At 51.8% G+C, this 230,686-nt stretch carries 197 protein-coding genes, 2 tRNA genes, 1 pseudogene and 2 riboswitches (1 of these 202 cut by a window edge); of the genes and pseudogenes, 144 read left to right on the top strand and 56 right to left on the bottom strand.

Annotation, left to right across the window (positions count from 1 at the left end):
* From VMF88_06410 to VMF88_06350, 13 genes are all read left to right on the top strand, one after another.
* On the top strand, positions 1-17 hold the 3' end of the coding sequence (locus tag VMF88_06410) for a Trm112 family protein (GenBank protein ID HTY10687.1). Its footprint begins 145 nt before the window's first position; only the last 17 of its 162 coding nucleotides appear in the window; the start codon falls outside the window, past its left edge; its stop codon occupies positions 15-17.
* Positions 7-867, top strand: a complete 861-nt coding sequence (nadC, locus tag VMF88_06405; GenBank protein ID HTY10686.1) for a carboxylating nicotinate-nucleotide diphosphorylase — start codon at positions 7-9, stop codon at positions 865-867. Before VMF88_06410 ends, nadC begins: the two co-directional genes overlap by 11 nt.
* Before the next feature lie 3 nt (positions 868-870).
* Positions 871-2,328, top strand: a complete 1,458-nt coding sequence (locus VMF88_06400) for an oligosaccharide flippase family protein (protein HTY10685.1) — start codon at positions 871-873, stop codon at positions 2,326-2,328.
* 24 nt (positions 2,329-2,352) lie between these two features.
* Positions 2,353-4,494, top strand: coding sequence for an alpha-glucuronidase family glycosyl hydrolase (locus VMF88_06395; GenBank protein HTY10684.1), 2,142 nt, complete (start codon positions 2,353-2,355; stop codon positions 4,492-4,494).
* A gap of 267 nt (positions 4,495-4,761) precedes the next feature.
* Positions 4,762-4,976: riboswitch (cobalamin riboswitch) on the top strand.
* Positions 4,977-5,118: 142 nt separating this feature from the next.
* Positions 5,119-5,658: a DUF6580 family putative transport protein gene (locus VMF88_06390; GenBank protein HTY10683.1), complete on the top strand. Its 540-nt coding sequence runs from the start codon at positions 5,119-5,121 to the stop codon at positions 5,656-5,658.
* Positions 5,659-5,676: 18 nt separating this feature from the next.
* A riboswitch (cobalamin riboswitch) is annotated at positions 5,677-5,896 on the top strand.
* Between the two features lie 103 nt (positions 5,897-5,999).
* Entirely contained in the window at positions 6,000-7,949 is a 1,950-nt protein-coding gene (locus VMF88_06385) for a TonB-dependent receptor (protein ID HTY10682.1), read from the top strand.
* A 21-nt stretch (positions 7,950-7,970) separates the two neighbouring features.
* Positions 7,971-9,029, top strand: coding sequence for a YncE family protein (locus VMF88_06380; GenBank protein HTY10681.1), 1,059 nt, complete (start codon positions 7,971-7,973; stop codon positions 9,027-9,029).
* Positions 9,030-9,199: 170 nt separating this feature from the next.
* Positions 9,200-10,429, top strand: coding sequence for an FAD-dependent oxidoreductase (locus tag VMF88_06375; GenBank protein ID HTY10680.1), 1,230 nt, complete (start codon positions 9,200-9,202; stop codon positions 10,427-10,429).
* A 6-nt stretch (positions 10,430-10,435) separates the two neighbouring features.
* Complete coding sequence (locus VMF88_06370) at positions 10,436-11,143, top strand: N-acetylmannosamine-6-phosphate 2-epimerase (protein HTY10679.1); 708 nt, start codon at positions 10,436-10,438, stop codon at positions 11,141-11,143.
* A 27-nt stretch (positions 11,144-11,170) separates the two neighbouring features.
* The gene (locus tag VMF88_06365; protein HTY10678.1) at positions 11,171-11,752 is read left to right on the top strand and encodes a zinc ribbon domain-containing protein; all 582 of its coding nucleotides are present in this window, start codon (positions 11,171-11,173) and stop codon (positions 11,750-11,752) included.
* The gene (locus tag VMF88_06360) at positions 11,749-12,891 is read left to right on the top strand and encodes a hypothetical protein (protein HTY10677.1); all 1,143 of its coding nucleotides are present in this window, start codon (positions 11,749-11,751) and stop codon (positions 12,889-12,891) included. Before VMF88_06365 ends, VMF88_06360 begins: the two co-directional genes overlap by 4 nt.
* A 314-nt stretch (positions 12,892-13,205) precedes the next feature.
* Positions 13,206-13,928 carry a transglycosylase SLT domain-containing protein gene (locus VMF88_06355; GenBank protein ID HTY10676.1) on the top strand — a complete coding sequence of 241 codons (723 nt, stop codon included), beginning with the start codon at positions 13,206-13,208 and terminating at the stop codon, positions 13,926-13,928.
* A gap of 91 nt (positions 13,929-14,019) precedes the next feature.
* Complete coding sequence (locus VMF88_06350) at positions 14,020-14,673, top strand: phosphatase PAP2 family protein (GenBank protein HTY10675.1); 654 nt, start codon at positions 14,020-14,022, stop codon at positions 14,671-14,673.
* A gap of 46 nt (positions 14,674-14,719) precedes the next feature.
* Here the strand turns inward: VMF88_06350 and VMF88_06345 are convergent, their stop codons facing one another.
* The 3 genes from VMF88_06345 to smpB form a co-directional block, all read right to left on the bottom strand.
* Positions 14,720-15,268, bottom strand: coding sequence for an arginine decarboxylase, pyruvoyl-dependent (locus tag VMF88_06345; protein ID HTY10674.1), 549 nt, complete (start codon positions 15,266-15,268; stop codon positions 14,720-14,722).
* Between the two features lie 43 nt (positions 15,269-15,311).
* Positions 15,312-16,517, bottom strand: a complete 1,206-nt coding sequence (tyrS, locus tag VMF88_06340) for a tyrosine--tRNA ligase (GenBank protein HTY10673.1) — start codon at positions 16,515-16,517, stop codon at positions 15,312-15,314.
* A 65-nt stretch (positions 16,518-16,582) separates the two neighbouring features.
* Positions 16,583-17,059: an SsrA-binding protein SmpB gene (smpB, locus tag VMF88_06335; GenBank protein HTY10672.1), complete on the bottom strand. Its 477-nt coding sequence runs from the start codon at positions 17,057-17,059 to the stop codon at positions 16,583-16,585.
* Between the two features lie 309 nt (positions 17,060-17,368).
* Between smpB and guaA the strand changes: the two genes are divergently transcribed.
* The 8 genes from guaA (at position 17,369) to VMF88_06295 (ending at position 26,590) form a co-directional block, all read left to right on the top strand.
* Positions 17,369-18,910, top strand: a complete 1,542-nt coding sequence (gene guaA / locus VMF88_06330) for a glutamine-hydrolyzing GMP synthase (protein HTY10671.1) — start codon at positions 17,369-17,371, stop codon at positions 18,908-18,910.
* 71 nt (positions 18,911-18,981) lie between these two features.
* Positions 18,982-19,701, top strand: a complete 720-nt coding sequence (locus VMF88_06325; protein HTY10670.1) for an ABC transporter ATP-binding protein — start codon at positions 18,982-18,984, stop codon at positions 19,699-19,701.
* The gene (locus VMF88_06320) at positions 19,698-21,386 is read left to right on the top strand and encodes a hypothetical protein (GenBank protein ID HTY10669.1); all 1,689 of its coding nucleotides are present in this window, start codon (positions 19,698-19,700) and stop codon (positions 21,384-21,386) included. The genes VMF88_06325 and VMF88_06320 overlap by 4 nt, the downstream gene beginning before the upstream one ends.
* Positions 21,387-21,428: 42 nt before the next feature.
* Positions 21,429-23,435 carry an ABC transporter substrate-binding protein gene (locus VMF88_06315; GenBank protein HTY10668.1) on the top strand — a complete coding sequence of 669 codons (2,007 nt, stop codon included), beginning with the start codon at positions 21,429-21,431 and terminating at the stop codon, positions 23,433-23,435.
* A gap of 22 nt (positions 23,436-23,457) precedes the next feature.
* Positions 23,458-24,180, top strand: coding sequence for a DNA repair protein RadC (radC, locus tag VMF88_06310; protein ID HTY10667.1), 723 nt, complete (start codon positions 23,458-23,460; stop codon positions 24,178-24,180).
* Between the two features lie 259 nt (positions 24,181-24,439).
* The gene (locus VMF88_06305) at positions 24,440-24,706 is read left to right on the top strand and encodes a hypothetical protein (GenBank protein HTY10666.1); all 267 of its coding nucleotides are present in this window, start codon (positions 24,440-24,442) and stop codon (positions 24,704-24,706) included.
* Positions 24,707-24,726: 20 nt separating this feature from the next.
* Positions 24,727-25,491, top strand: a complete 765-nt coding sequence (locus tag VMF88_06300; GenBank protein HTY10665.1) for a hypothetical protein — start codon at positions 24,727-24,729, stop codon at positions 25,489-25,491.
* Between the two features lie 127 nt (positions 25,492-25,618).
* Positions 25,619-26,590 (top strand): PhoH family protein, encoded by a 972-nt coding sequence (locus tag VMF88_06295; GenBank protein ID HTY10664.1) that lies wholly within the window; start codon positions 25,619-25,621, stop codon positions 26,588-26,590.
* Here VMF88_06295 and mazG read toward each other — a convergent pair whose 3' ends face one another.
* The gene (gene mazG / locus VMF88_06290; protein HTY10663.1) at positions 26,591-27,355 is read right to left on the bottom strand and encodes a nucleoside triphosphate pyrophosphohydrolase; all 765 of its coding nucleotides are present in this window, start codon (positions 27,353-27,355) and stop codon (positions 26,591-26,593) included.
* A gap of 326 nt (positions 27,356-27,681) precedes the next feature.
* Here mazG and VMF88_06285 point away from each other — a divergent pair, with 326 nt between their 5' ends.
* The 18 genes from VMF88_06285 to aroC all read left to right on the top strand — a co-directional run bounded on the left by VMF88_06285 (position 27,682) and on the right by aroC (position 46,362).
* Positions 27,682-29,472, top strand: coding sequence for an amidohydrolase (locus VMF88_06285; GenBank protein ID HTY10662.1), 1,791 nt, complete (start codon positions 27,682-27,684; stop codon positions 29,470-29,472).
* 125 nt (positions 29,473-29,597) lie between these two features.
* Positions 29,598-30,155: a hypothetical protein gene (locus VMF88_06280; GenBank protein ID HTY10661.1), complete on the top strand. Its 558-nt coding sequence runs from the start codon at positions 29,598-29,600 to the stop codon at positions 30,153-30,155.
* A gap of 5 nt (positions 30,156-30,160) precedes the next feature.
* Entirely contained in the window at positions 30,161-31,066 is a 906-nt protein-coding gene (prmC, locus tag VMF88_06275; protein ID HTY10660.1) for a peptide chain release factor N(5)-glutamine methyltransferase, read from the top strand.
* Positions 31,063-31,512, top strand: a complete 450-nt coding sequence (dtd, locus tag VMF88_06270; protein HTY10659.1) for a D-aminoacyl-tRNA deacylase — start codon at positions 31,063-31,065, stop codon at positions 31,510-31,512. The genes prmC and dtd overlap by 4 nt, the downstream gene beginning before the upstream one ends.
* A 3-nt stretch (positions 31,513-31,515) precedes the next feature.
* The gene (locus VMF88_06265) at positions 31,516-32,421 is read left to right on the top strand and encodes a metalloenzyme (protein ID HTY10658.1); all 906 of its coding nucleotides are present in this window, start codon (positions 31,516-31,518) and stop codon (positions 32,419-32,421) included.
* A gap of 16 nt (positions 32,422-32,437) precedes the next feature.
* Complete coding sequence (locus VMF88_06260; GenBank protein HTY10657.1) at positions 32,438-34,885, top strand: DNA internalization-related competence protein ComEC/Rec2; 2,448 nt, start codon at positions 32,438-32,440, stop codon at positions 34,883-34,885.
* A 30-nt stretch (positions 34,886-34,915) separates the two neighbouring features.
* Positions 34,916-35,113 (top strand): hypothetical protein, encoded by a 198-nt coding sequence (locus VMF88_06255; protein HTY10656.1) that lies wholly within the window; start codon positions 34,916-34,918, stop codon positions 35,111-35,113.
* Positions 35,106-36,683, top strand: a complete 1,578-nt coding sequence (locus tag VMF88_06250) for a methylmalonyl-CoA mutase family protein (protein ID HTY10655.1) — start codon at positions 35,106-35,108, stop codon at positions 36,681-36,683. The genes VMF88_06255 and VMF88_06250 overlap by 8 nt, the downstream gene beginning before the upstream one ends.
* A 59-nt stretch (positions 36,684-36,742) precedes the next feature.
* Complete coding sequence (locus tag VMF88_06245; protein ID HTY10654.1) at positions 36,743-37,552, top strand: RNA methyltransferase; 810 nt, start codon at positions 36,743-36,745, stop codon at positions 37,550-37,552.
* 43 nt (positions 37,553-37,595) lie between these two features.
* Entirely contained in the window at positions 37,596-38,507 is a 912-nt protein-coding gene (locus tag VMF88_06240; GenBank protein HTY10653.1) for a P1 family peptidase, read from the top strand.
* Positions 38,508-38,562: 55 nt separating this feature from the next.
* Positions 38,563-39,474 carry a complex I NDUFA9 subunit family protein gene (locus VMF88_06235; GenBank protein HTY10652.1) on the top strand — a complete coding sequence of 304 codons (912 nt, stop codon included), beginning with the start codon at positions 38,563-38,565 and terminating at the stop codon, positions 39,472-39,474.
* Positions 39,475-39,478: 4 nt separating this feature from the next.
* Positions 39,479-40,216 carry a pseudouridine synthase gene (locus tag VMF88_06230; protein HTY10651.1) on the top strand — a complete coding sequence of 246 codons (738 nt, stop codon included), beginning with the start codon at positions 39,479-39,481 and terminating at the stop codon, positions 40,214-40,216.
* Positions 40,216-40,692, top strand: coding sequence for an NUDIX pyrophosphatase (locus VMF88_06225; protein ID HTY10650.1), 477 nt, complete (start codon positions 40,216-40,218; stop codon positions 40,690-40,692). Before VMF88_06230 ends, VMF88_06225 begins: the two co-directional genes overlap by 1 nt.
* A 45-nt stretch (positions 40,693-40,737) precedes the next feature.
* Positions 40,738-41,643 carry a PfkB family carbohydrate kinase gene (locus VMF88_06220; protein ID HTY10649.1) on the top strand — a complete coding sequence of 302 codons (906 nt, stop codon included), beginning with the start codon at positions 40,738-40,740 and terminating at the stop codon, positions 41,641-41,643.
* A 16-nt stretch (positions 41,644-41,659) separates the two neighbouring features.
* On the top strand, positions 41,660-42,715 hold the full coding sequence (mtnA, locus tag VMF88_06215; GenBank protein ID HTY10648.1) for an S-methyl-5-thioribose-1-phosphate isomerase: 1,056 nt from the start codon (positions 41,660-41,662) through the stop codon (positions 42,713-42,715).
* A complete protein-coding gene (gene recO, locus VMF88_06210; protein ID HTY10647.1) occupies positions 42,709-43,476 on the top strand; it encodes a DNA repair protein RecO in 768 nt (255 codons plus the stop codon). The genes mtnA and recO overlap by 7 nt, the downstream gene beginning before the upstream one ends.
* Positions 43,477-43,519: 43 nt before the next feature.
* Positions 43,520-45,040 (top strand): Do family serine endopeptidase, encoded by a 1,521-nt coding sequence (locus tag VMF88_06205; GenBank protein HTY10646.1) that lies wholly within the window; start codon positions 43,520-43,522, stop codon positions 45,038-45,040.
* A 140-nt stretch (positions 45,041-45,180) separates the two neighbouring features.
* On the top strand, positions 45,181-46,362 hold the full coding sequence (aroC, locus tag VMF88_06200; GenBank protein HTY10645.1) for a chorismate synthase: 1,182 nt from the start codon (positions 45,181-45,183) through the stop codon (positions 46,360-46,362).
* Between the two features lie 374 nt (positions 46,363-46,736).
* Here the strand turns inward: aroC and VMF88_06195 are convergent, their stop codons facing one another.
* Entirely contained in the window at positions 46,737-46,886 is a 150-nt protein-coding gene (locus VMF88_06195; protein ID HTY10644.1) for a hypothetical protein, read from the bottom strand.
* Between VMF88_06195 and VMF88_06190 the strand changes: the two genes are divergently transcribed.
* The 30 genes from VMF88_06190 to VMF88_06045 all read left to right on the top strand — a co-directional run bounded on the left by VMF88_06190 (position 46,878) and on the right by VMF88_06045 (position 83,358).
* Positions 46,878-47,096 carry an HNH endonuclease gene (locus VMF88_06190; protein ID HTY10643.1) on the top strand — a complete coding sequence of 73 codons (219 nt, stop codon included), beginning with the start codon at positions 46,878-46,880 and terminating at the stop codon, positions 47,094-47,096. The genes VMF88_06195 and VMF88_06190 overlap by 9 nt on opposite strands.
* 29 nt (positions 47,097-47,125) lie before the next feature.
* On the top strand, positions 47,126-48,109 hold the full coding sequence (gene trpS / locus VMF88_06185; GenBank protein HTY10642.1) for a tryptophan--tRNA ligase: 984 nt from the start codon (positions 47,126-47,128) through the stop codon (positions 48,107-48,109).
* Positions 48,110-48,111: 2 nt separating this feature from the next.
* The gene (locus VMF88_06180) at positions 48,112-48,843 is read left to right on the top strand and encodes a segregation/condensation protein A (GenBank protein ID HTY10641.1); all 732 of its coding nucleotides are present in this window, start codon (positions 48,112-48,114) and stop codon (positions 48,841-48,843) included.
* Complete coding sequence (gene scpB / locus VMF88_06175; GenBank protein HTY10640.1) at positions 48,840-50,066, top strand: SMC-Scp complex subunit ScpB; 1,227 nt, start codon at positions 48,840-48,842, stop codon at positions 50,064-50,066. Before VMF88_06180 ends, scpB begins: the two co-directional genes overlap by 4 nt.
* Positions 50,012-50,776 (top strand): pseudouridine synthase, encoded by a 765-nt coding sequence (locus VMF88_06170; GenBank protein HTY10639.1) that lies wholly within the window; start codon positions 50,012-50,014, stop codon positions 50,774-50,776. The genes scpB and VMF88_06170 overlap by 55 nt, the downstream gene beginning before the upstream one ends.
* A gap of 68 nt (positions 50,777-50,844) precedes the next feature.
* Positions 50,845-52,386 (top strand): 4-alpha-glucanotransferase, encoded by a 1,542-nt coding sequence (gene malQ, locus VMF88_06165; protein ID HTY10638.1) that lies wholly within the window; start codon positions 50,845-50,847, stop codon positions 52,384-52,386.
* Positions 52,387-52,425: 39 nt separating this feature from the next.
* A complete protein-coding gene (gene lysS / locus VMF88_06160; protein ID HTY10637.1) occupies positions 52,426-53,937 on the top strand; it encodes a lysine--tRNA ligase in 1,512 nt (503 codons plus the stop codon).
* 300 nt (positions 53,938-54,237) lie between these two features.
* The gene (locus VMF88_06155; protein HTY10636.1) at positions 54,238-55,857 is read left to right on the top strand and encodes a S41 family peptidase; all 1,620 of its coding nucleotides are present in this window, start codon (positions 54,238-54,240) and stop codon (positions 55,855-55,857) included.
* The gene (locus tag VMF88_06150; protein ID HTY10635.1) at positions 55,854-56,777 is read left to right on the top strand and encodes a DUF3108 domain-containing protein; all 924 of its coding nucleotides are present in this window, start codon (positions 55,854-55,856) and stop codon (positions 56,775-56,777) included. The genes VMF88_06155 and VMF88_06150 overlap by 4 nt, the downstream gene beginning before the upstream one ends.
* 6 nt (positions 56,778-56,783) lie before the next feature.
* The gene (locus VMF88_06145; GenBank protein HTY10634.1) at positions 56,784-57,293 is read left to right on the top strand and encodes a gamma carbonic anhydrase family protein; all 510 of its coding nucleotides are present in this window, start codon (positions 56,784-56,786) and stop codon (positions 57,291-57,293) included.
* Positions 57,294-57,325: 32 nt separating this feature from the next.
* Complete coding sequence (locus VMF88_06140; protein ID HTY10633.1) at positions 57,326-58,222, top strand: MBL fold metallo-hydrolase; 897 nt, start codon at positions 57,326-57,328, stop codon at positions 58,220-58,222.
* A 172-nt stretch (positions 58,223-58,394) separates the two neighbouring features.
* Entirely contained in the window at positions 58,395-58,871 is a 477-nt protein-coding gene (locus tag VMF88_06135) for a hypothetical protein (protein ID HTY10632.1), read from the top strand.
* Positions 58,871-59,305, top strand: a complete 435-nt coding sequence (ybeY, locus tag VMF88_06130) for an rRNA maturation RNase YbeY (protein ID HTY10631.1) — start codon at positions 58,871-58,873, stop codon at positions 59,303-59,305. The genes VMF88_06135 and ybeY overlap by 1 nt, the downstream gene beginning before the upstream one ends.
* Before the next feature lie 69 nt (positions 59,306-59,374).
* On the top strand, positions 59,375-59,833 hold the full coding sequence (locus VMF88_06125) for a DUF494 family protein (GenBank protein ID HTY10630.1): 459 nt from the start codon (positions 59,375-59,377) through the stop codon (positions 59,831-59,833).
* 24 nt (positions 59,834-59,857) lie between these two features.
* Entirely contained in the window at positions 59,858-62,110 is a 2,253-nt protein-coding gene (gene topA, locus VMF88_06120) for a type I DNA topoisomerase (protein ID HTY10629.1), read from the top strand.
* Entirely contained in the window at positions 62,100-63,026 is a 927-nt protein-coding gene (gene xerC, locus VMF88_06115) for a tyrosine recombinase XerC (protein HTY10628.1), read from the top strand. The genes topA and xerC overlap by 11 nt, the downstream gene beginning before the upstream one ends.
* Before the next feature lie 54 nt (positions 63,027-63,080).
* A complete protein-coding gene (gene raiA / locus VMF88_06110; protein HTY10627.1) occupies positions 63,081-63,413 on the top strand; it encodes a ribosome-associated translation inhibitor RaiA in 333 nt (110 codons plus the stop codon).
* 18 nt (positions 63,414-63,431) lie between these two features.
* Complete coding sequence (gene hprK / locus VMF88_06105) at positions 63,432-64,442, top strand: HPr(Ser) kinase/phosphatase (GenBank protein ID HTY10626.1); 1,011 nt, start codon at positions 63,432-63,434, stop codon at positions 64,440-64,442.
* Between the two features lie 144 nt (positions 64,443-64,586).
* Complete coding sequence (locus tag VMF88_06100) at positions 64,587-65,549, top strand: M23 family metallopeptidase (protein HTY10625.1); 963 nt, start codon at positions 64,587-64,589, stop codon at positions 65,547-65,549.
* 54 nt (positions 65,550-65,603) lie between these two features.
* Complete coding sequence (locus VMF88_06095; protein HTY10624.1) at positions 65,604-65,828, top strand: DUF2795 domain-containing protein; 225 nt, start codon at positions 65,604-65,606, stop codon at positions 65,826-65,828.
* Between the two features lie 167 nt (positions 65,829-65,995).
* Complete coding sequence (locus VMF88_06090; GenBank protein HTY10623.1) at positions 65,996-68,059, top strand: BamA/TamA family outer membrane protein; 2,064 nt, start codon at positions 65,996-65,998, stop codon at positions 68,057-68,059.
* A 6-nt stretch (positions 68,060-68,065) separates the two neighbouring features.
* Positions 68,066-69,196: a hypothetical protein gene (locus tag VMF88_06085; GenBank protein HTY10622.1), complete on the top strand. Its 1,131-nt coding sequence runs from the start codon at positions 68,066-68,068 to the stop codon at positions 69,194-69,196.
* Positions 69,180-71,237, top strand: a complete 2,058-nt coding sequence (metG, locus tag VMF88_06080) for a methionine--tRNA ligase (GenBank protein HTY10621.1) — start codon at positions 69,180-69,182, stop codon at positions 71,235-71,237. The genes VMF88_06085 and metG overlap by 17 nt, the downstream gene beginning before the upstream one ends.
* Before the next feature lie 40 nt (positions 71,238-71,277).
* Positions 71,278-72,672, top strand: a complete 1,395-nt coding sequence (locus tag VMF88_06075; protein ID HTY10620.1) for a dipeptidase — start codon at positions 71,278-71,280, stop codon at positions 72,670-72,672.
* 23 nt (positions 72,673-72,695) lie between these two features.
* On the top strand, positions 72,696-73,253 hold the full coding sequence (locus VMF88_06070; protein ID HTY10619.1) for a cob(I)yrinic acid a,c-diamide adenosyltransferase: 558 nt from the start codon (positions 72,696-72,698) through the stop codon (positions 73,251-73,253).
* 180 nt (positions 73,254-73,433) lie between these two features.
* A complete protein-coding gene (locus VMF88_06065) occupies positions 73,434-76,940 on the top strand; it encodes a FlgD immunoglobulin-like domain containing protein (protein HTY10618.1) in 3,507 nt (1,168 codons plus the stop codon).
* A gap of 204 nt (positions 76,941-77,144) precedes the next feature.
* Positions 77,145-80,225, top strand: coding sequence for a preprotein translocase subunit SecA (secA, locus tag VMF88_06060; protein HTY10617.1), 3,081 nt, complete (start codon positions 77,145-77,147; stop codon positions 80,223-80,225).
* Positions 80,226-80,271: 46 nt separating this feature from the next.
* Entirely contained in the window at positions 80,272-80,610 is a 339-nt protein-coding gene (locus VMF88_06055; GenBank protein ID HTY10616.1) for a P-II family nitrogen regulator, read from the top strand.
* Positions 80,611-80,878: 268 nt separating this feature from the next.
* Entirely contained in the window at positions 80,879-81,139 is a 261-nt protein-coding gene (locus VMF88_06050; GenBank protein ID HTY10615.1) for a hypothetical protein, read from the top strand.
* Positions 81,136-83,358, top strand: a complete 2,223-nt coding sequence (locus VMF88_06045; protein HTY10614.1) for a S8 family serine peptidase — start codon at positions 81,136-81,138, stop codon at positions 83,356-83,358. Before VMF88_06050 ends, VMF88_06045 begins: the two co-directional genes overlap by 4 nt.
* Before the next feature lie 56 nt (positions 83,359-83,414).
* Here the strand turns inward: VMF88_06045 and VMF88_06040 are convergent, their stop codons facing one another.
* The 3 genes from VMF88_06040 to VMF88_06030 are packed head-to-tail and all read right to left on the bottom strand — an operon-like array spanning position 83,415 to position 88,557.
* Positions 83,415-85,319 (bottom strand): tetratricopeptide repeat protein, encoded by a 1,905-nt coding sequence (locus VMF88_06040; GenBank protein HTY10613.1) that lies wholly within the window; start codon positions 85,317-85,319, stop codon positions 83,415-83,417.
* A complete protein-coding gene (locus VMF88_06035; GenBank protein HTY10612.1) occupies positions 85,316-87,265 on the bottom strand; it encodes a tetratricopeptide repeat protein in 1,950 nt (649 codons plus the stop codon). Before VMF88_06035 ends, VMF88_06040 begins: the two co-directional genes overlap by 4 nt.
* A gap of 8 nt (positions 87,266-87,273) precedes the next feature.
* On the bottom strand, positions 87,274-88,557 hold the full coding sequence (locus tag VMF88_06030; GenBank protein ID HTY10611.1) for a hypothetical protein: 1,284 nt from the start codon (positions 88,555-88,557) through the stop codon (positions 87,274-87,276).
* Positions 88,558-89,224: 667 nt separating this feature from the next.
* Between VMF88_06030 and VMF88_06025 the strand changes: the two genes are divergently transcribed.
* The 16 genes from VMF88_06025 (at position 89,225) to VMF88_05950 (ending at position 110,980) form a co-directional block, all read left to right on the top strand.
* Positions 89,225-89,638, top strand: coding sequence for a hypothetical protein (locus VMF88_06025; protein ID HTY10610.1), 414 nt, complete (start codon positions 89,225-89,227; stop codon positions 89,636-89,638).
* Between the two features lie 48 nt (positions 89,639-89,686).
* The gene (locus VMF88_06020) at positions 89,687-90,100 is read left to right on the top strand and encodes a hypothetical protein (protein HTY10609.1); all 414 of its coding nucleotides are present in this window, start codon (positions 89,687-89,689) and stop codon (positions 90,098-90,100) included.
* Positions 90,101-90,162: 62 nt separating this feature from the next.
* On the top strand, positions 90,163-90,576 hold the full coding sequence (locus VMF88_06015; protein ID HTY10608.1) for a hypothetical protein: 414 nt from the start codon (positions 90,163-90,165) through the stop codon (positions 90,574-90,576).
* 382 nt (positions 90,577-90,958) lie between these two features.
* A complete protein-coding gene (locus tag VMF88_06010; protein ID HTY10607.1) occupies positions 90,959-91,372 on the top strand; it encodes a hypothetical protein in 414 nt (137 codons plus the stop codon).
* 246 nt (positions 91,373-91,618) lie between these two features.
* The gene (locus tag VMF88_06005) at positions 91,619-93,001 is read left to right on the top strand and encodes a type II secretion system F family protein (GenBank protein ID HTY10606.1); all 1,383 of its coding nucleotides are present in this window, start codon (positions 91,619-91,621) and stop codon (positions 92,999-93,001) included.
* A 27-nt stretch (positions 93,002-93,028) separates the two neighbouring features.
* Positions 93,029-94,816, top strand: a complete 1,788-nt coding sequence (locus VMF88_06000) for a GspE/PulE family protein (GenBank protein ID HTY10605.1) — start codon at positions 93,029-93,031, stop codon at positions 94,814-94,816.
* 272 nt (positions 94,817-95,088) lie between these two features.
* A complete protein-coding gene (locus VMF88_05995; protein HTY10604.1) occupies positions 95,089-95,586 on the top strand; it encodes a hypothetical protein in 498 nt (165 codons plus the stop codon).
* Positions 95,587-95,606: 20 nt separating this feature from the next.
* Complete coding sequence (locus tag VMF88_05990; protein ID HTY10603.1) at positions 95,607-96,251, top strand: hypothetical protein; 645 nt, start codon at positions 95,607-95,609, stop codon at positions 96,249-96,251.
* 22 nt (positions 96,252-96,273) lie between these two features.
* Complete coding sequence (locus tag VMF88_05985) at positions 96,274-97,503, top strand: hypothetical protein (protein ID HTY10602.1); 1,230 nt, start codon at positions 96,274-96,276, stop codon at positions 97,501-97,503.
* Positions 97,504-97,774: 271 nt separating this feature from the next.
* On the top strand, positions 97,775-99,049 hold the full coding sequence (locus VMF88_05980) for a PilT/PilU family type 4a pilus ATPase (protein HTY10601.1): 1,275 nt from the start codon (positions 97,775-97,777) through the stop codon (positions 99,047-99,049).
* A gap of 38 nt (positions 99,050-99,087) precedes the next feature.
* Positions 99,088-100,656, top strand: coding sequence for a hypothetical protein (locus VMF88_05975; protein ID HTY10600.1), 1,569 nt, complete (start codon positions 99,088-99,090; stop codon positions 100,654-100,656).
* 12 nt (positions 100,657-100,668) lie between these two features.
* The gene (locus VMF88_05970; GenBank protein ID HTY10599.1) at positions 100,669-101,565 is read left to right on the top strand and encodes a hypothetical protein; all 897 of its coding nucleotides are present in this window, start codon (positions 100,669-100,671) and stop codon (positions 101,563-101,565) included.
* On the top strand, positions 101,562-102,923 hold the full coding sequence (locus VMF88_05965; GenBank protein HTY10598.1) for a type II and III secretion system protein: 1,362 nt from the start codon (positions 101,562-101,564) through the stop codon (positions 102,921-102,923). The genes VMF88_05970 and VMF88_05965 overlap by 4 nt, the downstream gene beginning before the upstream one ends.
* A 310-nt stretch (positions 102,924-103,233) precedes the next feature.
* The gene (locus tag VMF88_05960; GenBank protein ID HTY10597.1) at positions 103,234-106,332 is read left to right on the top strand and encodes a hypothetical protein; all 3,099 of its coding nucleotides are present in this window, start codon (positions 103,234-103,236) and stop codon (positions 106,330-106,332) included.
* 144 nt (positions 106,333-106,476) lie between these two features.
* Entirely contained in the window at positions 106,477-110,289 is a 3,813-nt protein-coding gene (locus VMF88_05955) for an FG-GAP-like repeat-containing protein (GenBank protein ID HTY10596.1), read from the top strand.
* Between the two features lie 10 nt (positions 110,290-110,299).
* Entirely contained in the window at positions 110,300-110,980 is a 681-nt protein-coding gene (locus tag VMF88_05950; protein HTY10595.1) for a hypothetical protein, read from the top strand.
* Positions 110,981-111,140: 160 nt separating this feature from the next.
* On the opposite strand, the gene hemL is transcribed toward VMF88_05950, so the two are convergent.
* The 17 genes from hemL to ccsA all read right to left on the bottom strand — a co-directional run bounded on the left by hemL (position 111,141) and on the right by ccsA (position 130,110).
* Positions 111,141-112,433 (bottom strand): glutamate-1-semialdehyde 2,1-aminomutase, encoded by a 1,293-nt coding sequence (hemL, locus tag VMF88_05945; protein ID HTY10594.1) that lies wholly within the window; start codon positions 112,431-112,433, stop codon positions 111,141-111,143.
* A 43-nt stretch (positions 112,434-112,476) separates the two neighbouring features.
* Entirely contained in the window at positions 112,477-113,460 is a 984-nt protein-coding gene (locus VMF88_05940; GenBank protein ID HTY10593.1) for an SDR family oxidoreductase, read from the bottom strand.
* A 9-nt stretch (positions 113,461-113,469) separates the two neighbouring features.
* The gene (gene hemB / locus VMF88_05935; protein HTY10592.1) at positions 113,470-114,483 is read right to left on the bottom strand and encodes a porphobilinogen synthase; all 1,014 of its coding nucleotides are present in this window, start codon (positions 114,481-114,483) and stop codon (positions 113,470-113,472) included.
* A gap of 379 nt (positions 114,484-114,862) precedes the next feature.
* Positions 114,863-115,561: a uracil-DNA glycosylase gene (locus VMF88_05930; GenBank protein HTY10591.1), complete on the bottom strand. Its 699-nt coding sequence runs from the start codon at positions 115,559-115,561 to the stop codon at positions 114,863-114,865.
* Positions 115,562-115,612: 51 nt separating this feature from the next.
* The gene (locus VMF88_05925) at positions 115,613-116,419 is read right to left on the bottom strand and encodes an alpha/beta fold hydrolase (protein ID HTY10590.1); all 807 of its coding nucleotides are present in this window, start codon (positions 116,417-116,419) and stop codon (positions 115,613-115,615) included.
* Positions 116,420-116,423: 4 nt separating this feature from the next.
* Complete coding sequence (locus VMF88_05920; protein ID HTY10589.1) at positions 116,424-117,713, bottom strand: citrate synthase; 1,290 nt, start codon at positions 117,711-117,713, stop codon at positions 116,424-116,426.
* Between the two features lie 146 nt (positions 117,714-117,859).
* Positions 117,860-119,383, bottom strand: a complete 1,524-nt coding sequence (locus VMF88_05915) for a fumarate hydratase (protein HTY10588.1) — start codon at positions 119,381-119,383, stop codon at positions 117,860-117,862.
* Positions 119,384-119,420: 37 nt separating this feature from the next.
* On the bottom strand, positions 119,421-120,122 hold the full coding sequence (locus tag VMF88_05910) for a hypothetical protein (protein HTY10587.1): 702 nt from the start codon (positions 120,120-120,122) through the stop codon (positions 119,421-119,423).
* Between the two features lie 17 nt (positions 120,123-120,139).
* Positions 120,140-121,558, bottom strand: a complete 1,419-nt coding sequence (gene hemG / locus VMF88_05905) for a protoporphyrinogen oxidase (protein ID HTY10586.1) — start codon at positions 121,556-121,558, stop codon at positions 120,140-120,142.
* Between the two features lie 7 nt (positions 121,559-121,565).
* Positions 121,566-122,549 carry a ferrochelatase gene (gene hemH / locus VMF88_05900; protein ID HTY10585.1) on the bottom strand — a complete coding sequence of 328 codons (984 nt, stop codon included), beginning with the start codon at positions 122,547-122,549 and terminating at the stop codon, positions 121,566-121,568.
* Positions 122,550-122,560: 11 nt separating this feature from the next.
* Complete coding sequence (gene hemN, locus VMF88_05895) at positions 122,561-123,949, bottom strand: oxygen-independent coproporphyrinogen III oxidase (GenBank protein HTY10584.1); 1,389 nt, start codon at positions 123,947-123,949, stop codon at positions 122,561-122,563.
* Positions 123,950-123,968: 19 nt separating this feature from the next.
* On the bottom strand, positions 123,969-125,024 hold the full coding sequence (gene hemE / locus VMF88_05890) for a uroporphyrinogen decarboxylase (GenBank protein ID HTY10583.1): 1,056 nt from the start codon (positions 125,022-125,024) through the stop codon (positions 123,969-123,971).
* 15 nt (positions 125,025-125,039) lie between these two features.
* On the bottom strand, positions 125,040-126,215 hold the full coding sequence (locus VMF88_05885) for a DNA methyltransferase (GenBank protein ID HTY10582.1): 1,176 nt from the start codon (positions 126,213-126,215) through the stop codon (positions 125,040-125,042).
* Entirely contained in the window at positions 126,208-127,011 is an 804-nt protein-coding gene (locus VMF88_05880) for a uroporphyrinogen-III synthase (GenBank protein HTY10581.1), read from the bottom strand. The genes VMF88_05885 and VMF88_05880 overlap by 8 nt, the downstream gene beginning before the upstream one ends.
* A 6-nt stretch (positions 127,012-127,017) precedes the next feature.
* Positions 127,018-127,965, bottom strand: a complete 948-nt coding sequence (gene hemC, locus VMF88_05875) for a hydroxymethylbilane synthase (GenBank protein HTY10580.1) — start codon at positions 127,963-127,965, stop codon at positions 127,018-127,020.
* Positions 127,962-129,257, bottom strand: a complete 1,296-nt coding sequence (hemA, locus tag VMF88_05870; GenBank protein ID HTY10579.1) for a glutamyl-tRNA reductase — start codon at positions 129,255-129,257, stop codon at positions 127,962-127,964. Before hemA ends, hemC begins: the two co-directional genes overlap by 4 nt.
* Positions 129,258-129,285: 28 nt before the next feature.
* Complete coding sequence (gene ccsA / locus VMF88_05865; protein HTY10578.1) at positions 129,286-130,110, bottom strand: cytochrome c biogenesis protein CcsA; 825 nt, start codon at positions 130,108-130,110, stop codon at positions 129,286-129,288.
* A 307-nt stretch (positions 130,111-130,417) separates the two neighbouring features.
* Here ccsA and VMF88_05860 point away from each other — a divergent pair, with 307 nt between their 5' ends.
* Both VMF88_05860 and VMF88_05855 read left to right on the top strand, forming a co-directional pair.
* Positions 130,418-131,821 carry a TatD family hydrolase gene (locus VMF88_05860; protein ID HTY10577.1) on the top strand — a complete coding sequence of 468 codons (1,404 nt, stop codon included), beginning with the start codon at positions 130,418-130,420 and terminating at the stop codon, positions 131,819-131,821.
* A 213-nt stretch (positions 131,822-132,034) separates the two neighbouring features.
* The gene (locus VMF88_05855) at positions 132,035-134,038 is read left to right on the top strand and encodes a peptidylprolyl isomerase (GenBank protein ID HTY10576.1); all 2,004 of its coding nucleotides are present in this window, start codon (positions 132,035-132,037) and stop codon (positions 134,036-134,038) included.
* Positions 134,039-134,104: 66 nt separating this feature from the next.
* On the opposite strand, the gene VMF88_05850 is transcribed toward VMF88_05855, so the two are convergent.
* Complete coding sequence (locus tag VMF88_05850) at positions 134,105-134,992, bottom strand: DUF4835 family protein (GenBank protein HTY10575.1); 888 nt, start codon at positions 134,990-134,992, stop codon at positions 134,105-134,107.
* Between VMF88_05850 and VMF88_05845 the strand changes: the two genes are divergently transcribed.
* From VMF88_05845 to VMF88_05805, 9 genes are all read left to right on the top strand, one after another.
* Positions 134,991-135,893, top strand: coding sequence for a hypothetical protein (locus tag VMF88_05845; protein HTY10574.1), 903 nt, complete (start codon positions 134,991-134,993; stop codon positions 135,891-135,893). The two genes, VMF88_05850 and VMF88_05845, sit on opposite strands and share 2 nt — an antisense overlap.
* A 115-nt stretch (positions 135,894-136,008) precedes the next feature.
* A complete protein-coding gene (locus VMF88_05840; protein HTY10573.1) occupies positions 136,009-137,898 on the top strand; it encodes a helix-hairpin-helix domain-containing protein in 1,890 nt (629 codons plus the stop codon).
* Positions 137,899-137,940: 42 nt separating this feature from the next.
* Positions 137,941-139,110: a tRNA 2-thiouridine(34) synthase MnmA gene (mnmA, locus tag VMF88_05835; protein ID HTY10572.1), complete on the top strand. Its 1,170-nt coding sequence runs from the start codon at positions 137,941-137,943 to the stop codon at positions 139,108-139,110.
* A gap of 74 nt (positions 139,111-139,184) precedes the next feature.
* Complete coding sequence (locus VMF88_05830; protein HTY10571.1) at positions 139,185-140,099, top strand: NAD(P)-dependent oxidoreductase; 915 nt, start codon at positions 139,185-139,187, stop codon at positions 140,097-140,099.
* A 119-nt stretch (positions 140,100-140,218) separates the two neighbouring features.
* Positions 140,219-141,766 (top strand): acyl-CoA carboxylase subunit beta, encoded by a 1,548-nt coding sequence (locus tag VMF88_05825; protein HTY10570.1) that lies wholly within the window; start codon positions 140,219-140,221, stop codon positions 141,764-141,766.
* A 65-nt stretch (positions 141,767-141,831) separates the two neighbouring features.
* Positions 141,832-141,921 (top strand) — tRNA-Ser (locus VMF88_05820).
* 237 nt (positions 141,922-142,158) lie between these two features.
* Positions 142,159-142,332 carry a hypothetical protein gene (locus VMF88_05815; GenBank protein HTY10569.1) on the top strand — a complete coding sequence of 58 codons (174 nt, stop codon included), beginning with the start codon at positions 142,159-142,161 and terminating at the stop codon, positions 142,330-142,332.
* Positions 142,333-142,465: 133 nt separating this feature from the next.
* On the top strand, positions 142,466-142,789 hold the full coding sequence (locus VMF88_05810) for a DUF1761 domain-containing protein (GenBank protein ID HTY10568.1): 324 nt from the start codon (positions 142,466-142,468) through the stop codon (positions 142,787-142,789).
* Between the two features lie 17 nt (positions 142,790-142,806).
* Positions 142,807-143,241, top strand: a complete 435-nt coding sequence (locus VMF88_05805; protein HTY10567.1) for an EamA family transporter — start codon at positions 142,807-142,809, stop codon at positions 143,239-143,241.
* Between the two features lie 12 nt (positions 143,242-143,253).
* On the opposite strand, the gene VMF88_05800 is transcribed toward VMF88_05805, so the two are convergent.
* From VMF88_05800 to VMF88_05780, 5 genes are all read right to left on the bottom strand, one after another.
* The gene (locus VMF88_05800; protein HTY10566.1) at positions 143,254-144,279 is read right to left on the bottom strand and encodes a glycosyltransferase family 39 protein; all 1,026 of its coding nucleotides are present in this window, start codon (positions 144,277-144,279) and stop codon (positions 143,254-143,256) included.
* A 493-nt stretch (positions 144,280-144,772) separates the two neighbouring features.
* Positions 144,773-145,828, bottom strand: coding sequence for a hypothetical protein (locus tag VMF88_05795; GenBank protein HTY10565.1), 1,056 nt, complete (start codon positions 145,826-145,828; stop codon positions 144,773-144,775).
* A 510-nt stretch (positions 145,829-146,338) separates the two neighbouring features.
* Positions 146,339-146,629 (bottom strand): GIY-YIG nuclease family protein, encoded by a 291-nt coding sequence (locus tag VMF88_05790; protein HTY10564.1) that lies wholly within the window; start codon positions 146,627-146,629, stop codon positions 146,339-146,341.
* Positions 146,630-146,696: 67 nt separating this feature from the next.
* Positions 146,697-146,987 carry a GIY-YIG nuclease family protein gene (locus tag VMF88_05785; protein ID HTY10563.1) on the bottom strand — a complete coding sequence of 97 codons (291 nt, stop codon included), beginning with the start codon at positions 146,985-146,987 and terminating at the stop codon, positions 146,697-146,699.
* An 18-nt stretch (positions 146,988-147,005) separates the two neighbouring features.
* Positions 147,006-147,088, bottom strand: a tRNA-Ser gene (locus VMF88_05780).
* Positions 147,089-147,475: 387 nt separating this feature from the next.
* Here VMF88_05780 and VMF88_05775 point away from each other — a divergent pair.
* From VMF88_05775 to VMF88_05650, 26 genes are all read left to right on the top strand, one after another.
* Positions 147,476-148,693 (top strand): ROK family transcriptional regulator, encoded by a 1,218-nt coding sequence (locus tag VMF88_05775; GenBank protein HTY10562.1) that lies wholly within the window; start codon positions 147,476-147,478, stop codon positions 148,691-148,693.
* 440 nt (positions 148,694-149,133) lie between these two features.
* Positions 149,134-150,342 carry an ROK family transcriptional regulator gene (locus tag VMF88_05770; GenBank protein HTY10561.1) on the top strand — a complete coding sequence of 403 codons (1,209 nt, stop codon included), beginning with the start codon at positions 149,134-149,136 and terminating at the stop codon, positions 150,340-150,342.
* A gap of 15 nt (positions 150,343-150,357) precedes the next feature.
* Entirely contained in the window at positions 150,358-151,362 is a 1,005-nt protein-coding gene (locus VMF88_05765) for an ROK family protein (GenBank protein HTY10560.1), read from the top strand.
* A gap of 118 nt (positions 151,363-151,480) precedes the next feature.
* Positions 151,481-154,423, top strand: coding sequence for a TonB-dependent receptor (locus VMF88_05760; GenBank protein ID HTY10559.1), 2,943 nt, complete (start codon positions 151,481-151,483; stop codon positions 154,421-154,423).
* A 181-nt stretch (positions 154,424-154,604) separates the two neighbouring features.
* The gene (locus tag VMF88_05755) at positions 154,605-156,347 is read left to right on the top strand and encodes a T9SS type A sorting domain-containing protein (GenBank protein HTY10558.1); all 1,743 of its coding nucleotides are present in this window, start codon (positions 154,605-154,607) and stop codon (positions 156,345-156,347) included.
* Between the two features lie 235 nt (positions 156,348-156,582).
* The gene (locus VMF88_05750) at positions 156,583-157,971 is read left to right on the top strand and encodes a glycosyl hydrolase family 18 protein (GenBank protein ID HTY10557.1); all 1,389 of its coding nucleotides are present in this window, start codon (positions 156,583-156,585) and stop codon (positions 157,969-157,971) included.
* A 24-nt stretch (positions 157,972-157,995) separates the two neighbouring features.
* Positions 157,996-159,267: an MFS transporter gene (locus tag VMF88_05745; GenBank protein HTY10556.1), complete on the top strand. Its 1,272-nt coding sequence runs from the start codon at positions 157,996-157,998 to the stop codon at positions 159,265-159,267.
* A gap of 32 nt (positions 159,268-159,299) precedes the next feature.
* Entirely contained in the window at positions 159,300-160,457 is a 1,158-nt protein-coding gene (locus VMF88_05740) for a glycosyl hydrolase family 18 protein (GenBank protein HTY10555.1), read from the top strand.
* Between the two features lie 20 nt (positions 160,458-160,477).
* Positions 160,478-162,934, top strand: a complete 2,457-nt coding sequence (locus tag VMF88_05735) for a N,N'-diacetylchitobiose phosphorylase (protein HTY10554.1) — start codon at positions 160,478-160,480, stop codon at positions 162,932-162,934.
* Entirely contained in the window at positions 162,924-165,272 is a 2,349-nt protein-coding gene (locus tag VMF88_05730; GenBank protein ID HTY10553.1) for a glucosamine-6-phosphate deaminase, read from the top strand. Before VMF88_05735 ends, VMF88_05730 begins: the two co-directional genes overlap by 11 nt.
* 120 nt (positions 165,273-165,392) lie before the next feature.
* Entirely contained in the window at positions 165,393-166,199 is an 807-nt protein-coding gene (nagB, locus tag VMF88_05725; protein ID HTY10552.1) for a glucosamine-6-phosphate deaminase, read from the top strand.
* Positions 166,200-166,264: 65 nt separating this feature from the next.
* Positions 166,265-168,247, top strand: a complete 1,983-nt coding sequence (locus tag VMF88_05720; protein ID HTY10551.1) for a DUF4954 family protein — start codon at positions 166,265-166,267, stop codon at positions 168,245-168,247.
* Positions 168,248-168,637: 390 nt separating this feature from the next.
* Positions 168,638-170,101, top strand: coding sequence for a hypothetical protein (locus tag VMF88_05715; GenBank protein HTY10550.1), 1,464 nt, complete (start codon positions 168,638-168,640; stop codon positions 170,099-170,101).
* 129 nt (positions 170,102-170,230) lie between these two features.
* Positions 170,231-171,679: a glutamate--tRNA ligase gene (gltX, locus tag VMF88_05710; GenBank protein HTY10549.1), complete on the top strand. Its 1,449-nt coding sequence runs from the start codon at positions 170,231-170,233 to the stop codon at positions 171,677-171,679.
* 50 nt (positions 171,680-171,729) lie between these two features.
* Positions 171,730-173,388, top strand: a complete 1,659-nt coding sequence (locus VMF88_05705) for a glutamine--tRNA ligase/YqeY domain fusion protein (protein HTY10548.1) — start codon at positions 171,730-171,732, stop codon at positions 173,386-173,388.
* A gap of 13 nt (positions 173,389-173,401) precedes the next feature.
* Positions 173,402-173,782 carry a dihydroneopterin aldolase gene (folB, locus tag VMF88_05700; protein HTY10547.1) on the top strand — a complete coding sequence of 127 codons (381 nt, stop codon included), beginning with the start codon at positions 173,402-173,404 and terminating at the stop codon, positions 173,780-173,782.
* Positions 173,783-173,790: 8 nt separating this feature from the next.
* Positions 173,791-174,312: a 2-amino-4-hydroxy-6-hydroxymethyldihydropteridine diphosphokinase gene (gene folK / locus VMF88_05695; protein ID HTY10546.1), complete on the top strand. Its 522-nt coding sequence runs from the start codon at positions 173,791-173,793 to the stop codon at positions 174,310-174,312.
* A 3-nt stretch (positions 174,313-174,315) separates the two neighbouring features.
* On the top strand, positions 174,316-174,975 hold the full coding sequence (locus tag VMF88_05690; protein ID HTY10545.1) for a deoxynucleoside kinase: 660 nt from the start codon (positions 174,316-174,318) through the stop codon (positions 174,973-174,975).
* Positions 174,976-174,983: 8 nt separating this feature from the next.
* On the top strand, positions 174,984-175,175 hold the full coding sequence (locus tag VMF88_05685; GenBank protein ID HTY10544.1) for a hypothetical protein: 192 nt from the start codon (positions 174,984-174,986) through the stop codon (positions 175,173-175,175).
* 23 nt (positions 175,176-175,198) lie between these two features.
* Complete coding sequence (locus VMF88_05680) at positions 175,199-176,311, top strand: glycosyltransferase family 9 protein (GenBank protein HTY10543.1); 1,113 nt, start codon at positions 175,199-175,201, stop codon at positions 176,309-176,311.
* A 34-nt stretch (positions 176,312-176,345) separates the two neighbouring features.
* Complete coding sequence (gene nadA / locus VMF88_05675) at positions 176,346-177,311, top strand: quinolinate synthase NadA (GenBank protein HTY10542.1); 966 nt, start codon at positions 176,346-176,348, stop codon at positions 177,309-177,311.
* A gap of 134 nt (positions 177,312-177,445) precedes the next feature.
* A complete protein-coding gene (asnS, locus tag VMF88_05670) occupies positions 177,446-178,744 on the top strand; it encodes an asparagine--tRNA ligase (protein HTY10541.1) in 1,299 nt (432 codons plus the stop codon).
* A gap of 23 nt (positions 178,745-178,767) precedes the next feature.
* Complete coding sequence (locus VMF88_05665; protein HTY10540.1) at positions 178,768-179,937, top strand: ATP-binding cassette domain-containing protein; 1,170 nt, start codon at positions 178,768-178,770, stop codon at positions 179,935-179,937.
* Positions 179,927-181,177, top strand: coding sequence for an ABC transporter permease (locus VMF88_05660; GenBank protein HTY10539.1), 1,251 nt, complete (start codon positions 179,927-179,929; stop codon positions 181,175-181,177). Before VMF88_05665 ends, VMF88_05660 begins: the two co-directional genes overlap by 11 nt.
* A gap of 15 nt (positions 181,178-181,192) precedes the next feature.
* Positions 181,193-181,690, top strand: a complete 498-nt coding sequence (locus tag VMF88_05655; GenBank protein HTY10538.1) for a hypothetical protein — start codon at positions 181,193-181,195, stop codon at positions 181,688-181,690.
* A gap of 72 nt (positions 181,691-181,762) precedes the next feature.
* Complete coding sequence (locus tag VMF88_05650) at positions 181,763-182,371, top strand: sulfite oxidase-like oxidoreductase (GenBank protein HTY10537.1); 609 nt, start codon at positions 181,763-181,765, stop codon at positions 182,369-182,371.
* 83 nt (positions 182,372-182,454) lie between these two features.
* Here VMF88_05650 and dapA read toward each other — a convergent pair whose 3' ends face one another.
* Together dapA and lysC are read right to left on the bottom strand one after the other, a co-directional pair.
* Positions 182,455-183,348: a 4-hydroxy-tetrahydrodipicolinate synthase gene (gene dapA, locus VMF88_05645; protein HTY10536.1), complete on the bottom strand. Its 894-nt coding sequence runs from the start codon at positions 183,346-183,348 to the stop codon at positions 182,455-182,457.
* A 58-nt stretch (positions 183,349-183,406) separates the two neighbouring features.
* Positions 183,407-184,792, bottom strand: a complete 1,386-nt coding sequence (gene lysC / locus VMF88_05640; GenBank protein HTY10535.1) for a lysine-sensitive aspartokinase 3 — start codon at positions 184,790-184,792, stop codon at positions 183,407-183,409.
* Positions 184,793-185,115: 323 nt separating this feature from the next.
* Between lysC and nth the strand changes: the two genes are divergently transcribed.
* From nth to VMF88_05625, 3 genes are all read left to right on the top strand, one after another.
* Positions 185,116-185,844, top strand: a complete 729-nt coding sequence (gene nth, locus VMF88_05635) for an endonuclease III (GenBank protein HTY10534.1) — start codon at positions 185,116-185,118, stop codon at positions 185,842-185,844.
* A gap of 155 nt (positions 185,845-185,999) precedes the next feature.
* Positions 186,000-186,980 carry a glycosyltransferase family 9 protein gene (locus tag VMF88_05630; GenBank protein HTY10533.1) on the top strand — a complete coding sequence of 327 codons (981 nt, stop codon included), beginning with the start codon at positions 186,000-186,002 and terminating at the stop codon, positions 186,978-186,980.
* A 7-nt stretch (positions 186,981-186,987) separates the two neighbouring features.
* Entirely contained in the window at positions 186,988-188,151 is a 1,164-nt protein-coding gene (locus tag VMF88_05625) for a glycosyltransferase family 9 protein (GenBank protein HTY10532.1), read from the top strand.
* A gap of 7 nt (positions 188,152-188,158) precedes the next feature.
* On the opposite strand, the gene VMF88_05620 is transcribed toward VMF88_05625, so the two are convergent.
* The 11 genes from VMF88_05620 to VMF88_05570 all read right to left on the bottom strand — a co-directional run bounded on the left by VMF88_05620 (position 188,159) and on the right by VMF88_05570 (position 200,122).
* Positions 188,159-188,662: a thioredoxin fold domain-containing protein gene (locus VMF88_05620; protein HTY10531.1), complete on the bottom strand. Its 504-nt coding sequence runs from the start codon at positions 188,660-188,662 to the stop codon at positions 188,159-188,161.
* A 57-nt stretch (positions 188,663-188,719) separates the two neighbouring features.
* The gene (locus tag VMF88_05615; protein HTY10530.1) at positions 188,720-189,751 is read right to left on the bottom strand and encodes a glycosyltransferase family 9 protein; all 1,032 of its coding nucleotides are present in this window, start codon (positions 189,749-189,751) and stop codon (positions 188,720-188,722) included.
* A 10-nt stretch (positions 189,752-189,761) separates the two neighbouring features.
* Positions 189,762-190,787, bottom strand: coding sequence for a glycosyltransferase (locus tag VMF88_05610; GenBank protein HTY10529.1), 1,026 nt, complete (start codon positions 190,785-190,787; stop codon positions 189,762-189,764).
* Positions 190,784-192,331, bottom strand: a complete 1,548-nt coding sequence (locus tag VMF88_05605) for a hypothetical protein (GenBank protein ID HTY10528.1) — start codon at positions 192,329-192,331, stop codon at positions 190,784-190,786. The genes VMF88_05610 and VMF88_05605 overlap by 4 nt, the downstream gene beginning before the upstream one ends.
* Entirely contained in the window at positions 192,328-193,746 is a 1,419-nt protein-coding gene (locus VMF88_05600) for a flippase (protein ID HTY10527.1), read from the bottom strand. Before VMF88_05600 ends, VMF88_05605 begins: the two co-directional genes overlap by 4 nt.
* Positions 193,743-194,726 (bottom strand): glycosyltransferase family 4 protein, encoded by a 984-nt coding sequence (locus VMF88_05595; protein ID HTY10526.1) that lies wholly within the window; start codon positions 194,724-194,726, stop codon positions 193,743-193,745. Before VMF88_05595 ends, VMF88_05600 begins: the two co-directional genes overlap by 4 nt.
* An 18-nt stretch (positions 194,727-194,744) precedes the next feature.
* Positions 194,745-195,647 carry a PorV/PorQ family protein gene (locus VMF88_05590; protein HTY10525.1) on the bottom strand — a complete coding sequence of 301 codons (903 nt, stop codon included), beginning with the start codon at positions 195,645-195,647 and terminating at the stop codon, positions 194,745-194,747.
* 8 nt (positions 195,648-195,655) lie between these two features.
* Positions 195,656-196,549 (bottom strand): hypothetical protein, encoded by an 894-nt coding sequence (locus tag VMF88_05585; protein ID HTY10524.1) that lies wholly within the window; start codon positions 196,547-196,549, stop codon positions 195,656-195,658.
* Between the two features lie 58 nt (positions 196,550-196,607).
* Positions 196,608-198,140, bottom strand: coding sequence for a FlgD immunoglobulin-like domain containing protein (locus VMF88_05580; protein ID HTY10523.1), 1,533 nt, complete (start codon positions 198,138-198,140; stop codon positions 196,608-196,610).
* 35 nt (positions 198,141-198,175) lie between these two features.
* A complete protein-coding gene (locus VMF88_05575) occupies positions 198,176-199,033 on the bottom strand; it encodes a hypothetical protein (GenBank protein HTY10522.1) in 858 nt (285 codons plus the stop codon).
* Between the two features lie 150 nt (positions 199,034-199,183).
* Positions 199,184-200,122, bottom strand: a complete 939-nt coding sequence (locus tag VMF88_05570) for a site-2 protease family protein (GenBank protein HTY10521.1) — start codon at positions 200,120-200,122, stop codon at positions 199,184-199,186.
* A gap of 477 nt (positions 200,123-200,599) precedes the next feature.
* On the opposite strand from VMF88_05570, the gene VMF88_05565 reads away from it, so the two are divergent.
* The 3 genes from VMF88_05565 to VMF88_05555 all read left to right on the top strand — a co-directional run bounded on the left by VMF88_05565 (position 200,600) and on the right by VMF88_05555 (position 203,524).
* Positions 200,600-200,980, top strand: coding sequence for a hypothetical protein (locus tag VMF88_05565; GenBank protein ID HTY10520.1), 381 nt, complete (start codon positions 200,600-200,602; stop codon positions 200,978-200,980).
* Between the two features lie 323 nt (positions 200,981-201,303).
* Positions 201,304-202,443 (top strand): hypothetical protein, encoded by a 1,140-nt coding sequence (locus tag VMF88_05560; GenBank protein HTY10519.1) that lies wholly within the window; start codon positions 201,304-201,306, stop codon positions 202,441-202,443.
* An 82-nt stretch (positions 202,444-202,525) separates the two neighbouring features.
* Entirely contained in the window at positions 202,526-203,524 is a 999-nt protein-coding gene (locus tag VMF88_05555) for a sigma 54-interacting transcriptional regulator (GenBank protein HTY10518.1), read from the top strand.
* A 50-nt stretch (positions 203,525-203,574) separates the two neighbouring features.
* Here the strand turns inward: VMF88_05555 and VMF88_05550 are convergent, their stop codons facing one another.
* The 8 genes from VMF88_05550 to VMF88_05515 form a co-directional block, all read right to left on the bottom strand.
* Complete coding sequence (locus VMF88_05550) at positions 203,575-204,339, bottom strand: DUF1207 domain-containing protein (protein HTY10517.1); 765 nt, start codon at positions 204,337-204,339, stop codon at positions 203,575-203,577.
* A 107-nt stretch (positions 204,340-204,446) separates the two neighbouring features.
* A complete protein-coding gene (locus tag VMF88_05545; protein HTY10516.1) occupies positions 204,447-206,072 on the bottom strand; it encodes a hypothetical protein in 1,626 nt (541 codons plus the stop codon).
* Entirely contained in the window at positions 206,069-206,782 is a 714-nt protein-coding gene (locus VMF88_05540) for a glycosyltransferase (GenBank protein ID HTY10515.1), read from the bottom strand. Before VMF88_05540 ends, VMF88_05545 begins: the two co-directional genes overlap by 4 nt.
* 394 nt (positions 206,783-207,176) lie before the next feature.
* Positions 207,177-208,280 carry a glycosyltransferase gene (locus VMF88_05535; protein HTY10514.1) on the bottom strand — a complete coding sequence of 368 codons (1,104 nt, stop codon included), beginning with the start codon at positions 208,278-208,280 and terminating at the stop codon, positions 207,177-207,179.
* Positions 208,277-208,900, bottom strand: a complete 624-nt coding sequence (locus VMF88_05530) for a polysaccharide deacetylase family protein (GenBank protein ID HTY10513.1) — start codon at positions 208,898-208,900, stop codon at positions 208,277-208,279. Before VMF88_05530 ends, VMF88_05535 begins: the two co-directional genes overlap by 4 nt.
* 19 nt (positions 208,901-208,919) lie before the next feature.
* On the bottom strand, positions 208,920-209,954 hold the full coding sequence (locus VMF88_05525) for a glycosyltransferase (GenBank protein ID HTY10512.1): 1,035 nt from the start codon (positions 209,952-209,954) through the stop codon (positions 208,920-208,922).
* A 116-nt stretch (positions 209,955-210,070) separates the two neighbouring features.
* Positions 210,071-211,006, bottom strand: coding sequence for a lysylphosphatidylglycerol synthase transmembrane domain-containing protein (locus VMF88_05520; protein ID HTY10511.1), 936 nt, complete (start codon positions 211,004-211,006; stop codon positions 210,071-210,073).
* 44 nt (positions 211,007-211,050) lie between these two features.
* Positions 211,051-212,184: a glycosyltransferase gene (locus tag VMF88_05515; protein HTY10510.1), complete on the bottom strand. Its 1,134-nt coding sequence runs from the start codon at positions 212,182-212,184 to the stop codon at positions 211,051-211,053.
* A 356-nt stretch (positions 212,185-212,540) separates the two neighbouring features.
* On the opposite strand from VMF88_05515, the gene VMF88_05510 reads away from it, so the two are divergent.
* Both VMF88_05510 and VMF88_05505 read left to right on the top strand, forming a co-directional pair.
* Complete coding sequence (locus tag VMF88_05510) at positions 212,541-212,984, top strand: hypothetical protein (GenBank protein HTY10509.1); 444 nt, start codon at positions 212,541-212,543, stop codon at positions 212,982-212,984.
* A complete protein-coding gene (locus VMF88_05505; GenBank protein HTY10508.1) occupies positions 212,981-213,241 on the top strand; it encodes a hypothetical protein in 261 nt (86 codons plus the stop codon). The genes VMF88_05510 and VMF88_05505 overlap by 4 nt, the downstream gene beginning before the upstream one ends.
* Before the next feature lie 3 nt (positions 213,242-213,244).
* On the opposite strand, the gene VMF88_05500 is transcribed toward VMF88_05505, so the two are convergent.
* The 3 genes from VMF88_05500 to VMF88_05490 all read right to left on the bottom strand — a co-directional run bounded on the left by VMF88_05500 (position 213,245) and on the right by VMF88_05490 (position 215,239).
* Positions 213,245-214,072 (bottom strand): IS1 family transposase, encoded by an 828-nt coding sequence (locus tag VMF88_05500; GenBank protein ID HTY10507.1) that lies wholly within the window; start codon positions 214,070-214,072, stop codon positions 213,245-213,247.
* A gap of 139 nt (positions 214,073-214,211) precedes the next feature.
* Complete coding sequence (locus tag VMF88_05495) at positions 214,212-214,409, bottom strand: helix-turn-helix domain-containing protein (protein HTY10506.1); 198 nt, start codon at positions 214,407-214,409, stop codon at positions 214,212-214,214.
* Between the two features lie 371 nt (positions 214,410-214,780).
* Complete coding sequence (locus VMF88_05490) at positions 214,781-215,239, bottom strand: hypothetical protein (GenBank protein ID HTY10505.1); 459 nt, start codon at positions 215,237-215,239, stop codon at positions 214,781-214,783.
* A gap of 22 nt (positions 215,240-215,261) precedes the next feature.
* Here VMF88_05490 and VMF88_05485 point away from each other — a divergent pair, with 22 nt between their 5' ends.
* The 10 genes and pseudogenes from VMF88_05485 to VMF88_05440 all read left to right on the top strand — a co-directional run bounded on the left by VMF88_05485 (position 215,262) and on the right by VMF88_05440 (position 225,847).
* Positions 215,262-215,522 carry a hypothetical protein gene (locus tag VMF88_05485; GenBank protein HTY10504.1) on the top strand — a complete coding sequence of 87 codons (261 nt, stop codon included), beginning with the start codon at positions 215,262-215,264 and terminating at the stop codon, positions 215,520-215,522.
* Between the two features lie 418 nt (positions 215,523-215,940).
* Positions 215,941-216,576: a uridine kinase gene (gene udk / locus VMF88_05480; GenBank protein HTY10503.1), complete on the top strand. Its 636-nt coding sequence runs from the start codon at positions 215,941-215,943 to the stop codon at positions 216,574-216,576.
* A gap of 23 nt (positions 216,577-216,599) precedes the next feature.
* A complete protein-coding gene (locus VMF88_05475) occupies positions 216,600-217,382 on the top strand; it encodes a hypothetical protein (protein ID HTY10502.1) in 783 nt (260 codons plus the stop codon).
* Positions 217,383-217,456: 74 nt separating this feature from the next.
* A complete protein-coding gene (locus VMF88_05470; protein ID HTY10501.1) occupies positions 217,457-218,545 on the top strand; it encodes an exo-alpha-sialidase in 1,089 nt (362 codons plus the stop codon).
* Positions 218,546-218,670: 125 nt separating this feature from the next.
* On the top strand, positions 218,671-219,945 hold the full coding sequence (locus VMF88_05465; GenBank protein ID HTY10500.1) for a pitrilysin family protein: 1,275 nt from the start codon (positions 218,671-218,673) through the stop codon (positions 219,943-219,945).
* 25 nt (positions 219,946-219,970) lie between these two features.
* Positions 219,971-221,419: an aminotransferase class I/II-fold pyridoxal phosphate-dependent enzyme gene (locus tag VMF88_05460; protein HTY10499.1), complete on the top strand. Its 1,449-nt coding sequence runs from the start codon at positions 219,971-219,973 to the stop codon at positions 221,417-221,419.
* Positions 221,420-221,439: 20 nt separating this feature from the next.
* The gene (locus tag VMF88_05455; GenBank protein HTY10498.1) at positions 221,440-223,113 is read left to right on the top strand and encodes a molybdopterin-dependent oxidoreductase; all 1,674 of its coding nucleotides are present in this window, start codon (positions 221,440-221,442) and stop codon (positions 223,111-223,113) included.
* Between the two features lie 29 nt (positions 223,114-223,142).
* Complete coding sequence (gene nuoH / locus VMF88_05450) at positions 223,143-224,156, top strand: NADH-quinone oxidoreductase subunit NuoH (protein HTY10497.1); 1,014 nt, start codon at positions 223,143-223,145, stop codon at positions 224,154-224,156.
* A gap of 26 nt (positions 224,157-224,182) precedes the next feature.
* Positions 224,183-224,680, top strand: a complete 498-nt coding sequence (gene nuoI, locus VMF88_05445) for an NADH-quinone oxidoreductase subunit NuoI (GenBank protein ID HTY10496.1) — start codon at positions 224,183-224,185, stop codon at positions 224,678-224,680.
* A gap of 114 nt (positions 224,681-224,794) precedes the next feature.
* Positions 224,795-225,847, top strand: a pseudogene (locus VMF88_05440) (YifB family Mg chelatase-like AAA ATPase).
* Here the strand turns inward: VMF88_05440 and VMF88_05435 are convergent.
* Positions 225,822-227,321: a recombinase family protein gene (locus VMF88_05435; GenBank protein ID HTY10495.1), complete on the bottom strand. Its 1,500-nt coding sequence runs from the start codon at positions 227,319-227,321 to the stop codon at positions 225,822-225,824. The pseudogene VMF88_05440 and the gene VMF88_05435 overlap by 26 nt on opposite strands.
* A gap of 146 nt (positions 227,322-227,467) precedes the next feature.
* On the opposite strand from VMF88_05435, the gene VMF88_05430 reads away from it, so the two are divergent.
* The 4 genes from VMF88_05430 to VMF88_05415 all read left to right on the top strand — a co-directional run.
* Entirely contained in the window at positions 227,468-228,109 is a 642-nt protein-coding gene (locus tag VMF88_05430) for a hypothetical protein (GenBank protein ID HTY10494.1), read from the top strand.
* Positions 228,110-228,127: 18 nt separating this feature from the next.
* Positions 228,128-229,096 carry a radical SAM protein gene (locus VMF88_05425; GenBank protein HTY10493.1) on the top strand — a complete coding sequence of 323 codons (969 nt, stop codon included), beginning with the start codon at positions 228,128-228,130 and terminating at the stop codon, positions 229,094-229,096.
* A 13-nt stretch (positions 229,097-229,109) separates the two neighbouring features.
* Positions 229,110-229,859, top strand: coding sequence for a hypothetical protein (locus VMF88_05420; protein HTY10492.1), 750 nt, complete (start codon positions 229,110-229,112; stop codon positions 229,857-229,859).
* 310 nt (positions 229,860-230,169) lie between these two features.
* A partial coding sequence (locus VMF88_05415; GenBank protein HTY10491.1) for a hypothetical protein occupies positions 230,170-230,686 on the top strand: 517 nt, incomplete at its 3' end.

Genomic DNA, 230,686 nt, shown 5'->3' with positions numbered 1-230,686 from the left:
ACGACGATGCCCGCTGACCTCCTCAACGACAGTAAGATCGGGAGGCTGATCGAACAGGCCCTTCAGGAAGACATCGGGTTCGGCGACGTGACCAGCGAGTCCCTCATTCCCGAGGATCAATTCGGCCGGGCAATTCTCCAGGTGAAGGAAAACGGCGTTCTCTCGGGGACGGAACTTGTCGGTCTCGTCTTTCAGTATGCGGAAGGGGGAACGTCCGCTACGATGCACGCAAAAGATGGTGATGTTATTTCAGCGGGAGATCAGATCGGCGAGATCTACGGCACGGTTCGAGGGATACTTTTAGGAGAACGCGTCGCTCTGAATTTTTTACAGCGCATGTCGGGCATAGCGACTCTCACGCATAAATTTGTTCATGCGGTCGCCGGAACTCAGGCGAAGATCACCGACACGCGCAAGACGGCCCCGGGCCTCCGCATGCTCGATAAAAAAGCCGTCCGAGACGGCGGCGGCGTTAATCACCGTTTCGGCCTTGATCAGATGGTGTTGATCAAAGACAACCATATCGCCGCTGCGGGGAGCGTCGCCGGCGCATTGACGAAATGCAACTACTACCTTGCCGAACACAATCTCGACGTGAAAATCGTGCTGGAAGTGACTTCGCTCGGGCAGATCGAGGAAGCGTTGGCCACCGGGGGTCTCGACAGGATCTTGCTGGATAATTTTGAACTTGAACCGATGGCAAAAGCCGTGCAGTTGATCGGCCACGTGGTCGAGGTCGAAGCCTCCGGCGGTGTCACGCTTCAAACGGTGAAAGCCATCGCCGAAACCGGTGTCGATTTTATTTCCGTCGGCGCATTAACGCATTCCCCAAAAGCGCTCGATATTTCCCTCGAACTGGTCTCGTAACCCATGTTTTCCCAAATCAAGCGCCTCGGTGCGGATACGGCCATCTACGGCATCAGCACGATCGTCGGCCGCTTCCTTACGTTCCTTCTCGTCCCCTTTTACACGAACGTTTTGACGACCTCGCAGTACGGGATCGTCGCGAACGTTTATTCGTATCTTGCCTTTTTGAACGTCATCTATAACTACGGAATGGAGTCGGCCTATTTCCGCTATGCCTCCGCGCTCGAAGACGGCGAGGCAAAAGAACGATTCAGCACGCCGTTCATCTCCATCGCCGTCACGTCCCTGCTTTTCTCTGGATTGATCCTCGCGTTCGCCGTTCCGTTGACCCATGTGTTTTTGATCAGCGAAAGTCTCTATCGGATCCTCTATTTCAGCGCCGGTATTCTCTTTTTCGACGCGCTCGTGATCGTTCCGTTCGCGTCGCTTCGCCTCGCCCGACGCCCGAAGTTTTTTGCCTCGTTGAAGATCGTCAATATTGCTTCCAACGTCGCCTTCAATGTTATTTCGCTCCTGTGGTTGAAGTGGGGGGTGGAGGGGATCTTCATCAGCGGATTCGCGTCGTCGGTGCTGACGTTTGTCCTGATGGTTCCGCACATTATGCAAAGCTCGTCATGGAAGTTCTCGCGGACGTTATATTCCGATATGCTCAAATTCGGCCTGCCGTATGTACCGGTCGGACTGTCGGGGATGGTCCTTCAGGTGATCGACCGCCCGATGCTCAAAGCGTTCACCAACGACAGCAATGTCGGCATCTACCAGGCGAATTACCGGCTTGGCATCTTCATGAACCTCGTCACGTCGATGTTCGATTACGCGTGGAAACCGTTCTTCCTTTCGCACGCCAATGATAAAGATGCAAAAGTCCTCTTTGCTAGGGTGCTCACCTATTTCCTGCTTGGCATGAGCGCAATATTCTTGGCGATCTCGTTCTTCATTCCGGACCTTGTCCAGATCAGATTGTTCGGACGGCATATCATCCATCCCGATTACTGGAGCGGACTGAGCGTCGTACCGGTTGTCTTGTTGGCGTATATTTTCGGGGGTGTGTCGATTCACCTCAACGCCGGGATTTTCATCGAGAAGAAAACAGCGTATCTCCTGCCGGTGTCGATCCTCGCCGCGGTTTCAAACATCGTCGCCAACTTCTTCCTCATCCCCGTGTATGGCATAATGGGGGCGGCGTATGCCACGTTGATCGCGTATGCTCTTTCGGCCATCGTCATGTACTTTATCGTCCAGAAGTTTTACAGGATTGAGTATGAGTATGGAAGAATATTCAAGCTGGCTGCGTCGGTGGCGGTTGTGTATCTTGCGGAAATTTTCTCCATCCGCAGCGGTTATGGCTCCCTGCCGCTCCGCACTGGATTGATCTTCTTCTGGCCGGTGATCCTCTACCTTTTCGGATTTTTTGATTCTGAGGAAATATCACGCGCTGCAAAATTGCTATCAAAAGGATGACACTCCAGAGGGGAGATGCTCTTCATGAAACAGCCAAGATTACTCGGACATATTTTTTACCTCCTGATCCTCTCAGCCGTTTTTATTGCACAATCTATGGCAGACGATGGATATGAATTGTGGATGAAGTATAAAAAGGTCGTTGATGAAAAACGGTTGGTCGAATATCAGAGGCACATATCTTCCATCCTCTTGACGGATACATCTGAAACCTGTCGGATCGTAAGAGAAGAGTTAGAAAATGGATTAGGCGGCTTGTTGGGGAGAAAAATCCCTTTTATCTCGTCATTGCACGGACAAAACGTCCTTGTTGTCGGTACGCCTAAGAGATCCTCCATAGTCAAAATGTTGTGCGATGCAAAGAGCATTGGATCGCTTGGAAAAGAAGGATTTGTGCTGAAGACGGCGGTAACTGAGGGGAACAGAGTCATTGTTCTTGCAGCCAATGAGAATATCGGTTTGTTGTACGGAGCATTCCATCTTCTCCGACTTATCCAGACCTTGCAGCCGCTCGATTCACTCGACATTACATCCAGGCCAAGAACGGAATATCGCCTTCTCGATCATTGGGATAATCTCGACGGTTCGATCGAAAGGGGATATGCCGGCAAATCGCTTTGGAAATGGGACGAATTGCCGAACACTCTCGACCCGCGGTATCGTGACTATGCGCGGGCGGCATCATCCATCGGCATTAACGGCACCGTCCTGAACAATGTCAATGCCGACCCGAGGATCATCGACGAAGACCATCTCCTGAAAATAAAGGCGCTCGCTGATCTTTTTCGCCCATACGGCATCCGCGTATTTCTCTCGGTGAATTTTGCTTCCCCGATGGCCGGGAAATTTGAACTGGAAGGAAACCGGGCAGGGGGGATAGGAAAGCTGAAGACCGCCGATCCTCTCGACCCCGAAGTCAGATTGTGGTGGAAAAATAAGGTGAAGGAGATCTATTCCATCATTCCCGACTTCGGCGGATTTTTGGTAAAGGCAAATTCGGAGGGAATGCCCGGTCCGCAGGACTTTGGGAGGACGCACGTCGACGGCGCCAACATGCTCGCGGAGGCGCTGCAGCCGTACGGCGGCATCGTGATGTGGCGCGCCTTCGTCTATAACGCAGATGTCGATGCGGACAGGGTGAAACGGGCGTACAAGGAGTTTGTTCCGTTCGACGGAAAATTTTTGCCGAATGTTTTCGTCCAGGCAAAGAACGGCCCGCTCGACTTCCAGCCGCGGGAGCCGGTACAGGCGCTTTTCGGAGCAATGCCCAGGACGCCGCTCATGCTCGAACTGCAGATCACACAGGAATATCTCGGCCACTCGACGCATCTGGTCTATCTCGCGCCGATGTGGAAAGAGTACCTTCAGTTTGACCTCTATGCAAAAGGCCCCGGTTCTACGCTGGCTTCGATCGTTGACGGCACCCTGCAGCATTATCAAATGACCGGCATGGCAGGAGTGGCAAATATCGGGGACGACCGGAATTGGTGCGGCCATCTTTTCGCTCAGGCAAACTGGTACGCGTTCGGACGGCTTGCATGGGATCATGATCTCTCAGCGGAACAGATCGCGAACGAATGGATCCGGATGACGCTGAGCAACGATTCCAACGTCGTCGCCTCCGTCCGTTCGATGATGATGGGATCGCGTGAAGCGTGCGTCGATTATATGGAGCCTCTTGGTCTGCATCATATCATGCAGACTGATTTTCATTATGGACCGGAACCGTCGTACGACAAAAGACGGCTCGACTGGACGCCGGTCTACTATCACCGGGCTGACAGCATTGGGATCGGCTTCGACCGGTCATCCACCGGCAGCAACGCGGCGGGACAGTATTTCTCTCCGTTGAAAGAAATGTTCGACGATACCGCGGCCTGTCCTGAAAAATATTTGCTCTGGTTTCATCATGTCCGGTGGAATCATAAAATGAAATCCGGCAGAACTCTCTGGGAAGAACTCTGCAATAAGTATTATGCGGGAACTGCGTATGTCGATTCAATGCTGGCAACGTGGAACGATCTGCAGCAATCTATCGATCCGGAAATGTTCCGGCACGTCAAGGCCAGGCTTGAAAAGCAGAAAGTGGACGCAGCAATTTGGAGAGACACCTGCTTAAAATACTTCCAGCAATTCAGCAAGAGGCCGATTTTGCGATCCCCGTAGCTTCACCGTCTTTCGTTCCCAAACTGAGTTACGAAACGTTCTCCTTCAATGCGTTCCCAACGGGACGTTGGGAACGAGATTCATGGGCTCGGGGGAAGTCGGCTGGCCCCCAAAGATCTCGATCCCCGGTTTCTCGCTCCCAAACAGAGTTTGAGAGCATCATCCTTCCCAGGTCGCGTGTCTTGGCGTCTTCATGGCGAATGCAATTCAAAAATCTTTCTTGACAACGGGCTGAGCGGGTTGTATATTCAGGAGAGGAATTTGTTCTTTGCAATAATTGAGGTTGGTGTGGCGCCATCGGCGCCATGAAAAGGGAATTCCGTGAATCTGTTCCGTTATCAACGAAACGATCATTCGGAAGCTGACCCGCAACTGTGATCCCGAAAGGAACGGTCCGAACGCCACTGGCTGATTGAGTCAGCCGGGAAGGCAGGATGAGAATCGGGAGAGCCAGGAGACCTGCCAATCTCACGCCGCGGAGCCTTCGAGGAAAAAGGTTGATGCACAGCTTGAGTACGAATGAGTTTATTTTTATTCAACCCCGATTCCCTTACAAAGGTCGGGGTTTTTTATTGGACGCAAAGAATGTTATCCGATACATCATTAATGAAAGGAGCATCATTCATGAGGAATAAACAATTGTTGGTACGGTACGGCGCGGCGGCAGTGTTGATCGTTATCGCCGCGTTTTCCCGGCTGCTGCCGCATCCGGCGAATTTTACGGCCATTGCCGGCATCGCCCTGTTCGGCGGCGTATACCTTGACAGGAGATTCGCGTTCATCGTGCCGATCGCGGCGATGTTGATCAGCGACTACTTCATCGGATTTTACAGCGGCATGTATTGGGTGTACGGCAGCTTTTTTCTTATCGTCCTGCTCGGTCTATGGCTGAAAGATCATAAGCGCCCCTTGTACATCGCAGGCGGAACAATCGCAGGCTCGATTCTATTTTTTGTCGTTACGAATTTCGGCGTGTGGATGACTTCCGGATCGATGTACGCGCCAACCTGGAGTGGGTTGGTGGAATGTTATGTTGCGGCTATACCGTTTTTCCGCAACACGCTGAGCGGCGATGTGTTCTTCGTCGCCGTGATGTTCGGTGCGTATGAAGGAATACTGCTTCTCCTGAAAAAGGAAGAGACAGAGCAGTCTGCATCCGCGTAGATTTTCAATGCGATAGAGTCCGTTTCAAAAGATGCTGGTGTGGCGCCCCGCGGCGCCATGAAAAGGGAATTCCGTGAGTTTCGCTCGCTCGTCGGCTGAGCGCAGCAAATCGGAAGCTGACCCGCAACTGTAATCCCGAATAGGATTATTCCCAACGCCACTGACTGAGTGAATCAGCCGGGAAGGCAGGGCGAACATCGGGAGAGCCAGGAGACCTGCCAGCGTTGTTCGTCATCGCCTTCGAGGGTTGAGGTATGGTGGCCAGACACCGTCTTCGGACGTACGGATCGTTTGGTGAAACCTCAGCTTGTCAAGGGCTGAGGTTTTCTATTGTACAGGGCATGAAGAAATTTCTTTTAGTGATGCTGTGCACCCTGAGCGTCGATCTCGCGCTCTCTTCGACATTGTTTTCAGAATGGACGGATACAACGCGGCAGTATGTGGCAAAAGAAGTCGTTATCACGGGAAACAGGATGCCCGTCCCGGTTGAACGCCTCCCATCATCGGTGCAGGTTGTCGATAGTGTTTCAATGGCGCAAAGCAACGGCTTTTCAGTCGCGGACGTGGTATCGGCGTCCGCGGGGGTATTCCTGGAAAGCTACGGCGGGAACGGTGCACTCCACTCGATTTCCATCCGCGGAATGGGCTCTGACTACTCGCTGATCCTCCTTAATGGACAGCGTTTTACAACCTACGAGATGAACACCGTGGACCTTGGCATATTTTCCTTAATGGATGTCGACCGGATTGAAATCGCCAGCGGGGGGAATTCTTCGTTGTACGGTTCCGACGCGATCGGCGGCGTGGTCAATATCATCACAAAGAAACCGAGCGGAAAACTTGATGCCGCCGTTTCCGGCAGCGTTGGTTCATTCGGGATGAGCGGATATCAGATCTCCGTCGGAGCGGGGGATGAGCAGTTGTCCCTGCGCGGGTCGATGGGTATGGAAAATGCCCGGAATGATTTTGGGTTCTATTTTGACGATGGAAGCACAAACCGGATGCTCGAGCGGGAAGGGGCGGACTATTCGCTGAAACACTACTCTCTTTCTTCAAGCGCAATGCTAAATCCTGCGGCAGTGTTTACAACCAGCATCAGATATTCCGATGCCGATCGGGGCCAGCCCTCCGCGGTCACGAGTCCGGTACAAAACAACCTGGCCCGCATCGATGATAAAGACCTGTTCGCAACCGCATCGATCGAACTTCAGCCATCCTCCGGAATTCAGTATTCGCTCCCAGTTTCCTTCCATGACAGCTATGAAACATACGCTGACCCGAATTTGCTGATCGGCAATTCGCCTACGACAGATTTTTATCACAACCGGGTTGTTTCATCTTCTCCCACCTGCACGTATGCCGTGTCGGATGCGGATAAAGTTTTGGCAGGAGCCGATGCAGCATTTGCGTTCATCTCGAGCGATGAATTAAAAAATTCTTCCCGCACGCAATTGAGCGGCTTTCTTTCATCCGAAGACCGCCTTCCTGTTCCCCTCGATGTGATCGTTTATCCGTCGCTGCGGTACGATTCGTTCAGCGACGTGAAAGGGGACGTCAGCCCAAAAATCGGCGTTAACATCGGGCTGCTGGACGAACCGATGCTGAGAATTCGATCGAGCTACGGCAAGAGCTTCAACGCGCCGACGTTCAACGATTTGTACTGGACCCAAGGGGGAAATCCAAATCTTCAGCCTGAACACTCGCTCAGCTTTGACGCCGGTTTCCTGTATCGGATGGAACTCCTCGGGAATATCGAAGCGGAGGCGAATTATTTTTCGGTTCAAGCGACGGACAAGATCGTCTGGCAGCCTGGACCGAACGGCATCTGGTCACCGGTCAATCTGCAGTCCGTTTCTTCAACAGGGGCGGAGTGTACGATCCGTGCGCAATTATGGAATAACCTTATCAGCATCCGCTACACTGGGAATTATGTCCGGACGCTGAAGACGAGCGCTGATTTCCCGGGCGATGCGACTCAAAATAAATATCTGCCCTACCTGCCTCAGGAAACCTCGACGGTTGTTGTCGGAACGAACGTGCAGAATGTTTCCGCGGCCGTCACGTATTCGTATACAGGCTTTCGGTATGTCTCCGCGGATAATGATCCCCGATTCGTACTGCCATCCTTCGGGACCGTCGGAGCGAATTTGTCGTATCGCATCGGGCTCGGGAAAGCCGTTTGGATGCTGAAGGGGGAAGTGAATAATGCATTCAACGAGGACTACCAGTTCATTTCGGGATATCCAGTGCCGCTCAGGAATTTCATGCTGACATCCGAATTGTCATTATAAATCTTCAACAGAGGAGAAATCATGCTCAACCATTTCATTGCCGTTTTCGTCGTTTCAATAACGCTGCTCGGGTGCACGAAGAATGGTCCTGTCTCTTCGGGTGAAGAACTCCCTGTATCGACAACCGGAGTCTATGTCGTCAATGAGGGAAATTTCCAGAAATCAAATTCGTCGCTTTCATTCTATGTCCCCGATTCCAACAAAGTGTACCCGGATGTTTTTTTTGCCGCGAACGGTCGCCCGCTCGGCGATGTCGGGAACGACATGGTCATATTTGAAAACAAGGGTTTCATCGTGGTCAATAATTCCAACAAGGTAGAGGTCATCTCGCTCGCGAACAATAGATCTCTCGGCACCATGTATGTCGGGAGCGACAGTCCGTACAAGCTGGCCATTCTGAGCGACAGTAAAGGATATATTACAAATCTATATTCCGGATCTGTCACATCGTTCAACCCGACGACGTACACGGTCATCAAGGACGGCATCAAAGTAGGCTCAAACCCTCAGGGGATCGCAATCGCGAACGGCAAAGTCTATGTATGTAATTCCGGGTACGGGGACGACAGCACGATTTCCGTGATCGATCCGGGGGTCGATACCGTGGTCCAGACCATTACCGTTGCGAAGCAGCCGACGAACATTGCGGTTGATGCGGACGGAAATCTGGTGGTGGCCTGCTACGGATACGTCGACTATACCAATTCCGCAAACGATACTCCGGGAAACATTACGGTGATCGATCCGAGCAGAAACTCCGTCGTTGCAACGATCCCCCTTCCGCTGTCGGCGTACGGTCATCCGAGCGGATTGGCTGTTTCGAGCCGCGGGTACGGTTTTATCATCGCGCAGAACGGTATCGCAAAGTTTGACACCAAAGCGGCGTCGATAATTGTTCCCGTCTTTATTCCAAAATCTCCTTATTGCATCGCCGTGGACGACGTAACCGAGAAGATCTATTTGGGGGACGCAAAAGACTATGTGCAAAACGGAATGCTTTATTCCTACGATAAAAACGGTCTCATAGGAGATTCGGCCACCGTCGGCATTATACCAGGCGTCATTGTCTTCAAACATTAGGTTGAACGCGCCTTGCTTGAACAACGGGCGTTGACTCCTCAACGCCTTTTTATTTTAGTTCCTTCTTTCTATATTCCAGCAAAAGGAACTGTTCATGGTCGACGGTTGTCGAAGATCGTTGAACCGTTATTCGAGATCCTTCGTCCCCGAAGAAAGTCATATTCACCATAATGCCGCCCGCCGTTGATACAGAGAAGCACGACGTTGTCATTGTAGGCGGCGGGCCGGCCGGAGTCTGTGCGGCAATAGCGGCGGCACGCGAAGGAGCGGAAACTGTTGTAGTGGAGCGGCTCGAGTTTCTTGGCGGGATGGCGACCGCTGCCATGTTTCAGCCATGGCGCGGATTTCATTCGTTCGGTAAACAATTGGTTACCGGCATAGGCGACCAGCTTCAGAAGCGTCTTCAGGCAGAGGGGGGAAGCCCGGGACATCTGCTTGACCCGACCGGAATCAGTTTTACGGCCACTCCGTTCGATTGGCAGATGCTTAAGTCGGTCCTGGAGTCAGCGGTGAACGAGGAACATGTCACGGCGATGTTCCGCTCTCAGTTCTTCTCCGTCAAAAAGAATGGAAAAAAGATCGAGTCTCTCCAGATTCGCCGAAGCGGAAGGGAGATCGCTTTAAGCGCTGGCGTTTTTGTTGACGCAACAGGCACCGGCTCTGTTGCAAAGAAAGCGGGAGTCCGTACCGTCGACCGCGATACCCACGCGTCATACCGCTTTTCAATGGAGAACGTTGACGAGGAGGAGGTGCTCCGATACGCGCGGAAAAATCCTCACGAATTTTCGGCGAATTCATCGATCAACGGCGGACAATTTTTTTCGCTTAAAGGCTTCACGGCATTGACGAGAAAGTGGCTGGAAGAGGCGCCGGGATTGAGGCGGTCGGATTCAATCATTATCGATGGAACGGTTCAGAGAGGTCAGGTTGTTGTTTCAATGATCGAGCTGCAAAATGTCGATCCAGAGGATCCTGATAGCATCGCCCGGGCAGAGATGAGATGCCGGCAGCTTACTCCAAAAGCAGCTCGTTTTATGACAGACTCGTGCCCCGGTTTTTCAGGGGCAAGAATTAAAGAGGGAGCGTCTCAGGTCGGAATTCATGCTTCCCGTCAGATTTGCGGCATGGTGGTGCTGTCAGATTCTGATGTCGTATCGGGAAGAGTATTTGAGGATGCCGTTGCGACCTGCGCCATGCCGGGAAACCCCGCGAGCACTTATCAGGTATCGCGGCGGTCGATGATTCCCTCCGAGATTGAGAACCTGATCGTTACCGGAAGGGCGATCTTTCCGCCGACGGCGTTGTTCGCAACAAACGCCCAGCCGGCGAGTATGCAGGTAGGAGAGGCAGCAGGAAAAATGGCGGCCGAAATGAGCGGTCAATCTTTGAACAAACAATAACGGGCGATGGGAAGCCAGATCGAAAGACTCAAAAATGGAGTTATTGTTTTGTGCCATGCAGAAGGGGACGAGCCGTTCAATTTTCCCGATTATATCGCAGCGTTTGCGAAGGCGGCAGAAATGGGAGGAGCGGCCGGCATCCGCGTCCAGGGTTTCGAGAATATCAAGTCTGTTCGTGCTGCCGTCAAGCTCCCGGTCATCGGTATTTCGCGCGGGAGTTATGAGGACGGGTGGGCGCTCATTACTCCCGATGTTTCGGACGTTGAGGGGCTCATTCACGCCGGCGCCGATATCATTGCGATGGACGTCACGCAGCGCGTTCGTCCGAACGGGATGGACGGATTTGAATTTCTCGAACTGGTCCGCAAGCGATATCGAATCCCCGTCATCGCAGACGTCTCCACATATATTGAAGGCGTCAGAGCCGCGGAATTGGGGGCGGATATGATCGCGACGACATTGTCCGGATATACGCAGTACACGGAAGACCGGGCCGACGACTTTCCCGATTTTAATTTGATCGAGCGGCTCACAGCTGAAGTCCATGCACCGGTCATCGCGGAAGGAAGGATCTGGAGTCCCAGCGAAGCTGCCCATGCCTTGAAGTGCGGCGCATATGCCGTGGTCGTCGGATCGGCGATCACCCGCCCGAAGGTTATCACCCAGCGATTTGTTGAAGTGTTGAAGAATGTAAGAAGAGAGGGATCACAATAATAATTTCACCGCGAAAAGGAGCTTTGATTGCCGTTTTGTCCGAATTGCAAAACCGAATATGTCTCCGGTACAACTCATTGTGCCGACTGCGACGTTGAGCTTGTCGACCGTGTGCCGGACGACGTCCCGGTCGAGTACGAGGAATGTGCGAACTGTTCTGAATCGGTCGACGCGGAAAGCGATTTTTGCGTCCACTGCGGAGTGTTATTCTCAGGCAATGACCTTTATTGCGAGCGGCACCCCCAGTCGAATGCAGTCGCTGTCTGCGTTATTTGCCGCCGATTGATGTGCGATGAGTGTGCCAAAAAAAAGGGGGTGAAGAGATTTTGTGAAGAGCACCGAAACGTTGAAGTTTCGGAAGATTGGGCAGTGGCATTCCAGTCGGTCGATTATTACGAAGCCAACATCGTGCGTGGGAAGCTGGAAAGCGCCGGCATCACCGTAAACCCGCGCAACAATACAAGCATCGGATTCATCGCCGACGGCTTCCTCGAGGGGCCGATCGGCCGTTCCATCCTCAAGTACCCGGTAAAGGTCTTTGTCCCTCTCGATCAATATTTGGAAGCCGTCGAAATTGTCAGCGACGAGCTTCCGCCGATAAGTTCATGAAGAGAGAATTGACGCTCGGATCATCGGGATGGCTGGGAAAGATCGGTGAAGAATTTTCCGAACAGAATCTCGTTCGTCTCGGACACGCTTTTGCCGCTTATCTCGATGCGCAGTGTTCACCCAGCCCCCCGTTGATCGCCGTGGGATTCGACGGGCGAAAGAACTCCAAAGAATCTGCTTCTCTCCTCGCCGAAGTTCTGGCGACGAGCGGTATCAACGCGTTGCTAAGTTCTGCGGTTGTCCCCACGCCCGTCCTTTCGTTCGCCGTAAAGCATAACAAGTGCAACGCCGGTATCATGATCACCGGGGGAAATTTGCCCTCCGATTACAACGGCGTTGAGTTTAAGGGGAGCTACGGCGGTCCATTCACACGTGCAGAGACGGCCAGGGTAGGATCATTTCTCTCCGAAGCCGTTAAAGAGCCGAAGGGGCGGGGGCCATCTTCAAACAAAGGGGAGGTCGTTATCTCCCCCCTTATGCCGGATTACCTTTCTCATCTCGAAACGATCGTCGATTGCTCCGCAATTCGATCGTTTGCCGAAGATCCGAAGAATAACCCCAACTTGCTGATCGACTCAATGGGGGGAGCAGGACAAACTATCGTCGAGGATTTCCTCGTGGAATGCGGTTGGCGGGCACAAACATTGTTCGGAAGTCATGAGAATAATTTTTTTGACCGCCGGCCGGAATCAATCCCGTCTCATCTGGATGCGCTGAAATACAACGTCAAGGTCGTCGATACGCAATTTGGGGTCGCGATAGACGGTGATTGCACGCATTGCGGCATTGTATTCAGTGACGGTACCTGGATGCACGAACAAGACTCCTTCCTTGCTCTTTTATGGCATTTGCGAACGAATAAGAAGTGGAAAGGGGGTATCCTGAGATCCGGTTCTACAACAGGAAAAATCGAAAAACTTGCTAAAGCTTGGAATGCCCCTTTGATCGAGGCCGGCTCGGATAACTGGTTTGACAAATTCCTCTCGGGTAAATTACTGATGGGAAATCTGAGCCCCGGGGGATACGTTTTTGGCAACCATGTTCCTGAATGCGACGGAATTTTGTCGTCCCTTCTTTATGCGGAAATGATTGCGATATCCGCAGCGCCGCTTCATCAGATAATTCAGAAAATCCAGTAAATTCCCTGGTCGGCTCTCATAATGGGCAGATCTAAAATCTCTGGCACTTTACGGTGGGAAATTTTGCTGGAAATGCCTTTTTGTCATACAGTTCTGCTATTTATACATGCCTCATCGCCGCTTTTTGCGATTGTAACCAATGTCAGTTGATGTTTCATATCGATTTTAAAAGTATCAATTGACTTTGCCTTACCTCCTTCATATTTTTGTTACGCCTGTAGGTAATTCATCATTTTAATTTTGTTTAGACAGGCCCTTTCTTCTGGGTTTGAGGCATTTCAAGAAGAGTGGATGTATAACATTTTGAGGGTTTAATGGGTAAGTTATGGATTAACTGTTTCCTGATTCTGCCTACAGCATTGTATTTTGGATTCGGAAACTCTATATCGTCTAATAGCACCAAAATCGCCGAAACGGAAAGGATTTCAGCTTCTCAGGGTTCCGACTATAACTCTGCACATTTCATACAGTTATACGGGCCTACGATTCGTAAATATTCACAGAAATACGGCTTTGATTGGCGGCTAGTTCTGGCAGTCATGAAGACCGAATCGAGATTTTCTATGAAGGCATCCAGTCATCGCGGCGCGGTTGGATTGATGCAGATTATGCCTGTCACGCAAAGCCAGATCGCTGAAGAACTCGGCGTCAATGAAGGAGATTTTCACGCCCCGCACACAAATATCAGAGGGGGAATCTACTATCTTGGTAAGATCTATCGGTCTTTCGAAGGGAAGGGGATTACCGAAGAGAATCGGATAAAATTGACTCTTGCTGCTTATAATGCCGGGGTTGGACGGATCACCGATGCCCGGATGATGGCAAAATACATGAGCGACGACCCGAATGAATGGGAGTCCGTGAAGTCTTCTCTTTCATTGTTGTCTAGAAAGTACTCGTCTCTTCATGAGCACGTCTGGGAAGCAGGGCGCCCGACGAACGGGTACTATACCCAATGGCAGCAAACGACTGGATATGTTGACCGAATAATGGCATATTACAAGGAGTATTGTAAGACTATTCCTAAAGATGTGTGACGTTAATCGAGTATGTTTCGCTTTGTATAAAGGCCGCCTGCGCAGATCGCTCTATTGCTTGGCGGCTTTCTTATTGCTCAAGCCTCCTCAATTGTTAATTGGTCAAAGTTCCCCGTCCAACTTCGATGTTCGGCTCTTTCGGGAGATCAACAACGCGCAGAGCCAGCTAAAAACATCCGTCATTAGCGTAACCGACAATTCCGTTTATCCCATCCTCGTTGCTGCACCCCTTTCTTTGGCGGGCTACGGTCTGGCCGCAAAAAAGGATGAAGCGTTCGATTCCGGGGTCTTGCTCGGTACGTCCGAAATTTTGGCGTATTCGTTTGGATATGTTCTAAAGGAGGTCATAAGAAGGGAACGGCCGTACGAGGCGTTGACCGACGTTCATACGAATCACATGGAAAGTGCCGATCCCTATTCGTTCCCTTCGGGACATTCTACCGGCGCGTTTGCTCTTGCCACTCTGCTCACGCTTCGGTATCCGAAGCCTGAAGTGTATGTTCCTGCTTTTTTGTGGGCCGGGACTGTGGCGTTTGGAAGGATCTATTTTGGGCTCCATTATCCGTCCGATGTTCTTGCAGGTGGCTTGATCGGGGCCGGGAGCGCGTACATCGTCTATAAGTATCAGGGTAAGATCCTGCCGATCGTCAACAGGATGGTCGGCAGGAAGGAATCGGATGATGTCTCGGCGATCGTTGTTCCGAATAACGGGGGGGCGTTGATGAATATTATGGTGAGATTCTAGCCCGCGTAGGCCGGTGTTTTGCCGGACCTACGCCTGCCAAAAAAATCTAGGGGAGCAATACTGCAATTGAAACGACCGTTGTCCACTTTCCGTCTTTATCTCCCTCCGCGGACTGCGTAATGTTGAACGTCTTTAAGATCTTCCCGCTCATCTTGAAATGCTTTTCCCGTTCGTCCCATGCCAAGGTCGGATCGAATTCCAGTCCGAGAGTGGTCGCCAGCATCGTTGCCGCAAGGTCCTCAGCGTATTCTCCCGCCTTCTCTTCCGTCTCCCCGTACGGATGATGTTCCGAAAGATAGCCGTACTGCGACTCATCCGCCGCCTGAGCGACGCCGATCGACGAAGCGATGAGTCGATTCGGTTCGTTCGTTGCGTTGCGTGCCATGACAACGAACGTCACCGCACCGGGTTCAAGGAGCTTGATCCCCTCTGCCGGAGGAACGCGTTTGCACTTGGGCGGGTAAATGCTTGACACACTCACCAGGTTGCATTTTTCAATGCCGGCATTCCTGAGGGCAAGCTCGAATGACTGAAGGTAGTCTTTGTGACGACCAACGCCTTTGGTGAAGAACATTTTTGTAGGAACGAACACTATCTCATCTCCGCTTTTTAAGAATGATTGTGATTGATTGTAAATGTCATTGGTGGGGAGCCGACGGAATAATTTTCAAAAATCTTCGCGGTCCAACTTTGAGGATCACCGGTTTGACGAGCGTTACGTGCGCGTTGATATCCGAAATTTTGACTCCATCGACGGACACTCCCCCTTGTTCGACGAGTCTTCGTGCCTCGCCTTTGGATGCCGCCAATTTTGTATCCGCCAGCAGTTGCAAAACGCCGACCCTGCCGGAGGCCATGGGATACTGAAATTCCTTGATCTCATCGGGGACATCTTTTTTGATGAAGACCTTGTCAAATTCCTGCTCGGCCGCGTCCCCCCTCGCTTCATCATAATAGAGCGCAACGATCGTCCGTGCCAACCGCCGTTTAATATCGCGGGGATTGACCGATTTGCTCTCCAGTTCTTTCCTGATGATTTCCAGATCGCCGGACGGCATGTTTGTGGCAAGGAGGAAGTAATCGTAAATAAGCGAATCGGGGATGGAAAGCGTTTTTCCGTACATCTCGTTCGGTGAGTCGCCGATGCCGATGTAGTTGTCGAGCGATTTGCTCATCTTCTCGACCCCGTCCGTTCCGGCCAGGATCGGCATCGTCAATATCACCTGCGGCTCTTTTCCGAATTCGCGCTGGATGTCCCGGCCGACGAGCAAGTTGAATTTTTGGTCCGTTCCGCCGAGTTCCACGTCGGAATCGATGGCAACGGAATCCATCGCCTGTGCGAGCGGGTAGAGAAACTCGTGGACGGAGATCGGCTCGCCGGCTTTATACCTGAGCGTGAAATCGTCGCGCTCGAGCATTCGGGCGACGGTGTACTTGCTCCCGAGTCGAATGACGTCCGCAAAATTCATCGGCGCCAGCCATTCGGAGTTGTAGACCATCTTCACTTTGCTCGCTGAAAGGATCTTTGTTGCCTGGTCGAAATACGATTGTCCGTTCTTCCGGGTCTCCTCGATCGAGAGCGACGGCCGCGTCTTGCTTCTCCCCGAAGGGTCGCCGATCATTCCGGTAAAATCGCCGACGATCAAAATAGCCTGATGGCCCAAATCTTGGAACTGCCGCAGCTTGCGCAAGACGACCGAATGTCCTAAATGGAGATCGGGCCGGCTTGGGTCGCAGCCGAGCTTGATATTGAGCGGTTTGTTCTGGCGGATGGAGTGCTCGATCTTGCGGACGAGTTCATCTTCCGGAATAATCTCCGAAACGCCTCGCTTGATGACATCCATCTGTTCCTTAACGGTGGGAAACAATTCTTACTGCTAACCCTCTATGATGTGGGAAATGGCGCCCGCTAATAGTCTTTTCTGGAAAATTGCCTTCGCATCTCACGCTCGGTTTCACGTTTGGCAATTGCCGCCCGTTTGTCGTAGCTCCGTCTGCCGCGGCAAATACCGACCTCGACCTTTGCGCGGCCATTCTTGAAATAGACCTTCAGCGGGATTAAAGTTAAACCTTTTTCGGTTGTTTTGCCAATTAATTTTCTGATTTCTTTTTTGTGAAGAAGCAGCTTCCGCTCCCGCAACGGGTCGTGATTCAGAATGTTCGCCTGCTCGTAGGGGCTGATGTGCATTCCCGACAGCCACACTTCTGCGTTGTTCATGTACGCATAACTATCCTGCAGGTTGGCATTTCCTAAACGGAGAGATTTCACTTCAGAGCCCCGAAGAACGATACCGGCCTCAAAAGAATCCAGCACTTCATAGTCATGCCGGGCTTTTCTGTTGTTGATGGCAATTCGTTCTTCGACCGCTTTTTGTTCTTCATGCACGGCTTAAATTAAGGAAATCGAAGGCGACAATCAATGCAAATTAATCGCGCAGTGCCGGTGTCCGCCGATGTCCGACGATCCGGGAAATACTTGCAGAACGACTGAAGATACCGTATCTTTATAAAAATACTGCCGCAATGCGGATGAAAAAATCTCCGCGCGCGGCATAGCTTTTGGGATCGCACTCTTGGCCGGTGAAGCAGAGATTCTAGAACCCCCTCTTCATCCGCTGGCGTCGTTATTGCCCTTGACTTCTCCCTGTTGCGAGCAAAGTTTTCAACACTGACCTCGGTAAATTGTTTAGTGCCAATGTCTCAACCTGAAGCTGTTCTTATTCTCGATTTCGGCGCCCAGTATTCGCAGCTCATCGCCCGTCGGGTGCGCGAACTTCACGTCTACTGCGAGATCCATCCGTTCAACATCCCCCTTGAGAAGATAAAAGCGTTCAATCCTAAGGGGATCATCTTATCCGGGGGACCGGCAAGCGTCTATGCTCCAGACGCGCCGATCTCGGATGAAGGAATTTTTGAACTTGGAATTCCCGTCTTTGGAATTTGCTACGGCCTTCAATTGATGGCGTTCCAGCTGGGCGGCGAGGTTGATAAAGCGGGAAAACGCGAATTCGGCAGAGCGAAATTGCTCGTCGATTCGGACAGCGGGATATTTTCCGGCGTGAGCAGGGCGACGGACGTATGGATGAGCCACGGCGATTCGTTGACGAAGCTTCCCGCCGGTTTTGAGCCGATCGCGCATTCGCAAAACGCGCCGATCTGTGCCATCCGGAACGAACGGAAAAAGATCTACGGCGTGCAATTTCACCCGGAAGTGGTCCATACCAGCGAGGGGAAGAAGATCCTCGGGAATTTTCTCTACAACGTGTGCGGGTGTAAAGGAGATTGGAATGCCGGTTCGTTTATCGAGCGTTCAGTTGCGGAGATCAGGAACAAGGTCGGCAGCGGCAAGGTCCTTTGCGCCCTCAGCGGCGGTGTTGATTCATCCGTGGCCGCCCTTCTTTTACACAAAGCCATCGGCGACCAATTGTTCTGCGTCCATATCGACAACGGCGTCATGCGCCGCGATGAAAGCGCACAAGTGGTCAAAACATTCCGCGACGGGTTCCATATCGCTCTCGACTTTGTCGACGGTTCCGGCATTTTCCTCGAACGGCTCCGCGGCGTTGTCGATCCCGAAAAAAAACGCAAGATTATCGGGAATACCTTCATCGATATTTTCGAGAAGGAGGCGAAAAAGGTCGAAGGCGCTTCTTTTCTTGCCCAGGGAACGTTGTATCCCGATGTCATCGAATCGACATCGTTCAAGGGACCGTCCGCAACGATCAAAACGCACCACAACGTCGGCGGGCTCCCTGAGAAGATGCATTTGAAACTGATCGAACCGTTCCGGGAATTATTTAAGGATGAAGTCCGCGAGGTCGGACGGACGCTCGGCCTTCCGGAGCAAATGATCGGCCGCCACCCGTTTCCCGGCCCGGGACTCGCGATTCGGGTGCTCGGCGAGGTGACGCGCGAGCGCCTCGAAATTCTCCGCAGCGCCGACGTTATTTTTATCGAGGAACTTCACAAGAATAATTTATATAATGACATCTGGCAGGCATTCGCCGTCCTTCTTCCCGTGCAGTCGGTCGGCGTTATGGGGGATGAACGGACATACGAAAATACCGTCGCTCTTCGCGCGGTGACAAGCATCGACGGGATGACCGCCGACTGGGCTCACCTCCCCTACGATGTGCTTTCGGCCGTTTCGAATCGGATCATCAATGAAGTACGGGGAGTCAACCGCGTTGTGTACGATGTCAGCTCTAAGCCGCCGTCGACGATCGAGTGGGAGTAGAGCAAGGTCGAATGACAAATGCCGAACGAAGCAACCGGTAACAAGGATTTCCGCGTAACAACAAAGCACCGATGATAGTATTAGAAAAGCTCACGAAGAGATTTGGTTCGTTTGCCGCGGTGGACGACCTTTCGCTCGTTGTCCCTCAGGGTGAATTTTTTGGCTTCCTTGGCCCGAACGGCGCGGGGAAAACGACCACGATAAAAATGATGACCGGCTTGTTCACGCCGACGAGAGGGTCGATCGTCGTTAACGGGTTCGACGTCCAAAAACAGGCGTTGGAGGCAAAGACGTCGGTCGGATATATTCCGGACCAGCCCTTTTTGTACGATAAGCTGACGGGCCGGGAATTTTTGTACTACATCGGCGGCTTGTTCAACATGCCGAAGAACCTTATTCGGGATCGTTCGAAGGAACTCATCGATCATTTTGAGATCGGCGATTGGGTCGACAAGCGGACGGAGGAATATTCGCAGGGCATGCGCCAGCGCATCACCATCACCGCGGCGTTTCTTCATGATCCGAAAACGATCATTATTGACGAACCGATGGTGGGACTCGATCCTCGGAGCGCCCGCATCGTGAAGGATTCCCTCAAGCAAAAATCACAGCAGGGGGTCACGATCTTCATGTCCACGCACAGCCTTGAAATGGTCGAGGAATTGTGCGACCGCATCGGCATCATCAAAGGGGGAAAGCTTATTTTCATCGATTCGAGAGAGAATCTCCATCAACACAAATCGAAGTACGACGGAAAGCTGGAATCGGTTTTCCTGGAGCTGACGAAGTGAGAAAGTTTCTGCACATCATTGCCTTCAAGAACAAAATGTTCTGGAAGGTGACGTTCTCGCTCAGCGTTCAATCCCTGGTAAAGAATATCGGCTCTTTCATCGTCTTCGGCTCGTTCGCCGTCGGCGCTTTTTTGTTCTCCCGCTTTCTGACGGCGTATCTCCTGGAAAACGTCAAGATCGGCTTGTTCCTTTTTCATCGTTTTATGTCAATGCTGCTGTATGTTTTCTTCATCACGATCAGCCTCGGCAACATGGTCGTTTCGTTCTCTACCCTCTACCGGTCCCCCGAGGTCAACTTCATGCTGACGAGGCCGATTCCGCATTTGACGATCTTCGTCATCAAGTTTCTCGACAATTTCTTTTACAGCTCGGGGACTCTTTTCCTCGCGGGATTTTCCGTGCTCCTCGGTTACGGCTCGTATTTCGGGTTTCCGTGGCATTTCTATGTGTTGGTGATGCTGGGCGTTTTGGTCCCGTTCATGTTTCTTGCCGGCTGCACCGCCGTCATCATTCTGCTGGTGCTGATGAAACTGGCGTCGAAAATAAATTTCAAGGTTCTCGTCGGCGCGCTCGTCCTATTTTATATCGCGCAAATATACCTCTATTTCCATGTCACGAGCCCGATCCATCTCGTCCGCGAAGTGATGCGGTACTACCCGAATGTCAACCTCTATTTCGGCCAGTTCGACCCTCCGGTGTCCAGGTATCTCCCGAATTTCTGGATCTCGCAGATACTTTTCTTCTACGCGACCGGGAAGGGAACGGCTGTGGCCGGCTATTGCGCGATGTTGGTTCTTTCGAGCGCAGCGGCGTTCATCGCTCTCGTGGTGGCCGGCGACCGCTTGTTTTATCCGACCTGGATCACCTCGCTTTCATTCAGATCATTTTCGATCAAAAAATTTGAATTCACGGGAACCTTGTTCAGCTTCGAACGGCGGTCAAATTTTTCGCCACAACATGAATCGATTTTGAAAAGGGAATACTGGCAGTTCCTGCGGGAGCCGAGCCAGTGGATCCACCTCGTCGTCATGCTTTTCCTGGTCTTTACGTTTCTTTCAAGCGTGACGTCGATGGACTTCGGGCTTCAGGACCCCAAGTTACGGACGGCGGTCTTTCTCGTCGTCTACATCTTCGATGCCTTTTTGATCACTTCGATCGCGCTCCGTTTTGCCTTCCCGATGATGAGCCTTGAAGGGGATGCGTATTGGACCATTCGCAGCGCGCCTCTGAACGTGTCGAGAGTCTACTGGACAAAATTCGCTCTTGTGCTCGTTCCGCTCCTGGTGATCGGAATGACGCTGGCCGTGCTTTCCAATTTTCCTTATCTCCGCCTCTCGCCGCTCCCTGGAATTACCACTGCCGGGATGGGATTTATTGCGGTTGCGCTGGTGAGCCTCAATTTCGGCATGGGATCCTACTTTGTAAATTACGATGAAAAGAACCCGATCAGGATCGCGTCGTCGCAGGGGGCGACGCTGACGTTCCTCCTCAGCATCGTGTTTCTCGTCATTCTTGTCAGCGTATTCTTTTTCCCGATTCTTTCCGTGTTCAATTCAATTTATTACGAGATCCCTAAAAAAAATCATCTGCTTTACTATGCGCTCGGAGTGATCGGATTTCTTTCCGTGGTCGTCGCAGTTGTTTCACACTCCATTGGCGTACGGGCGCTCGCAAGAGACGTATAACATCCCTAAGGACCGGTCGTCGTTACTACATTTTCGAAATCTATGTCGCTCTCTAAAATACTTATTGCAGGAATCATCGGACTGCTGTTTAGCGGAGAGTTGCTCGTCGCGCAGGATGAGGTCGTCTTCAGTCAGAATGACGAAGACAGTTTTTTGATAGGAACGAGGGAGTATGTGCAGGGGGATTTCAAAGCGGCGTACCTTTCGTTCCAGAAGGTCGTTGAGGATCCGGTTCGCAATCAGCGGACGACGGGAGCGCTGATCATGTCCGCCAAAACACTTTTTCAATTGCACAGCTTCCGCGAGTCGATACGCCTTCTCAAAGATTTTCTCGATACCTATCCGCAGAGTACCTATGCCGAAGACGCGCACTTCACGCTCGCCCTGAACTATTACAGACTCAACCGGTACCCCGATGCCGCCGGCGAACTCCTGATCATCCTCGAGAGCGGAAAAGAGCGCAAGACGTTCCTCAGAGCCCAGCGTATCTTTGAAAACGTCGCTTCCGAGTTTCTCACAGTGCAGGAGATCAAAGACCTTCTCTATTTTGCAAAGACCGACCGGTCAAAAAAACTCCTGACGCTCCATCTTGCCGAACAGGAATTCGACCAGGGGCTGTATACGGAATCGATGGCCCACGCCCGGGAAGTGCTGGCCGGCAAGGAGGATGCGCTGAGCGCCCAGCGCGCGCGATCGCTGCTCGTCCGGCTTCAAAGCGGAACGTCGGTCAAACTCGGCGTGATCCTGCCGCTGATGCAAAAGACGGACGGCGCCCTGCGTGAAAAGAAGCTGGCGAATGAAATTCTTGATGGAATCAAGTACGCCGTCGACGAATACAATCTTAAGAATTCGAAACAGGGAGTCACGGTGGTCGTCGACGTACGCGATTCGGAAAAAGATCCGATCGTGGCCGCCCGAGAAATTCAGCCATGGCTGGACGATAAGGAGTTCATCGGGATCGTCGGGCCGGTGTTCAGCTATGAGGTATCTCCGGTTGCCGGGATTGCCAACTCGCGAAAGATCCCGTTGATCACTCCGACGGCGACGGACAACGGCATCGCCGCCGTCGGCGATTATATTTTTCAGGCGAACCCCGATTATGCGACGCGGGGCAAGGCGATGGCGCAATACGCGGTGCTGAAGCTCGGTCTGAAAGACCTTGCGGTTGTGGCGCCGAGCTTTCAGCCGAGCAGCGCGATCGCGGATTCCTTCGTCGCGGAATCCATCAGGCTGGGGGCGCGGATCATCTCCGACAAACGGTATTTGAAAGGGGCGACCGACCTGCGGTATCTTTTCAGCGCCATGCGGAGCGAAGGCGCGGTCTTCGGCGAAGAGCAATCGATCGATTTTAAGGGAACGGTGAGCTATCCGGAGATCATCAAACGCCTGACGAGCGTGGGCGCGCGAAAATCAACGATCGATTCGCTGGCGGAGAAGCAAGGAAAAGTTGTCGTGCAGCGCCTCTTCGGGCAAAAGGGGAAAGCGATCGCCGACTCGCTCGGTATTCCGCTGATCGTCGAACCGTTCTACCTCGACAGCTTGCAATACCCCGTCACGTCGATACAAGCGGTCTTCAGTCCGATCTCAAACAGCAGCGAGATCGGCATTATCACGTCGCAGCTGACGTACTATAACATCAGGACGACGCTGCTCGGCACGGGAGAGTGGAACGACCCGACGGAGCTCGATTTCAACAAACGTTACGCCGACGGAGTTATCTTCAGCTCCGACCGATGGATCGAAAACTCGTACGCCTACAGCCAGTTCACGGCGCAGTTTACTCAGGCCACGCAGCGCCAACCCACCGACAACGTCTTGTTCGGTTACGACGCGATGTCGCTCGTCCTCGCACAGATTCAGAACGGCGGCACGACGCGAGAACGGCTGACGGAGCTGCTGGGAAAAGTTTCCGATTTTCCCGGATACCATTCCAGGATCTCGTTCACCGAAAGCAGAGTCAATTCCTTTCTTCACATTCTTCAATACAAAAAGGGGAAAATTTCAAAGATCGACGAAATTTTCTACAAGAAAGACGCAGCACCACAATAAACCATCGCGTCAGGGGGGACCTATGGATGGATCGTCGAAAAGAAACGTCAACGAATCTTCGTTCTACCACTCCAGAATCAAAGACTGGCCTCGTAACGAACGGCCGCGCGAAAAGCTCATCAACGTCGGACCGGAATTGCTCAGCGATGCGGAGCTGCTGGCAATTTTGATAGGGTCGGGAAGCGGAAAGGTCACGGCACTCGACCTCGCGAAAACTCTGTTCATCGAAAAAGGAACGCTCAGAGGGCTTGCCGGCATGGCCGTCGCCGACCTGAAACAGTTCAAAGGTATCGGCGATGCAAAAGCGGTCACGATCGCGGCGGCCTTCGAGCTTGCGCGCCGTCTTCAATCCTCCCCTGAGATCGAGCGGAAGATGATCAGGTCCCCTGCGGACATTGCCGAGCAGTTCATTCCGTCCCTCCGGGATCTCCAGCAGGAAGTATTCCTTGTCGTTCTTCTGAACAGCGCGAATAAAATTATCAGGGAAATTACCATTACCAAAGGGCTGCTCAACTCGTCCCTTACGCATCCGCGCGAGGTTTTTCGCCATGCAATTCTAGAGCATGCAGCCAGCGTCATTTTGATGCACAATCATCCGAGCGGAAATCCGGAGCCGAGTCAGGAGGATGTTTCGATCACGAAACAAATCGTCGAGGCGGGAAAAGTCATCGGCATACCGGTTCACGACCACATCATCATCGCCGGTGCGAACTTCACAAGCTTCGCCGAGAGAGGATTGATGTAATTCCTGCCAAGGACACCGCATGCCGGGGTCAGAACCTCAGAGAAGGACCGACCGGCCGATCCTTTTGCGGATTTCTGATGGGATTAATTCTTTTTAAGCCGGCGGGAGTGCGGAATTCCGTCGAAAAAATTGTATAAATATGCTTGACCTGGAAGATAGGCCGTTTTTTCGCTTGACATCGTTCAACCATTTCGCTATTTTTCACGTGGGAAATGTCGGTTTTTCCAGAACATCTCATTATACAGGAAACAGGTACATTATGAAGAAAGCAATGAAGCTATTTGCAGCAGCGGCTTTCCTCTCGTTGACGTTTGTGGTTGCCGGTTGCAGCAGCGGGCCCAGCGACGATGAACTCGCCCAGTTGGAAGCGTTGAAAGCTGAGGTCGCGTCACTCCAGAAAGAGGTCGATGCCAAGCAGGCCGAAAAAGCAAGTCTGCAGAAGCAGATCGCAGACAAACAGGCAGAGCTTGCGGCAGCTGTGAAAGAACAAGACGCAACCCGCGAACGCTTGAAAAGCCAGCAATGATTATTTTGAAGGAGTCACTCATGAATTTTAGAAAATTATGTGTTGTAGGATTTATCCTCGTGTTCGTTGCCGCTGCTGGTTCTTCGGTCGTCGCCCAGACAAAGATGACAAAAGAAGAATGGCAAAAGGCAATGACCGATTACACTGCTCAGCGGGATAATCTGAAAAAGACCCTCGCTCAGCTCACCAAGGATGTCGACAGCCTTAAGGCTCTGCTCGCCTCCTTGAATCAGAAGATCGAATCGACCGTGAACGAAACAAGGACGATGACCGGTGCGAGCGACGAAGCGCGAAAGGCCTACGAAGCGCAATTGAGCGCCCTCGAGAACTGGATCAACGAACTTGCTCGGTTATCGAACCAGGACCTCTATGCGCGCAAAGCCGAGATCGATTCCGTTCAGGCCCGCTTGGATGCATTAGAGAAGTCAAAGCTTGCGGCGTTGGACGAATACCACGACAGACTGAACGCTCTGCAGCAGAAGATCAACGGCCTCCGCGATGCCATTTCGAAGCCGGAATTCCTTGCGAGTCTGGAAAAAACCTATGTCGTCGGCTCTTGGAAGAAGAACCGCGACTGCTTGTGGAATATTTCGAAGAAGAAGGATATCTATAACAACCCGTTCATGTGGCCGAAGATCTGGCAGGGCAACCGCGACCAGATTAAAGACCCCGATATCATCCGGAAAGGACAGCGGCTGAAGATACCGAAGGCCGGTGCATTGACGGCTTCGGAGAAGAAAGCCGAACGGCGCTACTGGGCAAAGAAGCGGGGCGGTACCAAATAAGGAGTACGGCAGAACGCTTGTTGAGTTGTCATCAACGATGAACGTCCTTCCCCCGGCTGAGACCGGGGCGAAGGACTTTTTATTTTTTGGATCGTGACAAGGAGGACGCGTTACGGTAGAAAAAAAAATGAAGATTGAAGGCGTTGATGCATTTTCTCTCCTCGGCATCAACGACAGCCATCTCCAGCTCATCGAGGACCGATTCGATGCGGACATCATCGTCCGCGGGGAAAATATCACGCTGCGCGGCGAATCATCCGAAGTTCAACAGATCGAGCGTGTCTTCAAAGAATTGACGTTTCTTCTGACGAAGAACGGGGCGCTGACGGCGAACGACGTCGACACTGTGCTCGACCTTATCGCCGTCGACTCGCCGTCGCAAACGCAGCTGCGCGCTCAGGTGCCGAATGATGAAATGGATTCCATCATCCTTTTCACCAAAAACGCGATCATCAAGGCGAAGACGGCAGGCCAGCGGGAGTACATCCGCCGCGTCCAGATGAACGACATCGTCTTTGCGATCGGTCCTGCCGGAACGGGAAAAACATACCTCGCCGTCGCAATGGCCGTTGCAAACCTGAAGAACCGCGAGGTGAGCAAAATTGTGCTGGCAAGGCCGGCGGTCGAAGCGGGAGAGAGCCTGGGATTCTTGCCCGGAGACTTGAAAGAAAAAGTGGACCCGTATCTCCGACCCCTGTACGACGCGCTCGATGATATGTTGCCGTCGGAGAAACTGAAAACGTACATGGAACGCCGGGTGATCGAGATCGTTCCTCTGGCGTACATGCGCGGGAGGACGCTGAACAACGCATTCCTCATTCTCGACGAGGCGCAGAACGCCACCGCGATGCAGATGAAAATGTTCCTCACCCGGCTTGGTGAGCGGTCGAAAGCGATCATCACGGGAGACGTCACTCAAATCGACCTCCCGGTGAAGACGACGTCGGGTTTAGTGCAGATCCAGGAAGTGTTGAAGAATATTGACGGCATCGACTTCGCGTATTTTGACCGGAACGACGTCGTGCGTCACCGCCTGGTCAAGGACATTATCGATGCCTACGGAAAATTCAACGGAAGAATGGACGAGGGGGCGAAATAGTTACGGGAGGTTCTTCGCTTCGTTCCACAAAGCATCCATCTCCGCAAGCGTTGTGCTGTAAATGTCCTTCTGCTTCTCGCGAAGACGATCCTCGATGTAGTTGAACCGTCGGATGAACTTGTTGGAGGTTGCCTTCAGCGCCTGCTCCGGGTCAAGGCGGAGGAACCGGGAGTAATTGACGAGAGAGAAAAGAAGATCGCCGAACTCGTCCGAGATCTCTTCCTGCGCATTTTGTTCGACCGCCTCATGCAATTCCCGCAGTTCCTCGGTCACCTTCTTCCACACTTCTTCGCTGTTGTTCCAATCAAACCCGACTTTCGACGCTTTTTCCTGCAGGCGAAGAGCCCGAAGGAGGGCCGGCATTTCTTTGGGGACCCCTTCCACCACGGAATGTCTCCCTTCGGACAACTTTATCTTCTCCCAATTCCGTTTTTGCGCGGCGAGGTCAACGGCGGGCTCGTTTCCGAATATGTGAGGATGACGTCTGATCAGCTTTTCATTGATACGGCGGATCACTTCATCAACCGTGAACTCGTTATGCTCCTCGGCGATCGCGCTTTGAAGGGCAACATGCAGGAGAACGTCGCCGAGTTCGTTTCGCAATTCGTTCCAGTCTTTCGAATCGATCGCCTCCACGGCCTCATACGTTTCTTCGATGAACCCCTGACGCAGCGATTCATGAGTCTGCACCCGGTCCCACGGGCACTCTTTTCTTAGACGCTGCACGATGTCGATCAGCCGCCGAAACTCTTTTTCTGCATCCATCTTTTTCCTTTCGTCGTCGGTTCAACATAGAAAAAAAGAGGCAGCGATGCAAATACCCGTCCCGGAGGGCTGCCTGCCCAGTGGATGCTGTCACAGTTGCACAGTTGAAGCGTTTGGGCAATGGTCCTCCTGGCCCCAGGCTCCGATTGGGAACGAAGCGAATTGCTTCAGCCGAAAGACGAACTGCCGAAACCGCTCCGAAACTGAGTCTGGGAGCGGGAGGGGAAATTCTGAAACTGTCCGTCTGAAGCGCAGTAGCTTTTCTTCGCTGCCTTCTTTATATTTCCCCCCGTCAGCGGTCCGTTCACAACTCATAGAAGACTCTCATGAAAAAAATCATCCCGGCCCTTGTTCTTCTCGGCGGCGGAATCGCAGTTTTCGCCTGGTTCATTACATTCACAACGCAGCAGGCAGATATGGTGATCATCAACGCAAAGGTCTATACGGTGGACGAACAAAATTCAGTCGCCGAGGCGGTCGCGATTCGGGGGAATAAGATCGTCGCGGTCGGCTCCACTGATGAGATCAAGAAACGGTACGTGTCCGAACATGTATATGATGCGCAGGGGAAAACGATCGTTCCCGGGCTCATCGATTCGCACGGCCATGTGAACGGGCTGGGAGCAAGCCTTGTCGAACTCAACTTGGTCGGGACGACATCCGTCCAGCAGATCGCCGAGATGGTTTCGAAAAAGGCGTCTTCGGTGAAGCCGGGACAATGGATCCGGGGCCGCGGATGGGATCAAAACAACTGGCAGAGTAAAAAGGGGGATAGACCGTTTCCGGCTGCGTCGATGCTTGACAGGAGCTCGCCGAACAATCCGGTGGTCCTGTTCCGCGTCGACGGCCATGCCGTTTGGCTCAATTCTAAAGCTCTCGAGATCGTGGAATCGGGGAGTCAAGAAAACCCCCGGTTGTCGGATGTCGAAGGAGGTCGTATCGTCCGCGATCCTTCGGGGAAACCGACCGGGGTCTTTATTGACAACGCCGTCGGGACGGTGATGAAGAGTGTTCCTCCGTATTCGAGAGAGGAAATTCAGCATTCCATTTTGTTGGCCTTGCGGGAGTGCCTTCAATTCGGATTGACGAGCGTTCACGATATGGGGATCGACACGGAAGATTATTCCGTCTACAGAGAATTGCTTGAAAGCGACAGCCTGCCGATTCGCGTGTATGCGGCAATAGGCGGTGACGGCGACCTTTGGCAGCAGTTTTTGGTCACCGGGCCTTTCATCGATGCACACCGGCATTTTCTGACCGTTCGCACCATTAAGATGTATATCGACGGCGCTCTCGGTTCGCGAGGTGCGGCGTTGATCGATCCTTACAGCGACGACCCGGGCAATCGCGGACTGACAGTGAACTCGTTCGAAACGCTTCGGATGGTCACGTCCGAAGCCATTGCGCACGGTTTTCAAGTCTGCACTCATGCGATCGGCGACCGCGGAAATAACATCGTGCTGAACGCATACGAACAGGCAATGCAGCAAAATCCGTCGCGTTCGAAAGACGCCCGCCTTCGCATCGAACATGCTCAGGTGCTCGACCCCCCCGATATTCTTCGCTTCAAGAAACTCGGCATCATTCCCAGCATGCAGCCGACGCACTGCACTTCCGATATGCGATGGGCAGAGGCCCGGCTTGGCCCGTCGCGGATTCGCGGTGCGTACGCATGGCGCTCACTGCTCGATGACGGCAACATCATACCGGGAGGATCAGACTTTCCGGTCGAGAGCCCTAATCCATTGCTCGGATTTTATGCGGCGATCACGAGACAAGATCGGAACGGGATTCCCCGCAACGCTGAAGATGTTGCCCGGTCATTCCAGCTTTCTTCGGACGGCATCAGAGACTCGTCGGCCTTTGTGAACGGATGGTACGCCAATCAAAAGATGACCCGTGAGGAGGCGCTGCGCGCATTCACGATCTGGGGAGCCTACGCTGAGTTTGCCGAACACGAAAAAGGCTCCATTGAGAAAGGCAAGCTTGCGGACCTTACCATTCTTTCGAAGGATATCATGACAATTCCCCCCCGCGAAATACTTTCGACCGACGTCACAGCCGTAATAGTCGGCGGCAAGGTCGCATATGAAAAAGAACCGCAGGAGGGGAAGTAACGCAACTCCGGTCCGAAATCGCCAAACGACGACGTATCCTTGCTTGATTTTCAGAAAACTTCTTCTAAATTTGCGAAAAGATACTCTGCATAATTTTTTTTAGCTGAAGGGAAAAAGGATTGCCGATGTACGAACGCCTCCTCAAACAGACTGAACGGTACCTTGGAAGCCGAAGGGAAGTGGTTGTCTCAGTAAGGCAAGTGTGGAATGCAATGGTAAAGGAAGGAAAAGCAAATAAATTTGCCGTTCCCTCCCTCATGGCCGATTTCGAATGTCTTTTGGAAGGTGATAAACGTTTTGAGTTCGCGAATGATGAAGGATCTCCCGCCCGTCCCGTCCCCTCGCTGGAAGATCTCCTTGAGCACGACGAAATGGAAAAGCTGGGTTTTTCCGGGGACCAGAAAGTGAAACTGCGGCGCATCCGCTTGCCCGCCGAGGACGACGACCCGGGAAGCGTCGACGCGTTGGACGCGGCAGTGTCGATCGAGGAATTGGACGAGGAGCTGTCAGATTCATCGCTCTATGACAGCGGATCGGCGGCCGCCGAGCGAGAATTGTCTGAGATTCTTCGCGTTCCCCGCTCCGGAACGAACGGAACAAAAAAGAAATCCATCCCCCCCCGGCAGAAGTCCATCAAAAAAACTTCGAAGGGAAAATCCTCATCCAAAAGTAGAAAGAAGTAGCTTTTTTGGCAGTTGTTCCGTTTCAAAAAAAAATCTGGACAATCCTTGACATGCTTCAATGGGGGACCTCGTATCTTGCGGAAAAGGGGTTTGATGAGTCACGCCTGACGATCGAACTGCTTCTCGGTCACGTTCTCAACCTTCAACGAATTCAGCTGTACACAAATTTCGATAAACCTCTGACGGAGGGGGAATTGGCGTCCTTCAAAGGTCTGTTGCAGCGGCGCCTGCAGCACGAACCGCTGCAATACATCGTCGGCTCAACAGAATTCATGGGGCGCAAATTCGCCGTCGACCGGCGTGTTCTGATCCCCCGGCCGGAGACTGAGGTCGTCGTTGAGCAGGCCGTCCGCTTCGTCAAAGAGCGTTTTCCGGGTCAAGCGGCAAGGGTACTCGAAATTGGAACCGGCAGCGGATGCATCGCTGTGTCGCTTGCCGCGATGATCGAAAGTATCTCTGTGACCGCGATTGACGCGAGTCCGGATGCCGTCCAAGTTGCCGTGCGTAACGCGGAGGAGAACGGCGTTGGGAAAAAGACCATTTTTGCGGTAAAGGATCTTTTCAAGATCGCCGAGGCTGATTTTTCGTTTCGATTTCATCTCATAGTGTCCAATCCGCCATACGTCTCACAGGGTCAATTTGCGGAGCTTCAGCCGGAGATCAGAGATTTCGAGCCGCCGCTTGCCCTTACGGATGACGGGGACGGCTTGAGTTTTTACCGTCGCATTGCGCATAGCGGAAAACAGATGCTCGAGCCGGGAGGGGGAATAATCGTCGAACATGCGTTCGATCAATCAGAGTCCGCGAAAACTATATTCGCCGATGAAGGCTACAGAGAAATCGAGCCGTTCGACGATTACGACGGAAATCCCCGAGGCCTCATCGCAGCAGAATTTTTGAGAAGTCCATGAAAGCGCTGATCCAACGAGTATCAAAAGCCAGCGTGGCCATCAATGGAACGACGTACAGCTCGATCGGCAATGGTCTGCTGATTCTTGTCGGAATCAAAACTAGCGACACGGAGGAGGACGCACGCTCTCTCGCGGCGAAATGCTGTTCGTTGAGGATCTTTGAGGACGATCAGCAGAAAATGAATTTATCGGTGCGCGAGGTCGGGGGATCGGCGCTTGCGGTTTCGCAGTTTACGCTCTACGGCGACACGCGGAAGGGAAACCGGCCAAGTTTTATCGAAGCGGCACCGCCAAAGGCGGCTGAACCGCTTTATGATATTTTTGTCGAAGAACTGCGCGCCCGGTTGGGAGTTGAAAAAGTGGCCACCGGCGTGTTCAAAGCGATGATGGATGTGGAATTGACGAACAGCGGCCCGGTGACCGTCATGGTCGAGAGCAAAGGATAGCCGATGGCCGTTCTCATGATTTTTTGGGATGGGGTTGGATACGGAAAAGAGGACCCTTCGGTCAATCCTTTTTTCGTTGCGAAACTGCCAACGTTAAGAACATTGTTTGACGGCTCTCTTCCTTCCCTCCATAACCGGAAAATATTCTCGTCAGCTGCGTCGATAACTCCGGTCAACAGCACGCTTGGAGTCCCGGGGCTTCCGCAAAGCGGAACGGGGCAGACCGCGATTTTTACGGGCGTAAACGCCCCTAAAAAGATCGGGAAACATTTCGGGCCTCATCCGTATTCGACCCTTGTTCCGGTTATTAAGGAAAAGAACATTTTTGTCCGGCTGCAGCGCCGCCAAAAGAACGCCTTCTTTGCCAACGGCTTTCCGAAGCGGTATTTCGATTACATCAACTCTCCCCGCGGCAAGACGCCTGTCGTCGCTCTGTCCTATCTCTCTTCCGGGCGGAAACTCAATACGGTTGACGATATCGCTGCGGGGAGCGCTCTCTCCGCCGATTGCACGAACGAAGGCTTGAATACCTTCGGCTACCATCTTCCCGTCCTGTCTCCCTTCGAGGCCGGAAAGAGATTTTACGAGATCGGCCGCTCTTATGATTTCACGGTGTTTGAATATTTTTTTTCGGATAAGGCCGGGCATTCCCGATCGATGAAAACCGCCGTCGACGTGCTGGAACGTATTGACGGATTCCTCGGAGGGATTCTGCATTCCTTCGACGATGAACACGATATCCTCTTGTTCATCAGCGACCATGGGAACATCGAAGATCTCTCGACAAAATCGCATACGCGTAATCCGGTGCCGCTGATTCTGGTTGGGAGTCAGCGAAGGTTTTTTTCCGAAAGGATCTCGAAGCTTACCGATGTCACTCCGGCCGTCGAATCTTTTGTTTTGCGGTAGTACCGTGTGAATAAAAATGGGGGGGAGCATGTGGAAGGACAAGCCGGCAGTTGCCGCAGCCCTGGTGATATGCTGCGGAACGTATGCTGCTCGCTGTGCTGACATTCGGTGGTACCTCTGGGGGATCGCCGCCGCTTTTTGTTTCTTCTGTTCGGCGTTAGCCTTGTATCGAACGCGCCGACGGCTTGGACGAGAGGCTTTCCATTCCGCTTCATTCCCTTTGCTCCTTCTTTTTTCTTCCGCGGCGTATTGCTCTGCCATCATTCAACTCACCCCGCCGTTGCACATAAAACATTTCCTCGATTCCCCCGAGCCTCTTGCGATCGTTTGTGAAATCGCGGACGAACCGAGAGTGAAAGATGAGAGGACAATTGTTTTAGTTCATGTGCTGTCCCTCAAGCACGGAAAAGACTCGATATCGACGGAAGGGGATGCGATTCTAACAATCATCAAAGATAAAAGACTGAACGAGCGGCCCAGAGAGTTTCACTATGGCTCGATGATCTCGTTTGTGGGATTCCTCAGTACGCCGATCGGTTCTCGGAACCCGGGGGAGTTCAGCTACCGCGAATACCTTGAACTGAACGACATCGCCGCCACGGTCCGCGTGTTCGGATACTCAGAAGTGCAGACAATTTCCCCGGGTGTCCCGAATTTCTTTTTCGACCGAATAATTTTCCCTTCAAAACACTTTGTCGCTCATGTGATTGATGAGGCGATGAAGGGAAACGAGGCCAGCTTTATGCTAGGCCTGCTGCTCGGCGACAGGACGGATCTCTCAACGGAGATCAAGGAAGCGTTTATCAATACCGGCACCATTCACGTGCTCATTGTCGCGGGAATGCGCGTTGCTCTCGTGGCGGTGATCTTGTACACTCTGTTCGGACTGCTCCGGCTGCCGGAGCGGGAAAAAACGATCGCTTCGATTGTCGGAATCTTTTTTTACATGGAACTTACCGGTGCGGCGCCTCCGGTGGTCCGCGCTTCGTTGATGGCGACAACCGCGCTGTTTGCAAAAATATTTCAGGAACGGGTTAATGTCTATAATTCCCTTGGAATTTCCGCCGTCATCATCCTGGCCTGCGATCCGATGCAGCTTTTCGACGCTGGGTTTCAGCTCTCGTATTCGGCTGTCTTTGCGATCGCGTATTTGTATCCGAAGCTGACCGCGATGATAGAAAAAATCCCTGAGAGGTATCGGCGAGGGAAAGTGACCGGCTATCTTTTCAAACTGCTGGCAGTGTCGCTGGCTGCCCAGCTCGGCGCTATTCCTTTCACCGCGTATTTTTTCGGAAAAGTGTCGCTTATCTCGCTTGCGGCAAACCTTGTCGTGGTGCCGGTCGTCGAGGTGATCGTTATCGTCGGTTTCGTCTCTGTATTGGCAGGAGTTTTTTCGATATGGATCTCCACGTGCTTTAACGAAGTCAATAATGTGCTGTCATGGGTTGCCTTAAAATTTGTCATGCTCGCGAATTCGGTTCCGTATGCGTCGATCCCATCCGCCTCGTTCGGGTTTACGGAAGGCTTCTTCTATTCTCTTGTCGTGGGCGCGCTCTTCAATCTCAACAATAGGATTTTCCTGAAACGAACATTCCTGGTTTTTCTTGCCGCGCTGAATATTCTTCTGTGTGCTTCATTCTTTGATGCTGAGCATAGGGCTCACAATAATTTACGCATCGATTTTCTTGATGTCGGTCAGGGAGACGCCGCGCTCATCGAATTTCCTTCGGGGGAGAGCTATGTCGTCGATGCCGGCCCGAAAACGCTCTCGTATGACGCCGGGGAAAAGGTCGTGGGGCCGTTCCTTCGTCGTCATCGCATATCGCACATCGATGCGATCGTTGTCACGCATCCTCATAGCGATCACCTCGGGGGTGTCCCGTACCTTCTGCGAAATTTCGAGGTCAGCGAAGTGGTCGACGCAAGCCAGCGCGCCCAATCGTCGCTGTATTATGACTACGAGTCGCTCGTTCCGCGGCTTCGGCGTGTGGTTGCGGCCGGAGCACAGCTAGCCGCCATTCATAACATTCGCTTGTATACGCTTCATCCGACATGCTCTTTTCTCGACGTCGATTCAACCGACGGTTATGACCACCTCAATAATACTTCCGTTGTTTTCAAGCTGGTTTTCGGGAAGACGTCGTTCCTTTTTGCCGGGGATGCCGAGATTCCGGTGGAAGAACATTTGGACTCCGTGTATGGCGGATTTCTTCACAGCGATCTGCTCAAGGCGGGACACCATGGTTCTTCGACGAGCAGTTCGGCGGATTTTCTTGCCAACGTCGCGCCGAAAGAAGTTGTCGTTTCGGTCGGCAAGTTCAATAAATTTCATCATCCGTCTGCAAAGGTCATCAAGCGATTTAAGGATCTCGGAATAAACGTTCACCGTACTGATGAGGAAGGGGGGATCGTCTTTGAATCCGACGGCGACTCTCTTTGGCGTGTCAATTGGCGGAAGGAATGACTATATTCAAAGGAACATCTGACTCAGGGCATGGCAACCATTCAACAAAAGGCGAACCTTATTTCAGCGCTGATCATCGTTGTCAGCCTTGCCGTCACTGTGACGCTTTATCTCCTCTTCAAAATATTCTTTCTTTTTATTATCTTTGTTCCGCCAATCATTTATCGCTTAGTAAAAGGAAAAGCCGTCCACGACGGCGCCTCATTTGACGGCTCCGAAGATGCCTAACGAAAAACCGCGGCAGTTCAAGACAGACTCAGGGATCGAGATTCGTGCTCAATATACGCCTTGGAGCTTTGATTACCGGGAGAAGCTCGGCAACGCGGGAGAATTTCCTTTCACGCGAGGCGTCTATCCGGACATGTATCGTACGAAGTTGTGGACCATGCGGCAGTACGCCGGATTTGGAACGGCGAAACAGTCGAACGAGCGCTATCGATACTTGCTCGCGAACGGAACGACCGGCTTGTCCGTCGCCTTTGACCTTCCGACGCAAATGGGGTACGATTCCGACCATCCGCTGGCCGAAGGGGAAGTCGGCAAAGTCGGTGTTGCGATCAACACCCTCGCGGATGTCGAAACGCTGTTTGACGGGATCAGGCTTCAGGATATTTCCACTTCGATGACGATCAATGCAACCGCGGCAATTCTGCTCTGCATGTACGTCGCCCTTGCAAAAAAACAGCACGCCGACCTCAGAACCCTATCCGGGACGATTCAAAATGATATTTTGAAAGAGTATATCGCCCGCGGAACATACATCTATCCGCCGCGCGAATCAATGCGCCTCGTGACCGACATTTTTTCCTGGTGCAGCGAACATGTTCCCGGGTGGAACACGATTTCGATCAGCGGTTACCATATCCGAGAGGCCGGGTCGACCGCTGTGCAGGAAATCGCCTTCACGCTTGCCAATGCCCGTGAATACGTCGCCGCTGCGGTCAAAACCGGATTGTCGGTCGATCAATTCGCGCCGCGGCTGTCGTTTTTTTTCAATGCTCACAATAACCTCCTCGAAGAGGTCGCGAAGTTCCGGGCTGCCCGGCGGCTGTGGGCGTCGATCATGAAAAATGAATTTGGAGCGAAAAACCCGGACGCGATGAGACTGCGGTTCCACGCGCAGACGGGAGGGTCGACGCTGGCCGCACAGCAGATCGACAACAACGTGCCCCGAACGACGCTTCAGGCTTTGGCCGCCGTCCTTGGCGGATGTCAATCGCTGCACGTGAACGGCAAGGATGAAGCGCTTGCGCTTCCCACCGAGGAAACAGCCCGGCTTGCCCTTCGAACGCAGCAGATCATTGCGTTTGAATCGGGCGTCGCGGAAACGGTGGATCCGCTTGCGGGTTCATATTTTATCGAGCATTTGACCGATGAAACGGAGCTTCGCGCAAAGGAATACCTCGCAAAAATCGATGCGCTTGGCGGCGCCGTGAGAGCCATCGAGGCGCAGTATTATCAATCCGAGATCGCCGAGAGCGCATACCAGTATCAGAAAGCGATCGACGAGAAGAGAAAGACGATTGTCGGCGTCAACGCGTTTCAGATAGAAGAGCAGAGTTCACAGGAATTACTGGAAGTGGACGAATCAATACGGCTGGAACAGATCGAGCGGTTGAAAGCCGTAAAGGATCATCGCGATGGAAAGGCGGTGAAAACCAGCCTCGTCCAATTACATGACGCGGCGGTCGGAACGGAAAATGTTGTTCCTCGTATTCTACAAGCGGTCGAATCGTATGCATCGATAGGGGAGATATCGGACGCATTGCGTGAAGCATGGGGAGAATACGGTCAGTGAACAATCAACAATGAACACTTAACAGTTCATCCTGAGCTCTTAGAACCAAACACCGTCTCATGATCAGTAGACCAAAACTTCAATACCTAAAGAATCTTTCGCAAAAAAAACACCGGGAAAACGAGGGGGTCTTTGTCGTCGAGGGATGGCGGGCCGTTGAAGAAGTATGTGCCGCGTTGAATGAGATCGAGATTCTTGTTTGCACAAAAGATGCCGGATCAAACCAGCGATTCGCGTCCGTGCTTCGTGCTGCAAAGAAAAAATCAAATGAGGTGCTTGAAGCTTCACCGAAAGAATTTAATCTTGTTGCAGACACGGTAACAGGCCAAGGAATTGCTGCGGTCGTAAAAAAACAGCCGTTGAATGCCCGCGATGCGGTTGAAAAGATTCTGCATCGCGATCGGGCATTTGTCGTTGCTCTCGACCAGATCTCGGACCCGGGAAATCTCGGAGCTATCGTCCGGACCAGCGATTGGTTCGGCGTCGACGCTGTTCTTCTCAGCCCAAATTGTGTCGAACCGTATAATCCAAAAGTTGTTCGGTCCACGGTCGGTTCGATCTTCCACCTCCCCCTCATCGATTGCTCGGATGACGCCGGTTTGTTCGCGGATATTTTGACCACGATGAAAAAGAGCGGATTCACGATCGTTGGAGCAGAAGTTGCAGGCAATGTCGACGTCCGCAGCTTTCTCTGGCCGAAGAAAGCTGTGCTCGTTGTCGGAAATGAAGCGCGCGGAATTTCCCCGGAAATGCTGAAAATCCTCGACACGCACGTTTCCATTCCTAAATTCGGCAGAGCGGAATCGTTAAATGCAGGTGCTGCAGCCGGAATACTTCTTTCGCATCACGCCTTTCAGCAAAAGGACTGATCGTGAGTTAGGTTCCGGATAAATTGATCTCCCAGATATGCCAATGATCACAGACGTTCCCGGAGTTCTTGTCGGCCATTATACCGATCGTTCTGCATTGACCGGCTGCACCGTGGTTTTGTGCCCTCCGAAAACGGTCGCTAGCTGCGATGTCCGGGGAAGTGCACCCGGCTCACGGGAGCTCGCGGCCCTCGCTCCGGACAAACAGATGCAAGAAATTCATGCGGTGCTGCTTACGGGGGGGAGTGCCTTTGGACTCGGTGCGGCCAACGGCGTAATGAAATTCTTGGCGGAAAGGAACACAGGCTACCGGACTCCGTGGGCGCTCGTTCCGATCGTTCCCTCTGCTGTCATCTTCGATTTGAACGTCGGCGACCCGAAAGCTTTTCCCGGGGCGGAAGATGCTTACACGGCATGTCTCAATGCCTCGGCGCACGTTCAAGAAGGGAGTGTTGGCGCAGGGACCGGTGCGACGGTCGGTAAGTGGCACGGCCTCGAATCCGCGATGAAAGGGGGCGTTGGGACAGCGTCGCTCAGGATCGGCGAAGCGGTCGTCGGAGCGATTGCGGTCGTGAATGCGGTCGGCGACGTTGTCGGGAAGGACGGAAAAATATTGGCCGGCGCTCAGGAGCGCGGGAAGCCGCTCGGGGAAGAGAACAGGCTTAAAAGTTTACGAAATGAAGGGATGCTCTTGCGCAATATCAATACAACCCTGGTCGTTGTTGCAACGAATGCACAATTGAGCAAAGTCGATTGTTATCGTGCGGCTCAGCGGGCTCACGACGGAATGGCCCGGGCGATTGTTCCTTCGCATACAACGTTTGACGGCGATACCGCCTTTGTTCTCAGCGCCGGAACGATCTCCGCACCGGTTGATCTGATCGCCGAAATGGGCGCGGAAGTGACCGCTGAATCGATTCGCGCCGGAGTGAGAAATTCAGTGCCAATCGCGTGACGGTTCCCGTTGAAGTCCAACGAAATTATTTTTATATTCAGGTCGGTTAATAGAAATGAAGGTATTTCTCACAGGCGGGACAGGATATGTAGGCCGGCAAATTCTCCGTGACTTGCTGAATGCCGGGCACTCCGTGACGGCGTTGGTGCGCGAAGGGTCCGAAGCAAAGTTGCCCGAAAAAGTTGCAGGAAGAATAACACTCGTCCCCGGGGATTCATCAAAGCCGGAATCATACCGCGAAGCGCTGCAATCCTGCGAGGCCGTTGTGAACCTACCAGGGTTGCTTCGTGAGTTTCCAAACAAGGGGATAACGTTTGAGGGGGTTCATTTTCTCGGGACCAGACATCTCGTTGACCTGGTACGGGCGGCCGGGCCGCTGAGATTCATCCACATGAGCGCTCTTGGCGTGCGCGAGGGGGCGAAGCCGAAATATCAGGAGACGAAATATCGGGCGGAAGAATACCTGAAGGCGGCAGGGCTGCGATGGACGATCTTCAGACCATCGCTCATGTTCGGAAATGAAAAAGAAGGTTACGCGAATTTCATAAGCGTTCTGAGGGATCTTCTACGCATGGCGCCTTTCGTCGTGCCGGTCCTCGGTGACGGGAAATATCAATTTCAGCCGGTCGCTCTCCAGAATGTTTCGGAAGGGTTCGTGAAAGCACTCACGGACGACAGGTCGATCGGAAAAATATACGACGTGGCCGGACCGGACCGATACACCTACGACGAATTGCTCGACATGGTTGCGTATGTGGTCGGCAGGCACAAGGTTAAAATTCATCAACCGATGATCGTAATGAAAGCGATGGCGTCGTTGCTCGGCGGTTACCGATTTTTCCCCGTGTCGAGGGATCAGATCACGATGCTTGAGGAAGGGAACGTGTCCGACCGCTGGAAAGAATTTTATGAGGATTTTTCCATTTCCCCGCTCCGTATAGTGGAAAACCTCCACAAAGGATTTTAAGGTTGTGGTGAAACTCAATCGGGTTGTCAGTCTCTCCCGCGCTCTTTCTAAACTCGGATATTGCTCACGCTCTCAGGCAGAACAGTTTGTCGTCGAGGGAAAGGTCTCGGTCAACGGCGAGATCGTTCGCCAGCCGGCGTTCCGCGTTGACCCCTCGCACGACACGATTCGCGTGCAGGAAAAAACGCTCGCGGCAAAAAAGGAATTTGTCTATCTGTTGATGAACAAACCCGCGGGTGTTGTCACGACACGGTCCGACGAGCGGGGAAGGAAGACGGTGTTCGATTTGCTACCGGAGGGAATACCGTTCATTGTGCCCGTCGGAAGACTCGATAAAGAGACGTCGGGTGCATTGTTGTTCACCAACGATTCTCAGCTTGGCGAACGCCTGACGAATCCGGTTTCAAAAGTTCCTAAAACGTACCGGGTCACCGTGGAAGGAATTGTCGAGGCGTCGTCGCTCGAGACGCTCCGACGCGGAGTGAGAATAGAGGAAAAATACACGACCCGCCCGGCCATCATTGCGAATATCGTCATGGGGGATTCATCAACCAGCTGCGATGTGACCATCATCGAAGGCAAGAACAGGCAGATACGAAAGATGTTCGATGCGGTTGGACACAAGGTGGTCGCGCTTGAGCGGGTGAGCATCGGCCCGCTGGAGCTTGCTTCGCTTCCCTCCGGCGCAACACGCCGGTTGACAACCCAAGAGGTCGCAAGCGTTCAAAGAAACGTCGTGTAATGTCTACGATCGAGTGCAATATTGTCGAAGTGTGTATTTTTTGTTTCTCGGGAAATGCGCCCCGTTTCCTGCTGCTCCGGCGTTCGAAGACGGACCGCATCTATCCGGACACATGGCAAATGGTGAGCGGGTCGATCGAGGGAAACGAGACCGCGGTGAAGGCGTCGCTTAGAGAATTGAAAGAAGAAACCGGCCTCATGCCGGAGCGGTATTGGCTTGTGCCTCATATGAACACGTTTCTGAACCCGAAGCGCGATGTCGTGCATATCTCTGCCGTATTCGCCGCACAAGTTCCGGAAGGAACGATGCCCGTCCTTTCGCAAGAACATTATGAGTTTGAGTGGTGTTCGTCGGATCGCGCAAAGCAGCTCTTGGTTTGGCCGGGGCAAGTTCAAGCATTAGACATTATTCATGAGTATATTATTCAAGGGAAGCTGGCGGCCATGCTGACAGAGATTCCCGTAGGCAAGATGTAACGCATCACTAAAATCGCTGTACCACGTACCACACAGGAGAAACCCGTGAGTTTACTCGTCGTCGGTTCGCTTGCGCTTGATACCATCGAGACGCCGTTCGGCAAAGCCCAGGAAACACTGGGAGGATCGGCCGTTTATATTTCGACCGCGGCCAGCTATTTTGCCCCGCAAGTTCGTTTGGTCGGAGTCGTCGGCGGAGATTTCCCCGAACAGGCGATGTCGTTCCTGAGCGAGCGCAACATCGACCTTGAAGGGCTGCAACGCATCGAGAACGGCAAGACCTTCCGGTGGTCGGGGAAATACCATTACGACTTGAATATGCGGGACACGCTCTTTACCAAGCTCAACGTGTTCGAGAAATTCGATCCGAAAATTCCCGAATCGTACCGCAAAAGCCGCTATGTGTGCCTCGGGAACATCGACCCGGTTCTCCAGAGAAAAGTGCTCGAGCAGATCGAGAAGCCGAAGCTCGTGGTGGGCGATACAATGAATTTTTGGATCGAAGGGAAACGCGACGAGCTGTTGAAGACGATGAAACATTTTGATGTCTTGATCATCAACGATTCCGAGGCGCGGCTTTTGACGCAGGAGCCGAACCTCATCCGTGCCGGGAAAAAAGTGATCGGCATGGGACCGAAAATTCTCATCATCAAAAAAGGGGAGCATGGAGCGATCCTTCTTACCGAGAATACCATATTCTCCGCTCCTGCATATCCGATGGAGAACATCTACGACCCGACCGGCGCGGGAGACTCGTTCGCCGGCGGTTTCATCGGATGGCTTGAGAAGAGCGACGATATCTCCGATGAAAACCTGAAAAAGGCCGTCATCTACGGAAGCGCGATGGCATCGTTCTGCGTCGAGAAATTCGGAGTGGACGGTTTGAACGATCTGACGCATTTGAAGATCCAGGATCGATTCCGGTCGTTCAGGGACTTGTCAAAATTCTGATCAGCACAGCAGTTTGATGAAAAGCATTGAATGGATTGGCGGCAGGGTTCGATTTATCGATCAGACAAAACTTCCCACCGAAGAATGCTACATTGAAACAGACAGCCTTTCGATTCTTGCCGAAGCCATACGGTCGCTGAAGGTCCGCGGCGCTCCCGCGCTCGGAGTCGCGGCGGCGTACGGCGTCGTTCTTGGCGTGCAAAGCTCTCATCCCCGATCCTCACAGCAGCTCTCTGAAACAGTCGAACATGCCGCCGCGGCAATTGCGCAAACCCGTCCGACGGCGAAAAATCTTTTTTGGGCGTTGGAACGAATGCGGTCCGTCTGCCGTCTAAATCTTCATGAAAGCGTAGAAGGGCTTCAGAAACGTCTGCTGGATGAAGCGCTGCGTATCCACGAGGAGGACAGGGAAATGTGCGCTGCGATCGGGAGGCATGGTGCAGCGTTAGTGCCGGATGAAGCGGCGATTCTCACGCATTGCAATACCGGCGCACTTGCCACAGGCGGAAGCGGGACGGCCCAATCGATCATAACAACGGCATTTGACCAGGGGAAAAAGATCCTAGTTTTTGCCGATGAAACGCGTCCGCTGCTTCAAGGAGCGCGTTTAACGGCATACGAATTACAGAAGTACGGGATCAACGTTACCGTCATTACCGACAATGCGGCCGCCGTCGTGATGGCGAAGAAGAGCATCGACCTCGTTGTCGTCGGCGCCGACCGGATCGCGGCGAACGGCGATACGGCCAACAAAGTAGGGACATACAACCTCGCGATCATCGCCAAAGAGCATCACATTCCGTTCTATGTCGCCGCACCGACCTCCACGATCGACGCATCCGTTGCCGACGGCTCGCGGATCCCCATTGAAGAACGGGATCCGAAAGAAGTTTCTGATGGGTTCGGAAGGCGGACGGCTCCCGAAGGTGCCAGAATTTATTCCCCGGCGTTCGATGTGACCCCGCATCGATATCTCTCGGCGATCATCACGGAAAGAGGAGTGCTGCGCCCGCCGTTCGGCGAAGCGATCCGATCGCTCGATCTTGAAACGAGCGGAGGAGGCGCGTGTTAGTTTCGACCGACGCGATTGTCCTCCGTTCGATGAAATACGGCGAAACGAGCAAGATCGTAACGCTGTATTCGAAAAAGTTCGGCAAGATCAAAGTCATTGCGAAAGGGGCCAGGAGCGCAAAAAGCAAATTCGGCGCCTCGCTCGAGCCGATGACGCATTCTTCGGCCCTCTTCTATAAGAAAGAACAGCGCGAACTCCACCTGCTTTCCAAGTGCGAGATCAGCAGACCGATTTTCAAGTTTGGAGACGACGGGGACAAGTTAGCAGTGGGCCTCGCATTGGTCGAGCTCGTGAATCAGGTGATGCACGATGAAGAAGAAAATCTTCCGATGTTCTCGCTCCTCGTGGATGCGCTTGAAGCGGTCGATCGTGCCGCGGGAAATTTGTTGAATATTTTTTTTGCTTTTGAGCTCCGCCTCCTTGAAATTTTCGGCTATGGATTGGACCTTCGCGCCTGCGCGCGCTGCGGACGAGACGTCGTCGAAGGCGAGCACGGAGGCGGATCGTATATCCTCCTGGCAAGCGGTTCGGTCATGTGTCCGGGGTGCCACGCGGAACTGCGCTCCGGCGGAATCAAAGCATCCAAAGGAATTGTCCGATTACTGGTCCAGTTCCAGTCCCTGCCGATCAGTGCAGTCGGCGACCTGAAGGTTCCCCCGCCGGTGAAAGACGAAATTCTCGGATTGCTGCAAACCTATTTGCAGTATCATATTGCAGGTGTGCGAACGTTGAAGTCGCTTTCGTTGTTTACAAGTTTATGAACATCACAATCACCATTTACTGTTTGCAGGAGGCTGTTGAAACATGAAAAAATCTGTGTTCGCTGCTCTGTTTCTTATTCTCATCGGCGTCATTTTTGGCGCGGTCCTTGTGTCCAACTTTGATGGCGTCGATCTCGGATTGGCTCAGAATAAGTCGGTGAAGCTCGGCGCGGAAAAAAGTCCCATGAAGGGGAATTCCGAGTTGAAAGCGCTCAACGAAGCATTCGTCGGCGTCGCGAAGGAAGCGACGCCTTCGGTCGTTTCGATCGTGGTTACGACAAAAGCCAAAAAGCCCCAGGACAACGAGTTCTTCCATTTCTTTCCGGATTTCAAATTCAGGATGCCTGAAGAAGAACAAACGCAAGGAGCGGGGTCCGGCGTCATCGTCACCGGCGACGGCTACATTATAACGAACAACCATGTCGTCGAAGACGCGGCCGAAGGGGGAATTGAGGTCGTCCTCAGCGATACGCGTCGTTTCAAGGCAAAGCTTGTCGGCACCGATCCGCTGACGGACGTCGGCGTTGTCAAGATCGATGCAACCGATCTTCCCGTCGCGATGCTCGGCAACTCCGATGATCTCCAGGTCGGACAGTGGGCGGTCGCGATCGGCAATCCTCTCGCCCTGACGTCCACCGTGACCGCCGGGATCATCAGTTACCTCGGCCGCAATATTCAAATTATCGGCGACAACTACGGGGTCGAAAACTTCATTCAGACCGATGCGGCGATCAATCCGGGGAACAGCGGCGGCGCGCTTGTGAACATCTACGGTGAGGTCATCGGGATCAACACCGCCATCGCAACAACGAACGCCCGTTACCAGGGGTACGGCTTTGCCATCCCGATCAACCTTGCCCGCACTGTTGCCCAAGACCTTATTCTCCATGGAAAGGTTGAACGCGGATATATCGGTGTGTCCATTTCCGCCGTCGATGCGACGGTTGCGAAAGCGGCGGGGCTTGAGAAGATCGAAGGTGTTTTAGTGCAGGATCTTGTCGAAGGGGGAGCGGCGAAGGATGCCGGAATCAAAGAAGGAGATATTATCCTTTCGGTGGATGGAAAACTTGTCAAGGCTCCGAACGAACTTCAATCGATCATCGCGGGACGGCATCCCGGAGAGAAAGTGACCCTGCAAATTTGGAGGGACAAATCTGCCGTTGAAAAGATCGTGACGTTGAAACCCCGTCCTGATAAATCGAGCGTCGCGGCCAACAACAGCGATAATGATAATGAAGGAGATGCTGCTGCGGAGAAAGTTTCAAAACCTGTTCAGTTTGACGCTCTCGGCTTCTCGGTGTCGACGATCGATCCGAAGGTCAAAAAAGAGCGAAAGGTGGAGAGCGATATCATCGTCTCGAACGTTAAACGGTACAGCGAGGCGGATAACAGGCAGATTCAAGAGGGGGATGTTATTGTCGAGGCCGATCGAAAAGAGGTTTCGACGGTCCCCGAGTTCGAGAAACTGGTGAAGTCGAAGAAACCCGGTGATGCCCTCATGCTTCGCGTTAAGAGTTCGAACGGGGCTTCCAGGTTCATAGCCGTTCAGATCCCGAACGATTGACATCCTCCTTGTTCAGTGTGTTGAAAAAAGTCTCTGTAATGATTTACAGAGACTTTTTTTGTATATTCTCCCACCAAGAAATTTGCACCCCCTCTCGAAGATCTGTCAATCTTTCATTGAACGACTGAAAGGACTTATTCGTGATACGGTATCTGACCTCGGGCGAATCTCACGGCCAGGCGTTAGTGGGAGTGGTTGAAGGACTCCCTGCCGGCATCGAAATTTCTTCGGAGTATATCAATCGCCAGCTCTGGCGCCGGCAGCAGGGGTACGGCCGCGGCGGAAGGATGAGAATTGAAACGGATAAAGTTGAAATTCTGTCGGGAATCAGGTTCGGCAAAACGATAGGCTCACCCGTTGCGCTTGTCGTCCGGAACAAGGATTGGGCCAACTGGACCGAAAAAATGTCGGTCGAAGCAACGGGAGGGGGGATCGAAAAAGTCACGGTGCCGCGGCCGGGGCATGCAGATCTGGTCGGATCCGTCAAGTTCGGGTTCGACGATTTGCGCAACGTCATCGACCGCGCCAGCGCGCGTGAAACAGCGATGCGGGTGGCATTGTGCACTGTTGTCCGAAAGTTTTTGGAGACGTTCGGCATTTTCATCGGCAGCCATGTATTGAGCATCGGCACGGCGAAAATTGATTCCTCTAAACAGATCGACAAACTTATCCGTAGACTCACCTCATCATCAATGGGCGGATACGCGGTCAGCGAAGAGGCGGATAAATCCGAAGTGAGAATCCTGGATCCGAAAATATCCGAGAAAGCGATCGCGGCGATCAAAACAGCCAAGAAAAAGGGGGATACCCTCGGCGGAGTTTTCGAGGTTCTTGCAACCGGATTGCCGATAGGACTCGGCAGTTATGTGGAATTTGACAGGAAGCTCGACGGTCATTTGGCGCAGGCGATAGTATCGATTCACGCGGTGAAAGGAGTCGAGATCGGGAATGCTTTTATGAATTCGACATTGCACGGATCTGAAGTTCACGATGAAATTTTATTGGGAAAAGGCAAGAATTTTACGCGCCCGACAAACGGAGCCGGCGGTTTGGAGGCAGGGGTAACGACGGGCGAGACAATCATTATCCACGGTGCGATGAAGCCGATCTCCACTCTTGCTAAGCCTCTCCGGTCAGTCGACCTGAAAACGATGGAGATTGTTCCATCCCGTTATGAACGGTCGGACGTCTGCGCCGTCCCTGCATGCGCTGTTATTGCGGAGGCGGTCATTGCCCCGGTTCTCGCCAACGCTTTTTTGGAAAAATTTGGGGGGGATTCAGTGGCGGAAATAAAAAAGCGCTATAAACCGGCCAAAACCTGAGGTTTTCGAGCCTAATCGGCAAGTTCTAAACTGGCCAGTTCCTTGACAATTCCTTCAGAGAATACTATATTTTAACCATCTGGAAGATGTCGTTGAAGTAAAACTCGAAGGCTCAAAAGGCCGTTTTTCACTCAAGAATTTTTCAAAATTCCGGAAAATCCTAACCATTAAGCATGAATTAGGAGGGCGTCTTCAGTTCAAAACTTACTTCGAAAAGCATTCATGGCCGGCTGAACAGCAAAGTGCTGGTGCTCAACCAAAATTATGAGCCGATGAGTGTCTGTAATGTTAAGAAAGCGATCATCTTACTTTTTCTAGGGAAGGCCGAACTTATCGAGGCACATGCCGGAAAACTTCTTCGCTCTGTCTCGGTTTCAATGCCTTTCCCCAGCGTCGTACGCCTTTCTGTCTATATTCGCGTCCCTTACAAAAAGATCATACTCTCCCGCAAGAACATCCTTCGACGCGACGGCCATCGATGCCAGTTTTGCGGCAGGGGAGATTTGCCGCTCACTGTGGACCATGTCCTTCCGCGATCCCGCGGTGGCGAGGACACGTGGGAGAATCTTGCTTGTGCATGTGTGCAGTGCAACAATGCCAAGGGAGATCGGACTCCCGAAGAAGCCCGCATGCCTCTATTGCGCAAACCCAGTCGGCCCAATCATGTGACCTTCATCCGTCATTTTGTGGGAAATATGGACGACAGATGGAAGCCGTACCTCTTCATGAATTAGCCGGCTCAGAAGGAGTTTTTTCTAGCTCATTGAAATCCAAGAAAAGAATATTAAGCGGGATGCGTCCCACAGGTAAACTTCATCTGGGGCATCTCGTGGGGGCGCTCGAAAATTGGGTCGCGCTCCAGAACGAGTTCAATAATTTTCACCTGATCGCCGATTATCACGCCCTGACCACGAATGTTGATACGAAGGAGTTGTACGGGCACTCCATCGACATGGTGATCGATTGGCTCGCCGCGGGCATCGATCCGGCCAAGAGCCCGATCTTCAGGCAATCGCAGATCAAACAGCATTCGGAGCTTCACCTGCTCTTTTCGATGTTGATCACCACGGCAAGGCTGGAACGCAACCCGACATTGAAGGATCAGGTTCGTGATCTGAATATTGAGACGATGTCGTACGGACATCTCGGTTATCCGGTGCTGCAGTCCTCCGACATTTTGCTGTACAAGGGGGACGTGGTTCCGGTCGGAGAGGATCAGGTCCCGCATATTGAGATCACCCGGGAGATTGCCCGGCGGTTTAACAATCAGTACGGCCGGGTCTTTCCGGAGCCCGAACCGCGGCTGACCAAATTCGCGAGGCTCCCGGGCCTGGACGGCAATCAAAAGATGAGCAAGTCGACCGGCAACACGATCCTCCTGTCCGATACGCCGGACGAGATCAAGAAGAAACTGAAAACGGCGGTGACGGACCCCGCGAAACTGCGGAAAGGGGATCCGGGGCATCCGGATATCTGTCTGGTGTTTACATACCATCAGAAATTCAACGCCGCAGAAGTTCCGGAGATCAGGGCGAATTGCGAATCCGGGGCGCTCGGCTGCGTTGATTGCAAAAATAATTGCGCCGCGAAGATCGCCGCCGCGCTTGCTCCGATCCGCGATCGGCGGGCGCACTACGAATCGCATCTTGATGAAGTGAAGAATATTCTGTCGGACGGCGAATCTCGCGGGCGAACGATTGCTGCGGAAACGATGAGTGAAGTTCATTCAGTGATGGCGCTGGGATAACGATGTATCGGATCAAACTCACGGATTTTGAAGGGCCTCTCGACCTGCTCCTCTTTTTTATCAAGCGGGATGAGCTGGACATCTACGATATCCCGATCGCGAAGATCACGAAGGATTTTCTGGAATATCTTGAATACCTTCAGGACCTGGACCTCGATATCGCGGGGGAGTTCATCGTGACCGCCGCCGAACTGATGCAGGTCAAAGTGCAGATGCTCTTGCCGCGGCCGGTCGGAGAAGGCGAGGAGGAACTTGACCCGCGGGCCGAACTCGTCCGCCGCTTGCTTGATTACAAACGGTATAAGGAGATGGCCGAAGAACTCCAAACGATGAGCGTAGAACAGAGCCAGCGTGCGTACCGGAAGTATTTTATGGAGGACTCGAAGATCATTGAAGACCCGAACGAGGAGAACCTTCTGCGCGATGTCACGCTCTTCGATCTGATCGCCGCCTTCAAATATGTCGTCGAGCGTATGCCGCGCAAGCATGTGCACGAGATCAACAAGCTCAACGTGACGCTCGAGGACCAGATCGAGTTCATCCTGAAATATTTCAAAGACAGAAACGAGTCGACGTTCCTTCAAATGGTCGAATTGATGGCGGAAAAAATCCGCATCGTCGTGACGTTCATCGCGCTGCTGGAGTTGATCAAACAGAAGCAGATCGGCGTGCGCCAGGTCGATCCGTACGGGGAAATGGTCATTGTCAAACTGCCGGTGGAGGTCTCTGCATGAGTGAAGAAGCGAAGATGGAAGTCCGGGTCGATCCACCGGCTGGAAGCGAGACGCCGGCGGAGCTGAAAGAAATTCTCGAAGCTCTGTTGTTCGCGTCCGACGAACCGGTGACGTTTGAGACCCTTCGGGCGGTGTTCGACGATATGAACCGCGACAACCCCGACGGAGAAAAGATCAACCCGACCAAAGAGGAGATCCGCGGGGCGGTCGATTCGTTGAACGGGGAGTACGTCGAGTCGCGGCGCGCCTATAAAATTCAACAACTCGCCGGCGGGTTCGTTTTTGCGACGGACAAGAAATTCGCGTCGTGGGTGGGAAAACTCTTCAAAGAGAAAGCCCGGCGGAAGCTTTCGCAGACGGCCGTAGAGACACTTGCGATCATCGCCTACAAGCAGCCGATCACAAAATCCGAGATCGAATTCATCCGTGGTGTGAATGCGGATTATATCATGAAGACGCTTTTGGAGAAGAACCTGACGACAATCGTCGGACGCGCTCATTCCCCCGGCCGTCCCCTGCTGTACGGCACGACTCCCGAATTCCTCAAGCACTTCGGGCTGAACGAGATCACCGACCTTCCGAAGCCGAGAGAGATCGAAGAGCTGCTGGGAGAGACGGAGCTTGAGGTCGAAAAGAGAATGCTGGCCAGTCAGGAAGAACTGGAATTCAAGGAGAAACTCCAGGAAAAACTTGACCCGAATTCCCGCGCCCCCCACATTCCACGCAAGAAGTCTAGGCTTCAGGAGCCCGGGCAAGAGGGCGGAGGCAAAACAGTCGTCGAGAAGATCACTCCCATCATTCCGCTGACACATAAAGAGGAGAAGGCCGCTGAACCGGCCTTGGCGAAAGAGGTGACTGTTCTTCAGCCGCCGGCTGACCAGCCGGCAGGCGTAGCTCCTGAACCGGTTGAAATAAGCGGTTCAGAAACCGCCGGGGCGGCCGCCGGAGATGCTGCTGCGACGAACTCGGAAACGGCTGATGTCGCCGAACCTGTCCAATTCATTATGCCGCCGCAGGAGCCGATTCTCGAGAGAGAAGTAACCGTGGCGGAACCGGTCGAACCTTCGAGTGAACAAGAAGTTCCCGATGATGTCATTTCCGGCGCGGCGTTCCCCGCAGAAACACCTGCCGAAGAGACGCAAACAGAGAAGCATGAATCGAAGAAAGGATGGAGCACGTGGAAGACAAAAATACAAACGTTCTTCCGCAGGCTGTTCGGTTAAATCGGTTCATCGCAATGGCGGGGATCTCTTCGAGGCGCAAAGCGGAAGAATTGATCCTGAGCGGAGAAGTTACAGTCAACAAGAAAGTCGTTACCGACCTGTCAACAAAAGTTTCCCCCTCCACCGACCATGTTGCCGTCAGCGGCAGACCGATCGTCATCCAGGAACATCTCGTCTACATTCTTTTGAACAAGCCGAAAGACTACATCACGACCGCCCGCGACGAGAAAAACCGGAAAACGGTCTTCGATCTTGTCCAGACGCGCGAACGGATTTTTCCGGTCGGCCGGCTTGACCGGAACACAACGGGGGTCTTGCTTTTTACCAACGACGGAGAACTCGCCTACCGGCTCATGCATCCGTCCCATCAGGTTCAGAAGTCGTATCACGTTGAACTGACCTCGAGCGTTGAGCAAAAAGACGTTGAAAAGATAAAAAAGGGGGTTCACATTGAAGGGGGAAAGACCGCTCCAGCCCGGGTCGATTCGATACCCGGAACAAAAAATAAAAATATCGTGGTCACGATCCATGAAGGGCGTAACAGGCAGGTCCGGAGAATGCTCGAATCGCTCGGCTATGAAGTGAAACGGCTCGACAGAATCGAATACGCCGGCTTGACCGCCGACGGTCTTCGCCGCGGGGGATGGAGGTATCTTTCGAAACCCGAAGAGAGGATGCTGAAGAAGTTTGCGGGAATGACCGGACCGTGAAGAGCAGTGACCGGAGTTTTCAAATTCGGGGATTTTTTTAACGGGAACATTCTCAACAGGATACGTTCATGCGATTTCCACGAAGCAGCGGAGTTCTACTTCACCCCACTTCTCTTCCGGGACCTCACGGTTCGGGAGATTTCGGTCCGGCCGCGTATCATTTCATCGATTGGCTCGTCGTTGCCGGTCAGAAGTTATGGCAAATTCTTCCTCTCGGCCCTGTCGGGCTCGGGAATTCTCCCTACATGGGGTTGTCAGCGTTCGCCGGCAATCCGCTGCTCATCGACCTCTCCGAGCTTGAACATAAAGGGTGGATCCGCGGTGAAGATCTTTCGGCAGCGAATTCTTTCACGACGACGCATGTCGATTTCGGAAAGGTCATCCCGTTCCGCACAAAAATGCTGCACCTTGCCTCAAAGAACTTTTTCACGCATTCATCCCCCGGCGATAAAGCCGAGTTCGAGGCGTTCGTTCAACAGAGTAAGAGCTGGCTGGACGATTACGCGTTATTCATGGCGCTGAAGAGCGAGAACGACGGCAGGGAATGGTGCGAGTGGGGCCATGACATCGCTCAGCGAAAACCGACCGCGCTGGAAAAAGCGCGCGTTGAATTGAGCGAAGAGGTCAAATTCTGGAAGTTCACTCAGTGGTGTTTTTCCCGGCAATGGACCGCGCTCAAGAAGTACGCGAACGAGAAAGGGATCCAGATCGTCGGCGACATTCCGATCTTTACCGCATTTCAAAGCGCCGACGTCTGGTCGCATCCGGAGCTGTTCTCGCTCGACGAGAATCTTCGGCCGACGGTCGTCGCCGGGGTTCCGCCGGACTATTTCAGCGCGACTGGTCAGCGTTGGGGAAATCCGCTGTACCGATGGGATGTGATGGAGCGCGACGGCTTCGCCTGGTGGATCGACCGCATTAAGAACACCCTTGCGCTCGTGGACATCGTGCGCATCGACCACTTCCGGGGCTTCGCAGCGTATTGGGAAATACCGGCGGAAGAGAAGACCGCCGTGCATGGCCGGTGGATTGACGGCCCAAAGGAACAACTGTTCGATACGGTATTGCTGAAGCTCGGCAAGCTTCCCATCATCGCAGAAGACCTCGGTCTTATGACCGATGACGTGATTGCGCTGCGCGACAGGTTCAATTTCCCCGGCATGAAGGTCCTGCAATTTGCTTTTGCCGGTGATCCGAAGAACTCGTTCCTTCCCCACAATTATTCCCCCAATGTAGTCGTCTACACGGGGACGCACGACAACGACACGACCATCGGCTGGTTCAAAAGCGCAACGGAGCGCGAGCAGGCGTTTGCCAAGAAATATATCGGCACGGAGGGGAAGGAAATCCACTGGGACCTCATCCGCCTCGCATCCCAGTCGGTCGCCGATATGGCCATTTACCCGATGCAGGATGTGCTGGGCCTCGGGGCTGAAGCGCGCATGAACTTGCCGGGCAAAGCGTCGGGATATTGGGAATGGAGGTTCACCTGGGACCAGGTCGTTCCTGCGCATGCCTCGCGTCTTTATGAGCTCACAGCGCTCTACAAGCGCTGTCCTCCCGAACGCCTTGAGCTCCCGGCGTATCCGCACGGGAAAAAAATGCCGTAGATCGGTTACGTTATATTTTTTTCAGAAGAATGTGGAACTATGGATCAACACGAATATCAGCAGGAACTGAACACGCTCATGGCCCGGCGCCGCGATGAGCTCGATCAATTACGGAAAGCCGGCATCGAACCGTATCCCTACGAATACGCGCGCGATGCTTTTTCATCCGACATCCTTGCCTCTTTCAAGGATGAGGAACCGCAGCGAACCGTCACGGTTGCCGGAAGGATCATGTCGCTTCGAAGAATGGGGAAGGCGTCGTTCTGCCACATCCAGGATTCGAAAGGGAAGATTCAAATCTACTTGAAGAGGGACGACCTCGGCGCGGTCTATGATGCATTCCGATTGCTCGACATCGGGGATATCATTGGGGTCAAGGGATTTATCTTCAGGACGAAAATGGGGGAGGTCTCCGTCCATGCCGGAGAGCTGACCCTCCTGACAAAGTCGCTGCGCCCTCTTCCCGTGGTCAAAGAAAAAGTCGACGAGTCCGGGAACAAGGTGGTCTTCGACCCCTTTGCCGATAAGGAACTGCGCTACCGCCAGCGGTATGTCGACCTCGTTGTCAACCCCTCCGTCAAAGACGTGTTGACCAAACGAACGCTCATTCTTCGGACCGTGCGAAAATTTTTGGACGAACGGGGTTACCTCGAGGTGGAAACGCCCGCCCTGCAGCCGCTGTACGGCGGCGCTTCAGCCCGCCCGTTCATCACTCATCACAATGCGCTCGACATTCCGCTGTACCTCCGAATCGCAGACGAATTGTATCTGAAGCGCTTGATCGTCGGAGGATTCGACGGCGTGTACGAGATCGCGAAGGACTTCCGCAACGAAGGGATGGACCGGACGCACAATCCCGAATTTACGATGATGGAGGTGTACGTCGCCTACCGCGATTATCTGTGGATGATGGAATTGGTGGAGCAGATGATCCATTCGGTCGCCGTCGCACTGAACGGCAGTGCAAAAGTGACCCTGGGGGATCACGAGATCGACTTTACTCCGCCGTGGAAACGCCTGACGATGTTCGGCGCGATCGAAGAACAGACGGGACGAAATCTTCGGGGGAAGGACGAGCAGCAGCTTCGCTCCGCCGCGAAAGAGCTTCATGTTGACCTGGATCCGGCCGCCGGTCCAGGGAAGATCGTCGATGAAATATTCAGCGTGAAAGTGCAGCCGCATCTTATCCAGCCGACATTCATCATGGATTATCCCGTTGAAATGTCTCCGCTCGCAAAAAAACACCGCTCGGAGCCAGGATTGGTAGAACGCTTCGAAGGGATGGTGAATGGCCAGGAGATCTGCAATGCTTTCAGCGAGCTGAACGATCCGCTCGACCAGCGGGCACGGTTCGAAGAACAGGTGCGCTTGAAGGAACGGGGGGACGATGAAGCTCAAACGCTCGATGAAGATTTTCTTCGCGCTCTCGAATACGGCATGCCGCCGACCGCCGGTTTGGGAATCGGCATTGACCGCCTGACCATGCTGCTTACCGGGCAAGAATCCATCCGCGACGTGATCTTTTTCCCTCAAATGAAGCCGGAGAAATGACGCCTCCCCGGGGCCCGCTTCGGCGCGTTTCCTGTGGAATGCGCGATCTTCGCTCCGTTCAAGATAACTTGACTTTAAGCCTATTTCTTATGATTTTTATCTAAAGCACCCCGAATCGCCCCCGCAAGGTGAAGCGCGTCACGGATTTCAAAGCTGGCAGAGCGTATCATACTCTCCCTGAAGTAGGATCGGGCACGCAGCATATTTGCATGAAACGGAACGGCATGCAGTGACTCGTTTTTTTGCCTTCGCCAAAGAATTTTTGCAATGATTCCAAAGGAAGAATTAAGAAGAGGATTTATGAAGAAGAGATTTTCTACGCCGATTGTTGTGCTGTTGGTTCTGGTCTCAATATTGGGGGGCATGCAGCTCAACACGCTCATCTCCGGCGACACCATCTATGAGCAGCTGGGCAAATTCAAGGATGTCCTGAGCCTGACGGAAAAATACTACGTCGATCCGGTTGACACCCAAAAACTGACAGAGTCGGCCATCAAAGGGCTGCTGAACGACCTTGACCCGCATTCGGTCTATATCGATGCAAAGCAGCTGACCAAGGTGAACGAAGAATTCCAGGGAAAGTTCGAAGGCATCGGCATTGAATTCGCCATCGTCAACGATACGATCAACGTCGTGCAGCCGATCGGCGGAGGTCCGAGCGCACAGCTGGGGATACTGCCGAACGATAAGATCGTCAAGATCGACGGGAAGAGCGCGATCGGTTTTGACAACGACCAGGTCATGAAAGGATTGAAAGGTCCGAAGGGAACAAAGGTCTCCGTTACGATCATGCGTCCGGGGGAAAAGGAACTTCTCGATTATGAAATAGTCCGCGACGTGATTCCATTTTACAGCGTCGATGTCTCCTTCATGCTGGACGATGAGGTCGGCTACATTAACGTTACCCGATTTGCCGAAACCACCAATGCCGAAATGCTCAGCGCGCTTCAAAAGCTCAAAGCGCAGGGGATGAAACGGCTTGTGCTCGATTTGCGGTTCAACCCGGGGGGCTATCTCGACCAGGCAGTGAAGATGGCCGACTTGTTCCTCGACGGAGATCCGACGACCGGGCAGCGAAAGATCGTCTATACGAAGGGCCGCCGTCCCGATTTCAACGAGGAGTACTATGCCACTACGAACAGCGAGTTTGAGAAGATCCCGCTGATCATCCTGGTATCAAACGGGACCGCATCGGCAAGCGAAATTGTTGCCGGCGCGATCCAGGATTGGGATCGAGGGTTGATCGTCGGAGAGACCAGTTTCGGAAAAGGACTCGTGCAGCGGCAGTTTGAGCTGGCGGATAAGTCTGCGTTCCGGCTGACCATTGCGCGATATTACACGCCGAGCGGTCGCCTCATCCAGCGGTCATACGCCGAGGGAAAGGAGAAATACCAGCGTGAGGCATTCGAGCGGAAGGAAACCGAAGGGGAGAATATCACCCACTCGGAAGAAAGCGATTCTACCCGGCCGGTATTCAAGACAGCCTCAGGAAGAAAGATCTACGGAGGCGGAGGAATCACGCCCGACTACATTGTGAAGCCCGAAGATGCAACCCCGCTCACGATAACGATCAGGAACAGGAATCTGTTCTATGAATTCACGACCGGATACCTGGCCGAGCATGCGAAAGAGCTGAAAGAGAAATACAAGGGGGATTTCCAGACCTTCGACCGGGGGTTTGAAGTGGACGACGCGCTTTTGAACGAATTTGTCGCGTTCGTGAAAGGAAAGAAAGTCGATTTCAATGAAGAGCAGTTTGCGAAGGATAAGGAATATACAAGAGACCGGCTGAAAGCACACATCGCAAGAAACTTCTGGGGAAATGACGGATGGTACCCTGTGATTCTGAGGTCTGATAATCAACTGAAGAAGGCGCTCTCCATTTTCCCGGAGGCAGCGAAGATCGCGAAGCTTCAATGATGCGCCGACCTGAGTCGCCTGATATCCGCCGTTCCAGTTCTTTGTCAATTGCACAGCTCCCTAAAAATCGGGAGCGATATAAGATCGTCGCCTGCTTATTGACCGCAGGTATCATACTGTGCATTCTGTTTGTTTCTGTGCCGCCCGCCAACGCCGGAAACAACGGTGAAGCCAATGTCGATATTCCCGGCCCCTCTGGGATGCTGTTCGTCGGAGAAGAATTGGAGTATGAGGTCAGCTATTCAATTTTCTCACTGGGGAAGGTGAAGATCCAGGTTGTTGACACGGCGCTGCGGAACGGAACCACGGTCTACCGGGCAAAAGCCTATATGGACTCCTATTCCGGCGTCCCTTTTGTGAGCCTTCACTGGATTTTCTACAGCGAGATCGACCCGCTTTTATTTTCTCATTACTTTTCCGGAATCGACAATAAAGACACGACCAGTGTTCCGTACTCAAACTATACGTTCGACTACGGGCATGACCGGGTCTATGTTGAAAGAGGAGTTCGGCCTCAGGGAGATTCTATCACGAGATCGTCCGATACGATAAGCACGACATACCAGGACGGATTGTCGTTGTTCTTTTATGCACGCGGAAAGGTGCATTCCACCGGCGGGGAAAATGTTCCGACATTTGTCGATGAGAAGAAAGTGAACACGTTCATCAATTTCATGAACAAGACGACCTCGACCGAAATTGATGCCATAAAGTATCCGGTCGAGACGATAGAATTTGACGGCCGGGCCGATTTTGTGGGGATCTTCGGTCTCACGGGAGGATTTTCCGGCTGGTTCAGCAACGATGAAGCGGCCATACCGATCGTGGCGAAAATGAAAGTGATCATCGGGAGCATTCGTTTGGAACTGGTCAAGTGGAACCGTCCGGGCTGGGTCCCCCCCCGCGCGGCGGAGAACTGATCCCGGATGAGCATCGTCCCGTATCGCGGAATTCAACCGAAGATCCATCCGAGCGTGTTTATGGCCGAAGGGGCGCACGTGATCGGGGATGTGGAGATCGGAAAAGACAGCAGCGTATGGTTCAATGCCGTTGTCCGGGGGGACGTCAACTTCATCCGCATCGGGGAACGGACCAATATCCAGGATGCGAGCGTGCTTCATGTAACCCATGAGCGATATCCTTTGATCATCGGGTCGAACGTGACGGTGGGTCACAGCGCCGTCGTTCATGCCGCGACGGTTCACGATTGCTGCCTGATCGGCATGGGAGCGATCGTGCTCGACAACGCCCGGATCGGCCCGTACTCCCTTATTGCCGCGGGCGCGGTTGTCGTTGGGGACTCATTGATTCCGGAGGGGATGTTGGCGGCCGGTGTACCGGCAAAAGTGGTCCGTCCGCTGACTGAGGAGGAGCGTCGATCGCTTGTTCGATCCGCTCAAAATTACGTTGACTATGTTGCGACATACAGAATCTAATTTCTCTACTCACAGAACACAGAGACAGCGCCATGAAATTAAAATTCTGGGGTGTCCGCGGTTCAATCCCGACACCCGGCAAAGCGACCGTCCGTTACGGCGGAAATACTCCCTCGCTCGAACTCCGGCTCGATAACGACGAGCTGATCATTTTTGACGCCGGCACCGGGATTCGGGGGCTCGGCGATTATCTGATCGCGAACGGAGAATCGCTCAACACCTATCTCCTCATCACCCATCCACATTGGGATCACATCCAGGGATTCCCTTTTTTTAAGCCGGCACTCATTTCGGGAAACGAGATCACGATCATCGGCACCGAGCGTAAAGAGGTGAACCTTCAGCGGATCATCGCCGACCAGATGAACAGGATCTATTTCCCTGTCCAGTTGAACGAGCTCAAAGCGAAGATCAATTTCCGCCCTATCGGGGAAGAGGAGTTCACGATCTTCGGCGCCCATGTGCGCACGGTCTATGTGAACCATCCCGGCTTCACCGTGGGATACCGGCTCGAGTACAAAGGGAAAACGCTCGTCTACATCAGCGACAACGAGCCGTTCGACAGGGAGATCGCCGCACACATTACGAACTTCGAAAAAATCGTCCAGGACAAATATGCTTCCGGTTCCGGCGATCCCAACCAGCGCGTCTTCGATTTTGCGCGAAACGCGGATGTGTTGATCCACGACTGCACGTACACGCCGGAAGAATATGTCGACAAGGTCGGCTGGGGACATTCTCACTATCTCTTCACCCTCAAGGTCGCCGCGGAAGCGAACGCGCGCCATCTCGTGTTGTTCCATCACGAACCGAACCGAAGCGACGAAAAGGTCGACGACATCCTCCTCAAGTGCAAAAAAGAAATCAAGACGAAGAACTTCAAGTTCGAATGCACGGCGGCGCGCGAGGGGTTGGAGCTTTCGTGGTAGCGAAGAATGGGCTTGACTATTCAACCCGTCCTCAGTATATTATTCCGTGAGTTGTAGAGTACACTATATGCGAAGTGCTCGTCCGAAGCTTCTCCTCCCGGAGTCGAGAAGCGTACCATTGTAAACCCCGAGGATTGCAGAACGGGGTTTTGTTTTTTTATCTCTCATTGTCATGACGACATCACGATTTGTTTTCACCCCCGCCGATTTCAGGAAGCTGGCCAAAACTCTCGGTGTGAAGGGGAAGGCGAGAGGCAACAACGTCCGTTTCGAGGTCGGGAACGGCGTCTCGAAGCAAAAGCTTGCCGTCGAGATCTACTCCGGCATCATGATCGGCAAAGAACGGGGAAACCTTGTTACCGTCTATACTTCCAACGCGCATTTACAGCTCCATTTTTGCTCGGGGTATGTTGTCAGCGAAATGCTCGGCGAGGTGACCTTTATCGGCCAGCGCGACGGCAAGGTTTCCGGGTTGATCATTGAGAAAGAAGGGGGCTGCTCGCTGTATGCTAATGTCGACCGTTCGCTGCTTTCCGGCGATTTTACGCAGCTCGGACCGGAGGTCATGCTTTCCGGCATCGCTCTGTCGCTCACCGAGTCGGTGCTCCCGGAACCGAAAAAAAAGGCAGCAACAACACGAAAGCGGTAATGGTCGAAGTCGCCGTAGCATTCGATTGTCACGACTACCGGATTTCAAAGAGGGCGATAGAGGGGATTGTTGCTTTGGTGCTTGCGAAAGAAGGAATATCACGGGGGAAGATATCCTGCGTTTTCGTCGGCGATGCGTCGATAAAAAAGATCAACACGGCATATTTGGGGCATCGATTCAGCACGGACGTTATCACATTTCTCATTGAAACACGACCCTCCCTCGAAGCCGAAATCTATATCAACCTGAAGCAGGCCCGGCGTCAGGCGCGCCAGTACCGCGTGAGCATGAAGAACGAACTGACGCGATTAGTTGTTCACGGAGTACTGCACGCTCTGGGCTACGACGACAAAAGAACAAAACAGCGGAAAAAAATGTTTGAGGTGCAGGAGCGTTACGTTGAACTTTGCCCCCGCGTCGTGTCCGGTATTTGACACTCGCGGTTATTTTGTTACATTGGCTCGGAGAGAAGAACAGGAACTTCAAGCAGACGGATCGGATCAATGCGCGAGAAAATAGTAGAGATCATTGTGTATCTGATGGGCGAGCTGCGGAACAACATTCCGCTCGGAGAGATCGATCTGAGCGTCCTGACCAACAGCGGTTATACGCCGACGGAGATCAGCACTGCCTTCAGTTGGTTGTACGAGAAGATCAATCTCGGCGAGAATCTGGTCAAGGAGGTCTCGAAGAGTTCGCCTCATTCGCACCGGGTCTTGCACGATGCGGAGCGGATGGTATTCACGCCGGAAGCCTACGGATACCTGATACAGCTCCGCGAACTCGGCCTCATTACCGGCGAGGACATCGAGACGGTCATCGACAGGGTCATGCTCGCGGACTATGTGACCGCCGGCGTGGAGGAGGCCAAGTCGATCGTCGCGTCGATCTTGCTCGATGGGGACGACAGCCGCGGCTCGGGAAGCAGGGTCATGTTCAACGGGAAAGACACAATTCATTGAGCGGAGAGAAAAGGTTTTACGTCTATGAGTAAGTCGTTAATCATCGTAGAGTCCCCGTCGAAAGCGAAGACGATCAACAAATATCTTGGGAAGGATTATGTCGTCGAGGCTTCGGTCGGACATATCAAAAATTTGCCAAAGAGCAAGCTGGGCGTCGATGTCGACAACAAGTTCGCCGTTTCGTACGAAACAATCTCCGGAAAAGAAGACGTCATCGAAAAACTCCAGCGCCTTTCTGAAAGCGCTGATAAGGTCTACATCGCCACTGACCCTGACCGTGAAGGGGAGGCCATTGCATCCGACATCGCGCAGGAGATCGATTCCAAGAATAAGAATATCTTTCGCGTCCTGTTCCATGAAATTACGCCGAGCGGGATAGCGGAGGCGATGGCGTCGCCTAAAAAGATCGACCAGCATCTCGTCGATTCCCAACGGGCGCGGCGGGCGATGGACCGGGTTGTCGGCTACAAGCTCAGCCCGTTCATATGGAAGACGGTCTACTACGGCCTTTCTGCGGGCCGGGTGCAGTCGGTAGCCCTCCGCCTCATCTGCGAGAGGGAAGAGCATATCAAGAAGTTCATTCCCGAAGAGTACTGGTCTATCACAGGCGAGTTTCAGGCGGAAGCCTCTGAGCCGTTCTATGCAAAATTGGTGAAGGTCGACGGAACGGATCCGAAGATTCCCGATACGACAACGGCGGAAGGATATGCCGCCGAGATCCGGAAACAATCGTATACGATCGGCGAAATCCAGAAGAAAACCGTCAAGCGCATCGCTCCGCCGCCGTTTATCACCAGCACGCTGCAGCAGGAAGCCGCAAGCAGGCTCCGGTTCTCGGCAAAACGGACAATGATGCTGGCGCAGAAGCTGTATGAAGGCATCGACCTCGGAGAAGAAGGCATCGTCGGATTGATCACGTATATGCGTACGGATTCGACGCGTCTCAGCGAAGAAGCGGTGACCGCGGTCCGCGGCTATATCTATGATTCGTATGGCCCCGAATACCTTCCCAAGGAGCCGCATCAATTCAAAAAAAGAAAAGAATCGCAGGACGCCCACGAGGCGATCCGCCCGACGTCGATCACGCTGGCGCCCAAGCATGTAAAAAAGCATCTCGAAAAGGACATTTACGCTCTCTATGAACTGATCTGGAATCGTTTTGTCGCATGCCAGATGACGGCGGCGACGTTCGAGCAGGTTTCCGTCGACATCACGGGGGGCGAATATACTTTCAGGGCGACCGGTTCGGTTCCGCTGTTCAGGGGATTCCTTCAGGTGTACGACGATTTGGCCGAAGAAAAAGGAACTGTGGAGGACGAAGATCCGACATCCAAGATACCGGCGGATCTCAAGATGGGACAGCATGCATCGCTGCGGAATGTCCTGCCGAAGCAGCATTTCACGAAGCCGCCTGCACGGTATACCGAGAGCAGCCTAGTGAAAGAGCTGGAATCGCTCGGCATCGGGCGGCCCAGCACGTACGCGGCGATCGTCGGGACGATCGTCGACCGCAAGTACGTTGACCAGCAGGATCGAAAGCTTTTCGCCACGCAGCTGGGCATGGTGGTGACGAAGCTGCTTGTCCACAGCTTTCCCAAAGTGCTCAACGTGAAATTTACCGCGCTGATGGAGGAGGAACTCGACACCATTGCGTCGGGGAAGAATAATTACGTTCAGGTGATGGAAGATTTCTACCACCCGTTTATCGAATCGCTCCATCACGTGGAAAAGGATGCGGGAAAAATCAAAAAGTCCCTGCAGGAAGAGACGGACGAAAAGTGCGAGCTGTGCGGCAAGCCGATGATCATCAAGTGGGGTCGCTACGGGCAATTTAAGGCGTGCACCGGTTATCCCGCGTGCAAGAACAGAAAACCTCTTGACGAAGATGCCGAAAAGCTGCAGCACGTGGTCGGATTAAAATGCAGACAATGCGGAGGCGACCTCGTTGTCAAAGGGGGACCCTTCGGCACCTTTTTGGGTTGTTCGAATTACCCGAAGTGCAACTACACCCAGCCGATCTCGACGGGGGTGAAATGTCCGAAATGCAAGGAGGGGGACGTGATAGAGCGGAAGACCAAACGGAAGAGAAATTTCTACGGATGCTCGCGGTACCCCGATTGCGATTTTGTCTCATGGGACAAACCGATCATGCAGGAGTGCGAACATTGCAAGAATCCGTACCTCGTCCAAAAGAGCTCGAAGAAAAAAGGGGACTATTTGTTGTGCCCGAATTGCAAGGAAGAATTCATTCGCGAAGAAACGGCAATTGCAGTTTAACACAACCCAGATGCTCGATCGCGATATAGCATTGTTCCTGGAATACGTTGACCGTGAGAAAAATTTCTCCCCCCATACTCACGCGTCGTACGCCAAAGACCTCTCGCAGTTCGCCGGATTCTTGCGAGAAAAATTCCCCGAAGCGCTTCGCCGTTCCGAACAGATCGACCAGGAGATCATCCGGTCATTCCTCGGCATGATGCTCGACAGCGGGATGGCGAAAAAGAGCGTCGTCCGAAAAATTTCCACCCTCCGCTCGTTCTTCAAATTTGCCATCCGGCGGAAGCTGCTTACTGCCAATCCCATGAGCAACGTCGTCACGCCGAAGATCGAAAAACGGCTCCCTCAGTTTCTCGACGAATCCGCCGTCGAAAAAATGATGGCGCTCCCCGACACCGCCGACCCTCTGGGGGCGCGGGATGCGGCGATCCTTGAACTTTTCTACAGCACGGGAATGCGCCGCGCCGAGCTTGTGGGGCTTGATACGAGCGATGTCGACATGGTCGAGCGGACGGTGAAGGTCGTCGGAAAAGGGAATAAAGAGAGAATCCTTCCGTTCGGCAAAAAGGCGCACGAAGCGCTTGAACGATATATGGCATTAAGGAAAGAATTGACCGGTGGAGGGGGCGCGGGCGTCAGCGCAGTTTTTCTTACCGCGAAGGGAAAACCGTTGTATCCGAGCGCGGTCAACGCTCTTGTGAAGAAATACTTCAAGGAAGTGTCCGAGATCCGGCAGCAAAGCCCGCATGTCCTTCGCCATTCGTTCGCCACGCACTTGTTGGACCGCGGCGCTGATATTTTCGCGGTCAAAGAATTGCTCGGCCACGAAAGCCTTTCTACAACGCAGATCTACACGCACATGACTTCGGAGCGTTTGAAAAAAGTCTACCGGCAGGCGCACCCGAAGGCCTCTTAACAGCGGAGCAGTCGGACCGCTGAATTTATTCGATATCATCTTGATGGAGGCACTATGGTCATAAAATTTACCGCGCGGCATTTTAAGCCGCAGGAAAGCCTTCGCGAATACGCCTATGATACCGTGCAAAAGCTCGAGCGGTACTATGACGGCATCGTAAAATCAGAAGTGATCCTCGGGTTCGAACGGACAAGGAACAGCGTCAAAACGGCCGAAATTCATCTGACCGTGTACGGCACACTGCTGAAGGCGGTCCACAAGTCCGATGATTATCAAAAGTCGATCGAGACGGCCGTAGCAAAGCTCGAGCGCCAGCTCGTGAAATATAAAAGCAAGCTCCACGAGAAAGAAAAAAGCAAGGTCAGGAAAATCTACGAGAAAGATTAACTACCACGGTGCGCAGCGATGAAACTTGAATCCGCCAAGGAAATCCGGAAACATAGCATCACGGTCGGTTTTCTCTACGAAACGAACAAGACCCGCCTGAAGCTTGAACCGTTGACGAACGTCGGTTTTGACAACACTATTCGCGAGAAGAGCATTCACAGACCCGGATTGGCGCTGGCAGGGTATGTCGCTCTTTTTACGTACGACCGCGTGCAGGTCTTCGGGAACACGGAAATCCGGTATCTCAACTCCATGCCGTTGGAGGAGAGGATCAAGGCCTTTAATACGCTCTTTAAATTTGCCATCCCGTGCATTATCGTCACAAGCGACAATAAGATCGACCCGGAGCTCGTTCAACTGGCCGCCGACCACAATGTGCCGATGTTCCGTACGTCGCTCGAGACCACGAAAGCGGTCTACTTCCTCAGCGATTTTCTTGACGACCAGTTCTCCCCGCAAACGACAATCCATGGTTCGTTCGTCGACGTCTATGGACTCGGCCTCCTGTTTATCGGACGGTCCGGCATCGGCAAGAGCGAAATTGCGCTCGACTTGATCGAACGGGGCCACAGGCTTGTCTCTGATGACGTCGTCAACGTGACCCGTAAAGGAGAGGGGATCCTGATCGGCGCGGGGACCGACCTGGTCAAGCATTTTATGGAGATCAGGGGACTCGGGCTCATCGACGTGCAGAGCATCTTCGGGATCAGGGCTATACGTTTTCAAAAGAGAGTTGAGGTCGTCGTCGAGTTGATGGAATGGAAGGCGGCGGAGGATTTCACGAGGACCGGCCTGGATCTCTCCACCATCTCGATCCTTGATGTCGAAGTTCCTCATATTAAGCTCCCTATTTTCCCCGGCAAGAACGTTACCGTTATCGCGGAAGTCATTGCCCTCGATTATCTGCTGAAGCATTACGGTTATGACGCCGCGAAAGAGTTTTCGAAGCGCTTGGAAACGGTGATCGCCCAAAAGAACAGGAAAAACGCGAAACGTGCGATCGATTATTTTGAGCACGATTTCGAGTAAATACTTGGCTGAAGCGAGGCGTTTTTGGGGATTTTAGTCAATATCCCCCTCTGTGACAATTCACCTTGACAAAACATGTTAATTTTTATATTTTCAGGCTAGATTGTTGAAGACTGAACTTTTGTTCACTTAACGTGAGGATGGATGAAGAAAAGCCGTAAACTGTTTTTTTACTCCGAAGAGAACGTTTCATTCGTTGAAGCAAAGGGTTTTAAGGCCAAGTTCTCGGTGTTGGTCGTTGTCTCGGTGTTCGCCGGGCTTGCCGCACTCTTCGGAGCGAACCATTATCTCGGCGATGTGCTGGGGATCGATGTGGACCGCGTGAATTTTCTCACCACAGAGAACAAGCTGCTGAAGGATGAGGTGAAGAACCTCTCCGTGCGGCTGGCCGATATGTCGCAGACGATGGATAAGCTTGCGGAACGGGAAGATCAACTCAGGCTGGCGGTCAACCTGCCGCATATCGACCAGGATACGAGGGCGATCGGAACCGGAGGCACAAAGAGGGAAACCAATATCGGCATCATCTCGAAAGATGCTTCCGACCTGATCAGTTCCGCGGACCAGCTGCTGGACAAACTGGATAAAGAATTCGTGTTCGAGCAGCAGAGCTATCAGGATATCTATAACAAGTCGAAATACAACAAGGAACTCTTTGCGCATATCCCGGCGATCAAACCGATGGCCGGATATTTTAATTATCACGATTTCGGGATGCGTCTCCATCCTATTCTTGGCATCGTCCGTATGCATGAAGGGGTGGACATTTCGAACGATATCGGAACGCCGGTGTATGCCACCGGCGACGGCGTTATCGAATCAGCCGGCGGAACCGGAGGGGGATACGGGATTGCAGTTGAAGTGAACCATGGTTTCGGCTATAAGAGCTGGTATGCCCACTTGCTCCGACCCACAGTCCGGGTAGGGCAGAAGGTGCATCGCGGCGACTTGATTGCCTATTCAGGAAACAGCGGCCTTTCAACGGCTCCTCATTTGCACTACGAAGTCCGCCTCAACGGCGAAAAAAAGAACCCGGTTGGGTATTTTATTGATGATGTGGACTACAAGCAGATCCGCGAACAGCTCGCGCTTAGCAAAGGGGAATGAGACCTCTGTTGATTGTATTCGTTGAAGATTATTCTATCTGGAGAATGAGCAGTTATGATTTGGACGATGGAATTGGCGTCGTACCTGGAGGATGCGCCATGGCCAGCGACGAAGGAAGAGTTAATTGACTATGCGGTTCGGACAGGGACGCCTATTGAAGTGCTGGAGAATTTGCAGGAACTAGAAGACAGCGATGAACCGTACGAAAGCATGGAAGAGATCTGGCCTGACTATCCGACTGACGAGGATTTTTTCTATGAAGATGAAGGTGAATATTAATCCGCTCCACACGTGGCAAATCCATAGCTAAGACACTCTGCTCATTGTCTGTTCACGATGTAATCACTACTTTGTTATTCAGCCGAAGGAGAGAACCCAGCCGCTTTGCGCTGGGTTTTTCGTTCATGCCCTCATTTCCACGATTTCATACGTATCTGACAAGCATATTGCCCAGCCCTTGGCGCCGTCGCGCTTCCCTGCTGCTTGTTGCGGCGTGGTGTTCTGCGCCGTCGTTTGCACTGCAGAATAAGGGGGCCCAGGAACAGTACGAAGTCAATGCAATTATTTTTAAGACCGACGGGACGACGCCGAAAGACGTGTACCGCGGCCTGATCCAAACCGTCGAAACGCCGGCGCGCTTCTGGACTTTTCTCTACAACAACGTCTACAAAAACATCGGATCAAGGCCGGAATACTACGACCCGGTGCTGTTTCAGGGGGACATCATTCGGCTGCGCCAGTATCTGCGCGATAACGGATACGCTCATGCCGTCGTCGATACGGCGCTCCGGTTCGATGAGGAGGCAAAACGGGTCGACCTTGAAATTTCGATCCGCGAAAACAGGAGATCCATCATCGACACCCTTGGAGTCATGGGGATCGACAGCGTGACGCCCGAGGTCAGGCAGGAAATTTTCGACGGGCTTCTCGTCAAACAAGGCTCCCCGTTCATCAAAGGGAACGTCGAGCAGGAACGGCTTCGTGTCCTCCGGATCTTCTTGAACAACGGCTACACGTACGCCGGCATCGACAGCGTGACGGCAGTGCGGTACTATTCGACGGACAATTACTCTGTCAAATTCTGGTACCGGCCCGGCAGGCGCTATGTGTTCGGCACGGCCGAGATCAATTTGAGCCAGCAGGAAGTGGACTCCGCGATCGTGATCCGCGAGCTTGATTTTGCTCCGGGAGAGGTCTACAGCGAAGCAAAAAAAATGGAGAGCGAGCAAAACCTCAACCGCCTTGGACTTTTTGAAAGCGCAAAGATCGAGTCCCAGCTTCCGCTGGACACGCTTACTCCTCCGGCGATCCCCATCCGCATTTTACTCAGGTCCCGGGAACTGCAGGAGGTCACGCCGGAATTTTTGGTCGATGATGAGAACAACACGCTCAACACCGGTTTGGGCCTCGGATACAATCATCGGAACTTCTATGGCGAAGCGAGGAATCTTTCGGTGCGCATGCGGTTCCGCCTGGAGGCGATCCAGGATTTGAATATTTCCGGTGCGTTCAAAGAGGGACTCAACGAGCCCACACTTCTGACAAAGTCCGACCTTGAGATGCAGATGGCGCAGCCGTATTTTTTCAGCAACAGGGTCGGGGCCAGTTGGACGGTCTCGACCGAATTCGAAAAGCAGACGTATTACACGCTGAACACGCTGATGAACAGGATCGGCTTCAGCAACAAGTTCTCCTCGAACACGGTCGGTTTCGTCGACTGGAACCTGGAGCGTGTCGGGGTCGACATCAGCGACACGACCAAGGTGAACCCGGCAGACTTTACCGGTACGCGCGAGAAGCAGTTCAACTCGATCCTCACGCTGACTCTGCAGCAGGACAACACGAACGACGTTTTTTCCCCTTCGAGCGGGTCGTTCCAGTCGGTCTCTGCGGAAGAAGCCGGCCTCATTCCCAAGCTGTTCGGCAGCTTCGGCTCCAACCTTCCTTACGCCGAATACTATAAGTTCTCCGTTCTCATGCGCCGGTACTTTTCCAACGGCGGCGTCAATCCGGTGGTATGGGCTTTTCGCATCCACGCCGGTGTCGCGGAGCTCTACGATCCCGCGAACAGCACTCCGGTTCCGCCGACGAGAAAGTTTTATGCGGGGGGGAGCGGGAGCGTCCGCGGATGGAAGTCGCGCGATCTTGCGGCCTTCGACAACCCGGACCAGGGGGGCGATGTGATCCTTGAAGGGAATATCGAGACGCGCATCAACCTGTTCCCGGAATCGGGGAAGTTCTTATTCCTGAATCTTGATAACATTTCCGCGGCAACGTTCATCGATTACGGGAACCTGTGGAACGGGCTCGCGGAGATCAAAGGCAGCAGCATCGCTATTGCTGCAGGCACCGGACTTCGCTATGCAACGTTCGTCGGTCCGTTGAGGTTCGACCTCGGATTTCGCGTCTACGACCCGCGGAACGCGCCTTCCCAGCAGTGGATCTTCAAGCAGAAGTTCTTCACGGGATCGTTCAGCATTCTCCAAATCGGCATAGGACAGGCTTTTTAAGAGAACATGAGCTGGAATTCAATCATCGGACAATCGCGCGCCAAGGAAATTCTTCGCCGTTCGATCGAACAGCAAAGGATCGCGCATGCATATTTACTCTGGGGGCCGAGAGGAGTGGGGAAGGATGCCCTTGCGATCGAGTTCGCGAAGGTCCTCTTGTGCGAAAAGCAGGGAACGGCCGCGTGCGATGTCTGTCCGAGCTGCAAGAAAATGCTGCACCTTCAGCACCCCAACGTTAAACTCATCTTCGCGCTCCCCGCGGCAAAGTCCGACAAAGGGGGAGAGACCGGCGAGGGAAAGCTCCAGCCCGAATTGAGGGAAGAGATACAGAGCCAGGTGGAGCAGAAGGCAAAGAATCCCTATTTTCATTTCAATATTCCGAAAGCAACGCAGATCAACATCGGGACGATCCGCGACATCAAAAAAGAGTCCTCGTTATCGGCGTTCGAAAAGGGGCGAAAAATTTTTATCGTGTGCGATGCCGAAATGATGAACGACACGTCCGGGAATTCGCTGCTGAAGGTGCTCGAGGAACCGCTGAGCGACACCGTGTTTCTCCTCACCACTTCGCGGAGGGAGAAACTTCTTCCCACGATCATTTCGAGATGTCAAAGCGTCCGCTGCGACATCCTTAATGATGAAGAGGTCGAGCATGCGCTCGCCGAACGCGAGAGCGTTCCGGCCGGACAGGCCAAGCTCATCTCGCGGCTGTCGGGGGGGGATTATTCGTACGCGCTGGAACTTTTTTCGGAGGATGTCGCATCCCAGCGTGCCGATGCCGTTGAGTTCCTCCGGTCTGTGCTCGGCGGACGGAATTTGAAATTACTGGAGGATATCGAAGAGCGCGTCGCAGAGAACGACAGGAAGGCCGTCGAACAGCTGCTGACGCTTCTGCTCGTCTGGTTCCGGGATGCGATGATGATGAAAGAAGATGGAGGGGGCGGGATCATTAACGACGATCAGCGCGAGGACCTGAACCGGTTTCTTGCCCGCTTCAGCTCTTCCGATTTCCCGGCCACAATAATCGCCGTCGAACGGGGACTCGAACTTCTTCGGGGAAATGTGTATCTTCCCTTAGTGCTGCTTTCTGTATCGATCCAGCTAAAACGAATTTTACTGAATGCGCAGAAATTTTAAGAGAATATTAGTGACGGCGGCCCTCCCGTACGCCAACGGACCGATCCACCTGGGCCATCTCGCGGGAGCGTACATTCCCGCGGATATTTTTGTCCGATACCAGCGTCTGCAGCATCGCGACGTGCTTTTCATTTGCGGCTCGGACGAACACGGCGTGCCGATCACGATCACGGCGGACAAAGAAGGCGTTTCTCCCCAGGCCATCGTCGACCGGTTCCATGCGATGAACGTATCGTCGTTCGCCAGTCTCGGCGTCAGCTTCGACAACTATTCGCGGACATCGCTGCCGATCCATCACGAGACCTCGAAGGAATTCTTTCTCGATTTCTATTCAAAGAAAATTCTGAAGGAAAAGCAGGAACAGCAGTTGTACTGCGAAGTGAACAAGATGTTCCTTGCCGACCGGTACGTCGAAGGAACCTGCCCGGTTTGCGGCTACGAATCGGCGCGTGGCGATCAATGCGAAAACTGCGGAACGTGGCTCAACGTTGTCGAGCTGATCAACCCGAAATGCAAGCTGTGCGGAACGACGCCGGTGGTCCGAAGCACGACGCATTTTTATCTCCCCCTCGGCGATTTTCAGCCGCGCCTTGAAGAGTACGTCCATTCGCATACAGAATGGAAAGAAAACGTCCTCCAGTACTGCGAAAGCTGGTTCAGGGAGAAACTGCAGGACAGGGCGGTCACGCGGGACCTTAATTGGGGCGTACCGCTGCCGCTCGAGGGGTTTGAGCACAAGGTGCTCTATGTCTGGTTCGACGCGGTCCTCGGCTACATCTCGTCGACAAAAGAGTGGGCGCAGAGGCAAGGTTCGCCGGAAAAATGGAAGGAATACTGGCAGGATGAGGGGACGCAGTACATCGCTTTTATCGGGAAAGACAACGTGGTCTTTCATTGCATCGTTTTCCCGGCCATGTTGATGGCGAAAGGGGGCTATGCGCTGCCGGACAATGTTCCCGCCAACGAATTTCTGAATCTTGAAGGGGGAAAGTTCTCGAAAAGCCGCAACAATGCGATTTATGTGAAAGATGTCCTGACAGTGTTCGAGCCCGACCTGCTCCGCTACACCGTGACGACGATTCTCCCGGAAACGCGCGATTCGGACTTTTACTGGAAGGATTTTCAGGCAAAGAGCAACAACGAGCTGGCCGACATTTACGGGAATTTCGTGAATCGAACGCTGGCTTTTGCCGAAAAGAATTTCGGCGGGGCCGTCCCGGTCCGGGGAACGCTCAATGGGAGAGACCAAGAAATTATCGAGGTTCTTGCGCGCACTCCGGAAACTGCCGGTGCGCTGTACGAGAAGTTCAAGTTCCGTGAGGGAACCGCGGAGGTGATGAACCTGGCGCGCGCCGCCAATAAATATTTTAACGACAGCGAACCGTGGAAGACCATAAAGACAAAACCGGAAGTGTGCGCTACAACGGTCAATATCTGCCTGCAAATTGTCCGAAGCCTTGCCGTGCTCTTCTCTCCGACCGTGCCGTTCTCGTCCGAAAAGATTTGGACCATGATCGGCATGCGCTCTCCTCTTCGCGACGAACACTGGTCCAACGCCGGAGAACTGAACCTCGCCCCCGGGCACAAACTCAAGAAGCCCGAGATTATTTTTAAGAAAATCGAGGATGAAGCCATCGAAGCAGAACTGCAAAAAATGAAGCCCCCGGCCGGAGAGCCCGAGGCGGTCCCCGCAAAGAGAACGCCTCCGTTCAAGCCCGTGATCTCGTTCGAGGACTTTCAGAAAGTCGATTTGAGGGTCGCTAAGATCATTGCGTGCGAGCCAGTCCCGAAATCAAAGAAGCTGTTGAAGCTCTCGGTCGATCTAGGCTCAGAGCGGCGCCAGATCGTTGCCGGAATCGCGCAGCAGAGGAAGCCGGAGGAGCTGATCGGCAAGACCATCATTGTCGTCGCCAACCTTGCGCCGGCGCAGCTGATGGGGGTCGAGTCGCAAGGGATGCTTCTTGCCACGCACGGCGACGGGGATGCGTTTGCGTTGTTGTCGGTCTCGAACGAGGTTGAGCCGGGAAGCGGAATCAAGTAACGGAAGTATTCAAATCATTTCATTATTGCAAGGAATAACAATGGAAAAAGTTTTACCATATATCCTCTCCAACAAAGACCGGTATATTGACGAATTGAAAGAGTTCCTCGCGATTCCCAGCGTCAGTTCGCAGAAGGAACACGATGACGACACGAGGCGGTGCGCACAATGGGTCGCGGATCACATGAAAAAGATCGGAATGGAAAATGTCCAGATCCTTCCGACGGGAGGCCATCCGGTGGTCTTCAGCGAATGGCTACACGCAGCGGGGAAACCGACGGTCCTTTTCTACGGCCACTACGACGTTCAGCCGGTCGATCCACTGAATCTCTGGACCTCTCCTCCGTTTGAAGGAACGATCCGCGGCGAGAGGCTGTATGCCCGCGGCGCGGCGGACGATAAAGGACAGGTGTTCATCCACTTCAAAGCCGTGGAAGCGTTCATGAAGCAGTACGGATCGATGCCGGTCAACATCAAGATGATCATCGAAGGGGAAGAGGAAGTGGGGAGCGAGAACCTGGATCGCTTCATCGAAGAGCATACCGAACTTCTGAAAGCAGATCTGGTCATCATATCGGATTCGGGAATGTTCGCAAAAGGAGTGCCGTCCATCTGCTACAGCCTTCGCGGATTGGCATATATGGAGGTCGAAGTGACCGGTCCGAACCGCGATCTCCATTCAGGATCGTTCGGAGGTTCGGTGCACAACCCCGTTCAGGCATTGTGCGAAATGATCGCGTCGCTTCACGATAAGAACGGAAAGATCACCGTGAAAGGATTTTACGACGATGTCCGTCCGCTGACGAAGGTCGAACGTAACTCGTTCAAGAAGCTTCCCTTTAGGGACAAGAGCTACGCAAAAGATCTCGGAGTCAAAGCTCTCTACGGTGAAAAAGGGTTTACGACTCTCGAAAGGGTTTGGTCGCGTCCGACGCTCGAGTGCAACGGGATCTGGGGAGGATACATCGAAGAAGGGGCAAAGACCGTCCTCCCCGCAAAAGCGTTCGCGAAAATATCCATGCGTCTTGTTCCCGACCAGACTTCCGCGAAAGCGGCAAAGCTCTTTGAAAAACATCTTAAGAAAATTGCCCCCAAGACCGTTTCGGTCAAAGTACGCAACTTGCACGGCGGCGAGGCGGCCATCACCCCGATCGACAGCCCGGGAGTGAAGGCTGCTGTCGATGCGCTGGAAAAAGGGTTCGGCAAAAAAGTGTTGTATCAGGGAGAAGGGGGTTCGATCCCGGTCGTTGCGCAATTCAAAAAAGTCCTTGGCATCGATACGGTGCTTCTCGGTTTCGGCCTGCCGGACGAAAATGCGCATTCCCCGGATGAGTTCATCAACCTTGATAACTTCTTCGGCGGAATCCGCACTTCGGCCTACTTCTATGACGGGCTTCCAGGTTTCTGGAAGAACCATCCGCATAAGAAGAAGTAATTTTTCGCTTACCGGCGCTTCCTATGAAGATCTATACAAAAACTGGAGACAAGGGAGAGACGGGACTCTTCGGAGGCGACCGGGTTTCAAAGGATAGCCTGCGTATTGAAGCCTACGGCGCTGTTGACGAACTCAATTCTCTTCTCGGAGTAGTCCGGTCGTTCAGACCGGGCAGGAAGGTCGATGAGATTCTTGAAAGAATTCAAAACGAACTCTTCGTTCTCGGCGCCGATTTGGCGACAAAGAAAAGAAACAAGCGATCGCTGATCCCCCACATTACCGGCTCACAAGTTCTCCTCCTGGAACGAACGATCGATGCCATTCAGCGTTCGCTTCCGCCGCTGAAGGCCTTCGTTCTTCCCGGAGGGACGCCCGGAGCTTCCTATCTCCATTATGCGCGCACCGTCTGCAGACGCGCCGAACGCTCTGCCGTTCGGTTGATGCGATTGGAAAGCATTAACAAAGACATCCTCGTCTATCTCAACCGCCTTTCAGACCTGTTGTTCGTCCTTTCCCGCCGTCAAAACCTCGATGCGAAGAAGCAAGAGATTCAATGGAAAAATCCTTCACCACGCCGTTAATACGGCTGTTTTGATGAAATCCCCTCTGCCCCCCGGAAGGTTGCTTCATATTCAAAATGAAGAGAAGAAGTCAGGCCAGAAACCGGTATTGCTATTTCAAGCTGCAAAGGGTACATTCACCGCATCACACCTGACGATTGGGAGCGTTTTCTTACCGACATATAAAAAAAGGGGCTTCCTATGAAAACTATCCGAGCGCAATTCCTCCTTGTTGCCGCAATAGTATTGATTGGCACTCAAGCGTTGTTTGCGGAACGGCCAGCAAGCGCACAGAGTGCCTCACGGCTCGCCAAGACGGCAACCAGTAATGTCTACCAGCCGATGGACATTAACAACATCTTCAACTACTACGGAAATAACGGGGACGGTTCATTTAACCCGTTCTTCGCGAGCGACGAAGGGTTCGAGTTCCCGATCGGCTCGAACGTTGGGACATGCGTCTTTGAGGACGGCCTTGTGTGGACGGCGTTCAAGAGCGGCGCACTTTTTTGCGGCGGTTCGACGTACAACCATGGCCTGCAACCTGGAAGAATCCTGGTCAATGGATCGGCAAGCGCGTTACCGACGCCGTCCGATCCCACGGACCCGGCAAACAGAATCTATCGGGTCCGGCCGGATATCAGGCCGACCACAAATGCAGATACCATTGCCCTCGAGACGGCGCTACTACAGAACAGCGAAGTCAGTTACATCGGCCGATTCGGGGGTGCCAGCGCCAACGATTTGCTTCAACAATACTGGAACGACTGGAACCGATGGCCCGCGGACCAGGGAGCGCCGTACACAGATCTGAACCACAATGGCATGTATGACCCCGGCGTCGACATACCGGGGTATCCCGGCGCGGACCAGACCGAGTGGATGGTCATGAATGACGCAAATCCGACGCTGACAGTGAATCTCTATTCGTCAAACCCGATAGGCCTCGAGGTGCAGCGAACGATCTGGGCGTACCGGCAGCCCGGAGCGCTAGCCAATACGATTTTTGAAAGCTATAAGTTGATCAACAAGAGCGGAGTTGAGCTTGATTCAATGTACGTTGCACAATGGGCCGACCCGGACATTGGTTTCATGGGAGACGATGCGGTCGGCTGCGATACGGTTCTTAGCCTGGGATATGCCTACAACGGCGAACCCCGCGATGCGAGTTTCGCGAGTCTTGGACTTCCCCCTCCTTCGGTCGGTTTTAATTTTCTTCAGGGGCCGAAAATAAAAGGGCTGTCCACAGACACTGCGATCATCGACGGTCTCCGTATAGCGGGCTATAAGACTTTGCCGATGACGGCTTTCGACTTCTTCCTTAACGGGAATGCCACTTTTGATGACCCGCAGCTTGGTTCAAGTGGTCCAAACGGCGCCACCATGTGGTATAATCTAATGAGAGGATTGGTAGGCACTACCGGTGCATCATTTCCTTCAACTGTTACAAACGGCGGAAGATTCTGTTATCCAGGAGATCCTGTGACCGGTACTGGCCCCACATTTATAAGCGGACCAGGAGTTGTCTCTCCTCCTGCCGACATTCGAATGGCTCTTTGTTCCGGACCATTTACGATGGCTGCCGGAGATACTCAGGAAGTTGTCGTTTCGGCGATTGCCGGCCTGGGAGCAGATTACTTGTCAAGCATCGCCGCATTGAAGGCGAATGAGAAAATTGTTGCCCAGGAATTTGGTCTTACGTTCAAGGGGTTGCCTCAGGTAAGTTTTTCGGTAAAGGACACCGGGTCGAACGCGATTGTTTCTTTCAGGGCAGATGCACGGACCTTGAATGCCTTAGGCGTCACAATCAATCTGAAAACATACGGTGATTCGCTGGTTGCCAGCGTTCCGCTTCTTGACGACGGATTGCATAGCGACGGCGGCTCCGGCGATTTCGTTTTCGGGCAGTCAGTACAGATACCGCAGCGGCCGACCGGACTTACCGCTGACGTTGTCGTCCATTATCCGAACGGACGGATTATTACGTGGATGCAAACACTCAACAACATCTCGACAACATCGCTGACTGTTTCCGGATATTCTGTCGCGTCCGATAACGTCAATGAAGACGGCATTCCAAATCCGGGCGAGACGGTGAGATACACCTTCGACCTGAAAAACAACTCCTCGTTCGCTTTTTCAAACCTGAAGATCCATCAATCACCCGGGGCGCCGGAGCAATATCTCAGCCTTGCAGCGTTGGGGGCGACTGCGACCTTCTCGCTCTCGTACGACCAGAATAATCCGGCCACGTACCTGGCGTTTGACGTGCCGAGAGGCGACACCGATTCGACAATAACGCTTGTACTCACCATCAGTGATTCGCTCTATAACCAATGGACCGACACGCTTGTTTTTCCTGTCAGGCAGCTCAGTTATGCATTGTATACTACACCCCTGCTTCATGTTTCCGGCCGCGCTCAGGGGTCCTTTAAGGTCTGGATTGTCGATTCTACGAAATTGAAAAATCACATTTACGAGATTCGCGGGATCGATTCGATTGCCCCCGGACCCGTTCACGGGTACACCGTCATCGACTCCACGACCGGAACGGTCCTCATCCAAAATCATTATTTGCCGGACTCGCTCGGGTTCACCAGTCCGGTCATTGATGGATTTAAGCTGCTTCGGGGAACGATCGATACGCTGCCGGGAATGAATTCCGGCGGGGAGGGAGTGGGATGGAATATCCCCTCGGGCAAAAGGGATTGGTCAAGTCTCGATGCCGGCGACTACGCCCTTGAAGGGTTCAATGTTTCAGGGACCGGCGGAGCGATCGGGATGGGTTTGGACTGGGGAAAAACATTTGGCGCAGGGACATCAACTGTTCCTCCAGATCAATTTCATGACGTGCTGATCAAATTTGCCACGGTTGACTCGAGCTTCAACATCGTCAATCCGAGCGATCCCAATGTCTCCTTGGCGTATCGGTTCGTGCGGCATGCAAACTCAGTTCTGGCGGACCCGTCATTCCTGCCGATTGTCAATGCGACGCTGGGATATGCATATCAGGACCGGCGGCCCGTGCCTTTTGTAGCACTGGACGAAGACAACAACAATCAGCAGCTGGATGTCGGCTTTCTGGAAAACAATGCGGCGGGGGGAAGGGAAAACGGTAAGTACGATCCGCCGTCGACCAGTTCGGGGATTGAAACCACAACGTCGCGCGAGTTTGCATTTATTTTTGCGACAAACTACAACGCAACCGTCAACAATCCGCTCATTCCGGCCGATATTTTGGATGATAATTCCCCGATGATGTGGTGGATCGTCGCGACGATGAGGGGGGCCAATTTATTCGCGGACGGAGATGAATTCGAGATCATCGCAAACCACGCCCCGTCGTCCAGCGACCTCTGGACGTTCAATCCGACCGTTTTGACATCGGTAAAACAAGCGGCCCTGCCGTTTGTTTTCCACTTGATGCAGAACTATCCGAATCCTTTCAACCCGACGACCACGATCCGCTATGAGCTCTCGGTGCCGAGTAAAGTGGTTCTGACGGTCTACAATATCTTGGGACAAAGAGTCCGGACGCTCGTCGACGAGGTTCAGCAAGCCGGTCCGCAGCTTTTGGTGTGGGATGCGAAGAGCGACGGCGGATACAATGTAGCGAGCGGCGTGTATTTTTATCGGCTGCAGGCGTCCGCGCTTTCAGGTGCGCCTGGAACGATGAGCATGACGAAGAAGATGGTCCTTCTTCGGTAGCGACAATGCCGTTCAAAGCAGGAAGGCGCCCGTTTTCCGGACGCCTTCTTGCGGCTTCATGCTTTTCCGTATTCAAGCCTCTTTGATCCCCCCTCTGATTCGCGAGTTCTGCCTCGTGCCCTCCGTTTTTTGCTCTTCTCTCAATAAATGCTTATATTTTGATGAATTAGTGTGGCGAGACTGCATATTCGTAGAGGAATTTGAATGTTCGATGTGTTGAAAAAAATATTCGGCAGCAAGCACGAGAAAGATGTTCAGCAGCTTCTGCCGGTTGTCGAGGAAATTAATCGTCACTGTGAGTCCTATAAATCACTGACCGATGATGAACTTCGTGCAAAGACCGCAGAGTTTAAGAAGCGGATCGCGGATGAGACCGCGGAGGGGAATGCTCATCTTGCGGAACTGCGGGAGCGATTGAAAACCGATATTCCGTTCGAAGAACGGGAAAAGGTGTATGACGAGATCGACGAAGAGGAAAAAGAGCTAAACGAGACCGTGAAGGAGATCCTTGACGAAATCCTCCCCGAGGCCTTTGCGGTCGTGAAGGATACGTGCAGGCGTCTCGTCGGGCAAATGTGGGAAGTCGCCGGCAACAAAGTTGTCTGGGACATGGTGCCGTTCGACGTACAGCTGATCGGAGGCATTGTCCTCCATCAGGGGAAAATTTCCGAGATGGCCACCGGCGAAGGGAAAACACTCGTTGCGACGCTGCCGATGTATTTGAACGCGCTGGCTGGCAAGGGAGTTCACCTCGTCACCGTTAACGATTACCTTGCGCTCCGCGACAGCCAGTGGATGGGAAAAATATTTGAATTCCACGGGCTGACGGTCGGATGCATTCTCCAGAATCAAGACCCTCCGCATCGGAGGCTGCAATATGCCGCGGATATCACCTACGGCACGAACAACGAGTTCGGCTTCGATTATCTCCGCGACAACATGGTCGGGACGCCGGACGACATGGTCCAGCGCGGCCATTATTATGCCATCGTCGACGAGGTTGACTCCGTCCTCATCGATGAAGCGAGAACGCCTCTCATCATCAGCGGGCCGGTGGAAGTTGACGACCAGAAGTTCGGCGAAATGAAGCCCCGGGTCGAACGGCTTGTTACCGCCCAGCGAAATCTCGTCGCGAAAATAGTGAACGAAGCGGAGTCGCTGCTGCAAGATGAAAAGAAGCAGGATGAAGCGGGGGTTCTTCTTCTGCGGGCAAACAGAGGCGCGCCGAAAAATAAAAAGCTGATCAAGATTTTTTCCGACGGCGGCGCAAAGAAACTGATGCAGCAGACGGAATCGGTCTACCTGGCCGAGCAGTCGAAGCGGATGCATGAGATCGACGACGAGCTCTACTATGCGGTCGACGAAAAGAATCATTCTATCGACCTGACCGAAAAAGGGCGCGAGCTGCTGGCCGGAAATTCGGACACGGAGTTCTTCGTGATTCCCGACATCGGGACCGAGATGAGCCTTATCGAGAACAATCAGGAGCTGACCCCGGAGCAGAAGCAGGCCAAGAAGGACGAAGCGAACAAGCTGTACGCGGAAAGGAGCGACACCATTCATACGGTGCTCCAGCTCCTGAAGGCATACTCGCTGTATGAAAAGGACGACGAGTATGTGGTGACCGACGACGGAAAAGTGATGATCGTCGATGAATTCACGGGACGCCTGTTGCACGGACGGCGGTACTCCGACGGCCTGCATCAGGCGATCGAGGCGAAGGAGGGAGTGAAGGTCGAACGCGATACTCAGACGATGGCCACGGTCACCCTCCAGAATTATTTCCGCCTCTACAAAAAGCTAGCCGGCATGACCGGCACGGCCGAGACAGAGGCCGCCGAGTTCTTCGAGATCTACAAGCTCGACGTCGTCTCCATTCCGACGAATGTCAAGGCGATCCGGGAGGATCTCGAGGATGTCGTGTATAAGACGAAGCGCGAAAAGTACAACGCGGTGATCGCGGAGATCGAGGAAATGCGGGAGAAGCGGCGTCCGGTGCTGGTCGGAACGACGAGCGTTGAGGTCTCGGAGACGATCAGCAGGATGTTGAAGCGGAAGGGGGTTCCCCACAACGTGTTGAACGCAAAGCAGCACCAGCGTGAAGCAGAAATTGTGCAGAACGCCGGACTTCCCGGCGCCGTCACCATCGCGACGAACATGGCGGGACGCGGAACCGACATCAAACTCGGACCGGGCGTCCGCGAGGTCGGCGGGCTGCATATCGTCGGAACCGAACGCCACGAGGCGCGCCGCATCGACCGCCAGCTCCGCGGCCGGTCGGGACGGCAAGGCGACCCCGGTTCATCAAAATTCTTCCTTTCGCTGGAAGACGACCTCCTCCGTCTGTTCGGCAGCGAACGCATCGCCGGCATCATGGAGCGGATGGGGCTGCAGGAAGGGGAAGTGATCCAGCACAGCATGATCACGAAGTCGATCGAGCGGGCGCAGAAGAAGGTCGAGGAGAACAACTTTGGCATCCGAAAGAGGCTGCTCGAATACGACAACGTAATGAACCAGCAGCGCGAGGTGATCTACGCCAAACGGCGTCACGCCTTGCTCGGCGAACGACTGAAGGACGACATCTTCTCGATGCTCGGCGACTTTATCGATGAGCTCGTCGAAGAACATTACGATCAAGGCAACCTCGCGCAGCTGAAGGATGCGCTGCGGGTGAACCTGCTTGTCGACCTCCCTATGACTCCTGAAGAATTTCAAACCCTCGGGAAAGACGGCGTAAAGGCGGAAGCCGTGAAATGCGCTTCGGAGTTTTATCGGCGGAAAGAGGAGAAGATCGGCGCTGAAATTATGGGGAACGTTGAACGGCTCGCAATGCTGCAGGTGATCGACGTCCGATGGAAGGAACATTTGCGTGAGATGGATGACCTCAAAGAGGGGATCCACCTTCGCGCGTACGGGCAAAAAGATCCGATCCTGGAATACAAAGGGGAAGCGTTCAACATGTTCATCGAGATGATCGGCATGATCAACCGCGAAGCGCTGAACCTCGTCTTCAAGCTGTTCCCGGAAAGGACGGAACAGCTCCCGCTGCCGCAATCGCGCCGCCCAGTGCATCGCGGACAATTGACCATGACCCATGACGCTGCGACGGGGCTTGGATTCCACGCCAACCGCGAACCGGTAGAAGGAAACGAGAATACGCGTGGTACTCCTCCCCAGCCGTCCGCCCCCAAAGTTCAGCAGCTTCATGCCGGAGAAAAGATCGGCAGAAACGACCCGTGCCCATGCGGCAGCGGGAAAAAATACAAGAACTGCCACGGAAAGTAGCAGCCTAGAACCAGCTCTCAATCACGAATCACTTGCCCGAAAGAATATGAAAAAAATTGAAGCCATTATCCGCCCCTTTAAGCTCGACGATGTCCGCGAAGCGTTGTCGGAGATCGGCGTGCGTGGGATGACATTGACGGAGGTGAAGGGGTACGGCAGACAGAAGGGACATGCGGAAATTTACCGGGGGTCGGAGTATCAGATCGATTTCCTTCCCAAGATCAAGATTGAAGTTGTTGTCTCCAGCGACTTTGCCAATAAGGTGATCGAAACGATTCTCAAGGTCGCAAAAACCGGTCAAGTCGGTGATGGGAAGATCTTTGTTACTTCGATCGACGAAGCCATCCGCATCCGGACGGAAGAATCGGGCGAAGAAGCGATTTGAGGATGCTGTCATGACGCGGTTCGATGGAGCCGCCGCGTTTGCATGCCGGGTGCTGCGAGTCACAATTCGTGCATTGAATTGTGCGCATCTTCCGGCATAGAATGAACAGCAGCGTTATGAGGAATAGTTTTTTTCCCTCCGCATATTCAAGACCCTAAAATAATCAGCCATCGTTCGCATTCACGACATATTCCGGGCAGCACCGTTCTTCATCCTGATCGCATTGATCGTTCCGGGGTGCCGCCCCGCAGGAGTGCCCGACCTTTGCGTGCACAAGATCTCCCGCCGTTTGTTGGACGGAATGAAGGAACCGGCCGCGGAAGACGTACGCTATCGGGTAGTGATCAGGCTGAGCGATTCTACCGGTGTGAAGAACTCGGTTCCCGCTGTGGTCATCGATTCGAAAATGGTTGCGACAGGGTCACTGACGGCGGAGGAAATTCGAAGATTGTGCGTTCTCGAACAAGTTGAGTTTATCGACCTGCCCAGGCAATATCATCCATCGGAACAACATGAAGGAAACTTATGAAGCGCATACCTTCCGCCGTCGTTATCTTCCTTTGCTGTTTCTCTTTGTCTCCGGCTCAAAGCAGCAGCCAACCGGCCGTTTTCGGCAAGCTCGACAGCCGTCTCCGCGCGATCGTCGAGCATAGTTCCTCTTTCGGCGTGCTTGGAAAATTCCTTCCGCCGGGGGCTGCGGCCGATAAGGCCGGCGGTAAATACAATATCATCGTCTATTCGAGCAACGTTCAGGAAGCGATCCTCACGGGTGTTCAGCCGAGGACGGTGACATCAAATTTTTTTACCGCTGATGCGACAGCGGACCAGATCGGAAAGCTTTCGGTCCTCGGGAGCGTCGAATACATTGCGCTGGCCAGGAGATACAAACCGGCTCTCGACAAGAGTGTTCCCGAAATACATGCCGATAAGCTTCAAAACGGATCCTATAACGGGACATCGTACACGGGCAAGAATGTCATCGTAGGGTTTGTCGATACCGGCATCGACTGGACACACCTTGATTTTCGGGCCGATAGCGACGCGACCCAGTCGAGGATTTTGTGGATGTGGGATCAGACGGGGTCGGGGGGCGCTCCCGCGGGCTTTACCAAAGGGACCGAATATTCGCAAGCGCAGATCAGCGCCGAGCTCGGTGCTTCTCCCCCCCACGTTGTGAAAGAGAAGGACACCGACGGACATGGGACGCACGTCGCGGGGATCGCGGCTGGGGATGGTTCTTCGAACGGCGGCAAATATAAGGGGGTGGCGCCGAACGCTGATATTATTTTCGTCAAGACGACTTTTAATGATGCGGACATCATCGACGGCATCACCTATATCCGCCAAAAAGCGGAAGCAGCGGGGAAACCGTTCGTCATCAATTTGAGCCTTGGTTCACAGAGCGGCGCACACGACGGGACCGACGCCATGGAGACCGATATCGATCAGGAACTTGCCAAACCGGGACGGGCGGTCGTTGTTGCGGCCGGCAACGAAGGGACGGACCAGATCCACGCCGACACCACGCTCACGCAGGGAGGCACCGCAACGTATCAATTCTCGATTCCGGCGTATACTGCGTCAGGCGCCACGGACAATGACTACGTCGAATTTGATCTATGGTACCAGAGTCAAGATCAGTTGACGGTAACGGTGACCAGCCCTAACGGCGCAGTCGTTTCGGCGATCTCGGGGAATCTCACGACGGTTCAGACCTCCACGAACGACGGAGCGGTGGAAATCGACAACGCATCTAACGGCGTCAGTCCCTTGAACCAGCTCAACGAATGCGTCATCTTCATTTATGATTCTTCTCCGACCAAACCTCCACGGGCCGGCACATGGCAGATAAAAGTATCCGCCGTATCGATCGGCCAGGGAGGGGGGGAGTACGACCTGTGGCTCAGCGATTCTCAGCTTTCAACGTCGAACGGCGCAACACCCCTCTTGACCACCGGCTATTCGTTTCGGAAACTTGTCGGCTCGCCCGGGACATCGAAGAAGGCGATCACCGTCGGCTCATACATCACAAAATTCAAGTGGCCCTCTATTGACGGGCACACCTACTCGTTTGTCGGGGAAGATACTCTTATCGGTCAGTATTCCGCGTTCAGCAGCATGGGACCGACAAGGGACGGAAGGCAGAAGCCTGAGATCTGCGGTCCGGGAGAGGTGATCGTCTCCGCATTGTCGAAAGATTCGTCACCGGACACCGCCTTGATCGATCCCGACGGTGAACATGTTGTGCTGCAAGGGACGAGCATGGCGACGCCTCACGTCGCAGGAGTGGCAGCGCTTCTTCTGCAGGCAAAGCCGGGGTACACTTCGGATCAAATCAAGAATGCGATGACATCCACCGCGCGTAAGGATGTGTTCACCGGCGGTTCAGTCAGCAGCCAGTGGGGGTATGGGAAGATCGATGCAACCGGGTCAATGGGTTCGGTCCTGGCCGTCAAGGAAGTTACTGCATCGGTGCCCAGAAATTTTTCGCTTGAACAAAACTATCCCAATCCGTTCAACCCCTCGACCCAGATTCACTATACGCTTCCGCAAAATTTCAGAGGGATGGTGTCGTTGACGGTTTTTGACATCCTTGGCAAAAAGGTCGCCGCACTCGTCAACGAAGAACAGACAGCGGGAACGTATACCGCGACGTGGAATGCTGCAACTTCCGCGAGCGGGGTGTATTTCTGCATGCTCCGAGCGGGGACCTTCTTCGATGTCAAGAAGATGGTCTTGATGAAATAGCCGCTGGATGTCGAAAGGTCATGTTTCGGGAAGGCACGGGTGCGGCTTGGGGTCCCTTACTGGATGCCGAGCCTGTGAAAGAGCCGCTGGCCCGCCTGAGTCTCTTTTTCTGATCGAAGGAAGACTTTTGAGACGCCGAGAAGGTAGAGCTTGCCGTTTGAAGAGTCCGCGTTAAGCGCCGAACGAAAATCCGACAATGCGGAAGTTGTATCGCCGACCAGCAGCTCGGTAAACGCCCTGTGAATTTTCGCGTCGAGCCGGTACGGTGTCAGCCCGATCTGTTCCCCAAAATCCGTCAACGCCTTCTGAAAATTCCCCGTCTGCATGAACGCAAATGCCCGGTCGCCGTACGCTTCGGCGTAGCGGGGATTCAATTCCAACGCCCGGCGGTAGTCGGCGAACGCCAGGACGTAGTTTCGAACGTTGCCGTAGGCGTTTGCCCGGCTGTCGAGTGCCTCTGGAAACGACGGCCGTTCCTTCAAAGCTTCAGAGAGAACAACGATGGCGCTGTCGAATTTTCCGCCGTTCACCATGGCGCGTCCGAGATAAAACTTTGCCGCAGGGTCGGCCGGTTGAAGCGCTGCCGCACGCCGGAAATCGTTCGCGGCAGAGTCGATCTCGCGGGCATCAAGATACACCCGACCGCGGTCAAGGTAGATCTCCTCGTTGTCGGGCGCCAATTCCACTGCGCTGCTGAGATCCGTTAACGACTTTCTGAGCGCAAACCTGGAATGGTAATATAATCCCCTTTGCGTCAGGATGAACGCGCTGCCGGGATTTTCCGCATGTGCTTCATCCCAAAAGGGAATGCTCTCTCTCCAATATTCACATCGGGTTCGTCCGCTATAAATGAGCAGTACCACTAGGCAAATGCAGGCCGCATAAGCCCCCCACAATGCCGTCCGCCGTTGTTCCAGCTTCGAGAGTCCGGTATCGGCGAACCACGCGATCATCACGAAAAATCCCGCCGACGACAGGTAGAACGAATGGTCGGACAGCGCCCATGCTCCATCAGAGCGGCCGGTAAAAACTGCAAGACTCATGATGACGGAGAATGCAAAGCCGTAAAATAGGAGAGGAGTCCGCCGCTTATTCCAAAAGAGAAGCACTCCTATGGTGAGAAGAATGAACGGGAATACCGATTCGCCGTACACCAAGGATGATTGTTCTATCTCCGCTGCGCTCCTGACAAGAGGAGCGTGGAACGGCGCGATGATTCTGAGCATCTCTTCAACAATTCCGAGCCTGAACATCGCGACGGAATCGGCAGCAAGGCGGGCGAGAAAATTGATCTCCTCAATCCTGACGGCGGAAAAAAGAAATGCGGCTGCCCAAATGAGGACAAAGACTGATTTTTGTTGCACGCGCGCAACAGTGATCGTTCGATCATGGAGAAGATCCAACCCCAACAGCACAAAGATCAGGCCGAGCGACGGCGCTCCGAGAAGATAAAAGAGGATCGTGACAAGGATGACGGCAGACCAGTTGAGGACATTTTTTTGTTCTTGGAGCCGGAGATAGCTAAGACACGTGAGCAAAAAGAAGAAAGTCGAGAATACGATCGACTGTGTGCTCAACCACGCGACCGTTTCCACCTGCATCGGATGCACGGCAAATAGGATGCCCGCGATCAACGATATCCGGTCGGAGTGTACCAGCCTGCGCACAATGAAGAAGAGAAGCACGGCGTTGGCGGCGTGAACGACCATGCTCATGGCATGAAAAAGGAAATAACCGTATTCGCTGAAGCTCCTCTGAAACGCGGTCAGGGCAAGCACCACCGGAAGATACCCTCTCTGCGCGAAGAACCCGGCTTTCCCCTTGGTTGCCGCAGCCACGGCATCGAACAGTCCTCCGTCGTTCCAGTTGATGATGTTATTGAACAGCACCGGGTAAAAGGTCACGATGGAAACGGTGACCAGAAGATATGCTATCGCAAGGCTAAGAGTTTTTTTGTTCACGGTCGAGCGTGCTTAGATGAATACTGCGCGGCGATCTTTTGGTCGAGCGAGGCCCTCGTCGAATCTCCAAGGGTGATGAATAATGCCCGCCGCATTTCCAGATATTGGACCTTTCCAGGAGCCTTGTCTATCAATTCGGTCAGTCGTGCGGCGGTGACATTGACGCTGTCGATCGAGGAATTTATTCGGGTCACCATCGAATCGCTTTTGAGCTCCGGCTGCTTTCCGACCGCCGCAGCGAGGTCGGACATCGCCGATACCAACAGCCGGAGGCTGTACTCCGCGATTGCTTTTTGGTACATCGCTTCGGTGTGGTCCGGGTTGATCGCTAACGCGGCGTCGAAGTAACTCAATGAGGCAAGCGGATCTTTGCGGTCGTGCAAAATGATATAGCCGATGCTGTACGGCGCGTCAGCAAAGCGGTCTTCACGGGTGTGGGACAACCGGTAGTCGGCAAGAGCGCTGTCGACGAAACCTAAGTGATAGTACGCCGTTCCCCGGTTATAGAACACGGATGCGGGGAGGTACCCCAGCGCGATCGAGCGCGAATAATCATTGACCGCTTCCCGGTAGCGTTCCAATCCGCTTTCGGCGTTCCCTTTGTTATAGAAAGCTTTCGCATTTCCCGGGTCGAGCCCAAGAAGCTTAACACAATCCTCCAAAGCTCCCGCAAAATTCCCCGCTTGAATTCTCGCATTTGCCCTGTTTCCGTACGCGATATTGATGCGGTCGTTCTTTTCGATGACGTCGTCAAAAAGCGTGACGCTGTTCTTCCAGACCCCGACCCTCCCCAGGGAAATAACGAAGAGGCACAAGACAAAGACCGCTTCCGGCAAGGCCTTCGGGATCGGTGTTTCCGGCGCATGGACGGAAATGCGCGATTCAACTAGCTCGAAGAGCTGGTAAAGGAACAGCGCGATCCCGAGAATCGGAAGGTAGCAATACCGGTCGGCGACAAGCGACGCGTTGTTGAAGGGGATCACTTGCAGGACGGGGGAGAGCGCGACAACATAAAATATCAATCCGGCAAAAAGATCGACCGGCCGCTTCCTTAAAAGCCAGAGAGGGATGACAACAAGCGCAAGGAGAAACGGAGCCGCATAATAGGTCCACGGCAGTCCATGACCGGCAAGCTGAGGGTAGGCATAGCACGACGATAGGTTAACAGGGAAGACTGCTTTCACGATGTAAAAAGCAACTTGATAGAAGAAGAGCAGCAACTGCTGGAACAATGAATAATACTTCAGCGGCGGGAGAGCCCCGTTGCTTTGACTCTTCAAAAAGAACAGAGAGTATGCCGCGGTACCGATGAGAAACGGGATCAGCTTATAGAGCGATCTCGCGCCGACTTTCTTTGACTTCCAGAGCTCTATCAAAATGATGGCTGCCGGCAGTGTGACGGCCGTCGGTTTCGAGAACAATGCACATGCGAAAAGGAAAAGCGCGGTCGCGTAGAACCACGGACTTTTTTTCTCCGTCGATCGAAGATAGGCCGCCAGCGATGCGAGATAGAAGAATGCGTACAGCAGCTCTTTCCTGGCGGAGATCCATGCCACCGATTCCACCTGCAGCGGGTGAAGAGCGAAAACTGCGGTGATAAATATCGCCATTCCATCCGGCATCGAAAGCTTTTTCAGGAGGAAAAAAACAAGGACGACATTCAAAAGGTGAAGCAGGATGTTTGTTGCATGAAACGTCCATGCCGTTCCCCCTCCCGCCTGCCAATCGATGCTGTATGTAACCATCGTCAACGGATGATACATGTATTCGGCGGTCGGGCGGAACAGAAGGGCAACGGATCCGGGCGAAAGCTGGCGAATTGCCGGATTATTGACGACATAAATATCGTCGTCCCAGTTCGTAAATTGATATCCGATCGACGGAAGAAAAACGACGCATGCGGCCGCCAGGATGGCGAAAATCGCCGCGCGAGTTGACAAAGGCATGGCCGTTTTCATTTGAAAAGGTACCCCCGGTAGATCAATTGATACAGTCCGTCAAAGTACACAAGTCCGGAATTCAGCCCGATATAGACCGATGGCAGACAAAGGTTGAGACCCAACAGAAGCTGAAGGACTCTTTCAGAGAAGAGAGCGTGCCGTTTTACGTACATCAAGGCGAACAGGATCGCTAAAAAAGAGAATGCCATCAGCCGCGACGTGTCGACGCCGAAGACTGTTGCGACGATTCCCGGCAGGAGGAACAACAGCAGCCGCTTCGCTTCACGTCCCTTAAAAATAAGCGCCGCCGCGAACACAACCCACAGCAGCTTGTATGAGACCGCGATTCCGCCGACTTCCCGAAGCGGGTGCCGATTCAGCCATGCGAAGCCGGAGAAGCCTCCGACCGATCTCACACCGCTCAGGGCGCTGACGTTGAAACCGAAACTCATCAGCCAAAAAGAAATGTAAACGACAAGCACCGTACCGACCCACAGCCTCTCCCCCTTTGTGAAACTCACGAGCGCCAGAACGATGAACAGGAGCGCGCTGACCTCGTGGGCGAACAACGCCAGGGTGACCGCAGCAATTTTTGGGAGCGCCCCCATCGGAACGATGACGACAATGAGCACGATCAATAATGCAAGCTGCTCCGTATAGCCGGGGGATTGAAACTGAGTGATGATAAACGTCGTCGTGGCGATCGAGATCCTCTCAAGGAGGGATGTCCTTATGCCTTGGACCTCAAAAAAAAGGAGCGTGAAAAAGATGAGGCAAAAGGTCAAGGAGAGGCTGAACAAGTGGTAGAGGAGAGGGCCCCTTAGCTGGAAAAAAAATGCGGCTGCCGGCATCAGGAGCCGCTGGTAGATCTGATCGCTTGCATCGAGGAAGTGGAATGGATCCTTGCTCATCTCCCCGTAACCGACTCCCATGATCCCAAGTTTGGCGGGAATGACAAGCGCTCCGCAGCAAATGAAGACGACCGCGGTGTTTTTCAGAATTTTACCGAAGTCGAGTTCCGGATTGGCAGAAGAAAAAAAATCCACAACCGGCATGGCAAAAAAATAGAGAAGAATTCCGCTCGCAAAGAGAAAAAATGTCCCGCGCACTGCGTTGACCGCATACGCAAATTGCGGAGTTTGCACTAACGCGAGGTTGAGGGGGGGCGGGAGCCGGAGGAGCCAATCCTCTACGAATTGCGCGGGAGTGTGGACGACAGCAATTCCCGCAACCGCCGAAAAAATTACCAACGCCTGCTGCCTATCGGCAAAAAATTTTGAGAAACGCGATTCTGACATAGCGCAAATGTAAGAGAATTTGTGTTAAATACAACTTTGAAGCGCGTCGGAGTTTGAGAATTTCACGCCATTCCCGATCGATGATTTGAACGAGAGAAAGAATGCGTAATGCTGAGCTTGGCCGCGCATCAAGTGGATTTAGATCCCGAAAAGCCGCTTTTCCAATCTCGCTCCCGATCTGAGTTTGGGGCGCCTTCGGTACCTTGTCTTCAGTCTGAAGGCATCGAGAACCAGGTTCGCTCCTTTCTCATACGAAGATTGAGAACGAGAGAGAAAATTTAGTATTCAAGGACTAGACGAACCGGAAAAGTTTTAAGAGGGAGGATCGGATAGATACTTACATTATTGCAATGCATGAATTGAAATTGCTATAGTTCTTTTTTCACTTGCCAAGTTCCTTCTAAGAAACTTTGGGGCTAGTTAAAATGATACCTCCATAACCTCCTTAATGGGTCAATTTCAGGAAAAGAGCCAGGTAGATAAAACTAGGTAAGAATGACCTACACTCGGTAAAAAATTCATCTATCGCTCTTTTGCCCCTTTAGTTACACGCCATTTTGGGGAAAATGGTCTGGCATGGTAAGTGAATGAATCCCCTCCATTAGTGAAAAACCATCACTTCCAGATACAAAAATTTAGTACAAACCACTTCTGAAAGGAGTCCACAATGGGCCAGCAACAGTTGCTTCTGATCATCTTGGGCGTCATCATTGTCGGTATCGCCGTGGCAGTCGGTATCACGATGTTCCAGGATAACGCCGTTGATCAAAACCGCAGCGCGGTGATTGCGGACTTAACGACCTTGGCAGCCAAAGCGCAGCAATATTATGCCAAACCGACCACGCTCGGCGGAGGCGGAAACTCGTTCGTCGGCTTGACGGCAGATGCGACGGGTCTCGGCATTCTCGCGTCATCCGCATTCACCGACAACGCGAACGGAACCTACACGGTGAAGACGGCAGGGACCGCGACGACGGTAGTGTTGCATGGCGTTGGCAAAACCGCGCTGAGCGATGGAACGTTCCCGTCCTACGACATGACAGTGACGAACCAGACACAGACTCCGACCAAACTTAATTAACGCTCGTTTTACTGATTTAGAATAAATCACTTATTTTAGGAGGATATTATGGGACAGCAACAGTTGCTTCTGATTATCTTGGGCGTCATCATTGTCGGTATCGCCGTGGCAGTCGGTATCACGATGTTCCAGGATAACGCCGTTGATCAGAACCGCAGTGCGGTGATCGCAGACTTAACGACCTTGGCTGCCAAAGCGCAGCAATATTATGCCAAACCGACCACGCTGGGCGGAGGCGGAAATTCATTCGTCGGCTTGACGGCAGATGCGACGGGTCTCGGCATTCTTGCGTCATCCGCATTCACGAACAACGCGAACGGAACTTACACTGTAAAGACAGCGGGGACGGCTACAACTGTCGTGTTGCATGGTGTCGGCAAGACTGCCTTGAGCGACGGAACCTTCCCCTCCTATGATATGACAGTAACAAACCAGACTCAGACGCCGACTAAACTTAATTAACCTTCGGTCTGTCTAAAGAGTCCAGGCGGTATATATTTCAATTAACCATATAGGAGGCTTCAATGGGACAGCAACAACTTCTTCTGATCATCTTGGGTGTCATCATTGTCGGTATCGCCGTTGCGGTTGGTATCACAATGTTCCAGGATAACGCGGTTGATCAAAATCGCAGTGCGGTGATCGCCGATCTGACGACGCTGGCAGCGAAAGCGCAGCAGTATTACGCAAAGCCGGTCACTCTCGGCGGAGGCGGAAACTCGTTCGTTGGTCTGACTGCTGATGCAACCGGTTTGGCATTGTTAGCGTCCACTTCATTTACGAACAACGCCAACGGCGTATACACAATCAAGACGGCCGGAACTGCAACGTCGGTCGTTCTCCATGGCGTCGGAACGACTGCCTTGAGCGATGGGACGTATCCATCATATGACATGACTGTGACTTCGCAGACCCAGTCTCCGACAAAGTTGAACTAATGAAAATTGGTTAACTATAGCAGGCAGGCATGTCAGTTTTTCAGGACATGCCTGCTTGACTGTTTATGGAAGTATGTTCTCTGAAAACAAGAATTCTCTTTCAGGCAGTTTGACATCAGAACTTTGCTCACTCGTCGCAGGCATTTGACCACGGATTTAACCGTATATTTCAGAATACGTGCTCGACCGTATGGAAATTCAGAGAGAATGTGTTATTATTTACTTGCCGAATGTCCAGGAGTGAGTTTAGAATGAGATAGGTGACAAGAAGCGCTCAAGAGATCAGCCTTCTTGATTATTGACCGTCGCAAATGTATTTTCTGTCTGCTGGTGAAGGGAATTGTTTAATTCGTTAAACTAATTAAACTTGAGTTGATTTCTTATGGGACAGCAACAGCTTCTTCTGATCATACTGGGGTTGATCATCGTTGGGGTCGCCGTAGTCGTCGGGATCGGAATGTTCCAGGATAATGCTGTTGACCATAACCGCGCCCTTGTGATTGCCGACCTAAAGACGCTTGCCTCCAAGGCCCAGCATTACTACAGCAGGCCTCAGACGATGGGAGGCGGCAACAATTCATTTGTTGGCCTCACTGCTGACGATCGCGGACTCGGTTTGCTTGCAGGGACCGCTTTCACGAACAATGCGAACGGAACGTATTCGATCATTTCGGACGGCACTGCGACGCAGGTTGTGCTTCAGGGTGTTGGAAAAGTCATCATGACCGATGGTACCTATCCGACGTATACGATGACGGTCCTGAATTTAGCTCAGAACCTGACGAAGATTAATTAGCCCTCTCGCACCTCTTTCTTCAGCCATGCATAAAGACGAACCATCGTTCGTTGATAGGCGTCACGCGCTGCCCCACTTCTCGGCCTTCTGCATTATCCCCTTGTTGTGCGTCAAATACGACCTGGAGTCGGCGGTTCGAGTTGATTTTTGTTGGAGCCGGTTGTATCTTTTCTTTGTAGGTTCCATGTCAGGCGCCGGGCGGCGTCGTGCTTTCATTTCATCGTCAGCTTTATAAAGGGTAACGCTATGCCGGAGTTTCGGATTGAAGGTCTTTCCATGGCGGGTAAACCGATCCAGGGAGTTATCAATGCGGAGACTTTGAAACTTGCCAAAGAACGTGCCGGCCAGATGGCGCGGGAGCGGAAATTCCGGCTGACCGGCGTGCGCGTTCGCTCGACATTTCTTTACAGAGTTCAGAAGGGGGAAGAAAAGATCGATGGGGAGCAGAAGGCGTTCACAAAGCAGGAGGTTCAGGACGCTCTCTCTAAAATGGGGTACCAAGTACTTTACGTTCGCAAAAAGCTTTTCGACAAGGCGGGGGCCGTGCCGAATACGGAGGTGGTGTCGTTCGTCCGCGTCAGCGCGGACCTGATCAAACAGAAGCTCCCGTTCAACGAGATGATGCAGCTGCTGATCAACGACATCCCCAACAAGAATTTGCGCGAGGCCGTCCGCGATATCAACCAGGAGTTGAAGCAGGGGAAAGACAGCGAGAAGGCGTTCGTCAAGCACGAAAAAGAGCTGGGGAAATTTGCTGCGCACATGCTCGGCCTCGCCTCGAAGAGCGGCAACATGGGAGAGATCTACGAAAGCACGGCCAAGTTCCTCGAGCGGAATGCCGAGTTCAAAAAGAATTTGAAGAGCGCGTTGATCATGCCGATCGTCACGCTCGTCATTCTGTTCTTCGCGGTCGGGTACTATGTCGCGTATATTTTCCCCGCGACGGCCAGCTTGTTCGTGAAGTTCAAGATCGAGCTGCCGCCGATGACCAAAGCGACGCTCAAGATGAGCGACTTCATCGTCGACAACATCGTGTACATCATGCTGGCGTTCTTTATTCCTATTCTTGCCTTCCTTCGTTTCGCGACGACGGAACGGGGAAGATTCTTTCTCGATAAGAATCTGTGGAAGGTGCCCGCGATGGGGGACCTTCTTCATAAGACAAGCATCGAAATTTTTTGCCGCGTGTTTTACGCCCTCTATTCCGGCTCGGGAGAGAACATCGAAGTGATCAAAATGGCGGCGGAGGCCTGCGGCAACAAGTATATGGAAGCCCAGATCAAGACGGTCGCCCTTCCGCTGATGGTAGAAAAAGGGATGAATATCACGGAAGCGTTCGAAGCGACTGGCGTCTTTACCAAAACGGCGATCTCGCGGTTCCATTCCGGCGCGGAAACGGGAACGGTCAAGAATACCGCGCTCCAGCTCGCCGACTATTACGAAAAAGAGACCGGCTACCGGATGCGGAACGCCATCGATTTGATCCAGCTTGTCATTTCAATGATCATCATGGTGGTGCTGACAGGACTGACGCTTGTCTCTTCCGAAACCGCCACGATCAAGCCAAAGCCGCCGGGCGGAGGGGGCATGATCATCCACGCCGTTCACCTGTTCCGGTCGTTCATCTAATCGTCATTGAGGGAAGGAATTGGCCCTATGCCTGATGTCGACATTACCGATAAGATCGGCTACACGCTTCTGAAAAAGGGGATCATCGACTACGAGACGCTCGAAAAATCGCTGCGAGTCAAGGAGTCGGAATCCAATAAGAAGGACCGGCGCAATCTCGGACAAATTCTCGTCAGCGAATTCAACGCCGATCACGACGCGGTCTTCCGAGAAGTGGCAAACCTCTACGCCTTCCGCGAGATTTATCTTGCCGATGAAGCGGTCGACAAGACCCGCGTCGAGTTCATCAGAAAGCTCGTCGACGGCCTCCCCGAATCGCAGCGGGACATGCTCATCCAATCGAAGATGCTGCCGCTCAAGTTCGACGAAAAGCAGCCCGACAAATTGATCATTATCTGCACCGACCCGACCGACCGGAACATCCCGGTCATCGCCCGCAATTTCAACGCGAAGAAATACGAGGTCACCTACGTGCGGCTGAAAGAGATGCAGAACCTTCTCGAACAGGTCATCCCGCCGCAGAACGAGTTTCTCAAGCTCCTCGAAGACAACCAGATCACCGTCGATACGAGCCAGGACGATGCGACCGTCGACGAGGAAGCGCTGGAAGCGGAGATCAGCAAGAGCGCTCTCGCAAATCTCATCGAAGGCTGCATCGTGGAGGCCGTCCGAAGGGACGTCAGCGATATTCATATCGTTCCAGCCGAAGGGAACGTGACGAACTTCATGTTCCGCGTCGACGGCAACCTGCAGGTGTGGCATCGCCAGGAGAATACGCTCCCCGAAGCTGTGCTTGCCGTCGTCAAGGACAGGACGAAGAATGTCGACCGCTTTGAACGCGAGATGTCGCAGGACGGTTTTATCCAGCGCGTCATCGACGGACACCAGCTCCGTTTCCGTGTCTCCATCATGCCGATCGTGACGACCGAATTCAAGCACAAATTCGAAAGCGTCGTCATCCGCGTCCTCGACGACCGGAAAGTGATCACCGACCTCAACAAGCTCGGGTTGCAGGGACCCGCGCGAGCCTTCTTCGACAAAGCAATAAAAAAGCCCCAGGGCATCATCATCCTCACCGGTCCTACGGGATCCGGAAAATCGACGACGCTGATCGCCGCGCTGTATCAAGTGATCGATCCTACCGTGAACGTGCTGACGATCGAAGAGCCGGTCGAGTACATCATCAAGGGCGCGCGCCAGCTCAAGATCGGCCCGAAGATGTCGTTCGAGCAGTCCATCAGAGGTATCTTGCGTCACGACCCCGATATCGTACTCGTCGGTGAAATGCGCGATAAAGTCACTGCGGAAACTGCCATCAAGCTTGCGAACACCGGTCACCTTGTCTTCTCGACGCTCCACACCAACGACGCTCCTAGCGCCGTGGCACGTTTGTACAAGATGGGCATCGAGCCGTTCCTCATCGCATACGCGATCAATATTATCGTCGCACAGCGCCTTATTCGTACGCTGTGCAAGATCTGCAAGCAGCCGCTCGGCGAAGAAGATTGGCCGGACATGCTGAAGTTTGGGTTCACCGAAGAGGAACTCCGTGCGCACCAGTTCTTTAAGGCTGCCGGCTGCGACAAATGCAACGGAGGCTACAAAGGACGCGCTGCCATTCACGAAGCCCTCTACTTCTCCAAGGCCATCAAGGACATCATCCTTAATGCAGGTGATAAGGTCGACGAAAACGCAATTCGCGACCAGGCTGCCAAGGATGGAATGTGGACACTGCGGCGGTCGGGGATGGAGAGAATGAAAGAGGGAGTGACGACACTCGAAGAGGTCATCTCAACGACGGTCGAGGACGAGTAGCTATTACATTTTCCTTTTTACACCTGGTGTAGTTTTTACACTAACAAAAATACCGACTCAGTGGCGCACGGTCCGGGGAGTGCGCCAAATCCTCGAATTCCTTCATTTTCAGGCATCTCTCTTTTTTAGGTTATTAGGCATGAAGATTGCTTTTTATCGCATGGGCAATCTTTCAAGGCTGAACGTGCGATTTGCCACAACAATTGTTGTGCGCTGGAGATAGTTTGATACCGATGAGCAGTACAATCGAGGGATCAATCGGAGAATAAAGCATGGGTACCGGTCAGACTTTACTTACGATCATGGCGATGATGATGCTGAGCCGCATGGTGCTGGCTGTGAATAACGATAATGCACAAAGCGGCGGCAGCGTCGAAATGGCGGCATACAGGATCACGGCGACCTCGCTCGGTAAATCGATCATCGAGGAAGCTACCGGCTGCGCGTATGATCAGAATTCGGATACCGTGGGCATTTCAAACGTGTCCGGTTTCACGGCCCCCTCCGCGCTGGGCCCTAAAACAGGCGAAGTGTACCCCAGATACAACGACTTTGATGACTTTAATGGTTTGCATCTGGTTGATAGCCTGGCTGGCTCAGCTGTTTTCGTCGTGGACGTGACTGTTCAGTATGTGAATATTTCCAGTAATGTCATTACCGCTTCGAGTACACAGACCTATAACAAGCAGATGACGGTCAGGGTGTCGAGCAAAAGCATGACTGATACATTGACATTCTATACCGTGATGAGTTACTGGTATTTTAGATAGAAACTAAGTGAGAAGAAGCTATGGGTTCACAAGTAGTTCTTGATCTCATCGCATCATCGTTGACGTTTGGCACTCTCCTGCTCATGGCGATACGGATGAACGGAACTGTCAGCGAAAGCATGCAGATGTACAACGGCGACCTGTTGGTTCAAAGCAATATGATCACGGTTGTCAATATGATCGAGTATGACTTCCGAAAAATAGGATACTGCGCGAACCCCGCTAATTTTCCGGACCCGACGCAGTCGATCATCTATGCCGATTCGACCAGCATAAAGTTTTACACCGATTTGTCGACGGCAGCATACCCGAACGGCGATGGCACTCCGGATATCGTCTATTACTATGTAGGACCGACGAGTGAACTCGCCTCGACTCCTAATCCCAACGACAGGATCCTTTATCGCGTCGTGAATAACGCGCCTCCCAAAGGAGCGAATTTAGGCGTTACCGAATTTGGTTTACTGTACTTCAGCGCGCTCGGCGATACGCTGCATTTTCCTATTACTCATCCGAGCCAGATATGGGCGATGCAGATCACCGTTCAGGTTCAGAACAGCGCGGCTCCGACGCTCAGGTACAATACGGGGAAGTTTGACACACAGTACTCTCAGGCATTCTGGAGACAAGTGCGGCTGGCTTCGCAAAACCTTAAGAGCCGATAATGTATTTTAGCAGAGGGAAAAAATGGGACGGAACGCTATTTATCTCGCTATAGGTTTCACCACTCTGTGTTTGATGACCGGTTTGAATTTATCGCGCGTCAGTCTCGACGCGTTTTCGAATGCAATTACATACCAGGAAAACAGCAATATCCTTAATATTGCCGAGACGGGGGCGAATTTCGCCTGTAATCAGCTTTTCACGACCCCTAACTGGAGGACCGGATTCCAAAACGTGCCGTTCGGCGGAGGGACTTTCACGGTGACCGTGAACATGGTTGTGAACGGCACTGATTCGAGCAGGATCCAGGTAATAAGCGCCGCAACCTATCAGGGGCTGAAAGATACGATCAAAATACTCCTTCAGCCCAGCCTCTTCTCAAAGTTCGCCTACTTCTCGGACAACGAGCCGAGCTCGATCAGCTGGACGACGGGAGATACCGTGTGGGGTCCATACCACAGCAACACCAGTTTGTATGTCAGCGGAAATCCGGTATTCAACGGCAAAGCGACGGCACAGGGAGGCGTCGTTAAGAACTCCAACCCCAGCAACCCGGTGTTCAATGGCGGCTTCCAATCGGGCGTTTCGATCACTATGCCGTCCGACCTTAGTGCCTTGCAGGGTAAAGCGCAGCAGACCGGGGGGGGATTTTATCTCGCGACGAGCAGTGATTTTTATCTGACGTTCAATTCCAATGGTACCGTCAATTACAGGCTTGGAACGAGCGGATCGTGGACAACTCAGACGCTCACTGCGTTTGCGGGGACGAACAAAGTGGTGGTGATCAACGGAGGCAACATTCACGTAAAAGGGATCCTCAACGGCCAAGTGACCATTGCGGCGTTGTCCAGCAATAGCAATAACGGTCAAGTCTGGATTGATTCTTCCGTGGCCTATAACAGCAACCCGGTTAACAACCCCGCATCGACCGATATGCTGGGCATCTGTGCAACCAACAATATTGAGATCGCCAGCAATTCAAACAATAATAACTCATCCAGAGGGGTCACAATTCAGGGCTCGTTGTTCTCGCTAAAAGGCGGGTTTGGAGCAGATAGTGCTACGACAAAGGTGCCGTCAGGCAGTATTCACCTTCTAGGCGGAGTCAGTCAGGCCGTCCGGCAGGCGGTTGGCGTCGTTGGCGGCACTCATGGATACCTGAAGAGCTATTATTACGATAATCGGTTTTTGGTTTCCGCGCCTCCGTGTTTTCCAACGACCGGGAGCTACGAAGTTCTCGAATGGTGGGAATAGGATCTCTCCGAGAGCGCATTTTAGGGCGTAATCGGACCTTTTGAACGACAGGGGAGGAACAGCGGACCGATTGGTTTTTTCCCGCCAGATCCTCTCCGAATTTTGCCTCTCCCGTCAAACTCCCTGCCGGAGTTTTTTTATTGACTTTCACTAGCGCTTTCAATATATTCACCACGACATCTCATGTAAAGCTTGAGCGGCCTTTCGGTATTCTATTTTTGTACAAGGAATAGAAAACGAAATCAATCTATTCAATCGCTGAAAAATTTTCATGGATCAGCCAATTGTAGCCCCTTCTGTTGCTCCCGTAGATGAAACCCAGCTGAAGGCGCGTCAAATTTTGCGGCAGATGGTGGCGCAGGTTCCGGAAAGCGTTTACGGATTGGAGCGGCAGATTTTCATCGGCGATCTTGTCGAGAAGCTGCCGGTCGAGAGCCGAACGATCCTTCATGCTTTCACGAATTCTTTTTTTCTTCGGATGTTCACGATCAATGCATCCGACATTGACCTCGGCGGCTACGGGGGACAAGGGCTTGTATGGTACAGAGTGTTCGGATCCAAGAAACCGGATCAGACGATCCCAAAGCTCGAATCCGACGAAATCAATATTTTGGTCCAGGCGCTTTTGATGGCGCGCCAACGGCAGGTGCTCTACGAAAATAAGAACCTCGATTTTTCCTATATGATCGAGGATGGAGATCGTACGGTCCGCTTTCGCGCCGATGCCTATCTGGATCTGGACCAGATCGCGCTCAATATGCGCGCGATCAATCAGACGATCCGCCCCTACAAGGCGCTCGAGCTTCATCCGAATATTACGAAGATCGTGAGCCTTGCGCACACAAAGGAGGGGCTTACGCTGGTGACCGGTATTACCGGCTCGGGCAAGAGCTCGACGCTCGACGCGATGATCGACCTCAACAACCACACGGTCGACGGCCACATCGTGATCATCGCTTCGCCGATCGAGTTCGTGCACAAATCGGACAGGTGCATCGTCCGCCATCGCGAGGTCGGGCGCGACGTGCTTTCGTTCAAGGACGGCGCAATACAGGCTCTGCGCCAGGACCCGGATATCATCGTCATCGGCGAAATGCGCGATCCGGAGACGATCATGGTCTCGCTCGAGATCACGGACAGCGGGCACAAGGTATTCTCGACGCTCCATACTGCGTCGGCCGTCGAGAGCATCGACCGTATCATCGGCGAAGTTCCCCCGGTGGAGCAGGAGCGCGTGCGCAACAGGATGGCCGACGTTCTCCGGTGCGTCATGTCCCAGAAGCTGATCCCGAGCCTCGACGGAAAAAGGGTGCTTGCGCGCGAGGTCCTTGTGATGACGCCGTCGGTGCGTTCAGCGATCAAGAACAACAACACCGGGGAAATTTATCAGATGATCCAGGAGTCCGGCGATCAGGGGATGACGACGATGGAGCAGGACCTGAAGAGATTGTTCGTGCAGAAGAAAATTTCGCTCGAGTCGGCGATCAATTTTTCCAACAACAAGAAGCGAATGCAGCAGCTGCTGGGCGCAGGATCGCAGCCATAAGCGGCAATTAACGCACACGACAGACACAGCGACGATACATGCCCTATAACAAAGGAGAAGGAAAAACTGCCCTGACGATTTTCGTCGACGGCCTGGACGTTAAATTCGTTCACGTCGCCCTCAGGGGAAAGCAGTTCCATCTCGAAGATTTCAAGACGGTCAACCTCGTCAAGAAGCTGGAGGAACGACAGACCTCGGCCGATGTCGGCGCCGGCCTCGAAGGCGTCGATCTGCTCGATGCGTCATCCAACGCTCCGATCCTTCAGGAAGGCGTTGCAGAGGAAGCTGAAGGTTCTGAGACGAACAACAGCGTCATCCTTGGACTGCTCACGGATTATCCTTCCCTCAAGTACCAGTTTGGGTACTCCATTTCCGAGCCGAGCGTGTATTACCAGACGTTCGAGGATTCGTTCGGCCTCAGCGGCGGGAAGCTGAAGAAGAAATTGGTCGAGGAGCTTTCCAAGATCCGCGCCACCAAGCCGAGCGCGGATGCTGTGGCGTACATCAAAGCGACGGAAGGGCAGATCCTCTCGGTCATCCGCGAGGACGGACTTAGCCTGATCGAGATCCTGGAAGCCATCAAGGATTTCATCGGCAAGAGGATCCCGCGGGTGTCGTTCATCGAAACGTCCGATATATCCTTGATGAACCTGGTGCGCGCGAATTACGACGTCGGTTCCGAGGAGATCTCGGTGATCATGTATGTCGGCAGTGAATTCAGCCGGTTGATCTTCTTGAAGGGAAAGGATTTTCTCCATTTCGCGCCCGTGATCAGCGAAGGGCGGACATCGCCGAACATCGAGAACACCCTCTACTCGCGCATTCTTCTCGAGCAGGACAGCGCGGGCATCATGCGCCTCGACAGGATCTTTCTCGCCGGGGAAGCGCACAAACTTGAACTGAAGCAGTTCCTCTCGCCCCAGTTCGCCGAGGCGCCGATCGAATACCTGATACCCCGGAACCTCGACACCGGCGCGCTCCAGCAAAGCGTCGAAGAGATCACCTCCGAGTACGCCGTACCGATCTCGGCGGCGATGAGGATCCTCGACCCGAAAAATCCGGAATACTACAGCATCGACCTTCTGCCTCAAAGTTTCAGGGAGGGGCAGAAGGTGTTCAAACTGGCGTGGCACGGGTACGTGCTCATGCTGCTGATCTTTCTCGGAACGCTCTTTTTCACAACCCGGATCGCCGACCAGGCCGAGGACGTGAGGGCCGCCAACAGGGCGCTGCAGGAAAAACAACTTCAGCAGTCGGAGAACGAACGCCTCCAGAAGATCCTGGACAGCCTCACGGCGCAGAACCAGCAGTATATCAGCGCGCTCGAGGTGTACGATAATATCGTTCCGAACTACAATCGGTGGAGCAAGGTCTTCTATCATCTCACGCAAAGCGTCGAAGACGTCAACTCGCTGTGGATCGGCGATATCCAGACCAAACCCGACAGCACCATCGAATTGACCGGCTATACGTTGTACCGTCCCAGAATTCCCCGCATAGCCAACATGTTCGAAAAAGCGACGCTGCAGTCCGTCGAGCTTCAGGAGATCCGGGGCAAGACGGTCTACAAGTTCATTCTCTCGATACAAAAACTGGATTCCGACTGATAAAGGTCCGTTGTGTCGTATAAGATACGAAATTCAATAGCGCTTGGAGTTCTTCTCCTTCTCGTCATAGGGATCGGCGGGTATATTTCGTTTGTTCTCCAGCCAGGGAAAATAAACAAGTACAAGAAAGAGGCCAAGGCGATCGAAGCGCAGTTGAAGGACAACACCCTGCAGACGAATGCCATTACGGGCATGCAGGAGAAGCTCCGCGAGACCGTCCATCGGTGGAACAACAGGACGAAAGAGATCGGGGCGTCGGATATGTCGTCGCAGACATACGGCTATCTGAGCGACATCATCGACGAAAGCGGACAGCTCCGCCTGAACATGACGTTTTCGGGAACGAAGATGGATGCAAAGTACGGTTACAATACGTACAAGCTGACCGGCGCGGCGGAGTTCCCGAATATTTTCAGGTTCATCTGGCTCCTGGAGAACGGCCGACGTCTGTACAAGATCACGAGCGTGACAGTGCACAGCGAGGAACAGACAAAAGCGACCGAGGAGTATCCGACGATCGACCTGAAATACGAGATGGAATTGAACGCCTACTTTACCTCGGAGACGTCGCTGAACAAGCCGGTCATGAAACCGGACTCCGTTCCGCAGCCGATTACGTCGAACCCGTTCTTGCCGAACATCCTGAAGCTTTCGCCGCAGAACGTCCGAAACCTGCTCGACGTCGCGGCGATCAACGTCAAAGCGGTGGCGCCGGGAAAAGCGCTCGTCATGGACCAGACGGGACACCTCATCACGCTTCAGATCGGGGATGAGGTGTACCTGGGAAAGATGACGGCGACGCATCCTCAGGAAGGGACCGTCGAGTTCACGCTCAATAACGGAGGGATTATCGAGACGGTGAACAAGCAAATCGCGTTTGAGAAAAAATCACAAGGGATCACTCCATGAAAACTTTGTTCATCCAGTTTCGTCGAACGGGCCTGCGGGCCCTCCGCGAGTCGACGGCATGCGGGAGAATATTGCTCCTGGTCTGCGCGGCGATGGTGCTCGGGCTCCAAACGGCAGGCGCGCAAAACAACCGCGAACGGCGGCTGATCTTGAATGATTATGTCTCGCCCGAAGAACTCATTTCCATGTCGAAATCCCTGCCGTTCGATAAGGCCGTGTCCCTCTTCACCGACTTCAGCAAAAAATATTTGAACAAGATTATTGTCGACCCGACCAACAATAAGAAAGAGATCGGCGTCGACATCGAGAACATGTACTGGCTACAGGCGTTCGAGACCGTGCTTCGCGCCAACTCGCTCTGGTATGAAGAAAAAGAGGAGTACTTCCAGATCATTTATCCTGGGGATAGCACCAAAGCGATGGCGGGCGGGGGAGGCGGAGCGTCAACCGGAGCGATGGCGAGAGATTCTTCGTCGAAAGCGATGTTTCTTGCCAGAGATATAAAAATTTCGACGGTCTTCTTTTCAATAGATGTCTCAAAGACCCTCAACACCGGCGTCAACTGGACGTTCAAGGACAGCACCAACAACGGATCGGTGTACGGCGGGCAGTTGAAAAGCAACCTGGAAAACCCCGACCAGCAGGCAGCGACCTCGGGTTCATCGGGGTCGTCGGGGGGCTCTTCCGGCCAGACGACCGTTCCGGACGCGTTCATTGCGAGAATAATTCCAAAATTGAATTTCGGCACGCTGACCGGTTTTGTTTCATTTCTTGAAGGGAACGGGCTGGGCGACGTTATCTCGAATCCGCAGATCATCGTCTCATCGGGAAAAGTGGGACAGATACAGATCGGCACGGATATATTCGTCACGACCAAAGACTTCGCCGGCAATACGATACAGCAGCAGATCGCGACTGGTCTTATCGTCAAAGTGACTCCTACGTTGTATGAACTCCACGGAGTTCGTTTCATTAACCTGGCAGCGCATGTCGAGAACAGCAAGCAGGACGGCGCGAACATCGACAAATCTTCCATCGATACGTATTTGCTCTTGAACGACGGCGAGGAGACCGTTCTCGGGGGTTTGTACTCAACGACTGAAACGGAAACGCGTGCCGGCGTGCCGTTCCTCAGGGATTTGCCCTGGTACGTCTTCGGACTCCGGTATATCTTCGGCTCTGATATCAAGGCCGATTCCAAGACCGAACTCATTATCCTCCTGAAAGCTGAAGTTATCCCTTCCATCGAAGAGCGCCTTGCCGATAAGCTGAAAAACAACGAGAACCTTATCGAGAAGACCGAAAAACAGATGGAGGAAAATAACGCGAAGCACAAATCCAAGATGAAAACAGAGTAGGTCCTCGTGTGATTTCTGTCAATCTTTCCTTCGTTAACAAAAGAGAGATTGTTGAGTGAGGACGGTTTTTGTCTCGCATTTTTTAGCGGATATTTGGAGAGGCGTTCCGGCCCTCTGAAAAACCCGATGAAGAGCAGGTAGATCACCGTATTCTCGAAAATGCGTGCTCCGCTGTATTGAGAATCGGCTCGAAAAGCTTAAGTTCCCGGAATACGGAAGCCACAGAGGTAGAGTGAAGATAAGGCGCAATTTCTGCTCCCCCATTCTTGAACAGTGAGTCGCGATTGAAACGATTATTCGTGAGGTTGTTATGAGACAACGACAATATGTGACGTATCTTATCATTCTGGTATTTGCCGGATTGTTTTCGTGCGCCAATCCGACATCATCGAACGGGTCCGAATATGCCGTGACGATCAGCGGGACGGTGGTCAACCTTTCTGCAACTCCTCTGGACAGTGTGCATATCGTCCTCTGGACCCCCTTCCAGCAAGATACCGGCAAATCGAACGGGACATTTTCGATCAGTTTCCAGGCATCGGATAAAACGACCGTCAACGACTCGATCACGTTCTCGAGGGCCGGATGGTATAGCCTGACAAAATACTTCACCTACAGTTCAAGCTCTGCGACGATCAGTCTCGGTGCCGTGGCGTTGAAGGGGCTCACCGGAGCGCAGGACAGCACGACCGCGACCACCCACGCATCTCAGCGGGCTGGACAAATTGTCTTCCTCGGCTCGTCGACGGATAACCTATCGATTCTCGGTGCGGGCGGGCCGACGGCTACGATTTTGACATTTGAAGTACGGGATTCGCTTGGAACTCCCGTTGACACCTCAAACTCGGTTAGCGTCGATTTCAAATTCATCAATCAGCCCGACGCTCTGACGCAGCTCAATTTGGACAGCGTGCGCACGAATTCTTCGGGCCAGGTTGCGGTTCAGCTTTCATCCGGATATAAAGCCGGACTCGCGACGGTCGAAGCGTATGCGGCGGTGAAGGATAAGAGCAGCGCTACCGGATACGACACCATCGCATCGCAGATCGTTTCTATTCCTATTTACGGCGGCTATCCGGACAGCTCGCATTTATCGATCGGCAGCACACTCTTCAACGTTCCGGGAGGAGTGATCATCAACTTCCAGGATAAGGTATCAGTTCTCGTCGGGGACAAATACGGCAACCCGGTCCATCCGGGAACTCCGGTGTACTTTACTTCTACGGGAGGGAGCATTGAGGCGCAGGGGCTTACCGACAACGATGGAATTGCAAGCGCAACGTTGTTTACGGGTAATCCGGTGCCGTCGAACGGATTTGCTTGGATCTACGCTCAGGTCGCGACGCTTCCTCAGTCGGGATCGGCATCAAGTTCGACGGCTTCGACGCCGATCTTTACGTCAAAGAATAAGAAGTATGCGGACGGCGTTACCTTCAATAGGACGACGACCGTGCCGAAGCCTCTCGCGAATCATATTGTAAAATTTAAGCCGGCAAGCATCAAGGCGGGAACTGTACTCACAGATTCTACACCGATCCTCTTCTCGGGACGGACGATCATCTCGACGTCCAACAATAATTTCGTCATCCCGGTCGGATTGTCGACGACGGTGAATTATACCGTCTCCGACCTCAACGGCAATCCGTTGACGGGAGGTTCCACCGTTTCGGTTTCTGCAACCGGGTCGGCGTCGTCCTCCGTGACAATGACCGGCGACATAACCGTCAATATTCCCGATACGCAGGACAAGAGGTTCACTCAATACCAGGTGAATCTGAAGGACAATCGGACGACGGGAACGAACGTTGCTCAGCCGGTTTCGCTGACGATCTCGGTGACAAGCCAGAACGGAAATTCCAAGTTGGTTCTGGGAGGGACGCTTTCGAGCACCCAGGGCGGCGGCCCTGACAGCAGCATAGTGAGCCACATTGTTCTCTCCAATCCTTCAACCGATTCCATTTATGTTACCGGCGTTGGCGGCACGACGACTGACGTCGCCAAATTCAAAGTGTATAACACATTCGGGCAACCGGCAAAGAATGTTGCCGTGAACTTCAAAATAGTTGTGCCGCTCGGCGGCGGAGAATATCTCTCGCCCGCAACGGCTCTTACCGATACCGGCGGCAATGTGCAGACGACGCTCACAAGCGGGACAAAGTACGGAGAGGTTCTTGTCACCGCTTCGACGACCAAGGACTCGATAACCCAGACATCGGACCCGAAGATCGTCTACATTGTTGTTCCCTCGTCTGCCAGGCTGGCTTCTCAGGTCCAATATTTAGGGGCGACTGCGACAGATATTTATGTTGACGGCGTCGGCGCGCTTGAGAACTCGACGATAGGCTACCAAGTCACGGATTCTCTGGGAATTCCGATCGACAGAACGCGCAGGGTTGGTGTGACATATAATATCCAGTTCTTCCCCAACTCAACAATTGCAGGGGGCACACCTCCGTCGGTTATTCCCGCGACAGACAGTACTGACGACAATGGACAGTTGCACACGACAGTTATCAGCGGATCCGAGGCTGGCGTCGTTCAGGTTGTTGCACACATCAGTGTTCCGAACAGAGGAACTCTGATCTCCCAGCCGGTCAAGATAACTGTCCACGCAGGATTCCCGGATCAGGCGCACTTTTCGCTTATTCCAAGCCATTATGTTGTGGCTGGGTTCAATAACAAGATTCCTTTCACGGTCGAGGTTGGTGATACTTTCAGCAATCCTGTCGCCAAGGGAACGGCCGTTTATTTCCATTCACAGTCCGGGGTTATCGAAACTGGATCGCAGGACTTCAACGCATATACCCAGATAGACGGGTCAGCAACAGTTAGTTTGCTCTTGGTAAATCCGTTACCCTATTCAGGCCAATATGAATATAAACCGGGTATTTTCAGCGGTCTTCCCTACGCATCTTTAATAAACGGACGTGATGGATATTTCTGGGTCACTGCCCAAACTCAAGGTCACTTCAATACAAACGTTACTGACAGTGTCCTGGAAGTGGAGGCGACCAATCCTATAGTTTTGACCGGTGTTCCGGATACGGTTGTACCGATGAGTGCCGTTTCTCACACTACAGCTCCGATCTCAGTTACCATTAAAGACGGGAATGGCAATCCGTTGCCCGACGGCACCACGATCTCGGCCACCATTGTGCCTCCCGCGAACCCGCCATCGGGATTCCAGATCGGAGTTTCCGGCGATATTTCAAACTCGGCTGTAGTGTCGCTCCCGGATGCTGCCTATGCACGGTTCCCGGGTCCTGGAATCACTGATTTCACTTTCCAAGTCGTGAATTCGTCGGTTCCACCAGCTGTTGCCACTGGGGTTACTGTGACGGTGATTATTACTATTGCCAGTCCTAATATCGGCACTGTCAGCTTTACGGTTAATGCTTTAGCACAATAGTGTAAGGGAACTGCATAGAACTTTACAGGGACGAGAGTATCAACTGAAAAAAACTCCAACTTCTTTTTTGAGGTTGGAGTTTTTGTTAGCTTCGCCATTTAAGAGCATGTTTTTTCGCCTCAAGGTCAGCCATAGAGGATGATCGTGAAACGGTCGGTCTGTTCACTGGCTCTTCTTTTCTCCGCTTTTTCTTTTCTCTTTCCGCAGGCTCCGTCCATTACATCGGTGACGCCGGCGTCCGGAGTTCCCGGCGCTGTCGTGACAATTGCCGGAAATAATTTTAGCGCCGCTTCCGCAAGCGATGTCGTCTATTTCAGCGGCGTGAAAGCGGCGGTCAACTCTGCATCTCCGACACAATTGAAAGTAGTAGTTCCGGTCGGGGCCTCTTTCGGCCCGGTCAGTGTTACTGTTACGTCAACCGGCCTCACCGCATCTTCCGCCATTCCGTTCATTCCAACATTCCCCGGAGGGGTCGCTCTTTCATCGTCGGGCTTTTTCCCGAAAATGGATTTTGTGACCGGAGATCTTCCGTACGGCGTTGCCATCGGCGACCTGGACGGAGACGGCAAGCCCGACTTTGTGGTCACAAACAATGCCGACAGCTCGATCTCGATCTTCAGGAATACGGGAACGGGCGACAGCCTTTCAACCAGCACGTTCGCTCCCCCCGTCATCCTGACAACCGGCAGAGGTCCGTGGGGGATCGCTGTTGCCGACATTGACGGGGACGGAAAGCTGGACATCGTGGTCTCGAACGGGAACGGGGGGACAATTTCTGTATTTCGAAACGCGGGCTCAAGCGGCAGTATCACAGCAAGTTCATTTGCTCCCAGGGTTGATTTTGCAACAGGCGGCGGAGGCGGCGGGGGATACGGTATCGCGATCGCCGACCTGGATGGAGACGGAAAACCGGACGTTGTGGTGACAAATCATTTTGCTAATTCGATCTCGATCCTCAGAAATACAAGCGGTATTGGGTCTGTCGCATTTGCGGCGACTGTTGATTTTTCAACGGGCGCCATTCCGTACGGGGTCGCTGTGGGCGATCTTGACGGAGACGGAAAGCCCGACATCGTCGTCGCCAACAGCGGCATCGATTCTCTTTCGATCTTCAGGAATACGAGCTCCAGCGGCAGCATCTCAGCCGCCTCGTTTGCTCCGAAAATTTCTCTTCCGGCAAGCGGCACCCCGGATGCGGTCGCACTTGTTGACGTCAACGCCGACGGAAAACCGGAGATCGTTTCGGCAAACACGAGCGACAGCACGCTTTCGGTCTTCCACAACAACTCCACCAGTGGAAGCTTATCCTTTGCAGCGGCGGTTGATTTCAAGCTGAACAGCGCGCCCAACAGCATCGCGCTGGGTGATTTCAACGGCGACGGCCTTCCCGACATTGCTACCTCGAACAGCGGCAACACCGTTTCGGTCTTTCAGAATATGAGCGGGAGCGGAAACGCGATCGCCGCGAGCTCCCTCGGCGGCGAAAAAGACTTTAGCATCGCGAGCTCTCCGTTCGGACTTGCTATCGGAGACCTTAACGGCGATGGGAGGCCGGATCTGATCACAGCCAGCAGCCAGACCAACACCGCTTCCGTATTTTTGTCCGATAACGGCATTCCTTCGATTGCAGTCGGTAAATCTCTCATCGGTTTCGGCTTTGTACCCCTTCATGATTCTTCCAGCATCGACGTCGAAGTGAAGGATGTTTCGGCAAACCGTTTGATCATCGATACCATTTATGCCAACGGGAACAAGCTCACTTTTTCGGTCACGCAGGGGAACATTACGGATTCACTCAAGCTGACAATGCTCTTTCGCGCCGACTCGATCGGATCCTATGCCGATACCGTTTTCATCAAAAGCAACGCACTGACGCCGTTGATCATGCTCCCCGTGTCAGCAAAGGTGTACTCGCTTCCCGGCAAGCCGGCCGCCGTGTCGGTGACCCCATCGGGCTGGTCGAACGCGCAATCGTTTTCGATTTCATGGACGAACAGTCTGGCCGGAATGCTTCCGATTGGAAAGATTTGGTACTCGATCGATACGCTTCCTCGGAATGCCGCTTCCGTCCAGAGCCAGGCAGCGGCGAACACGAGCGCCTCGCTCCCGATGTCGCTGGTGGGGAAGGACACGGTCTATTTCTTCCTCGAAGATTCTTTGGGGAATAAAAATCCGGATTCGGTCGCTTCTGTCGTGATCAAGTTCGACAACAAGGGCCCGGCGATCGTTCACAACAACGCGGCTCTGGACACAATTTTCGTCCAGGCGGACGGAAGCTTGTCGGGCATTCCCCCCATCGCTGCCTCGTCGTCCGAACCGGCGAATGAGTCGGGGGTGATGAGCTTCAACCTCTTGTATCGGCGCCTCGACGAGCAGGCCTGGACAACCGTGAGCTTCGCGAATGATTCAGCCGCCATTCCTTCAACATCGTTCATCAAGAACGGAAGAGCGGTCGGCGCCGTGTACAGGATTCAGGCGATCGACAGTGCGGGGAATATCTCGCTGTCAAACCTCTACTCGTTTGACATTCGGTACTCGAACGATCTGACCGTGACGGATTTTACGACTCTTCCGACTGTCCACTCCCTCAGTCTGCCCGCGGGGCAGGAGGTCAAGGCGTACCGGCTTTTGTCCGTACCATACATCCCCGAAGATCAGAGGCCGAGCAGTTTTATCGATCAAAGCTTCGGTCCGAGCGACGCGAACGGTGTTGCATACGTGAATTGGCGGATGGTGCGATGGTTCAACGGGGCCTGGAGCGATTATGGCACGTACAAAGATCTGCCGGTCGTTGTGCCCGGCTCTGGATTCATGATGGTGACTGAGAATGCCGGGAAATCCGCCGCGTTGGCCAGGCCGAAACTCATCCGGGCCGATAACATGCTGTACAACGGCATCGCGCTCGATCAGGGATGGAATCTCTTGGGAAATCCTTTCCTGGTCGATGTGCCGTTTGACCGTCTTATCTTCCAGGGGGGGACTCCCCTTGCTCACTATTATTTTTCTGGGACCGGAACTCAGGGGGGATGGGAAGGATCAGGCTCCGACGTCGACACGATGCGCAGCTGGCAGGGACTGGCCGTTGAGGTTGACTCCGCATGTGTTGTGAAGTTCGACCTGGCCGGAGTTATTCTTCCCCCCGCGGCGGGGATGATCAAAAAGGGGGCAAAGCTTCCCGCGAAAGCGGACCCGAAGCTGAACGCAAAGGAGTGGACGCTTGGGATCGATGCGGTGAGAGACGATATCAACATGTCGTGCCTCGGCGCTGAGGTCGGCATGAAAGCAAACGCGCAAAAAGGAGTTGATCCGTCCGACCGGTTCCAGGCTCCGTTCATCGGCGGCAGTAATATTCTCTTGGGAATGGAAAGCGCGGCGGGAATGCTCATGAAAGATATGAGGCCGGTCAGCTCCGAGGGGGATGTGTGGGATGTCACTGTTAAGACGGGAGATGCTCTTGCCAAATCACAATTGAGGTTCGGTTCGACCGAGGCAATTGTAAATCAAGGCTTCGGAGTTATCGCCGTCGATCCCGCGAAAGGCCTCGCCTACGATCTGACGAAGCAGAAATCGATCGTGGTCACGAGCGGCAGCGACGGCGAGGGGATGGTGCGGTTGATCGTCGGGACCTCTTCATTTATCGATAAGAATCTGGATGGGATTGCCCTGATACCGGACGAGCCGAACCTCTTTAATAATTATCCGAACCCGTTCAATCCTGCGACCGTCATCCGCTATGCCGTTCCTTCGTCGATGCCGTCGGCGCGAGTGCAGCTGCGGGTGTATAATATTCTGGGACAGCAGATCCGGACACTCGTCGACGGGTCAGTCGTGCCTGGATTCTATGAAGCGAGCTTTGACGGACACGGTCTTGCTTCGGGGACGTATTTTTACCGCATCTCAATTACCGGCGGGGGTGCGTCGTATCATAATGTCAAAAAAATGCTCTTGATCAAGTAGAGACAATTCAATGTATTCTCACCCAAAAGACAAACGGAACACCACAATCCTCCTCCTCGTCGCAGCCGTGACTCTTGTTGCCCCGCGGCTTTCTGCTCAGGATGCGCCTAAGCCTTCTATCAAAGCAGTCCTGGTCAGCGGGGGAGTGGCAGGAATGTCGGCCGGTGAATCAGAGTCGTTCTTTTCCAGCTTTAAGGATAAACTCTCTCAATTTCCCGATCTCGCAGTTATGCTCAAGGCGGATTTTGGTAAAGGGTTGAAGAAGGAGGACAAAGCCGCTCTGGATAAGTGTGAAGACGTCGCCTGCATCCAATCGCTTGCGGCTAAATCTGGTTTCCAAAGGGTGCTTCTCTTAAGGGTCACAAAGAAGAATTCAACGTATCAACTTCAATCGGACGAGTTCGACGTCAAAAGACCTCAGAAGCTTTCCGGGATAACGGACAATGCCGTCTGCGCCTCGGCGGATGAGGTTAACCTCTTTATCAGGAAAGCGGCGATCAAAGTGGGGCAGGCGGTGACTCATGATACTTCGGTTCCCGAAGGGCTGCAGGAATCGAGGTCGAAGCTCTGGTGGTACGTCGGTTCAGCGGTCGTTGTCGGCGTTGCCGTGGGAGTCTACTTCATTGTGGAACACAAAAAAGGGAGTTCTTCCACACCAAGCTCACTTCCTCTCCCCCCGAATTTTCCGTAAGATAGGTTTTTTCCCTCGTTCCTACGGTCTCCTTGGGAACGCTCCCCTCACGAGAAAACCGACGTCAATGCTTTCTATCTCGCACCCAACTTCTCTCCCGTCCCTCGTTCCCGACGTCTCGTCGTGAAGTGATTGCCTTAGGATTGTGAACGAACCGCCTTTACCCGAACACCGCTGTCAACGCTTTTTCGGCCGCCTTTATCGTCTTCTCGATGTCATCGTCCGAATGAGCTGCAGACATGAATGCGGCCTCGAATTGCGACGGAGCGAGATAGATCCCTTGCTCGAGCATGGAGCCGAAGTATGCCGCAAATTTTTTGGTGTCCGATTTCTTTGCGGTCTCATAGTCGATCACCTTCCCCGTTGCAAAGAACAGCGTGAACATCGAGCCGACGCGATTTTGCGTGAGAGGGAGGTTGTGTCTATCGATGATCGATTGGATGCCCCGTTCGAGTTTGGCGGATTTCTTTTCGAGCTGAGCATAAATGCTCTTTTTACCGGAAAGCGTTTTCAGCATTTCGATTCCTGCGGCCATGGCGAGAGGGTTTCCCGAGAGCGTTCCAGCCTGATACATCGGTCCTGACGGTGCGACCATTTTCATGATCTCTTTCTTCCCTCCATACGCTCCAACCGGGAGCCCTCCGCCGATGATCTTTCCCAGCGTCGTGAGGTCGGGTGTGATGCCGTAAAGCTGTTGGGCCCCGCCGAGCGAAACGCGGAAACCGGTCATCACTTCATCCATAATAAATACAATGCCGTGCTTCGTGCACAGCGAACGGAGTCCCTCAAGAAATCCATGCCGCGGCGGAACACAGCCCATATTGCCGACAACGGGCTCGACGATCAATCCGGCGATCTGATCAGGATATTCCGCGATCAGGTTTTCGACCGACGCAAGGTCGTTGTAGCGGGCGGTGAGGGTCGCTCCGCCGATGACTGCGGGTACGCCGGGACTATCGGGGACTCCAAGTGTCATCGCCCCGGAGCCGGCTTTGATCAGGAACGAATCAGCATGGCCATGGTAACAACCTTCGAACTTGATGATCTTGTCTTTTCCGGTGAAAGCCCGCGCGAGGCGGATCGCGCTCATCGTTGCTTCGGTCCCGGAGTTGACCATGCGGACCATTTCAACCGAGGGCATAATCGCCGAAATGCGCTCCGCCATTTCCAGCTCGCGTTCCGTCGCGGCTCCGAAACTTGTTCCGCTGTTCGCTGCGTTCTTCACCGCTTTGAGAATGTGAGGATCCGCATGGCCGAGGATCATCGGCCCCCAGGAGCCGACGTAATCGATATACCGGTTCCCGTCCACATCCCATAACTTCGAGCCGCGCGCTTTGGCGATAAACACCGGGGTCCTTCCGACAGAAGCAAAAGCTCGTACCGGAGAATTCACTCCCCCCGGAATGAGCTGCAGCGCCTTGCTGAACAGCGTTCTGGATTTCGAGGTTTTCATTAGTTCCTTTCTCCAAACATCTTCATTCAAAAATTCAGTTCATTCACAGGAGATGGTTGTCACAATACCAGCGGTACGTTCTTTCGACTGCCTCGCGAAACGGAGTGATCGTGTAGCCGAGTTCGCGTTCGGCTTTTTTGGAGCTGTACCAATTACGGATTCCGGCCCCCGAGAAGAGTTCCGAGGTGACGAATGGTTCTTTCTTCATGACCATTCCCGCGAGGTCAAAAAATCTGCCGGCTGATTTCACGAAGGCGACCGGCATTTTGACGCGCGGGACGATGCCGCCGACAACTTCTGCGGTGATCTGAAATGCCTGCTTGTGGGTCAAATTGTCGCCGCCGAGAATGTAGCGTTCGCCGGTCCTTCCTTTAAGCGCTGCACCGCAATGTCCTTTGACGACGTCGGAAACGTAAACGACGTTCATTCCGCCGTCAATGTAGAACAATGCCTGGTGCTTTCTTACCGAGCGGATGATTTTGCCCCCGTTGAAGTGAAGGTCTCCGGGTCCGATGACGACTCCGGGGTTCACCATGACGGCGTCTAACCCTTGCTCAACACCTTTCGCGATCTCGCCTTCCGCCATGTGTTTCGAATACTTATACCCGCTGCTTTCCTGCGGCCAGTTGAACTGCGTCGATTCATCGGCGAGTTCTCCGTTTGCAGCGTGTCCTATTGCGGCGATCGAGCTTGTATGGACAAGGCGTTCGACATTTTCCTGTAAACATGCCTGGACGACATTTCTTGTTCCGAGCACATTGATCTCATATTGAAGCTCCCGTGCTGGTTTCCAAAATGAGACCATTGCCGCAGTGTGAAAAACTGTATCGCATCCGCGCACGGCGTATCGGAGCGAGTCGAGGTCGCGCACGTCCCCGATAGAGTGTTCGACGGGAAGAGATTGAACGTTGAAAAGGTTCGAGGAAGGGCGGCGAAGAATCCTAACGTTCCATCCTTCGGCCGAAAGCGCGGCCGCAAGATTCGAGCCGATGAATCCCGTGCCGCCGGTAATAAGAACGTTCTTCATGAAGTGTCGTCAGCGGAGAAGCTTTGCGGCATCCTTCGCGAAATAGGTGAGGATCAGATCCGCCCCCGCCCGCTTGATGCTTGTGAGGGTTTCCATCATGACACGCTCTTCATCGATCCAGCCGTTTCTGCCGGCGGCCTTGATCATCGAATATTCGCCGCTCACGTTGTAAGCAGCGGTCGGCATCTCGAACCTCTCCTTGACGCGACGGACGATGTCGAGATAGGGGAGTGCCGGTTTCACCATCACAATGTCGGCGCCTTCGATGATATCCTGCTCAACTTCGCGCAAGGCCTCGTTGGAATTCGCCGGGTCCATCTGGTGCGACCGGCGGTCGCCGAATTTTGGCGTGCTTTCGGCGGCATCGCGGAACGGGCCGTAAAATCCGGACGCATACTTTGCCGCATACGACATGATGGGAATATTGTGGAATTTGTTCTCGTCCAGGATCTGCCGGATCGCTTTCACGCGCCCGTCGAACATGTCGGAAGGGGCGACAAGGTCGGCCCCCGCCTGCGCGTGCGTCAGGGCCTCTTTTGCCAGCAGCTCGATCGATTCGTCGTTGATGATTTCGTTGCCGCGGACGATGCCGCAGTGTCCGGTGGAGGTATACTCGCAGAGGCAGACGTCGGTGATGACGACAAGCTCAGGGACCTCCTTTTTGATCGCCCGGATGGCCGTCTGGATGATCCCCTGTTCGTCGTACGCATCGCTCCCGACCTCGTCTTTGTGTTCAGGAATTCCAAAGAGAATAACGGCTGGAATTCCGAGCGCCTTGACCAATGCGCATTCCTTCGCCGCCTCGTCGACGGAAAGCTGAAAGATTCCCGGCATGGATCTTATTTCGTTCCTCACCTTTTTCCCGGGGACGACGAAAAGGGGATAGATAAAATCGTTTCGCGAGAGCTCGGTTTCGCGCACCATCGACCTGAACGCTTCCGTCATGCGCAGGCGTCTCAGCCGCTTGAACGGCTCCTGTTCGGTGCGCACTGAAACGCCAAACGGCGTTCTTTCATCAATCATCGTCATAACAGATTCCTCTCCAAATTTTGCAACTGATCATCTTATTGAAATATAACAGATGAGGGAGAGAACTTCAAATCGGGGAGTGTCCTAATTTGGCCGGCGGGATTTATTAGAAGCGATCCCAAAAGTGAAATTAGATCGACCCTGCTCCCAAAGTATGGCTTCGCCAGACGCCTTCCACCGACTTCGCGGGGTCACTTGCTCCCCGAATGGGTCCTTTGGGGAAAGGGTGAACAGGCTGTGTTTTGTTAACATAAACAAAAACACGTTTATCCTGAGCGAGTGGCGCGGCTTTATCGCGCCACGAGACGAAGGACATCTGTTCACAAAAGTCCCTCAGATCCAGGAATCAAACCAAACGGGAAAGTGTGCCGTGCTAGGTTCTCAGGACGTTCCGCGCCGTCCGGAAGACCTCATCGAGCATTTCTTGAGTCAGTTTTCCGGTAAATGTGTTTTGTTGGCTGGGGTGGTATGATCCAAGGAGGGTGATTGTCTTGTTGATGGTATACTTCACGCCGTGTCCAAACTTCGGCCGCGCCTTCAGTGATGTCCAGCCAAGTTCCCGCATGCAATCGAACGATGCGTCGAACCCGACTTTGCCGAGGCCGACAACGATCCGTAAATTTTTCAACAGCTGAAGTTCTTGCAGCATGAAGGGGCGGCAATGATGTATTTCTTTCAACAGGAGCTTGTTCTGAGGCGGAGCGCAGTGGCAGACGGCGGTGACATAGCAGCGTGACAGCTTCAGCCCGTCTCCCCGGTGCGTTGAGTTTGGCTGGTTTGCGAATCCATTTTTATGGAGGGAGCGGAACAACCAGTTCGCGCTTTCATCCCCCGTAAAAACTCTTCCGGTGCGATTCCCGCCGTGGGCAGCCGGAGCGAGACCGACGACAAGAACCTCGGCGCGGCAGTCGCCAAAACTGGGGACGGGCTTCCCCCAATATTCCTGGTTGGCAAAACGCTTGACCTTCTTACGGGCGATCGACTCGCGCCACCTGACCAGTCGCGGACACTTTCTGCAGGAAATGATCTCAGTATTCAGCGACGAAAGGCTCGCACAATGTTGACTTGGCATTCACGAAGAGGGGTTGAAGGATGGAGGTCTATCCTGAAGCGTTTCTTTGCTTCAGCTGATCTTTTGAAGGAATTCCAACAGATGCTTGTTGAACTCAGGCGCATTCTCGATGTTGCTCATATGAGCGGCTCCCGGGATTATAGAGAGTTCAGCATTTGGAATTTTTTCCTTCATTGATTGCGATGCTGGCGGCGGAGTGAGCGCATCGTGCTCTCCGACCATAATGAGCGTCGGCACGGCGATGGAAGGGAGCGATGAGGTCGTATCGGTCCGCCCGGCAAGGGCAAGCATCGTTCCGCAAAGAGAAATCGGGGCCGTACGCTCGATCGTGCTTTGAATCGCTTTCACCGCTTCGGCCCGTGCGTTAAAGCTCTCGGCCGTGAAAACACCGGCGACGAAATTCTGCGCAAATTGCCGGGGGCCGTTCGCCTTGACCGCCTTAATGGAAGAGGCGCGTTTCACTTTGGCCTCGTTGGAATCAGCTTCGCTTTTCGTGTCGCACAGCACGAGTCCCCGAAACCGGTCGGGATGACGTTCGACCGCCCGAAGAACGATGTAGCCCCCCATGGAAAGTCCGACAGCAACCGCTTTACTGATGCTGAGATGATCGAGGAATCCGATCAGATCATCGACGAACAATTCGATCGTATACTGCCCGTCGCCGACCTCGCTCTCACCATGGCCCCGGACGTCGTATGCGATCACACGGTGCGTCGATGCAAGGGCCTCGGTCTGTCCCCCGGGAAACGTCCACATTTTGTGGCTGAACGGGAACCCGTGAATAAAAACGACCGGAATGGCCGTAGAAATCCCGATGTCGATGTAATGAAGGAGCGCATTATTGACGGTAGCCTTCATTCACTCACTTCCGTCGTTCGATCGGGACGAAATCGCGCTTGTCGTAGCCGAGGTAGATCTGCCGCGGGCGCGCGATCTTTTGTTCCGGGTCTTTCAGCATTTCAACCCAGTGCGTGATCCATCCCGAAGTTCTCGGAATTGCAAACAGAACCGGGAACATTTCGGACGGGAATCCCATCGCCTGGTAGATCAATCCCGAATAGAAATCGACGTTGGGATATAACTTCCGCTTGATAAAGTACTCATCCTGCAAGGCGACCCGTTCGAGTTCGAGCGCGATGTCCAGCTTCGGGTTTCGTCCGGTCACGTCGAACACTTCGTCCGCGAGTTTCTTGATCACCTTTGCGCGCGGGTCGAAATTCTTGTAGACGCGATGGCCGAACCCCATCAGCTTTCCTTCCCCGGCCTTCACGGTTTTGATGAACTCGGGGACTTTGGAAACATCCCCGATATGGTCAAGCATGCGGAGCACCGCTTCGTTGGCTCCTCCGTGCAGCGGTCCGTAGAGCGCCGCCGCGGCCGCCGCCAAGGCGGAATACGGGTCGACATGCGAGCTTCCGACATTCCTCATCGCGGCCGTGCTGCAGTTCAGTTCATGGTCGGCATGAAGGATGAACAAGACCTCGAGCGCCCGCTCCAGGACAGGATGAGGATGGTATTTCACCGTTCCGATGCGGAACATCATATTTAAAAAATTCCCGGTAAAGCTCAGCTCATTGTCCGGGTAAACGTACGGCATCCCTTTGCTGTGCCGGTAGGCGAATGCTGCAACGGTCGGGACCTTGCCGATAAGGCGGAGCGTCTGCTTTCGGCGGATCTCTTCATCATAAATATTCCCCGCTTCGGGATAGAACGTCGAAAGGGCGGCCACGGTGCTGACGAACATTCCCATCGGATGCGCGTCGTATCTGAACCCTTCCATCAACAATTTTACATTCTCATGGATGAAGGTGTGCAGATTGATGTCGTTCGTCCATCGTTCCAGCTGCTCTTTTGTCGGAAGTTCCCCGTAGAGGATCAAGTACGACACTTCCAGGTACGTGCTCTTCTCGGCGAGCTGCTCGATAGGATATCCCCTGTAGCGGAGGATTCCCTTATCCCCGTCGATGAAGGTGATCGTGCTTTTGCACAACGCAGTGTTCATGAACGCCGGGTCGTACGTCATCATCCCGAAATCATCGTCTTTGACTTTGATTTGACGGAGGTCGGTGGAATGAATGGTGTCGTGAACGATCGGCAGCTCGTATGTTTTTCCCGTTCTGTTGTCAGTAATAGTCAGCGTATCTTTCGGCATTCGATTTTCTCCTGCAGGACTTCGGTGGTTACTGGCTTGGCTGATTCATAGTACGAACGAAAATGCGGAACTTCAAGAGGTGGGGAACAAAAACTTTGATGGATCCCGACGAAGCTTAGCGGCTGGTTCCCTCCAAGATCTTCTTCCTACAGGCGTACTTCAGCAAACTTGGATAGCTCATGAGCCGAGGCCTCTTCGACTTCTGCATGGAGGCTGTGGCCGTGTGCATCCATGGTGACGATCGCCGGGAAATTCTTCACGCGCAAATGCCACATTGCTTCGGGAATGCCAAACTCAAGAAAATCGACCCCTTCGACCTCCTCAATGCAATGCGAATAATATTGAGCGGCTCCTCCGATCGCGTTCAGGTACACGGCTCCGTACTCCTGCAACGCTGCAAGGGTTTTTGCTCCCATGCCTCCCTTGCCGATCACTGCCCGGATGCCGAATTTCTTAATGATATCGGCCTGATACGGCTCTTCGCGGCTGCTTGTCGTCGGCCCCGCGCCGTTGATCCGCCATTTTCCGTTTTCCTTGATCACGACGGGGCCGCAATGATAAAGCACCTGGTCGTGCAGATCCACCGGCGATTCGTGGTTAACAAGATGGGCATGAATTGCGTCCCGTCCGGTGTACATTCTTCCGTTCACGAGAACGACATCTCCGACCTTGAGCGAACGGATGACCGCCTCGCTGATGGGAGTCGTCAAGACACGTTCTCTCCCCGTCATGGAAATCCCTTCCTTGATCGCCATCGTTATGACGGGGGAATCGTCTTTATAGAGCCATCGTTTGATCGCTCCGGTCGCGGCATCGAGAACGACGCCTTGCCGCCGGAACGCCCAGCAATCATAGGCCACGGAAACGAAGAAGCTCGCCGGCAGCCGGTTCTGCGCCGCGATCTTGCATCCAATAAGAGTCGCCTTGCCGCCGAAGCCCATGGTGCCGATATTCAACGTGTTCGCGCTCTCCATGATGTTCGCTTCAAGCTTCGCAAGGTCCGGGTTCGGGTTCACGTCATCGAGGGTTCGGAAGAGCTGTTGTTTTGCCTGCTCGTACCCGGTGGCTCTGTCGCCCCCGATCGAAACTCCGATGGCTCCGATCGAACAGCCATGCCCCTGCGCCTGCCAGATGGCGTGCAGGATGCATTTGCGCACGCCGTCGAGGTTTCGTCCCGCTTTTCCAAGATGGTCGAGCGTTGCGGGGAGAGAATACTGGATATTCTTGTTCTCGCAGCCGCCCCCTTTGAGGATCAGTTTCACCTCGATTTCATTTTCGTTATCCCATTGCTCCCAGTGGATCACGGGCGTGCCCGGGCCTAAATTGTTCCCGCTGTTCTTTCCCGTGAGCGAGTCGACGGAATTCTCCCGCAGAATTCCGGACTTTGTAGCCTCCGCGATCGCATCGAAAATGTCTTTTTTCATCCGGAGCTGGTTTGCGGCGACGGGCGTATGAATATAGAACGTCGGCATCCCCGTGTCCTGGCAAATAGGCGCGGTGTAATCGCAAGCCATGTCGACGTTCGTTGCGATCGTCTCAAGTGCAAGCGATGAACGGGTGCCGGGGGTCTCGATGCTGGCGGCCCGCTTAATTGCACGACGGACGTCGGGGGGGAGATTCGTCGATGCGTCCGTGACGAGTGTCAGCATGCTTTTTTTGAATTGGTCCATCATAGCTCCTTCGAAAGCGGCAGCCCCTTTTTTGCCGCTACTTTAGAATGTCGTCGCTCCAATAGGTTGTATTCCCCGATTTATTCACGAGCGCGATCTTCATCGGAACGATAGTGAGCTGTCCCTGGCTGCCGCTTAGCGCCTGTGACATGTCGAAGCGGAACCAGACCTTAAAGAACACGTTGGCCTCGCTGTCCTTGGCCTTTCGCGCTGTCTCCTTGTCCACGTGCCAGGAATAATCCGGTTTTGCTTTCAAGAGGAGGGAGGCAAACTTGTAGCCTCTTTCGTTCTTTTCCGAGAAAACGATGTAGGAATTCTGCGGACAGGACGTTGTCATATTTTCCGCGGTCGGCGGAACATCGATTTTCGTCGATGATGTGACGGTATAGGTCTGCGTATCGGCATTGTATTTGACGAGGCTGGCCTGCATCCATACGGCAAACACCCGCTGACCCAATTTCTTTGATTCGGCAAAAGTCTGGATCGTTGATGCGATATCGTTATGCCGCTGCTGCAGCCGGGCTTCAAAGTCCGCCGTGGTCTCGAACTCATTCCGCGACACCGTTTCGGACTGATAATCGTCGGCCCCTTTTTTGACGACGTCCCATACCGATTTCACCACGTCGGAAAAAGCTTCGGGTGATAATGCTTGCTCCATCTCCGGGGCGTCCAGTGGGGACTGCGCTGCGAGGTTGCAGGCCGCGGCCGCGATGGTGAGGATGATCAGGAAAAATTTCATTCGATGCTCCTTAACGTTCAGGCAGAGGTTGTCTTCTCTTTTAAGGTGGAGAGAAAAGCGGCGGCGCGGTTCGCCATGAGCTCGGAGTTGATGACGCAATCACCCACCGCAATACCGCCGCGGAAATTGCCGCTAAGAAAAATTCCCGGGTATCGTGATTCAAATTCGCTTATTGTCTCCATGATGGAAAGATGGCCGATGCGATACTGGGGGATCGCTTTCTCCCAGCGGGTCACGCGGCTGAAGACCGGCGCCCCGGCGATGTTCATGATCATGGCCAGTTCCTCCGTGACCAATTCCACAAGTCGTCCATCATCGAGCCCTGCAAGATCGGGCTGCCGTGACCCTCCGACGAAGGTCGTCAGCGCAGAATGTCCGCCAGGCGCTCTTTCCGGAAAGAGAACGGAGCTCCAGATCGTTCCTAAGATTTTTCTGTGTTCCTTTTCCGGAACCAAAAAGCCGAATCCGTCCAAGGGACGGCGGATCGCGCCGTTTGCATATCCCAGATATACCTCTGCCACCGGTGGATAATAAATGTTTTTGAGAGAATTTGCAAGGGCGCTGTCCAGGCCATCGATCATCGCGGCGGCGCGATGCGATGGAACGGCAAGAATGACCGCGTCGGCCGACAAGGAAAATTGCTTTCCGTTCTCTCTTCCGGCGGCAAAGAAGGACTGTTTCGACCCTGTCCCATTTTCTGAAACGCGGGTGATCGTCTCGACGTTGAAGCCCAGGCGAATACGGTCCGCCAATTTCTTTCCGATCGCGTCCGGGAGGGCTTGCATTCCGCTCGTGTATGAAAAAAGACGCGATCGATCCTTCGCCGTTTCGGCCCGTTTTTTTCTTTCCCGCCTCCCCATGATCTGGCCTTTGACGAGGCCGCCGTAGTTCTTTTCGAGGGCATAAAGTTTTGGGAATGCGGCCTGAACGCTGAGCTGTTCAGGATTGCCGGCATAGACTCCTGCCACGAACGGGTTGATGGCGTAATCAAGAAATTCCTTCCCCAACCTTCGCTCCACAAATTCAGCGATCGTCTCTTCCTTCGAAGCCCTGCCTATGAACGGCTCTTTGAGCAATCGCAGCTTCCCGGACGTCGACCAGAGCCTTGATTTCAAGAACAGCCCCGGTTTCATGGGAAGAGGATGCAACGCGCCGTTGCGCAGGATGTAGCGATTGTCCGCGGCCTCATTTGCGTAAATTAACTCGTGCTCGATGCCGATTTCGGAAGAGAGTCTTCTCAAAAGGGGGGTCGTTTCGAGAGCGCTGTTCGGACCGGTTTCGATGAGCCAGCCGTCAGCCTTGACCGTTTTCATTGTTCCGCCGACTGCGGGACCGCTTTCCAGGACGGCAACGTCGATTCCCGCGCAATGCATCCACCATGCCGTAGCAAGCCCGCTGATTCCGGCGCCGATGACAATGGCGGTATGATGTTCCATCGTCAATTCAATCCTTCAATTTTTGGAGAACAAGGTCCGTAAGGCATGCGATGAATTTTTCGTTTGCAATGAGGGCGGGCATCACGTCAAAATACTTCACCCCCGAATGGAGCGCCTGTTCCCGTGCTTCGATGCCTATTTCCGACAGCGTCTCAATATGTTCCGTAACAAATGCAATGGGCACGACGATCATGTGGGAGACCTTTTGCCGCGCCAATGAATCGATCGTCTCCGTGAGCGACGGCTCAAGCCAGCGCTGCGGGCCTACCTTGCTTTGGAAACACAGATGATGCGGTAATCCGAACTTGCCGGCCTCGAGCACCCGCTCATAGGTCTTTTGGATTTGGACCGAGTATGGATCCCCCTCTTTGACCAATTTTACTGGCGTTCCGTGAGCGCTGAAAACGAGATGGACGCTATTTCTCTCCCCCTCCGGAACCCGATCGAGTGATCGATTGATATTCTCAACAAGCGCAGAGATGTACAGCGGATGCTCATAATAGCTTTCGATGAGTTTCGTCGAAAAATGGTTCACATTCAGTTTTTGCACCGCAGCGCTCCATGCTCTTGCGCTCGACCCAGTCGTCACCTTCGAATATTGAGGGTATAAAGGAAGCAGGATGACTTCGTCGACGTTGTCCTTCCTGATCCCTTCAACGACTTCTTCCGTCATCGGATGCCAGTACCGCATAGCGACGTGGACGTCCGCAAAGATCCTTTTTTCTTCGAGCGACCTTTGCAGGCTCTTGGCTTGCTCCATGGTCTGGGGGAGAATCGGCGAAGCGCCGCCGATGTTCTTGTACAATTCGCGGACCTTTGGTGCACGCCGGGATGAAATTATTCTCGCCAAAGTCTTCCGAAAAAGAAAAGCTCCGGGGAGGTCGATGATGTCGGGATCGCAAAACAGATTATAGAGGAATGGTTCGACGGCGTCGAGCGAATCGGGGCCGCCGAGCTGGAAAAGGATTATTGCTCTCTTCTTGTTTTCCATTGATGACGTTACTATACGGTGCGCGAGAAGATCGGTTTTTCTTTCATCATCTTTTCGAGATAGGCGTCGAAGCTCATGGCAATATTTCTGATAATGAGTCTGCCGAGCCCGTTGACAATGATCTTTTCTTTGGTGAGCGTGACCAGACCGTCCGGCACGAACGCTTCGAGCTTTCGAAGTGCATCGCTGAAATACTCGTCAAAGGTGATCCCGAATTCTTTCTCGACCGGCGCTTTCTCCAATTCCATGTCGCACATCAGGCGGATAATGACCGTTTTGCGGATCTGGTCGTCCGCGGTCATTCTATACCCGAGGTTGGTCGGCAGCGAATGTGCGTTCAGCGACTTGTAGTATTCAGGAAGGGTCTTCTTGTTCTGCTGGTACGTTTCCTTGAAATGTCCGATCGCCGACATCCCGAATCCGTAAAGGTCGCATCCTGCCTTCGTCGAATAGCCCTGGAAGTTGCGGTAGAGCGTCTTGTTCTTTTGCGCGACCGCCATCTCATCCGTCCGCTTCGAAAAGTGGTCCATGCCGATGTTCCAGTATCCCGCGTCGATCAGCTTTTCGATCGTCATCTTGAAAATCTGCAGCTTCAACTCCGGCGACGGTAGTTGTTCCTGGTGGATGAGCTTTTGATGCGGCTTCAGCCAGGGGACGTGCGCGTAATTAAACACCGCGATCCTGTCCGGCGAAATGTCGATGATCGTCTCGACGGTCTTCGTGAACGAGGCGAGCGTCTGATGGGGAAGGCCGTAGATGAGATCGAGGTTGACGCTCTTGAAGCCGAGCTTGCGGCTCCAGTTCACCGCGTCTCGCGTGATCGATTCAGGCTGGAGCCGGTTCACGGCTTCCTGGACTTTCGGGTTGAAATCCTGAACGCCCATGCTCACGCGGTTGAATCCGCTGTCGCGCAGCGCCTTCATATGGTCGAAGGTAAGGCCGCGCGGGTCGATTTCGACGCCCGCCTCGATGTCATCGCCGAAAGAGAACCGTTCCCGAATGAAAGTGCCGATATCCAGAATTTCATCAGGATCGAGGTACGAGGGCGTTCCGCCTCCCCAGTGCAGCTGCGAAACCTTCCGCTTTTTCGAAACGAGAGGAGCGACCATCTCGATTTCTTTTTTGAGAAAAGTGTTATACTCCCGAATCCGGTCGCGGCTGTGCGTGACCAGCATTGTGCATCCGCAGAAATAGCAGAGCGTATCGCAGAAGGGGAAATGGAAGTACAGCGATAGGTCGGATGAATCGCCCCGCCCATTCGTCCTGATGACTTCATCGCGGTATTCTTTTGGCCCGAAAGCAGAGGTGAACACCGGCGCGGTCGGATAACTGGTGTAGCGCGGCCCCGGCCGGTCGTATTTTCTCAACAGCTCGACATCGATGGAATCAAATTGTTTCATGCTCTTCCTGGACCCTCTTCTAATGATATTGAACGCTAAATTTCTTTACAGCGTTCACGAAAGCATGCACATTTTCAACGGGGGTATCGGGCATGACCCCGTGGCCAAGGTTGAAAATATGTCCGCTGCCCTTCCCGAATTTCTTAAGAATTGTCTGAACTCCTTTTTCGATCCGCTCGGGGGTCGAATACAACATCGCTGGATCGAGGTTCCCCTGCAGCGCCGCATAGCTTCCCACCATATCGCGCGCCTTGCCGATGTCGGTCGCCCAATCGAGTCCAACAGCGGAAGTACCCGTATCCGCGATCTTCTCCAGCGAATGTCCGCAATCCTTGCAAAAAACGATCGTGGGAGCGCCGTTGGTTCTCAGCAGCGACAGCACCTGTTTGATGTACCGCAGGGAAAATTCTTCGAACTCTTCCTGCCCTAAAATACCTCCCCACGTGTCGAAAATTTGCACGGCTTGGGCGCCGGCTTCAATCTGTGCGGAAAGGTACGCCGCAACAGCGCGCGCCAGCTTGTCGAGAAGAAGATGAGCGTCCCGCGGGGATGAATAAATCAATTCTTTGGGATAGCGAAAATTCTTCGAGCCGCGTCCTTCGACCATGTAGGCCGCGAGTGTCCACGGCGATCCGGAAAATCCGATCAACGGTACTTTGCCGTGGAGGTTTTTTTGCGTTGTCCGGATCGCATCCGTCACGAATTTCAATTTTGAATTCGGGTCGGGGACGGGGAGCTTTTCGATCTCGGCGCGCGAGCGGAGCGGCGAAGGGAATCGCGGCCCCCCTCTGCCTTCTTCGACCACCAGTTCCATTCCCATTGCTTCGGGAACGACAAGGATGTCCGAAAAGATGATCGCGGCATCGACGCCGATGATGTCGACAGGCTGGATCGTGACTTCAGCGGCAAGGTCGGGAGTTTTGCACAATGTCAGAAAATCGACCTTTTCTCTCACAGCCCGGTATTCGGGCAAATATCTCCCCGCCTGCCGCATAAACCAGACCGGCGTTCGTTCAACAGCCTCCCGTTTGCACGCGCGGAGGAACAGGTCGTTTGTTGGATTCTGATTTTTCAAATCGTCGGGAGATGATTATTTTCGGAAAAGGACGATACGGTTGGTATTCGTTCCTGATTCGTTATTGTGGATACCCCAGATATTCGCCGTCTTTGTGAAGTTCTGGGAGTTGATGAAAATTTCCTCGCATCGGAATCCGGCTTCCTCTCCGATCGGGATGACATACTCCTCAAGCTTCACCGTTTTACTCCGCACTTCTCCGACTTCGAACGCGACGTGCCCCCCGGGTTTCGTGACCCGGAAGAGTTCAGTGAAAACGCCCCCCATCACTGCGGACCATTCATCAAGAGTTCTGGACATCGTGATGCGTCCCTCTATCGCTTTAGCATCGATGCCGTTGAACCAGCACCGAAGCCAGTTGTCGTTTGAGTAATTCACGATATCCAAGAAAGGGGGGGAAGTGATGGTCAAGTCGATGGTCGCGTCGGCGATCTCCACACTCCGTCCGGCATCCACCGAAAGAAACCGAGCGCGCGGGCCGACCGCGTCAATATTCTCCCGCCCGCGTTCGGAAATTCGGTTCAAGAGCGTCCTGGTTTTTTTCAGGATGATCATTTTGATGTTGCGGTATTCCGGGGTCTGTTCTCTCAGCCGGTTGATACGGATCTGGCTTTTTGGCTGCGTTGCCTGGTTCGGGGGAAGGGTGTAGACCGAAAAGAATCCCGAAGAATGTCCGGTCAGCCGGTTCGTCGCAACCATTCGGATCCACCTGTCCGAGGAGTCTTCCGTCCCGTCCTTTTCTTTCTTTAACAAATATTGTTGGAGGGAGACGATTTCCGCTTCGGTTTCCGGATGAAAGAACATCGAAATATCGATATCGGCCTTTGCCCTTTTCGAAAATTCGATTTCTTCGAGGCGCCGTTCTATTGTGCTGATCTCCGGAATATCAAGCCGCGGCGCGACAAGAATTGTGCTCAGCGGATTGATATCGTTGCCGATGACGTTTCTTTTTAACAGCGCCGCTTCGATCACCGTCGTTCCTCTCCCCATGAACGGATCATAGACGGCATCCCCCTCGCTGCTGAATCGCTCTATAAAATAGCGCGGCAATTGCGGCTTGAAACATGCACGGTATGAAATTTCATGGAGCGATGAGGCCTGCCGCTGCCTGGCGGTCCAAAATTCTCCAACGTTCAGCCTCGGAGGATTGGCATGAATCGGAATATTCTTTTTTAGGGCAGTGTTATTCATAGTATCGGACGATCGACCCGACAAAATTGGCTGATGTGGCATGCTCCGCAACGACATGAACCGGAAGGGACAAATTCTTCGCCGCCGCGGCCGTTGTATGCCCGATGACCGCGATCGTTGTGTTCTCCAGGAGCTCTTCCGAAATTGATGCGAGGAAATTTGACACGCTCGAGGGGCTGAAAAATGTCACTACATCGATCTCGTTTTTCCGGAGTCTTTGTTTGACCGCTTCGGCATCGGTCTCCGAGGGCTGGATGGTTTCATACACGACCACTTCGTCGACGGTCGCACCGTGTTCCTGAAGGGCAAACGTCACGACTTTCCCGGCGAGATTGCCCTTCGGGAAAAGGAAGCGCTTCCCTTTGACATCGGTCCGTGAAAGTGTGATGGCAAGATTTTTCGCATCCGAGACCGCTGGCATCGCGGCAACGGGGATGTTATGCTTTTCCGCCGCTTCCCTGGTTTTTTCGCCGACGGCATAGACGGTCTTTTCTGCGATCAGCTTTGCTGTGCCGTTATCGGCGAGCCGGACGCGTGTGAAAAAATTTTCCGCGGCATTCGAGCTCGTAAGAACGATGGCATCGTAGGTGCCGATATGAGCGATGGCGTTGTCGCATTCCTCCCAGGATTTCGGCGGGACGATCTGGATGGTCGGAAAAAGCATCACGGAAGCTCCAAGCTGCTCGAGCAGCTTGACGAATTCCGCCGCCTGTTCCTTCGCCCGCGTGACGAGAATTGTCTTCCCGAGAAGGGGAGAATGAGGTTGAGCCGCCGCCTGTGTCGGTTGTTCTGCCATTTGATCTCAGCTTCCCGCCGTTCTGATTTCCTTCAGGATCTCGTCGGCTCCCCTGTGAAGCAAATCCTTCGCGAGCGAGATCCCAAGCCTTTCCGAATCGCCGGGGTCGCCGCTGATCGTTCCGCGGACGACCTTTTTCCCGTCGATGCTTCCGACCACTGCGTCAAGAACGAATCGTCCCGACTCGATTCTTCCGTACGTGCCGATCGGAATCTGGCATCCTCCCTCGAGATGCCGGAGCAACGCCCGCTCTCCGGCGGTCGATTGGGCGGTTGGAAGATCATTCAACGGCGCAAGGGCCGACGCAAGGAATGCGTCGTCTTTTCGGATTTCGACCGCAAGAGCCCCCTGGCCGACCGCCGGAAGAATGGTCGTCGGCGGCAGCACCTCAGAAATGATCTCCCCCCATCCGAGCCGTGTAACTCCCGCCTTGGCAAGCAGCATGCCGTCCCACTGGGATTCCTCGAGTTTCGTCCTGCGGGTTTTCAAGTTTCCGCGAATGTCGATGATGCGCAGGTCGGGCCGCATGGCGAGCAGCTGGGACCTTCGGCGAAGGCTGCCGGTCGCGATCGACCCGTTTTTCGGCACGGCGTCAAATGAGGGATATTTTTTCCTGGGATGGGAAATGAAGACATCGCGGACGTCTTCGCGCTCGGAAATTGCTCCGATCGCCAACCCCTCGGCAAGATTCGTCGGAACGTCCTTGAGGCTGTGAACGGCAAGGTCGATCGATCTCTCAAGAAGGGCGCTCTCAATTTCCTTCGTGAAAAGCCCCTTATCGCCGATCTTCGAAAGAGGTGAATCGAGAATCTTGTCGCCGGTCGTTTTGATGACCGTCGTCTCGATCGTGATCGATGGATGGATCCGCCGGAGCTCTTTCGCGACCCATGTCGATTGCCAGAGAGCGAGGTCGCTCCCGCGCGTTCCGATGATAATGTTCTTGCTGGATGTCATTCTTTCGGCATCTGTTCTTTATGCAGCCCGAAGAGGGAGCGGACGATATGAAGTTTTTTGTGCTTTTCTTCGTCGCTCTCTTCGTTTCCGTTTTTCAAATTCGTGGTCGGGAGATGAAGGAGCTTATTGACGATCCGTCTTGTCACAAGGTCAAGCAGCTCCCGGTCTTCCGCGGAAAAACGGTTGATGTTCTTCTCAACTTCCTCCTGCCGCACCTGCTCGAAATGCGTCCGCAGATCATGGATCGTCGGATTGACCTGGAGCGAATTAAACCAGTTGGTGAACTCGGTCAACTCCTCAAGGACGATTTCATTGACCCTCGGGATTTCGGACCTCCTTTTTTGCAGATTGCCGTCGATGATCGCCGAAATGCCGTCCATGTCGTGCAGGAAAACGTTCTCGATGTTGTTCGCCGCAGGGTCGATGTTGCGCGGAACGCCGATGTCGATCATGAACAGCGGTTTATGAGAACGCTCTTTCATCGCCCGCTGAACGTCGGTCTTCGTGATGACATAATGATCGCTTGTCACCGATGAGACAACGATGTCGACGTGGGCCAGCATTTGCTGGAGAGCATCGAATTCGACCGCCTTGCCGCCGAGGGCAGCCACCAGGTCATCGGCCTTCGATCGTGTTCTGTTCGCGACGAACAATCCGCCGATGCCGCGGCCGTTCAGATGTTTTGCGGTCAATTCGCCGGTTTCCCCGGCGCCGATGAGCAGGGCGGTCTTTTTCGAGAGGTCGGAGAAGATCTTGCTAGCAAGTTCCACCGCCGCATAGCTGACCGATACTGCCCCTTCGGTGATCGTCGTTTCTGTCCTCGTCCGCTTGCCCACATGGTACGTCGATTGCAGGAGGCGGTGAAGGAACGGTCCGGTCGCCTTCTCTTCGCTGGCGAGGTTGAAGTCGTCCTTGATCTGGCTGAGGATCTGAATATCCCCGATGACCATCGAGTCGATGCCCGATGCCACTTTGAACAAATGCCGGATCGCGTTGCTCGACACCATGTGGTACAGATGTTCGCGATGGACGGAACTGCCGGCGGATTTAAACGCTATCAGCCGGTCTTTAAGGTCGTCAACATCGGGGGGATTTTCGCTGTCGCCTTCGGAGGAGTTATACATGCCGTACAACTCCGTCCGGTTGCACGTGGAGACGATAAAGCATTCGGAAAACGGTCTGCCTTTCAGGTCGGCAACGGCCTTCCGTATTTCATCGCTCGACATCCACAGCTTCTCCCGGACTTCAAGAGGAGCCGTGCGGTGATTAATTCCTACAGCAATTAGATTCATAAAGCGGCAGCAGAGCGAACGCGATGGGTCAATAAAATTTATGGAACGCGCTGAAATAGACGTTGATGATCGTCAGCGAGAAAAAAGAAACTGCAAACGCGATGATCGACAGGATCATGATTTTTCTTCCTTGCCAGCCGATCGTTTTTTTTGCCCCCAGCCCGGCGCCGTACATCGCCCAGATGAACACCGTGCCGATCAACTTCGGGTCGAAATATGAGAAATGATCAAAGGCGCGCGGCAGCCATATGAGTCCCACGGCGATCGCAACGGTCAGAAACGAGAAGCCGAATATGATCGAAAGGATCGACATCTTTTCGAGCGTTTCCAGGTTCGGGAGTTTGGTATAGATCACCCCGAAGCGGCTCGACTTGATATGGTGATAGAGCATTAAATACAGAAATCCATAAACGGCAGAAATCGCGATCGCAGCATAGCCGAGCAACGCGCTGGAGACATGGATGCCCAGCAGGCTGCTTCGCAGGACGGGCTTTACTTCCGAGAGGTTTTCGATAAAGAAAGATGAAATCGTCTGGAAGATGAACGCAAGGATGAGAATGAAGTATCCGGTGTTCTTGACTTTCGTCTGGAATTCGATGACGGCGTATGCCGCGCCGATCGAGAACGCAATGATCGACATGATCTCGAATATTGTCGTGATCGGCGGATGGTTGAAGAATGCCGAGCGCAACAGCAGATAGGAGAGATGGACTGCAAGTGTTGCGAGAAGAAGAGGGGTCTTTGTTCGTTTTGCGGCTGCAGAATCTTTGAAGAATGCCTTGGCGTACGCCCAGACGGTGCTGAAATAAAGAAGCGGGAGCGCCACAGTAAAAACATCAATGAGTGTCTTCATAGGATTTTCCTGGATGATGTCATCCTTCTCCTTCAATTTACGCAAAGCACGAAGCATAATCAAGGCGGGGAGGGAGTGTTACAGCGCGAGAATTTACACTCTCGATCCCAAACTCAGTCTGGGAGCGGCGTGTGTGACGCGTCTCTCGCGTGAAGACACCGAGAACCCGATCTGCTTCGTTCTCAACATGCATGGTCGAATTTGACGGCGCCTGGAACGGCGCTCCGCTTGATATTAGAGCACCGCTTTGCTAATTTAAGAATGACGCGGATGCATAATTCTCCTCCTTTAACCGATTGAACAACGCATGTACATAGATTCCCACGCACATTTATTCTACCCCGATTTTAAGGAAGATATCGAAGACGTTATTCGCCGCGCGGAAGACGCCGGTGTAGCGTTCTTTGTGGTTCCTGCAACTAACGTCGAAACCAGCAAGGAGGCGATTGCGTTGTCCGAGCGGCATGAAAATATTTATGTCTGTGTCGGCATCCATCCGCTGGATATGAACGGGGCGGACGACAACAGCCTCCAGGAAATTGAAAAATTGAGCGAGCACAGAAAAGTCGTGGCGATCGGTGAGATAGGCCTTGATTACTATTACGACACGACGCCGAGGGAAAAGCAGCAGCGGATGTTTAAGGCCCAGATCGAGATCGCGATCCGGCGAAATCTTCCGATCGTCGTGCATACGAGGGATTCGATGGATGATGCCGTATCGATGGCGGCGGAAATGATTCAGGGGAACGAATATTGGAGAAGCCAGCAAGCAACGCCGAACAGCCGCTTCCCCGCTCCGAAAGGGGTCTTTCATTGTTTCTCCGGCGACGCATCGACCGCGCGAAAACTTTTGCGAATGGGATTCCTGGTCTCCTATCCCGGGATCGTGACGTTCAAAAATTCTTCCGCGGCTGAAACCCTGAAGGCGATCGGTTATGACCACATTATGCTCGAGACCGATTCGCCGTACCTCACCCCCGCTCCTCACCGGGGGAAGCGCAATGAACCGATGTACGTTCCTCTCATCGGAAAAAAAGTCGCGGAGGTCTGTTCGGCGACCGAAGCCGACGTTGCCCGCACAACAACGTACAATGCCAAACGCCTTTTTAATATAGGTTCTCTCGGCGAACCGGTGTTCACGTATTCATTGGGGCGCTCCCTCTATATTAACCTGACGATCCGGTGCGATGCCGATTGCGTCTTTTGCGACAGGAAAGGGGAGGCCGTCGTCAAAGGGCACAATTTGAAAATCACCCGCGAGCCGACCGTCCAGGAAATTATTTCCGGCATTAAGGACCCGAAATCCTACGACGAGGTCGTTTTCTGCGGTTACGGAGAGCCGACGATCCGCTTCGATGCGGTAAAAGAGATCGGCTCCTGGGTGAAAGCCAACGGCGGCAAGACTCGTCTCAATACCGACGGCCACGGGAGTTTGATAAACAAAAGAAATATCGCTCCCGAGCTCAAGGGAGTCATTGATACGGTATCGATCAGTCTTAACTCGGTCGATCCGCTTCAATATGGCGAGCTCATGAGGATCAACGGAGAAAAGAATCACGCTGCAATGGTGGATTTTGCACGCGAAGCAAAAAAATACGTCCCCGAGGTCGTGATGAGTGTTGTCGGTATTGAAGAAGTGGACCTTGAAGGGGCGAAGAAATACGTCGAAGATGTTCTTGGCGTTAAATACAGGGTAAGGCCGTATTTTTGATCGGCCGGCAGCTGCTGATTGAAGTGTGAGATATCGACTTTCCATCTCGATCTGTCTCCCGAGATAGGTCTCTTCGCCTTGTTCTTCACCTCGTTCCCAACGTCTCGTTGGGAACGAACACAGCCAGGGTTAATGAGAGTTTGCCCGCGAGGTCTAACAGCCTTTCTCTCCCGCAGAAAGTTTATGAAGGGAGTCCTTTTTAGAACCGCATCCATGAAAAAGCTTCATATATTTGTTGAATTCTTTATCCTGCTGCTCGGTTCCTATCGCATGATCGGGGCGCAGACTATCGATAGCATTACGGAACTCCAGAATGCACGCAACGTCGCTGATGGAAAGCTGTATGCTTATCTTCATTCGTCGAACCCCATTGAACGATCCCGTGCCGCCCTGGCATTGGCCAATATTCAAGACTCGTCCTCGATCCCAGTACTCCTCCCAATGTTGGACGATTCAATCCCGATGGTTCGCCGCAGCGTAGCATTCGCACTCGGTCAGACTGGCCGTCAGGAAGCCGCCAAATACTTGATCAGAAGAATTCCGCTCGACGCTGACGCTATGTCTGCGCAGGAGGAGATCGACGCACTTGCCAAATGCGGAAACGGTGAAGACCTCAAAACGTTGATTGCTATTGCCCCGAGGCTTCCAGGACGCATCCAGCGCTCTGTTGCCCTTTCTATCGCAAGATTTGCGATCAGAAGGATCAAGGATTCGCTCGCAACCGAGTATGCCGCAAGTTTGATCGGCAATTCTGAATCCCGTCCAATGGCCGTTTATGCCCTGATGCGTATTGCCGATTCTACCTCAGTGGCACGCCACCTCGCCCGCTTTATCCCATTAATGGATGATTCCTCAGCCGAAACAAGAATGTGGACCGGTTCATTGCTAAGTCTGGCGAGCGATTCCCTAGCAAGAGCGGCCGTTGTTAGCCATGCGGTCGATGATCCGGATTGGCGGGTTCGCGTCAATTGCGTTAGAGCTTTGAAAAGCCAAGGTGAAAGGGCTTCACGATTGTTGCTGTCATTGGTATCCGACAACAACGAACATGTTGCGCTTACCGCATTTTCGCTTTTGAGCTCCCTTCCTGAAAAATATCTGCCCAACAACCTAGCAGACGATCTTCGCACGATAGTAACTGATTCCACCAAATTTACCTGGAGGGAAAGGGGGGAAGCAGCTCTCCTTTTTGCGGCTGTTTTAAAAGAAAGGTCCGTTTCATTGCTGTGCAATTATCTCAAGACAGAGCCCTTGTTCCGCGCGAAGATAATTTCAGCGTTGGGTGAAACAAGATCGGCGAAAGCAATTCCTGCATTGCAGAATGAACTGCGGCAAAGCGACTCCCGCGTCGTAAGCGCTGCTGTTCAATCATACGAGAATGTAATTGTTAACAAGGACTCGGCGGTTCAGGCGGAATTCACGGAGAAAATTCTCCCGCTTTTGGCCAGGCGGGATCTTTCGGTTTCTTTTTCAGTGGCTTCGGCGTTTGAAGATACTGCCGTTCGAAGGGAGATAAGGACACAGGGTCTGACCAAATTTGTAACGGTGTATCAGCGTTTATCAACTCCGGAAGACGTTGAAGTGATGGTGGAGTTTATGAATGTTTTTGCCGGATTGAAAGCTGAGGCAGCCATTCCGCTCCTCCAAAGATCCTTGCAGGATAACGATAAAGTCGTTCGCGATGCTGCGGCACGGGCGCTGCACGAGATCACTGGAACAGACTATGCCCCCTCTGCAGCGATTTCTCCGGAGTCAAAAAAATTCTATAAAGAGGAAGATCTCGGTCTGTTGGAACGTTATCGCTCTGCCTCGATCCTTACGTCAAAAGGGCTTATCACTATCGACTTCCGCCCCGATGAGGCTCCTTACACAGTGCTGAATTTCATCGTATTGGCAAAAAAGCATTTCTTTGACGGATTGATCTTCCATCGCGTGGTCCCGAATTTTGTTATTCAGGGGGGAGATCCGCAGGGGACCGGTTTTGGCGGCCCGGGCTATGCGATCAGGACTGAAGTGCATCCCGATGCCCTCTATTCAGAGGGAGCTGTAGGCATGGCAAGCGCAGGAAAAGACACGGAAGGGTCGCAATTCTTCATCACGCATTGTCCGACACCGCATCTCGACGGCCGGTACTCGATCTTTGCCTATACAAAGGACCTTGATGTGGTCGGCAAAATACAGGTCGGCGACACAATACTCTCTGTGACTCTCTCGGAGTAGGTGGGCCGCATATGACGATGCGTTGTGCGGCCTCTGCGGCAAAAATTCCTCCCCCTTTCTTATCCGTTACTTAAGTCCCATGTACGTGCTCTGATGGCTGGGGTCGGTCGAAGAAAGCAGCTGTAAGATACTTTTGTCTTGATAATTTCTGAAAGTTTCTGCAAGTTCCTGGTACTTCGCATCGAAGAACGCCTTCAGGATCAGGGAATTGGGGTCGACCGACCGTTTGAAATCAGCGACGTTTTGAATGAACGTGATGATATTTTTGTATGCCGCATCGGGCTTCACGATCAGGTAATCGATCCCTCTATAATTGTACGTGAACATCCCTTCGCGGAGCGGTTCGTATTTTGAGTTCAGCAACTCTTCGATGAAGGAGTACTTGCTGTAGGTGGTCGTTGAACGGTCCCAGCCTTTCGTGCCGCTCGGGGCTTGGCCGCAAATGGTGATCGCGCGCTGAAAGTACTGCGTTCCGGAGAGCGGCGGGCTGTACGAATCGAAATCGTAGCCAAGGACCAGATACATGTAGAAATTGATGAAACTCGTGAGAGGGTCGAATCGGGTTTCGTCATGCACCAACGGCTGGTTTTTGACATAGGTGAATTCCCATGAATCGTCGAACAGCCTCAACATGGCTGATTTCTTCTCCGATTTGTATACCGGACGCGAGCTTCCAAGGAATACCTGAGCATCGTACACGTTTGCGGTCGCTGTCGCCGTGAGCGAGATAGAAAGGGAAATCTGAATTTTTTCGTTGCCGATGTCTTCGGAAGACCATCGGTTTGAATTGATATAACGCTGGACGTCGGGGCCGAAATTTGAAAGGATGTCTCTGGTTGATCCCTGGATCTGATCCAGATTCACCGTCACCTGAGCTTCAATCTGCCCAAGCGCAGTCTCTGCAAAACATACTACCGCAATAATCACTGTCATGACAATCAGGGGGGGACGCATGGCAATCCTTTTTTCGTTGTTTGGAAAATATTTCTGCCGCAATATAACCACTTTCGATTACCCGTTCAAGCATGAAGAGCCTGCTCACCATCGCGTGCGTTGCCGCCGGTTGTTGATCTTGTCCTTTGCCGCGTTCTCATTTTCCTTTGCCGGCTTCGAACGAATGCCGGAACCGCCGGCAGTCTATGCAGACGGGATGTCTTCTCTGTTCGCCGGAGACGTCGACTTCTTCATGCTGAACCCATCTGCCGCAGCGTCGATTCAGTCACTTCATGCATCCGTGTTCTATTCTCCCTCTCCCTTCGACCTCCCTCAATTATCGAACGGAGGTCTGGCTATTGCTGTGCCGACGGAATGGTTCGAAACCGGGTACGCGGTGACGAGCACAGGTTATTCTTTATACAAGGAATTGACCGCAACGGCGGTCTTTGCAAGATCGTTCGGCATAATTTCCGGAGGGTGCAACATCAATTACAATCACCTGAGGATCGAAGGATACGGGGATGCGGCCGCGGTTGGAATAGACCTCGCCGTTTCGGTTCAGATGTCCGACGATATTCGTTGGGGCGTTTCGTTGTTGAATATCAACAGGCCGTCGATCGGCCGGGAGAAGGAGCTCCTTCCGCAATGGTACCTCACCGGAATAACGTGCCAATTTCTTTCGACTGCAAGCGTGTCGTTTACCATGATCAAAGACGTCATGTATCCGCTCTCGGTTCGAACGGGAGTCAAATTCTCGCCTATCGACATCATCGATTTTCAGGTTGGAGTCTCGAGCGATCCTTCAAGATATTATGCCGGCATCGGCATCAACTATATGTCGTTGTCCGTACGGTACAGTATGGCGACACATGCTGATCTCGGTTTGACTCACACGATAGGCCTTTCGTTCAGCTTGTAAAAAAGGGGGAATTATGAAGGGGAGTATTCTGTGCAGCATGCTGCTGCTTTCGGGGGTATTATTTTCTCAAGAGCTTAGTGATCATCAACCACCGTCGGAGGATTTTGAAGCACAAATGGAAAACTCTATCGATGACGGAGGGGGAAAATCCGCCACGATGGATGAATTGGACTTCTATCGGATGAATCCGGTCGATGTCAACACTGCTTCATTTATGGAATTGACCGAGATCCCGTTCCTTCCCGAAGCGATGGCGTTGAAAATACTATTTCTCCGGGATTCTGCGGGAAGCATTTCGTTATCGGATTTGGTGTCACTTCCCGGCATCGATGAAAAAATCGTATCGCGCATATTGCCATTTATTAAATTTTCTCCCGCCAAAGCGCCGGCGAGCGCTGCGGCCGGCGGCGACAGTATCGTCCAAGCATCGTTCCGTTCCCGTGGACTCATGGAAATCCATCCTCCCAAAGAATTCCGCGACGGCGAATATTTAGGAAGCCCCGTTGCAGCGTATACGCGTTTGACGCTCTCCACACCGCGATGGAGCGGGGGAGTGCTTGTCGATAAAGATGCCGGCGAACCGTTGAGCGCCGGTTTCGTCAGCGGATATGTCGGACTCGACAACGGCGGAGTTCTGAAAAAATTTGTTGCCGGCGATTTTACGCTCAACAGCGGGCAGGGCCTGGTCTACTCAAGTCCTCGATCGTCCTCAAAAGGGGGAAATGTTGTGTCCCAGATCAAGGAAGTGGGAAGATCGGTTGTTCCTCACCTTGCCACGGATGAATATCATTACTTCCAGGGAGCCGCTGCGATCTTGGAATTGTATCCGGCTGCATTGACGTTCTTTTGTTCGCGGAAGGCTGTAGCAGGGACCGTTGATTCTGCAGGATCAGTGACGAGCCTCTTTACCTCGGGCCTTTTTCGTTCGCCGGCCGAGATCGAGAAAAAAAATGCGCTGAACGAAACGGCGATGGGGGGCATCGCGAACGTTCGGGTTGGAAGAACAAGCAGTTTCGGATTTTCGATATTGGAAGAGCAATACGACAAACAGGTTGCACTTCAGGCGCCGTCCCCATTTTTGGGCAGAAGCTTTTCTGCTTTCGGCATGAACGCAGATTTTGCTTTTGAGTCCTATGCTCTCTTTGGTGAGGTCGCGGGCAACTCGTTTGAAAGCAGGAACGGCGTTGCCGGCTTCATCGGCCAGTTGTCCAATCGGTTGTCTCTGTCGACTCAAATTCGATCCTATTCTGATAATTATGTCGATCCTCATGCATACGGCTTCGGTGAACAAAACGGTGCTGTCAATGGGGAGAACGGAATCTTCCTGGGGATTGCGTACCAGGCATCCCGCCGGCTTAAAATTTCGATGAGCGTTGATGAATTTGGATTCCCATCACTCTCAGGGTTCACCAGATCGGGGGATGAATATGTCGTTCGATGCGAGGATGAAGCCGATAAAACGACGACCTTCTCCTTCCAATTCAAAAACAACAGTAAAACGGAGGAACACACCATCGGGACTGCGGAGCAAACTCAGGCTAAAATGTTCGAAGAGCGAAACCAGCAGAACATCCGGGCATCGTGTTCCGTTTCGATCAATAAATGGATTGCACTCGCCCAGCGTGTCGAACTGACAACGGTCTCCTATTCCGTTTCACGCGCACGTGAAAACGGGATGCTGATATTCACCGATGTTAATGTGTTTCCGCCCCGTTCCGGCTTTACTTGTACCTCGAGAATGGTATTCTTTGAGACACAGTCGTATGACTCGCGGGTGTACGAATATGAAGATGACGTCCGCGGGGGATATTCTTTTCCTCCGCTTTATGGAAAAGGAATTCGATGGTACATCATCGCCGGATGGAAATTCCTGTCCCGTCTTGAGGTTACTTGTAAATACAGCGAGACTTTCCGGGGGGAAATTCCTGGCGTCATCAGCGATAGCGCCGGAACGCCTGCTCCGCTGGATAATCGCGTGACGGTTCAGTTGGATGTGGACCTGTGATCTCCATCGCCGTTTTAACGGGTTGTTCCTCCTCAACCTCGACTGGTTCATGTTTGGGAGTCAACGAATCTTTTTGTACATTGTATTGCCATGTCCCAGAACAAGAACACAACTGTCGTCGTTGGAATGAGCGGCGGCGTCGATTCGTCTGCTGCCGCAGCTCTGCTGGTCGAGCAGGGGTACAATGTTATTGGCATTACCATCAAGACCTTTAACTACGACGATGTCGGCGGAAATGACGAAAACGACAAAAGCTGCTGCTCGCTTGACGGAATAAACGATGCCCGGATGGTCGCCGCGAAGCTCGGATTTCCCCACTATGTCCTCGATTTTTCTGAGGCGTTTGGCGCAGCGGTGATCGATAATTTTGTCGAAGAATACCTGCATGGGCGCACGCCGAACCCGTGCGTTATTTGCAACAGGAAGATCAAATGGGAAGAGATGATCCGGAAGAGTCTCAAGCTTGGCGCCGATTTCATCGCGACCGGGCACTACGCGCGCGTCCGAAAAGACGAGCAGACTCAGCGATATGTCGTTTCCCGCGGAAGAGATGAGCAAAAGGATCAGTCATACGCTTTGTGGGGATTGACGCAGGATTCGTTGAGGCGAACGATTTTTCCTCTGTCCGAGCTGACGAAACCGGAGTCGCGGGCCGTTGCCGAACGCTTCGGCCTCAAGACGGCGGCGAAAGGGGAAAGCTATGAGATCTGTTTTGTTACCGACAATAACTACGAACGCTTCCTTAAACATAAGCTTCCTCAGCTGGAAGAATCGGTCGCCGGCGGCGATGTCGTCTTGGACGGCAAGGTTGTCGGAAAGCATCGGGGCTTTCCTTTCTACACGATCGGACAGCGGAAGGGGGTGGGCGTTGCGTTTCCCGATCCGGTTTATGTCACCGCGATCAATTACAAAGACAATGTCATCACCGTCGGGCATGACAAAGATCTACTGCACACTGCTCTGACCGCAAAGAAACTGAACCTGATCAAGTACGCCCATCTCCGTGCCGGAAAGCGGCTGACGGTGAAGATCCGCTATAAAGATACAGACGAGGCGGCGCTCGTGACCCAGATTGACGGGGAAGGAGACGGTGAGGGGGTTGTTCGGGTTGACTTTGACTCGCCGAAGCGGGCAATGACCCCGGGGCAATCGGTTGTTTTCTATGAGGGGAATGATCTTGTCGGCGGTGCGATCATCGAATCGGTGGGATGATCGCGGCGCAAAAGTTAGTATTCGTCCAGGCGAAGATCGTTTCGCCTTTTTTATTTCCCAGTGAAAGGTAATCTATGAAAATGTCAGTCGGTTTTGTCGGTCTTGGTTTGATGGGCTCTCCCTTGGCGTCACGTCTCCTCAACGCGGGACATTCGATGAACGTCTTTAATAGGACGAAAGAGAAAGCTGCCGGGCTTGTCGGCGGCGGAGCCGGTTGGTGTCAATCGCCGAAAGAAGCTGCGGAACGTTCGGATATTGTTTTTTCCATGGTTTCGAATTCAGCCGCGCTGGAAGAAATTGCACTGGGGAACGGAGGGATCATTCATGGGCTTAGAAAGGGGGCTGTGCACGTCGACATGAGCACGGTGGCTCCCGTGACGACAGAACAATTGTCCGCAGAATACGAGAGAAGCGGCTTTTTCTTCATGCATTCTCCCGTATTGGGAAGCGTTCCCCAGGCGGCGGACGGCTCCTTGCTCCTTTTCGTCGGCGGAAAGGACGAAGCGTTTGTCAAAGTTGAAAAGCTTTTGAACATTCTCGGCAAGAAGATCTGGCGCTTTGAACACCCCGAACAGGCTTCATACACAAAACTGTTGTGCAATCTTTTCATCGGCGCGATGGGAACGACGCTCGCGCAGGCGCTGGTGCTGGCCCAAAAAGCGGACGTCACTCCGGAAATACTGCTCGATATTCTGAACAACTCTTCATTGAGCGCGCCGATGTACCAGACCAAAGGGAATTCGATCATCGACCGGAATTTCGCCCCGAGATTCTACGTCGAGCATATGCTCAAGGATATCAACCTCATCCTCGACGCTGGGAAGAATCTCGGCGTGCCGTTGCCGGGCATCGAAGTTGCCCGCTCCTTATTTTCAGAAGCGTCGGAAACAGGTTCGGTGCACGAGGACTATTCGGCGGTTGTCAAGGTCCTGGAGCGGAGAGCGGGCGTTGAAGTACGGAGGCTTCCCTCTCATTCCGCGCGTCACTAATGCGGGCGGCTCTTCGGTACTTCCCTGTAAAATTCGCATTGAATCAACAGGATTGAAATTGTATCTTCCTGCACTAGAGCTGTCGAAATCATAGATTCTATCTCACCAGCGAGGCGCGTATGTCGGCAGACCGGCTTAAAATACTTCGTGATAAAAAAAATGATGCATTGCTCGGCGGCGGAAAACAACGCATTGAGGACCAGCATAAGAAGGGGAAAATGACTGCCCGCGAGAGGATCAGCATGCTGGTCGACGAAGGGACGTTTGAGGAGATCGGCATGCTCGTGCAGCACCGCTCGTATGATTTCGGATTAGAGAATCAGAAATTTTTGGGCGACGGCGTCGTTACCGGGCACGGCAGGATCGATGGACGCGAAGTGTTTGTCTACAGCCAGGATTTTACCGTTTTCGGCGGCTCTCTCTCCGAAGCGCATGCGGAAAAAATCTGCAAGATCATGGACCTCGCTCTCAAGGTCGGGGTGCCGTTGATCGGGCTGAACGATTCGGGGGGGGCGCGCATACAGGAAGGGGTCGTCAGCCTTGGCGGATATGCAGACATTTTTTTGCGAAACACCATGGCCTCGGGCGTCATCCCGCAGATTTCGGCTGTGATGGGCCCGTGTGCGGGAGGAGCGGTCTATTCCCCGGCGATCACGGATTTTATTTTCATGGTAAAGAACACCAGCTACATGTTTGTCACCGGTCCGAATGTTGTGAAGACCGTTACCCACGAGGATGTCTCCTCGGAGGATTTAGGGGGAGCAATTACCCATGCAACAAAGAGCGGAGTGGCTCACTTTGCTTGCGAGAGCGAGGCCGAGTGCATCGAGCGGATCAAGACGCTCCTCGCATTTCTTCCGTCGAACAACATGGACGATCCGCCGCTTCGCGATTCGAAGGATCCGATCCAGCGGACGGACGACGCGCTCAATTCGGTGGTCCCCGATAACCCGAACAAGCCGTACGACATGAAGCAGATTGTCCATACTGTCGTGGATGAGGGGGATTTCTTCGAGGTCCACGAGCATTACGCCGAGAATATCATCGTCGGTTTTGCGAGGATGGACGGAAAGCCCGTGGGAATCATTGCAAATCAGCCGTCGGTACTCGCGGGCGTGCTGGACAATGATGCGTCGGTGAAAGGGGCCCGCTTTGTCCGCTTCTGCGATGCGTTCAATATCCCGCTTCTGGTTTTTGAGGATGTCCCCGGATTTTTGCCCGGCACTGCGCAGGAGTGGGGAGGGATCATTAAGAATGGTGCAAAACTTCTTTTCGCATTTTGCGAAGCGACGGTGCCGAAAATCACCGTGATCACGCGCAAAGCATACGGCGGGGCGTACGATGTGATGAACTCCAAGCATATCCGCGGCGATATTAATTTTGGATGGCCGACCGCGGAAATTGCCGTGATGGGACCGAAAGGAGCCGTGGAGATCATTTTCAAAAAGGAAATTGAAAAAGCAGCGAACAAAGAAGAAGCCGTGAAGCAAAAAGAAAGCGAGTTCCGGGAGAAATTTGCAAACCCGTATATTGCCGCTGAACGGGGTTTTCTTGATGATGTCATCGAACCAAAGGAAACCCGCCCGAGGGTCATCCGCGCTTTGCAAATGCTCGAAACGAAAGTTGACCGCAACCCGAAAAAGAAACACGGCAACATTCCGCTCTGACGAAAAAGGGGTTGCAAGTATTTTCCCGATTAGCTACATTAAAGCAGAAATTTTAAGCACTCTCCGGAGAGGTGGGTGAGCGGCTTAAACCAGCGGTTTGCTAAACCGCCGTACGGGGTAAACCTGTACCGAGAGTTCAAATCTCTCCCTCTCCGCAAGAAACGATGGCCTGGCAACAGGCCATTGTTTATTTTTGCCGGCAGTTTTGATCCCGATAATGCGGTATTCCCCATTCACCTTCCGACCTTCGGCCGTCCGGAGCCTTCAGAACTCTCGTTCTGACTGATGCAATAGTTGTTTCTTCACCGGGCAACAGATATATTTGTCTCATTCTGAGAACACCTGCATATAGTCAGGGCTCACAAAGTGAATAAACTTATCAGGATATTGAAATGAAACATGACCACAATGCCTTCGGCGGAGTATACGGCTTGGCTTTTATAGGGGCGGCAGTCTATTTCATCCAACATTCAGCAAGCTTTTGGGAAGGAGTGCTCGGGTTTCTCAAGGCACTCGTCTGGCCCGCGGTGTTGATGTACAAGCTGCTCGAATTCTTAAAGATGTAACGATCAGCGCAGCTTGCTGGTGAATTTATTCCAACAGAAAGAGGGAATCTAAATGGATGTCCACGTTAACTTTCTCGCGGTCATCGTCGCCGCTGTGGCAAACTATCTTCTCGCTACTGTCTGGTAAGCGGTTATTTTTTCGAAACAATGGCAAAAGCTCACCGGCATTGCCGATATGAAGCCGGCACCGATGAACATGGTTTTTTCGTTTGTCGCTTCTTTTGTGATAAGTTATGTCCTCTACCATTCGATCGTGTTCGGCGACGCGTACTTCAAAATGGGAGGGATCGGAGGGGGGCTGATGGGAGGATTTTTTGGATGGCTTGGGTACATAGCACCGGTCACGCTGACGACAAAGCTCTACGAGAAAAAACCATGGAGTCTTTGGGTCCTCGATAATTCTTTCTGGCTTCTTTCCCTGCTTCTGATGGGAGTTATTCTCTCACTTTGGATGTGATGTCCGGAGGGAATCACATGGCGACGTTTCAGAATTGGTTCTTTTGGGCGGCAATGTCGGCGGCCTTTGCCGCCCTGACGACGATCTTCGCAAAGATCGGCGTGCAAGATGTTGATTCCGATTTTGCAACGCTGGTGCGTACCTTTATCATTCTTTTTTTGCTTGCTGGGTTTATTCTGTACGCCGGCAAGTGGACCGACCCCTTCAAGCTTTCGCCAAAAACATGGATTTTTCTCGCCTTATCCGCTTTAGCGACAGGCGCCTCGTGGGTCTGTTATTTTCGCGGGCTTCAGATCGGCGCCGCTTCAAACGTTGCGGCAGTGGATAAATTCAGTCTTGTGCTGGTTGCTGTTTTCGCTTTTGGGTTTCTTGGCGAGCGTCATTCTCCGAGGGAGTGGCTGGGAATAGCCCTGATTGCGGGGGGCGTTTTATGCCTCGCGTTCAAGCGATAGCTAAGGTAGGAGCTAACGGCCTTCCAAAGTTTTTTGCCTCTCGAGACCTAACTTCGCCGGCCGGCTGAAATACGTCATCAAAGCGTCAACGCCGGCACCAATAAAGGGGAGCATCCCGATGCGCATCATCGTCTGATGCCTGGGGAGGGCAAAAAATATCATTGCGAGGATTGTAGAATAGAGCAGAAACATATAAAGATATTTGTACTTGGCCCAATGCCAAGTTACCAAGAGTCCAACGAAAAATAAAATGAAGGCAAGTGACGATGCCGCTACGTACACGAGATTGTACGGCGTGGGGTGAAGAGGGCTGAACAACCAGAGTTGTCCGACCTTCACTGCCACAAGTTCAGCCTCACGTTTCGGCTCCTTCCGGACAAAATCCCATGCTTCTTCTCGAAACAAACTATCAAGAGCGAGCTCGAATCTTTTGTCTCGTGGAATTCTGAGGAGTTCCCGATTGGTCTTTTCATTCCCCCAGCTTCCAATATTTTCAGCATTATTTCCCCTGTATAAATTCAAGCCTGCCCCGGTTCCGAGAGGAACCATCTCGCCGAAGACCTCGTAATTTCGAGCGGACCAGGGAAGGATGAAACAGATCGTTGTCATGACAATGACAATACTCTCCTTGGCTCTGCGTTCGAGTGCCAGCAAAAGGGCAATAAGAAAGACGTAAAGAACGAACTCGAATCGGAAAAAAATGAGCACTGCGCATAAGACCGAGACAAGAAATATGTGCAAGCGCGGGGATTCAGACTTCCCGTTTCCAATTAACAACAAGAGTATGATCACGCCGGCATGATAGAAAACCGTCGGTGAAAAAGATATAACTGCATAGACAACATCTGGCATAAGCGCCGCTGCAATTGCGCTGAACAAAGCCGCTCGAGGGTTGAACATTGCGCGTGTAAAGTGATAGACCAAAACGATTGTTGCCATTGACAGAAGGGTTTGAAGCAAAATGAGAAGGATGTTGGCAACGACAGAATTGCGCAATGCAATGAAAGGAATCAGGACCCAGACATAACCGGGAGACATGAATGCTGTCGGAAGGGGAGATAGGCCCTCCCGATATCTGTCGATCATGGTGTCGCCGCTAAAGGCGCGAAACGAGTAACCTTTCCCAGAGATCACGTTTTTGGCGATCTCGCCGTATTCCCAGTAGTAATCTGAGTGCAAATCCGCGAAGGCGAGAGCACAAATTAGTCTGAATGATAGACCGGCGATCAAAACGCTCTTTGGCGGGAACAAAAGACGAATTTTGAGAGCATGAAAGAACTTCATCAACAACCAATATAAGAAGTTAAATCATCTTAGTCTAAAGAAGGAGCTCGCAAAAAGTGTGAGATATTCTGCTGGGCGAGGGGCATCAGATGGGCGTCCTCCTTCGGAGGATGCAATAGCCGTTTTGTTTCCAGATACTCTGCGATGAGTTTTTGATGCAGTGATGGGCCGTTATGGGAATCGCTGGTAGGGGATGTTTTTTTAAAAGCCCATTGTTTCAATAATCCAAAACCCCGTTTCGGCCAAATCAATTTGCCCGACGGCCGATCAGAACGACAGCGGTTGCGTTGTTTGATCCCGCTGCCGCAACAATGTTTCCCTTCACCGCAACCTGTGAATAAGCCCCATTTTCTAGCCCCGTAACATTAAAGAAACTCCTCCATGATTTTCCATTCCAATGTAGACATTCCCCGAAGGATCCGACAATAAAGACGTCAATTGGACTATTTCCTCTTGCGTTTGAGGTGTAAAAGGTTGTAAGGAGTGGTAGAGATGACCACATTGGGTCGCCAAGAATACTCTTTTGATAAATCCCATCACCAACGATGTAATAGCACTCGGATGGTATAAACCAAAGACCCATCAGACTAGGCGCCAGCCCGCTGTCTGCAATTGCAGTCGCCGTTGACCCATTGAGTTGTAGAAGTAATTTGCCCTCTGGAAAAGTGAATGGGTATGACGCCAGGGCCAAAATCTGGTATTCAGAAGTCTTCTGGTCATATCCACCCCAAATCGCCTGCATATCGAGCGCTGTTCCCGTTTGAATCTTTTTCCAATTCGTCCCATCGTAATGGACTATTGTTCCTTTAGTTCCAATGAAATACATGTCCTTGGAACTGCTTCCCCATGCACCGCGAATATAACCATCGTTCTGAGTCAGGATTCCCATGTTGACGAGATCGTATTCATTCCACGTTGTGCCATCGCCGTGAACGGGGAATCCGGCGAGAAGCCAGATGTCCGTGGCTGAAAATGAAAATATCCCGTATATTGGCGTGGTGGCAGATCCATAAGGAGTCGCGACGGCGACCTTTCTTAAGCTCCAAGAAGTTCCATTCCACTCTGCCAGATTGTAAGGCCTTGGATCAGGAACTCCAGTTGTGGAGTCCGTGAAGTAGACTTCACCGACTGCAAGAATGAGCGAATCATTGATTATTGAAACATCATAAAGACTTGCGCCTTCAACGCCGGATCCGCCGTCAAGTGAATACGATTGCCATGAGATATTATGAGACGTCGAATCAGGACTACTGGGTTGGCTGGGTCCGACAGGAGATCCTTTCTTGCATTCAAGGCTCGACAAGACGCATAGAAAGATAACGAGTTGAACGAAAAGCCGAGTGGGAGTCATGGTTGTCAATTGCGAAAACTATAAATAGTTTTGCACTAAGCGGATTGCAGACAGCTCGAAGGAGTTGTTTGGGAAAAGAAATGAATTGGAAGATACTTCACTGAATTTTAGCTGCGTCTGCCCCCTGGAGCTTCTTAGCTGGGCGCCTTGAAGCATGTTCAATAGTAAGGTCTATTCCGAATCAACTCTCAAACGAATCGAGCCGGCCCGAAGAATCGATGGTTCAAACTTCGTCCTGTTCAAAATCAAAGTCAAGTTTAAATTTGCAAGATCGTAGATAGTCTGGCTCTGGATTCCTTGCTGAGTTTTCTTAGAGAGCGACGGCGTTTAGTATGATTGATGAGTTGACGTTGGATTTTCTCATGGGAATGCTTTTCCGAGCAAAGAATATACAGAAAGAATTGTCCCACTTGCGGAGAGCGTAGTCCGCTAAAAAGAGCAGAGGATCTTCGAGATTCGAACCTACAAGCCCTTACGGGCGTCCTCCTTCGGAGGATGCAATAGCCTTTTTGTTTCCAGATACTCTGCGATGAGTTTTTTAATACGGCGATGTCCTGTACCGGTTTTGTACCAGTGCTCTCGTTTCATTGCTTCGCTGCGAGTCTCAAATTGTTCCCGTCGGATCATCACCCAAGGACGGTAAGGTCTTGTTGAAGTGACATACCCGCTGTTGTGGCGTTCCAGTCGAGCTTCACAATCGTTTGTCTGGCCCACATACGACCGGGAATGCTTTTCCGAGCAAAGAATATACACAAAGAATTGTCCCACTTGCGGAGAGCGTTGTCCGCTAAAAAGAGCGGCGGATCTTCGAGATTCGAACCTACAAGCCCTTACGGGCGCCCTCCTTCGGAGGATGCAATAGCCGTTTTGCTTCCAGATACTCTGCGATGAGTTTTTTAATACGGCGATGTCCTGTACCGGTTTTGTACCAGTGCTCTCGTTTCATTGCTTCACCGCGAGTCTCAAATTGTTCCCGTTGGATCATCACCCAAGGACGGTAAGGTCTTGTTGAAGTGACATAGCCCCTGTTGTGGCGTTCCAGTCGAGCCTCACAATCGTTTGTCTGACCCACATACGACCGGGAATGTTTTTGCGAGCAAAGAATATACACAAAGAATTGTCCCACTTGCGGAGAGCGTAGGATTCGAACCTACAAGCCCTTACGGGCGCCGGTTTTCAAGACCGGTGCAATAGCCGTTCTGCCAGCTCTCCTCATTTAGAAATTACGATCTTAAACGCTAACTAATCTACAGGGCTCTCGCGCGTCCTCCTTCGGAGGATGCAATAGCCGTTCTGCCAGCTCTCCTCATCCGCTCAAAAATACAAAAAAAAGAGTCAAATAAAAAGAAGGAAAAAAGTCTGTTGTCGAAGAAGTGCTGCTTGACGTTCATCTTTTGGTTGCGGGGTCTTTTGAAGAGTGAACATCGTGCTTGGAAGTTAAATGACCTCAACCTCCTTTTTCGTTCCCTTGATTTTTATCACATTTTCAGGTAGGTTTGTACCGTTCAACTCGTACCCATTTTATCTCTATGCGCCGGGCCAAATTCTTTGTGGGATGTCATTAGTCAACGATCATCGTTAATTCGGGAGCCCAATGAAGTGCGTGTTCTCCGTCTCGTGAGAGACAGCGGAGAAATCTCCCGCGTCGAAATTGCCAAGGCGTGCAATCTCAATAAAGCCTATGTTTCCGAAATTGTCGCCAAGCTGATTCAATCAGGATTCCTCGAAGAGACCGGTAAAACGGAGGCCAACGATAAAGTGGGGCGAAAAAGAATGCTTCTCCGGTTTCTCCCTCTTGCTGGACTCGTCGCCGGTGTCGACATCGGCATGACTCATGCGACTATCGTTCTCACCGACCTCAACGCGGCAGTCCTTCGGGAAAAAACCTTTGCCTATTCGCTCGAAACGCCCGCGAAAAAAGTTCTGTCGATTGCTGTTGATACGATCTCCTCTCTCCTTAAAGAAACACACACGCCGCAATCGCGCCTGGTCGGCATCGGCATAGGCGTCCAGGGTTTGATCGACTACAAAAACAATCTCCTCATGGTTTCGCACAACAAAAAATCATGGGAGGGGGAATCGCTGAGCGATGAGTTGGAAAGGGAGTACAAGGTGCCAGTGTACGTCGAGAACGACGTCAAAGCAATGACGCTCGGAGAATATTTGCTCGGTTCGGCCAAAGGGGTCAAGAATCTTGTCTATCTCTTTATCGGAGACGGCCTGGGGGCGGGCATCATGATCAACGGGCTTCTTCACCGGGGATTTACATCCAGCGCAGGAGAGATCGGATATGCCGAGCTTGAACCGGCGTTCTTTTACAAAGAACAATTCCCGCTTTTGTACAACGGTCAGTCTATCGTCGGTCAAATTCTAACCGATGCAAATATCATCGACGCATACCGAAGAAACGTATCGGATGCTCACAAAGGGGAGCTCTCTGCTCCCGATATCGCAAATAAGGCGCTCAATGGCGATAGAATTGCGCTCCGAATCTACGAAGAATGTGCGTCACTGCTCAGCAATATCAGCATCAATCTGATCAACACACTGAACCCGGAGCTTATTATTCTGGGGGGTAAACTTCCTCTTTTGTACCCGAAAATCGTCGAATTGGTGCGCGGTAATATTCACAAGGATTTGCTTTCTGTTCCTGCCGAAGCTGTTGTGGTCAAAGCTGCAACGAAGGGGGAAGAAGCCGTTGCATTGGGAGCAGCCGGCCTCGTGTTGTACGAAATGTTCGAACCTCTTCACACGATTTCACTCCACGCCTCCAGGATATCTTCATTCACGAGGCTCGAAGGAGCAGTTGCAGGCTGACTCGCACTCCCCCGAGATCGTTTGCATCCCCACCTATTTTATCTCCTATTCAACGCCGGCTCGTCAACACTAATCTCTTCTCGTTGCAGCTCCCACTGACATTTGGGTTTGAGTATCCGGAAATCACTGGTTTCTGACCCGGAGAGAATTTCTTCAGGTGATTTGGTCCGGTTGACTTGAGGGGGGGATTTTCCGTGCTTATTCACCCAAAAGTTCTATTTTCCGCAGACAAAAAATTGGCATAGAATTTAGGGAATGCCGAAAAATGTTCAAATTAATTAAAAAGTACTTGACAATTGGGTAATAAAGGTCTATTATCGCATTAGTTTGTTTATTCAACAAACTAATTAAATGGTTATATTGTGTCGGAAAGAGCTATTACGTGACACATTATTAGTTTGTTGAAACGATGAATTAAACCTGTTACCACCAACCTCTAAATGAAGAAGAGATACGACCAGATCACCAGCATCAATCCTAAGGTTGGTCGAAATATCAATAGAGCAATTATTCTCAACGCCGTTCGGGAAAAGCAGCCGATCTCACGCACTCGAATTTCTCAAATAACGGGACTCAACAAAAGCACGGTCTCGAACATTGTCTCATCTCTCCTGAAGGAGGATCTGATCATGGAGGAAATTGTGAGGAACCAGGTTGTCGGAAGAAATCCTTTGGACCTGAGCATCAAGCGTGAAAAGAATTTCGTCGGAGCGATTTACATCGATTCGGTCCATACGACTCTCGCCATCGTCGACATTGACGGTACGCTGATGAATAAAGTGATGATCGAAACAAAGTCCGGAGACCCCAAGGTCTTTATATCTTTTTGTCTCGACTCGTTGAAAAAAATGCACCTCGCATTACATTCCCGTCCCTTGCGGGGAATCGGAATTTCCGTCGCCGGCATCGTCGACTCAGTCCATTCGCGCGTCGCGTATTCGTCGAATCTTGGATGGCAGGATCTGGACATCGGTTCGATCGCCCAGGAGAAATGTCCGGAGATCGAGCTTGTGACGGTCGAGAATGATGCCAAAGCATCGGCCCTTGCAGAACTGATGCTGGGGAAGCATGGCATCGCATCGTCCAATTTTATTTTCCTTTCTATCGGTGCTGGCATCGGTGCTGGGATCGTTGTTGATAATCATATCCTCAGCGGCAACTCTCACGCCGCAGGAGAGTACGGACACATGACGCTCATCGAAGGAGGGGAGTCATGTTCATGCGGCAACAGAGGCTGCTGGGAAATGTATGCCTCGGACCGGGCGACGATACTTCATTACTTGAATCGCAGCGGTTCCGGGGATCAGCGCGTCGAAAAGATAGGGATGGACGATCTCACTGCGCTCGCGGTGGCCGGTAATACCAACGCGATTGAATCGCTGAAAAGGTCCGCGGAATACATCGGACTAGGCATTGCCAATATCATCCGCACTATCGACCCGCAAAATATCATCATCGGCGGATCGACAGTGAAAGCATGGGACATCATGTATCCGGTCATCATGGAGACGGTCAACAAGCGCGGTTTTTTCGGAAAGCAGCGCAACACGCTTGTGCTTCCGACATCCCTCTCCGAAAATCCGCCGCTTCTCGGTGCTGCCGCCCTGTCCATACGGAAAATATTCACTGATTTTAGGATCGCCATCTAATTGAATTCGGACTTCATGCACAACGAAACATTTACTCTCGGGATCGACATCGGCGGTACCAACACAGTGCTCGGCCTTGTCTCATGGAACGGAACCTGCGTTGAGAAAACAAGATTTTTCACCCAGGAATGTCCTTCCGTTGAAGATTTCAAAATGAAGCTCGTCGCGGGGATCTCCCAGCTTTCCCAGAAAAACGGGGCCGCGCGAAATATTTCCGGGATCGGAATTGCCGCGCCCGCCGCCCGGCACATCGATGGTACAATTCAGAGTCCCGCAAATCTTCAATGGGGGACCATTGACATTGTCAGACTGCTGAAACCATACTACAACGTTCCCGTCGTGCTCACGAACGACAGCAATGCCGCAGCGCTTGGCGAGATGAAGTTCGGGCTGGCACGGGGGATGAAAAATTTCGTTGTCATTACGATGGGAACCGGCCTGGGAGCCGGCATCGTCGTCGACGGCCGTTTGTTGTACGGAGAGAACGGCGTCGCGGGGGAACTCGGGCACATGACGATCGAGCCGGGGGGACGTCACTGCGGATGCAAGAGGCAAGGATGCGTCGAAACCTATGTGTCCGCATCGGGCATCCGCCGCACCGTTTTCGAGCTGCTCGCCGATTCTACTGAAGACTCTGAACTGCGGAAGATCAGCTTCAACGATCTTTCCGCGGAAACAATCTACGAGCTGGCCCGGAATGAAGATCCTGTCGCCGTGCAGGCATTCAACTTCACGGGGCGAATTCTCGGGCGTGTTCTCTCGAATACGGTCGCGGTGTTCGACCCCGAAGCGATTATCCTTTCCGGCGGTTTGATGCATGCCGGAAGGTTGCTCCTCGAACCGACCACGAAAGCGTATCATGAGAACGTCCTGAAACTCCACAAGAAGAAAGCGGTCATCCTCCAGTCACAATTGAAGGACGGCGAGGCAGCGATACTCGGAGCCAGTTCGTTGATCGGCGACGGTGGAGCGGTATCAGAAAATATTCCGGCATCGCCGACGATGTTTCAGGAAACCTAATGCCGGCTGACGCTTGTCATCGTGGTCAAGAGCCGGCGTTTTCAAACGTGATTCTATGTATTTATCAACAAGCCAAAGAGCCTTTTTCAATCCACGCAGACTATTGAAAGAGAATATTATGCTCAAGCGAACTATCATTATCGCCCTCTTCTTGTCATTGCTCTCAGCCCTGCAGAGCTCTCCGGCAGCAGCAGCACCGGAATCAAACATTACCGGTGTGGTGACGGACTCAAAGACTGGCGAAGTTCTCCCCGGGGCAACGATCGTACTTGCAGGAACGAGCCTCGGTGCATCGACAGACGTTGACGGCAAATTCATTATTCGGAATGTTCCTCCGGGAAGTTATACGCTTCGCATCACGTACATCGGATACGAAGCCGCGTCCTTGAATGCTCAGGTGGCGGGGGGAAAAGACCTTAACTTATTCTTCAAACTGAATAGTGTTGCGATTCAGGGCGAAGTGGTCGTCGTCACTGCGCAGGCTGCGGGACAAAACGAGGCTATTAACCAGCAGCTTTCATCACAGCAAATCGTCAGCGTTGTCTCGGCTGCCCGCATTCAGGAATTGCCGGATGCGAACGCCGCCGAGGCAATAGGCCGGCTTCCGGGTATCGCAGTGCTGAGAAGCGGCGGTGAAGGGAATGAGGTTGTCGTCCGCGGTTTACAGCCGAAGTACAATGCTATCACGATCGATGGCGTCCGCATGGCATCGTCGAACCCGAGCGACCGCAGCACCGATTTGAGCATGATCTCTCCGTATATGCTTGAGGGAATTGAAGTCACGAAAGCGAACACAGCTGACCAGGATGCGGATGTGCTCGGCGGCACAGTCAACTTCAAACTGAAACAAGCGACGAAGGAAGAAGGCGTAGGAGTCAATCTTATCGCTGAAGGAGGATACAACGGTTTGTCGGATGCAGTTAATCCGTACAACAACTACAAATATATCGCGAGCGTCGAAAGCCGTTTTTTTGAGGATCACAGCTTTGGAATTTTTGCACAGGCGGATTTAGAAAGGAGGAACCTCTCGTCGAATCAATATGGGGCCTCCTACACGCATTTAGGGAGCAGCACGACAGACTACATCACTCAGAGTTTGAACCTCGATGATGTTCCGAGAGACCGGCAGAGGGCCAATGCGACTGTTGTCATGGATTACCGGACTCCGGCCGGAAAGATTAGTTTGTCGAACTTTTTCAGCTCGGGGACGACGACAGTCGATGACCGGGGAGAGGTGTACGATATCCAGAATAATCTCCACGATTACTCCCTTGCCTATTCCAAGAGCACGGTGAATATCATCACGAACACGATTGACGCAGATCAGCAAGTGTCTATCTTCCACGTCGATGCGAAATTGTCGCATACCTATTCTGAAACGAACGACCCGGGCGATTGGACTGTCGGATTCAAACAAGCGTCCGCGGGTTTGGCGCCGTTCCTCAACGTTGCGAATTTGATTCCGCAGCAAATACCAAAGGCGGCGAGTGACGACCTTAGCTCCACATATCTCAACAGCCTTGTCTCGAGCAACAGTTTTTCAAAGGAACGGGCATTGACCGCTTCTCTGGATATGGATACTCCGATCAATATTGCGGATAAGCTGAGTGCCACGATAAAATTTGGCGGAAAATTCCGGTACCAGACCCGTGCGTACGACTATGACCAATACAGCGGTCAAGGACTGGGACTGACCAGCGCTGGATACGTCGACAAGCTGATCGCCGCTCATTTTCCATCGACTGCTCAATATGCCAATACCACGAGCATTCCGATGGGGCCGTTCGTCGATCCGAATTTTAAGTATGGAACGTTTCTCAGCGGAAATTATCCTATGATTTTTCCGTTGAACTACTCAATGCTTTCAGAAGTAGCTTCCTACGTGAAAAGTAACGCCTCGCTTATCCAGCAGAACAACGACGCTATCTCGTATTTTTACGACAACTTTAACTCCGCAACAAACGATTACGCTGGCCATGAAAATCAAAGCGCCGTTTATGCGATGACCACCATCAATGTCGGGTCGGATGTCACAGTGATCCCGGGTGTCCGGTTTCAGAACCTCCAGACAACGTATTCGGGAGCGCGCGGTATCCAAAGCACGGCGTCTGCAACGGGGGGAGGAGCGTATCAGCATTATGATACGACGCTCACCGTGAATCACGGTTATTGGCTCCCCGATGTCATGCTGCGCTATAAACCTCTGCCGTGGTTCGATGCCCGCTTTTCATACACGAATACCTTGGCGTATCCCGACTACAATGCTATTATACCGAGAATTGATATTGCAACAGGAGGCGCGATCAGTTGGAACAATTACCAGCTGTCGCCGTCGAGGTCTACAAATTATGACGGCTATCTTTCCTTTTACGACAACTCAATAGGATTATTTACGGTCGGCGGCTTTATCAAACAGATAGACAATCTTATCTATGCATGGAACTTTTACGCTTCAGGAGCCAGTGCGCTTCAATATTATCCGCCGTTTCTTTCAACTTCCGCACCCAACGGAGAGTACGACATCGCAACCTACGTGAACGATCCATACAGGATCAATAACTACGGCCTTGAGCTCGACTGGCAGACGCACTTCTGGTATTTGCCGCATCCCTTCGACGGATTAGTCATGAATGTCAACTTCACCCACATATATTCGAAAGCGAAATATCCGTATACGCTTGTTGAGAAAGTTGGCCGGCTGGTTCAGTACGTCGATACCGCTTTTACAGACCGCTTGCTCTTTCAGCCGGATAACATTGTGAACCTGTCGCTCGGATACGATTACGAAGGCTTTTCCATCCGCGTGTCCATGCTCTATCAGGCAAATATTTGGACCAATCCGAGCATTTGGCCGCAGTTGAAAGGTTCGACCTCCGCATACACGCGATGGGATCTTTCAGTCAAACAAGCCCTGCCATGGTACGGGCTGCAAGTGTACGGCGACCTCAATAATTTCAACAGTGCAAATGATATCAGTGTTATTCAGGCGGAGACGGGCGTCCCGAGTTCCGAGCAATCGTACGGCCTCACGGCCGACCTCGGTTTGCGCTGGCAGTTCTAAACGTGGTGAAGAAAACGATGTAGTGAGGCTAATGCCATGTTAAAAGATAAAACAAATCACAACGCACGATATGTTCAACAAACAATGGTTCCGCTTCAAGGGAGGTGATCACGGCAAATCTGTAGCAAGAGTGTCAAGTGGTAGATTCATCAATCATCTAAACAACAAAAGGAGAGCAGTTATGAAACGGATACTTACCGCAGCATTTTTTGCGACGATCATGGTGCTTGTAGTTCTAGCGCCGTGCCAGTTGTTCGCTGCAAACGATACCCTCGTTGTCTATGCTTCAGGTGCGACGCTGGATAAAGTGATCATGGGAGATACTACTGCCGCTGGTGTGAAAGTACACCATGTCTATAAACTCGTCTCCAGAGACACAACGTATATCTTTGATGCAACGATTACCACAAATGCAAATATAACTGTCTGGGGAGTGCCGGATCCATCGACCGGGAAGCTTCCCGTGATTCAGCCGGACGTTCTCCAGGATAACTCAATCCCCGGCGTTCTTTTCACGGTGAATGGAAACGGCCTTTCAGCGTCGCTCCAGAATCTGTACCTCCTCGGGATCGCAGTCAACAACGTTGTCAATTATGGCTCCGGGCAGGCGGTGCAGATTTCAGGCGACAATGTCCGGTTCGCAGCGAACAATGTTGTGTTTGAACAATGGTCGCAGTTCGCGGTCGGCTATGCCGGAAATTCTGATGATTTCATCATGACGAACTGTAAGTTCAGGAACATGACGACTGAGCCGAACCAGTGGTATGTCGGTGAGGTCCTTCGAAATGAAAATTACATCGGCGCATTTAAAACCGATTCAATTGTCATTAAGAACTGCACGATGCTCTTCGTCAGTGGCTATGCCACTGCGGCTACGGGCGGAATTGTGAATTACTACGAATTTTCACATAATGATGTCGTCTACACCTTCAAGAATCCATTTTTCCTCGATAGGATGGTGAACGCAAAATTCGACAACAATATCTTCTATGCGGCGTATGCCGGCGGTGAAAACAAGACGGAGTACGCAGGCTGGGATTCGTTCGATGCCAACACTGGGCCGTCGATTATTACGATGGGATTGCTCGACTCGACCACGGCGGCAATTCTCCTCGGTCATGCTTCGACCGGCAAAGGCGACCCCGCAGCTGAATTATTGAGGAAGGTCGAAGTCAAGAACAATGTGTACTTTTGGCCTTCGGGACTGACCTCGTTCTATACTGCCTGGAATGATACTGCTCATCTCGATTCAGTTTATACAACGCAATGGATGAACACTTCCACAGCCGCTTTCTTCGCGAACAGCACGCTGTGGCCGGGATTTGTCCAATCGGGAAATCAGAATGTTGATCCCGGGTTTGGCGCTTCCATAACCGGTGCGTTGAATCCAGGCACCGACAGTGCTAACGGAGCCGGGTTATTGGGCTGGTTCACGGCAGTCAGGACAGGGACCGGAACGACGGAGGTGTATGGATATGATCTGACCAAAGTCGGAACATCTGCGACCTGGGCTCCTGCATGGCCTCTCCCTGAAGCGAACGATCTGAAATACACCAATGCGTCGCTGAAAACCGGCGCGACGGATGGCGGCATTATCGGCGATCCGTATTGGTTCAATGGATTAACGGGCGTTGCAGCCGCACCGAAGACGCTTCCGCATTCCTTCTCGCTTTCCGAAGCGTATCCGAATCCTTTCAACCCGAGCACAAACATCCGTTACAGTCTCGCGAACGCAGGCAACGTGACGATGAGAGTGTACAATGTTCTTGGCCAGGTCGTGAAGACACTCGTGAACAGTGCTCATCAGGAAGCAGGCGAATACACATTGCATGTTGACATGTCCAACTTGACCAGCGGCGTGTACTTCTATTCTCTCGAGCAGGGAAATAACCGCCTCGTTCAAAAAATGATGTTGCTGAAGTAATAGTTGCTTTCTTTCATTCCTCCTACCATCACAGGGGGCGCCGTCAAACAGCGCCTCCTGTGATTGCGTATAAAAGCTCATCATTCCCGGTGAATGCAAGAACGACCGTGTGAATGTCGATATTGTAGAAGCGATAAAGCAGGGTCGGTCACCTGAAAAGTCGTTGACCTTCCATGCTGGCTAATCCCGGCCGCAAATCTTATGATTCTTGATCCCCATCGCTGATGACAACCGCATGAAGGTGCTCTTCCACAAGCTTGGCTGCGTTCTTTTGCTTTTGTCCTGCATTGCTATCACAGAACTACATAGCCAATACCGCGTCGTCGGATACTACCCGATGTGGGAACGGACGACGCTCCCCGCAACAGAAATTAGATTTACCTCCTTAACGCATATCATCCATGCGTTCGCATGGCCGAATGCAGACGGTACGATTTCCTCGGACGACAATGTCGTCGACACAGCGCTCATTAATACGACCCATCGCGCCGGACGCAAAATTCTTCTGTCGTATGGAGGCGCCGGAACGACACAAACGGACAATTACGCGACCGTGACTGCCGACTCGAACCTTCGAAAGACATTCATCAACAATATCGTCGCGCAGCTATCCACTGCGCATTATGACGGCGCCGACCTTGACTGGGAAGGGCCGGGAACCCTCGCTCAGAGGTCCAACGAGGCCCTTTTTGTGAAAGAGCTGCGTGCCGCCTTTCGAGCGGCCGATTCCTCATGGCTCATTACGATGGCCATCGGCGCGTCGGATTGGTCCGGACAATGGCGCGATTTTGCAACGCTTGAACAATACGTCGATTGGTTCAATGCAATGGAGTACGATTTTCATGGAAGCTGGAGCAGCATCGCCGGCCATAACGCTCCTCTGAATATCGGCAGCGACCCGAATACCGACCCCGATGCCTATTCGATCGTGGAAAGCATCCAGTATCTTGCGGGAACCCGTGCCATCCCGAAAAATAAAATTGTGCTCGGCCTACCGTTTTACGGAAAAATGTTCGGCACGTCGACTATCTATACTTCCTATGTTCAGGAAGAAGACCTTGCGTACCGGGACATCATGACGACGATTCAATCCGGGCAATGGACCTACGTTTGGGACAGCGGATCGGAAGCTCCATACTATACGTCGTCCCGTCCGGATGAGTTTATTACACTGGATGATTCGGCATCGATAGCGGTGAAGTGCCAATATGTGAAGACCCAAAGACTTTCGGGCGTGATGATATGGGAGATCAGCCAGGACGTGATTGGCACGACTCAGCCGCTGATGGATGTCATCGGGGATCAGATGGTACCCACCGAAGTTGCCGCGGGGCACGCGCCGCAAAATATTCCCGGCGGGTTTGTCCTTTACGATAATTTTCCGAATCCGTTCAATCCTTCGACCACGATTCAGTTTTTGCTGCCCGCGGCTGCGCACGTGACGATCAAGGTCTTTGATGTCCTCGGACGGGAGGTTGCGACTTTGCTCAACGAACAAAGAAATGCCGGAACTGGCAGTGTTCATTTCGAAGCTTCAACGCATGCGGTGGCAAGCGGCGTGTACTTCTACCGAATTCAGGCTGGATCGTTCGTGCAAACGAAAAAGATGATCCTCGTCCAATAGGCTCTTTGTTGAAAGAACTTCGTCATGTCAACCGATAACGAATCAAAGCCCCGGCATCCTGCACTCTGGGTGCCGACATTGTACACAGCCGAGGGACTGCCGTTCGTCGCAGTGAACATCGTCTCCGTCCTGATGTACAAAAGCATGGGAAAAACGGACGGCGAAATTGCCTTTTTTACGACGCTCGTCGCTCTTCCGTGGATGTTGAAACCGCTCTGGGGGCCGATCCTTGAAATGTTCAAGACGAAAAAGTATTTCGTCATTGCCACGCAGTTCATCGGCGGCGTGCTGTTCGGCATGCTCGCCCTGACGCTGCAGCTGCCGAGTTATTTCGAGTGGTCGCTCGTCCTCTTCGCCATTATCGCTTTTAACTTCGCGACGCACGATATTGCGGCCGACGGCGTCTATGTCAACGTCCTTTCGGACAAACAGCAATCGGAATATGTCGGTTGGCAGGGAGCATTCTATAACGTCGGCAAGATCCTCTCTCAGGGAGTTTTTGTCATCGTTGCCGGAACGCTGGAAAAGAGCATCGGCGTGGTTCCGGCATGGGGAACGGTGATGGGGATGTTTGCAGCCGTGCTCATCGTGCTCAGCCTGTATCACGCTAAGAACCTTCCGACAGGAGGAGCGTCGGGGAATGTCCGCTCGATAAAAGAGACGTTCGCGGCATTCGCCGATGTCGTAAAGACTTTTTTCGAGAAGAAATATATATGGTGGGGGATCATTTTCCTCGTCTTGTATCGATTCGCGGAGGGACAGGCCATTAAAATCGTTCCGCTCTTCATGCGCGCAGCACGCGAGCACGGGGGGCTCGGTCTTTCAACGGAAGAGATAGGCTTGTTGTACGGATTTTTCCCGCCGCTTGCGTTCATTCTTGGCTCGGTGCTGTCCGGATACTTCACCGCGAATCGGGGGCTGCGCAAATCGTTGTTCATCCTTTGCTGCTTCTTTAACATTCCTTTTGTTGTCTATACGTTTCTTGCGATCGCCCAGCCGGCCAACTTCTACGTGATTGAATCCGCCGTTGTTTTCGAGTATTTCGGCTACGGCTTCGGATTCATCGGGTTGACGTTGTTCATGATGCAGCAGATAGCCCCCGGAAAATACAAGATGGCGCATTACGCGTTTGCGACGGCATTGATGGCTCTCGGGTTCAACATCCCCTCGATGCTGAGCGGCTTCTTAAGCGATCTTTTAGGGTATAAGGATTTCTTCATTTGGGTCATCATAGCGACGATCCCGTCGTTTTTGGCGACATGGTTCGTTCCGTTCCGTGAGATCCAAGAATCGTAAAAACCATGCCAGGGATTTTCAGAGAGTAAACCATGAAATCAAAGTGCTTTGCCTATCACCCGCTTCTGCTTATTGCGTTTCTTTTTGCTTCCGCCATTGGACAGCAAAAAGAGGTCGTCGGTTATTTCCCGTCCTGGAATTGGGAGCATAAAAATGCTTTGATGACGTATGATAAAATTCCCTTCAAGAAAGTAACGATCATCGACTATGCTTTTTGGCATCCGCTGCTCGATGGCACGATTGCAGGGATCAATCCGCGGGGCGACAGTCTCATATTGATCGGCGGCGGAGACAAGCCGTCTCTCGTCGATCTTGCCCACGAAAACAAGGTCAAAGTGATGCTTTCGATCGGCGGATGGGGGGATTCAGAGAATTTCCCGGCGGTCGCTTCGACGCAGGAGCTGCGCACAACATTCGCCCATGCATGCCTCGATGCGGTCAGGAAATTCGATTTCGACGGCATCGATATCGACTGGGAATATCCCGGCTATGCAGAGCACAACGGAACGCCTGCCGACCGGACAAATTCAACTGCTTTGTTCAGGACTCTCCGCGATAGCCTCGGTGCTTACGGTTCGCAGGTACACAAAAAATTATTCCTTTCTGCGGCTCTTGCCGCCACTGCCGAGCATCTTTCTGGTTACGAAGTGGAGAAGCTGATCCCTATTCTCGACATGTTCAATGTGATGACGTACGACTATAACGGCTCGTGGTCTCCCCGCAGCGGGCACAATTCGCCCCTTTACGCCTCGAGCGAGGCAGACAGTGTGTCGAATATCGAGGCTACGTTCAAGCTGTTCACTGAAGGGTTCCATGTTCCGGCTTCACAGATCAATCTGGGAGTACCGTTCTACGGCCATGCGTTTGCGCAGTGTACGATGGTGGGCGGCGAATATCATGGAGTCGACACAACGCTCTTTCCCGGCGGCGATGCGGACTACTATTCCATCGTCCAGTATTCCGGCATGTACAGGCATTGGGATGATAAAGCAAAAGTCCCGTATCTTGTCGTCCCGTCGACGAAGACTTTCGTATCGTATGACGACGAGGAATCGATCACATATAAAGCACACTATGTTGTCGACCACCATGCGCGCGGCGTGATTATTTGGGAGATCACCGCAGATTATTTGACGGACGGGAGGACCCCATTATTGGACGCTCTGTATACGACATTTTCATCACAGTGAGCTCATGAACAAGGAGAATCATGCAGTACGGTTATTTTGATAACACAACTTTTGAGTACGTGATCGACCGGCCGGACGTTCCGGTGTCTTGGACGAACTACCTCGGCGTGAGGGACCTGTGCACCGTCATTTCTCATAATGCAGGCGGCTATTCATTCTATAAGAACGCCGAGCATCATCGCATTACCCGATTTCGCCAGAATGGCGTGCCGTTGGATCGGCCCGGACACTACGTCTATATCAGAGATGATGAAACCGGCGAGTTCTGGTCAATCTCCTGGCAGCCGACCGGAAAGGATCTGGCGAAGGCGAAATATGAGTGCAGGCACGGGCTCTCGTACTCAAAATTCATCAGCGACTATCAGGGCATTCGTGCAGAGCAGACGATCTTCATTCCGGTTGACGACGATGTCGAGCTATGGGATGTGAAAATCAAGAATACTGACGGCAAGCCGAGAAAGCTCAGTATCTTTTCTTACGTTGAATTTTCTTTCCATCACATCGAGATCGACAATCAGAATCTCCAGATGTCCCTGTATGCCAGCGGGTCCAATTATGCTGACGGCATCATTGAATATGACTTTTTTTATGAACCGTGGACATACCATTATTTTACTTCAAATGTCACCCCTGACGGGTATGATTGTGTCCGCGACCGATTTCTCGGTGCGTACCGGACAGAAACAAATCCTCTTGCCGTCGAACGGGGGAGCTGCAGCGGCAGCACCGAGTTGGGCGGCAATCACTGCGGCGCACTTCATAAGAAGCTGACACTGAAGCCCGGTGAAGAGTCACGGCTCGTTTTTATGCTGGGTGTGGGCTCGCGCGCTGAAGGAAAACAAATGAGGGGAAAATATTCCAACCCAAAGAATGTCGAGGACGCCTTCAACGAGCTTGCAATGTACTGGAGGCGCAAACAATCGGTCTTCAAGTGCACAACGCCGAGCGAGGGCTTCGATACGATGATCAATGCCTGGACGCTCTTCCAGGCCGAGACATGCGTCGTCTGGTCCCGTTTCGCTTCATTCGTCGAGGTGGGAGGACGGACGGGTCTTGGGTATCGAGACACTTCACAAGACGTGATGGCTGTTCCGCATACGAATCCGGCGAAAGTCAAACAGCGGATCGTCGAGCTTCTTCACGGCCAGGTGAGCAGGGGGTATGGTCTGCACCTTTTTGATCCTGAAGTCTTTGCTCCACAAGAAGCAAAACTTCCGGGCGTGAAGCTTCCCACCGTAGTGCCCACGCCGGCCGCGAGCGATATCATCCACGGCATGGAAGATGTTTGTTCCGATGATGCACTCTGGATCATCGCTTCCATCTGCGAATTTGTGAAAGAGACCGGCGACACAAAATTCTTCGACCTCGTCGTTCCGTTTGCCGACAAGGGGGAAGGAACGGTGTACGAGCACATGAAGCGCTCGCTCGATTTCTCAGCCGAACAGACCGCCGCGAACGGCATTTGCCTCGGACTCCGCGCGGACTGGAACGACTGCTTGAACCTCGGCGGCGGCCAGAGCGCGATGGTGTCATTCATGCATTTCTGGGCGCTGAAAGAGTTTATCGCCGCCGCTGAATTTCTGGGCCGTTCAGATGATGTGATACGCTATTCAGCCATGGCTGAGAAAGTCCGGCAGGCATGCGAGAAAGAATTGTGGGATGGGGAGTGGTACATCCGCGGAGTTACCAAGAAGGGGATCAAGATCGGAACCGACAAGAATACCGAGGGGAAGATTTTTTTGGAAAGCAACAGCTGGGCGGTGCTTTCCGGAGCAGCGTCGGAAGAACGGGGAAGAAAATGCATGGATTCGATCCACAAATATTTAGCATCGCCGTACGGCATTCACCTTTGTTGGCCGACATATTCTGAACCGAACGACGATATCGGATATTTGACCAGGGTCTATAAGGGGATCAAAGAGAACGGGGCAATTTTCAGTCACCCGAACCCATGGGCGATGATCGCCGAATGTAAGCTCGGCAGAGGAACGCTCGCGATGAAGTTGTATAACGACCTCCTCCCATACAATCAGAACGACAAGATCGAGGTTCGGGAGTCAGAACCGTACTCGTACTGTCAGTTCATTATGGGGAAAGATCATACGGCATACGGAAGAGCGCGTCATCCATGGCTTACGGGGAGCGCCGGCTGGGCATACACTGCAGCGACTAAGTGGATTCTCGGCGTTCGCCCCGATTTTGATTCATTGATAATCGATCCATGTATTCCGAAGGACTGGAAGGAATTTGAGGTGACGAGAAAGTGGCGCGGCACGACATATAAAATTAGGGTCAAAAATCCGGACGGAGTAGAGAAGGGTGTCCGTTCAATTGTTCTGGATGGAAAAGAGATGAGCGGCCCCGTTGCGCCAAAGGATGCCGGCTCGTCCCATGAAGTCATTGTAACGATGGGAAATAGCGGAAAGATCGGGAAAATATTTGAAAGGAAAGGAAAAGGAGCGGCATATGGTGTATGATGGGACATCGTCGGTAGAGGCAGTAGAACTAGCTCGTATCAATCGGAAGCTCCGGTATTCGCCGACGGAGAAAATCGATGTGATCGAGGTGGATAATTTTCCGCTTTTGGGGAAGCTCTCGGCGTTTCGGTTCATCGAGTGGGTTCAGAAGAACCCAGGCGGAGTGATCTCACTTCCGACCGGGAAGACGCCCGAACACTTCATCAAATGGGTGACCCGGATCCTTGAGCGCTGGGAGACAAAAGAGGTCCAGTCAATGCTTGCATCCTATGGTATTGAGTCCTCAAAGCGCCCGGAGATGGAGAGCCTCTCGTTTGTGCAGATCGATGAGTTCTATCCGATCGATTCCCAGCAGCACAACAGCTTCAATCATTATGTCAGAAAGTATTATATCGATGGGTTTGGGCTCTCGATCGATAAGGCGCTGCTGATCGATACGACACGGTTGGGGATCCCCATGGGGAAGACGATGGCCGAGGTATTTCCGGACGGCGTGGTCGACCTTTCGTTGAGAGTGCGGCAGACGAGGACGGAACTGGAGAGCTTGCAGCGCGATACGATCAACCGAGTGGATTGGTTCTGCATGGAATACGAGCGGAAGATCCGCGAGATGGGGGGGATAGGGTTCTTTCTCGGCGGTATCGGTCCTGACGGGCATATCGCATTCAACGTCCGAGGTTCGAGCTTTTATTCGGTGACAAGGCTGACCGGGACCAACTATGAGACGCAGGCAGCGGCAGCCACGGACCTCGGGGGGATAGAGATCGCCCGGAAGCGCTTGGTGATCACGATCGGGCTATCGACGATCACCTATAACCCTACCTCAACGGCGATCATCATTGCAGCCGGAGATGCCAAGGCGCAGATCGTGCGCCAGGCGATCGAGGAAGATAAGGGGCCTCAATACCCGGCAAGTGTGCTTCAGAACTTAAAGCATGCGAGGTTCTACCTCTCGAAGGGGGCGGCAAGCCTGTTGAGTGAACGCCGGTATCTGAGTTTGGTCGAACGAGAGAAGGTGGAGGACGACATTGCCGACGATATTGTGATCGGCCTGGCGCTCCAGTTCAGGAAGCCCCTGACCGAGCTGAGCCAGGAGGATTTTAAGTATGACCGTTGTTCTTCCGAGCTTCTGAAACGCAGCGGGCGTTCCCACAGCGAACTTTCGCGCCAAGCACGCGAGCGCTTGATCAAGAAGATCGAAAAAGGGCTCCAGAGTGTTACCCAGACGACGTTCTTTCATACCGAGCCGCATCATGACGATATCATGCTCGGATATCTGCCATATCTTTATCACCTGGTACGCGATGCCACGAACCATCATTATTTTGCCAATTTGACCTCCGGGTTCACAGCTGTTTCAAACGCGTATTTTTTGTCGATCGTTCAAAAGCTCAGGCATTACATAGAGCATGGCGATTTTACATCGCTTCTTGCAAAGGGGTATTTTGAGGTAGAGAACGAGGCCAAGCGGATCGAAGATATGTATTTGTTCTTAGACGGGAGTGCGGAGCGCTCCGAGGAGCGCAAGAATGAGGCCGAGGCCCGCCGGATGCTCAGAAACCTGATCGAGGTGTACGGCACCACGGAGCTTGATCAGATACGGGCCCGGGCGAAGAATTTGGAAGAATACCTCTTGGGGCAGTATCCGGGGGCGAAGGACCCGGCCGATATCCAGACGCTGAAAGGGATGCTCCGGGAGTGGGAGGTGGAGCTTCTGTGGGCGTATTTTGGGATCGAGCCGACGGCCATTCATCCTCTGCGTTTGGGGTTCTACCGTGGGGATATCTTCTCGGAAGAGCCGAAGGTGGACAGGGATGTGCTTCCGATCTACGAGTTAATGAAGAAGCTCAGGCCGAATGTGGTGACGGTTGCTCTGGACCCGGAGGGGAGCGGACCGGACACGCACTATAAGGTGCTCATGGCGGTGGCTGAAGCCTTGAGGATGTATGAGAAGGAGAGCAGGGACTCGTCGGTCCGTGTGTGGGGATACCGGAATGTCTGGTATCGGTTCAAGGCTGCGGAGGCCGATGTGATTGTGCCGGCCTCGCTCAACACGTTGTCATTGATGAACACGGCGTTTATGAACTGTTTTGGGTCGCAGAGTGCGGCTTCGTTCCCGAGTTACGAATACGACGGCCCGTTCTCAGAGCTGGCGCAGAAGATCATGGTCGAGCAGTATGACATGGTGAAGACCTGTTTGGGGAGAGAGTATTTCCATAAGCATGCGCATCCGCGCCTTCGGGCAGCACGCGGGTTGATCTTTCTCAAGGATCTGAAGCTCCAGGACTTTTATCAAAAGGTCAGAGACTTAAAAAAAGTAACAGAATCAAGCAACTGACGGCGCCCCCTTTCGATTCCGTCGGCTTCCGTCAGGCGCACGGCGCCGCGATGAGTCTGCTGCTCTCATTTCCTCAATCAACATACAATCCGTCAACCGTAAACGAAGGAGGTAGTATACATGAGGATCATCATCGAACAAAGTGCGGAAGCCATGAGCAACTGGGCGGCGACATACATCATCAACAAGATTAATAAATTCAAACCGACCGCTCAAAAACCATTTGTCCTGGGATTGCCTACCGGCAGCACTCCGATCGGCACGTATCAACAGCTTGCAAAGTATCACAAGCAAGGAAAAGTGTCGTTTAAGAATGTAGTCACTTTTAACATGGATGAGTATATCGGGCTTGCTGAAACACACCCCGAAAGTTACCACTACTTTATGCATCATCATCTGTTCCAGCATATAGATATTCCTGCTGGCAACATCAATATTCTCAACGGCAACGCCCCCGATCTGGAGCAAGAATGTAAACGGTACGAAGAAAAAATAAAATCGTACGGCGGTATTCACCTGTTCATGGGGGGTATCGGCCCGGATGGCCATATTGCGTTCAACGAGCCGGGGTCGTCGCTCACCTCCCGCACGCGCGTCAAAACGCTCACCTATGACACGCTTAAAGCTAATTCGCGGTTTTTTGAGAACGATATCAATAAGGTTCCGAAAACTGCCCTCACCGTCGGTGTCGGGACTATCATGGATGCGGATGAAGTCATGATCCTCATCAATGGATACGGAAAGGCAAGGGCTTTGAGACAGTGTGTTGAAGAGGGGGTCAATCACTTTTGGACCGTCTCAATGCTTCAATTGCATAAACACGGGATTATTGTCTGCGATGACGATTCGACGATGGAACTGAGAGTGAGTACGGTCAGATATTTTAAGGACATTGAAAAAGAGCACCTAAACCTAGCATTGGAATAATAAAATTCACCGTGAGCCGCTCAAGCCAATGAGCGGCTCGCTTGCTTTAGGAAGGCATACCGGACATGGAATCGAGAACATTATCACGGAAGGAAATAGACGAGCTGGAAGCGCGCGGGTGTCAGGCCGGTGATTGGAGCCAAATCCTCGTCAAGGAACCTTTTGATATCAAAAGATTTAGAAACGTCTCGTTCAGCGGCGCCGTGGAGCTTGGTGCTTTTACCGCGAAAGTGAAATTGTCCAGCGGTATCGAACAAAACTGCGGACTATACCATTGCCAGATCCATAATTGCTCGATCGGGAGCAATAGTTATCTGTCAAACGTGGCATACCTTGGAAATTATCTTCTTGAAGACAATGTTGTCATCGAAAATTGCGGCCCGGTGATGGTCGTCGGGACGTCGTCGTTCGGCAACGGTGTCGAGATCGATGTGTTAAACGAGGGGGGCGGCCGGAGCCTGAAAATATTTGATTGCCTCTCCGCTCAAATGGCGTACTTCATTGTCTTCTACAGACACCATTCAGCGCTGATCGACAAGCTCAATGAAATTATCGACGGCTACACCAAAACAAGGACGGCGTCAAGGGGAACGATCGGAACGGGCGCTCGGATTAGCGGCGCGGGAAGGATAACAAACGTCGCGGTTGGGCCGTTCGCGATCATCGACGGAGCACTGACGCTCGAAGAGGGAACCGTCCAAAGTTCAGCCCTGGCTCCGGTGTACATAGGAACCGGCGTCATAGCGAAAAAATTCATTGTTCTGTCCGGCTCGAAAGCAGATCAGTCCGCTATTCTGGAAAAATGCTTTGTCGGCCAAAGCGTAAAAGTCGGCAAACAATTTTCTGCTGAGAACTCTGCGTTCTTTTGCAATTCGGAACTATTTCACGGCGAAGGATGCTCTGCCTTTGCCGGCCCTTACACCGTTTCACACCATAAGTCGACCCTTTTGATCGCAGGTTTCTTTTCGTTCTATAATGCCGGCAGCGGATCGAATCAAAGTAACCACATGTATAAACTCGGTCCGGTTCATCAAGGAGTTCTTGAACGGGGATCGAAGACAGGTTCGTTCAGTTATTTGTCATGGGAGAACCGCGTCGGCGCGTTCAGCACCGTGATCGGCAAGAATTACGCAAATTTCGATACCACCGACCTTCCGTTTTCTCTTATCAGGGAGAGCGGAGGAAAAACCGTGTGCATCCCGGGGTGGAGTTTCTTCACGGTCGGCGTAAAGCGGGACGGCATGAAATGGCCGGGCCGCGACGGCCGAAAAGACGCGAAACGCGATCTTATACATTTTCAAGTTCTTTCCCCGTTTGTGATCGGGAAAATGCTCCGCGGGATCCAGTTGCTGAACGACCTCGCAAAAAGTGCTTCAGACGGCCAGGAGACGCTGAACTTCGGCGGTGTTCTCATTCAGAAGAAAGTTGTAAACACTGCTTGCGAGTGTTACGAAACGGCTATTAGAATGTTTATCGGCGATTGCCTAGGCAGGAAACTTGACGAGCTGAAAAATTGCACGACGCTCAACGAGGTCCGCAGCGCGCTTTCCCGGACCGTTGACAACGATCTGGTAAAATGGGTTGATGTCAACGGCCTCATGGCGCCGGAATCGGTCATTGCCGAATTTGTTGGCAACGTTGCCGGCGGGAAGATCAACGATATCAAGAGTTTCGATGATGAGCTGTTGAAGATTCATGCAAAGTACGATGAATATGAATGGAACTGGTGCGCCCGACTGATCGAAACCCGGTCTCATATCTCGATGAGGGAGATGACAGCCGCCACACTCGTCTCTCTCATCGAAGAATGGAAGGCGGCATCCGACAAATACAATGTGATGGTCCTTGATGATGCCCGAAAGGAGTTCGATGTCCAGTCAAAAATTAGCTATGGAATCGACGGCGGCGCATCCGTACGGGATGCGGATTTTTCCGCTGTTCGCGGGACGTACGACGGCAACAGTTTCGTGAAAGGAATCAAAGAAGATTCCGTTAGGGTTGAAGCGAGAGCGAAAGCTCTGATTGATCTTATCAAGCGGTTGAACTGATATCTGATATTGGCGGATCAATTCGTGCTTATTGGAAAAGGGGTGCGGCAGTCAGCTCGGTGATGAACGTCGAGCTGAAGAACGAAATTGCTTTATTTCATCGTAATTCGCCTATTTCCTTCTGTCGGGCTTTCGCCCTAAGTAATTGATGATTGTAGAAACTCCGGCAAAAAGCGATAATCGTTGAGACCTGAATTCTATCGCTGGCCGAAAACGTTCCCTTGGTTGGCTTCGAATCTGTTCTCCCTCCAAAATCCCAGAGAAAAATAAGGTTGAATCGTAACTATCTGGTTAGTACCTTGAGTGCCAGCCTCAATTTTGGCAGTGATAGGTAGTTCTCATTACACTCTATCCCGCATTTGACTTTTTTAAGTATCCACGATTGTTTGGATGAATAGTCGGCCGCGCTTGTATTCCAGCATCATTCTTATGCTCTCCGCTCTTCTCGTTGCACGTGAAGGATGGGCCGATGGTGGACTATCCCAAAAAAGCAAAAAAGAGGAGTTGAAGGAAGAGCGTCAGGAGCAAAAAGAGCGCAATCGAATAAAGGCCTCGGGCATTCTCTTGATGTCGGTGTGGAAGTACACGTACAGTTTTGGGAAACCCGATAAGAAAGGGTTCGAAATCTCCTCCTCCAGGTACAACCCCGACGGATATAAGACCGAAGAAACAGTCTACAATCCGAATGACGGATCGGTTCTTGTAAAGACGAATTACCGGTACAACGAGGGCGGGAAGCTAATCGAAGAGACGACGACCAAGGGGGATGCGAAAACCAAAATCATCTATCGTTATGATTCAGCCGGAAACAAGAAGGAGACGGTTGCGTACAAACAGGATGGAACGGTTGACCGGAAAAGCGTCTATTTTTACGACAGTGAAAACAATATGGTTGAAAACAGGGGATATCTTTCCGACGGGAGAATTTTCTCGAAAGACCTGTTCACGTATGATTCAACCGGCAATGTCGTCGAGCAGCTCAACAGCATTTCCCGCTTCACCTATGCCTATGACGATGACGGCAATATGACCGAAATGATCAAGTACGGAAGGGATTTTAATAACGTCGATTCGGCGGTCTATAATTTGGCGGATAGGGTTGCCTTTGTCTATGACAGTCTCGGAAATTTATCGAGCGAGTATGTCTATAAGCCGGACAGCAGCCTGAAGGCGAGATCCACCTTTACGTATGACCGAAGAGGGAATTTGGTTTCTGAGGTGGATTACTCCGGGGACGGGCATGTCAACTATAGCGCTGCATATATCTACAACAAACGGGGGGATCTTGTTGAGGAATCGGGTGTTGAGAAAGAGCGCCCCTTCAAGAGCATCTACAAATATGACCGCAAAGGGAACAAGAAAGAATGGATCGTATTCGACCAGGTGAATGAGCCGAAGACCCTCCAGAAGTATTTGTACGAGAAATATTCCTCCGAGACAAACCCGGAGTTTCCGGATTCGAGTATCCAGGCAGATTACGTTCAGCCGGATACGTCGGAGACTCATGGCATCAATGAGGATCTTTTTCAATTCCTCGGGTGCCGAATTATTGCCTCCGACGGTGCATATCTGGGTTTGGTCTGGGCTGATACCTCCCATCCGCACTCGATCGTCAATCCATGGGGGCAATACGGGTTTGAGGGCTCTCCCACCAGTATTTTTAATCCGAACTGTCCATACGGAGGGTTAAAAGGAGTGTTTAGCCCGTTCAACAAGAGTTGTCCGAGCCCCCCTTCGCTGTATCGCGAGGGGAAATTTGTTTCATACCTCAGCGACAATACCTCGTTCAGTCCCCGCGTGCCCGCCTCGCGGTTGATGACGTTTCTTATGCAGCAGGCGAAATCAAAAGAGTGACGACGCGATTTTGCACGCTTGGCCTCCGGTTGCGTTCCCATCAAAAGTTTGCTATCTTTTTAATCACTGTTCAATTTATTGACGAACTGGGTGACGAGTGTTAATGTGCTGCTTCCATAGACTTGACGCATGAAAGCCCTGCGAACGCGGTTTGCTCCGAGCCCAACGGGATTCCTGCATGTTGGAGGTTTGCGAACCGCGCTTTATAATTATTTGCTGGCGAAGAAGGAGGGGGGATCGTTCGTCCTTCGCATCGAAGACACCGACCAATCGCGCAAAGTCGAAGGGGCCGTGCAAAATATTATCGATACGCTTGGATGGGCCGGCATCGAATATGACGAAGGACCGGATCGTGAAGGCGACTACGGTCCGTACATCCAATCGCAGCGGATCAACCTGTATCAAAAGTACGCAAACCAATTGGTCATAGAAAAGAAAGCGTACTTTTGTTTTTGCACTCCCGAAAGGCTCAAGGAAGTCCGGGAGAGACAATCGGCCGCGAAGTTGACGACATCATACGATCGCCGCTGCAGGAATCTCTCCGAACAGGAAATTTCCGAGAGATTGAAACGGGGCGAACCGCATGTCATTCGGATGAAGGTCCCGCTTGACGGTGAGCTGACGTTCACAGACATGATTCGCGGCGACATCACGATTTCACACAAGGTGCTGGACGACCAGGTGATATTGAAATCGGATGGTTATCCGACGTATCATTTGGCGGTCGTCGTCGACGATCATTTTATGAAGATCTCGCACGTGATCCGGGGCGAAGAATGGCTCTCGAGCACGCCAAAGCATGTGATATTATTCAACCATTTTGGATGGGATCTGCCCCGGTTCGCTCATTTGCCGCTGCTCCTTAATCCCGACAAATCGAAACTGAGCAAACGTCAGGGGGATGTGGCAGTTGAAGATTACCGGCAAAAGGGATATTTCAGAGAAGCGCTCGTTAACTTTGTTGCATTTCTTGGCTGGAACCCGGGAGACGACCGGGAGTTATTCACGCTTGATGAGTTGACGAAGGAGTTCTCGCTTGAACGGGTGGGGAACTCCGGCGCTGTCTTTAATATTGAAAAGCTTGACTGGCTCAATTTTGAATACCTCAGGAAGAAGCCGGACGCAGAATTAATCCAGAACCTGAGGGAACAGTTGAAGGTTGCAGGTTACGATGAACGGCAATTTGGCGATGTTTATTTGATGCGCGTCATCAACGCGATGCGCGAGAGGGTGACATTCGTGAAGGATTTCGTTGAGAAGAGCCCGTACTTTTTCCGGGCCCCAATCCAGTATGATGAGGATACTATCAAAAAACGTTGGAAGAAGGAGTCAACGGCTCACCTGAAGGATCTTGCCGGCCAATTTTCCGCGCTAAACAGTCAAAAGAAAGAAGATTTTGAAGCCGCCCTCCACCGAACCGCGGAATTCTTGAAGGTTGACAATAGCGATCTGATTCATCCTCTTCGGCTCGCAGTCTCCGGCGTCGGTTCTGGTCCGGGTTTGTTTGATATTCTTTTCATCCTCGGCAAGGAAGAGACCGTGGCAAGAATTCATTCAGCGGTTGAAAGATTACAATGACCATGATTGAGAAACAAAAAGACATCAAAGAGCAAAAAGACAACGGAGAGATGCCTGACCGGAGGAATTTTGTCCGGGACATCATCGACGACGACCTGAAGACCAATAAATTCGGGGGGAAGGTGCATACCCGTTTTCCCCCCGAGCCAAACGGATATCTTCACATCGGCCATGCAAAATCGATCTGCCTCAATTTCGGACTGGCAAGAGATTACAACGGCTTCTGCAACCTGCGGTTCGACGATACGAATCCGGCAAAAGAGGAGCAAGAGTTTGTCGAATCGATCAAAAGAGATGTCCGATGGCTCGGCTTCGATTGGGAAGACAGATTATTTTATGCCTCCGATTATTTTGAACAGCTCCACGAATACGCTGTTCGGCTGATACAAAAAGGGAAGGCCTATGTCTGCGACCTCAGCGCCGACGAGATCCGCGAATACCGAGGGACGCTGACCGAGCCGGGAAAAGAAAGTCCGTATCGCAATCGCACGGTCGAGGAAAATCTTGATCTGTTCAAACGCATGCGCAACGGAGAATTTCCGAACGGCTCCAGAACCCTTCGGGCCAAGATCGACATGGCGTCGCCGAACATTAATCTCCGTGACCCCGTCATGTACCGGATACTTTTCGCTACTCATCATCGCACCGGGGATGCATGGTGTATTTATCCGATGTACGATTGGGCCCACGGCCAAAGCGATTCTATCGAAGGGATCACTCATTCAATTTGCACCCTTGAGTTTGAAAATCACCGGCCGTTGTACGATTGGTTTCTTGAGGAGTTGAACCTTCATCATCCTCAGCAAATCGAGTTTGCGCGGTTGAACATGACGTACACCGTCATGAGCAAGAGAAAACTTTTGCAGCTGGTCGAAGAAGGACACGTCAACGGCTGGGACGATCCGCGAATGCCGACGATCTCTGGAATTCGACGGCGCGGATATACGCCGGCGTCGGTACGCGCATTCGCGGAGCGTGTCGGAGTTGCGCGACGGGAGAATACATCGGATGCGTTGTGGCTGGAAGATTGTCTTCGCGACGATCTAAATAGGCACGCTCTGCGCGTGATGGCGGTCCTTCGGCCTCTCAAAGTGGTGATCGAGAACTATCCCGACGGCGTCGTCGAAGAGCTCGAGGCCGTTAATAATCCTGAAGATGCCTCGATGGGAACGAGGAAAATTCCCTTCTCCAAAATTCTTTACATCGAACGGGATGACTTTCAAGAGAATCCTCCTAAAAAATTCTTCCGGCTTTCTCCGGGAAATGAAGTTCGACTCCGCTACGCCTATATCATAAGGTGCACCGGAGTGATCAAGGACCCGAAGACGGGGGAGGTCGCCGAATTGCGTTGCACGTATGATGCGGAGACAAAAAGCGGTTCAGCGCAAAGCACTAGAAAGGTGAAAGGCACCATTCATTGGGTCTCGGCGCCACATGCGATCGAAGCGGAGGTCCGTTTGTACGACCGGCTGTTCCTGGAAGAATATCCGGATGCGGAGAAGTGGAAGCAATTTATTAACCCGAATTCTCTGCAGGTATTGAGATCGTGCAAGCTTGAGCCCGGACTCGCTTCGTCTGCTCCTCAGGACCGGTTCCAGTTTGAACGGCTCGGTTATTTCTGTGTTGATACGGATTCGAAAAAGGACGCGCTCGTGTTCAACCGCGCCGTGACGCTGCGGGATACATGGGAGAAGATAAAGAAATTGTGACGACCATACGCCGATGAAAAAGCTGGATATCATTCGTCTTCATAACGCCGTTTTTTATGCTTATCACGGCGTGATGTCCGACGAGCAAAATCTCGGGGGCAAGTTCGAAGTCGATGTTGAACTCTACTGCGACCTCTCGGAAGCAAAGGAAAAGGATGATCTGCTTGCGACGGTCAACTATGAAAAAGTCTATGCCGTCATGAAGCAGACCGTTGTTGGAAAGAAATTCTTTCTCATAGAAGCTTTGGCGCATTCGATCGCGAAAGGGATTTTCAGCGAGTTTCCGGCGGTTCACAAAACCGTCGTCCGTATCAGAAAACCGGGGGCCGCGGTGCACGGGATCATCGACCACGTGGAAGTAGAGGTAGAGTCCTCCAGGGATGAACGACCATAGGGGCCCGCATGGAACATGTGTTTCTGGGAATCGGCTCAAATGTCGGCGACAGGCTCCGTTTCCTTGGTGATGCGGTGCTCAAGTTGCGGTCGGTTCCTGCGACGAGAGTGGTAAAAGTTTCAAGCGTGTATGAAACAGAGCCCGTTGGAATAAAGAATCAGAGTGATTTTCTCAATGCGGCCGTCGCCGTGCAGACAGCTATTGGCGCAGAAGAGCTTTACGCACACATCAAGTTCATAGAAAAGGCGATCGGCCGGGTGGGGAGAGCCCGCTGGGGACCGCGGGAAATCGATATCGATATTTTGTTGTTCGGGGATCGCGTGATTGATACACCGACGATCGTCATTCCCCACAGGGAGATGCTGAACCGCAGATTCGTTCTTCAGCCTCTTGCCGAGATTGGGCCGAGCACGGTTCATCCGTTAACTCACAAGACGATTGAAGAGCTGATCGCCGAATGTAAAGACTCGAATCTCGTGCGCAAGTCCCCCGAAATGACTCAAACATTTTTTACAGCACTGCAGGAGTAAGGATTGCCGGTTCGACACGCTGATGTTCGCTATATCGCCATAGAAGGAGTCATCGGGGCGGGAAAGACCTCGCTCGCACGAAAGATCTCCGAACGCCTCAACGGCCGCCTTGTCCTTGAGCAGTTTGAAGAGAATCCGTTCCTCGAACGTTTTTATGAGGACTCCGTGCACTATGCCTTTCAGACTCAGATTTTCTTTTTATTGAGCCGGTACAAGCAGCAGCAGGCGTTGTTTCAGGCCGACCTCTTTCAGAACGTCCTGGTGACCGATTACATTTTCGAGAAGGACAAGATCTTCGCGTATCTGAACCTGCGCGACGATGAATTGAAATTGTATGAGACGCTGGTCGGCTCGATCGAAAAAAATATCCCGGTCCCTGATTTGGTCGTCTACCTTCAATCCAGCGTCGATCGGCTGATGTCAAATATTAAGGACCGCGGCAGGAAGATAGAGGAGAACATTTCGGAAGATTACATCAAAGATCTGAACGAAGCGTATAATTATTTTTTCTTCCGGTATAAGACCGCTCCGCTTTTGATCGTTAATGCCACTGAGATCGATTTTGTCGGAGACCAGTCCGATTTTGAAGAACTCTACAACGAAATTCTCCGCCCGAACAGAGCAGCCGTGGAATACTATAATCCGCGCTCGAAGAAAGTGTAAGCGCCGGTATGTTTGAGCTCATCATCTGGGTTGTGTGCGTTTATATCCTTGCCAAAATGCTCGGGGCACTGCTGCAGGTGGTCCGCCCGTTCTTCGAGCCGCCTCGTAAGAAGGAACCGACCGTCCGGGAGAAAGAGACACACCACCAGTTTGACAATGTGCAGGATGCCGATTTCGAGGATATTACAGATAAAAAGTAATTCACCCACCATCATCTCGCTCGATGCAGTCGCTTGAACAATTTCTAAAACGATCTCTCTTCCGCCTTGTCAATTCATTTCGTCCCGGTATCCGATATTCCCCGCAGCAGCTTCCTCTCGAGTCATTTAATCGTATTCTGATCATCCGCCAGCACGACCAGCTTGGCGATTTGATGATTGCGACGCCGGCAATTCGTGCGTTACGCAGAAAGTTTCCAAAAGCCTTCATCGCCGTGGTCGTCCGGGAATACACCGCTCCGGTCATCGAACACAATCCATACGTGGACGAAGTGATCGTCTTCTATGAAAAATTAGGCCGATGGAATATTCGTAAGTTCGTTTCATTCTGGAAATCGGTGCGGAATAAGTTCGAGTGCGTCATCCTCCTGAACACCATTTCCCGCTCGCTTTCTTCCGACCTCATCGCCCTGCTGAGCGGGGCAAAATATATTGTTGGTCCTGACCATCTGAAGCTCGATCCGTCCATCCCGGAGAAGATTTACAACGTCCAGGTTCATCGCCCTCAAGGACAAAAACATGAAATCCAGCGCAATCTGGATATCGTCCGTGGTCTTGGGGCGGATGAGAACGATTTGGAGTATGATCTTGTTTTAACAGATGCAGAAGTGTATGAAGCGGAAAGGGTCTATCAAATACTGGGAATCGCTCCCAAGGCAATTGTTGTTGGAGTGCATTTTGGAGCCTTAAATCCTTCGAAGTGCTTCCCGCTCGATAAATTGGCTGCGGTGATTGATTGGACGATCGAGAGGTACAGGGCGGAAGCGGTTCTCATCGTCAGCCCGAATGAAGTTGACCGCAAAAGAATCATCGAATCATCGCTGCATCACAACGTTCATTCGGCGCCGGTCATGCCGTTGCGGATCATGGCGGCCTTTTTACGGCATTTGAATTTGCTCATGTGCAACGACACCGGGACGCTGCATATTGCCGCGTCGCAGCGTGTACCAACGATCTCCTTTCATTCGCTGAGCGATCCTTCAATATGGAAGCCGCCGCATCCGCGCCATATTGCCGTCAGGGCCGATGACGCGCTGATCACGTCGATCACCGTCGAACAGGTGAAGGAGGCTGTGATCTTAGCGATGAATAAATATGCCGGAAAGTCTTTGGTTTGATTGTACTCCAAACGATTGTTAAGTTTCATAGGAAATGATCGCAGCTTTAGAACATAATGCGTCACCAAGGACAGAGATTCCTCTCAACCTCGAATCGGAGATCCTTCGCCTGAAGAAGGATCTGAACGCGGTTCTTCTTGCGCATTATTACCAGGAATCGGAGATCCAGGACCTCGCGGACTATGTCGGCGACAGCCTGGAGCTGGCCCGGCGCGCGGCAGAAACTGACGCCGACGTCATCGTCTTCGCAGGCGTGCATTTTATGGCCGAAACTGCAAAAATTCTTAACCCCCATAAATTGGTGCTGCTTCCGGACCTTGAGGCCGGCTGTTCTCTAGCAGAAGGCTGTCCGGCGGCCGATTTCAGGCGTTTTCGAGAGATGCATTCGGACCATGTCGCGGTCACCTATATCAATTGTTCGGCTGAGGTCAAGGCGCTCAGCGATATCATCTGCACGTCAAGCAGCGCTGAAAAGATCATTAACCAGATTCCAATAGATAAGCCGATCCTTTTTTCGCCCGATAAGAACCTCGGCGCATATCTTGCAAAGAAAACAGGGAGGCAGATGCTCCTGTGGAATGGAAGCTGCATCGTACATGAGACTTTCAGCGAGCGCAAGATCATCGGTTTGCAAATGGAGCATCCAGACGCAAAACTGATTGCTCATCCTGAATGCGAAGAATCTCTTCTGTCGCGCGCCGATTTCATCGGTTCGACGAGTGCCTTGTTGAAATTCGTCCAGTCGAACCCGGCTAAGAAATTCATCGTCGCCACGGAGGTCGGGATCATCCATCAAATGCAGCGGAGCGCGTCTGAGAAGGAATTCATTCCCGCTCCCCCCGATGCTAATTGTGCCTGCAACGAATGCCCGCATATGAAACGGAACACGATGGAAAAGCTCTATCTCTGCATGAAGAACAGATCGCCGGAGATAACGATGACTCCGGACCTCTTGCAGCAGGCACTGGTGCCGATTCAAAGGATGCTCGCGATGAGCTAGAGAGTAGAGAGTTGATAACGAGTTGTACGCAATAAGGAGCAAAAGAGATCCCGCGTCGCTGCGGGATTTCGTGTTTGTAGATGTCTCTTAAGTTTTGTATATTGGCGTTATTTTTTGAAAGGATTCGGCTTTACATGGGTACTCGAATATATATTGAAGATCTTGCTCGATGCGTCGGTGAAACAGTTACCATCTCGGGTTGGGTCTATAACAAACGTTCAAGCGGGAAAATACGCTTCATCGTCATTCGCGATGGCACCGGATTGATGCAAGCTGTGATCGTGAAAGCGAACGTAAGCGAAGATATCTTTAGTCGGTTTGATGAATTGACCCAGGAAACGTCCCTTCGCGTGACGGGGAAAATTCGCAAAGAAGACCGTGCGCCGGGGGGATATGAAATGGACCTCGCCGGCCTGGACATAATTTCCGTGGCGAAGGAATATCCCATCACCCCCAAAGAACATGGCGTCGAGTTTCTCATGGACCGCCGCCATCTCTGGCTTCGTTCCGAACGCCAGCATGCCATCCTGCGTGTTCGCCACGAGATCATTCGTTCGATACGAGAATTTTTCGACGGGCGAGGATTCCTTCTTCTGGACGCTCCGATTTTCACCCCGGCCGCCTGCGAAGGGACAAGCACTCTTTTCGAGACCAACTATTTCGATCTAGGCAAAGCGTACCTGACCCAATCGGGTCAATTGTACGGCGAAGCCGGCGCCATGTCCTTCGGGAAAGTCTACGTCTTTGGCCCGACCTTCCGGGCGGAGAAATCGAAAACCCGCCGCCATCTGACAGAATTCTGGATGGTCGAGCCGGAGGTCGCCTTCAACGATCTGGATGATGATATGGATTTGGCTGAGGAATTCCTCGAACATATCGTGACGAACGTGTTGAAGAACCGTATGCCCGAATTGAAAACCCTCGAGCGCAACACGAAGTTCTTGGAAAATGTAAAACGCCCGCTGCCGCGTATCACGTATGATGAAGCAGTCGAGATCATTCATAAAAAAGGAGTTCCGTTTGAATGGGGAAACGACCTCGGGGGGACTGATGAAACAGTGATTTCCGAGCAGTTCGACCGTCCGGTGATGGTGCATCGATATCCGTCGCAGGTGAAGGCGTTCTATATGAAGCGCGACCCCAAAAACGACAAGCTCGCGCTCGCTGTCGATGTGCTTGCGCCGGAGGGATACGGCGAGATTATCGGCGGCAGCCAGCGCGAGGACGATTACGATACGCTGCTTGCGCGCTTAAAAGAGCACAATCTCCCGCAATCGGCATTTGAGTGGTATCTTGATTTACGCCGCTTCGGTTCGGTGCCGCACGCCGGATTCGGCCTCGGCGTGGAGCGGACCGTCTCATGGATCTGCGGCCTGGACCATGTTCGCGAGACTATTCCGTTTGCACGAATGATCTATCGGCTGACACCATAAACTTCCCTCATATCTGAAAATTTATGATTATCGCGGAGCACCTTCGGAAACAGTATGTCAATGTTCTGGCCGTTGACGATGTCTCTCTTCAAGTAGAGCCCGGAAAAATTTTCGGCCTTATTGGTCCGAACGGAGCGGGGAAAAGCACTTCGATCCGCATGATCCTCAACATCACGACGCCGGATAAAGGAACTGTGACGTTTGACGGCGCGCCGTTTGACGGGAATATCCAAAATCGCATTGGATATCTTCCCGAAGAAAGGGGATTGTACAAGAAAAATAAGCTTCTGGACACCATCCTTTACTTTGCCGGCTTGCGGGGAATGACCGGGCCGGGGGTCAAACAAAAGGCTCTTGAGTGGCTCAGGCGGTTTGACCTTGAAGGGTATGCGAAAAGCAAGGTCGAAGAGCTTTCGAAGGGCAACCAGCAAAAAGTCCAGTTCATTATCTCTATCCTTCATGATCCTTCCTACATCGTGCTTGACGAACCATTTTCGGGGCTCGATCCGGTCAATCAGATCATTCTGAAAGATATCCTCCAGGAATTGAAGCAGCAGGGGAAGGCGATTATTTTTTCGACCCATCAGATGGATTCGGCAGAAAAGTTGTGCGATGAGATCTGCCTGGTCAACCATGGCAAGATTGTGCTCGAAGGAAGCATGAAGGAGGTCAAACAAAAGTTTGGGAAAAATTCCGTTCATGTGGAGTTTGCCGGCGACGGTTCGTTTCTCTCATCGCTGCCACAGGTAAAGAAAGCGACGATCTATGAAAATTATGCAGAACTGCAGCTCAACGGCAGTGTATCATCCCGCGAGCTCCTTTCTTCCATCGTCCCGAAAGTCGATATCAGAAAATTTGAATTTGTCGAGCCGTCGCTGAATTCGATCTTCCTCGATGTGGTAGGAGTTCCTGATGAGTCGGCAGAGCGCGAGGAGACCAAACCGGCTGCGGTGAGAACGAAAACAGTTTCGGGCGACGCGCGCGTAAGGAAGGCGATGCTTCTCTTTATCTTCGCGCTTGTCGGAACGTTGGTCTTGGGTGTCATCACGTTGAAGAAAGGAGAGGCATCGTGGGATGCTCCGATGGTCCTTCTGGCTGTTTCTCTCTTTTCGTTCATGAGGTATTTGAAGGCCAGAAAACTTGTTACTGCCGAACTGCAGCGAACCGGAGAGGAGACAGCCAATGCAAAATAAATCCTTTCGGATCGCCAAGTGGGAATATTTGGAACGTGTAAAGACCAAGGCGTTCATCATCGGTCTGTTCATGATGCCGACGATCATCGCCGTGTTCACAATTATTCCAAGTTTCCTCGCGTCAAAAGCCGATGAGAAAGTACGGAAGATCGGTGTGATCGACGAAACAGATTCGCTCCTTCCGTATCTCAGCCAACGCATCGCGAAATTCAAGCTTCCCGACAGCTCGGCAAATTATGAGCTTGTGAAGATCACCGACGATGACTCATCGCGCGATCACCTGAAGATACTTGCAACCGCGAAAATCCTGGACAACGAGATCGAAGGATATTTTCTTCTCCCGTCGGACGTTATGGAGAAGGGGAAGATCGAATACCGTTCGGAAAATGTGGGCAATATCAGGGATCAGGAGCGGTTCTCAAAGATTCTCGAAGATGTCATCATCGAACGTAGGCTTGAGGCCAAAGGCTATAACTCCAGAGAGATACGGGGCCTCTCGACGGATGTCGATGTAAAAACGATCAAGGTCTCATCCAAAGGAGAGGAAAAGGAATCCGGCTTCCTCGAAACATTTTTCACCGGCTATATTTTCATTATGATGCTCTTCATGCTGGTGATGACGAGCGGCCAGATGCTGATCCGAAGCCTTATCGAAGAGAAATCGAACAGGATCGTCGAGGTATTGATGTCGTCCTGTTCCCCGAGTGAATTGCTGATGGGTAAGATATTGGGTCTGTCGCTCCTTGGACTGACCACGATCTCATTCTGGCTTTTGATTTTAGTTGGAGTGAACTTTACCATGCAGACGCCATTCGTCTCCTTTGATCACATCGCGCTTCTGCTTCTCTATTTTGTGCTCGGCTATCTTCTCTACGTTGCGATCTTTGTTACCGCAGGGGCGCCTGTCTCAACAGAACAGGAAGCGCAGCAAATGACGGCGTACGTCACCCTGCTGGTGATGTTCCCGATCGCTCTGGCAGTTCCTGCGATGCAAAATCCGGACTCACTGATGGTCAAAGTGTTGTCACAGATACCGCTTTTGACCCCGACGATGATGGCGCTCCGGCTTTCAATTCAGGCTCCCGACCTCTGGGAGATTGCCCTCTCGCTCGTTACCTTGTCCGCGTCGATCGTGGGAATGATGTGGGTGGCAGGGAAGGTTTTTCGCATCGGGATCTTGCTTACCGGCAAACGGCCGAATTTCAAAGAAATGTATCGCTGGATTACCACGAATGTATGATTCAAGGAGGCGAGAGTGAAAATTTCTTTATATGCTTTGGTACTCATACTCATTGTTGTCCCTTCATTGGTATACCCGCAGGTGAGCGTCCAGGGAAGCCAGCAGGCTGAAAATCTGGGAAAGAATGTTTACGGCCTCGGCCTTTCCGCCGGACCCGCGTCGGGTGTTGGAATCAGCTTCCGGAATCATCTTCCATCCAAAGTATCATATCAGATTATTGGCGGTATCATCAAAAGCGGGGGACAGACATCTGCATCGATTGGGGGTGAGTTCCAATATGACCTGGTTCGCGCCCGTTCGACACGTCTATACTTCGGACCGTCGGCAAGCTATTTTTACAACGGATCTGGAAGCAACAGTTTTGCTGCTCCTTTTCGGCTCGGTATTGGGGTGGGAGGTGAATTGAATGTGCAAGAAGCCATCAACGTTTCTCTCGAGGGAGTCTTTGTCTATTTTTCGAACGGAGACATTGCCCCTATGCCCCAGATCGCCTGCCACTACTATTTCTATTGAACCCTATTTGCGCGCCGAACTTTGTGTTCTCTGTCTGTGTTGAATGAAGGTAGAAAATTCAAGGGACGCGGTATGGGAATCTTTCGTTCAAAGGTAACTGGTTCAAGCGAGCTGAATTATTTCGGCAAGCCGAAATTTCCTCCGGGGCAATATACCACGGAAAAATTCCCCGTTCTGACATACGGCGTAACTCCTAAAATTTCGACAGCCGATTGGCGGCTGAAGTTATGGGGGCTTGTCGAAGAGATTGTCACTTTCAGTTGGGATGAATTCTTGAAACTGCCGCAGAGGAAACTCACCGCGGATTTCCATTGCGTGACCACCTGGAGCAGATATGGCGACGAGTGGGAGGGAGTGATGTTCTCGGATTTGATGGGTACGATTAGAGCGAAACCCGACGCCAGATATGTTATGCAACACGCTTACGGCGGCTATACGACAAACCTTCCGTTGGAATGGATGTTGAATGAGGAGGTCATGTTCGTCCATACCGTGAACGGCAAACCGCTCGAGAGGGAGCATGGCGGTCCGATGCGGGTCTTCACCCCACGGCGATACGCCTGGAAGGGGGCCAAGTGGGTGAACGGGTTGGAATTCATGAAGGACGATCGTCCCGGCTTCTGGGAGCAGAACGGATATAGCAACACCGCCGATCCGTGGAAAGAAGAAAGGACATGGTAAGACGATTGAATTTGCAAAGTAAAAAAGCCCCGCCGTCGGGGCTTTTTGCTGTACCGTACGATGAAAATGACCCGAACTCTGCGCTAAACCAGGCCCAGGTCGTGCAGGATTTTTTTGAGGACTTTTCTGTTTTTCGCTCCGATCGGAACAAGCGGCAGCCGGTAAACCTCGTTGATCATTCCCATCATGGCGAGGGAAGCTTTGACGGGAATCGGGTTTGTCTCGATGAAATTTGCATTCATCAACGGCAGAAGTCTGTTATGGAGCTGCAGCGCTTTCTTCCAATTGCCGGCCAATCCGGCGCGTACCATACCGGAAAAATCCTTCGGCAGTTGGTTTGAGACAACGGAGATGCAGCCGTCTCCTCCAACGGATAAAATCGGCAGGGTGATCGCATCGTCGCCTGAGAGAAGCGAAAAATGTTTCGGTCTGTTGCGTGCGATCTCCATGATTTGCGCGATGTTCCCGGAAGCCTCTTTCACAGCGATGACCGAAGGAATTTCTTCTGCCATCCTCAAGGTTGTCGACGCCATGATGTTGCCCCCCGTCCGCCCCGGAACGTTATAGACGATCAACGGGATATCGACCGCTTCTGCAACGGCTCTGTAATGCTGAAAATAACCTTCTTGTGTGGGCTTATTGTAATACGGAGCGACAAGAATGGCTGCATCAGCTCCAAGCTGCTTTGCCAAACGGGTCAGTTCGATCGCTTTGGTGGTATAGTTGCTCCCGCTTCCCGCAAAGATTTTTGCGCGGCCGTGGGATCGTTCGATAACCGTCTCCAATATGCGGCGATGTTCTTCCGGAGAAATGCTGGGGCTTTCTCCCGTTGTGCCGATCGGGATGATGGCTTCAACGCCCCCGGCGATCTGAAAATCTATCAATCTTCGAAGCGCGTCGTAATCGACGGCACCGTTGTTCTTGAAAGGAGTGACGAGCGCAGTTCCTGTCCCGCGGAATTTCTTTAGGCGTGCCATAGTGTTACAATAGTGTTTTCGGTTGGATGTGTTTTACGGTCGCACAGAAGATCGTGGTTCATGATGTGGCGATATTTTCGAAAAGAGCCTCTTGAGGGAGAGGCTCGAAAAATTCCTTGTGCAGACGGCGTACAGCTTCAGTGACATTGTCGTTGTCGATAACTACGCTGACATTCAACTCCGATGCCCCTTGTGAGATCATCATCACGTCGATGTCGCCGAGTGATTGAAAAATTCTGTCGGCGATTCCGACCGTTGAATGAAGCCGTTCCCCAATGATGCTGACGATCGCTTTGTTCCTGAAGACGACGACGTCCGAGAATTCTTCAAGTTCGGGCACGATGGCATCGAGCACTTCGGCATTGCTCAATGTGAGAGATGCGGATGCTACAGAAGTGTTCACCAGGTCGACAAGGGTATGGTGCCTGTCAAATACCTCGAAAATAGACTCGATAAATCGGTTCGCTGAAAGAAAGCGGGATGCCTGGAGATTGACGACGGTGATCCCTTTTTTGTTTGCGATCGACTTTACTGAAATGTTCGACTCCGGAGGATTCGCGACAACGCGCGTTCCCGTCGAACGTGGCCGCCGAGAATTCAGCACGACCACCGGGATATTTTTCTGCACCGCAGGGCGAATGGTGCTTGGATGGAGGACCTTTGCCCCGAAGTACGCCAGCTCGGAGGCTTCTTTATACGAAATCGTTCTTAGCTTTTTCGCCTTTGGAGTGATGTTCGGGTCTGCGGTGAGAATGCCGTCAACGTCAGTCCAGATTTGTATCTCTTCCGCGTTTAAGGCTGCCCCGATAATCGCCGCTGAGTAGTCGGACCCGCCTCGTCCCAGCGTTGTGGTAATTCTTTTAACTGTTGAACCGATGTACCCTTGCGTGACGACGACGGCTTCATCATCGAGAAGGGGTGTGATGATCTCCTGCGTCTTCTTGTCGATCTCTGTAAAAAGGGGAGTTGCGTTCCCAAAATGATCGTCGGTCATCATGAAGGTGCGCGCATCGACCCACGCGACGTACTCATTTTTCGCCTTCATGCCTTCGGCGAAGATCAGCGAGGACATCAATTCACCCATCGAGGCAATCGTGTCGAGGGAGCGCTTGGTCAGTTCTCCAAGAATGGCGATGCTCTGCGAAAGGTTCCTCAATTCCTCAAATCTGGTTCGAAGCTGGAAGATAAGCTGCTGAACTGTAGAACGGGAATCGATGAGGTTTTCAGCAATAAGAACGTGCCGTTCAAGGAGGTTATTTAATAGAAGCGTCGCATCGTCGAGCTTTTCGGCCACCGAGAGTTCAGCGGCTTTCAACAGTGTATCGGTGGCACCTGCGATAGCGGAGAGGACGACAACCGGGCCTTGTTTCTTTTGTCGTGCGACAAGGGTGATGGCGTTGTCGATCGCGCGGGCATCCTCGACGGACGTTCCGCCGAACTTCATGACAATCATAGAATAACGGTGCACTGCATTGACAAATACTGCATCTCAATTGCTTTCAATATATGCTTCTTTTCATCGCAAATCAATGCTCAGGCAGTGCCACGGCTCCACATTCCAAGGGTAGGGCAAGGCTCTTTTATTCCCAATCTCCTATCGGGAACGAAGTGAATAGGTTCAGCCGCTAAACAATTTGCCGAAGCCGTTCCCAAACTGAGTTTGGAAGCGAGAGGGGAAATTCTCAAACTGTAACACCATCAATGCTCATAACCGTTTGGAATTCAATCGCTTGTATTGTATTTTCATACCATCGGCCTATGCAATCAATGAAGAAAAAACAGAACGCAATTCGTTGTATTCGGATCCTCGAAAATCATTTTGGCGTTCCACGTCAAAAAAAGGAACGCAGCGCCCCACTCGACATGCTGATAGGGACGCTGCTGTCTCAGAATACCAATGACCGGAACAGCCACCGGGCGTACGTTGAATTGCGAAAGAAATTTCCAACATGGAGAAAAGTGGCCGAAGCTCCGGTTGGTGCGATCGCTTCTGCGATCAAGGTGGGGGGGATGAAGAATCAGAAAAGCCGGCGAATCAAGGCACTGCTCCAAAAGGTCCATGATGAATACGGATCATACCGGCTGCGTGGAATTGAAACGATGAAGGATGACGAAGTTATATCAACGCTCACGTCGTACCACGGAATTGGATTCAAGACCGCTGCCTGCGTTCTTCTCTTTTCCCTTCGGCGGGAAGTATTTCCCGTTGACACCCATATTCACAGAATTTGTAACCGTCTCGGTCTGGTCAAAACGAAAAATCCGGATCAAACATTCGCTGCGATGAGGCCGCTTGTTCCCAGCGGGAAATCGTATTCCTTCCATACAAACCTCATACGGTTTGGAAGGACGGTCTGCCTCGCTCAACGTCCTCGGTGCGGTCAATGTCCGCTCTATGACGAATGTACGTTTCACGACAAAGAGAAATTCTCTTCCGAGGAACCTCCAGTTTCAAAGCGTCAAAATGCAAATTTCATGCTTTTGGATGCAATTTAGCCGTCCACAGCTTTCGTTGACATCCCTTCTGAATTTTCGTATTTTTCAGCCGTCATCAACACGAACCCGTTCAATCAGGCGCTTTTCGTATCCTTCTTCAGCCAGAACATATCAATCGAATACTTGTTATCAAACTTCGCGCCATCGGAGATGTTTTGTTATCTACTCCGGTCGTCCAGAATTTGCGTGGACAATATCCGCTTGCCCAGATCGATTTTTTGACCGACAAGTTTGCCGCGGAGGCTGTCGTTGGGAATCCCTGGTTGTCGAGTGTGCTAACGTTCGAACGAAAAAAAGATTCAAGCGCAGGTATGATACGGCAGGTGAGGGAGAGGAAATACGACCTCGTCATTGATCTATTTTCGAACCCTCGGTCGGCGATCATAACCCGGCTGAGCGGCGCTCGATGGCGCGTGGGATTCCCGTTCCGTTGGCGAAAGTATGCGTTCAATATTATCGTTTCCCCTCGGACCGGAAACACCCATAATATAGATTTTAACTTGGATGCATTACGGAGGCTCGATATTCCGGTGCTCCATTCGCAGCCTTATTTTCCAGTGCCGGAACCGGCAAAAAAGAAAGCGGCCCAATGGTTTAGCGCGGAGGGTTTGGACGGAAAAGTCGTGGTTGGTGTAAATCCGAGCGGAGGTTGGTATACTAAACGTTGGGGGCTAGAACATTATGCTCATCTCGGTGACCTCATTAGTGAACGTTGCGGAGCCAATATCGCCTTGCTTTGGGGACCGGGAGAAGAGAAAGACGTTCGTGTCATCGCTGAAAAGATGAAATCACCGCCGCATGTCATCCCCAGGACGACGCTCTCCGAACTTGGAGCGCTCATTCAGAAATGTTCGTTCGTGGTAAGCAATGATTCGGGCCCAATGCACATTGCAGCGGCGCTTGGGATTCCAACCCTCGGAATTTTCGGACCGACAAATCCGCGTCAGCAAGGACCATTCGGTGATAAGAATAGATGGGTAAGGAACGAAGAGCTTGACTGCCTCGAATGCGCCCTTACGTCCTGTCCCATTGGAAATGTTTGCATGACTAGATTGGAAGTCGACCGCGTTATGGAAGCGTTTACGCTTCTTGTCGGCAAATCACAAAACAACGAGCAATTCACTCCAACGACTTGAAAAAAGCATGAAGAAGAGGTCCGCGTCGAAGAAGCGGCAGCAGAAGGTTCGAATTCCCGATTGCAAAAGGTTCACCGGCTACAAGCCGTGTTTCCCGGGAACGATATGCTATGAAGAATGTGCTGACCCGGATCCGATCGGGAGAAGGATCCTGATCATCAACCTCGATGCAATGGGAGCGGTCCTTCAAACAACGGCGATGCTGCCGGCGATCAAAAGGAAGTACCCTCAAAGCCATATTTCATGGATCACGCTGAAAAATGCGTACCGGCTTCTTGAAAACAATCCATACGTCGATGCAGTGTACACCTGGGAGCCGGAAAACTGGCTGATCCTCCAAAGCATTGAATTCGATATCGTGTACAGCACCGACAAAACACAGCGATCCTGTGCCTTCTGTAACACCCTGAAAGCGAGGGAGAAGATCGGCTTCGGATTGAATAAGGACGGAGTCATTATCCCGCTGAATAAAGAAGCTGAATACAGCTACCTGCTCGGCCTCGACGATGACCTCAAATTCAGGAGGAACAAGAAATACGGAACGGAAATTTTGCAGGAAGCGATGAAGCTGAAGTTTCGCCGCGATGATTATTCCTTAAACCTCTCTGATGAGGAGAAGGGGTATTGCGCTCAGTATGCGAAAGACATCGGCCTGACTGCAGGAAAAGTGGTGGTCGGATTCAACACGGGATGTTCATACCTCTATCCGAACAAAAAAATGACAATTGAACAACACGTGATCCTGATTGAAAAATTATCGGAGATAGAGGGGGTCGCACTCGTCCTGGTCGGCGGTCCGGAAGACACCGAGCGCAACGCGGAAATTGCCAGGCGTGCGGGGAAGAAGGTCATCAACACGCCTACCACGGAGGGGGTGCGGCGGGGGATCTGCTATGAGAATATTTGCGACGTTATCATTACTGGAGATTCATTCGGCATGCACGTGGCGATCGGCCTGAAAAAATACGTGATCGCCTGGTTTGGGCTCAGTTGTTGGAACGAGATCGATCTATATGAGCGCGGAATAAAATTTATCCCCGAGGGATTGCAATGCGCGCCATGCTGGAAAAAAGCATGCCCGTACAACCTCGAATGCATTCAGATGATCGATCTGGACGGCATCGTTCGCGCCGTCGAAGGATTTGTGCAGAAGAAACTTCAGGTGCAATGAAGCGGAGTCACTCTTTGACCCCTTTTTCTTTGAGGTAATCGCTGAACTGTTTTTTCTGATACTGGTCCTCGGCGATAAAAGAAAGCACGAGGAGAAACATCGGGGCTTCAGCGTATCCTGGAAGCAATGTGATAGGTTCGGCGTTATCCCTCATGAATAAGGTTGATGGGTAGCCGTTCACGCCGAATGCCGCGGCAAGCTGCGCGGGGGAATATTCCTGCCCTTTGTAATGTACTTTCCCGCTCCCTTCAGCATTCATCTTGATGATGACATAATTCTTGAACAGATAGTCCTTCACCCCTGGGTCGGTGTAGACATCGCTGTCCATTTTCTTGCACCAGCCGCACCAGTCGGTGTAAATGTCCACCAAAACCTTTTTGTGACTCGCCTTGGCTTCCTCCATCCCGGCATCAAAAGAATTCCAATGCATGGCGGATTGTCTTGATTGCGCGGAAAGAACCCCGTTCATCAGCGCGGCCGAAAGGATAAGAGCAACTACGAGATATTTCATGAATTCTCCGTAAATAAATTACTGTATACAACATGCATGCCGCGACACTCGTTCCAATTACGGATTTTTCTTTTCTTGCAAAATCAGTTCAATACGATCGATCACCTGGGGGATTTCAATATCATCGAGCGGACATATTTTCGGGTCCCCCGGACAGCGAGTCTGGCAATAATGTTCTTGAGGAAGGATGACCTCGGCTCTGTTTCCGCGCGGTCCCCAGAGCTTCGGCGAACAGGCAGTCAGGGGACAAAAGAGAGAGACTGTCGGGATACCGAGCGCAGCTGCAATATGCATCGAACCCGTCGATGAAGAGACAAGGACCGACAGTTGCGACACGCTTGCCATGTGTTGCCGTAACGGTTGAGCGAGGATGATTGCTCCGTTCTGTTCGAGCGGTTCGAACAGGTGCCGCTGCTGCAATTCGTGGGGTCCAAGATTGATGATAACGTTGAATCGCAATAGAAGCCGCTCGATCAATTCAGAATATCGATCGGGCTTCCAATTAGGCGACGAACTGCGTGAAAGAGGATTCACGCCGATGACCGGCCTGGTAAATGAAACTCCGAGCGATGAAAGATGATCCCGCGCATGTTTTTTCTCATCGTTGGTGAGGAAGAGCTCCGGTTTCATCTCGCGCGGAGGTGCGCCGATTTTCACCCCCAGGTCCAGCATGTAGTCGGCTTCATGCCTCAGAGGAATATACTTGTGCCGGCTCGTGCTCTTTGTGAAGGTCAATAATTGATATATTTTTTTTCCAACGCCGATTCGCGTTGGAATCCCCGCAAGGAACATCATCCAAGCGTGCCGTTCGCGGGGGAACGGCATCAATCCTGTATCAAACTTCAACTTCCTGAGTTGCCCTACCTGTCTCCAAAACCCCAGCGTCCCCGCGTCGGCCCCTTTCGGGTCATCGGTTAATATCCGGCTGATATGGGGATTATTCTCAAGCAACGATACGTTCGACGGATGCACCATGACCGCGATGAACGCCTGTGGAAACGCTTGTCGCACCGACTTGATAAGCGGAGTCGCCAGTACGACATCGCCGATCCTGTCGGGGCGAATAATGAGAATTCGTTGGTTCTTCACGGGCGCACGCTTACAAGATTTTTTTATACAGCGCCAAAGTCTTTTCGGCGACTTTGTTCCACAAATATTCCTGTTTGATGTGATGCTTCAATTCCGGCGAACGATTCCTATTCAATGCGGCAAGAATTCCGGCGCGGATTGATTCAACTGAGTACGGGTCGACATACTGTGCCATCGTACCAAAATATTCGCGTGTTCCGCCGACCGGAGTAATGACAATTTTTGCGCCGGCGAGAGCAGCCTCAAGAGCGGCAATGCCCGGTGTCTCAAATAACGACGGGAGCGCAAAGACGTCGCAACCGGCATAAGCTGACGCGAGCATTTCAGAATCGTTTTCCAATCCAGGGATAAGAAGTATCCTCTTGTTCTCTGCCGCTTCCTTAACGCACCGTTCTCCCTCCTTGCCGATAATTGTTCCGATGATAACAGCAGGATGATCGATGGTTCGCAGCGCTCGGATAAGCCCAAGAACATTCTTGCGCGCCGGCCCGATGTGGCCGACGTTGAGGATGAAATTGTCCAGTCCGTACTTTTTCCTGAACAACGATGGATCGCCGGACTCAAACCGGGCATCGACTCCGTTCGGTATGACAGAGATCTTTTGCGACGGGATGCTGAGGCCGTCTTCGATTAAGCGAGCTTCATCCGTCGTATTCGGGAGAACAGCCCGGGACCATTTGCATATTTGTTCCGTGTAGCCATAGTCGGTCCAGATGCCGGTGCGAACGCGTTTTAACGTATGTTCGAGCCCGAGTGCAAGACGAATTGACCGCGCTGAGTGCCGTGTGAAAAAGATCGGCGAGGTCACGAGCGGAATTCCGAGGGGCTCAATATTCCTTGCAAGGTGGAATGTCCCAAGGTTGGCCGAAAAGAGATGAAAAATGTCGGGGTGGAAACCGGAAGCGGAATCCCAAGTTTGGAAGAGCGACACGTCGACGCCGAGTTTTTCAAGCTCGCTCTTTGTTTGCAAGATTTGCACGCGCGGGCCGCCGCGAATAAGAGACACCGATTGATAACAGGCCATCGTAATTTTCATTGCGTCCTCTTGTACCACGCGTCAAGTAAATTGACCACCAGGTGGCGAACGTCGAACGTCCGAGAACGGGCGATATCCTTCGGAGGATCCGGTTTGGCCGTTGGAGGCCGATGGGGGAGCGATTGCAAATGAACTGTCCCTTCCGCATTCGTGATGGACTCTTCTCCGGAGGGGAAAACAATGCGCCAGTGGACCCCTGCGTTGCCGTCGCTGCATTCCGCAATGACATCATTCTTTGCGTTGTCGAAATCGTGCATCCAGCGAGTCTGGTTGCGTATTCGCCACCATGAGGCGTACTCGGAATACGAATAATTGTCGATCTTTTTGGAACGGATGTACTTGAACACGTCCGCAAATAGGTCCAAATGGTGATGAGTCGGATGATGATAAAGGCAAAGCGGTTCCCGGTCCGCGAGCCTCGTATCGACCAGTTGCAAAAAATAGTTCTTCATGTCATCCGCTGTATACCCGACCCTTCTCATGCTTCCGACACAAATCGGATGGATCGGGAGCTGCAAGACGGGGGAGAATTTACCGTTAACATATGGAAAAAACGGGAGGTCGTCGTAGTCCAGGCCGAATTCGGACGAAAAACCCGCACCGATGTGCTCAAAAACCGAAGCGATGAAGATGTTCCACGTACCGTACGGGGCCGCGGCCCCTTTTGGATGCAGCCCCTGTGCGTTGAGAAGTGACAATGCTTTTAGAATATTCTGAAGATTTTTCTCCTCGGTCGGGAACGTCATATGCTCGTAACAATGAATGCCGATTTCCTGCCTGTCGAAGTTATTGAAATGCGACAGCCACTTTTCATGGCTTTTTGTATCAATAAACCACATCGTCTGGATGCCGTGATCCCTGCACAACGCATACAATTCGTCGACCTCGCCGGGAGAGCCTTGATCGGAATCGACGCGAAAGGTAAAAATAGTCTGCCGGTCCTCGGGAAAATACCATTTGTGGATGAAGGGAATATTCCTGGCGTGATGAAGAAATTGCAGCACCTCCGTCACAAACTTACGGAGTGCTCCCTTCGAGACGGTGGCGACGATCTCGTTGGGCAGGCGGTCCTTTTCGAAATAGAAATTTTTCCTCTTTGACCGTCCGTCGAGGATCAGGGCATTTATATCAAAAGGAATTGTGGCTATGATTCCCTTCCCAACCCGATAGATTATTGGAAGAGGGTGCCGGCTTTTCGACGAGTCCGCGTCGGTGAAGCCCGATGCATAGATGTCCATCATCGATCCCTGATGAAAGCCATCAAACATTGAAGGGGGGAGAGAGGTAAAATATTTGCTCTTTGATTTTGCACGGGTTAAGGGGTGTGCGTAATTTTTGACCGCGAGAATTGCTCCTCCGCTGGCAAGATAATCTGCCAGGACTTTTTCCTGGAGTGAGCTTGGCGAGGCATTGACCACAACAGCCGAAAAGGTCTCCGGTGTAATTTCGTCCGAAGCCGAAATAGCTTTCCAGCTGAGGCCGATCTGGCTGAAAAGAATTTCCCAGCCAGGTTCATCATGAATGATACCGATTGAGATCTTCAAAGGAAACGCTCTTTAAGAAAGATGAGATCTTCTTTTCCTATTCCCCGCAACACAATCATTGAAACAAAGTAAATGATCATGCCAAGGGGGATCAAAACATAGAGTGCCGTGAACGGCAGAGAAACGATGACCAACCCCATACATAAGGCAGAAACCGCGGGTTTGATCGATTGGAATTGCAATCGCGGAGAAATTGATGCGCGGCATTCGCGGAACATCAGAACCATCATGAAGCATTCTCCAGCGGCCATTCCGCATGAAGCGCCGGCGGCCTTCCAATAATATGTCAGCGGAACCAGGGCAACGATCAGCGCGCTCGACACGGTGACCATGATCGCTGAATATCGTTTTTCGTTGCCCGCTGCAATCACGATAAACGCAAAAATACTATTTAATATCGTAAAGAGGAAATAAAAAAGGAGAATCTGAAGGAGGAGGCTCGAATTTTCGTAGGCTGGCCCAAAAATGAGAACGATAATGGGACGCGCAAGGACCAGCCCGCCGGTGCAAATCGGTAACACAACGATGAGGACATAATTGAGGATTCGGCTCACTTGTTTTCCGACCCCCATGGGCGCCGACTTGATCGACTTTGCCACGAGCGGGTAGAACAGTACGTAGATTGCCCTGTCGATCGCGAGCAGGAAAAATATCAGCTTCGATGCGGCGCTGAAATTTCCGATATCCGCCGTTGTCGCAAAAACGCCCAGAAGGAGAACCGGAAGGTTGAGGACGGCTTGCCCGATAATGACCGCGGCGCCGACAGGCAAGGATTGTCGAAGGATTGAGCTCCAGCGGACGGTTGCCGAAGGCGTATTTTTGATCAGAGCGCGGTCCTCGGTCCTCTTTTTTTGATTTGCAAAATAAAGGACAATTGCGTTCACGGCCGCGCTCACGAAGTACGCTGCAGGGACCAGAATGATATCGGCCTCGGATTTCACGATGAAGATGACAAGAAGGACAAAGACGAGAAGCCCTGCCGCACGGCTCGCTCCTAAAGCGGCGATCCGTTGCGTGCCCTGAAAAAACCACTCAAGCTGAAGGGCAAACGGGAGTAAAGAAGCCAAATAGAAAATGACGACGTATGCTGTGGTCACATCGCGAACGAGAATAACTGTTCCGGCGGTCATGACCGCCGTAGTACAGAGAGCCAGGACGAAGCGCAGTGTTGTCACTTGCTTGAGAATCGTCGAATCATCGGATGTGTGTTGAGAAACCATTCTTGTTCCGATAATGTGCACGCCGGGGCTTGCGAAGATCAATCCATACGAAAGAACCGCCAAGCCTAAATTCATTACTCCAAACGCTCCATTGCCAAGCGTTCTCGCTAAGTATGTTGTCGAAACAAAACCGAGAAAGCGCCCGAGGGCGTCAAACCCGAAAAGGGAGAGAATATTTCTTGCGTGCGGTTTCATGGCGCCAATTTTGCGACCGTTTCCTGCAAGGTACGTTCTCTTTTGGCGAGGGCAAATCGCTCTGAAATTCTTGCTCGCGCACGGACGCCGTCATCCGGCGGTCGGAGCAGTGCCGAACGGATCGCTTCTACTGTCTCTGAGATGCTGTTGTAGCTGACGAGGAAGCCGGCATCCCCAATGGCCGTTGGAATCCCGCCGACGTTTGTTCCCACCGGAATGCACTCGCACAGCATTGCCTCGCACACGGTATTTGGTAATCCCTCACGAAGCGAAAGTTGACAGTACACTTTTGCCCGCTGGTACCATTTTTTTATCTCTTCTTGCGGCATAAAAGAGAGGCATTGAACATTGGATGGAATGCTCAATGAAGAAGCAACGTTTGCATTCAAACCGATTAATACGAATCGGATGTCGGGCATTTTTTCCGCGGCGGCAATAAAGATATCAATTCCTTTAAGTTTAACCCTCATCACATCCGGGCACGAAGCGATCGTCAGGACAAGCTGTTCTTTGGCGCCGTCTGCGGTCCAATATTCCGGATCATAGCCCGTGGGGGCGACGGTGATGTTATCGCCGGAGTATTTGGCCAAGCGAATCGCCTCTTGCTTCAAGAATTGGTCGACCGCAAGAACGGCTGTGGCATGACTGATGCCGTACCGGACGATGTACGATTTCCACCGGCTATTCCAAATGCCGTACCCCAGTTCAATTTCCTTTGCGACATCGGCTCCGCCGAGGACAAGGATCGACTTTTTCCCAAGGAGATGCGCGAAGAAAACCAGGAAGGAGGCATACGTAGAAGCAAACCATGAAAAGGTGAGGTCTGCGGAAAAAAGGTTTCGGAGGAGCACGAATGGCGCCACCCACCCTTTTGTGATGGCTGTAGTGACATGAAAATTCTTTTGGAGAAGCCGGATGTCTTCGTCGATGAACGAAGAATGGAATGTTGACGTGAACAGTATGTGAGGTTGGTCAGCCAACAGATATCATTCCTGAATTTACAATCGGAACGTCAGCGAAAAGGTATGAGTGTCTCCCAATTGATCCAGAAACGGGACGTAGGCATAATCGAGCTGGAGCAAGCCGTACCGAAGGCCGAATCCGGCGGAGAATCCTTTTGCGTCGTAACCGAATTGATAACCCGTCCGAAAAGCGATGAAGGAATTGTACGCCAGCTCGCCTCCGATGTCGATGCGTGTTCCGTCGTCCTTAAAAGTCTTTAACGCGTCTCCGGCCAGCGTAAATGCGAGGTAATCCACGGGAGTGCTTTGGAATGAAGCTCCGAACCGAGCGCCTGCGGGAAGAATGATCGGCTCCGTCAGCAAGTTGCTCATTGAGCCGATGTTCGTCAACACGGCAGCGAACGCAAAATGTCGATCGTATTGATACCGGGCGCCGATATCGAGATCTGCGCCGTCGGATTCGTTGACATAGATTTTTTCATAGAGGAATTTACCCGTCGCTCCGATGCTGAGCGAGGTGTCGATGCGCCAGCTGGCGGTGGCGGAGATTGCAAGGTCGTGCAGTCCGAATGTTCCCTCGGGCGGTCCGGGCTGCTGGCGGATTTCGATATCGTCCACGTTTGTTGAATTGAACCCGAAGCCGAACGCAAAATGCTGTGAGTGAACCGCGGCTCCAAGAAATTCTGACGTTGTGCCGAAGACCCACTGCTTGTGCATGAGGGTGATTTCATCGTCCGACCCGAAAGAAATTCCCGCCGGATTATAATAGACGCCGGAGGCGTCGCTGGAAAGGGCGCTGTATGCTTCACCCATGCCGATGGCACGCGCGCCGACTCCTAATTTCAAAAATGCAAGTCCGGTCGAAGCATTTTCTGTTTGGGCGCAGAGCGAAAATGAGCATAAGCTGATAATGAGAAGCGTAACGTGTGCTCTTGTCATGATCGATCCTAAAATCTTGTCGAGAGGGAAAGGAGGTGCATTCCGAAAAGTCCATACGGCTCAATCACATACGCATATGTTATTACTGGCGTCAATGGGCTTGTACTCGTTAGCACGGTGAATCCGAATGTTGGAGCTGCCTGGGCCGGGTCGTCGGTCTGCCAATGATCAAGTCCGGCTCGGACGGTGAAGTAATCGCTCAAGACCAGTTCTCCGCCCACGCGAATAATGTTTGTGTTCTGATTGCTGTTCTCAAAATCCACCGAGATCAGACCAACGTTGTCGTTGAACGCATAGCTTAAACCGACCCTTCGGAGAAGGGGAAAAGGTTCCGTGGTGGTGTTTCCTTGATCGCCGTAAAGGTTCGAGGTGTCCCATTTATATTTTGCTCCCAGATCTTTCAGAACGACACCGAGGGTAAGGTTTTCGGAAAGACGCGCGATCCCGCCAACATCGATCCCGAGATCGGTTGATGAAATGTTCTCGTAAAGGCGGCAATAGTAGATCTTGAAGGCGATGCCAAGCGAAATAAACCTCGACATCCTGTTGGCGAACGCAAACGAAAACTGATTCTCCGATGTGAACAGATCTCCTGTTTGAAATCCGTCATTATCCCGGCCGTCGATTTTACTTACGCCGGCATTGATGATGCCAACGGAAAAGCCCGCGGTTGGTTTTATTGCCTGAGAATACGAAAGGGTGTTCAGCGACCGGTCGAGAGAGAGGAGCCCGTACGAAAGAGCAGCGACCCTGTCCGTCAAGAAAGGAGTGACCGCAGGATTGTAGTAGCTCGAAATATCTCCATCGATCACCGAAGTGAGTGCATTGGCCATTCCCATGCCCCGTCCGCCGAAACCGAGCCGAGAAAAAGCGCCCGGTGTTCCGGCAATCTGGCTTTGCACAGGCAAAACCACAATCAGAATCAAAAGCGGAATGAAAAATAGAAATTTCTTAGTCATCTTATTGAAGGACAAGGATTTTTCCCCACACAGGTTTTTCAGAACCGACCACGACTTGATAGAAATAAGGGCCGTTGGAGACTTGGCGACCCTTGTCGTTCCTTCCATCCCAGATTTCATCATGTTCTGAAACGCCGCTGCGGCTTGCATCAGAAACGACGGTCCGCACCAAGTTCATCCCGAAATCAAATATACGGATCGTGACATTTGCGGATGCTTTGTCGACATAATAGTGGAGCCGCACGCTTTGGTTCGCCGGTGAAAAAGGGTTCGGGAAGGCGTATGTTGATCGAGCGGAAGAAAGGCCCTGGGCGGCATGGAGAAGGCGCCAGGACGATCCGAACAAGTGAGCATTATCGTCCTCCGTTTGCACAACACCGTCCTCACCGCCGAACCAAACAGTCTCCCCTAAGACATTGACCGAATAAAATGCCGCTGTCGTGACGCGCTGCTTTGTGGAATCGTCGTAGATTGTTCCAGTTTCCATCCATGAATTCCCGACATCGGATGAACGAAAGATCCCATTATCAGTTACGGCATAAACCAATGAATCCTTGAAGCCGATATTGTGGCAAAACTCGCCGAGGAGCGTTGTGCTCCATGTCTGTCCGCTGTCCGCAGAAAAACTTACGCCCCGTTTCTCGTTTGGATCATCGGCATTCACGGTCGCCGCCCACATTATAGCTCGTCCCCCGAAAGTTTGTTTATTGAGTGCCACGACAAAATTTCCGGAAACCGGCAGCGCTTCATCGGTGTGATTGTATTTTACCCACGATTTTCCGCCATCGGTTGTTTTGTTGATGCCGCCGGCTGTTCCGATCCAGACATGAGACCAATCCTCTGCATACACGGAAAATGCCCGATGATTGAGGTTGCCGATGAGTCCGAGGTTTCCTGAGACAGGGGACATGTCAAACGCAAGCGAGTCTGTCGGTGAAATGCTGTCAAGACCATCGGGAGGAATTATGACAACCTGCCATGTTTTTCCTTTATCTGTTGACTTGCGCGCCATTCCTGCGTATGACGAAATCCAAACGGCGCTGTCTGTGGCGGCAATATCGTATGTTATATTGTTAACGTCGGTTTTCACGCCAAGGGCAAGAATAGTACTCTTAGAATTATAGAAGAGCGTGTCGACATCCTTGCTGTCCCTCGGTTGAGGAATCACCGTCCAAGTTTCTCCTCCGTCGGAAGAATAGCGTAGACCGCTTCCTACCGGAAGGTCGCTCCCTTCGCTTGTGGTATCGTGGGCGGTCGCGACCCACACTTCAGAGTTATGGATCGCAACTGCAGAGATATCTTCCTGCCCGAACTCGGGTCTCCCAAAATAGTTTGTCCAGGTTTGGCCGCCGTCCGTCGATCGGCTAAGTCCTTTGCCAGTGCCGAGCCACACAGTGTTACCGGAAATGACAATGTCCGTAACGCTGTTGCTCAATGGCGCATTCGACGTCGACACGGCTTTGGTACTTTCAAGCCGGTAGGAATTTTGATTGAGCAATTGTGCGTATGCTTCGGTCAAACTCAGGGAAACCATCACAATGGGACAAAGTATGGTACGAACGGTCACGTTCATCTGATGATTGTAATTTGCCTTGAAATAACGTTGGAGAAAGCGCCGGTTCGGTCAGTTGCCTTGAACGAGAAAATACGGTATGTCGGAAGCGGATCGGAGACCGTTGTTAGGGGAATGACAATTGTATAAATGCCGTCGTTTGCGACTGCATCTCCGCTTGTAAAGGGAGCACCAAATTGAGTATTGACGTTCTGACTTCCGTCATCATAAAGATAAAACACGCCGGCAGAACTTCCGTTCGGCTTTTGAGAAGTTAACGTAACCGAGACAATATCTGTTTGTCCGTCGGAATCTGCTGCCGCGATAGTGACCTTTACGAACGCTGTATCACCTGGCGTGGGGAGAGCGACAGTATCGGGCATCGCCAGGTTGGATACGACGGGTGCATGATTAGTGTTTTTTACGATGATGGTCTGAGCGACAATGTTGCTTTGAGCTTCGGGATCATTTACAGCTTGAAGTTGAACAGTATAAATTCCGACATCCTCTTTGAGGATATGGAAGTGAATAGTGGACGAGAACTTACCGCTGCCGTTGCTGTTCAAATTTCCCGATACGAGAACATTTGCTGAAGGGTCCAGCAAAGTAAATGTTACTACGGTCGATGACCCTGCATCGTTAACAACGGCCGAGAAGAGGATTGTTGTATCGACAGGGTCGGTGGGTTGGCTTGCGATATTTGTCACATCGATAAGGCTTGGGGATGCGCTCGCCTGACTGAGGAACGGCGGAGTCTCCGAATCGATCAATCCCTTGTCGGGAAGCTTGCATCCGGCTGCCAAGGACACAAGGAAAACGCAAAAGTATCTCTTCATTTTCATGGTCACAAAAAAACCGAGGACTGCGTCAGCCACTCGGTTATCGTACGCAGTCTCTTATTTATTGATTAATCTTCAGACATTACAACACAATAAAAGAGTATCAATCTAATCAATAAGAGAGTGCGAGTATATTAAGCTCTAGTAGAAGTGTACCAAAAGTTGGCATCAATGTCAATTGTGTATTTACAGGGAGATCGTGAACGGGGTCGGAACAAATGAAAGGCAAAGAATGCCGAAAGTGATCCAACCAATATTTCTTCTGGTTGGATCCAGCGGAGTTTCATCAAGCACCGGAGGATGATCAAGCTTAACCACAAGCAGAAGGATGAGTGCCCAGAAGAGCCAGCCTATCCAACCAAATGATACATGGACATTGATGACCGGAAGGAGTCCAAGGAGACCGATGACGACAATGACGACGAAGGCTGCGCGCGCAATGACCTTATGCTTTGTTCCAAACATTGTGTATGCCGCATGTCCGCCGTCTAGTTGGCCGACGGGGAGCAAATTCATCGCAGTCACAAACAGACCGAACCAGCCGGCACAAAGATACGGATAATGATACATTTCGGTCATAGGCGGAACGAATTGTCTCGTAGGATTCGTAAATACGAATGATAGCAATTGATAGAGCAGGGGACTGCCGAAGGTCAAGTCGACGCCCCCCTCGGGTTGAACCTGAGAGAAATATTGGGGATGGATTGAGAGGATAAATTCTTTTCCAGGGAGTGCAAGGAATCCATATGACAATACGATGAGCGTTGCCATGAATCCCGCTATAGGTCCGGCAACGCCGATGTCGAACATGATTTTTTTCGATGGTACGGCTGATCTTGTTCTGATGACCGCACCGAGAGTTCCGAAATTGACGACGCTCGGAAGAGTTGGGAAAGGGATAAAATATGGGAGTGTTGCGTCGACCCCGTGAATTCGGGCTGCAAAGTAGTGGCCGAACTCATGGCAGGCGAGAATAAAGAGAATGCAGAGTGAATAGGGGATCCCGCTAGAAAAGTTTGCTAAGTCGAACGGGTCGCGGTTCAGCCACTGGACTCCGGCGACGGTGATCGTAAAAAAACAGACAACAAAAAGAACCAAATGGATGATAATTTTTGAGAATTTCACGGGGAAATCGAAGTGGTTTCTTGCCGGCGTAGCCTAAAGGGCCGTTGCATAAGAAAGGTAGCTTATTTTTCCATGAAAAGGAATAGGAGGGAATTAAGGAACAAGGAAAGAATGCCGAGTAATACTGCGACTGCCATATGCCCTTCTAAAAATTCGAAGGGCATATGGCGATAATTCGAATTGGTGAGTGAGCCCACGAGGCAGGCTTCAAAGCGGTTCTTATTAAGTTAAGACCCGAAAAATACTCGATTGGAGAGCGCGCGTAAATTACTCCAACGCAAACACACAAAGAATAATCATAGCCTAGAGACCAACCGCAGTGCATTGGGTAAGCATCTGCAACCGTACTCTAATACTTGGACAACAATACCACTGATCGTCTATTTTTTTGCCAGAGATCAGGATGGCCGCGGAGCTGGTTGAAATATGACCGCATCCGCAGCAAAAGTCTTGCTTGGTCGCGGAGCTGGTTGAAATATGACCGCATCCGCAGCAAAAGTCTTGCTTGGTCGCGGAGCTGGTTGGAATATGACCGCATCCGCAGCAAAAGTCTTGCTTGGTCGCGGAGCTGGTTGGAATATGACCGCATCCGCAGCAAAAGTCTTGCTTGGTCGCGGAGCTGGTTGGAATATGACGGCATCGGCGGCGAAACTTGCATTTGACGTCGATTGCTGCAAGCCTGCAGCATCAGGCGCTATGCATTCATTACCAGCAGCTAGAGTGTTGCTGACCAAGATCGATTCTGCTCGCGAAATTGCAAAATTTGTCGCTACTATCAGCGCGATAGTCACTACGACAGCGCGTGCTTTCTTTGCATTAACCCTATTTTGCATTTTTATTACTCCTTTGAGTGTGTAAGTGTGTTGGGTAGGTTTATTATTAATAAGCTTAGGAATATAATTTCGGAATCCTCAAAAAATACTTAACCATTACGTGCTCCACCTACATTGAAGTTACTAGGTAACAGTACGGATGTAATACTGTCGAGAAATCTTTTTCAAGGAAGTGAGTGATCCATGTCACCTACTTATTCGCAAAAAAATAACGAAATTAAGAAGGTTTGTCAAGCAGAAAGTAAAATTCCTCGATTTTAGCGGAAAAATGCGCCTTTTCGGGTTCACTGCTTTTGAATAGCTGACAAATTTCTTGACAAAGAAAGAAAAAAGACTTAATATTGAACCATGAGAAAAAGCTCAAAAATATTGTGGCTGTGGGGCGCGGGCTCCAGTTTAATCGGGTTGTCGTCACTGGTCCGTTCAGCGCCGCAGTTGGGATACGCAACTTTAATAATGACATCTGCTACGCTCCTCATTGGAATTATATCGGTGTTTCTTATTTTTCACGAGCCGAACAAGAAAAACAAATTTCTTTTTGTGAACTTTGCCCTTTTCTTCTTCCTAGGATTTTTTTCATTAACGGTGAATTTGCTCGCCCCGATTCTTTCCCGAATAGATCAGTACGCTCCATTTGTTCTCGTCCAATGGATTAAAGGGGCCAATTATCTTATGCTAGCATTCGCGGTTGTCTACCTCGTATTAGACTCGCTCTTCCGCGAACTCGGTGTGCGCCTTAAATATCTGGCGGCATTCGCCATTGTTGGCGTTTTTTTCGTCATGTATTTTGGTGACATTATCGTCAACCCTAAATTCAGTTATTCGACTGCGGATATCCAGGACTTCCGTGTTGTGGACCATGCATTTTCCCTGCTTGAAAAAAAGACTGGAAAAGCACCCAGCGCAGAAGAGATTGCAGCGACAATCACGCTTCCAGCGTGGCGTGACAACCAATCCGTAGGCAAGTTGTTTCCTGAAAATAATATTTTGCGAATAAGGGAAATATTGCCATATCTCGACGGCGAGAACTACCTCATCCTGTTGTATAAGCCGATTAACTTGTACGTCATCAAGATGAACGTCGTCGCCTGCTTCTTTATCATTTTGTTCTTCGGCTACCAGTACCGTAAAGACCCTCCTCAAGGAGCATACGTCGACAAAATCATGTTCCTTTTGATCCTTTATTGTTCCATGGAAATTTTCCATGCTTGGAGCTACATTCACGCAATAGAATGGGAAGAGTTTATTCAGCTCTTTGTTATTGGCCAATATGTTACTATATTTATTCTGTTGTTGATTGCAATGTTCTTTGCGCTGCGATTGCGTTTTGTGACTTCGGTAGCTGGAGAGTTTTATGAGAATGAATTGGTTCATAGCGCTCAACATATTACTCGTTGGCGTGATTGGCTTGATAATTTTATTCTACATTATTTTTTTAACCCGAAAGCGGTTAAGGGAGTATTTTTTTCACAACGAGCCAAAAACTAAAGCAAGTGTTTTTATTGTGCAGCTGTTGAATTTTTTTCGACTGCGATAGCGGGGGAAACAAGATCCTATGAAGAGTCTCACTATGCCCGAAACACCGGTATCAAATCATTATCCTATTATCGGCAAGAGCAAAGCTGTTGAGAATGTTCGCAAGCTTATCGCAAAGCTCGCTCGAACACGGAATGATATTATCATCGTCGGTGAAGGCGGCGTGGGGAAGGGGGCGATTGCCAAGAATATTCATTACCAGAATACGGATGGTAATGACGAGCAGCCATTTGTCTCAGTGAATCTTTCGGTTATCGACGATAAAGAAATGGAGGCCGTTCTCTTCGGATTTGAAAGAGGTGCAGAACGATTGCCGTACACCTCGAAGAGGGGTATCTTTGAAATTGCCAATGGCGGCACGGTTCTTATCGAGGAGCTTGAAGAAGCGTCGTTCCGCAATCAAATGAAGATCATGACGCTCTTGAACGAGCGGAAAACTCGGCGCATCGGCGGCATGAAATCAGCAGCAGTCGATATCCGTCTGATCATCACTCTTAAAGATGGACTCAAAAATTTATTCGAGCGAAGAAAAATTATCCCGGAATTGTACGAGAAGCTTGCCGAGTTTGAAATAATTTATGTGACGCCTCTCCGAGAGCGCGCTGAGGATATACCGCTGCTCGTTAAGTACTTCATCGGGGAAATCAGCAAAGAGCTCGGCTTGGGCGATATCGTTATCGACATCAACGCTATCGACGTCCTCGTGCGGCAAACCTGGAGGGAAAATATCCGTGAGTTAAAAGCGGTTGTCGATAAATCGGTCCTGTTCTCCCAAGGCGGCAGATTTACGCTGCCTCCTGAGCTGGTGGATGAGAAGACCGAGGTAGTGAAGATGATCAACAATATTATTGCGGGTCAGGAATTTGTCCTGGACCGGTCGCTGGACACAATCGAGAAGGGAATTATTGAGAGGGCCCTGGATCGCTTCTCACTCAACCAATCGAAAGCAGCCCAATTTCTCGGGATGACGGAGCAAACGCTGCGGTACAAACTTCGAAGACTAGGGATAGCAAGTTCCCACCAAAGAGTCTGAAAAGGGTATGTTGACCCTGCAAATCCCGTCCTGGCGACGGGATTTTTTTTTCAAAATTCGATCAGGAATCCGAGAGCAAAATAATTGTCTTTGACGTTGTAATACTCTCCATGGATGCTGTAGCCGGAAAAGTAACTCGCATACAGGTTCAACCCCCTTCCATCCCACTGGCCGAATTTTCCCCCGATCTGAACATTGTGCCGGACCGAGGTTTCCAGGATCTTTAGAAGCGTTGCCTGGTATGCCGCGTAGAGATTCACACTGCTCCACAAGGAATTATGGTATTCCGCACCCCCTTCGGCGATAAACCGAGCTAGGTTTTTAGGATCAACATGGAAAAGATACGTTAATCCTGCATACACACGAACGTTGTTGTTCATCGATGCCGGCTCAAATGCCGCTACACCGTCGAGAAATTCTCTGCTGTACACAACTGGCGGACGCGAATCCTTCCACGCTCCAACAGTATTGTCATAATGGCCGTCCACAAAATGAGAGCTGATATGGCTGATGCGAAGACGGGATGAGAATATCCCTCCATCAAGGTCCTTTTTATAGTTGAAATTGACTCCAAAAAAATAATCCGAGGCGTCGACCGGAAAGTGAAAATGCTGCTCTCCGCGGAGCAAGGTATATGTAAAGAAATCGGAACCCATTGTGAGCAGAGAACTGTCATTTGCAAACCGGTATTGAAGCAGGTCAACTGAGTTGCCGATGTCGAGCCTGAGCCTGTTTTTTCCGGCCTCAGCGAGCATGCCGTCTCGGGGCTCGTAGGTGTTGGCTACAAGAGGTTTGAAGAGGAGGCCGGACGACACAAACGTAAGTTGATTTGCGGAAGAGCTGTCCCTTTTTTCCGCTGAGAACAGTGTCAAATAAGGAAGAGATACAACCGCAAAAAATATTACTAAGAGTTTCTTTTTGTTCATAAATGCTGAATCCATATTGGGTTTGTGTAACAAAATCCGAATGCCCCATTAATGTGAGCCTGGAAGGTACAGGCTTCTATGCGGAGATACGATAAGCTCTTTGAACGAAGTATTTCAATGTTATATGTCGAATCGATAGCAAAGGATCCTAAGAATTCCCTTTTGATTCTCACAGTCTCCTGGGTAGTCCCGATCGTTCCGGCAATTATCCTGAGTTCGCTAAACGCCCCGAACTCATTCGTCGTCGTGCCCTGAATGTGAATCTTGAGGCGAGCCCCTCGAATGCGTTCTCCGATCGCCGCTTTTTCACTCGATTCATTGATGACTGAAAAGATCACCAAGGGCCCGCTGGTGATGACCGAGTGCCCGAGTTGGAGCGATTCAAGGATTGCCGCTTCTGTGGTCGATGGAACTTGCAATGCTGTCCTCATTTTTCCAAAGAGCTGGCGGTCATGTTCGCGAATGGTGAAGAAGGGGATGCCGATCTGCTTGAAGCGGTTGAAATTCCCATGTGCGTCGTTTCCCGCTGCAATGAAAATTCTTTTTCCGCGAAGGAGAAGCGTAACCCAGTATTCCATGCCCTTGAAAAATGCATGATTGATCTCACCGTTGAGCACTTGAACGCCGGCTAATCCATCATGGTCCATGTCATCGAGGCCCCACGTGCCCCGCTTAATTAGCAGCCACTGGAAAAAGGGAGCCGGCTCCGTAGGGTGACCGGCATAGGCGACGACACTTCTCTCTTTTTTGACTAGAATGTCGCGGATCGTATGTTCAGCTTTTGTACGGAACCACTTTTCTGCCCCGTCTCCGGATCCGGCAAAAAACTTCTTCGTTCCCCATAACAGCAAATGAACATTCCGGTTGGCAGAATTAAAGCATGAAACCTCCTCACCGCGCACGACTGCAAAGTGCTCATTCTCGAGATTTATTTCTTCTATTTCTTTTTGCTGCAGTTTCCATTTTGGCAGTTCGGGATCGTTGATGAGAAAATTGTCCACACGGTCATCTAGGTCGTACGAATGGTCGGTGACGCAAAAATAGGTTAGACCCATCGCTTTGGAAAGCTCCACAGATGCACCAATCGGTGCACCAAATTCGACTTGATCATCAGTATACGACGAGTGAGTGTGAGTGTCTCCCTGAATCCATCCCGCCAAAGTAGGCAGTGCCTGTTCGGACCGGTAAAAGCGCAGACTCTTTTTCGAAGAGGTTTTGTGATTGTCGTTTTTTGACGAATACTGAACTCCGCCGATCGTATAGCGAATGTGCACATCCACATCGATATGTCCGAATATTTCGCGTATTTCGTTATCAAAAGGAATAGCAAGAACTTTCCACCAGATCTTATCCGTTATCCGGGTATAGAGTGCATGGTCACTCGTGTGAACAATGCTGGCGTTTTGGCGGAGCTCAATTTTCACCGAGTCTAATGTTATTGGAAAACGATCGCTGTCTTTGATGAGCAGGAGGATCGGGAGAGGGGAGCTCGGTTCAAGGCGGTGCGGAATATCCGCAAGGATTTCAGGTTCGGACTGCTTGAGGTAGCTGAAAAAATATTTGAACCGGTAATGGGTTTCGGCATACAACAACGGAAAGGAAACGACCGGGAACGGCATCATTCGCTATCCTCCGGTATGCTCTTAATTTGCCTTAATAACCTCTCTATAGAAACACCAAGCGAAGAAGTATGAGATTCTCGTGGCGGATATCCTCGATAGCGATGTGCTTCATCCAATGCATTGCTTAGTGAAAAATTTTCCTGATCGGAAACACAGAACGTTCCAGTATCTTTTAATCGCGCGGCAAGATACACCTGTTCTGTTTGCCCCGGTGTCGGTATAAGGATCGCATTCTTCCCCAGCGCATCAAGATCCATGAGCGTGCTGTAACCCGGACGAGAAATGACGATGTCGGAAGCAAGGATAGCGTTGTTGAGTCCTTCAGAATCAAGCGAAGAAATGACGGAAATTGATTCCGATAGTTTAATGCGCTGTGTCTTTTCCGGGATCCCCCTTACCACCAACGATTTACAACGAACCTTTTTCAGCTCTTCCAGTAAAATGTTTTCCAAAATCGTTCGCTGCGGTTCCGGGCCAGAGAGAAGAGCGAGAATGTCGTATTCTTTTTGAACGTTTGATTTTTGTTTGAACCGGGTTAACGGCCCAATGTAGCGCGCATTTTTCGGGGGAGAATAACGGTGTGACAGCTTTCCCGAAAGATTGTTCTCGTCCGCATAATCGGGTATCCAGCATTCGCTGTATCGTTCTATAAGTCCTTTATTGAGATGATATACGATATACGACGCCCATTGAAGACCCTTCGGCATCATGATGCTGATCTGATGGGAGATATAGATGCAGGGGATCTTCTTCGTAAACAATCCGAACCGATTGTCGGAAATTACGGCATCGATCTTCAAACTGTGGATGATCTTTTTCAATTCCCGGTGCTCTCGGAAAAAAGATCGAACCAGCTTCGGAATTTGCCGGATGATTGTGGAAACGATGCGGTCGTCCGGAGGATAGGTTGCCAAGAAACCAGGAAATCGCACGAAGGTATGCGTCGGAAATTCTCGTTTCAATAAATCATACGGTCGTCCGTCGGCTGCGATAATGACCTCGGCCCCTTGGTCGGTCAGCCCTTTGATAATCGGGATGCAGCGAGTGGCGTGTCCTAAGCCCCAGTTCAACGGCGCCACTAATATTTTTTTACGCTCACTCACGCTAATACGTTCTCCCTTTCCATACTACTTTACCCCCGAGAAAAACGGCAAAAGGGAGGATGATGACATACAACAAATAGTAGAGTTCGAAAAGCCAGAAATATTTCAGTTGGCCGAGTTGGCGTGTCCTTTGCAGCGGTATTCTGAGGAGGATATAATCACAAGCAAGTTTTAAAATGATTCCCGAAATGAAGAACGAATGGAACGGGTGAAAGAAGAAGCCCGTGAGCAAATAGACGTGCATGCAGAATGCAATTGCCATGATCGACAGGCCGCTCACCGGCATAGCTTTGCCGCCCACACCCCATCGCCGCTTCTGTCTGTAGAGTTCCGGAACTGTTCTGCATGCTCTACTGAAGACGAGGCTCCCCTCCTCCAATGGATATCGGTAGCCCCATCGACCGCTGCGAGTGATGGCTTTGAAGAGGGCAAAATCCTCCGTGACGCTGAATGGAATCCCCCGGTAACCGCCGACCTCGTCATACGCTTTTTTTCTGAATGAGAAATTATTGCCGATGCAGCTGAGCGGATTCTTCAAACCCATCGACGCGGAGGCGACAGCGAGAATATAGGCCCAATCGAGCGATTGCATTCCGGCGAACCATCCTTCCGGACGAAGCAATGTCAACCCGGCAACGACGCCTGTATCCTCTGCGTAGTGCTGAACTGTTGACCGAGCCCATGTCGCCGGCACAATGCAATCCGCATCGGTCATGAGAATAATTTCTCCCGTGGAAGCATCGATCCCTTGCGCGATGGCATTCGCTTTGCCGCGAAGATGGTCTGAAGATCGTTTTCCCTCAATCGCTTTGACGTGAGGATGCTTACCGGCGAAATCACGGATAATGCTCAGCGTTTCGTCCGTAGAACGGTCGTCAACAATAATAATTTCAAGCTTATCGATAGGATAGTCGAGCCGGGTAAGCGAATTGAGGCAGGCGCCGATGTTGTCCTCTTCGTTTCTTGCGGCGGTGACGATCGAAATTGTAGGTTCAAAAAAAATCCTTTTCTCAAACCGTTCTCTCGTCAAGCCGAAGATGAAGAAAAGACATTGCGCGCAGTACAATCCCGCAACAATGATGAAAAGCGTGCTCTCAGTCGTCAATGGATCGGTTGGAAGGTAAAGCCGCGTTCCTGAATGTTTGAAATGACCCGCGGCAGCACATTCTGAACTCTGGATTTTGTTAATTCGTTGTCGTGCATAAGAAGGATCGTCCCGGCCGAGAGCTTTGTCATCGCGGTTACACGGACACGCTCGTCGGTCCAGTTCTTTCGAAAATCACCGGACGACGTCGTCCACATAATCAGCCGATAGTGCAGTTCTCGTATCGCCGAGATAGTGTTCCATGTGAAGAAACCGTAGGGAGGACGGAAGATGTTCGCGGCGCGGGCTCCGGAAAGTGCAATTGCTTCTTCCGTCTGTTGAATTTCCGTGAGCGTGATCTGCTTGGACCACGCCATCGACCGGGTATGATTGAACCCGTGCACACCGATGCTGTGTCCTTCCGATTCAACTTCTTTCACCAGAGATTGATGTTCCTTCGCAGCCCTTCCGCTCAGAAAAAAAGTTGCCTTGATTCTACGCTTCTGCAAGATGTTCAGCACTATCGGCGTGGCAACGGGATGCGGCCCATCGTCAAACGTTAGGAAAATATCGGGGGAATCCATTTTCCAGACGAACCACGGAAAGAGGATCCGATGGATACGATTTTTGTGCGAGATCATCGTGTTCAAAAAGTAAGTACTAGGCGTGCTGGGCAATTTCGCGTTTCATCCGTCTCCCCTTCCACTCAAAGCTTCCAAAAACACTTCCGAAAACTGCTGCAAGGATAATCGGAATATGGATGAGCTCTGAAACAAAGAAATATTTCATCACACCGTCAACACGGGTCAGCCGGGCGAATCGTGAGATGATCCGATAATCGATTGCGAACTTGAACGCCAAAATAATGTATGGTACGGGGTAAAAATAGAAAAGGGAAACAGGCAATAAAAAAAACAGCAGCAAGTAAAGGAAAAACGAAGCGCCGAGAAATACCAGCGTTGAAAAACGATAATGCGAAGTATGCCCGGCCCACCTCATACGTTGATGAAGGAGCTGCCGCCAGCTGAGAACGGGTAGGGTCGTTGCATGTGACTCGGGTTCATACGCGAATCGCATTCTCCACTGGGGTGTCGCAGCGATTCTCTGTGCAAGCAAAGAATCGCTCCCAGAATTCACCGTGAGCATCGATTCAAAGCCTCCGACGTCTTCAAATGCTTTACGCCGGATCCCTAAATTACTGCCGTTGCAATTGACGGGAGCGTTCATGGCAATCGCCCCCGCGCCGCACGTTGTCTGTGAAAATAAATCGATGAATTGGAAGCCAAACAATAAGGAGGAAATATCCTTGGTTTTTTCAATGAGCGTCAGCCCTGAGATGACGCCCACATCATCGTTGAAATGTCGTACCATCGACGAAATCCAATGCGGCCCGACAACGCAGTCGGCGTCGGTGCGAAGAATGATTTCGCCCGAAGTGCTCTTTATTGCCTCGTTGATCCCATCGATGATCGGCGAAACGCCGAACGGATGGCCGCGGAGCTGCAAAAGCCTGAGGTTCCGGTTCCTCCTCGCTAATTCATTGATAATGTCGCCGGTTCGGTCAGTCGATTGATCATCCACGACTGTTATTGTGTATTTCTCCGCTGGATAATCCTGGTCCAGAAGCGAGGCGACGCACCGTTCAATATGATGTTCCTCGTTCCTTGCAGCGATGACGACTGAAACTGTGTACAAACGTTCGTTTCTCCCGGGGCGCAATCGCGATAGTCCCACATAAAATACAAGAAGTTGTCCCGCATAGATAGCCGTGAGCGCGAGCATCACAAGCCAAAATATAGAGAGAAAATCGTTCACGCCGATGCCTTTTCTTTCACCGATTTAAGCCTGAAGATCAGGAGCGAGCCGAGAAGACTCGGAAAAAAAATATTCACAAAGAAAACACACATCGATGCGTTAAAGGCCGAAGCGGCGGATATACCAGCCCGTGAGAAAAAGAAAATGGCGGTCGATTCCCGAATCCCCAAATCGCTGAATGAAATGGGGAGAATGACCGACTTTGTAAATAACATGCTCGAGGCGCAGATCGCAGAGACACTGAACGAAACCGGCTCGAATGCACGGACAAAGAAATGATACTGCGCGATGATAATGACGTAGAATACGATTGTCAGCAGAAGCATGACCCGTGCCTGGCGCCGATGGAAGACGTCCTTCATGAAAAGGAAGGCTGAGACAGCTCTGTATCTACGAATGCGGTGAAGAAACATCCGCAAAATATTTTTCAATACATCCGGATAGAGGACGACAGCCAGCGACGAAAGCACGATCAACCCGACAAGCACTGTCATCCACGGAGTCCAATATTGCGGCAAGTAGAAGATAAAAAAGAGCCATGCCCCGATGACTCCCGCGATCACCGTCAACGCCAACATATACAATTTATCGATAAGGCTGACGGCCAGCACCTGAACCGCCGGCAGAGAAGAGAGCGTTACCATTCTGCCGCCGTGTTCGCCCACTTGTCCGGGCGTAAAAAAACCGGCCGAGAATCCGATAAAAAGAGAAGAAAAGATCTCTTCGTTAGAGACAGTGCTGGAGATTAATCTCATAACATAGCGCCAGCGAACAAACTGGATTCCTGCATTTGCGAATGCCATTCCTATACCGACGATCAAATACACGACATTGGCGTGAAGAATCGATTGGCGCAAAGTACCGATGTCAATATAAAGAACGAGGGCAACAAGCAGGCCGACGCCGACGACGACTTTAAGGACGACCGCAATCCTGGGGTGAACGCGAATATTCCTGATTTTTTCTATCGTTCCTACTATGTTTTGCCCCCTTTCCAGTTCACGGTTCCGACAAGGCCGAGCGGGCCGATCAATGAGTTGTAGATAACCGATGCGATCTCCAGCGGAACGACCGACCGGCGCAATCCCGCGTCGCCAAAGAGGGAGGTGGCCCGGTGAAAAACCAGCGTATCGATGATGAATTTCGCTGCAAGGGATATCAGGCCGATCCAGGGAAAAAACACCAGAGAAAGGACAGCCAGAGCGTTGAACGAATGGATCAGGCCGAACTCGATTTTCATCCGAAGAGTATAATGACGGGCTGCGGAAATATGTCTCCGCTTTTGTTTGATGAAATGACCGAGCGACCGGGGCGGGACGGTTTCCACGCCGCATTCTCTCGAGGTCATATACCGGATTTTCCACCGGGTGTCCCTCTGGACGACCTGAAGGAAAAGATCATCGTCGCCGCTGACGGAATGCTTTATTTTCTCAAAACCATTCACTTCATGAAACACGGCCTTGCGGTATGCGAAATTTCCTCCCGATGCAAGATACGCATGGCCCAGTCCGACACCGGCGGCAGCGCCCGCAGTTTTCTTAATTTCAAGATAACGGAGAAAAAGATTGAACCAGCGGCCGAACAGGGTCTCGGGGAATTGCTGTTCCAGAGGACAATAGCCTGCGACGGCGCCTACGTCGGGAAGGAATTCTCTCGCGATCGACGTCAGCCAAATGTCGGGGGGAGCACAATCGGCATCGGTGAAAGCAAGGATGTCAAACCGGCTCTTCTTGATCGCTTCATTCAACGCATTTTTCTTTGGTGGGAGGCCGGACGCGATTTCGCCGATAGTGACCAAAGTGATATTGGGATATCGCCGCTGATAGTTTTTTACGATCGCGGCAGTTCCGTCGGTGGAACGGTCGTCGGCGACGATGATTTCGAAAAGATGCGGCGGATAATTTTGCCGGACGAGCGATTGGAGGCATCGTCCGATGTTTGCCTCTTCATTCCTAGCCGCGACGATAACGGAAATATTCGGTTTTTCCGCTGAGGTGTTTTGTTGAAGGCGCAGAAGCTTTTTTAGTCCAAAAATGATAAAGGAGTTCAGGGTGCAATAGCTGAGAAATAGTAGACCCAAAAGGAGGGTGAAGCAGAATTCAACATTCATAATGAGAAAATACGCAAATCACAATTCCGAAGCAAGCAGCCCCACCGGCGGGTAGTGCCTGAATTTGAATTTACTTCTAAACATGGGTGAACTTTAATGCGAAATAATAGTCAAAAGAAGATGAAGAAGAAAGAACTCATGTTCGCAATCAGCAACGCTATGAGTAAGAGCGAAGCTGTGTGCTTTGCCCGAAGCCTCACAGTGGATGAACCCAAGTTCTTAGTTCGGGTATGGGAGAACGCCAACGCCAGGACTACGGCTAAGAAGGAACGGTATATCGTAGTTCGTTATCCTCGCAAGGGAGAGAATGTTATCGGGGGTTATGCGTTTTGGTGCGGGAAAGAGGAATTACTCCCATGCTAAAAAGAAGATTTGCCAAAATAAAATTGTTGATTAAGAGAATAAGAAGGCATATCTTTGCGCATATGATTCCAGGGCTACCCTTAAATAGGTTCGGTTCTAAGAGCGAAAAGTGGAGAAGAAACAGCGTATTAACACCCCTTAATTGGCTTGTGTGGGGAATGGGCGGCTTAGTTCTTTGGTACACGCAATCCTCAAACGAATGGTGGGTAAAAGCTGTTGGACTGTTGATTGTCGTAGTCCTTCTGCTATTTTACGCGCTTAATTATTTGTGGTTCAGAAAGAATCGTCCAGAAGATTTACACAGTGAAGAATACTTGATTGCGAAACAAGGGATAGAGTTAATGGCAAGTCAGGGAGAAATACCAAAAAAAATTGAAGACGTTTCTCCAATTGAAGGTACCAAATTGCTCACACGTGGAAGAAGGACACCTCGATGAAGACATTTATGATTGTCTTTTCGGGAATCGACCGAGACCAGCTTCTTGAGTTTTTGGGGACGTTGCCTGGACACGATAAATGGTTCTATAGTTTTGAGAATTGTATTTTTGAAAATACATCGTTGAATGCACAGCAATTAGGAGAAGGTATAAGGGCAAGATTTGGCGACAATATGAGAATAATGATAACGCCGATGTCGGGCGCCGAATTTTGGGGATTCATTCCAGCCGAACACATTCCGCTTATTATTAAGTAACATTCACGCCGCCTTTGCTATATCCAAAAGTAAGTCATCCCATCCCCAAATTCTGTTTGTGATCTTCGCCTCCATAGCAGGCGTAACCCTCAATGATTGATGAATCCTCATAAAATTGTAAAAGTAGAAATGCAATGCCGTTGCCGCTTTAAGGTTCTCTAATTTCTTACTAAACGCATTAGTGAGCCGCGTCAGCCTTCTCATGCCCATCCTCATAGTCAAGTTCTGTCTTTCGATTTTACTGGTAGAAATATGTTTTCTATCAGGATTTCCGATTAACGGATTTATTATTACCCTCACGATCTGAGCGGGGGAATATCTTCTTTCGCCCTTGTTATCTTCTCGGTACTCTTTGTGAATTTGTCCATAGTCAACATCGGTACCGAAAACAGAATCTACGGCATTGAAGTACGGAGCAAAAGAATCCGTTGATAACTGAAACCGTGTAGAAATTCTATACTGCAATTCTTTCATAAGCGCAACGCAATTAATCTGATTGCGCTTCCCCACTAAGAACGCGGGGACAAGTTTAGTTTCCGCATCCATAGCAACAAAAATATATTGGTCGCCCAACTCTTCGCTATCGAAGGGCTTTAATTGCTTTTGTTTTTTCCCAACGTATCCCCAGATTTCGTCAACTTCTACGTGATTGGATTTGATATTAACCATTTCGCGGTCGAGAATTTCTTGGGCTTTCGCTCCGGCTTTGACGAGCAAGCTCATAATGGTATTTTGATCTACGCCTGTAATTCGCTGAGTAGCTCGGATTGATTGACCTTCTGTGAGGAGGGTTAAAACGAGGGCTTTCTTTTCGATTGGCAATACGTTCATGGCAAAATCTCCTTTAATTTGGGGTTGATTTTTGCCCTACCTGAACGTATATTTGTATTAGGGTTGTTTGCTCGTTCAAGCGGGCAAGCGATTTAAGAAGCCGTAGGTGTTATCAGCACTTGCGGCTTCGCTATTTATACTACTTCTGCAATCCCTTCCAGCGCTCTATTTCTTCTCTGCTAATCAGGGTTAGGCTTTTGAATTTGTAGGCCGTGATTTTGCCCCAAGACAAGTAATTGCGGATCGAATTGGGTTCAATTCCTAAAATCTTAGCCGTTTCCTTGATCGTAAAGAACTCTGAGCCATCCACTATTTTTAGTTCTTTCATCTTTGTCATGGTGCAATATAATACATACTGTATCAATTGTCAAGTATTATTTTATCTTTGTTTGCCCTTGACTATTGGGTGAAATTAACCGTACCTTTTTGGGGTACGGAGCTATGGTATGTCCCTGGCTTTGTGAGTAGTGCCAGGGAAAACTCGGTAAAACATATTCACCTCCGTTTCTGAAGATGCTTGACCCATCTTCTGATAGTGGAAAAATCAGTTGACTTTGCTCAAGGGCAATTCCCAAAGGGGGTTGCCCTTTTGCATTTACAAGATACTTCTGGAATCGAAAAATAGGAAGGAAGTGCTGTTCTGTAGATCGGAACAACTATTCGGTTTGAGCGGAACTACTGTTCGGGTATAGCGGAAGTACTGTTCCGCTATTTCTTTTTAGGGGTTATTTTCTTGTCTAAATACCGCTTCTGATACTGTTTTCCAAAACCCTCCCAGCTTGAGAAGGTATATTTGTCTGCTACCTCTTGGTATGCTTTTTCCGTCTTGTAGCCCTTCTTAATTAGCCTATCTACTTCTTGAAAATGTTTCTTTGTGTATTTCTGTTTAGCAATCCTAACAATTTCTTTCTCCGTAAACTCAATCATACTCTTTCCATCTTTGTAAACAAATTTGAGCGTTCCATATGAGATAAGCGGGAATATGATTGAGTAATACTCTGTTACCCAATAAGACAAAACCTTCTCTAAATAATCAGAGTAATTGTCCTCCAATAGACGAGATGTTCTTACCTGATTCATAATATTCTTCGTGGCATTCCTCACGTTCTCATCTTCTTCAAAAACCGGCTTCCTTGTGGTTACCCCACCTTTAGATTGCTTTGCCATGTGTTAGCGGTTATTTTTAGGCATGATAGTAATTGAGAAAAACGGTGTCTTTCTTGTCAGCGATATTCCATCGGAGCGTATGGGGAGAATGCGCTGGCTTCTAAAGATTGTGTGCCAATTTGAGTCTAATATGCGCGGACAGGCTTCTGTAGTCTCGCAGTTCTCCCCATCTATTTCTTTTGAAGAAGCTCGTCTGTTAGAGTACGATAAATACGACTCTGCAATAGGTGGCGATCAATCGACCTTGGAAGGGTTGATAGCTCAAACGGGAGAGAAAGTGTAAATATACTTGCCGTATCTACGGTTAAGTCTATTGCCTTGTCGTCTACCATCTTTTTTAGAACCTCTGCGGGCGATTTATCCGTAAATAGCAAGTAGCTGTTCATATCGAGCCAAGTTATATTTTTTTCGCCAAACGTAGTATGAAAATAGTGCTCGAAATTATTCCTTGGGCCAGCAAAAGAAGCGGTAATTGAAAGCAATGGCATAAATCCTCCAGTAGCTTGAGATGGGAAGTTTTAAGAGGTGGGAATCCCCCAACCCCGATTCAAAGGTAGGTAAAATCGGTAGGAAAATCAAAGTCAATGGCTAACCGCGAAAATACAGGGAACAACGTATTCCCAATTCAGGCACTACCCACCGGCGTTTGCCTTGCATCTACAGCAGAATTCGAGTATATTTCCAAAACTTTCCACACTTCAATGGATCACCTCGTTATCGGAATTGCCGGCGGCACAGGTTCGGGAAAAACGACTGTGACGCAGAAGGTTCTGGAGCGGCTCCGAGTACAGGATAAAGTTGTCGTTATCCAGCACGACTCGTATTACAAGGATATTTCCGCTTATCCTGGTTTGACGCCGGAAAAAATAAACTTTGACCACCCGGATTCTCTTGAAACGTCGCTTTTAATCCGCCACGTTCGTGATTTGAAACGAGAAATTCCGGTGGACCAGCCGATCTACAACTTTACGACGCATTCCCGGATGAAGGATTCGCTCCGGCTTTCGCCAAAGGATATCATCATCATTGAAGGCATTCTGATTTTTGTCGATAAAGAGCTGCGTGACCTGATGGACATCAAGATTTTCGTCGATACCGATGCCGATGAACGTCTGTTGCGGCGCATTCGACGCGACATCATGGATCGGGGCCGGTCGATCGATTCCGTCATGAACCAATACGTTTCCACCGTCAAGCCGATGCATCTCGAATTTGTGGAGCCGAGCAAACACTGGGCGGACATTATCGTCCCCCGCGGGGGAGATAACCATGTTGCAATCGATATGGTCGCCGTCAAAATAGAGACAATGCTGCGAAATAAACACAATCCCTCTTAAACATTTCATGCAAGGAGAAACCTATGTCAGATGAGGTCACGAAAACTGCATCACCGACTCAGTGGAAATGGGTCATCATTGGAGTCGTCGCCGGCATTATCATTATCGGCGGGTCGTTTTTCATCGTCGCTCCCACGTTTCACAGTACGGCGATTCAATCGCTGGTGTTGTTGATCGGTTTCGTGGTGACGGGTGCGGTTGTGGGATACTTTTCCCCCGGCATAACCATCAAAGAAGCATTTTTTGCCGGACTCATTTTGATGTTCATCTTCGCCTTTCTTCTGGGCGCGACCCCGCTCGGCGAAGGACTGAGCAAAACGCTGGTGTACCTTCTCCTCGTATTCAGCGGGATTCTTGCCCAGGCAGGTGCCTGGATGGGAGAGAAGCTGCAGGGAAGTTTTGAGAAGAAGGACGGGACAGCAAAAGACGATGTCGGTTTTCAATGGAAATGGGTTCTTGCCGGGCTCGCGCTCGGATTGGTTCTTAACGTTCTGTTCGTTTTTCTTCTTGCCCCGCTCTTCAACATCAATTTGAACCTTATTCATGTCGCATTCTCCGTTAGCTTCGTTATCCTCGGCTTCATCATCGGCTACAAATCTCCGGGGGTCACGATAAAAGAACCGGCCGTTGCGGGCGTGATCGCCGTAATCGGAGATTGGCTCTTTATCCAATACGGAATCCAATTGCCGGTCCCGGTAGGGTACATTGCTTTTGGAGTTGTTGAAGGATTTCTCCTAACGCTCCTTGGTGCCTGGCTCGGCGAGCGGTACCAGCTTGCCAAGGAATCGAAAGAAGCGCAGGCGTAATTTTTTCCCCTGGTGAAGACGCAGTAGCACGCTCTGCCAAACCAAAATCCTAATAAAGTTTTTGGAGGTTCAGCATGGCAAAGAAGAAGGTTTACCTGCTTGTGGGAACGCATAAAGGGGCATTTATTTATTCGAGCGATGAAAAGAGGAAGAAGTGGAGTTTGAAGGGACCTCTTCTGAAAGGAGCAGATGTCAACGAGATCATCCTTGACACGAGAGGCGAACCGACACTCTACGCCTGCGTCAATTCGTATTGGTGGGGTTCGAACGTTCACATCAGCAAAGACCTCGGAAAAACCTGGCAGCAATCGGAATCGGGGATCAAGTTCGACGAAAAGTCAGGCAAGGCTGTTGCTCGCGCGTGGCACGTTGCTCCCGGCCGAGCGAGTGAGCCGAATGTTCTTTACGCCGGAGTAGATCCCGGCGCTTTGTTTCGTTCCGACGATGGCGGAAAAAATTGGAAAGAGATCCAAAGTTTGACCAACCACCCCACGAGACAAAAATGGAACCCCGGAGCGGGAGGTCTCATGGTCCATTGCACCTGCATCGATCCGAACGATTCGAAGAAAATGTTCGTTGGGATATCAGCTGCGGGGGTTTTTTGCAGTGAAGACGGGGGAGCAACCTGGGAACCGAGAAACAAGGGGGTGCGGGCCGATTTTCAACCCGACAAATATCCTGAGGTCGGTCAATGTACGCATCACCTTGATTTTCATCCTGCCAAGCCGAACGTTCTCTACCAGCAGAATCATTGCGGCGTGTACAGGAGCGACAACGAAGGCAGGAACTGGATCGATATCAGCGAAGGACTTCCATCCCGGTTTGGTTTTCCTCTTCAGGTTCATCCCAATGATCCCGACACCATTTATGTTCTTCCTGAACAGGGGGCGGAGTTCCGCGGACCGGTCGACGGAAAATTCGGCGTCTATCGCAGCACGAACCGGGGCGGGCGGTGGAAGAAGCTGACCAAAGGCCTGCCGACGAAAAACATGTACGCTCACGTTCATCGTCAAGCGATGGGAGCCGATTCCTGCGATACAAGCGGAGTCTACATCGGGACGAGCGGCGGGCAAATTCTCTACAGCAGGAACGAAGGCGATTCCTGGCATCAGTTGGCCGATTGGCTGCCGGCGATCTATTCAGTTCGCACTGCGGTCGTCTGATCGTACCCAACGACTGTGACATCAACGGCCCGACGCGAATGTTCGCGTGTCGGGCCGTGTTGATTATCTCCGCGGAACCGATTATATTTGGTTAGTTTTACGTCTTCCACCATGGTTACAATCGAATGCCGAATCGAATCCACAAAATCCCTTCAAAAGAGATCTCTGCGACGTATCAAAAGACTGTTCTCCCCAACGGCATAAGGATTGTCAGCGAGGAAATTCCCCACGTAAAATCTGTTTCCATCGGTATCTGGATCGACACCGGCTCCCAAAACGAAACCGAATCGACCAACGGGATCTCCCATTTTCTCGAGCACATGGTGTTCAAGGGGACGGAACACCGGTCGACGCAACAAATTGCCCGCAGCCTAGAATCGGTCGGCGGCTACCTGAACGCGTTTACGACCAAAGAGCACACCTGTTACTATGCCAGAGTGCTCGATGAGTTTACGGAACTCGCCGTCGACGTCCTGTCCGACCTTGTGCAGTTTCCGCTGTTTCCTGAGAAGGAGATCGAAAAAGAAAAGCTTGTCGTGCTGGAGGAATTAAAAAATGCGGAGGACGATCCCGACGACCTGATCCACGATTATTTTGAAACGAATATCTATTCCGGGCATACGCTTCGGTTTCCTGTCCTGGGCTCAGCGAAGAATGTCTCATTATTCGGGAGAAAAGATCTCATCGGTTATGTGCGGGATCGCTATACTGCCGACAACATCGTCGTTGCGGCTGCCGGGAATATTCCCCACGAGAAGTTCGTCGAACTCATTGAAAAATATTTCAGACTTCATCGGAAATCCTCGGGGAGGGCGGTCCGGTCGAAATTGACACGGACCAAGAAACAAACACAAGAATTTGAAAAGCCGATCCAGCAGGCGCACGTTTGCACCGGCACTATCGGGTTCAGCGTCCACAGTAAGAACCGCTTTCCGTCACTTGTGATGAATACGCTCCTCGGCGACGGCATGAGTTCACGGCTTTTCCAGAATATCCGCGAACGGTATGGGTTTGCGTATACGGTCTATTCGTTTCTGAATATGCTGCGGGATACGGGCTCGTTCGGAGTGTATTTAGGGACAGACAAGAAGCACGTTCAGCAATCTCTTGATTTGGTCTTCGCGGAATTGCATTCCCTGAGAACCAAGCCGATTTCCAAGGCCGAATTGCAGCGAACCAAAGCGCAGCTGAAAGGAAGCATGCTGCTCGGGCTTGAAAGCACGTCGGCTCGGATGATGCGATTGGGAACGGGAGAATTGTATTTTGGAGAGTTTACCGATCTGGAAACGATCTCAAAGGAGATCGATTCGGTAAATGTGGGTGATGTCACCGACGTTGCACAGCTTCTCTTGAAGGAAGATTCGTTTTCGACAATAATTTTTTCACCGGCGGCTAACTAGGTTTTTTTGTTTCGAGACGGTCAGAATGATTTCGATCCGGGATTTGAATGCAGATTTGTTGTCGGCGGAATATGCCGTCCGCGGACCGATAGTCTCCCGCGCTCAGCAATTGGAAGAGCAGGGGAAGAAGATCATTTATTGCAATATCGGAAACCCGCAAGCGCTGAAACAAAAGCCGTTGACCTACCTTCGTCAAATTCTCAGCCTCGTTGAATATCCGGAATTGCTGGACAACAATGAAGCTGCCCGGCTTTATCCCGCCGACGTTCTGGTGAAAGCCAGATCAATTCTTTCCCGGCATCCGTCCGGCACGGGCGCATACACGCAAAGTGCGGGAATTCCGTTCATTCGAAATGCCGTCGCCGAATTCATTCAGCGGCGGGACGGAATTCTTTCCGACAAAGATCACATCATTTTGACGGACGGAGCAAGCAAGGGAGTTCAGTCCGCGCTTCTTGCGCTTCTCAGGAGCCCGAATGACGGGGTGATGATTCCGATCCCTCAATACCCCCTGTATAGCGCGACCATTGCATTGTACGGCGGCAAGCAAATCGGCTACTATCTTGATGAAGAGAATCGATGGCAGCTAAATGAGAAAGCCTTGACGGAAAGCATAACAGAGGCAATGCGGTCTGGCACTCATCCGGTCGCCATTGCAGTGATCAATCCCGGAAACCCGACGGGCTCCGTTCTCTCATACGACAACATCAGGATGATCATCGGCTTTGCGCGCAAGCATCGTCTCTCGATCCTGGCCGACGAGGTCTATCAGGAAAATGTGTACGGAAAAGGGTGCAAGTTTTATTCTTTCGCAAAAGTCATGCACGACCTTGGCGAGAACGATATTTCTCTTTTCAGCTTTCATTCGATCTCAAAGGGATTGCTGGGAGAGTGCGGCCATCGCGGTGGATATGCCGAGTTCAGGAATATTCCCGACGATGTGATGGCCGAATTGATCAAGCTGCAGTCGATCAGTTTGTGCGCCAATGTGCCGGGGCAGATCGCAACCTACGTCATGGTTTCTCCTCCCCGCAAAGGAGAAGAAAGTTACGAACAGTATCGTAACGAATTGAATTCGGTGTACGCCGAGTTGAAGTCGAAGGCTGAATTGCTTGGGACCCGGATCAACAACATCAGAGGAATGTCGGTGACAATTCCTGACGGTGCGATGTATGCGTTCGTCAAATTTGAGCTCCCCCCCGAGCCTCATGTCGATGTGCAGTCAATGTCGGAGGAACAAAGGCGGGAATACGAGGCAAAACGGGACACGGAATACTGCCTGGCGCTCCTCGAAGAGACCGGCATCTGTGTCGTGCCCGGATCGGGATTCGGTCAGGTCTCCGGCACGCTCCATTTCAGAACGACCTTTCTCCCGCCGAAGGAAGAGATCGAGCAGGTTGTCATCAGGTTGAAGGAGTTTCACGAATCGTATTGCGAGAGAATATCCCGCGCCGAAGAAAAAGTTGTTTCTTAACGGATTAAACGTTCAGGTCTATGGCAAAAATAACAATCGACGGAAATCAATTCGAGGTTGACAACAAGCGGACGATCATTGAGGCGGCTCGTGAAAACGGCATTTCCATTCCGCACTTCTGCTGGCATCCGAAACTCTCGGTGTCCGGGAATTGCCGTATGTGTCTTGTCGAGGTGGAGAAAATGCCGAAGCTTGCCATCGCCTGTTCGACGCAGGTCGCGGACGGGATGGTTGTTCATACGAACAATGAACGCGTCCTTCACGCGCGGAACGCGGTCATGGAATTCTTGCTGATCAATCACCCTCTTGATTGTCCGATCTGCGATGAAGCGGGGGAATGCAAGCTTCAGGATTATGCGTACAAACACAGCGCAGGTTTCAGCAGGTTTCAGGAAGATAAAGTTCACAAACCGAAGCGCGTTGAGATCGGTCCGCGGGTCATGTTCGATGCCGAGCGATGCATTCTTTGTTCCCGGTGCATTCGGTTTTGCGATGAGGTCGCAGGGGTTCACCAGCTTCAATTTGTGGAGCGGGGGGATCACACCGTCATTGAAACGTTCCCCGGCGAGAAACTCGACAACCCGTATTCGATGAACGTCGTGGACATCTGCCCGGTCGGCGCGCTGACGAATCGCGATTTCAGATTCAGATCCCGGGTATGGGAAATGTCGTTCACGGATAGCGTCTGTCAGGGTTGCGCGCGTGGATGCAATATTGAGATCGGTGTACGCAACAACGAGATTCTCCGCCTTACACCACGACGCAATGAAGATGTCAACAGCTATTGGATGTGCGACCATGGAAGGATGGAAACATTCAAATCCGTCAACGCGGACACACGCATCAAGGCTCCGATGGTACGAAGAGACGCTGGCCTTGTTGACGTCGATTGGGATGAAGCGATCGCAAAAGTTGCTTCGGAGTTGAAGTCGTTTAAGAAATCGGAGATCGCCGTTCTCGGTTCGGCCTTTGCGACCAACGAGGATAATTTCGCTGTACAGCGGCTGGCAAAGGAAGTATTGGGAACCAAGAACGTCGATTTCATGCGCCACATTGTTGAAGGGGATGAAGACAATATCTTGATCCGGGCCGACAAGACACCGAACAGCACGGGTGCAAAAGCAGTCGGCGTCGCTCCGGCGGAAGGAGGGATGGCATTCCAGGAGATCATTCAGGCGGTCAAAGAAGGAAAAATCAAAGCGCTGTATGCCCTGGAAGACAATATCGCGATGAGCCCTGATGTCGCGGACGCGCTCTCCAAGCTTGAGTTCTTCGCGGTTCACGCTTCAAATAAGTCGGCGACAACCGATTTCGCCGATGTTGTCCTCGCAAGCTCGACGTATGCGGAAAAAAACGGGACAGTGACAAATTTCCAGGAACGTGTTCAGCGTATTCGTCCCGCCGTCACAACGCTTGAACAGGACCGGGCCCTCGATGGATTTGAAATGAGCAGGTGGGATCGATTTGCTGCCCCGAACGACAGCTGGGGAAAAGGGCCGCGCCGCGATGCGCGCCCTTCGTGGAAAATCATTACGATCCTTGCTGCGTTGATGGGAGCGAAATTCAAATACAATTCATCCGACGAAGTCTTTGCCGATATTGCGCAAAAGGTCGACGGCTTTAAGGGGCTCACCTACCCGAAGATCGGAACCAAAGGGATGGTGATGAAGGCAAAAGCGGGTGTGACGGCGTAAGTATTATCATTCGACCAGAAATATACTATATGAACATCATTGAACCGTTAGTAAAAATCGTTTTCGTCTTCCTGGTCAACCTGACAGTTGTCGCGTATCTCGTGCTGGTTGAACGGAGAGTGAGCGCCTTCATTCAAAACCGCATCGGTCCCAACCGGGTCGGTCCGGCCGGAATGTTTCAGCCTGTTGCCGATATCATAAAGTTGTTTTTGAAAGAGGATATCGTTCCGAAAGCGGCAAACAAATTCGTCCACAGCCTCGCCCCGATCATTTCGCTCGTTGTCGCGATGACGACATTCGCCGTCATTCCGTTCGGCAATTCGATCCACCTGTTCGGCCGCGATTTCAAGTTGATGATCGCGGACGTGAATGTCGGGATACTGTATCTTCTGGCGCTTTCATCGCTCGGAGTCTATGGCATCACCCTCAGTGGATGGTCGTCCAACAATAAGTATTCGCTCCTCGGCGGACTTCGTTCATCGGCGCAGATGATCAGTTACGAACTTTCAATGGGCCTCTCCATCATCGGTGTGCTGATGATAGCGGGGACGCTGCAGTTGAACAAGATCGTCGAAGCCCAGGCGCACGGGATGTGGTTCTTCTGGAGAACGCCCGTCAGCTTCATCACGTTCGTTGTCGCATCGTTCGCGGAAACGAACCGCCTTCCCTTCGACCTGCCCGAGGCTGAGCCGGAACTGGTCGGCGGTTACCACACCGAATACTCGGGAATGAAATTCGGCCTGTTCTTCCTGGCAGAGTACGCGAACATGATAACAGCCTCAGCCGTTATCACAACATTATATCTGGGCGGATGGCAGCTGCCGTTTGTCGGGCACCTGGGATTTTCGGACCTCGCGGTAAGCCTGCTTCAGGTTGCCTCCTTCGCGGTGAAGGTTGGGCTTGTCCTCCTCTTCTTTATTCTTGTCCGCTGGACGATTCCTCGATTCCGTTATGACCAGCTGATGAATATAGGATGGAAGGTCATGCTTCCGCTTTCGCTCGCAAACATCCTGGTGACGGGTCTGTATTTTGTGCTACGATGAAATGAAAATCAAAGGATAATGGCGAGATGGAACACAGCAAGGTTGTTCGGAAAAAGGATCTAACGGTTCTGGAGAAGATGTATATCCCGGAAATTGTGAAGGGGCTGAGGCTGACCGTTGCCCAAATGTTCAGGCCAAAGTTCACTGTTCAGTACCCCGAAAAGAAATTTGCTCCCTCTGCATCGTTCCGTGGGCGGCCGATCCTTGTGGAAGAGAACGGCACCGAGCGTTGCGTGGCCTGCGGTTTGTGCAGCAGAGTGTGCCCGTCGCTGGCTATTGAGGTGCAGGCGGCTGAAACGAAGGACGAAAAGGAACGGTACCCGGAAAAATTCGAGATCAATATGCTCCGCTGTATCTTCTGTGGATTCTGCGAGGAGGTGTGTCCCGAGGAGGCGATCATCATGAGCAAGGAATACGAGCTTGCCTTCTCAAATCAGAAAGATGCCTTGTTCGGGAAGGACCGGCTGCTGACGCCGATCGAAAAAGTTCAGGATCGTCTCGACTTTCTCCGCGCTCATCGTTGAAGTTGATTCATCATTGTTTCGTTACTGCACTAAGGGGGATCCGCTCAATGTTTAATTCCTGATTTTTAATCTTTTATTTTTCATTTTTAATTTCCTTTCCGAAGGGGGGCCTTCATGTTATCAGTCGTTCTCAGCAGTGCAACCTACGGTATCAACGCCTACCTCATTGAAATAGAGACCAACATCGAGAATACCATCCCGAACTTCTTCATGGTCGGGTTGCCGGACAACGCCGTCAAAGAAAGCCGGGAGCGTGTCGCCACGGCAATAAAAAATTCGGGGCTCGAATACCCGAACAAACGTATTACGATCAATTTAGCGCCGGCGGATGTGAAGAAAGAAGGTTCATCCTACGACCTGCCTATCGCGGTGGGGATGCTTGCTTCGAGCGGTCAAGCGCGTGAGGATCTGTTGAAAAAATATGTCATTCTCGGCGAACTTGCGCTTGATGGGAGCCTTCGTCCGGTTCATGGGATTCTTCCGATCTCGGTGGAAATCAAGAAGAAAGGATTTTGCGGGATCATCCTTCCTAAGGAGAACGCCCGAGAAGCGGCAATGGTTGAAGGGCTCGACGTCTTCGGCGTTGAGAATCTTTCCGAGACCGTTTCACTTCTAAACGACGAGCTGGCGATCCAGCCGCTCAAAATCAATGTCGACGAAGTCTTCGCCGTCTCGCAAAAATATCCGCTCGATTTTGCTGACGTGAAAGGGCAGGAAAATGTGAAGCGCGCCTTGGAAGTCGCCGCGGCCGGCGGACACAATATCATTATGATCGGTCCCCCCGGCTCGGGGAAGACCATGCTCGCCCGGCGGCTGCCAAGCATTCTTCCGCCGCTGACGTTCGACGAAAGTATTGAGACGACCAAGATCCATTCTGTCGCCGGATTGCTCCCCCCCAATTCTGCGTTGGTGGCAACACGGCCGTTCCGATCCCCTCATCACACGATCTCCGACAGCGCACTTGTCGGGGGAGGTACGATTCCCCGCCCGGGCGAAATATCGCTTTCACATCACGGCGTTCTTTTCCTGGACGAACTTCCGGAATTCGCAAGGAATGTTCTTGAAGTGATGCGCCAGCCGCTCGAGGATGGGAGAGTGACGATTAGCCGGTCGAAGATGTCGCTCGATTTTCCCGCGAATTTTATGCTTGTGTGTGCGATGAATCCCTGGGGTTGCGTTGCCCAGTTGCCGCCATTTCAGGGGATGAGGGGAGATAGCAAAGATTGATGGAAACGTCGTCATGACCAATGATGATCTGTTCCGTTATGGTCTCGGCGATCCGGCGCTTTTCGTCCGCGGCGAGGGTTGTCCAACGGCTGTGCAGGTCTCGGGCTTCGCTGATGATCTGGTCGCCGGACATGAGCTGAATCTTCAGGAAATCGATCTCTCCCTGGGCTTCGGGTATCTGAGCCTCGACCTGCTTTAGCCGGTCTTCTAGGGGCTTGTAGTGCCTTCCAAAGCCTTCTTTGGGCATCTCCCCGTCAAGATAGAGCCTCATCATCTTATCCATCTCCTGTTTGATGTCTTTCTGCTGCTGATAGAGTCCCTCAACAAGCTCTTCCTTTTCATGGATTGTCCGGTCGGCTCCCTTGAGGTAATTCTCAATCTCCGTGGGAGAGAACAGGAAGTTCTTGAGCTGTTCGTGGAAAATCGATTCAAGATCCTCGACTCCTATCTTGTTCCGACATTTGGGGCAGGTGTATTTTGGAGAATTCGAGGGGACGTACATCTTGCTTCCACAATTGCAGACGACGACTCCCGAAAAGAGATTGACGACGGGACGGGCTGGCACTTTGTGGTTCTTGTGCTGTTCATCGAGAATCTTGTTGCAATGATTCCATGTCTCTTCCGAAACAATCGGTTCAATCTCGGTGAATACCCAGTCGGTGGATGGTTTCAGCTCCCAGTGCTTTTTGTCTCCCAGGCTTTTGGTGTAGTTTGCTCGCCGGAGCCCCTTGGCGCTCGGGTCCTGGAGAAGCCTCGTGATCGTGGTATCGCTGAATTTCGATCCATTCCGGGTACGGTAGCCGGACGTATTGAGAATGCGGGCGACGGCTTTCTTTCGCTTGTGTTCGAGGAAAAGATCGTAGATGAGCTTCCGGACTGGTGCTTCCTTAACGTCGGGAACAAGTTTCTTGTCAATCCATTGGTAACCAAAAGGTGCCGCCCCTCCGAGAGATTTTCCCAGTTTTGCCCGGACCGGAACGGAGGCGGCCACGCGGTCGGCAATCTCTTCCCGCTCCCATTGGGCCATGGCGGCGATCATAGTGTAGAAGAGGCGGCCGGCCGGGCTAGAGGTGTCAATCGCTTCCTGGAGCGATATAAGGTCGGCATTGTCGGAACGGAAGATATCCGCGAACTCCAGCAGCTCTTTCGTGTTTCTTGCGAGGCGTGCGAGTTTCGAGAAAATGATGCCGGTGATATGCCCTTTGTGGATATCCGCGAGCATCCGCTTCGTTTCGGGATGATCCATCACCGATTTTCCGCTCACCGCTTCGAGGTGGTAAACCTCTTTGACGGTCCATCCCTTGGATTCGGCGTAATATCGCGCCCGCTTTTCGTGATGTTCCGGACTTTCCCCTCTCGCCTGGTCTTCCGTAGAAACGCGGATCCATATGCCTATTAATTTGTTTTTTTCCACAATAAATTCTCCAAAATAACGAATAAAAAGTATCTATACAGGTAGAGGAATCTATAAATACAGATAGAAAAAGTAAAGACCCATGCAGATAAATTCATAAGCGTCGATAATAGCTGTCCTCATGAACATCAGATTCGAGTAACTCAATGTCGATTAAGCGAGGTCTGATGGTGGCCGGAGTTGGTCTGCCGGGGGTAGGAAAATCCACAATTTTTAAGGCATTAGGTAATCAGAAAAATTGGAAACATCTATGTGAGCCAGAGGAATCAGATTGGCCTTTGGCCGTTAAGATGCAGGAGGCGTCCGGCGCGTTTACGGCATTGACTTGGTTTCGTGCAATGCGGGTGCCAAATCTTTTTATTGCTGATTCTTTACGTCAGCAAGGACAAATTGTCTTGGTAGATTCTTATTATGACAAATTGATGACTCATTATATCAAAGAACCAAACATGGAATGGCTGATGCACCCGAACGATCCATATTTTCAGTTGACAAATCAAATGGCGTTGGCTGACAATATCAATCTGCCGACCGCAGATATCATGGTTTTCTTTGAAGCAACATTCATATCTTGGAAAAAACTGATTATGTCAAGAAAACGTCAATTAGATCTCGAAAGAGTATTTCCCGATGCTTTTTTATTCCAAAACGTTTTGCTAAAAGCAGCTGAAGTTGAATGCAAAAAAGGAAGCACACAATTGATCGTCTTTGAAAATGAATATGGCTCAATAGATAGATCCACTTTCAAGCTTGGCGTTCTATTGGAAAATCTAATAGATTCGCGATGAACTGAAGGGGATGGCAAAATGATGCAAGAGGGAAAAGCGGACCGGAAAAATGTTTGCGTGGCGTCGAACTCAATGCCTATTATTTATGACGACAAACATCACCATTTCGAGTTGCTAGATGATTTCGATTTAGAAAAAGCGGTAAATGAGATAAATGCGCCGTTGTCAGTGATTCTACAAATCACTCGCAAGTGTAATTTTAATTGCTCATTCTGTAGCGAAACAGTTCAAATTGATGATCCGACATTGCTTGAGTTAGACGTAATCTGTGGAAACCTTCAGGGAGTCCAGCGCGTCTTTCTGTCTGGAGGGGAGCCATTACTGAGAAAAGACTTTGTGGATATTGCTGGGATGTTCTCTAAAGACCATATAGTTGGATTGCCTACCAACTCTACCCCGGCTTCAAAAATTGCTCATGAGCTTATGGGCAAGATATCGTTTGTCAACATTGGACTGGAAGGACCTAGAGCTACGACTAATCGAGTTAGAGGCGATTTTGACAACATTCTTAGGGGGGTATATAAATTTAAAGATGTCGGAATCCCGATTTCATTTACGGCTGTGGTGATGCGCAGTATTATGCAGGCTCTTCCATTTACATTTCAAATTGCGGATATTTTGCAAGCTGGGAAGCTGAAGCTCATATTGCCAATACGCAAGGGGAACGGGAAATTATTGCCTGAGAATGAGTTTATATCCGAAGAAGAGGCAGGAAACCTATTCAGCGATTTGCTAAACCTCCGAAAAACTTTTGAATGGCGCCCTTCACTTAGAATGACAACATGGACGCGCGAGAATGAGGGTTATTCCATATTGATCTATCCAAACGGAGAAACGTTTGCATGGCCAGTTTACGACGCGGAAGACAAAGTGGAGCATATTGGAAATATCAAGTTTATGACGATCCAAGAAATCTGGAAGAAATATAGATTTAAGAAAAACCATTTGACAAAATATCTTGGTAAGAGCATAAGATCTGTCCAATAACTTATCCATTGGTATGAAAATTTACAAAAAGGAAATTAACGTCTCTGCAAAAAGATACATCGTTGGTTTTGATGTTGAGTGGACGAAAAACTATCATGCGAAACATGGCAACAAGCCGTTCTGTTTCTCCTTTGTATATGTCGACGATAGAGAGGATCTAAGTTTCCCAGATACTAAATTAGATTTCGGTTTTTTTTCGTATTACATAGACAAGGTAAGTGAAGCTGAATTCTTGTGCAAAGCAGCCAATAAATGTGCGCAGATTTTTTTGACTTCACCGAATAACATTTTCGTCGGGCATCAATTTTCGAGCGACTTGGCTGTGTTATTATCATACCGCAAGAATTTGAAACTCACTCACTTAGCATCAATTCGCTCTAAGTGGAGATCTAGACATGAAGATTGGAAGAGGAGAGAAGGAGAAATTGAGGTATTTGATACAAGGTATGATCTACCTATAAGAGGCAAAAGCCATCGCTTAGTCGATGTGTGTCAGGAATGGCGACTTAATGTGACTCAGCCTGAACTGAAAGGATCTATGACTAGAATGCAAAACGACTTTTATACCAGCAGGTCCGAATTGATAAAGGAGAAATTAACGGTATTAAATTTGAGACATAGTCTGTCTTCGATCCTGTTATATCTTCTTTTTTCAAAGGGTCATAATCTTCAAAACTCCATAAATGTTAATAAGATAATTTTCAACAATGTATCTTGCCTCTTCAGTTATGTAAAGGGCGATGAATTCAAAGAATTGCTTTAGCCATTAACCTCCACCTGCTTTAGGTTCCTCAACTAAAGCCACTATAGGGCAGCAGCTATAGCCTTTCCAGGAAATTAGGTTACCAGGATTTGTACACTTATTCTTTGGAACAATGATATGATCATGTTGCAGAAGAATGAGAGTCCTGCCCGCCTCGACGAGTTGCCACTTGATGGCAAAATCCTTACGGAAGTGGTGAAGCCCAGCTCGTAATTTCCCCTTTCGGCATAAAGACCCTACTTAGGGAAAATTTCAAACCGTATGATGATGAAATCAGATTATTTCATCATTCATATAGGAGGAATTTTCTATGGGCATCACTATTCATTACAGTGGCAAAGCAAAAAGCTTGGAAGCAGTCGATAATCTCATCGATACGCTCAAATATTTCGCAGAGCAGCGATCATGGGAACACTGGCTCGTCGACGAAAAACTGAAAGGGAGGTTCCATCCGTCATGGGGATACGGTTACGGGTATATTCCGAAACGGGAGGACATGCAAAAAGACGGTATTGAATTTTTCCCCGAGATGGTATCAAGAGACTGCAACGGATATTTTCGCCTCTTTGACACGAAGTACACCGGTGAAGTCCGCCGCTCGATGCGAAAAGGGAGGAATCCAACCTTCTTCATAGATACCACCCGAAAAGGAATCTGCCTCAATATCCATCCCCGCTGTGAAACGCTGGAATTCAGTTTCGACCTTAAGACCATCGAACTGGCCAACTACTATACCGTCAAAGGATCCGCTGGAATCTTCGGTTCCAATGGTTTTTTCTGCAAAACGCAGTTTGCAGGGTTCGAGACTCATCGTACGGTCTGTGCGC

It is taken from the genome of Bacteroidota bacterium (assembly GCA_035506275.1).
Lineage (GTDB): Bacteria > Bacteroidota > Ignavibacteria > UBA10030 > UBA8401 > JAGVPT01.
Note: the sequence above shows the minus strand (reverse complement) of the source record. Positions and strands in the feature narration are given on the sequence as shown.

Excerpts from the sequence above, each read along its gene's own strand:
- guaA (HTY10671.1), top strand. The coding sequence starts at position 17,369 with ATGTCTCAACCTGAAGCTGTTCTTATTCTCGATTTCGGCGCCCAGTAT.
- VMF88_05715 (HTY10550.1), top strand. The coding sequence starts at position 168,638 with ATGAATAGTCGGCCGCGCTTGTATTCCAGCATCATTCTTATGCTCTCC.
- VMF88_06400 (HTY10685.1), top strand. The coding sequence starts at position 871 with ATGTTTTCCCAAATCAAGCGCCTCGGTGCGGATACGGCCATCTACGGC.
- udk (HTY10503.1), top strand. The coding sequence starts at position 215,941 with ATGGATCACCTCGTTATCGGAATTGCCGGCGGCACAGGTTCGGGAAAA.
- ccsA (HTY10578.1), bottom strand. The coding sequence starts at position 130,110 with ATGAAGACACTCATTGATGTTTTTACTGTGGCGCTCCCGCTTCTTTAT.
- VMF88_06045 (HTY10614.1), top strand. The coding sequence starts at position 81,136 with ATGAAGCGCATACCTTCCGCCGTCGTTATCTTCCTTTGCTGTTTCTCT.
- VMF88_05815 (HTY10569.1), top strand. The coding sequence starts at position 142,159 with ATGAAACATGACCACAATGCCTTCGGCGGAGTATACGGCTTGGCTTTT.
- VMF88_06015 (HTY10608.1), top strand. The coding sequence starts at position 90,163 with ATGGGACAGCAACAACTTCTTCTGATCATCTTGGGTGTCATCATTGTC.
- VMF88_05495 (HTY10506.1), bottom strand. The coding sequence starts at position 214,409 with ATGACAAAGATGAAAGAACTAAAAATAGTGGATGGCTCAGAGTTCTTT.
- VMF88_06395 (HTY10684.1), top strand. The coding sequence starts at position 2,353 with ATGAAACAGCCAAGATTACTCGGACATATTTTTTACCTCCTGATCCTC.
- VMF88_05620 (HTY10531.1), bottom strand. The coding sequence starts at position 188,662 with ATGAAATATCTCGTAGTTGCTCTTATCCTTTCGGCCGCGCTGATGAAC.
- VMF88_05475 (HTY10502.1), top strand. The coding sequence starts at position 216,600 with ATGTCAGATGAGGTCACGAAAACTGCATCACCGACTCAGTGGAAATGG.
- VMF88_06085 (HTY10622.1), top strand. The coding sequence starts at position 68,066 with ATGAGCTGGAATTCAATCATCGGACAATCGCGCGCCAAGGAAATTCTT.
- VMF88_05975 (HTY10600.1), top strand. The coding sequence starts at position 99,088 with ATGCCCTATAACAAAGGAGAAGGAAAAACTGCCCTGACGATTTTCGTC.
- secA (HTY10617.1), top strand. The coding sequence starts at position 77,145 with ATGTTCGATGTGTTGAAAAAAATATTCGGCAGCAAGCACGAGAAAGAT.
- VMF88_06385 (HTY10682.1), top strand. The coding sequence starts at position 6,000 with ATGAAGAAATTTCTTTTAGTGATGCTGTGCACCCTGAGCGTCGATCTC.
- topA (HTY10629.1), top strand. The coding sequence starts at position 59,858 with ATGAGTAAGTCGTTAATCATCGTAGAGTCCCCGTCGAAAGCGAAGACG.
- VMF88_05580 (HTY10523.1), bottom strand. The coding sequence starts at position 198,140 with ATGGTTTCCCTGAGTTTGACCGAAGCATACGCACAATTGCTCAATCAA.
- hemC (HTY10580.1), bottom strand. The coding sequence starts at position 127,965 with ATGACATCCAGCAAGAACATTATCATCGGAACGCGCGGGAGCGACCTC.
- lysC (HTY10535.1), bottom strand. The coding sequence starts at position 184,792 with ATGAAGTTCGGCGGAACGTCCGTCGAGGATGCCCGCGCGATCGACAAC.
- VMF88_06300 (HTY10665.1), top strand. The coding sequence starts at position 24,727 with ATGAATTTTAGAAAATTATGTGTTGTAGGATTTATCCTCGTGTTCGTT.
- VMF88_06145 (HTY10634.1), top strand. The coding sequence starts at position 56,784 with ATGAGCATCGTCCCGTATCGCGGAATTCAACCGAAGATCCATCCGAGC.
- mtnA (HTY10648.1), top strand. The coding sequence starts at position 41,660 with ATGAAAAGCATTGAATGGATTGGCGGCAGGGTTCGATTTATCGATCAG.
- VMF88_05490 (HTY10505.1), bottom strand. The coding sequence starts at position 215,239 with ATGGCAAAGCAATCTAAAGGTGGGGTAACCACAAGGAAGCCGGTTTTT.
- lysS (HTY10637.1), top strand. The coding sequence starts at position 52,426 with ATGGATCAACACGAATATCAGCAGGAACTGAACACGCTCATGGCCCGG.
- VMF88_05830 (HTY10571.1), top strand. The coding sequence starts at position 139,185 with ATGAAAATGTCAGTCGGTTTTGTCGGTCTTGGTTTGATGGGCTCTCCC.
- radC (HTY10667.1), top strand. The coding sequence starts at position 23,458 with ATGGATGGATCGTCGAAAAGAAACGTCAACGAATCTTCGTTCTACCAC.
- VMF88_05565 (HTY10520.1), top strand. The coding sequence starts at position 200,600 with ATGACCGCATCCGCAGCAAAAGTCTTGCTTGGTCGCGGAGCTGGTTGG.
- VMF88_06155 (HTY10636.1), top strand. The coding sequence starts at position 54,238 with ATGAAGAAGAGATTTTCTACGCCGATTGTTGTGCTGTTGGTTCTGGTC.
- VMF88_06005 (HTY10606.1), top strand. The coding sequence starts at position 91,619 with ATGCCGGAGTTTCGGATTGAAGGTCTTTCCATGGCGGGTAAACCGATC.
- VMF88_05650 (HTY10537.1), top strand. The coding sequence starts at position 181,763 with ATGGGAATCTTTCGTTCAAAGGTAACTGGTTCAAGCGAGCTGAATTAT.
- VMF88_05995 (HTY10604.1), top strand. The coding sequence starts at position 95,089 with ATGGGTACCGGTCAGACTTTACTTACGATCATGGCGATGATGATGCTG.
- VMF88_06065 (HTY10618.1), top strand. The coding sequence starts at position 73,434 with ATGAAAACTATCCGAGCGCAATTCCTCCTTGTTGCCGCAATAGTATTG.
- hemA (HTY10579.1), bottom strand. The coding sequence starts at position 129,257 with ATGAATCTAATTGCTGTAGGAATTAATCACCGCACGGCTCCTCTTGAA.
- VMF88_05855 (HTY10576.1), top strand. The coding sequence starts at position 132,035 with ATGAAAAAGCTTCATATATTTGTTGAATTCTTTATCCTGCTGCTCGGT.
- VMF88_05505 (HTY10508.1), top strand. The coding sequence starts at position 212,981 with ATGAAGACATTTATGATTGTCTTTTCGGGAATCGACCGAGACCAGCTT.
- VMF88_05420 (HTY10492.1), top strand. The coding sequence starts at position 229,110 with ATGAAAATTTACAAAAAGGAAATTAACGTCTCTGCAAAAAGATACATC.
- VMF88_05850 (HTY10575.1), bottom strand. The coding sequence starts at position 134,992 with ATGCGTCCCCCCCTGATTGTCATGACAGTGATTATTGCGGTAGTATGT.
- tyrS (HTY10673.1), bottom strand. The coding sequence starts at position 16,517 with ATGGATGTCATCAAGCGAGGCGTTTCGGAGATTATTCCGGAAGATGAA.
- hemN (HTY10584.1), bottom strand. The coding sequence starts at position 123,949 with ATGAAACAATTTGATTCCATCGATGTCGAGCTGTTGAGAAAATACGAC.
- VMF88_06020 (HTY10609.1), top strand. The coding sequence starts at position 89,687 with ATGGGACAGCAACAGTTGCTTCTGATTATCTTGGGCGTCATCATTGTC.
- VMF88_05430 (HTY10494.1), top strand. The coding sequence starts at position 227,468 with ATGTCGATTAAGCGAGGTCTGATGGTGGCCGGAGTTGGTCTGCCGGGG.
- nadC (HTY10686.1), top strand. The coding sequence starts at position 7 with ATGCCCGCTGACCTCCTCAACGACAGTAAGATCGGGAGGCTGATCGAA.
- folB (HTY10547.1), top strand. The coding sequence starts at position 173,402 with ATGAAAAAGCTGGATATCATTCGTCTTCATAACGCCGTTTTTTATGCT.
- VMF88_05425 (HTY10493.1), top strand. The coding sequence starts at position 228,128 with ATGATGCAAGAGGGAAAAGCGGACCGGAAAAATGTTTGCGTGGCGTCG.
- VMF88_06095 (HTY10624.1), top strand. The coding sequence starts at position 65,604 with ATGATTTGGACGATGGAATTGGCGTCGTACCTGGAGGATGCGCCATGG.
- VMF88_05515 (HTY10510.1), bottom strand. The coding sequence starts at position 212,184 with ATGAATGTTGAATTCTGCTTCACCCTCCTTTTGGGTCTACTATTTCTC.
- VMF88_05745 (HTY10556.1), top strand. The coding sequence starts at position 157,996 with ATGTCAACCGATAACGAATCAAAGCCCCGGCATCCTGCACTCTGGGTG.
- VMF88_06030 (HTY10611.1), bottom strand. The coding sequence starts at position 88,557 with ATGTCAGAATCGCGTTTCTCAAAATTTTTTGCCGATAGGCAGCAGGCG.
- VMF88_05530 (HTY10513.1), bottom strand. The coding sequence starts at position 208,900 with ATGATCTCGCACAAAAATCGTATCCATCGGATCCTCTTTCCGTGGTTC.
- VMF88_05500 (HTY10507.1), bottom strand. The coding sequence starts at position 214,072 with ATGAACGTATTGCCAATCGAAAAGAAAGCCCTCGTTTTAACCCTCCTC.
- VMF88_06140 (HTY10633.1), top strand. The coding sequence starts at position 57,326 with ATGAAATTAAAATTCTGGGGTGTCCGCGGTTCAATCCCGACACCCGGC.
- VMF88_05910 (HTY10587.1), bottom strand. The coding sequence starts at position 120,122 with ATGAAATTTTTCCTGATCATCCTCACCATCGCGGCCGCGGCCTGCAAC.
- nagB (HTY10552.1), top strand. The coding sequence starts at position 165,393 with ATGAGGATCATCATCGAACAAAGTGCGGAAGCCATGAGCAACTGGGCG.
- VMF88_05860 (HTY10577.1), top strand. The coding sequence starts at position 130,418 with ATGTACATAGATTCCCACGCACATTTATTCTACCCCGATTTTAAGGAA.
- VMF88_06305 (HTY10666.1), top strand. The coding sequence starts at position 24,440 with ATGAAGAAAGCAATGAAGCTATTTGCAGCAGCGGCTTTCCTCTCGTTG.
- VMF88_05465 (HTY10500.1), top strand. The coding sequence starts at position 218,671 with ATGCCGAATCGAATCCACAAAATCCCTTCAAAAGAGATCTCTGCGACG.
- gltX (HTY10549.1), top strand. The coding sequence starts at position 170,231 with ATGAAAGCCCTGCGAACGCGGTTTGCTCCGAGCCCAACGGGATTCCTG.
- nuoI (HTY10496.1), top strand. The coding sequence starts at position 224,183 with ATGGAACACAGCAAGGTTGTTCGGAAAAAGGATCTAACGGTTCTGGAG.
- VMF88_05825 (HTY10570.1), top strand. The coding sequence starts at position 140,219 with ATGTCGGCAGACCGGCTTAAAATACTTCGTGATAAAAAAAATGATGCA.
- VMF88_05800 (HTY10566.1), bottom strand. The coding sequence starts at position 144,279 with ATGTCTCCCGGTTATGTCTGGGTCCTGATTCCTTTCATTGCATTGCGC.
- VMF88_06135 (HTY10632.1), top strand. The coding sequence starts at position 58,395 with ATGACGACATCACGATTTGTTTTCACCCCCGCCGATTTCAGGAAGCTG.
- VMF88_05990 (HTY10603.1), top strand. The coding sequence starts at position 95,607 with ATGGGTTCACAAGTAGTTCTTGATCTCATCGCATCATCGTTGACGTTT.
- ybeY (HTY10631.1), top strand. The coding sequence starts at position 58,871 with ATGGTCGAAGTCGCCGTAGCATTCGATTGTCACGACTACCGGATTTCA.
- VMF88_05925 (HTY10590.1), bottom strand. The coding sequence starts at position 116,419 with ATGAAGGCTACCGTCAATAATGCGCTCCTTCATTACATCGACATCGGG.
- VMF88_05950 (HTY10595.1), top strand. The coding sequence starts at position 110,300 with ATGTATTCTCACCCAAAAGACAAACGGAACACCACAATCCTCCTCCTC.
- VMF88_06225 (HTY10650.1), top strand. The coding sequence starts at position 40,216 with ATGTCTACGATCGAGTGCAATATTGTCGAAGTGTGTATTTTTTGTTTC.
- VMF88_06260 (HTY10657.1), top strand. The coding sequence starts at position 32,438 with ATGGGGGGGAGCATGTGGAAGGACAAGCCGGCAGTTGCCGCAGCCCTG.
- dtd (HTY10659.1), top strand. The coding sequence starts at position 31,063 with ATGAAAGCGCTGATCCAACGAGTATCAAAAGCCAGCGTGGCCATCAAT.
- VMF88_05880 (HTY10581.1), bottom strand. The coding sequence starts at position 127,011 with ATGGCAGAACAACCGACACAGGCGGCGGCTCAACCTCATTCTCCCCTT.
- VMF88_05840 (HTY10573.1), top strand. The coding sequence starts at position 136,009 with ATGGAAAACTCTATCGATGACGGAGGGGGAAAATCCGCCACGATGGAT.
- VMF88_06025 (HTY10610.1), top strand. The coding sequence starts at position 89,225 with ATGGGCCAGCAACAGTTGCTTCTGATCATCTTGGGCGTCATCATTGTC.
- VMF88_06075 (HTY10620.1), top strand. The coding sequence starts at position 71,278 with ATGGAAAAAGTTTTACCATATATCCTCTCCAACAAAGACCGGTATATT.
- nadA (HTY10542.1), top strand. The coding sequence starts at position 176,346 with ATGATCGCAGCTTTAGAACATAATGCGTCACCAAGGACAGAGATTCCT.
- nth (HTY10534.1), top strand. The coding sequence starts at position 185,116 with ATGAAGAAAAAACAGAACGCAATTCGTTGTATTCGGATCCTCGAAAAT.
- VMF88_05765 (HTY10560.1), top strand. The coding sequence starts at position 150,358 with ATGCACAACGAAACATTTACTCTCGGGATCGACATCGGCGGTACCAAC.
- VMF88_06295 (HTY10664.1), top strand. The coding sequence starts at position 25,619 with ATGAAGATTGAAGGCGTTGATGCATTTTCTCTCCTCGGCATCAACGAC.
- hemL (HTY10594.1), bottom strand. The coding sequence starts at position 112,433 with ATGAAAACCTCGAAATCCAGAACGCTGTTCAGCAAGGCGCTGCAGCTC.
- VMF88_05460 (HTY10499.1), top strand. The coding sequence starts at position 219,971 with ATGATTTCGATCCGGGATTTGAATGCAGATTTGTTGTCGGCGGAATAT.
- VMF88_06170 (HTY10639.1), top strand. The coding sequence starts at position 50,012 with ATGGAGCACGTGGAAGACAAAAATACAAACGTTCTTCCGCAGGCTGTT.
- VMF88_05665 (HTY10540.1), top strand. The coding sequence starts at position 178,768 with ATGATTATCGCGGAGCACCTTCGGAAACAGTATGTCAATGTTCTGGCC.
- VMF88_05735 (HTY10554.1), top strand. The coding sequence starts at position 160,478 with ATGCAGTACGGTTATTTTGATAACACAACTTTTGAGTACGTGATCGAC.
- VMF88_06010 (HTY10607.1), top strand. The coding sequence starts at position 90,959 with ATGGGACAGCAACAGCTTCTTCTGATCATACTGGGGTTGATCATCGTT.
- dapA (HTY10536.1), bottom strand. The coding sequence starts at position 183,348 with ATGGCACGCCTAAAGAAATTCCGCGGGACAGGAACTGCGCTCGTCACT.
- VMF88_05455 (HTY10498.1), top strand. The coding sequence starts at position 221,440 with ATGGCAAAAATAACAATCGACGGAAATCAATTCGAGGTTGACAACAAG.
- VMF88_05510 (HTY10509.1), top strand. The coding sequence starts at position 212,541 with ATGCTAAAAAGAAGATTTGCCAAAATAAAATTGTTGATTAAGAGAATA.
- VMF88_05960 (HTY10597.1), top strand. The coding sequence starts at position 103,234 with ATGAGACAACGACAATATGTGACGTATCTTATCATTCTGGTATTTGCC.
- VMF88_06390 (HTY10683.1), top strand. The coding sequence starts at position 5,119 with ATGAGGAATAAACAATTGTTGGTACGGTACGGCGCGGCGGCAGTGTTG.
- VMF88_06315 (HTY10668.1), top strand. The coding sequence starts at position 21,429 with ATGTCGCTCTCTAAAATACTTATTGCAGGAATCATCGGACTGCTGTTT.
- VMF88_06370 (HTY10679.1), top strand. The coding sequence starts at position 10,436 with ATGGGAAGCCAGATCGAAAGACTCAAAAATGGAGTTATTGTTTTGTGC.
- VMF88_06125 (HTY10630.1), top strand. The coding sequence starts at position 59,375 with ATGCGCGAGAAAATAGTAGAGATCATTGTGTATCTGATGGGCGAGCTG.
- hemG (HTY10586.1), bottom strand. The coding sequence starts at position 121,558 with ATGGAACATCATACCGCCATTGTCATCGGCGCCGGAATCAGCGGGCTT.
- VMF88_05705 (HTY10548.1), top strand. The coding sequence starts at position 171,730 with ATGCCTGACCGGAGGAATTTTGTCCGGGACATCATCGACGACGACCTG.
- VMF88_05685 (HTY10544.1), top strand. The coding sequence starts at position 174,984 with ATGTTTGAGCTCATCATCTGGGTTGTGTGCGTTTATATCCTTGCCAAA.
- raiA (HTY10627.1), top strand. The coding sequence starts at position 63,081 with ATGGTCATAAAATTTACCGCGCGGCATTTTAAGCCGCAGGAAAGCCTT.
- VMF88_05740 (HTY10555.1), top strand. The coding sequence starts at position 159,300 with ATGAAATCAAAGTGCTTTGCCTATCACCCGCTTCTGCTTATTGCGTTT.
- VMF88_06355 (HTY10676.1), top strand. The coding sequence starts at position 13,206 with ATGGGTAAGTTATGGATTAACTGTTTCCTGATTCTGCCTACAGCATTG.
- hemH (HTY10585.1), bottom strand. The coding sequence starts at position 122,549 with ATGGAAAACAAGAAGAGAGCAATAATCCTTTTCCAGCTCGGCGGCCCC.
- VMF88_05590 (HTY10525.1), bottom strand. The coding sequence starts at position 195,647 with ATGACAAGAGCACACGTTACGCTTCTCATTATCAGCTTATGCTCATTT.
- VMF88_06280 (HTY10661.1), top strand. The coding sequence starts at position 29,598 with ATGTACGAACGCCTCCTCAAACAGACTGAACGGTACCTTGGAAGCCGA.
- nuoH (HTY10497.1), top strand. The coding sequence starts at position 223,143 with ATGAACATCATTGAACCGTTAGTAAAAATCGTTTTCGTCTTCCTGGTC.
- hemB (HTY10592.1), bottom strand. The coding sequence starts at position 114,483 with ATGATTGATGAAAGAACGCCGTTTGGCGTTTCAGTGCGCACCGAACAG.
- VMF88_06360 (HTY10677.1), top strand. The coding sequence starts at position 11,749 with ATGAAGAGAGAATTGACGCTCGGATCATCGGGATGGCTGGGAAAGATC.
- VMF88_05600 (HTY10527.1), bottom strand. The coding sequence starts at position 193,746 with ATGAAACCGCACGCAAGAAATATTCTCTCCCTTTTCGGGTTTGACGCC.
- VMF88_06265 (HTY10658.1), top strand. The coding sequence starts at position 31,516 with ATGGCCGTTCTCATGATTTTTTGGGATGGGGTTGGATACGGAAAAGAG.
- VMF88_06205 (HTY10646.1), top strand. The coding sequence starts at position 43,520 with ATGAAAAAATCTGTGTTCGCTGCTCTGTTTCTTATTCTCATCGGCGTC.
- VMF88_05755 (HTY10558.1), top strand. The coding sequence starts at position 154,605 with ATGAAACGGATACTTACCGCAGCATTTTTTGCGACGATCATGGTGCTT.
- VMF88_06240 (HTY10653.1), top strand. The coding sequence starts at position 37,596 with ATGATCACAGACGTTCCCGGAGTTCTTGTCGGCCATTATACCGATCGT.
- folK (HTY10546.1), top strand. The coding sequence starts at position 173,791 with ATGGAACATGTGTTTCTGGGAATCGGCTCAAATGTCGGCGACAGGCTC.
- VMF88_06180 (HTY10641.1), top strand. The coding sequence starts at position 48,112 with ATGTATCGGATCAAACTCACGGATTTTGAAGGGCCTCTCGACCTGCTC.
- VMF88_05930 (HTY10591.1), bottom strand. The coding sequence starts at position 115,561 with ATGCCAAGTCAACATTGTGCGAGCCTTTCGTCGCTGAATACTGAGATC.
- hprK (HTY10626.1), top strand. The coding sequence starts at position 63,432 with ATGAAACTTGAATCCGCCAAGGAAATCCGGAAACATAGCATCACGGTC.
- VMF88_05915 (HTY10588.1), bottom strand. The coding sequence starts at position 119,383 with ATGGACCAATTCAAAAAAAGCATGCTGACACTCGTCACGGACGCATCG.
- VMF88_05760 (HTY10559.1), top strand. The coding sequence starts at position 151,481 with ATGCTCAAGCGAACTATCATTATCGCCCTCTTCTTGTCATTGCTCTCA.
- VMF88_06195 (HTY10644.1), bottom strand. The coding sequence starts at position 46,886 with ATGGTCCACAGTGAGCGGCAAATCTCCCCTGCCGCAAAACTGGCATCG.
- asnS (HTY10541.1), top strand. The coding sequence starts at position 177,446 with ATGGGTACTCGAATATATATTGAAGATCTTGCTCGATGCGTCGGTGAA.
- VMF88_05560 (HTY10519.1), top strand. The coding sequence starts at position 201,304 with ATGAGAAAAAGCTCAAAAATATTGTGGCTGTGGGGCGCGGGCTCCAGT.
- metG (HTY10621.1), top strand. The coding sequence starts at position 69,180 with ATGCGCAGAAATTTTAAGAGAATATTAGTGACGGCGGCCCTCCCGTAC.
- VMF88_05545 (HTY10516.1), bottom strand. The coding sequence starts at position 206,072 with ATGATGCCGTTCCCGGTCGTTTCCTTTCCGTTGTTGTATGCCGAAACC.
- VMF88_06055 (HTY10616.1), top strand. The coding sequence starts at position 80,272 with ATGAAAAAAATTGAAGCCATTATCCGCCCCTTTAAGCTCGACGATGTC.
- VMF88_06100 (HTY10625.1), top strand. The coding sequence starts at position 64,587 with ATGAAGAAAAGCCGTAAACTGTTTTTTTACTCCGAAGAGAACGTTTCA.
- VMF88_05750 (HTY10557.1), top strand. The coding sequence starts at position 156,583 with ATGAAGGTGCTCTTCCACAAGCTTGGCTGCGTTCTTTTGCTTTTGTCC.
- VMF88_06035 (HTY10612.1), bottom strand. The coding sequence starts at position 87,265 with ATGCCTTTGTCAACTCGCGCGGCGATTTTCGCCATCCTGGCGGCCGCA.
- VMF88_06245 (HTY10654.1), top strand. The coding sequence starts at position 36,743 with ATGATCAGTAGACCAAAACTTCAATACCTAAAGAATCTTTCGCAAAAA.
- VMF88_05680 (HTY10543.1), top strand. The coding sequence starts at position 175,199 with ATGCAGTCGCTTGAACAATTTCTAAAACGATCTCTCTTCCGCCTTGTC.
- VMF88_06285 (HTY10662.1), top strand. The coding sequence starts at position 27,682 with ATGAAAAAAATCATCCCGGCCCTTGTTCTTCTCGGCGGCGGAATCGCA.
- VMF88_05660 (HTY10539.1), top strand. The coding sequence starts at position 179,927 with ATGCAAAATAAATCCTTTCGGATCGCCAAGTGGGAATATTTGGAACGT.
- VMF88_05985 (HTY10602.1), top strand. The coding sequence starts at position 96,274 with ATGGGACGGAACGCTATTTATCTCGCTATAGGTTTCACCACTCTGTGT.
- VMF88_05965 (HTY10598.1), top strand. The coding sequence starts at position 101,562 with ATGAAAACTTTGTTCATCCAGTTTCGTCGAACGGGCCTGCGGGCCCTC.
- VMF88_05540 (HTY10515.1), bottom strand. The coding sequence starts at position 206,782 with ATGATGCCGAAGGGTCTTCAATGGGCGTCGTATATCGTATATCATCTC.
- VMF88_06325 (HTY10670.1), top strand. The coding sequence starts at position 18,982 with ATGATAGTATTAGAAAAGCTCACGAAGAGATTTGGTTCGTTTGCCGCG.
- VMF88_05610 (HTY10529.1), bottom strand. The coding sequence starts at position 190,787 with ATGAAAATTACGATGGCCTGTTATCAATCGGTGTCTCTTATTCGCGGC.
- VMF88_05720 (HTY10551.1), top strand. The coding sequence starts at position 166,265 with ATGGAATCGAGAACATTATCACGGAAGGAAATAGACGAGCTGGAAGCG.
- VMF88_06250 (HTY10655.1), top strand. The coding sequence starts at position 35,106 with ATGCCTAACGAAAAACCGCGGCAGTTCAAGACAGACTCAGGGATCGAG.
- VMF88_05980 (HTY10601.1), top strand. The coding sequence starts at position 97,775 with ATGGATCAGCCAATTGTAGCCCCTTCTGTTGCTCCCGTAGATGAAACC.
- VMF88_05885 (HTY10582.1), bottom strand. The coding sequence starts at position 126,215 with ATGAATAACACTGCCCTAAAAAAGAATATTCCGATTCATGCCAATCCT.
- VMF88_05730 (HTY10553.1), top strand. The coding sequence starts at position 162,924 with ATGGTGTATGATGGGACATCGTCGGTAGAGGCAGTAGAACTAGCTCGT.
- VMF88_05940 (HTY10593.1), bottom strand. The coding sequence starts at position 113,460 with ATGAAGAACGTTCTTATTACCGGCGGCACGGGATTCATCGGCTCGAAT.
- VMF88_05485 (HTY10504.1), top strand. The coding sequence starts at position 215,262 with ATGATAGTAATTGAGAAAAACGGTGTCTTTCTTGTCAGCGATATTCCA.
- malQ (HTY10638.1), top strand. The coding sequence starts at position 50,845 with ATGCGATTTCCACGAAGCAGCGGAGTTCTACTTCACCCCACTTCTCTT.
- VMF88_06150 (HTY10635.1), top strand. The coding sequence starts at position 55,854 with ATGATGCGCCGACCTGAGTCGCCTGATATCCGCCGTTCCAGTTCTTTG.
- VMF88_05555 (HTY10518.1), top strand. The coding sequence starts at position 202,526 with ATGCCCGAAACACCGGTATCAAATCATTATCCTATTATCGGCAAGAGC.
- VMF88_06380 (HTY10681.1), top strand. The coding sequence starts at position 7,971 with ATGCTCAACCATTTCATTGCCGTTTTCGTCGTTTCAATAACGCTGCTC.
- VMF88_05805 (HTY10567.1), top strand. The coding sequence starts at position 142,807 with ATGGCGACGTTTCAGAATTGGTTCTTTTGGGCGGCAATGTCGGCGGCC.
- VMF88_06070 (HTY10619.1), top strand. The coding sequence starts at position 72,696 with ATGAAGATCTATACAAAAACTGGAGACAAGGGAGAGACGGGACTCTTC.
- VMF88_05470 (HTY10501.1), top strand. The coding sequence starts at position 217,457 with ATGGCAAAGAAGAAGGTTTACCTGCTTGTGGGAACGCATAAAGGGGCA.
- VMF88_06235 (HTY10652.1), top strand. The coding sequence starts at position 38,563 with ATGAAGGTATTTCTCACAGGCGGGACAGGATATGTAGGCCGGCAAATT.
- VMF88_05845 (HTY10574.1), top strand. The coding sequence starts at position 134,991 with ATGGCAATCCTTTTTTCGTTGTTTGGAAAATATTTCTGCCGCAATATA.
- scpB (HTY10640.1), top strand. The coding sequence starts at position 48,840 with ATGAGTGAAGAAGCGAAGATGGAAGTCCGGGTCGATCCACCGGCTGGA.
- VMF88_06255 (HTY10656.1), top strand. The coding sequence starts at position 34,916 with ATGGCAACCATTCAACAAAAGGCGAACCTTATTTCAGCGCTGATCATC.
- VMF88_06000 (HTY10605.1), top strand. The coding sequence starts at position 93,029 with ATGCCTGATGTCGACATTACCGATAAGATCGGCTACACGCTTCTGAAA.
- VMF88_05625 (HTY10532.1), top strand. The coding sequence starts at position 186,988 with ATGAAGAAGAGGTCCGCGTCGAAGAAGCGGCAGCAGAAGGTTCGAATT.
- mazG (HTY10663.1), bottom strand. The coding sequence starts at position 27,355 with ATGGATGCAGAAAAAGAGTTTCGGCGGCTGATCGACATCGTGCAGCGT.
- VMF88_05770 (HTY10561.1), top strand. The coding sequence starts at position 149,134 with ATGAAGAAGAGATACGACCAGATCACCAGCATCAATCCTAAGGTTGGT.
- VMF88_05920 (HTY10589.1), bottom strand. The coding sequence starts at position 117,713 with ATGCCGAAAGATACGCTGACTATTACTGACAACAGAACGGGAAAAACA.
- VMF88_06375 (HTY10680.1), top strand. The coding sequence starts at position 9,200 with ATGCCGCCCGCCGTTGATACAGAGAAGCACGACGTTGTCATTGTAGGC.